At 74.8% G+C, this 227,719-nt stretch carries 194 protein-coding genes, 3 pseudogenes and 1 riboswitch (2 of these 198 running past the window's edge); of the genes and pseudogenes, 98 read left to right on the top strand and 99 right to left on the bottom strand.

What is annotated here, in order from left to right; translation table 11 throughout:
* Positions 1-2,006, bottom strand: the 5' portion of a protein-coding gene (locus ICW24_RS01480; RefSeq protein WP_226343940.1) for a putative bifunctional diguanylate cyclase/phosphodiesterase. 391 nt of this gene lie to the left of the window's left edge; 2,006 of the gene's 2,397 nt are visible here — the first part of the coding sequence; the start codon lies at positions 2,004-2,006; its stop codon lies beyond the left edge, outside the window.
* A 172-nt stretch (positions 2,007-2,178) separates the two neighbouring features.
* On the opposite strand from ICW24_RS01480, the pseudogene ICW24_RS01475 reads away from it, so the two are divergent.
* Positions 2,179-3,341: pseudogene (locus ICW24_RS01475) on the top strand (IS3 family transposase).
* 259 nt (positions 3,342-3,600) lie between these two features.
* Here the strand turns inward: ICW24_RS01475 and ICW24_RS01470 are convergent.
* Together ICW24_RS01470 and ICW24_RS01465 are read right to left on the bottom strand one after the other, a co-directional pair.
* On the bottom strand, positions 3,601-5,097 hold the full coding sequence (locus tag ICW24_RS01470) for a M28 family peptidase (RefSeq protein WP_226343939.1): 1,497 nt from the start codon (positions 5,095-5,097) through the stop codon (positions 3,601-3,603).
* A 118-nt stretch (positions 5,098-5,215) separates the two neighbouring features.
* Positions 5,216-6,604: an MFS transporter gene (locus ICW24_RS01465; RefSeq protein ID WP_226343938.1), complete on the bottom strand. Its 1,389-nt coding sequence runs from the start codon at positions 6,602-6,604 to the stop codon at positions 5,216-5,218.
* Positions 6,605-6,915: 311 nt separating this feature from the next.
* Between ICW24_RS01465 and ICW24_RS01460 the strand changes: the two are divergent.
* Positions 6,916-8,354: pseudogene (locus ICW24_RS01460) on the top strand (DASS family sodium-coupled anion symporter).
* Here ICW24_RS01460 and ICW24_RS01455 read toward each other — a convergent pair.
* Both ICW24_RS01455 and ICW24_RS01450 read right to left on the bottom strand, forming a co-directional pair.
* On the bottom strand, positions 8,338-10,131 hold the full coding sequence (locus tag ICW24_RS01455) for a potassium channel protein (protein ID WP_226343937.1): 1,794 nt from the start codon (positions 10,129-10,131) through the stop codon (positions 8,338-8,340). The pseudogene ICW24_RS01460 and the gene ICW24_RS01455 sit on opposite strands and share 17 nt — an antisense overlap.
* A 10-nt stretch (positions 10,132-10,141) precedes the next feature.
* Positions 10,142-10,528, bottom strand: a complete 387-nt coding sequence (locus ICW24_RS01450; RefSeq protein ID WP_226343936.1) for a DUF6394 family protein — start codon at positions 10,526-10,528, stop codon at positions 10,142-10,144.
* 92 nt (positions 10,529-10,620) lie between these two features.
* On the opposite strand from ICW24_RS01450, the gene ICW24_RS01445 reads away from it, so the two are divergent.
* Both ICW24_RS01445 and ICW24_RS01440 read left to right on the top strand, forming a co-directional pair.
* A complete protein-coding gene (locus ICW24_RS01445) occupies positions 10,621-11,466 on the top strand; it encodes a DNA-3-methyladenine glycosylase family protein (protein ID WP_226343935.1) in 846 nt (281 codons plus the stop codon).
* A gap of 118 nt (positions 11,467-11,584) precedes the next feature.
* Positions 11,585-13,108, top strand: a complete 1,524-nt coding sequence (locus ICW24_RS01440; protein ID WP_226343934.1) for a SulP family inorganic anion transporter — start codon at positions 11,585-11,587, stop codon at positions 13,106-13,108.
* Between the two features lie 32 nt (positions 13,109-13,140).
* On the opposite strand, the gene ICW24_RS01435 is transcribed toward ICW24_RS01440, so the two are convergent.
* The 6 genes from ICW24_RS01435 to ICW24_RS01410 form a co-directional block, all read right to left on the bottom strand.
* Positions 13,141-13,317 (bottom strand): hypothetical protein, encoded by a 177-nt coding sequence (locus ICW24_RS01435; RefSeq protein WP_226343933.1) that lies wholly within the window; start codon positions 13,315-13,317, stop codon positions 13,141-13,143.
* Between the two features lie 11 nt (positions 13,318-13,328).
* On the bottom strand, positions 13,329-14,228 hold the full coding sequence (locus ICW24_RS01430) for an undecaprenyl-diphosphate phosphatase (RefSeq protein WP_226343932.1): 900 nt from the start codon (positions 14,226-14,228) through the stop codon (positions 13,329-13,331).
* Complete coding sequence (locus ICW24_RS01425; RefSeq protein ID WP_226343931.1) at positions 14,225-15,094, bottom strand: dihydrodipicolinate synthase family protein; 870 nt, start codon at positions 15,092-15,094, stop codon at positions 14,225-14,227. Before ICW24_RS01425 ends, ICW24_RS01430 begins: the two co-directional genes overlap by 4 nt.
* A 92-nt stretch (positions 15,095-15,186) precedes the next feature.
* A complete protein-coding gene (locus ICW24_RS01420; protein WP_226343930.1) occupies positions 15,187-16,059 on the bottom strand; it encodes an SDR family NAD(P)-dependent oxidoreductase in 873 nt (290 codons plus the stop codon).
* Positions 16,060-16,122: 63 nt separating this feature from the next.
* The gene (locus tag ICW24_RS01415; RefSeq protein WP_226343929.1) at positions 16,123-16,638 is read right to left on the bottom strand and encodes an O-acetyl-ADP-ribose deacetylase; all 516 of its coding nucleotides are present in this window, start codon (positions 16,636-16,638) and stop codon (positions 16,123-16,125) included.
* A 316-nt stretch (positions 16,639-16,954) separates the two neighbouring features.
* On the bottom strand, positions 16,955-18,214 hold the full coding sequence (locus ICW24_RS01410) for a citrate synthase (protein ID WP_226343928.1): 1,260 nt from the start codon (positions 18,212-18,214) through the stop codon (positions 16,955-16,957).
* A gap of 66 nt (positions 18,215-18,280) precedes the next feature.
* Between ICW24_RS01410 and ICW24_RS01405 the strand changes: the two genes are divergently transcribed.
* The 3 genes from ICW24_RS01405 (at position 18,281) to ICW24_RS01395 (ending at position 21,493) form a co-directional block, all read left to right on the top strand.
* Positions 18,281-19,447 carry a citrate/2-methylcitrate synthase gene (locus tag ICW24_RS01405; RefSeq protein ID WP_226343927.1) on the top strand — a complete coding sequence of 389 codons (1,167 nt, stop codon included), beginning with the start codon at positions 18,281-18,283 and terminating at the stop codon, positions 19,445-19,447.
* Positions 19,448-19,564: 117 nt separating this feature from the next.
* Positions 19,565-19,774 carry a hypothetical protein gene (locus ICW24_RS01400; protein ID WP_226343926.1) on the top strand — a complete coding sequence of 70 codons (210 nt, stop codon included), beginning with the start codon at positions 19,565-19,567 and terminating at the stop codon, positions 19,772-19,774.
* 75 nt (positions 19,775-19,849) lie between these two features.
* Entirely contained in the window at positions 19,850-21,493 is a 1,644-nt protein-coding gene (locus ICW24_RS01395; protein ID WP_226343925.1) for a bifunctional 3'-5' exonuclease/DNA polymerase, read from the top strand.
* 10 nt (positions 21,494-21,503) lie between these two features.
* On the opposite strand, the gene ICW24_RS01390 is transcribed toward ICW24_RS01395, so the two are convergent.
* From ICW24_RS01390 to ICW24_RS01375, 4 genes are all read right to left on the bottom strand, one after another.
* A complete protein-coding gene (locus ICW24_RS01390; RefSeq protein ID WP_226343924.1) occupies positions 21,504-22,286 on the bottom strand; it encodes an NAD-dependent epimerase/dehydratase family protein in 783 nt (260 codons plus the stop codon).
* Between the two features lie 49 nt (positions 22,287-22,335).
* Positions 22,336-22,911 (bottom strand): NUDIX hydrolase, encoded by a 576-nt coding sequence (locus tag ICW24_RS01385; RefSeq protein WP_226343923.1) that lies wholly within the window; start codon positions 22,909-22,911, stop codon positions 22,336-22,338.
* Positions 22,912-22,948: 37 nt separating this feature from the next.
* Positions 22,949-23,332, bottom strand: coding sequence for a DoxX family protein (locus tag ICW24_RS01380; RefSeq protein WP_307781269.1), 384 nt, complete (start codon positions 23,330-23,332; stop codon positions 22,949-22,951).
* A gap of 97 nt (positions 23,333-23,429) precedes the next feature.
* The gene (locus ICW24_RS01375) at positions 23,430-24,983 is read right to left on the bottom strand and encodes a PA0049 C-terminal domain-containing protein (RefSeq protein WP_226343922.1); all 1,554 of its coding nucleotides are present in this window, start codon (positions 24,981-24,983) and stop codon (positions 23,430-23,432) included.
* Between the two features lie 174 nt (positions 24,984-25,157).
* On the opposite strand from ICW24_RS01375, the gene ICW24_RS01370 reads away from it, so the two are divergent.
* The 3 genes from ICW24_RS01370 (at position 25,158) to ICW24_RS01360 (ending at position 27,566) form a co-directional block, all read left to right on the top strand.
* Positions 25,158-26,003 carry a TrmH family RNA methyltransferase gene (locus ICW24_RS01370; RefSeq protein ID WP_226343921.1) on the top strand — a complete coding sequence of 282 codons (846 nt, stop codon included), beginning with the start codon at positions 25,158-25,160 and terminating at the stop codon, positions 26,001-26,003.
* A 134-nt stretch (positions 26,004-26,137) separates the two neighbouring features.
* Complete coding sequence (locus ICW24_RS01365; RefSeq protein ID WP_226343920.1) at positions 26,138-26,593, top strand: TIGR04338 family metallohydrolase; 456 nt, start codon at positions 26,138-26,140, stop codon at positions 26,591-26,593.
* Positions 26,594-26,720: 127 nt separating this feature from the next.
* Positions 26,721-27,566 (top strand): DUF2786 domain-containing protein, encoded by an 846-nt coding sequence (locus tag ICW24_RS01360; RefSeq protein ID WP_226343919.1) that lies wholly within the window; start codon positions 26,721-26,723, stop codon positions 27,564-27,566.
* 33 nt (positions 27,567-27,599) lie between these two features.
* On the opposite strand, the gene ICW24_RS01355 is transcribed toward ICW24_RS01360, so the two are convergent.
* Positions 27,600-28,277, bottom strand: a complete 678-nt coding sequence (locus ICW24_RS01355; protein ID WP_226343918.1) for an AIM24 family protein — start codon at positions 28,275-28,277, stop codon at positions 27,600-27,602.
* Between the two features lie 137 nt (positions 28,278-28,414).
* On the opposite strand from ICW24_RS01355, the gene ICW24_RS01350 reads away from it, so the two are divergent.
* The 3 genes from ICW24_RS01350 (at position 28,415) to ICW24_RS01340 (ending at position 31,734) form a co-directional block, all read left to right on the top strand.
* The gene (locus ICW24_RS01350) at positions 28,415-29,236 is read left to right on the top strand and encodes an IclR family transcriptional regulator (RefSeq protein WP_226343917.1); all 822 of its coding nucleotides are present in this window, start codon (positions 28,415-28,417) and stop codon (positions 29,234-29,236) included.
* A 120-nt stretch (positions 29,237-29,356) separates the two neighbouring features.
* On the top strand, positions 29,357-30,691 hold the full coding sequence (locus tag ICW24_RS01345; protein WP_226343916.1) for an MFS transporter: 1,335 nt from the start codon (positions 29,357-29,359) through the stop codon (positions 30,689-30,691).
* Positions 30,688-31,734 (top strand): D-2-hydroxyacid dehydrogenase, encoded by a 1,047-nt coding sequence (locus tag ICW24_RS01340; RefSeq protein WP_226343915.1) that lies wholly within the window; start codon positions 30,688-30,690, stop codon positions 31,732-31,734. Before ICW24_RS01345 ends, ICW24_RS01340 begins: the two co-directional genes overlap by 4 nt.
* 112 nt (positions 31,735-31,846) lie before the next feature.
* Here ICW24_RS01340 and ICW24_RS01335 read toward each other — a convergent pair whose 3' ends face one another.
* Both ICW24_RS01335 and ICW24_RS01330 read right to left on the bottom strand, forming a co-directional pair.
* A complete protein-coding gene (locus ICW24_RS01335; protein ID WP_226343914.1) occupies positions 31,847-32,902 on the bottom strand; it encodes an L-idonate 5-dehydrogenase in 1,056 nt (351 codons plus the stop codon).
* 62 nt (positions 32,903-32,964) lie between these two features.
* Positions 32,965-33,732, bottom strand: coding sequence for an SDR family oxidoreductase (locus ICW24_RS01330; RefSeq protein WP_226344327.1), 768 nt, complete (start codon positions 33,730-33,732; stop codon positions 32,965-32,967).
* A gap of 229 nt (positions 33,733-33,961) precedes the next feature.
* Between ICW24_RS01330 and ICW24_RS19835 the strand changes: the two are divergent.
* From ICW24_RS19835 to ICW24_RS01315, 3 genes and pseudogenes are all read left to right on the top strand, one after another.
* Positions 33,962-34,618 (top strand): annotated as a pseudogene (locus ICW24_RS19835) (alpha/beta hydrolase fold domain-containing protein); the annotation flags it as partial.
* Between the two features lie 37 nt (positions 34,619-34,655).
* On the top strand, positions 34,656-35,648 hold the full coding sequence (locus tag ICW24_RS01320; RefSeq protein ID WP_226343913.1) for a quercetin 2,3-dioxygenase: 993 nt from the start codon (positions 34,656-34,658) through the stop codon (positions 35,646-35,648).
* A gap of 63 nt (positions 35,649-35,711) precedes the next feature.
* Positions 35,712-36,635: an NAD(P)-dependent oxidoreductase gene (locus ICW24_RS01315; protein WP_226343912.1), complete on the top strand. Its 924-nt coding sequence runs from the start codon at positions 35,712-35,714 to the stop codon at positions 36,633-36,635.
* Positions 36,636-36,775: 140 nt separating this feature from the next.
* Here the strand turns inward: ICW24_RS01315 and ICW24_RS01310 are convergent, their stop codons facing one another.
* Complete coding sequence (locus tag ICW24_RS01310; RefSeq protein ID WP_226343911.1) at positions 36,776-37,975, bottom strand: benzoate/H(+) symporter BenE family transporter; 1,200 nt, start codon at positions 37,973-37,975, stop codon at positions 36,776-36,778.
* Between the two features lie 169 nt (positions 37,976-38,144).
* On the opposite strand from ICW24_RS01310, the gene ICW24_RS01305 reads away from it, so the two are divergent.
* Positions 38,145-39,503: an MFS transporter gene (locus ICW24_RS01305; RefSeq protein WP_226343910.1), complete on the top strand. Its 1,359-nt coding sequence runs from the start codon at positions 38,145-38,147 to the stop codon at positions 39,501-39,503.
* A gap of 79 nt (positions 39,504-39,582) precedes the next feature.
* Positions 39,583-40,998: an FAD-binding oxidoreductase gene (locus tag ICW24_RS01300; protein ID WP_226343909.1), complete on the top strand. Its 1,416-nt coding sequence runs from the start codon at positions 39,583-39,585 to the stop codon at positions 40,996-40,998.
* A 4-nt stretch (positions 40,999-41,002) separates the two neighbouring features.
* Here the strand turns inward: ICW24_RS01300 and ICW24_RS01295 are convergent, their stop codons facing one another.
* Both ICW24_RS01295 and ICW24_RS01290 read right to left on the bottom strand, forming a co-directional pair.
* Entirely contained in the window at positions 41,003-43,312 is a 2,310-nt protein-coding gene (locus ICW24_RS01295) for a serine hydrolase (protein ID WP_226343908.1), read from the bottom strand.
* A gap of 77 nt (positions 43,313-43,389) precedes the next feature.
* Complete coding sequence (locus ICW24_RS01290; protein WP_226343907.1) at positions 43,390-43,872, bottom strand: SRPBCC family protein; 483 nt, start codon at positions 43,870-43,872, stop codon at positions 43,390-43,392.
* 103 nt (positions 43,873-43,975) lie between these two features.
* On the opposite strand from ICW24_RS01290, the gene ICW24_RS01285 reads away from it, so the two are divergent.
* Positions 43,976-44,605 carry a GOLPH3/VPS74 family protein gene (locus ICW24_RS01285; protein WP_226343906.1) on the top strand — a complete coding sequence of 210 codons (630 nt, stop codon included), beginning with the start codon at positions 43,976-43,978 and terminating at the stop codon, positions 44,603-44,605.
* 83 nt (positions 44,606-44,688) lie between these two features.
* On the opposite strand, the gene ICW24_RS01280 is transcribed toward ICW24_RS01285, so the two are convergent.
* Positions 44,689-45,603: a DUF3152 domain-containing protein gene (locus ICW24_RS01280; protein ID WP_226343905.1), complete on the bottom strand. Its 915-nt coding sequence runs from the start codon at positions 45,601-45,603 to the stop codon at positions 44,689-44,691.
* Positions 45,604-46,124: 521 nt separating this feature from the next.
* On the opposite strand from ICW24_RS01280, the gene ICW24_RS01275 reads away from it, so the two are divergent.
* A complete protein-coding gene (locus tag ICW24_RS01275) occupies positions 46,125-47,315 on the top strand; it encodes an acyltransferase family protein (protein WP_226343904.1) in 1,191 nt (396 codons plus the stop codon).
* Here ICW24_RS01275 and ICW24_RS01270 read toward each other — a convergent pair.
* Positions 47,234-47,878: a pyridoxamine 5'-phosphate oxidase family protein gene (locus ICW24_RS01270; protein WP_226343903.1), complete on the bottom strand. Its 645-nt coding sequence runs from the start codon at positions 47,876-47,878 to the stop codon at positions 47,234-47,236. The genes ICW24_RS01275 and ICW24_RS01270 overlap by 82 nt on opposite strands.
* A 78-nt stretch (positions 47,879-47,956) precedes the next feature.
* Between ICW24_RS01270 and ICW24_RS01265 the strand changes: the two genes are divergently transcribed.
* Both ICW24_RS01265 and ICW24_RS01260 read left to right on the top strand, forming a co-directional pair.
* Positions 47,957-48,355, top strand: a complete 399-nt coding sequence (locus ICW24_RS01265) for a hypothetical protein (RefSeq protein WP_226343902.1) — start codon at positions 47,957-47,959, stop codon at positions 48,353-48,355.
* 83 nt (positions 48,356-48,438) lie between these two features.
* Entirely contained in the window at positions 48,439-49,035 is a 597-nt protein-coding gene (locus tag ICW24_RS01260; protein ID WP_226343901.1) for a LysE/ArgO family amino acid transporter, read from the top strand.
* 1 nt (position 49,036) lies between these two features.
* On the opposite strand, the gene ICW24_RS01255 is transcribed toward ICW24_RS01260, so the two are convergent.
* The 3 genes from ICW24_RS01255 to ICW24_RS01245 form a co-directional block, all read right to left on the bottom strand.
* Positions 49,037-49,438, bottom strand: coding sequence for a hypothetical protein (locus ICW24_RS01255; protein WP_226343900.1), 402 nt, complete (start codon positions 49,436-49,438; stop codon positions 49,037-49,039).
* 115 nt (positions 49,439-49,553) lie between these two features.
* Positions 49,554-50,828 (bottom strand): MFS transporter, encoded by a 1,275-nt coding sequence (locus tag ICW24_RS01250; RefSeq protein WP_226343899.1) that lies wholly within the window; start codon positions 50,826-50,828, stop codon positions 49,554-49,556.
* Complete coding sequence (locus ICW24_RS01245) at positions 50,825-51,280, bottom strand: MarR family winged helix-turn-helix transcriptional regulator (RefSeq protein ID WP_226343898.1); 456 nt, start codon at positions 51,278-51,280, stop codon at positions 50,825-50,827. The genes ICW24_RS01250 and ICW24_RS01245 overlap by 4 nt, the downstream gene beginning before the upstream one ends.
* A 187-nt stretch (positions 51,281-51,467) precedes the next feature.
* Between ICW24_RS01245 and ICW24_RS01240 the strand changes: the two genes are divergently transcribed.
* Genes ICW24_RS01240 through ICW24_RS01230 form a run of 3 tightly spaced genes read left to right on the top strand, consistent with a single transcriptional unit; the run spans position 51,468 to position 54,584 of the window.
* Positions 51,468-52,832, top strand: a complete 1,365-nt coding sequence (locus tag ICW24_RS01240) for a glycosyltransferase family 4 protein (protein WP_226343897.1) — start codon at positions 51,468-51,470, stop codon at positions 52,830-52,832.
* Positions 52,819-53,529 carry a class I SAM-dependent methyltransferase gene (locus ICW24_RS01235; protein ID WP_226343896.1) on the top strand — a complete coding sequence of 237 codons (711 nt, stop codon included), beginning with the start codon at positions 52,819-52,821 and terminating at the stop codon, positions 53,527-53,529. Before ICW24_RS01240 ends, ICW24_RS01235 begins: the two co-directional genes overlap by 14 nt.
* A gap of 44 nt (positions 53,530-53,573) precedes the next feature.
* Positions 53,574-54,584, top strand: a complete 1,011-nt coding sequence (locus tag ICW24_RS01230) for a prenyltransferase (RefSeq protein ID WP_226343895.1) — start codon at positions 53,574-53,576, stop codon at positions 54,582-54,584.
* An 18-nt stretch (positions 54,585-54,602) separates the two neighbouring features.
* Here ICW24_RS01230 and ICW24_RS01225 read toward each other — a convergent pair whose 3' ends face one another.
* The 5 genes from ICW24_RS01225 to ICW24_RS01205 form a co-directional block, all read right to left on the bottom strand.
* On the bottom strand, positions 54,603-55,232 hold the full coding sequence (locus tag ICW24_RS01225) for a hypothetical protein (RefSeq protein WP_226343894.1): 630 nt from the start codon (positions 55,230-55,232) through the stop codon (positions 54,603-54,605).
* Positions 55,233-55,777: 545 nt separating this feature from the next.
* Positions 55,778-56,974, bottom strand: coding sequence for a sunset domain-containing protein (locus tag ICW24_RS01220; RefSeq protein ID WP_226343893.1), 1,197 nt, complete (start codon positions 56,972-56,974; stop codon positions 55,778-55,780).
* Positions 56,975-57,121: 147 nt separating this feature from the next.
* A complete protein-coding gene (locus tag ICW24_RS01215; RefSeq protein WP_226343892.1) occupies positions 57,122-57,685 on the bottom strand; it encodes a Uma2 family endonuclease in 564 nt (187 codons plus the stop codon).
* 157 nt (positions 57,686-57,842) lie between these two features.
* Complete coding sequence (locus ICW24_RS01210; protein WP_226343891.1) at positions 57,843-58,505, bottom strand: class I SAM-dependent methyltransferase; 663 nt, start codon at positions 58,503-58,505, stop codon at positions 57,843-57,845.
* Positions 58,506-58,527: 22 nt separating this feature from the next.
* On the bottom strand, positions 58,528-59,340 hold the full coding sequence (locus ICW24_RS01205) for a serine hydrolase domain-containing protein (RefSeq protein ID WP_226343890.1): 813 nt from the start codon (positions 59,338-59,340) through the stop codon (positions 58,528-58,530).
* A gap of 120 nt (positions 59,341-59,460) precedes the next feature.
* Here ICW24_RS01205 and ICW24_RS01200 point away from each other — a divergent pair, with 120 nt between their 5' ends.
* The 5 genes from ICW24_RS01200 (at position 59,461) to ICW24_RS01180 (ending at position 66,269) form a co-directional block, all read left to right on the top strand.
* Entirely contained in the window at positions 59,461-61,149 is a 1,689-nt protein-coding gene (locus tag ICW24_RS01200) for an ATP-dependent DNA ligase (RefSeq protein WP_226343889.1), read from the top strand.
* A gap of 172 nt (positions 61,150-61,321) precedes the next feature.
* Positions 61,322-62,401 carry a BMP family ABC transporter substrate-binding protein gene (locus tag ICW24_RS01195; protein ID WP_226343888.1) on the top strand — a complete coding sequence of 360 codons (1,080 nt, stop codon included), beginning with the start codon at positions 61,322-61,324 and terminating at the stop codon, positions 62,399-62,401.
* Positions 62,402-62,509: 108 nt separating this feature from the next.
* Positions 62,510-63,664: an ABC transporter permease gene (locus tag ICW24_RS01190; protein WP_226343887.1), complete on the top strand. Its 1,155-nt coding sequence runs from the start codon at positions 62,510-62,512 to the stop codon at positions 63,662-63,664.
* Entirely contained in the window at positions 63,664-64,656 is a 993-nt protein-coding gene (locus ICW24_RS01185) for an ABC transporter permease (RefSeq protein ID WP_226344326.1), read from the top strand. The genes ICW24_RS01190 and ICW24_RS01185 overlap by 1 nt, the downstream gene beginning before the upstream one ends.
* A complete protein-coding gene (locus ICW24_RS01180; protein WP_226343886.1) occupies positions 64,656-66,269 on the top strand; it encodes an ABC transporter ATP-binding protein in 1,614 nt (537 codons plus the stop codon). Before ICW24_RS01185 ends, ICW24_RS01180 begins: the two co-directional genes overlap by 1 nt.
* A gap of 16 nt (positions 66,270-66,285) precedes the next feature.
* On the opposite strand, the gene ICW24_RS01175 is transcribed toward ICW24_RS01180, so the two are convergent.
* The gene (locus ICW24_RS01175; RefSeq protein WP_226343885.1) at positions 66,286-66,822 is read right to left on the bottom strand and encodes a CGNR zinc finger domain-containing protein; all 537 of its coding nucleotides are present in this window, start codon (positions 66,820-66,822) and stop codon (positions 66,286-66,288) included.
* A 93-nt stretch (positions 66,823-66,915) separates the two neighbouring features.
* Between ICW24_RS01175 and ICW24_RS01170 the strand changes: the two genes are divergently transcribed.
* On the top strand, positions 66,916-67,971 hold the full coding sequence (locus tag ICW24_RS01170) for an EamA family transporter (protein ID WP_226343884.1): 1,056 nt from the start codon (positions 66,916-66,918) through the stop codon (positions 67,969-67,971).
* 78 nt (positions 67,972-68,049) lie between these two features.
* Positions 68,050-69,033 carry a threo-3-hydroxy-L-aspartate ammonia-lyase gene (locus ICW24_RS01165; protein ID WP_226343883.1) on the top strand — a complete coding sequence of 328 codons (984 nt, stop codon included), beginning with the start codon at positions 68,050-68,052 and terminating at the stop codon, positions 69,031-69,033.
* A gap of 89 nt (positions 69,034-69,122) precedes the next feature.
* On the opposite strand, the gene ICW24_RS01160 is transcribed toward ICW24_RS01165, so the two are convergent.
* The 5 genes from ICW24_RS01160 to ICW24_RS01140 form a co-directional block, all read right to left on the bottom strand.
* On the bottom strand, positions 69,123-70,523 hold the full coding sequence (locus tag ICW24_RS01160; RefSeq protein WP_226343882.1) for a DUF2252 family protein: 1,401 nt from the start codon (positions 70,521-70,523) through the stop codon (positions 69,123-69,125).
* A 62-nt stretch (positions 70,524-70,585) separates the two neighbouring features.
* A complete protein-coding gene (locus ICW24_RS01155; RefSeq protein WP_226344325.1) occupies positions 70,586-71,428 on the bottom strand; it encodes an alpha/beta hydrolase in 843 nt (280 codons plus the stop codon).
* Between the two features lie 38 nt (positions 71,429-71,466).
* Positions 71,467-72,249: a glycosyltransferase family 2 protein gene (locus ICW24_RS19095; protein ID WP_307781268.1), complete on the bottom strand. Its 783-nt coding sequence runs from the start codon at positions 72,247-72,249 to the stop codon at positions 71,467-71,469.
* The gene (locus ICW24_RS01145; RefSeq protein ID WP_226343881.1) at positions 72,246-73,778 is read right to left on the bottom strand and encodes a PIG-L family deacetylase; all 1,533 of its coding nucleotides are present in this window, start codon (positions 73,776-73,778) and stop codon (positions 72,246-72,248) included. The genes ICW24_RS19095 and ICW24_RS01145 overlap by 4 nt, the downstream gene beginning before the upstream one ends.
* Entirely contained in the window at positions 73,775-74,866 is a 1,092-nt protein-coding gene (locus tag ICW24_RS01140) for an acyl-CoA dehydrogenase family protein (RefSeq protein WP_226343880.1), read from the bottom strand. The genes ICW24_RS01145 and ICW24_RS01140 overlap by 4 nt, the downstream gene beginning before the upstream one ends.
* Positions 74,867-75,113: 247 nt before the next feature.
* Here ICW24_RS01140 and ICW24_RS01135 point away from each other — a divergent pair, with 247 nt between their 5' ends.
* The 7 genes from ICW24_RS01135 to ICW24_RS01105 all read left to right on the top strand — a co-directional run bounded on the left by ICW24_RS01135 (position 75,114) and on the right by ICW24_RS01105 (position 83,086).
* On the top strand, positions 75,114-76,271 hold the full coding sequence (locus ICW24_RS01135) for a glycosyltransferase (protein ID WP_226343879.1): 1,158 nt from the start codon (positions 75,114-75,116) through the stop codon (positions 76,269-76,271).
* Positions 76,268-77,536: a glycosyltransferase gene (locus tag ICW24_RS01130; protein ID WP_226343878.1), complete on the top strand. Its 1,269-nt coding sequence runs from the start codon at positions 76,268-76,270 to the stop codon at positions 77,534-77,536. Before ICW24_RS01135 ends, ICW24_RS01130 begins: the two co-directional genes overlap by 4 nt.
* Positions 77,518-78,564 (top strand): glycosyltransferase family 2 protein, encoded by a 1,047-nt coding sequence (locus ICW24_RS01125; protein WP_226343877.1) that lies wholly within the window; start codon positions 77,518-77,520, stop codon positions 78,562-78,564. Before ICW24_RS01130 ends, ICW24_RS01125 begins: the two co-directional genes overlap by 19 nt.
* On the top strand, positions 78,561-79,670 hold the full coding sequence (locus ICW24_RS01120; RefSeq protein ID WP_226343876.1) for a glycosyltransferase: 1,110 nt from the start codon (positions 78,561-78,563) through the stop codon (positions 79,668-79,670). The genes ICW24_RS01125 and ICW24_RS01120 overlap by 4 nt, the downstream gene beginning before the upstream one ends.
* Positions 79,667-80,896 carry a glycosyltransferase family protein gene (locus tag ICW24_RS01115; protein ID WP_226343875.1) on the top strand — a complete coding sequence of 410 codons (1,230 nt, stop codon included), beginning with the start codon at positions 79,667-79,669 and terminating at the stop codon, positions 80,894-80,896. The genes ICW24_RS01120 and ICW24_RS01115 overlap by 4 nt, the downstream gene beginning before the upstream one ends.
* Positions 80,893-82,176: a glycosyltransferase family 2 protein gene (locus ICW24_RS01110; RefSeq protein ID WP_226343874.1), complete on the top strand. Its 1,284-nt coding sequence runs from the start codon at positions 80,893-80,895 to the stop codon at positions 82,174-82,176. The genes ICW24_RS01115 and ICW24_RS01110 overlap by 4 nt, the downstream gene beginning before the upstream one ends.
* Before the next feature lie 214 nt (positions 82,177-82,390).
* A complete protein-coding gene (locus tag ICW24_RS01105) occupies positions 82,391-83,086 on the top strand; it encodes a PaaI family thioesterase (RefSeq protein WP_226343873.1) in 696 nt (231 codons plus the stop codon).
* Positions 83,087-83,099: 13 nt separating this feature from the next.
* On the opposite strand, the gene ICW24_RS01100 is transcribed toward ICW24_RS01105, so the two are convergent.
* The 5 genes from ICW24_RS01100 to ICW24_RS01080 all read right to left on the bottom strand — a co-directional run bounded on the left by ICW24_RS01100 (position 83,100) and on the right by ICW24_RS01080 (position 87,773).
* Positions 83,100-84,206 (bottom strand): PfkB family carbohydrate kinase, encoded by a 1,107-nt coding sequence (locus ICW24_RS01100; RefSeq protein WP_226343872.1) that lies wholly within the window; start codon positions 84,204-84,206, stop codon positions 83,100-83,102.
* Positions 84,207-84,250: 44 nt separating this feature from the next.
* Complete coding sequence (locus ICW24_RS01095; RefSeq protein ID WP_226343871.1) at positions 84,251-84,856, bottom strand: LiaF domain-containing protein; 606 nt, start codon at positions 84,854-84,856, stop codon at positions 84,251-84,253.
* 140 nt (positions 84,857-84,996) lie between these two features.
* Positions 84,997-85,359, bottom strand: coding sequence for a fluoride efflux transporter CrcB (gene crcB, locus ICW24_RS01090; protein ID WP_226343870.1), 363 nt, complete (start codon positions 85,357-85,359; stop codon positions 84,997-84,999).
* Positions 85,356-85,814, bottom strand: coding sequence for a fluoride efflux transporter FluC (locus ICW24_RS01085; RefSeq protein ID WP_226343869.1), 459 nt, complete (start codon positions 85,812-85,814; stop codon positions 85,356-85,358). The genes crcB and ICW24_RS01085 overlap by 4 nt, the downstream gene beginning before the upstream one ends.
* A 243-nt stretch (positions 85,815-86,057) precedes the next feature.
* Positions 86,058-87,773: a BCCT family transporter gene (locus ICW24_RS01080; RefSeq protein WP_226343868.1), complete on the bottom strand. Its 1,716-nt coding sequence runs from the start codon at positions 87,771-87,773 to the stop codon at positions 86,058-86,060.
* A gap of 460 nt (positions 87,774-88,233) precedes the next feature.
* Between ICW24_RS01080 and ICW24_RS01075 the strand changes: the two genes are divergently transcribed.
* Positions 88,234-88,674, top strand: coding sequence for a rhodanese-like domain-containing protein (locus ICW24_RS01075; RefSeq protein ID WP_226343867.1), 441 nt, complete (start codon positions 88,234-88,236; stop codon positions 88,672-88,674).
* A 456-nt stretch (positions 88,675-89,130) separates the two neighbouring features.
* On the opposite strand, the gene ICW24_RS01070 is transcribed toward ICW24_RS01075, so the two are convergent.
* Positions 89,131-90,570, bottom strand: a complete 1,440-nt coding sequence (locus ICW24_RS01070; protein WP_226343866.1) for a PucR family transcriptional regulator — start codon at positions 90,568-90,570, stop codon at positions 89,131-89,133.
* Positions 90,571-90,657: 87 nt separating this feature from the next.
* Between ICW24_RS01070 and ICW24_RS01065 the strand changes: the two genes are divergently transcribed.
* Both ICW24_RS01065 and ICW24_RS01060 read left to right on the top strand, forming a co-directional pair.
* Positions 90,658-91,818: a ferredoxin reductase gene (locus tag ICW24_RS01065; protein WP_226343865.1), complete on the top strand. Its 1,161-nt coding sequence runs from the start codon at positions 90,658-90,660 to the stop codon at positions 91,816-91,818.
* 13 nt (positions 91,819-91,831) lie between these two features.
* Positions 91,832-93,223, top strand: coding sequence for a fatty acid desaturase family protein (locus ICW24_RS01060; RefSeq protein WP_226343864.1), 1,392 nt, complete (start codon positions 91,832-91,834; stop codon positions 93,221-93,223).
* Here ICW24_RS01060 and ICW24_RS01055 read toward each other — a convergent pair.
* The gene (locus tag ICW24_RS01055) at positions 93,138-94,118 is read right to left on the bottom strand and encodes a DMT family transporter (RefSeq protein WP_226343863.1); all 981 of its coding nucleotides are present in this window, start codon (positions 94,116-94,118) and stop codon (positions 93,138-93,140) included. The genes ICW24_RS01060 and ICW24_RS01055 overlap by 86 nt on opposite strands.
* A gap of 99 nt (positions 94,119-94,217) precedes the next feature.
* On the opposite strand from ICW24_RS01055, the gene ICW24_RS01050 reads away from it, so the two are divergent.
* From ICW24_RS01050 to glsA, 3 genes are read left to right on the top strand one after another with little or no spacing between them, the layout of a single operon-like run.
* Positions 94,218-94,883 (top strand): TetR/AcrR family transcriptional regulator, encoded by a 666-nt coding sequence (locus ICW24_RS01050; protein WP_226343862.1) that lies wholly within the window; start codon positions 94,218-94,220, stop codon positions 94,881-94,883.
* Between the two features lie 53 nt (positions 94,884-94,936).
* Positions 94,937-95,722: an SDR family NAD(P)-dependent oxidoreductase gene (locus tag ICW24_RS01045; RefSeq protein ID WP_226343861.1), complete on the top strand. Its 786-nt coding sequence runs from the start codon at positions 94,937-94,939 to the stop codon at positions 95,720-95,722.
* Between the two features lie 23 nt (positions 95,723-95,745).
* Positions 95,746-96,711 carry a glutaminase A gene (gene glsA, locus ICW24_RS01040; protein ID WP_226343860.1) on the top strand — a complete coding sequence of 322 codons (966 nt, stop codon included), beginning with the start codon at positions 95,746-95,748 and terminating at the stop codon, positions 96,709-96,711.
* Between the two features lie 403 nt (positions 96,712-97,114).
* On the opposite strand, the gene ICW24_RS01035 is transcribed toward glsA, so the two are convergent.
* Positions 97,115-98,458: an MFS transporter gene (locus ICW24_RS01035; RefSeq protein WP_226343859.1), complete on the bottom strand. Its 1,344-nt coding sequence runs from the start codon at positions 98,456-98,458 to the stop codon at positions 97,115-97,117.
* Between the two features lie 82 nt (positions 98,459-98,540).
* Positions 98,541-99,725 (bottom strand): MFS transporter, encoded by a 1,185-nt coding sequence (locus ICW24_RS01030; RefSeq protein WP_226343858.1) that lies wholly within the window; start codon positions 99,723-99,725, stop codon positions 98,541-98,543.
* A 61-nt stretch (positions 99,726-99,786) separates the two neighbouring features.
* Here ICW24_RS01030 and ICW24_RS01025 point away from each other — a divergent pair, with 61 nt between their 5' ends.
* Positions 99,787-100,230 (top strand): DUF4870 domain-containing protein, encoded by a 444-nt coding sequence (locus tag ICW24_RS01025; protein WP_226343857.1) that lies wholly within the window; start codon positions 99,787-99,789, stop codon positions 100,228-100,230.
* 134 nt (positions 100,231-100,364) lie between these two features.
* Here the strand turns inward: ICW24_RS01025 and ICW24_RS01020 are convergent, their stop codons facing one another.
* Entirely contained in the window at positions 100,365-101,642 is a 1,278-nt protein-coding gene (locus ICW24_RS01020) for an MFS transporter (protein ID WP_226343856.1), read from the bottom strand.
* A 231-nt stretch (positions 101,643-101,873) separates the two neighbouring features.
* Between ICW24_RS01020 and fgd the strand changes: the two genes are divergently transcribed.
* The 3 genes from fgd (at position 101,874) to ICW24_RS01005 (ending at position 105,028) form a co-directional block, all read left to right on the top strand.
* Entirely contained in the window at positions 101,874-102,932 is a 1,059-nt protein-coding gene (gene fgd, locus ICW24_RS01015) for a glucose-6-phosphate dehydrogenase (coenzyme-F420) (RefSeq protein ID WP_226343855.1), read from the top strand.
* A gap of 74 nt (positions 102,933-103,006) precedes the next feature.
* Positions 103,007-103,789 carry an enoyl-CoA hydratase-related protein gene (locus ICW24_RS01010; RefSeq protein WP_226343854.1) on the top strand — a complete coding sequence of 261 codons (783 nt, stop codon included), beginning with the start codon at positions 103,007-103,009 and terminating at the stop codon, positions 103,787-103,789.
* 102 nt (positions 103,790-103,891) lie between these two features.
* Entirely contained in the window at positions 103,892-105,028 is a 1,137-nt protein-coding gene (locus tag ICW24_RS01005; protein ID WP_226343853.1) for a CaiB/BaiF CoA transferase family protein, read from the top strand.
* A 57-nt stretch (positions 105,029-105,085) separates the two neighbouring features.
* Here the strand turns inward: ICW24_RS01005 and ICW24_RS01000 are convergent, their stop codons facing one another.
* The 5 genes from ICW24_RS01000 to ICW24_RS00980 form a co-directional block, all read right to left on the bottom strand.
* Positions 105,086-105,439, bottom strand: a complete 354-nt coding sequence (locus tag ICW24_RS01000) for a carbonic anhydrase (protein ID WP_226343852.1) — start codon at positions 105,437-105,439, stop codon at positions 105,086-105,088.
* Positions 105,440-105,475: 36 nt separating this feature from the next.
* On the bottom strand, positions 105,476-106,699 hold the full coding sequence (locus ICW24_RS00995; RefSeq protein ID WP_226343851.1) for a neutral zinc metallopeptidase: 1,224 nt from the start codon (positions 106,697-106,699) through the stop codon (positions 105,476-105,478).
* A 139-nt stretch (positions 106,700-106,838) separates the two neighbouring features.
* On the bottom strand, positions 106,839-108,065 hold the full coding sequence (locus ICW24_RS00990; RefSeq protein ID WP_226343850.1) for a hypothetical protein: 1,227 nt from the start codon (positions 108,063-108,065) through the stop codon (positions 106,839-106,841).
* 73 nt (positions 108,066-108,138) lie between these two features.
* Positions 108,139-109,203, bottom strand: coding sequence for an FAD-dependent monooxygenase (locus ICW24_RS00985; RefSeq protein WP_226343849.1), 1,065 nt, complete (start codon positions 109,201-109,203; stop codon positions 108,139-108,141).
* A gap of 145 nt (positions 109,204-109,348) precedes the next feature.
* The gene (locus ICW24_RS00980; protein ID WP_226343848.1) at positions 109,349-110,176 is read right to left on the bottom strand and encodes a hypothetical protein; all 828 of its coding nucleotides are present in this window, start codon (positions 110,174-110,176) and stop codon (positions 109,349-109,351) included.
* Positions 110,177-110,640: 464 nt separating this feature from the next.
* Between ICW24_RS00980 and ICW24_RS00975 the strand changes: the two genes are divergently transcribed.
* From ICW24_RS00975 to ICW24_RS00965, 3 genes are all read left to right on the top strand, one after another.
* Positions 110,641-111,873, top strand: a complete 1,233-nt coding sequence (locus ICW24_RS00975; RefSeq protein WP_226343847.1) for a hypothetical protein — start codon at positions 110,641-110,643, stop codon at positions 111,871-111,873.
* 108 nt (positions 111,874-111,981) lie between these two features.
* Positions 111,982-113,223: an MFS transporter gene (locus tag ICW24_RS00970; protein WP_226343846.1), complete on the top strand. Its 1,242-nt coding sequence runs from the start codon at positions 111,982-111,984 to the stop codon at positions 113,221-113,223.
* Positions 113,224-113,316: 93 nt separating this feature from the next.
* Positions 113,317-114,783: an amidase gene (locus ICW24_RS00965; protein WP_226343845.1), complete on the top strand. Its 1,467-nt coding sequence runs from the start codon at positions 113,317-113,319 to the stop codon at positions 114,781-114,783.
* Between the two features lie 39 nt (positions 114,784-114,822).
* On the opposite strand, the gene ICW24_RS00960 is transcribed toward ICW24_RS00965, so the two are convergent.
* Positions 114,823-115,668, bottom strand: a complete 846-nt coding sequence (locus ICW24_RS00960; RefSeq protein WP_226343844.1) for a hypothetical protein — start codon at positions 115,666-115,668, stop codon at positions 114,823-114,825.
* A gap of 159 nt (positions 115,669-115,827) precedes the next feature.
* On the opposite strand from ICW24_RS00960, the gene ICW24_RS00955 reads away from it, so the two are divergent.
* On the top strand, positions 115,828-118,227 hold the full coding sequence (locus tag ICW24_RS00955) for a glycoside hydrolase family 31 protein (protein ID WP_226343843.1): 2,400 nt from the start codon (positions 115,828-115,830) through the stop codon (positions 118,225-118,227).
* Between the two features lie 78 nt (positions 118,228-118,305).
* Here ICW24_RS00955 and ICW24_RS00950 read toward each other — a convergent pair whose 3' ends face one another.
* A complete protein-coding gene (locus tag ICW24_RS00950) occupies positions 118,306-118,743 on the bottom strand; it encodes a zinc finger domain-containing protein (RefSeq protein WP_226343842.1) in 438 nt (145 codons plus the stop codon).
* Positions 118,744-119,027: 284 nt separating this feature from the next.
* Complete coding sequence (locus ICW24_RS00945) at positions 119,028-119,864, bottom strand: AraC family transcriptional regulator (RefSeq protein WP_226343841.1); 837 nt, start codon at positions 119,862-119,864, stop codon at positions 119,028-119,030.
* A gap of 180 nt (positions 119,865-120,044) precedes the next feature.
* On the opposite strand from ICW24_RS00945, the gene ICW24_RS00940 reads away from it, so the two are divergent.
* Complete coding sequence (locus tag ICW24_RS00940; RefSeq protein WP_226343840.1) at positions 120,045-123,623, top strand: proline dehydrogenase family protein; 3,579 nt, start codon at positions 120,045-120,047, stop codon at positions 123,621-123,623.
* A 33-nt stretch (positions 123,624-123,656) separates the two neighbouring features.
* Here the strand turns inward: ICW24_RS00940 and ICW24_RS00935 are convergent, their stop codons facing one another.
* The 3 genes from ICW24_RS00935 to ICW24_RS19500 form a co-directional block, all read right to left on the bottom strand.
* The gene (locus tag ICW24_RS00935; protein ID WP_226343839.1) at positions 123,657-124,205 is read right to left on the bottom strand and encodes an LOG family protein; all 549 of its coding nucleotides are present in this window, start codon (positions 124,203-124,205) and stop codon (positions 123,657-123,659) included.
* Between the two features lie 178 nt (positions 124,206-124,383).
* Entirely contained in the window at positions 124,384-125,550 is a 1,167-nt protein-coding gene (locus ICW24_RS00930; protein ID WP_226343838.1) for a nucleotide sugar dehydrogenase, read from the bottom strand.
* Between the two features lie 97 nt (positions 125,551-125,647).
* On the bottom strand, positions 125,648-126,259 hold the full coding sequence (locus tag ICW24_RS19500; protein WP_226343837.1) for a class I SAM-dependent methyltransferase: 612 nt from the start codon (positions 126,257-126,259) through the stop codon (positions 125,648-125,650).
* Positions 126,260-126,703: 444 nt separating this feature from the next.
* Between ICW24_RS19500 and ICW24_RS00920 the strand changes: the two genes are divergently transcribed.
* The 3 genes from ICW24_RS00920 (at position 126,704) to pheA (ending at position 129,232) form a co-directional block, all read left to right on the top strand.
* A complete protein-coding gene (locus ICW24_RS00920; protein ID WP_226343836.1) occupies positions 126,704-127,231 on the top strand; it encodes an ATP-binding protein in 528 nt (175 codons plus the stop codon).
* Positions 127,232-127,349: 118 nt separating this feature from the next.
* Positions 127,350-128,267: a DUF5926 family protein gene (locus ICW24_RS00915; protein WP_226343835.1), complete on the top strand. Its 918-nt coding sequence runs from the start codon at positions 127,350-127,352 to the stop codon at positions 128,265-128,267.
* Positions 128,264-129,232 (top strand): prephenate dehydratase, encoded by a 969-nt coding sequence (gene pheA, locus ICW24_RS00910; protein WP_226343834.1) that lies wholly within the window; start codon positions 128,264-128,266, stop codon positions 129,230-129,232. The genes ICW24_RS00915 and pheA overlap by 4 nt, the downstream gene beginning before the upstream one ends.
* Before the next feature lie 40 nt (positions 129,233-129,272).
* Here the strand turns inward: pheA and ICW24_RS00905 are convergent, their stop codons facing one another.
* Genes ICW24_RS00905 through ICW24_RS00895 form a run of 3 tightly spaced genes read right to left on the bottom strand, consistent with a single transcriptional unit; the run spans position 129,273 to position 131,878 of the window.
* Complete coding sequence (locus tag ICW24_RS00905) at positions 129,273-130,040, bottom strand: phosphatase PAP2 family protein (RefSeq protein WP_226343833.1); 768 nt, start codon at positions 130,038-130,040, stop codon at positions 129,273-129,275.
* Between the two features lie 37 nt (positions 130,041-130,077).
* A complete protein-coding gene (locus ICW24_RS00900; protein WP_226343832.1) occupies positions 130,078-130,818 on the bottom strand; it encodes a phosphatase PAP2 family protein in 741 nt (246 codons plus the stop codon).
* Positions 130,811-131,878 carry a diacylglycerol/lipid kinase family protein gene (locus tag ICW24_RS00895; RefSeq protein ID WP_226343831.1) on the bottom strand — a complete coding sequence of 356 codons (1,068 nt, stop codon included), beginning with the start codon at positions 131,876-131,878 and terminating at the stop codon, positions 130,811-130,813. The genes ICW24_RS00900 and ICW24_RS00895 overlap by 8 nt, the downstream gene beginning before the upstream one ends.
* 134 nt (positions 131,879-132,012) lie before the next feature.
* Here ICW24_RS00895 and serS point away from each other — a divergent pair, with 134 nt between their 5' ends.
* The 3 genes from serS (at position 132,013) to ICW24_RS00880 (ending at position 135,537) form a co-directional block, all read left to right on the top strand.
* A complete protein-coding gene (gene serS, locus ICW24_RS00890; RefSeq protein WP_226343830.1) occupies positions 132,013-133,341 on the top strand; it encodes a serine--tRNA ligase in 1,329 nt (442 codons plus the stop codon).
* Between the two features lie 78 nt (positions 133,342-133,419).
* Complete coding sequence (locus ICW24_RS00885) at positions 133,420-134,376, top strand: Cof-type HAD-IIB family hydrolase (RefSeq protein ID WP_226343829.1); 957 nt, start codon at positions 133,420-133,422, stop codon at positions 134,374-134,376.
* Between the two features lie 126 nt (positions 134,377-134,502).
* Positions 134,503-135,537 carry an aspartate-semialdehyde dehydrogenase gene (locus ICW24_RS00880; RefSeq protein WP_226343828.1) on the top strand — a complete coding sequence of 345 codons (1,035 nt, stop codon included), beginning with the start codon at positions 134,503-134,505 and terminating at the stop codon, positions 135,535-135,537.
* Positions 135,538-135,591: 54 nt separating this feature from the next.
* On the opposite strand, the gene ICW24_RS19495 is transcribed toward ICW24_RS00880, so the two are convergent.
* Positions 135,592-136,923: a hypothetical protein gene (locus ICW24_RS19495; RefSeq protein ID WP_307781267.1), complete on the bottom strand. Its 1,332-nt coding sequence runs from the start codon at positions 136,921-136,923 to the stop codon at positions 135,592-135,594.
* A 94-nt stretch (positions 136,924-137,017) separates the two neighbouring features.
* Between ICW24_RS19495 and soxR the strand changes: the two genes are divergently transcribed.
* Positions 137,018-137,482 carry a redox-sensitive transcriptional activator SoxR gene (soxR, locus tag ICW24_RS00870; protein ID WP_226343827.1) on the top strand — a complete coding sequence of 155 codons (465 nt, stop codon included), beginning with the start codon at positions 137,018-137,020 and terminating at the stop codon, positions 137,480-137,482.
* 211 nt (positions 137,483-137,693) lie between these two features.
* On the top strand, positions 137,694-138,575 hold the full coding sequence (locus tag ICW24_RS00865; protein WP_307781266.1) for an HAD family hydrolase: 882 nt from the start codon (positions 137,694-137,696) through the stop codon (positions 138,573-138,575).
* Positions 138,576-138,699: 124 nt separating this feature from the next.
* Here ICW24_RS00865 and ICW24_RS00860 read toward each other — a convergent pair whose 3' ends face one another.
* A complete protein-coding gene (locus ICW24_RS00860) occupies positions 138,700-139,797 on the bottom strand; it encodes a hypothetical protein (RefSeq protein WP_226343826.1) in 1,098 nt (365 codons plus the stop codon).
* A 243-nt stretch (positions 139,798-140,040) separates the two neighbouring features.
* Between ICW24_RS00860 and ICW24_RS00855 the strand changes: the two genes are divergently transcribed.
* The 4 genes from ICW24_RS00855 to ICW24_RS00840 all read left to right on the top strand — a co-directional run bounded on the left by ICW24_RS00855 (position 140,041) and on the right by ICW24_RS00840 (position 143,966).
* A complete protein-coding gene (locus ICW24_RS00855; protein ID WP_226343825.1) occupies positions 140,041-141,780 on the top strand; it encodes a glycoside hydrolase family 13 protein in 1,740 nt (579 codons plus the stop codon).
* A gap of 318 nt (positions 141,781-142,098) precedes the next feature.
* A complete protein-coding gene (locus tag ICW24_RS00850; protein ID WP_226343824.1) occupies positions 142,099-142,368 on the top strand; it encodes a hypothetical protein in 270 nt (89 codons plus the stop codon).
* 55 nt (positions 142,369-142,423) lie between these two features.
* A complete protein-coding gene (locus ICW24_RS00845; protein ID WP_226343823.1) occupies positions 142,424-143,239 on the top strand; it encodes an RNA methyltransferase in 816 nt (271 codons plus the stop codon).
* A gap of 85 nt (positions 143,240-143,324) precedes the next feature.
* Positions 143,325-143,966 carry a VOC family protein gene (locus tag ICW24_RS00840; RefSeq protein WP_226343822.1) on the top strand — a complete coding sequence of 214 codons (642 nt, stop codon included), beginning with the start codon at positions 143,325-143,327 and terminating at the stop codon, positions 143,964-143,966.
* Between the two features lie 15 nt (positions 143,967-143,981).
* On the opposite strand, the gene ICW24_RS00835 is transcribed toward ICW24_RS00840, so the two are convergent.
* The 7 genes from ICW24_RS00835 to ICW24_RS00805 form a co-directional block, all read right to left on the bottom strand.
* Complete coding sequence (locus ICW24_RS00835) at positions 143,982-145,013, bottom strand: alpha/beta hydrolase (protein ID WP_226343821.1); 1,032 nt, start codon at positions 145,011-145,013, stop codon at positions 143,982-143,984.
* Complete coding sequence (locus tag ICW24_RS00830) at positions 145,010-147,403, bottom strand: heavy metal translocating P-type ATPase (RefSeq protein WP_226343820.1); 2,394 nt, start codon at positions 147,401-147,403, stop codon at positions 145,010-145,012. Before ICW24_RS00830 ends, ICW24_RS00835 begins: the two co-directional genes overlap by 4 nt.
* A gap of 49 nt (positions 147,404-147,452) precedes the next feature.
* Positions 147,453-147,671, bottom strand: coding sequence for a heavy-metal-associated domain-containing protein (locus ICW24_RS00825; RefSeq protein ID WP_226343819.1), 219 nt, complete (start codon positions 147,669-147,671; stop codon positions 147,453-147,455).
* A gap of 79 nt (positions 147,672-147,750) precedes the next feature.
* Entirely contained in the window at positions 147,751-148,032 is a 282-nt protein-coding gene (locus ICW24_RS00820; RefSeq protein ID WP_226343818.1) for a metal-sensitive transcriptional regulator, read from the bottom strand.
* A gap of 145 nt (positions 148,033-148,177) precedes the next feature.
* Complete coding sequence (purB, locus tag ICW24_RS00815; protein ID WP_226343817.1) at positions 148,178-149,614, bottom strand: adenylosuccinate lyase; 1,437 nt, start codon at positions 149,612-149,614, stop codon at positions 148,178-148,180.
* Between the two features lie 32 nt (positions 149,615-149,646).
* Complete coding sequence (locus ICW24_RS00810; protein ID WP_226343816.1) at positions 149,647-150,156, bottom strand: low molecular weight protein-tyrosine-phosphatase; 510 nt, start codon at positions 150,154-150,156, stop codon at positions 149,647-149,649.
* A gap of 64 nt (positions 150,157-150,220) precedes the next feature.
* Positions 150,221-150,952 carry a DUF4282 domain-containing protein gene (locus ICW24_RS00805; protein WP_226343815.1) on the bottom strand — a complete coding sequence of 244 codons (732 nt, stop codon included), beginning with the start codon at positions 150,950-150,952 and terminating at the stop codon, positions 150,221-150,223.
* A 177-nt stretch (positions 150,953-151,129) separates the two neighbouring features.
* On the opposite strand from ICW24_RS00805, the gene ICW24_RS00800 reads away from it, so the two are divergent.
* Positions 151,130-153,025, top strand: coding sequence for an alpha/beta hydrolase (locus ICW24_RS00800; RefSeq protein WP_226343814.1), 1,896 nt, complete (start codon positions 151,130-151,132; stop codon positions 153,023-153,025).
* A 62-nt stretch (positions 153,026-153,087) separates the two neighbouring features.
* On the opposite strand, the gene ICW24_RS00795 is transcribed toward ICW24_RS00800, so the two are convergent.
* Positions 153,088-153,858 (bottom strand): nucleotidyltransferase domain-containing protein, encoded by a 771-nt coding sequence (locus tag ICW24_RS00795; RefSeq protein WP_226343813.1) that lies wholly within the window; start codon positions 153,856-153,858, stop codon positions 153,088-153,090.
* 203 nt (positions 153,859-154,061) lie between these two features.
* Here ICW24_RS00795 and ICW24_RS00790 point away from each other — a divergent pair, with 203 nt between their 5' ends.
* Together ICW24_RS00790 and ICW24_RS00785 are read left to right on the top strand one after the other, a co-directional pair.
* Positions 154,062-154,727 (top strand): class I SAM-dependent methyltransferase, encoded by a 666-nt coding sequence (locus ICW24_RS00790; RefSeq protein WP_226343812.1) that lies wholly within the window; start codon positions 154,062-154,064, stop codon positions 154,725-154,727.
* 94 nt (positions 154,728-154,821) lie between these two features.
* Complete coding sequence (locus tag ICW24_RS00785; RefSeq protein ID WP_226343811.1) at positions 154,822-156,411, top strand: M20/M25/M40 family metallo-hydrolase; 1,590 nt, start codon at positions 154,822-154,824, stop codon at positions 156,409-156,411.
* 101 nt (positions 156,412-156,512) lie between these two features.
* Here ICW24_RS00785 and ICW24_RS00780 read toward each other — a convergent pair whose 3' ends face one another.
* The 9 genes from ICW24_RS00780 to ICW24_RS00740 all read right to left on the bottom strand — a co-directional run bounded on the left by ICW24_RS00780 (position 156,513) and on the right by ICW24_RS00740 (position 168,643).
* On the bottom strand, positions 156,513-157,646 hold the full coding sequence (locus tag ICW24_RS00780; protein WP_226343810.1) for an FHA domain-containing protein: 1,134 nt from the start codon (positions 157,644-157,646) through the stop codon (positions 156,513-156,515).
* The gene (locus ICW24_RS00775; protein WP_226343809.1) at positions 157,643-158,920 is read right to left on the bottom strand and encodes a vWA domain-containing protein; all 1,278 of its coding nucleotides are present in this window, start codon (positions 158,918-158,920) and stop codon (positions 157,643-157,645) included. The genes ICW24_RS00780 and ICW24_RS00775 overlap by 4 nt, the downstream gene beginning before the upstream one ends.
* Positions 158,913-160,211, bottom strand: coding sequence for a PP2C family protein-serine/threonine phosphatase (locus ICW24_RS00770; RefSeq protein ID WP_226343808.1), 1,299 nt, complete (start codon positions 160,209-160,211; stop codon positions 158,913-158,915). Before ICW24_RS00770 ends, ICW24_RS00775 begins: the two co-directional genes overlap by 8 nt.
* Complete coding sequence (locus tag ICW24_RS00765; protein WP_226343807.1) at positions 160,208-162,574, bottom strand: serine/threonine-protein kinase; 2,367 nt, start codon at positions 162,572-162,574, stop codon at positions 160,208-160,210. The genes ICW24_RS00770 and ICW24_RS00765 overlap by 4 nt, the downstream gene beginning before the upstream one ends.
* On the bottom strand, positions 162,574-163,725 hold the full coding sequence (locus ICW24_RS00760; RefSeq protein WP_226343806.1) for a hypothetical protein: 1,152 nt from the start codon (positions 163,723-163,725) through the stop codon (positions 162,574-162,576). Before ICW24_RS00760 ends, ICW24_RS00765 begins: the two co-directional genes overlap by 1 nt.
* Positions 163,722-165,086: a hypothetical protein gene (locus ICW24_RS00755; protein WP_226343805.1), complete on the bottom strand. Its 1,365-nt coding sequence runs from the start codon at positions 165,084-165,086 to the stop codon at positions 163,722-163,724. The genes ICW24_RS00760 and ICW24_RS00755 overlap by 4 nt, the downstream gene beginning before the upstream one ends.
* The gene (locus ICW24_RS00750) at positions 165,083-166,711 is read right to left on the bottom strand and encodes an AAA family ATPase (RefSeq protein WP_226343804.1); all 1,629 of its coding nucleotides are present in this window, start codon (positions 166,709-166,711) and stop codon (positions 165,083-165,085) included. The genes ICW24_RS00755 and ICW24_RS00750 overlap by 4 nt, the downstream gene beginning before the upstream one ends.
* Positions 166,708-167,346 (bottom strand): hypothetical protein, encoded by a 639-nt coding sequence (locus ICW24_RS00745; protein ID WP_226343803.1) that lies wholly within the window; start codon positions 167,344-167,346, stop codon positions 166,708-166,710. The genes ICW24_RS00750 and ICW24_RS00745 overlap by 4 nt, the downstream gene beginning before the upstream one ends.
* A gap of 67 nt (positions 167,347-167,413) precedes the next feature.
* Positions 167,414-168,643 carry a toxic anion resistance protein gene (locus ICW24_RS00740; RefSeq protein ID WP_226343802.1) on the bottom strand — a complete coding sequence of 410 codons (1,230 nt, stop codon included), beginning with the start codon at positions 168,641-168,643 and terminating at the stop codon, positions 167,414-167,416.
* A 308-nt stretch (positions 168,644-168,951) separates the two neighbouring features.
* Between ICW24_RS00740 and ICW24_RS00735 the strand changes: the two genes are divergently transcribed.
* From ICW24_RS00735 to ICW24_RS00725, 3 genes are all read left to right on the top strand, one after another.
* Complete coding sequence (locus tag ICW24_RS00735) at positions 168,952-169,347, top strand: hypothetical protein (RefSeq protein WP_226343801.1); 396 nt, start codon at positions 168,952-168,954, stop codon at positions 169,345-169,347.
* Positions 169,337-171,073, top strand: coding sequence for a hypothetical protein (locus ICW24_RS00730; RefSeq protein ID WP_226343800.1), 1,737 nt, complete (start codon positions 169,337-169,339; stop codon positions 171,071-171,073). Before ICW24_RS00735 ends, ICW24_RS00730 begins: the two co-directional genes overlap by 11 nt.
* Positions 171,074-171,255: 182 nt before the next feature.
* Entirely contained in the window at positions 171,256-171,663 is a 408-nt protein-coding gene (locus tag ICW24_RS00725) for a hypothetical protein (RefSeq protein WP_226343799.1), read from the top strand.
* A gap of 52 nt (positions 171,664-171,715) precedes the next feature.
* Here ICW24_RS00725 and ICW24_RS00720 read toward each other — a convergent pair whose 3' ends face one another.
* Positions 171,716-173,122, bottom strand: a complete 1,407-nt coding sequence (locus ICW24_RS00720) for an MFS transporter (protein ID WP_226343798.1) — start codon at positions 173,120-173,122, stop codon at positions 171,716-171,718.
* 250 nt (positions 173,123-173,372) lie between these two features.
* Between ICW24_RS00720 and ICW24_RS00715 the strand changes: the two genes are divergently transcribed.
* The 4 genes from ICW24_RS00715 to narI are packed head-to-tail and all read left to right on the top strand — an operon-like array spanning position 173,373 to position 180,199.
* Positions 173,373-177,050 carry a nitrate reductase subunit alpha gene (locus ICW24_RS00715; protein WP_226344323.1) on the top strand — a complete coding sequence of 1,226 codons (3,678 nt, stop codon included), beginning with the start codon at positions 173,373-173,375 and terminating at the stop codon, positions 177,048-177,050.
* Positions 177,050-178,675 (top strand): nitrate reductase subunit beta, encoded by a 1,626-nt coding sequence (narH, locus tag ICW24_RS00710; RefSeq protein ID WP_226343797.1) that lies wholly within the window; start codon positions 177,050-177,052, stop codon positions 178,673-178,675. The genes ICW24_RS00715 and narH overlap by 1 nt, the downstream gene beginning before the upstream one ends.
* Positions 178,676-178,682: 7 nt before the next feature.
* A complete protein-coding gene (narJ, locus tag ICW24_RS00705) occupies positions 178,683-179,426 on the top strand; it encodes a nitrate reductase molybdenum cofactor assembly chaperone (protein WP_226343796.1) in 744 nt (247 codons plus the stop codon).
* A gap of 2 nt (positions 179,427-179,428) precedes the next feature.
* Complete coding sequence (gene narI / locus ICW24_RS00700; RefSeq protein ID WP_226343795.1) at positions 179,429-180,199, top strand: respiratory nitrate reductase subunit gamma; 771 nt, start codon at positions 179,429-179,431, stop codon at positions 180,197-180,199.
* A 7-nt stretch (positions 180,200-180,206) separates the two neighbouring features.
* On the opposite strand, the gene ICW24_RS19080 is transcribed toward narI, so the two are convergent.
* On the bottom strand, positions 180,207-182,159 hold the full coding sequence (locus tag ICW24_RS19080) for a CBS domain-containing protein (protein WP_264176045.1): 1,953 nt from the start codon (positions 182,157-182,159) through the stop codon (positions 180,207-180,209).
* 546 nt (positions 182,160-182,705) lie between these two features.
* On the opposite strand from ICW24_RS19080, the gene ICW24_RS00690 reads away from it, so the two are divergent.
* From ICW24_RS00690 to ICW24_RS00655, 8 genes are all read left to right on the top strand, one after another.
* Positions 182,706-183,047: a DUF2249 domain-containing protein gene (locus tag ICW24_RS00690; RefSeq protein WP_226343794.1), complete on the top strand. Its 342-nt coding sequence runs from the start codon at positions 182,706-182,708 to the stop codon at positions 183,045-183,047.
* A gap of 338 nt (positions 183,048-183,385) precedes the next feature.
* Positions 183,386-184,240, top strand: coding sequence for a FadR/GntR family transcriptional regulator (locus ICW24_RS00685; RefSeq protein WP_226343793.1), 855 nt, complete (start codon positions 183,386-183,388; stop codon positions 184,238-184,240).
* A 64-nt stretch (positions 184,241-184,304) separates the two neighbouring features.
* Positions 184,305-185,726 (top strand): glutamine synthetase family protein, encoded by a 1,422-nt coding sequence (locus ICW24_RS00680; RefSeq protein WP_226343792.1) that lies wholly within the window; start codon positions 184,305-184,307, stop codon positions 185,724-185,726.
* A gap of 90 nt (positions 185,727-185,816) precedes the next feature.
* A complete protein-coding gene (locus ICW24_RS00675; RefSeq protein WP_226343791.1) occupies positions 185,817-187,187 on the top strand; it encodes an aldehyde dehydrogenase family protein in 1,371 nt (456 codons plus the stop codon).
* 51 nt (positions 187,188-187,238) lie between these two features.
* Positions 187,239-188,006, top strand: a complete 768-nt coding sequence (locus tag ICW24_RS00670; RefSeq protein WP_226343790.1) for a 3-oxoacyl-ACP reductase — start codon at positions 187,239-187,241, stop codon at positions 188,004-188,006.
* A complete protein-coding gene (locus ICW24_RS00665) occupies positions 188,003-188,731 on the top strand; it encodes a gamma-glutamyl-gamma-aminobutyrate hydrolase family protein (protein WP_226343789.1) in 729 nt (242 codons plus the stop codon). The genes ICW24_RS00670 and ICW24_RS00665 overlap by 4 nt, the downstream gene beginning before the upstream one ends.
* Positions 188,732-188,813: 82 nt before the next feature.
* A complete protein-coding gene (locus ICW24_RS00660) occupies positions 188,814-189,779 on the top strand; it encodes a hypothetical protein (RefSeq protein ID WP_226343788.1) in 966 nt (321 codons plus the stop codon).
* Positions 189,780-189,802: 23 nt separating this feature from the next.
* Entirely contained in the window at positions 189,803-191,152 is a 1,350-nt protein-coding gene (locus tag ICW24_RS00655) for a M18 family aminopeptidase (RefSeq protein WP_226343787.1), read from the top strand.
* A gap of 3 nt (positions 191,153-191,155) precedes the next feature.
* Here ICW24_RS00655 and ICW24_RS00650 read toward each other — a convergent pair whose 3' ends face one another.
* The 5 genes from ICW24_RS00650 to ICW24_RS00630 all read right to left on the bottom strand — a co-directional run bounded on the left by ICW24_RS00650 (position 191,156) and on the right by ICW24_RS00630 (position 194,940).
* Positions 191,156-192,151: an NAD(P)H-quinone oxidoreductase gene (locus tag ICW24_RS00650; protein ID WP_226344321.1), complete on the bottom strand. Its 996-nt coding sequence runs from the start codon at positions 192,149-192,151 to the stop codon at positions 191,156-191,158.
* Between the two features lie 72 nt (positions 192,152-192,223).
* Positions 192,224-192,898, bottom strand: a complete 675-nt coding sequence (gene mobA, locus ICW24_RS00645) for a molybdenum cofactor guanylyltransferase (protein ID WP_226343786.1) — start codon at positions 192,896-192,898, stop codon at positions 192,224-192,226.
* 72 nt (positions 192,899-192,970) lie between these two features.
* Positions 192,971-193,936 (bottom strand): Gfo/Idh/MocA family protein, encoded by a 966-nt coding sequence (locus ICW24_RS00640; RefSeq protein WP_226343785.1) that lies wholly within the window; start codon positions 193,934-193,936, stop codon positions 192,971-192,973.
* Between the two features lie 54 nt (positions 193,937-193,990).
* Positions 193,991-194,434, bottom strand: coding sequence for a hypothetical protein (locus ICW24_RS00635; protein WP_226343784.1), 444 nt, complete (start codon positions 194,432-194,434; stop codon positions 193,991-193,993).
* A 98-nt stretch (positions 194,435-194,532) separates the two neighbouring features.
* A complete protein-coding gene (locus ICW24_RS00630; RefSeq protein ID WP_226343783.1) occupies positions 194,533-194,940 on the bottom strand; it encodes a hypothetical protein in 408 nt (135 codons plus the stop codon).
* A 170-nt stretch (positions 194,941-195,110) separates the two neighbouring features.
* Between ICW24_RS00630 and ICW24_RS00625 the strand changes: the two genes are divergently transcribed.
* From ICW24_RS00625 to ICW24_RS00600, 6 genes are all read left to right on the top strand, one after another.
* A complete protein-coding gene (locus ICW24_RS00625) occupies positions 195,111-197,045 on the top strand; it encodes a methylmalonyl-CoA mutase family protein (RefSeq protein ID WP_226343782.1) in 1,935 nt (644 codons plus the stop codon).
* Complete coding sequence (gene scpA / locus ICW24_RS00620) at positions 197,042-199,249, top strand: methylmalonyl-CoA mutase (RefSeq protein WP_226343781.1); 2,208 nt, start codon at positions 197,042-197,044, stop codon at positions 199,247-199,249. The genes ICW24_RS00625 and scpA overlap by 4 nt, the downstream gene beginning before the upstream one ends.
* Entirely contained in the window at positions 199,242-200,264 is a 1,023-nt protein-coding gene (meaB, locus tag ICW24_RS00615) for a methylmalonyl Co-A mutase-associated GTPase MeaB (RefSeq protein WP_226343780.1), read from the top strand. The genes scpA and meaB overlap by 8 nt, the downstream gene beginning before the upstream one ends.
* Positions 200,265-200,306: 42 nt before the next feature.
* Entirely contained in the window at positions 200,307-201,257 is a 951-nt protein-coding gene (locus tag ICW24_RS00610; protein WP_226343779.1) for a siderophore-interacting protein, read from the top strand.
* A 115-nt stretch (positions 201,258-201,372) separates the two neighbouring features.
* Positions 201,373-202,695: a sensor histidine kinase gene (locus ICW24_RS00605; protein ID WP_226343778.1), complete on the top strand. Its 1,323-nt coding sequence runs from the start codon at positions 201,373-201,375 to the stop codon at positions 202,693-202,695.
* Positions 202,692-203,360 carry a response regulator gene (locus tag ICW24_RS00600; RefSeq protein WP_226343777.1) on the top strand — a complete coding sequence of 223 codons (669 nt, stop codon included), beginning with the start codon at positions 202,692-202,694 and terminating at the stop codon, positions 203,358-203,360. Before ICW24_RS00605 ends, ICW24_RS00600 begins: the two co-directional genes overlap by 4 nt.
* Positions 203,361-203,399: 39 nt before the next feature.
* On the opposite strand, the gene ICW24_RS00595 is transcribed toward ICW24_RS00600, so the two are convergent.
* Both ICW24_RS00595 and ICW24_RS00590 read right to left on the bottom strand, forming a co-directional pair.
* The gene (locus ICW24_RS00595) at positions 203,400-204,833 is read right to left on the bottom strand and encodes an AI-2E family transporter (RefSeq protein ID WP_226343776.1); all 1,434 of its coding nucleotides are present in this window, start codon (positions 204,831-204,833) and stop codon (positions 203,400-203,402) included.
* A gap of 195 nt (positions 204,834-205,028) precedes the next feature.
* Entirely contained in the window at positions 205,029-205,307 is a 279-nt protein-coding gene (locus ICW24_RS00590) for a DUF4235 domain-containing protein (protein WP_226343775.1), read from the bottom strand.
* 190 nt (positions 205,308-205,497) lie between these two features.
* Positions 205,498-205,600, top strand: a riboswitch (TPP riboswitch).
* Between the two features lie 76 nt (positions 205,601-205,676).
* Between ICW24_RS00590 and ICW24_RS00585 the strand changes: the two genes are divergently transcribed.
* The 3 genes from ICW24_RS00585 to ICW24_RS00575 are packed head-to-tail and all read left to right on the top strand — an operon-like array spanning position 205,677 to position 208,577.
* Complete coding sequence (locus ICW24_RS00585) at positions 205,677-206,330, top strand: ECF transporter S component (RefSeq protein ID WP_226343774.1); 654 nt, start codon at positions 205,677-205,679, stop codon at positions 206,328-206,330.
* A 7-nt stretch (positions 206,331-206,337) separates the two neighbouring features.
* The gene (locus ICW24_RS00580; protein ID WP_226343773.1) at positions 206,338-207,846 is read left to right on the top strand and encodes an ABC transporter ATP-binding protein; all 1,509 of its coding nucleotides are present in this window, start codon (positions 206,338-206,340) and stop codon (positions 207,844-207,846) included.
* Complete coding sequence (locus ICW24_RS00575) at positions 207,843-208,577, top strand: energy-coupling factor transporter transmembrane component T family protein (RefSeq protein ID WP_226343772.1); 735 nt, start codon at positions 207,843-207,845, stop codon at positions 208,575-208,577. Before ICW24_RS00580 ends, ICW24_RS00575 begins: the two co-directional genes overlap by 4 nt.
* 84 nt (positions 208,578-208,661) lie before the next feature.
* Here ICW24_RS00575 and ICW24_RS00570 read toward each other — a convergent pair whose 3' ends face one another.
* Complete coding sequence (locus ICW24_RS00570) at positions 208,662-209,513, bottom strand: PhzF family phenazine biosynthesis protein (RefSeq protein ID WP_226343771.1); 852 nt, start codon at positions 209,511-209,513, stop codon at positions 208,662-208,664.
* 64 nt (positions 209,514-209,577) lie between these two features.
* Entirely contained in the window at positions 209,578-210,399 is an 822-nt protein-coding gene (locus tag ICW24_RS00565) for a thioesterase family protein (RefSeq protein WP_226343770.1), read from the bottom strand.
* A gap of 192 nt (positions 210,400-210,591) precedes the next feature.
* On the opposite strand from ICW24_RS00565, the gene ICW24_RS00560 reads away from it, so the two are divergent.
* Complete coding sequence (locus tag ICW24_RS00560) at positions 210,592-211,401, top strand: CPBP family intramembrane glutamic endopeptidase (protein WP_226343769.1); 810 nt, start codon at positions 210,592-210,594, stop codon at positions 211,399-211,401.
* Between the two features lie 72 nt (positions 211,402-211,473).
* Here ICW24_RS00560 and ICW24_RS00555 read toward each other — a convergent pair whose 3' ends face one another.
* The 3 genes from ICW24_RS00555 to ICW24_RS00545 all read right to left on the bottom strand — a co-directional run bounded on the left by ICW24_RS00555 (position 211,474) and on the right by ICW24_RS00545 (position 214,170).
* Entirely contained in the window at positions 211,474-211,920 is a 447-nt protein-coding gene (locus ICW24_RS00555; RefSeq protein ID WP_226343768.1) for a hypothetical protein, read from the bottom strand.
* An 84-nt stretch (positions 211,921-212,004) separates the two neighbouring features.
* A complete protein-coding gene (locus ICW24_RS00550; protein WP_226343767.1) occupies positions 212,005-212,712 on the bottom strand; it encodes a DUF305 domain-containing protein in 708 nt (235 codons plus the stop codon).
* Between the two features lie 96 nt (positions 212,713-212,808).
* A complete protein-coding gene (locus ICW24_RS00545) occupies positions 212,809-214,170 on the bottom strand; it encodes an AI-2E family transporter (protein WP_226343766.1) in 1,362 nt (453 codons plus the stop codon).
* 246 nt (positions 214,171-214,416) lie between these two features.
* Here ICW24_RS00545 and ICW24_RS00540 point away from each other — a divergent pair, with 246 nt between their 5' ends.
* Entirely contained in the window at positions 214,417-215,658 is a 1,242-nt protein-coding gene (locus tag ICW24_RS00540; RefSeq protein ID WP_226343765.1) for an MFS transporter, read from the top strand.
* Between the two features lie 105 nt (positions 215,659-215,763).
* Here the strand turns inward: ICW24_RS00540 and ICW24_RS00535 are convergent, their stop codons facing one another.
* The 3 genes from ICW24_RS00535 to ICW24_RS00525 all read right to left on the bottom strand — a co-directional run bounded on the left by ICW24_RS00535 (position 215,764) and on the right by ICW24_RS00525 (position 222,549).
* Positions 215,764-218,244 carry a hypothetical protein gene (locus ICW24_RS00535; protein ID WP_226343764.1) on the bottom strand — a complete coding sequence of 827 codons (2,481 nt, stop codon included), beginning with the start codon at positions 218,242-218,244 and terminating at the stop codon, positions 215,764-215,766.
* A complete protein-coding gene (locus ICW24_RS00530) occupies positions 218,241-221,570 on the bottom strand; it encodes a hypothetical protein (RefSeq protein WP_226343763.1) in 3,330 nt (1,109 codons plus the stop codon). The genes ICW24_RS00535 and ICW24_RS00530 overlap by 4 nt, the downstream gene beginning before the upstream one ends.
* Positions 221,571-222,042: 472 nt before the next feature.
* Positions 222,043-222,549, bottom strand: coding sequence for a helix-turn-helix transcriptional regulator (locus tag ICW24_RS00525; protein WP_226343762.1), 507 nt, complete (start codon positions 222,547-222,549; stop codon positions 222,043-222,045).
* 691 nt (positions 222,550-223,240) lie between these two features.
* Between ICW24_RS00525 and ICW24_RS00520 the strand changes: the two genes are divergently transcribed.
* From ICW24_RS00520 to ICW24_RS00510, 3 genes are all read left to right on the top strand, one after another.
* Positions 223,241-223,759 (top strand): WhiB family transcriptional regulator, encoded by a 519-nt coding sequence (locus ICW24_RS00520; protein WP_226343761.1) that lies wholly within the window; start codon positions 223,241-223,243, stop codon positions 223,757-223,759.
* A gap of 151 nt (positions 223,760-223,910) precedes the next feature.
* On the top strand, positions 223,911-225,092 hold the full coding sequence (locus ICW24_RS00515; protein WP_226343760.1) for a MinD/ParA family ATP-binding protein: 1,182 nt from the start codon (positions 223,911-223,913) through the stop codon (positions 225,090-225,092).
* Between the two features lie 26 nt (positions 225,093-225,118).
* Positions 225,119-225,607: a hypothetical protein gene (locus tag ICW24_RS00510; protein WP_226343759.1), complete on the top strand. Its 489-nt coding sequence runs from the start codon at positions 225,119-225,121 to the stop codon at positions 225,605-225,607.
* A 38-nt stretch (positions 225,608-225,645) separates the two neighbouring features.
* Here the strand turns inward: ICW24_RS00510 and ICW24_RS00505 are convergent, their stop codons facing one another.
* The gene (locus ICW24_RS00505) at positions 225,646-227,133 is read right to left on the bottom strand and encodes a serine hydrolase (protein ID WP_226343758.1); all 1,488 of its coding nucleotides are present in this window, start codon (positions 227,131-227,133) and stop codon (positions 225,646-225,648) included.
* A 9-nt stretch (positions 227,134-227,142) separates the two neighbouring features.
* Positions 227,143-227,719, bottom strand: partial view of an HNH endonuclease signature motif containing protein gene (locus tag ICW24_RS00500; RefSeq protein WP_226343757.1) — the 3' end only. Its footprint extends 1,316 nt past the window's final position; the window shows 577 of its 1,893 coding nt (coding positions 1,317-1,893); its start codon lies beyond the right edge, outside the window — the gene reads right to left on this strand; the stop codon is at positions 227,143-227,145.

Below are 227,719 nucleotides of genomic sequence, written 5' to 3'. Positions count from 1 at the left end.
CAGACGCCCGTCTCGCGCAGGGCCGCGAGTACCGTCCGCGCCCGTTGGCGATCCTCGAGCAACGACTCCTCGGTGATCTCGAGCACGAGAAAGGTCGGCGGGAGGCGAGCCTCGTCGAGGACGGCGACGATCTTGGCCGGCAGGCTGCTGTCGACGACGGCCGAGGGGGAGAGGTTGACCGCCACCGTCAGGGAGTGCCCCTCGGCCCGCCACGCGGCGGCCTGCTTGACCGCGGTGGCGAGCACGTGCAACGTGAGCGTCGGCATGAGCCCGCAGTCGTCGACGAGAGGGAGGAACGTGTCCGGCGCGAGAAGGCCTTCCTTCGGGTGGTTCCAGCGCACGAGTGCCTCGACGCCCCGGGTCTCGTTGGTCTGCATGTCGATCTTGGGTTGGTAATAGACGATGAACTCGCCCCGCGACAGGCCGTGACGGATCTCGCTGATGCGGCGGAGGCGGCCCTCGCCGAACATGTCCCGCAGGTCGGGGTCGTAGACCACCACCCCGTGGCGCCCCGCCTTCGCGCGGTACATGGCGATGTCGGCGCGCCGCATAAGCTCGGAGTACTCGTGGCCGTGGTCGGGAGACAGGGCGATGCCGATGCTGCCCGACACGTCCACTCGGGCGTCGTCGACGATGACCGACCGCGAGACCTCGCCGAGGAGGCGATGGGCGAAGGCGCGCGCCTCGTCGTCCCCCGCGCCCGGAAGGAGCACGGCGAATTCGTCCCCTCCGAGCCGCGCGAGCACCCCGGTGGCCGACGTGGTCGCCCGCCTCAGCCGGTAGCCGAGCCTGATGAGCAGGGCGTCACCGGCGGCGTGGCCGAGCGAGTCGTTGACCTCCTTGAACCCGTCGAGGTCGAGGAGGAGCAGGGCCACCCTGGCCACGTCCTTGCCGTCGCCGCCGCCCGGCCCGCGGGGCTGGCGCGGCGCGAGGAGCGACGCCGCCTCCAGGGCCAGCGCGCGGCGGTTGCGCAGGCCGGTGAGTTCGTCCGTGAGCGCCTGACGCCGGACCTCCTCGAGCGACCACAGGCCGCGGTAGGTCCATAGCACTCGCAGCATGGCAAGGAACAGCGTGATGACGACGAACCAGTGCGAGAGCTGGTCGAGGTGACCCGAACCCACGGGAGACAGGAGGACGACGCCGACCGCCCCCAGAGTCATGGGCAGGAGGATGAACGCCCACGGATGGGTGTTCTGGTTGCCGTGGTCCTCGTGGGATTCCGTTCGGCTCTCCCGCATGGCCGCCCCGACGGCGATGAGCGTGAACCCGATGAGCCACGTCAGATCCAGCAGGCCGCCCTCGGAGTATTCGTTGCGGCTGGTGAGCACGGCGTAGACGGCGTCCCCTACGGCGAAGACGACGAGGCCCCACATGACGAGGATGAGCTGTCGGTCGAGACCGTTGGCGACGAGCAGCGAGCCGCACATCAGCAAGATAACGAGGATGATGTCGCTCACCGGCCAGGCGAGGGTCACGAGCAGGAGGGAACGGTCTCCGCCGATGGACTCGACGAGTGGTTGGACGACGAACGACAGGGCGACTGCGGCCGTGAGGAACGCTCCGGCGACGCCGTCGATCGCGAAACTCGGCTCCCAGTGCGTGACGCGGGAGCGCAGTAGCCCGATGACGAAGATGTATGTGAGCGGGAAAAACGCCCAGTAGCCGAGGTCGTCGAGCGTCACGGCGGGAGCCGCCACGAGGCCGGAGACCACGATGCTGTAGTACAGGTTGGAGGCCGTGGTCACAGCCAGCGCGACCGACATGAATCCCCACGCCCACCCGCAGGGTCGACGACGGGCGCGAAGACCGGTCGCGACGGCCGCTCCGACGCAGACGGCGTTGTACAGGACGAGGTCACGCAGGCCGGCGAGTGGGCTCAGGATCGGGGCCGGGAGCAACAGCACGGCGAACGCCACCAGGGCCGCGATCGTGAAGACCGCGGCCTGGCGCTCACTCGCCGATTGCTTTCCACGCCCGAGCGAGACGTAAGCGGACGGAACAGACATGCATCTCCTCGACGCGGGGACTCTCCCGGGCGGCTCCGTACCGCTCCAGGCTTCACATCGGCGGCGTGCTGACGGAGCTGAGCGAGCCAGGGCCGCCGTGGGTGGGGACTGCTGAACGGTCGGGTGACATCTGATCTGGCTTGCCTGCGGGTGGGCCTGGAAGGATGCCGATATGCCCAGACCGTTCCCTGCCGAGTTCCGTGAGGACGTCGTGCGCGTGGCCCGTAACCGTGAACCGGGGGTGACGCTCTCGCAGATCGCGAAGGACTTCGGGATCCACGAGATGACCTTGAACAAGTGGATGCGCAAGGCCGATGTGGAAGATGGCAACCGTCCTGGCACGACGGCCTCGGAGTCCAGTGAGCTGCGCGAGTTGCGTCGCCGGAACCCTCTGTTGGCCCAGGAGAACGAGGTGTTGCGTCGCGCGGCTGCGTACCTGTCGCAGGCGAACCTGCCGGGAATGATGTTCCCGCTGGTCCGTGACCTGGCCGTCGACGGGATCCCCGTCGCGGTGACCTGCCGGGTGCTGAAGTTGTGTCGTGTCCAGTACTACCGGTGGGTGGCGCGGCCGGTCACAGACCGCGAGCTCATCGAGGCTGCCGCGCGAACGCGCTCTTCGATGCCCACGCCGAGGATCCCGAGTTCGGCTACCGCTACCTGCACAAGGAGGCCGTTGACGCCGGCTCGAGGATGGCGGCACGCACGGCGTGGCGGATCTGCCGGGATAAGCGGTGGTGGAGCGCGTTCGGGGAGAAGCGCGCCGCCAGCGGCAAGCAGCCTGGCCCGCCGGTGCACGACGACCTCGTCCGTCGGGACTTCACCGCCGCGCGGGTCAACGAGTTGTGGCTGACTGACATCACCGAGCACCGCACCGACGAGGGCAAGCTGTACCTGTGCGCGATCAAGGACGTCTACTCGGGCCGGATCGTGGGCTACTCCATCGACTCCCGAATGAAGGTGCGTCGGGCGGTGAACGCCCTGGACAACGCGGTCGCGCGCCGCGGTGACATCGCCGGCTGCGTTCTACATTCGAATCGTGGGTCGCAATGTTGAGCCCGTAAATATGTTCACGCTCTGAGCCGTCATGGCCTGGTCGGGTCGATGGGACGGGTCGGCGCGGCCGGCGACAACGCGGCGATGGAGTCCTTCTTCGCGCTACTGCAGAAGAACGTCCTTGACCGCAAGCGGTGGCACACCCGCGAGGAACTGCGCATCGCGATTGTCACCTGGATTGAGCGGACCTACCGTCGTCGACGCCGACAGACCCGACTCGGACGCGTGACCCCCATCGAGTTTGAGACCATAGCGACCAGTCGGACCGCAACCGCGGCCTGACACCCGACTGTCACCTGTTCGTGCAGCAGTCCCGATCTCGCCCGGCGGACCTCCGAGGAGACGTCTCGGGCGGCCGACGTCCTCGGTCATCAGGCTGAGGGTGTTCTCGACCTCGTGCGCCGGTTCCGCTACTGACGTGTTTCGGTCCGCACTGCCCGTTTCGACCCGGCGGCGGCCGAGCCCCCGGCACGTGTCGTGCCAAGGGGACGGACGACGGCCGTCGGACAGGCCCTGCGCCCGCCCGACGGCCCTCGGTGTGTCAACGGCCGTTGACAGCCCTCGTGCTCGTCGCGAGCGAGAGCACCGCGTGGGCGATGGCGTCGCTGTTGATGTCGAGCGCCTTGACGTTGATGTTCTTGATGTCGTCCTTGGGGGTGTGGTAATTCGGGTCGTAGGTGATCCCGGCGGTCCCGCCGAAGAGCTGGACCTCCTTGGCCGTCTTCGTGCCGTCGGCGCCGGTGAACAGGCCCGAGGCGGGGATGCCGTTGGTGATGAAGGCCTGGTAGTCGGAGCGGCCCGAGAACTCGGTGTCGACCCAGGGCTGTTTGGTCGCGCCGAAGTAGTCGGTGAAGACGTCCTCCGTGGCGGTGGAGCCCGCCGGCACCGCGACGGGCGCCTTGTACGTCGACTGGTCGGCGTCGTAGACGCCGATGATGTGGTTCGGCGAGCCGACCATGTCGAAGTTGAGGTAGGTCGCGATCTTCTTCAGCGCCGCCGGGTTTTTCGTCTTGAGGTCGTTCACGTAGTGCTGCGAGCCGAGCAGGCCGAGCTCCTCGGCGCCCCACCAGGCGAAGCGCACCTTGTTGGCGGGCTTGCCCTGGATGTTCTTCTGCTTCGCGAGCTGCACCGCGACCTCGAGGATGGCGGCGGAGCCCGAGCCGTTGTCGTTGATACCCGGACCGTCGTCGACGGAGTCGAGGTGCGCGCCCGCCATGACGACGTTGTCGGGGTTGCCGCGCTTGGACTCGGCGATGATGTTGAACGTCTTGCGCTTCTCGACGATCTTGTCGAGCACGAACTTGACGGTGACGGGCCCGGAGCCGACCTGGGCGAGCAGCGCCTGCCCCTCGGCCTGCGTGACGCCGGTCGTGGGGACGTTCGCGTCGCTGAGCTCACCGAGGGTGCCGTTGAGGGCGCCGTCGGCGTTGTTGTAGATGATCGCGGCGCTCGCGCCGGCGGCCTTGGCGGCCTGCGACTTTACGGAGAACGAGCACGTGCCGCGGGCGACGAGCGCGATCTTGCCGGTGGCGGCGACGCCCTCCCACGCGGCGGCGTCGCAGCCGGTGGCGACCTTGGGGGCGACGAGGGCCGCGGTGATGCCGCCCGCCGGGGTGGCCGGGCTGTAGCTCATCGGGTTGTGCTCGATCGCCCGCGCCTGCGGGGAGACGACGCCGAGGGAGGTGGCGGTGACCTTCTCGTAGAAGAAGTCGAAGTGCTGGCGCTTGGTCGTGTAGCCGGCCTTGGCCAGCACGCCCTCGACGTACTTCCCGGAGGCCTCGTAGCCGCTCGTTCCGGCGCCGCGGTTGCCGTCATTGGCGTCGGCGATCGCCTGGAACCGGCGCAGGTGCGACATGACGGCGTCGGCGGTGACGGCCTTGCGCAGCTTCTCGGTGGCCTTGAGGTCCTTGGCCGGAGGGGCGGCGACGACGCCCGGGGCCTGCGCGACGGACGGGTTCGCGACGGCGACGGCGCTGCCGCTGCTGACGAGCCCGGTGACCGCCAAAGCGACGAGGGCGTTACGACGTGAGGTGCGCACATCCACTCCTGTTGGTGTGGAGCCGTGTTCGGCTCGGTGTCGGCACCCTAGGCAGCCCGGCGCGTCCGGTATCTCCGATCGCCGGGTCCCGTTACCGGTTCGTGACCTGACCGAAGACTCACGCCTCGGTCCGCCCGCCCGAACGACCGTCTCCCGCGGCCGCGTACGACGCGGAGAGCCGCCGGTACGGCCGGGAGACGAGCGCGAGCAGCACGGTGACGAGCAGGATCGTCCCGGCGAGGAGGAACACAAGCGCGATCCCGCGCGCCTCGCCTTCGCCGAGGAGCCACGCGAACCGCTCCCGCCCCGCCGGAGTGGCCATGTACGGGATGAGCCAGAACTGGGCGATCGGCCCGATGAGGAACGCCGAGACGGGGCTCGCGGCCGCCTCGACGCTCTGGGCGAACCCGAACACCCGGCCCTGGCTGCGGTACGGCACGACGCGCTGGAGGATCGTCTGCTCGGCCGCCTCCGCAGCGGGGGCGAGACACATGAACACGAAGATGCCGACCGCGTACACCCACCACACCTCGCGGATCGCGAACAGCATCGACAGCACCGCGACACCGACGTTGGCGAGCAGGAGCGTGCGTACCGGGTTGGCTCCGAGGCCGAACCTCGCGACGAGCGCACCGCCGGCGACGAACCCGAGGCTCGTTACGCCGAGCACGATGCCCCACGCCTCGACGGAGAACAGGGTGAGGCCGTACGGGTCCATGAGGGCCACGAAGACGCCGCCCACGAGGTTGTTGAACATCGTGAAGACGATGAGCGCCGTGAGCCCCGGCACGACCCGGATGGCCGAGACGGCCCCCGCGACGTCGAAGGCGGGCCGGGCCTCGCCCGCGACGACGGTGGGCCGGCGTTCCGGGACGGGGATCGTCAGCAGGTGCGCGAGCGAGATCGCCGTGAGGCCGACGGCGACGGCGAGGGTCCCGCCGAGCCCGAGGAGGCCGATGGACAGGCCGCTGAACACGCTCGTCACCATGAACGCGATCCCCTGCACGGTGCCGACGAGGCCGTTGGCGCGGTCGCGCAGCTCCGGCGGCACGAGGAGCGTCACCGTGGTCGACAGCGCGATGTTGCGCAGGCTCTCGACGACCCCGCCCACGAGGACCACCCCGACGAACAGCCAGAACACGGGACCGTTCCAGTCGGCGAGGCGCGCTTCGTCGAAGGCGAGGTAGATCGCGCCCGCCAGGAAAAACGCCACGAGGGGCACCCCGGCCGAGACGACCATGATCGGCTTCTTGCGGTACCGGTCGACGATCGTGCCGAAGAACAGGCTGCACACGGCGATGAGGAGCATGTACGAGCCGCCGATGATCGAGGTGGCGAGCACCGACCGCGTCTCGAGGTAGGCCCAGAAGGTGAGGGCGAACCACAGGTAGCTCGTCGTCACGTTCGCGATGAGCGAGTTGACGAGCACGTGGTGGAACGCCCGGACCGTGGCCGGCCCGCGCTCAACCCCCGGCGGCAGGTGCGCCTCCGCCTGTGTGATCTGCACCGGAGCCTCCGCGGGTGCCCCGACCGACGGCGCCATCGGCGGCGGAACCCCGTCCGGGATCCCCACGGGCGAGGCCCCTCCTGAAACGTCTTCGGGCCTCGACGACTCTCTGTCCTCGGGCATCGACGACTCTCTGTCCTCGGGCCTCGACTCTGCGCCCGCGGGCCCCGACGACTCCATCCCCCGACGGTAGACCTCGGGTCCGACAGACACCCCTCGCGCGCCACCGGGCGGGACCAACGACCCCTCCGCGGGCGCGCGCTCGGCGCTACCGTCGAGACGCCCCCTGACCTGCGCGAAGGAGACGTGCCGTGCCCGAAACCCCCACCCCCTCGTCGGCCCGGCGGACGGCAGTGGTCAAGGTCCTGCTCATCGTCGCCGTGACCCTGGCGGTCGCGTTCGTCCCCCCACCGGCGGGCGTGGACCCGCGCGGGATGCTCATGGCGGGCATCTTCGTCGGGACAATCCTCGCCCTCATCCTGCAGCCGCTGCCGACGGCGTCGGTGTGCCTCGTCGGGCTCGCGGCCGCGATGATCACGGGCGCGATGAACCCGAGCACGGAGGCGCTGGAGGGGTTCGCCAACCCCGCGGTGTGGCTCATCGTCGCCTCGTTCTTCATCGCCGAGGGGTTCCTCGTCACCGGTCTCGGGCGGCGGATCGCGTTGCTGTTCGTCGCCCGGCTCGGCCGCTCGAGCACCGGCGTCGCGTACGGGATGGCGCTCACCGACCTCGTCCTCGCTCCCGCGACGCCGTCGAACACGGCCCGGGCCGGCGGGGTGCTCTACCCGATCATCCGGTCGCTCGCGCAGGTCCAGGACAGCCACCCCGACACCCCGGCCTCGCGTCGCCGGCTCGGCTCGTACCTGCTCATGACGTCGGTCCACGTCAACGCGGTCACGGCCGCGATGTTCCTCACCGCCATGGCGGGCAACCCGATCGCGCAGCGTGCCGCCGCCGGCCAGGGGGCCCAGATCAGCTGGGGCACGTGGGCGCTCGCCGGTCTCGTGCCCGGCCTCGTCTGCCTCGCGATCATCCCCTGGGTCATGGCGCGCCTGTATCCCCCGACCGTCACGTCGACCCCCGAGGCGCCCGCCCAGGCCCGCGAGGAGCTCGCCCGCCTCGGCCGGGTATCGCGCGACGAGCGCGTCATGATCGCCACGTTCGTGCTGCTCCTGCTCATGTGGAGCCTGGGGGCGCAGCTGTCGATCAACGCGACGGCGGCCGCCTTCGTCGGCATCGCGATCCTGCTGTGCACGGGCGTCCTCACGTGGAAACACCTCGCCGCCGACGCCTCTGCCTGGTCGACCCTGCTGTTCTTCGGCGTCCTCGTCGGCATGGCCGACCAGCTCGAGAAGCTCGGGGTCATCGGGTTCGTCGGCGACCGCGTGGCCGCCGCCACGCAGGGGCTCGGCTGGCCCCTGGCCCTGCTCATCCTCGGCGCCACGTACTTCTACCTGCACTACGCCTTCGCGTCGAACACGGCCCACATCGTCGCGATGTATGCCGTGTTCCTCTCCGCGGCGATCGCGGCGGGGGCGCCCGTGCTCTTCGCCGCGCTCGTCCTCGGCTTCCTCGGCAACCTGTTCGGCGCCCTCCGCACTACGCGTCGGGGCCCGCCGGGGTCGTCTTCGGTTCGGGCTACGTGCCGGTCGCGGAGTGGCTGCGGGTCGGCCTGGTCATGAGCGTCGTGCTGCTCGGCGTGTGGTTCGGCGTCGGCGTCCCGTGGATGAAGGTCATCGGGGTCTGGTGACGCGGGCGGCGCGCCGGGCCCGCCGGCGCCGTGCCAGCGTGCGGAAGACCCAGGTGTTCGGTACCTCGCGCCCGGTGGCGACGTACTCCACCGCCGAGTCGTTGTAGAGCGTCTCGTACAGGGCGTCGAACGCCCCGAAGCGCCCGGCGAGCACGAGGACGTCGTCCGGGCGGAGCGCCGTGTCCTCGGGCGGGGTGAACACGACGTCGTCGCCGCGACGCAGCACGATCGGCACGGCGCGGATCGGGCGCGAACGGTCGTCGCAGTCGCGCAGCAGCTCGCCGACCGTCAGCTCCGCGTGGGTGAGCCAACGCGCGACGGCGGGCGCCTCGCGCCGCGTGAGCGCGACGGCGTGACTGGCCGGGGACCGTGTCCCGCACCGGTCCACGAGCAGGTCGGTCATCTCCCGGCCCCACGCGTCGTCCTGATGCATCGCGTGGGTGATGAAGCTCCACGCCATCGGGACGGTGATCTGCCCGAGCGCCTCCTTGGCGACGAGCTCGGTGGGGATGAACACCGAGTCGGGCTCGAACGCGTCGAGCAACGCCGCGTTCGTGTCGCTGTGCTGCCGGACGGCGATGTACACGTCCGGGTGGGTGAGCCGGGCGTGCGCGGCCAGCGAGAGGTTGGCCCCGTCCTGCTCCGAGCCCGCGACGATGCCGGCGGCGTGCCGCACGTCGGGGTGCCCGTGCGCCGGGTCGACGAGGTGGACGTCGAGGCCGGCGGCCTCGAGGTCGGCCGCCACCTCCCGGCCGAAGCGGTCGTCGGCCGAGACGACCCACGTCCCGTCGGTCAGGCCCTCGCGCAGCTCCGGCAGCTCGGTCCCCGGCGTCGCCATGAGCCACGTGACCAGGCGGGACAGGGCCGGGTGCTTGAGCGCCAGGACGAGGAACAGGCCGTAGTCGTCGTAGGGGTTGATGACAGCCTCCGGCTCGAAGGCGAGCAGGTCGGCCGCCGCGTCGCGCGACTCGGCCCGAGCGTGGGCGGGCAGGTCGGGGCGCAGCAGGTGGACGGCCATGACGACCGCGAGGTTCGCCTCCTGGTTGCTCGTCAACGCGAGCACGCCCTCGCAGTACCGGTTGCCCAGCCCCGCCAGACCGAGCAGGGCGGGGTTGCGGGCGTCTCCCTCGACGCCGGGGACGTCCACGGTCAGCTGGTCGGTGGCGAGCTGGTCGAGGCGTCGCTCGTCGATGTCGATGACGACGACCCGACGTCCGCGGGCGTCGAGGCCCCGGGCCACCGCCCGACCCGCCTGCCCGTACCCGGCCACGAGGAAGAACGGCTCCCGGATGCGGCGCACCTTGCGCCGGAACCGCTGGGTCTTCATCGCGTCGTCGAAGGCCTGGTCCTGCAGCAGCGCGAAGAGCGCGCCGATCGAGTACGCCCAGCACGTGACCGACGCGAAGATCGACCCCGTCACCCACAACCGCTGCGCGACGGTGAACGGGTAGGGCACCTCCCCGAAACCGATCGTCGTCGCCGTGTAACTCATGAAGTAGAAGGCGTCGAACGCCGTCATCCGGTAGACGTTCCCCGCGTCGTCGCGGCCGGGGATGAACGTCAGACCCGCCGTCGAGATCGTGAAGACGACGACGAGGGCGATGAGCGGGGCCCGCATCCGGCGCAGGACGAGGAAGACGGCGTCGGTCGAGGCGACCTTGGTCGGCACGGGCACGGTGGCGCGCCGCAGCGGCGATCCCGTCTCGGGGCCCCGTCGGCGGCGCCGGGACGGTCGGCCGTGCGGCGGCCGCAGCGGACGCAGGAGCAGGGGGTTCACGGCGAGATGCTCAGCGGCGCCGGAACGAGACGGTCTCGACGACGAGCAGCACCACCGAGACGAGGTTCGCGAGGAGGGCGCCGCCCGACAGGCTGACGATGCTCGCCATCGCCGGCCCCGCGACGTCCGTCCCGGCGACCTGGTTGGTCCAGATCCACACCCCCGCGGCGGCGATGAGCTGGATGTCGGCGACGAGGCTGGTCGCGAGGTGCACTGCCCCGACCTGGGTCCGGTCCCCGAACTTGAGCACGGTGGCGATGACGTTGACGACCACCGCCGCGTAGAGCTCGGCGATGTTGTGCAGGGAGGGATCGGCCATGTCGCCGAGGAAGAACCCGAAGTTCAACGTGGCCGCGAGCAGCACGAAGAACCCGAAGACGACCTTCTCGAGATTCACCCGCTCGACGATACCCATGCGACGCCCGTGAGAAGGTGACCTGCCGCGGGCACGCCGACGCCGGCGACGTCGGATCGGGCGAAGGGGGAGCCGTGGAGCGTGACGAGGGACGCGCCCCGACCCGCGACGTCGCGGCCCTGCGCGCCTTCGTCGACGCCCACCTCGTCCCGGGCGTCGACGTCGTCGACGGCGACGTGCTCACCCGGCACGTGACCGGGCCCGACGGCCCGGAACGCCTCGTCGTGGACTGGCGCCGCGTCGAGGCCACCGAGCACCCTCTCGCCCGCCGCTGGCTGGGGCTGGACACGGAGACGCGGACCGCCGAGGTAGCGCTGGCGTCGGACCCCGTCGTCGGCCCCCTCGTGCGGGCCCGCCCCGGCCTGGTCGTGCCGGGCTCGTGCGACGAGTTCGAGACCGCGGTGATGGCGGTGCTCGGCCAGCAGGTGACCCTCGCCGCGGCGCGCACGTTCGCCGGGCGCCTGGCCGCCGCCCACGGGGCGCGTCACGGCGGCGCGCTCCTCTTCCCGACCGCCCCCGCCCTCGCGGCGGTGGACCCGGGGGAGCTGCAGTCCCGCGTCGGTGTGACGACCGCCCGGGCGCGGACCGTCGTCGCCCTGGCGGAGGCGGTGGCGGGCGGCCTCGACCTCACGGCGTCGGGCCGGCGCGACGACCTGCTCGGCGTCGTCGGGGTCGGCCCGTGGACCGCGGACTACGTCGACCTGCGGTGCCGGCGCGACCCCGACGCGTTCCTGCCCGGCGACCTCGTGCTGCGCCGGGCGCTCGGCGGGTGCGACGCCCGGGAGGCGCAGCGGCGCTCGCAGGCGTGGCGCCCCCACCGCGCGCTCGCGCTCCTGCACCTGTGGACGGCCCACGCGTTGGTACCGGACGTTGCGCATCGACGCCGGTCCGGATCGACACCCGAGGCGACGCTCACGTAACGTGAGAGTCTGCCTTGCCGCCCATGGCGGCCCCGGCGTGCCCCGCCGCGGTCCCGTCCCGCGCCGGCCCCCGTCCCCATCTCGCGGCCTCGAGCCGCGCCCCCGCTGCAGGAGATCCATGCCCGGCTCGTCCGACACCGTCACGCCCCCCGACGCCGCTCGGGAGGCGGGCGCCGGCGTCACCTCCGTGCGGGCCGCGCTGCGCGACCCGCGCCGCCTGCGCGTCGAGGTGCTCGCAGGCCTCGTCGTCGCGCTCGCGCTCATCCCCGAGGCGATCGCCTTCTCGATCATCGCGGGCGTGGACCCCCGGGTCGGGCTCTTCTCGTCGTTCGTCATGGCCTGCGTCATCGCCGTCGTCGGCGGCCGGCCGGCCATGATCAGCGCCGCGACCGGCGCGGTGGCCCTCGTCATCGCACCCCTCGTGCGGGACCACGGGCTCGACCACCTCGTGCTGGCGGTGCTCCTCGGTGGGGCGCTGCAGATCCTGCTGGGCGCGCTCGGCGTGGCGCGGCTCATGCGGTTCGTCCCGCGGATGGTCATGGTGGGCTTCGTCAACGCCCTCGCCATCCTCATCTTCGCCTCGCAGGTCCCGCAGCTCGTCGGCGTCCCGTGGCTCGTCTACCCGATGGTGGCCGTGGGCATCGCCGTGCTCGTGTTCCTGCCGCGCCTGACGACCGTCGTCCCCGCCCCGCTCGTCGCCATCCTCCTGCTCACCGCGGCCGCGATCGGGTTCGGCTGGCAGGTGCCGACGGTCGGGGACCAGGGCGCCCTGCCCGACTCCCTCCCCACGCTCTTCGTCCCGGACGTGCCCTGGACCCTGGACACCCTGCGTATCGTCGCGCCGTACGCGGTGGGCATCGCCCTCGTGGGGCTGCTCGAATCGCTCATGACGGCGAAACTCGTCGACGACGTCACCGACACCCACTCCGACAAGGGCCGCGAAGCCCGCGGGCAAGGCATCGCGAACATCGCCAGTGGCCTCGTCGGCGGCATGGGCGGGTGCGCGATGATCGGCCAGACGATGATCAACGTCAAGGTCTCGGGCGCCCGGACGCGGATCTCGACGTTCCTCGCCGGCGCCTTCCTCCTGGTCCTCGTCGTCGGTCTCGGGGACGCGGTCGGGCGCATCCCGATGGCCGCGCTCGTCGCGGTGATGATCATGGTGTCGGTGGGCACCTTCGACTGGCACAGCGTCGCGCCGGCCACCCTGCGGCGGATGCCGCGCAGCGAGAACCTCGTCATGGCGCTGACCGTCGTCGTCACCGTGGCCACCCACAACCTCGCCTACGGCGTCGTCGCCGGCGTCATCGCGGCGCTCGTCGTCTTCGCCCGGCGGGTCGCGCACGTGGCCCGGGTCGACCGGACGCTCGCGGGCGGGACGGCCACCTACACCGTGACCGGCGAGCTGTTCTTCGCGTCGAGCAACGACCTCGTCTACCAGTTCGACTACGCCGGTGACCCCGCCCACGTCGTCATCGACCTGGGCCGCTCCCACGTCTGGGACGCCTCGACCGTGGCCGCGCTCGACGCCATCGAGACCAAGTACGCCGCTCGCGGCACCCGCGTCGACATCGTGGGCCTCGACCCGGAGTCGCTGCGGCGGCACGCGAGGCTCTCGGGCCACCTCGGCGCCGGGCACTGACGGGGCCCGGTCGCGGGATCGACCGGCGGGGCTCAGTCGGGGGTCTGCGTGGAGGACTCCCGGGTGCCCTCGGGGTCCTCGGTGCGCTCCAGGGACTCCTCGAGGATGGCCTCGGCCTGCTCGCGGGGGGCGTCGCTGCCCACCGCCTCCTCCTCGGGGAGCAGCTCGGCTCGGCGGTCGACGTCGTGCTCGTCGGGGGTCTGCGTCATGCCTCGCGAGGTTACCCGCCCGAGCCGGTCGCCGCCGGGCGGCGGGATGCGCCGGTTCGGGCGGCTCGCGCGCGGCGGCGGGCCCGCCCGGCCTCGAGCGCCGCGACGACGGCGGCGAACGCGAGCCGGTAGCGGACGAACGGCGCCAGGTCGCGGCGGGAGACGTGGCGCAGGAACCGGCCGACGGCCACGTGCCCGACGGCGAAGCTCACGAGCGTCGCGCCGCCCACCGACCCCCAGGCGGGCGGTTCGGGCTCGTCGGCGAGGTCGAGGAGCTGGTGCAGCCCGGACGCGACGACCGCCGGGATCGCGAGGAGGAACGAGTACCGGGCCGCCGCCTCCCGGGTGTACCCCAGGTACAGCCCGCCGGCGATGCTCGCCCCGGACCGCGACACTCCCGGCACGAGCGCGAGCGACTGCCACAGGCCGAAGGCGAGGCCGTCGCGAACGGTGAGGTCGGCGAGACCCTTGCGCTGGGAGCCGACGCGGTCGGCGTGGGCGAGGACCGGCGCGAACGCGGCCAGCGCGACCGCGGTGACCCACGGGTTGCGGAACGGGCCGGTGACGAGCCGGCGCAGACCGAACCCCAGCGCCCCGATCGGGATCGTGCCCGCGATGATGAGCCACCCCATCCGCGCGTCGGGGTCGTCCCGCGGCGCGCGGCCGACCGCGGAGGCGGCCCACCGCGCCGCGACGCGCGCGACGTCGGCCCGCAGGTGGACGAGCACGGCGGCCTCGGTGCCGAGCTGCGTGATCGCCGAGAATGCCGCGCCCGGGTCGCGGCCGAACAGCCGGCCCACGACCGAGACGTGCGCGCTCGAGCTGACCGGGAGGAACTCGGTCGCCCCCTGCACGGCGCCGAGAACGAGGGCCTGCGCCCAGCCGAGCCGGCCGGTGCCGCCCGTCCTCATCCGTACGCCTCGACGACGCGGGCGAGCTCCGCGCGGGCGGCGTCGCCGACCGGCCCGAGGGCCATGCGGGACGTGCCCGCGTCGACCCCGCGCAAGGACAGGGCGATCTTGAGCCGCTCGGGGTTGCCGGCGACGGCGGCCGCGACCTCGTCGATCCGGGGCTGCAGGGCCGCGACCTGCGCCTCGTCACCCCGACCGGCGGCGTCCGCCACGGCGACGAACAGGTCCGGGAACGCCGCGGACACCCCGGAGACGACGCCGTTCGCGCCGTGGGCGGGCACGCCGGCCACGTCGCGGTCGCTGCCCGTGTAGAGCACGAAGTCCTCGGGCACGCCGCGGCGGTAGGCGGCGATGCGCTCCAGGGTCTCGCCGGTGATCTTCGCCCCGGCGAGGCGCGGCAGCTCCGCGAGCCGGCCGAGCAGCTCGGGGGAGACGGTGTTGCCGGTGCAGCCGGCGAACAGGTAGGCGTAGACGGTCAGGCCGTCGGCGGCCGCGGTGACCCGGCGGTAGAACTCGAGGATCGACGCCTCGGCCGCCGGCAGGTAGTACGGCGTGATCGAGGCGACCGCGGTCGCGCCGGCCTCCCGGGCGTCGTCGAGGAGCCGACACGTCTCGTAGGCGCTCGCGGCGCCGACGTGGACGACGACCGTTCGGCCGGCGAACGCCTCGAGCGCGAGAGCGGTGAGGTCGCGCCGCTCCTGCCGCGACAGGGACGGGAACTCGCCGGTCGTGCCGGTGGCGAACACCCCGTCGACCCCGGAGACGGCGGCGAACTCGAGGATCCGCCGGGACGCCGCCAGGTCGAGGGCCCCGTCGGCGGTGAAGCCGACGGGGGTGGCGGACAGGACGAGGGGGCGGGTGGTCACGACGGTCTCCTGATCGATGTCGGGGTCGGGATGTCCGGGGGCGGCGATGTCGGGGTCGGGGGGTCGGCGGCGGAGCGCGTGGGGGCGGGCGTTCACAGGTCGGTCCCGGTCTCGCGGGCGGCGAGGTGCCACACAGCGTCGGCGAGCGCGGGGTTCGAAGCGGCGGCCGAGCGCCCGGCGAGGGCCGGCTCGCCGCGCAGGCCGCGCCACCCGCCGGGGCCGACGTAGCTGACGGGCGGGAGGTCGGCGGTCGCGGCGACGAGCAGGGAGCGCGCCGCGACGGGCGCGGGCTGGGCGAAGGGCGTGCACGCCGCGGTGATCGCCCCGTCGAGCCGGGGCCGGCCGGTCGCGTTCTGCAGGTTCGTCAGCGCCCACCCCGGGTGCGCGAGCTGCACGGCGACGTCACGGCCGCGCGCCCGGAGCCGTCGGTCGAGGGCGAGCGCCCAGAGCATGTCGGCGAGCTTGCTCTGCCCGTACGCGGCGGCGATGCTCCAGCGCCGGCGCCGGAAGTGCGGATCGGCCAGGTCGACGCGGGCGCCCTCGTGCGCCCCCGACCCGACGACGACGATCCGGTCCCGCACCCGGTCGGCGAGCAGGGTGGTCAGCGCGAAGGGGCCGAGGAGGTTGGTCGCGAGCATGAGCTCGTGCCCGTCGGCGGACTCGCGGCGGGTGGGCACCACCGTGCCGGCGTTGTTCACGAGGACGTCGAGCGGCTCCCGCACCCGGCTCGCCGCGGCCAGGACGGAGGCGACCGAGGAGAGGTCGACCTCCACGACCTGCGCCGCCCCGATCTCGGTCCGGGTCCGTTCGCCGCGTGCGGTGTCGCGGGCGGTGATGAGCACGCGCGCCCCGGCCCGGGCCGCCTCGCGGGCGACCTCCCGTCCCACCCCGTTCGTCGCCCCCGTGACGAGCCACGTGCGGCCGCGCTGATCGGGCAGGCGGATCGGGGCGGGGGCGGTGCGCATGACGCCGACGGTACGTCGCCGGGCCGCGGCCGGGGGAGCTGCCTGCCCGCCGGTCGGCCGCGCCTACTCCGTCGCGGCGAGCACCTCGCGCGCCAGTTCGTAGGTCGCGGCGTCGAACAGGACGAGCGTCACCCGCTCCACCCGCGTCGGCGTGGCACGCAGGGTCGCCGCGGCGATGCGGACGGCGTCGTCCTTCGGCCAGCGGTACACGCCCGCGGAGACGAGGGGGTACGCGAGCGTGCGGGCCCCGATCTCGTCGGCCACGGCGAGGCTCGTGCGGTAGCAGGAGGCCAGGAGGTCGGACTTGTCCTTCGTCTTCGCCCACGTCGGCCCCACCGTGTGGATGACGTGCCGGGCTGGCAGGTCCCCGCCGGTCGTCGCGACCGACTCGCCCGTCGGCAGGCCGTCGGGATAGCGGTCGGCCCGGATCTGCTTGCACTCGGCCAGGATCGCCTTCCCGCCCCGGCGATGGATCGCCCCGTCGACCCCGCCCCCGCCGAGGAGCGAGTGGTTCGCGGCGTTGACGATCGCGTCCACCTCGAAGGTCGTGATGTCGACCTGCGCGAGCTCCAGTTCCATGGCTGCCCTTCCGTCCATCGGCCGAGGCGTCCATCCTGCCCGGCGACGGACGCCGACCAGACCTTGGGCAGCCCAGTTCGACCGGGCATCCCACATCGATCGACCGGTTGTGGGCACGATAGGTGCCACGGGCCGCTCGGGTCGATGACACAGCGACACACGACGTGGACCAGATGGTCCCCGGACTGGAGAGTCCCTTTTCCCGCTCGTCGTGTCTGCCGGTCACAGAGGCCCGTGGCGTCGTCGCCACGACGTCTTGTCCGGGCATGAGACGGCACGATGCGGTGCCTGCAACGTCGCTCGAGCTACCCGCGACTCACCCGCGCGAGTCGGTCTCGTACGCCGGCGGTCGCACGCCCGCGTACACGCCGACCATGCGGAAACGCAGCGGCTCGGCCGCATACTCCTCGAGGAGGTGGGCGATCCAGCCGGAGGTGCGGGCCACGGCGAAGAGGATGTCTCCGGCGTCGCGGTCCAGGCGGAGGACATGGGCCAGCGCCGCGGTGGCGAGGTCGACGTTGGGGAACGCCGCAGGCCACGGCTCCAGTGCGGCGGTCAACCGATCGACGGCCTCGAGCACCGGATGACCGGGGTACCTGTCGTCGAGGAGGTGCAGCAGCATCTCGGCCCGTGGGTCTTGCTCGCGGTAGACGCGATGACCGAAACCGGGCGGGGGCTGCCCTCCGGAACCCACGGCAGCGAGCAGGTCGGCGACGGTCCGGTAGGGTTCCTCGACGACCTCGCCCAGGAGGCGGTATGCCGGTCGTGACGCCGTACCGTGCAGCGGGCTGTCGAGTGCGCCGAGGCCTGCGCCGACGGCGGCGTACGGGTGGGCGCGCACGCTCGCGGCCACCCGCACGGCACGCGTGGACGTGGCGAGGTCGTGGTCGGCGAGCAGGCACAAGGTGGCCTCCACGAGGCGTTCCGCCTGAGCGCCCCGGCCGCCGAGGGCGCGACACAGTTGCGCCGCGACGGAGCCTCCTTCGGCGGTCCCGGCGCCGGCGGCCAGAACCGCCACCATCGTCGCGAGCAATCCGGCCCCGGTCGCGACCACCGCGTCGGGACGCAGGTCGCGGCCGAGTGGATCGGCGGCGCCGGCGAGGTCGACGGCGACCTTGAGCAGATCGTGGGGGCGTGCGGTCGCCGGCATGACCTGGCGCGCGCGTCGCGCGGCGGCCGACACGGCCGGCCGGGCGACGAAGGGCATCGCGACGTCGCAATCCCACAGCAGGGCGCAGACCTGCTCGAAGGACGCGGAGGCGGCGAGATCGGTGACGTCGTGTCCCCGATACCGCAGGACATCGCCGGTATCGAGCAGCGTGATGTGGGTGTGGATGCGTTCCGGGCCGCTCGAGGTCCGCGGCGCCCGCCCGCGGCGGGCGAGTTCGTCGATCTCGGCGAGCGCGAAGAAGCTGCCCCGCCGTCCCTCGATCGACGTGCGCCGCACCATCCCCCGGCTGACGTAGGCGTAGACGGTCTCGACGCGAACGCCCAGGTAGTCGGCCGCCTGGGCGGTGGTGAGGAATTCCCGACCGTCGATGCGCAGCGGCGCCGGACGCCGCCTTCGCGTGGCCATCCGACCCCCGTGACATTGATGACGTCAATATTGACGACACCACCCTACTGGGCGAATTCTGACGACATGACGACAACACATGACCGCGCGCCGGAGACCGCACTCATCGACGTTCCCGCGGGCCTGGCCGGGGTCGCAGCGGCCGAGACCCGGCTCGGTGACGTGCGGGGGCGGGAGGGTTTCTTCCACTACCGGCAGTACTCGGCGATCGACCTCGCCCGGCATCGTTCGCTCGAGGACGTGTGGTTCCTCCTCGTCGAGGGGGAGCTGCCGACTCCTGCCCAGAGCGAGGCGTTCGCAGATGAGGTCGCGGCCGCTCGGGTCGTTCCCGACGAGGTCGCCCGCGTGCTGCCGGCCATTGCGGCGGCCGGGGCCGGACGTGCCCTGCTCCCGCGACTGCGCACGGCACTGTCGCTGCTCGCCTCCGTGGAGGACATGCAGCCCGTCTGGGGTACCGACCCCGCTTTCCATCGTCGCGACGCCGTGCGCATCGCCGCGATCACGCCGACCGTGCTCGCGGCCCTCCATCGCCTGCGGCAGGGCCTCGACCCGGTCCCGCCGATCGACGGCGTGTCGGCGGCCGGCCTGTGGTTGTACCTTCTGAGCGGCTCGAGGGCCGACGCCCGCGACGTCGAGGCGCTCGACCGATACCTCATCGCCACCGTCGATCACGGGTTCAACGCGTCGACCTTCACCGCCCGGGTGGCGGCCTCGGCCGGCAGCGACGTCGTCTCCGCGGTCTGCGGCGCCATCGGCACCTTCCTCGGACCGCTCCACGGCGGCGCCCCTGATCGCGCGCTCGACGCGCTCGACGACATCGGCTCACGGGAACGCATCGGACCGTGGGTGCGCGCCCGGATCGAAGCCGGCGACCGGATCATGGGCTTCGGGCACCCCGTCTACCGCACCGAGGACCCGCGCGCGGCCATGTTGCGCGAGATGGCGCTGACCCGGGGCGGTGAGCTTGCCGAGTTCGCCGCCGACGTCGAACGGCAGGTGCTCACCCTCTTGGCCGAGATCAAGCCCGACCGCCCGCTGCACACCAACGTCGAGTTCTGGGCCGGGGTCGTCATGGAGCAATGCGGGCTGTCCCGCGACCTGTTCACCCCGACGTTCACGGTGAGCAGGGTCATCGGGTGGACCGCGAACGTGCTCGAACAGGCTCAGGGCACGAAGATCATCCGGCCCTCGGCGCGCTACGTCGGGCCGCCGGCACCGCAGCCCGTGCCGTGAGGGACCGGCGGGTAGGCGGCGCCACGGGCGCTGACCCATCGACACGGTTCAGGGCGTGCACGTGGGACCGCGTCGTGAACCTGGTTGCCCGTCATCGCAGGCGGGTACGTCGACGACATGACCGCCTCTACCGGATCGCGTGACGTGGATCCCGAGACCGCCGCCCAGCTCGACGCCGCCGACTCCGAGCACGACGTCCCGTCGTCGCCGGCGTCGGAGCCCGACGAGATGAGCAGGGTCATCGAGGAGCACGACGACGCGCACGCCGACCCCGAGACGGGCCGCCCGGCCCACCCCGACAGCCTCGCCGACGGCGCCGAGTGGTGATCCACCCCCGCCGCCGCTCCGGTCGGTGCCGCCGCCCTAGCGACGGTGTCGGTGGCGCCCGATAGCGTCCGCGTCGTGCCCTCCGATCCCGCCCCCGCGCCCCTGGTCTTCGCGCGCGACGAGGTCGACGGGCTCGCCCTTCGGGTCGGGGGGCGCGACGAGCTGGTGCCGTGGTCGGGGGTGGCGGCGCGGGTCGCGGAGCTCGAACGGCAGCGGCCGCGGTGGGTGTGGGCCGACGTGGGGCGCAGCTACCCGCACCTGCTCGCCGTCGGGGCTCGGGTGGAGCAGTGCCGCGACCTGCGGATGGTGCACACCCTGCTCGCCGGCTCGCGGCGCACCGGCCTGGGCGCCGTCCCGGCGTGGACGCGACGCGACGAGGGCGACGGCGAGGGCGCGCCCAGCCTGCTCGACCTGCCCGGCGCCGACGACACCCCCGACCTGACCGCCCTCGAGGCCGAGTACGCCCGGCAGCAGGCGGCGATCGAGGCCGCCCACGACGACGACGGCGCGGGCCACGAGGCGGGGCGGCTGCGGCTGCTCGCGGCCGCGGAGTCGGCCGGCGCGCTCGTCGCCGCCGAGCTGCGCCGGACCGGGATGCCGTGGGACGTGGCCGAGCACGACCGGCTGCTCGTCGAGCTCCTCGGCGCCCGCACCGCCGGCCGGCCCGCGCGCCTCGAAGAGCTCACGGCCACGATCCGGGAGCTGCTCGGCGCGCCGGGCCTGCACCCCGACTCGCAACCGGCCCTGCTCGCGGCGCTGCGCCGCGCGGGCCTCGACGTCGCGAGCACGAGCAAGTGGGAACTGGCGCGCGTCGAGCACCCGGTCGTCGCGCCGCTGCTGCGGTACAGGAAGCTGTCCCGCCTGTACTCGGCCAACGGATGGGCGTGGATGGAGCGCTGGGTCTCGGGCGGCCGCTTCCGCCCCGACTACGTGCCGTCGGCCGTCGTCACCGGGCGGTGGGCCACCCGCGGCGGGGGAGCGTTGCAGCTGCCCAAGGAGATCCGATCGGCGGTGCGCGTGCCGGCCGACCGGCGCCTCGTCGTCGCCGACGCGCGCCAGCTCGAACCGCGCGTCCTCGCCGGCATGTCGGGCGACCGGGCCATGGCGGCCGCCGCGCGCGGCGCCGACCTGTACGCGGGCCTCGTCGCCCAGGGGGTCGTCCCCACCCGCGCGGAGGCCAAGGGCGCGATGCTCGGGGCCATGTACGGCGCCACCCAGGGGGCGGGCGGGCAGCTCGTGCCGCGCCTGCGCCGCGCCTACCCGGCCGCGATGGGGCTCGTCGACGGCGCCGCCCGGCACGGGGAACAGGGCCGGAGCGTGACGACGTGGCTCGGGCGCAGTTCGCCCGTGCCCGCGTGGGCGCCCCGGATCGGCAGCGAGGAGCCGCTGTCCGAGGCCGAGCGGGCCCGGACCCGCGACTGGGGCCGGTTCACGCGCAACTTCGTCGTCCAGGGCACGGCCGCCGAGTGGGCCCTGTGCTGGCTCGCGCGGGTGCGCAACGACCTCGCCGGGCTCGGGGCGTCGGCGCAGGACGCGCGGCTCGTGTACTTCCTCCACGACGAGGTCGTCGTCGAGTGCCGCGCCGACCTCGCCGACGACGTCGTCGCGCTCGTCACCGCGGCCGCCGAGTCCGCGGGCCTGCTGTTGTTCGGCGACGGCGTCGACTTCCCGGTGGCCGCCGACGTCGTCACCGACTACGCGCAGGCCGGCAAGGGGTAGCCCGCCGACGTCACGACCCCTTCGGCCACGCCTGCGGGGTGTCGGCGCCGCCCTCGACGACGTCCTCCGGGGCGTCGGTGCGCTCGGTCCACGAGTCCTTCGGCCGGTAGCCCAGATCGAGCATCGTGTTCGTCAGGTCCCAGCGCCGGTTGGGGTTGTCGCTGATCGCGTAGTACAGCCCGAACCGGACCTGCGCCTCGATGGCGCACCGGACGACCTGCTCGGTGTCGTCCTCCGAGAGCCACATGGCGTGCAAGAGGTCGGCGTCGGCGTCCATCGGGTCCTCGCTCATCCAGCCGATCCGCAGCGCGATGAAATCGAGCCCGAACTCGTCGTGGTAGAAGCGGCCGATGGCCTCGCCGAAGATCTTCGAGACCCCGTACAGGGAGTCGGCCCGCGGGATCTGGTGGGGGTAGACGGGCCACGCCTCCTCGCGGTCGTAGCCGCCCATCGCGTGGTTGGAGGAGGCGAAGACGACCCGGCGCACCCCGGCCTCGCGGGCCGCCTCGAGGACGTTGCGCAGCCCGACGATGTTCGCCGACAGCACGCTGTCCCAGTCGGACTCGGGGGAGGCCGAGCCGGCCATGTGGACGACGGTGTCGACCCCCTCCATGAGGGGCACCACCTGGTCGTAGTCGGTGAGGTCCGCCTTGCGCAGCACCTTCTCCTGGCGCTCGGTCTTCGGGGTGCGCCCGTGCTCGACCACGTCGTAGTGGCCGGCGAGGCGTTCGGCGAGGAGCAGGCCGATGCCGCCGGTGGCGCCCGTGAGCAGGATGCGTCGCTTCTCGGTCATGCCGTCCATTCTCGGGCCGGGCCGACGGCGTGCCGCGGCCGGGGCCGGCTCAGTTCGCGCTGGGCGACCGGGTCACCACGCCGGTGTGGACCTCGAAGGAGCCGCGCTCGTGGTCGGCGACCCAGGCCTCCAGCGCGCGGCGGACGGTGAGGAACGCCAGCTCGTCCCAGGGGATCTCGTCGATGGACACGAGACGGTTCTCGATCGTCTCCGGCCCGGGCGCGAGGTCGAGGTCCAGGAGCCGGGCCCGGTAGAAGAGGTGGATCTGCCCGGCGTGCACGACGTCGAGCACCGAGAACAGGCCCTCCAGCTCGATGTGGGCCCCGGCCTCCTCACGCGTCTCGCGGGCGGCGCCGTCGGCCGCGGTCTCGCCGTACTCGAGGAACCCCGCCGGCAGGGTCCAGAACCCGCGTCGGGGCTCGATGTTGCGCAGGCACAACAGGATCCGGGGTCCGTCCGCCTCGCCGTGCCACACCGGGATCGTCCCGACGACGTTGATGGGGTTGACGTAGTCGACGTAGCCGCACTCCGTGCAGACCGCGCGCTCGCGGTCCTCCATCGCAGGGATCGTCGGCGCGGTGGGTGCGCCGCACAGGCGGCAGAAGCGGATGTCGGGGAACGGCATGGCCCCAGTCTCTCGCGGGCCGGTGGTCCGAGCGCGGTCAGCCCTCGCGCGCCACGAGCTCGGATCGGCGGACGAGGTCGGCCTGCAGGGGGAGCCGACCGAGGGAGACGAGCTGCCGCTGCCAGGGCAGGTGCCGCCAGTTCCACGCCATCTGCAGGTTGCCGGGGAACACGCCCAGGAACAACAGCGTCGCGAGCCGACCCCCGCGCCGACGGGTGGGCGGGTAGGCGAGCAGCGCCGCGGTGACGAGCTCGACCACCCCGGACCCGTACGTCCACGCCCGCGCCGACCCGGGCAGCGAGCGCGGGATGAGCGCGTCGAACGGCTCGGGCTTGACCTGATGCAGCACTCCCATGCCGCCGCAGAGCGCGGCGAGGGCGTAGGCGGTGCGCCGGCCGCGCGGGGTGGGGGCGTCGGTCACGGTCGTCCTCTCGATGTGGGGCGTCGGGTTCGTCCAGGATGTCCGACCCACCCGCGCGCTGCGGCGGTGGGTCGCGGTCCGGCGGTGGGTCGCGGTCTCAGGCCCGATCGGCGACCACGTGGACGAGGCGTGCCGTCTGCGCGACGATCGCCTGCCGCCACGCGTCGAACGAGGCGTCGCTGCCCGCGTACCGGTTGCCCTCCGCGAAGTGCTGCATGACGGGGGTGTGGATGTGACCGGCGGGTATGCGTCGGCCGAGGCGGTCGCGCAGGAGCGTGTTGCGGTAGGCGCTCTCGTTCGACAGGTACGTCCCGCCGCCACCGCTGTACGCGCACGACCCCGACGCGGGCGGGGTGCCCGGCTGCGGCGGCTGGCCGTCCGGCGTGGCGGCCTCGTTGCGCGTCACGCGCTGCGGCGCCGCGCAGTCGGGGAACTCGGTGAACGTCGTGTTCCGGACGACCCGGAAACCCTGCCCGGTCGTCCACGTGGCCCCCGGCGGCGGGGTGAGGCCGCGACCCGTCCGGCCCGCGATCATCGCCGCGGCCGGCAGCGACGACGTCGTCCACTGCGGCGGGTCGCCGGCCGAGGCGGTCGGGAGCACGGACCGGCCGTTCCACCGGGCGGGGACGGTCGTGTTGCAGCCGGGGTTGTCCGTGGCGAGTTGCGGGACCCCGTCGATCGCGGGGCAGGGGTGGCTGCCGTCGTTGCCGGCCGAGACCCCGTGGTAGCGGCCGTTCCACACCTCGAGGTCGAAGCGGCCCTCGCGGCCCTGGCTGAGGGTGATCGACGCGTCGAGCGAGCGCCGGCCCGGGCGCATCCACGGTCCGACCGTGTCCTCGATCCACCCCTGCGCGAATTCGGTGTAGTTGACCGGGAGGAGGTAGGCCTGGACGACCTGCCGGCGCCCGTCCGGCCCGCGGCGGACCGTGCCGTCGAGCGCGAGCGCCGTGGCGCCGGAGGGGTTGCCGTGGCGGATGTTGTTGCCGGCCGCGCCCGAGGCCGTGCCGGCGTCCCCACCGTCGAGCGTGTACGGGTCGAACCCACTGACCATGACGCGCGTCGTGCGCCCGCCCGCGGGGAAGCGGACGTCGGTCATGCCGCGCGACGCCTTCTCGAACGCCTCGATGAGGCCCGCGCGCTGGACCGACGTGAGCGCGAAGCGCGGCGACCACTGCCGCAGCGCCGCGCTCACCTGCAGGCGGGTCCAGTACAGGGGGCGGTCGTCGGAGCGCGGGAGTGCGCCGGCGACCCGGCCGCGGGACTGGGCGCGCGCGACGGCCGCCGCCCAGAGCCGGGCGCCCTCCCGCTGCGCGAGGCGCCGGGCCTGCGCGGGCGAACCCGCCTCGCACAGGGCGCGGACGACGCGGGGCGCCACGCCCCCGAAGCCGCCGCCGGCGACCATCTGCGCCGCGAAGCTCTCGCCGGCGAGACGGGAGGGGTCGGCCGGGTCGGGCAGGCGGGCGCTCAGGCGCCGTTCCTCGACGGACAGACCCACCCGGGCGTCGAGGCACGGCGCGGTGGGCACCGCGCTCGGCGACGTGGCGCGGGTGCCGGTCGAGGGGCCGGCGGGCTGCGCGGAGGCCGGCGCGGCCGACGCGAGCGAGGCGGTGAGGAGGGCGGCGGCGACCGCCGAGCTGCGTCGAACGATCACGGCAGGACTCCTGTCCGGAGGGGGACGAACCCTGCCGACCCTGGCAGCTGCCCGGCTCCGCGGCAACCGCTCACGCCCTCCGCATCGTGAGATGGCGATTTCCGCCGGGGGCGGCGTCCGGGCCGCGGTCGAACTCGCCATCTCAGGATGCGGTGGGCGTGGCATGGTCGGGGGATGAGGTCCTCGCGCGTCGCCCTGCCCGCCCGCGTGGAGCGTCGCAACGCGACGTTCCAGCAGTGGCAGGCGCTGCTGACGAACCGGACGAAGCGCACCCGCGCGGGGGAGATGCTCGTGCAGGGGGTGCGGCCGATCACGCAGGCCGTCGCCCACGGCCACGAGGTGCGGCACCTGCTCGTCGACGGGCGCCCGCGGCCCTCGGAGTGGGCCCGGGACCTCGTGCGCCGCACCGGCGCCCCCGTCGTGACCGTCGCCCCGGAGCTCATGGCCGAGCTCGGCGAGCGCGACGACCCCCCGGAGGTGCTCGCCCTCGTCGCGGTGCCCGACGACGACCTGGGGCGGCTCCCGCGCGAGGGTGACCCGCTCGTCGTCGCCTTCGACCGGCCGGCGAGCCCCGGGAACATCGGTTCCCTCGCGCGCTCGGTCGACGCCCTCGGGGGCGCCGCGCTCGTGACCACGGGGCACAGCGCCGACGCCTGGGACCCCGCCTCGATCCGCGCGAGCACCGGTTCGATCTTCGCCACGCCCGTGGTCCGCCTCCCCTCGCCCGACCCCCTGCTCGCGTGGGTCGACCGGCGACGGGAGGAGGGGCTGGGCTTCGTCGTCGTCGGCACCGACGAGGGCGGCGACGTCGACCTGTCCGACGCGCCCCTGACCGGCCCGACCGTGCTCGTCGTCGGCAGCGAGGCCACCGGCATGAGCGCGGCCTGGCGCGACGCCTGCGACGTCGTCGCCACGATCCCGATGACCGGGTCGGCCTCGAGCCTCAACGCCGCGAACGCCGGCTCCATCGCCCTGTACGAGGCGCGGCGGCAGCGCCGGCATCGCGCTCACCGGGCCTGACGGGAATGGCTCGGCCCGTCCGGCCCGGCTCGGCCCGTCCGGCCCGGCTCGGCCCGGCCCGGCCCGGCTCGGGGAGGGCCGGCGGCCGGGAGTGTCGGTGGCGGCGGGCACACTGCTGCCGACAAGGAGGTGCCATGCCGGCCCACGATCCCGACGTGCACGACGTCTACGACGCCGAGGACCGACTCGACCGCTGGAGCGACCTCGGTGTCGTGACCGTGTTCGGGTCGGCCTGGGTGCTCGAGCCGGAGGTGCGGTTCGGCCGGGTCGAGGACGTCCAGGCGTACGTCGACCGGGTACTCGCCCACGTCGGTCATCCACAGCCCGCCCGGGTGCGCCGCCGCCGGGGCGCCACGCGCGCCCACTATGAGCAGGGCGGCGTCATCGCCCTCCCCGGCCCCGAGGTCGGCGGGCGGTGGGCGCTGCGGGAGAACACGGTGCTCCACGAGCTCGCCCACCACCTGGTCGGGGGCGGCGGGCACGGCGTCGAGTTCCGGCGCGCGTACGTGCGCCTGCAACGCGACACGGGGCACCCGAGCGCCGCCGCGCTCGTCACCGCGGCCTACGCGGAGGCGGGGCTGGCGTTCTGACCCGTCGCGGGGCGTGCGCCCGCCGTGTATCGCCCGCCGCTCGCCGCGCGCCGGCCACCGCACGCCGCACGCCGGTCCGCCCCCGGCCCGACCTGCCCACCCTGTCCGAGACGACGATCGAGATCCCATGCCGCGTACCCCCGGAAACACCCTCGCCCTCATCGCCGACCTGCTCGCCCGCGCCGAGGGCGGCACCACCCAGGCCGAGCGGGACCTCGCGCTCTCCCGCGCCCAGAAGGAGGCGGCGCGCCACGGCATCGACCTCGCCGAGGCGGCCTACGAGCGGGCCCGCCGCGGCGTGCCGATGGAACCGGAGGAGCGCCGGATCGTCATCGGGGAGCGGGGCGCCGCGGGCCTGAAGACCCTGTCGGAGTTCTTCGTGCGCATCTGCCAGGTCAACGACATCCACTGCCTCATCTCCACCTCCGGCGACACGGTGTTCGCGCACGGCATGGCCACCGACATCGACACGGCCGAGATGCTCTACGCGAGCCTCGTCGTCCAGAACGACGTCGCCTGCGAGGAGTGGCTCGCCACCGGCGAGTACCGCCGGCAGGCGGCGGGGGCGCGCGTGTGGTCGGCGGCCCGGGGCCGGTACGTGCCCGCGAAACCGCACCGCGGGGTCGCGAGGCGCAACTTCACCCGCGGGTTCGTCGTCCGCGTCGTCGAGCTGCTCCACGAGGCGAAGGCGCAGGCGGGCGAGGAGGCCGAGCGGGAGGCCCGGGCCTCCGGCCGCCCCGACGCGGTGACGACGACCGCCCTCGCGTTGCGGGCGAAGTCGGCGGCCGTCGAGTCGTTCCACCGCGACGTCCTGCGCGAGCGGGGCATCCGGAGCTCCTGGCGGGGTGACCGCGCCGCGGACCGGTCGATCGACCCGTCCGCCTGGCGGGCCGGGCACACCGCGGGAGGCCGCGCCGACCTGGATCGCCGCGGCACGCGCGGCCTCCCGGGCGGCGGCGCCCCACGGCGCTGAGTCTGCGCCGAGTCGCCGCCCCTCAGTGCCTCCTCAGCGCGCGGCCTGCGTCGGCACGAGCGGCACGCCCTCGCTCGGCTGGACGACGACGAAACCGGGCCCGTGGAAGGCGAGCTGGAACGCCTCGCCCGAGCCGCGGCCGAACAGCGCGCCCATCGACATGTCGTTCTGGATCCGCGGCTCGAGGTTCGAGCTCCAGCACACCGCCGCCTGGGGGTCGACGAACGTCGGCTGCTGCGAGCAGTCGAGGATCATCGGCGGCCCGTCGCTGCTCACCGCGCACACCCCGGCGCCGGTGAGCTCGAGGTTGAAGAGCCCGCCGGCCATGAGCCCCGCGTTGCCGAGCATCCGGATGTCCCAGCCGAGGTGGGCGTCGAACGCGAGCAGGCTGGTCGAGTTGATCGTCAGGCCGTCGTTCTCGAGCTCGAGGAGGAACACGTCCTCGGCCTGCCGGGCGAAGAACACCTCGCCCTGCCCGGAGACCCGCTGGAGCTGGCCGCCCTCGCCGGAGACGAGCTTCTTGACGAACCGGCCGATCGACCCGGCGCCCTCGTACTTGAAGGCCATCTGCCCCTGGTAGGCGACCATCGCCCCCTGCGCCGCGAGGACGTCGGGACCCATGCCGACGCGCAGCATCTTCGAGGACTGCAGCGTCCACCGCTGCCCCGTCTCCCTCTCGGAATGGATCTGGTCGAACAGCGGACTGCGCATGGCCGGTCTCCTCGCGTGGTCGTCGCGGCCGGGCGGTCCCCGCGCCGCTGGGTCGAGCCTACGGACCCCGGGGCGCGGGTGCCCCCGCGCGGCCGGCGTGCCCGGGCCGGCGCGCGCCCGCGTCCTACGATGTGCCGATGAGCCCCGCGCGCACCGGCCGTGAGTCGACCCCCGCCGGGAGCGCCCCGGCCGTCGTCCGGGCCGTGGCCGTCCTCGACGTGTTGGCCGCGCACGACGGCCCCTCGATGAGCCTCTCGGACCTCGCCCGGGCCATCGAGGTGCCCAAGTCGTCCACCGCCACCATCTGCTCCGCGCTCGAGGCCGGTGGTCTGCTGACGCGGACCGAGACGGGGTTCTCGCTCGGCCGCCGCCTCGTCGAGCTCGGTGGGGCCTACCTGGCCCGGGTCGACCGGATCGAGGCGTTCTACGCGGCGTGCGAGGCCGACGACGTCCTGCGCGGCGAGACCGTGCGGCTGTGGGCCCTCGGCGGCACCGACGTCATCTGCCTCGGCCGCTACGACGGCCACCCCCCGGTGCGCCTCACCGTCAACATCGGGGACGCGATCCCCTGCTCGGTGAGCGCGGCCGGGAAGGTGGCGCTCGCCGAGTTCGACGACGACGAGATCCGGGAGCGGTATCCCGCCCGCGCCCGCCTGCCGCGTCTGACCGACCGGTCCATCCCCACCCTCGACGCTCTGCTCGCCGACATCGCGGCCACCCGGGCCCGCGGGTACGGGCTGTCGGAGCAGGAGGCGTTCGCCGACGTCGTCGAGCTCGGCCGGGCCGTGCCCTCCCGCGGGGTGCACACGGCCGTGCTCGCGGTGTCGGTGACGCAGCACGCGGCGACGTACTCGCCCGACCTGGCCCCCCGGCTCGTGGGCGCGCTCGACGCCGTGGCGGGGGCGCTGGGCAACCCCATGGGGCCGCGCTCCCGGGCCCGGTCCGACGAGACCCCGTAGACGGGACCCCCTAGACGGCGTCGTCGTACCTATTGAACTCCGTTCACCCTATCGGGCAGAGTGGCCTCCAGAGGCGCTCATCGGTGTGCGCCCGGAACCTCCGAAGGAGGGGCGACGGCGATGACGACGACGCACCACGACTCCCACCACGTCGATCCGGTGCAGCTGCGGCGCGCGACCCTGGCCGGCTCGGTCGGGTCCGCGCTCGAGTACTACGACTTCTACATCTACGGTCTGGCCAGCGCCCTGATCTTCGGGCAGCTGTTCTTCGCGCCCCTCGGCCCCGCCGGCGGCACGATCGCGGCGTTCGGCACCTACGCCGTCGGCTTCGCGGCGCGCCCGCTCGGTGGCATCTTCTTCGGCGCCCTGGGTGACCGGGTGGGCCGCAAGGTCGTCCTCATCGCGACGATCGCCCTCATGGGCGGCTCGAGCATGGTCATCGGGGTGCTGCCCACCTACGCCCAGGCCGGGATCGTCGCCCCGATCCTCCTCGTGGCGATGCGCATCCTCCAGGGCTTCGGCGCGGGCGCCGAGCAGGCGGGCGCCACGGTCCTCATCAGCGAGTTCGCGCCCCCGCGCCGGCGGGGGTTCTTCGCGGCCCTCCCGTTCGTCGGCATCCAGGCCGGCACGCTGCTCGGCGCGGGCACGTTCGCGGTGCTCCAGGCCGCGGACCCCGACCTCGCGGACGGCAACCTGTGGCGCGTGCCGTTCCTGCTCGGCTTCGTCCTCATCATCGTCGCCGTCGTCATCCGCCTGAAGCTCAAGGAGTCGCCGACGTTCCAGGAGTTCAGCGAGCACCAGGCCGAGACCCACAAACAGTCCGTGGGTACGGCGATCGCGACGAGCCGGCGCAACATCCTCATCGGCATCGGGCTGCGGATGGGCGAGAACGGCAACTCCTCGATCTACTCCGCCCTCCTGCTCAGCTTCGTGGGCAGCCTCGCGGTGTTCAAGGAGCACAAGGCGACGATCGGCACGCAGGGCGCCGTCCTCGCGGCCTTCGTCGCCATCTTCACCGTCGTCCTCTTCGGCCACCTCTCCGACCGCTACGGCCGCGTGCGGGTCTACCGGTGGGGCGCCGCGTTCCAGGCCCTCTTCGCCTTCCCGGCGTTCTACCTGCTGACCCTCGGACACCTGTGGCTCGTGCTGCTCGTCATGGCGCTGGGCATCGGCATCGGCGTGCAGGGCATGCTGGGACCGCAGTGCTCGCTGCTGCCCGAGCTGTTCGGCAACGCCCACCGCTACACGGGGGTCGCCGTGGCCCGCGAGTTCTCGGCCGTCATCGCCGGTGGTCTCGCCCCGCTGCTCGGCGCGGTGTTCCTCGCGCAGACCGGCAACGCCTGGTGGGTCATCAGCCTGTACTCGTTCGTGCTCAGCGCCATCAGCTTCGCCACCACCTTCGTCACGCCCGAGACGATGGGCCGTGACCTCAACCTCCTGGAGGACGCCCGATGACCGACACCGTCACCATCGCGATCGCCACCCCGCTGCGGCCCGAGCTCGTCGAGCGCATCGCCGCCGTCGACGACCGTGTGAAGGTCGTCGTCGACCACGACCTGCTGCCGCCCATGCGCTACCCCGCCGACCACGCCGGCGACCCCGACTTCACCCGCACCCCCGAGCAGGAGGAGGCGTTCGACGCCCTGCTGGCCGACGCGGACGTCGTCTACGGGATCCCCGCGATGAGCTCGGAGCGGCTCGCGCGCACGGTGCGGAACAACCCGCGGCTGCGGTGGGTCCAGACGATGGCGGCGGGCGGCGGCAGCCAGGTGCTCGCGGCCGGTCTCTCGCAGGAGGAGCTCGACCGGGTGACGTTCACGACGTCCGCCGGCGTCCACGGCCTGCCGCTGGCCGAATGGGCGATGTTCGGGATCTTCGCCGGGTGCAAGGAGCTGCCGCGCCTGCTCGAGGACCAGCGGGCCCACCGCTGGGCCGAGCGCGTCGTCGCCCGCCCCGTCGCCGGCTCCACGGTCCTCGTCCTCGGCCTCGGCGGCATCGGCACCGAGGTCGCGAGGCTGTCTGCGGCGCTCGGGATGACCGTGCTCGGGGTGTCGCGCAGCGGGTCGCCCGTCGACGGCGTCGAGGTGCACCGCACCGCCGACCTGCGCGACGTCATCGGGCGCGCGGACCACGTCGTCGTCACTCTCCCGGGCACCCCCGAGACCGAGGGGCTCGTGAACGCGGACGTGCTCGCCGCGGCCCGGCGCGGCGTCACGGTCGTCAACGTGGGGCGCGGCACCGTCATCGACGAGGACGCCCTCGTCGACGCCCTGCGCTCGGGTCAGGTCGGCTTCGCCGCCCTCGACGTCTTCGCGACCGAGCCGCTGCCCGCCGACTCCCCCCTGTGGGACCTGCCGAACGTGCTGGTCAGCCCCCACACCGCCGCCCTCGACGAGCGCGAGGAGGAGCGGATCGCCGACCAGTTCTGCGGCAACCTGCGCGCCTTCCTCGCCGGCGACGACCTGATCAACGTCGTCGACACGCGGGCCGGGTACTGAGCGCCGGCGCGCCGGCCGCCGTGGCCGCCGACACCTGGTGAGATGACGATCTCGACCGCCGAGCCGCCGTCGGCCGCGGTCGGGATCGCCATCTCACGTCGTGGGCGGGGTGTCAGGCCTGGAGGTCCAGGAGGACCTTGCTCGAGGTCGTGCGGTCCTGCGCGAGCTCGATGGCCCGTGACGCTTCCGTCAGGGGGATCACGTGGCTGATGACGGCCTCCACGTCGAGGCCGGCGGCGAGCATCGCGACGGCGTCGCGGATCTCGGTCGAGAACCGGAAGGCCCCCGCGACCTCGAGCTCGCGCGTGACGACGAGGTTCCCCGCGAACGGGGTGAGCCCGGCCGGAAGGATGCCGAGGAGGACGAGCCGCCCGCCGCGCACGAGCGCCTGAGCGCAGGCGTTGACCCCGGCGGGAGCACCCGAGGCGTCCACGGCCACGTCGACCTCGAGCGAGGCCGGATCGACGGCGTCGGCGCGCACGGTGCGCGTCGCGCCGACCGCCGCGGCGATGGCGAGGGCCTGCTCGACGAGGTCGGAGACGACGATCTCGCCCGCCCCCGCGTGGCGCAGGGCGGCGACGACGAGCGCGCCGATCGGCCCGGCGCCGGTGACGAGCACCCGCTTCCCGGCGACGTCACCGGCCCGGCGCACCGCGTGCAGGGCCACCGCGAGCGGCTCGGCGAGCGCCGCGCGGCGCAGGTCGAGCCCCGGCGGCAGGGGGATCACCTGGTCGGGGCGGACGAGGATGCGCTGCGCGAACCCGCCCTGCGTGTGGGGGTAGCGCATGCTGCTGCCGAGGTAGCGGGTGTCGCGGCACACGTTCTCGCGCCCGTCGAGGCACTCGGGGCAGGCGTGGCACGGGCTCGCGGGATACACCGTGGCGCCGTCGCCGACGCTCAGGCCGGTGACGCCGTCGCCCAGCGCGGCGACGGTGCCCGACACCTCGTGCCCGAGGACCATCGGCTCGCGCAGGGGGAAGTCGCCGATGCCGCCGTCGCGCACGTAGTGCAGGTCGGAGCCGCAGACCCCGCCGTAGGCGACGTCGATCGCGACCTGGCCCGGGCCGGGCGCGGGCCACGGCACCTCGTCGACGCGCAGGTCGCCGGCGCCGTGGACGACGCAGGCGCGCATCGTCGACGTCTCGTCCGGACCGGTGGCGGTGTCCATGATCGTCTCCGTCTGCTCGGTGGGTGGCGTGGGGTCCGTCGGCGCCGTCCGGTCGGGGGCAGTCACAGGACGCTCGTCATTCCGCCGTCGACGAAGACGACCTGGCCGTTGACGAACGCCGACGCGGGGCTGCTCAGGTAGACGAGCGTGCCGACGAGCTCCTCGACCTGACCCCATCGGCCGGCGGGGGTGCGCGTGTTGACCCACGCCGTGAACTGGGGGTCGTCGACGAGCGCCTGCGTGAGCTCGGTGGCGAAGTAGCCGGGGGCGAGCCCGTTCACCTGGATCCCGGACCCGGCGAGGTCGGCGCACAGCCCCCGCGTCAGCATCTTCAGCGCACCCTTCGTGGCCGAGTACGCGGCGATGCCGGGGCGGGCCAGCTCGGTCTGCACCGAACAGACGTTGACGATCTTGCCGGAACCGCGCTCGATCATGCCCGGCGCCACCGCCTGGCTCATAACGAACGCGCTGGTCAGGTTCGTGCGCAGCAGGTCGTGCCACCGCTCCAGGGGGAACTCCGTGATCGGCGCCCGGTACTGCATCCCCGCGTTGTTGACGAGGATGTCGACGACGCCCGCGAGGTCGGCGATCCGCTCGAGGCCTGAGCGGGCGGCGTCGGGGTCGGTGACGTCGAACGGGACGGCGTGGACGGTGGCGCCGGTCGCGTCGGCGATCTCGTCACGGGTGCGCTCCAGGGCCTCGACCCCGCGCGCGTTGAGCACGACGACCGCGCCGGCCTCCGCGAGTCCGGTGGCGAGCGCGCGCCCGATGCCCTTGCTCGACCCGGTGACGAGCGCGACGCGGCCCGTGATGTCGAAGAGGGGATGGATCACGGTGAACTCCTCGGTCCGGGCCGCCGGACTCCACCGTCCGGGGCCGTGGGTGGCGGCCTGGTCCGGCCGTATGTCCGCTAGGGCGAACGAGGTACAGCGTAATGAACGTGGGGCGCTCGCGGAGGGCCGTGCCACGGCGCCTGTTCGCCGCACCTGAAACGTGCAAAGCTGCCGGGGGCGTGCCACGCACCCATCCCGTTCCCACCGTCGAGCCGGAGGACCACCCATGACGTCGGACGTGCATCCCGCTGACGATCAGGGCGCCGCGATCGGCCTCGGCGACGAGGCCGGTCGGAACCGGCAGCCCCGGGTCGACGTCGTGCGCGACATCGCCTTCGGCGCCCACGGCCTGCTGCTCGACCTCTACCGGCCGAGCGGGGCCGGGCCCGTCCCGGTCGTGCTCTGGCTGCACGGCGGCGGCTGGTTCACCGGGGACCGCACCCTCGCGCCGGATCTCGCGGAGCGGGCCGGGGCCACGGGCCTCGCCTACGCGAGCATCGAGTACCGGCTCTCGGGAACGGCGCTCTTCCCGGCCCAGCTCCACGACGTGCGCGAGGCGATCCGCTACCTGCGCGAGCACGCGGCCGACCTGGGCCTCGACCCGGACGCGGTCGCGGTGTGGGGAGCGTCGGCGGGCGGTCATCTCGCGGCGCTCGCGGGGCTCACCGGTGAGATCGCGGCCCTGCCGGGGGAGGCCGTGTCGGGCCCCGCCCCCGTGCGCGCGGTGGCCGCCTCGTACCCGCCGGTCGACCTCACCGAGGTCGTCGAGCAGGCCCAGGCGCGGCTGCCCGACAGCGACGGCTCGGGGACCCCGGAGGCGCGGCTGCTCGGCGGCCATCCCGCCGACCGCCCCGAGCTCGCGGCGGCGGCGTCCCCGCTGACGTGGCTCGCGGAGCTCGACACGGCTCCCGGGCGAGCCCGTGCCCTACTACCTCGCCTCGGGCGAGGGGCTGCGCTTCGAGCGGGACGGGCAGTTGTGGACCGTCATCGCCCGCGGCGCCGACACCGGCGGCCTCTTCGACGCCGCCTACGTGCTCGGGCCGCGCGGCGCGCACGTGCCCTTCCACAGCCTGGCCGACCACCAGCGGTCGTACGTCGTCGTCGACGGCGCGGCCCAGGTGTGGCTGCCCGGCCGCAGCGACGTCCTCCTGCCCGGCGACTCGGTCCACGTCCCGGAGGGGACGCCGTTCGCGTACCGGATGCTCGGCCACCTCACGCGGCTGCTCATGTACTCCGCCCCCAGCGGGGCGCTCGACGCGCTGCTCGACGACGAGCAGGTGACCCGGCACGTGTACTCCCCGCACGGCGAGGGCGAGCCGTTCCTGCCCGCCGGCGCGCAGGTCCACGACCTGCCCGAGGGGGCCGAGGCGACCGCGACCGGCCCTGGGGAGGGCGGCGAGCGCAGCCTGCCCGAGGGCGTCGAGCCCTACGTGCTCCGCCGGGGCGAGGGTGACCGCTTCGCGTGGCCCGACGCGCTCAACACATACGTGGCCCGCCCCCGCAACACCGCGCGCCGGTACTTCGCGGTCGACACGATCGCGGCGCCGCAGCCGTACATCATCCGGCACTTCCACTCCCGGCACACCGAGAACTTCCTGTGCCTGAAGGGGCGGATCTGGTTGTGGGCCAACGGGCGCGAGCTCCTGCTCACCCCGGGCGACTTCCTCCACGCGCCGGCCGGCACCATCCACAGCTTCGCCGTGGGCGCCCAGAACACGCAGATGCTGGGGCTGCTCACCGGCGACGTGTTCGAGCCCTTCTTCGAGGTGACCGGCGAGCCGACGGCCGACCGCGTCTACGTCGAGGGCCTCATCGACCCCATGACGATCCCCGCCCGGATGCGGGCCAACCCCGAGCTCGACGTCACCGTCGTCGGGCCGCCGCCCACCCGCGAACTCGCTCCGGGTCTCTGACCGTGTCTGCAGCGCGTCTGTGACGCGGCCCCCGCCACCCCGACCCCGCCGAGGAGCTCACCCATGACCGACGCGGAGCCCGCTCCGGAGACTCCGTCGAAGACCGCGGCGCCGCCCCCGGTCGGGCTCCTCGGCCTCGGCCTCATGGGCCGACCCGTCGCCGCGCGCCTCGCGGCGGCGGGCCGTGACGTGCTCGCCTGGAACCGCCGGGACGTCGGGCTCACGGAGGACGAGACGGATCCGCCGGGCGGTGGCACGCTGCGCACGGTCGACGCGGTGGGCGACCTCGCGCGCTGCGAGGTCGTGCTCAGCCTGCTGCCCGACCTCGCCCCGCTGGAGGAGCGTCTCGAGCACCTGCTCGGCCCCGGCAGCCGGCTGCGGGTGCTCGTCGTCATGAGCACGGTCTCGCCGACGGCCGTCCGGGCGACGGGGGAGCGGCTCGCCGAGCGCGGGGTCGGCGTCGTCGACGCGCCGATGAGCGGCGGGACGGCCGGGGCCCGCGAGGGGCGGCTGGCGATCATGCTCGGCGGGTCCGACGCCGACGTCGCCCGCGTCCGGCCCCTCCTCGAGCCGGTCGCGTCCCGGATCGAGCACCTCGGTCCGCTCGGGGCCGGGTCGCTGACGAAGGCGTGCAACCAGATGGTCGTGTCCGCCACGACCATCGCGCTCGCCGAGGCCGCGCTCATCGCGCAGCGGCAGGGCCTCGACCGGGCGCAGGTCTTCGACGTCCTCTCCGGCGGCCTCGCCGCCTCGGAGGTGCTCGACCAGAAGCGCCGCGCGCTGGAGGAGGACGACTTCACCGTGACCGGTCCGGCGAAGTACCTCGTCAAGGACCTCGGCTTCGCCCGCGACGCGGCCGGCGAGGCCGCCGACGCGCTTCCCGTGCTCGCGGCGTCGGAGCGCACGTGGGCGGCCGTCGTCGAGACCGGGCGCGGCGACGAGGACACGACCGTCGTCCTCGACGTCCTGCGCGATCGCGCCCGCTGACCGGCGGGTAAGGGGTCGCCGTCCCCTCCCGCCACCCGTCACGACCGGTCCGGCCGTGGGGGCCGGTTCGGGGTCGGTGCCGTCGGCCCCGTCCCTCGGGCAGCCGTGTCCGCAGCCCCCCTCGACCGGTCCGGGCGCCGTCAGACGCGGCGGTGCCGGCCTCGGCCCGTCCGACCCGGCGCGGCGGCCGGCCGGGCGAGGACGATCCACACGGCGAGGCCCGCGAGCAGGCTCCAGAACGCCGGCCCGATCCCGAGGACGGACGCGCCCGAGGCGCCGACGAGGAACGTGACGACCGCGGGCACCCGGTGGTTCGCATCGGTGAGGGCACCGGCGAGGGACGCGGCGAGGGTGGGCAGCAGCGCGAGGCCGGCGGCCGTCTCGACGAGCCCGGGCGGCGCCCCGGCCACGAGCCCGACGACCGCCGAGGCGGCGAGGCCCAACGCCACGTAGGCCCAGCCGGCCACGTCGGCGGCGACCCAGCGGCGCTCGCGGTCCGCGCCGGCCTCGTCGGACGCGGCGAGGGCGGCGCTGATGGCCGCGAGGTTGATCGCGTGCCCGCCGAAGGGCGCCCCCAGGATCGTGCCCGCCCCCGTCACCGCCATGGCCCGCCGCCACGGGACCTCGTACCCGAAGGAGCGGAGCACGGCCACGCCCGGGACGTTCTGGGACGCCATCGTCACGAGGTACAGGGGGAGGGCGACGCCGACGATCGCCTGGAGGCCGAGGGTGGGGGTCGTCCACTCCGGCCGCGGCCAGGCGTTCGGACCCACCCGCCCCCCGACCGCGACGACGAGCCCGAGGGCGAGGACGAACGCGGCCGGGACGGCCCAGCGCGGGGCGAACCGCAGCGCGAGGAGCCAGACCCCGACGACCGGCAGCACGAGCGCCGGGGAGTCGACCGCCGCCCGGACCGGAGCGAGGCAGATGGGCACGAGGACACCGGCGAGCATCGCCTGGGCGAGCGGACCGGGGATCCGCGCGATGAGCGCCCCGAGCGTGGGCCACACCGCGGTGAGCGCGATGAGCAGGCCGCACACGAGGAACGCCCCGACGGCGCCCGGCCAGCCGCCCGCGACCGCGCCGGTGCCGAGCAGCAGCGCCGCCCCCGGCGTCGACCACGCGACGGTGATCGGCCGCCGCGTCGTCCGGGCCATGACGATGCAGCCGACGCCCATGGTCAGCGACAGGACCATGAGCCCGGACGCGGCCTGGGCCGAGGTCGCGCCCACCGCCCGCAGGCCGCCGAGGACGACGGCGAAGCTGCTCGTCCACCCGACGACGGCGGTGACGAGACCGGCGACGACCGCCTGGGTGCGCCCATCGGTGACCGCGGTCATCGACGGCCGGGCCGCGGGGTGGGCGCGCCGTCGGGACGCGCGGCCTCCCGGCGGGTGGCGGCGAGACGGGCGCGGCGCGGCGAACTCATGCGCCCCATGGTGCCCGCCCGGTGTCACACTGGCCGCGCCGCGCGACAGCGACGCCGCGCCGAACGACCAGGAGACGTCCATGTCCGCCACCCCTCCCCCCGCCCCACCGGACCTACGCCGGGCCGTCGTCGCGAAGGTCTCGCGCCGGCTCATCCCCTTCATGGGCCTGCTGTACTTCGTCAACTACCTCGACCGGACGAACATCGGGTTCGCGAAGCTGACGATGAGCGAGGACCTCGGGCTGACGGCGACGATGTTCGGCCTGGCGTCCGGGCTGTTCTTCGTGGGATACCTGCTGCTCGAGGTGCCGAGCAACCTCGCGTTGCACCGCTTCGGGGCGCGCCGGTGGATCGCGCGCATCATGATCACGTGGGGCATCGTCGCGTCCGCCATGGCGTTCGTGCCCGACGCGACGTGGCTGTACATCCTGCGGACGCTGCTCGGCGTCGCCGAGGCCGGCTTCTTCCCCGGCATGATCCTGTACCTGACCTACTGGCTGCCGCAGGCCGAGCGCACCCGGATGACGGGCCTGTTCCTGCTCGCCATCCCGATCTCGTCGGTCGTCGGTTCTCCGTTGTCCGGGCTGATCATGCAGCACGCGGACGGCCTGTTCGGGCTCGCCGGCTGGCGGATGATGTTCCTCATCGAGGGGCTGCCGGCGATCCTGCTCGCGTTCGTCACGTGGTTCTACCTCACCGACCGCCCCGCCGACGCCGCGTGGCTGGAGCCCGACGAGCGCCGATGGCTCCAGGCCACCCTCGATGCCGAGGCGGAGGCGACCCAGAGCCGCCACCACTGGCCGCTGCGCAAGTCGCTGACCGACCCGCGGATCTGGGGCCTGAGCTTCATCTACTTCGCCGCCGTCTACGGCCTCTACGCGCTGAGCTTTTTCTTGCCGACGATCGTCGCGGGCTTCTCGGAGATGTTCGACACGAAGTTCAGCCTCGTGCAGACCGGCCTCATCGTCGCCGTGCCCTACGCGATCGCGTCCGTCGCGATGGTGTGGTGGGGCCACCACTCCGACCGCACGAAGGAACGGGTCTGGCACGTGGCGCTGCCGCTCATCGTCGCCGGGTGCGCGACACCCGTCGCCCTCTACCTGCAGTCGCCGTTCGCCGTCATGGCGGTCGTCACCGTCACCGCGATCGGGATCTTCTGCACGCTGCCGGTGTTCTGGTACCTGCCGACGACCTTCCTCACCGGGGCGTCGGCGGCCGCCGGCATCGCGCTCATCAACTCGATCGGCAACTCGTCGGGCTTCTTCGCGCCGTACATCACCGGCTACCTCAAGGACTCGACCGGCGGGTTCCACGCGGCGATGTACGTGATCGGCGGCGTCATGGCCCTGGGCGGCGTCCTCGCGTTGATCCTCCGGGCCGCGCCGCCCCCGAGCGCCGAGGTCGACTCCACGGAGGGCGCGGCGCCGGGCCGGGCCTGACCGCCGACGGGAGTGGCCACCGGCCCGTTCCGCCCGACCCGCACGCCCCGCACGGGCCCCGAGAGGCCAGACTGATCCGATGAGCGAATCGCCGAACTCGCCGACCGACACCGTCCGCGACGAGGCCGTCGTCGCCGCCCTGCGCGAGGCGCTGCCCGCCGACGCGATCATCGCGCTCGACGACGACGTCATGGCCGCCTACGCCCACGACGAGGGGGAGTGGGTGCCCTTCGGTCGGCCGGCCGCCGTGGTCCGCCCGGCCACGGCGGAGCAGGTCCAGGCCGTCGTGCGCGTCTGCCTCGACCTCGGCGTCCCGGTCGTGCCGCGCGGGGCGGGCACGGGCCTGTGCGGTGGCGCGAACGCGATCGACGGGTGCGTCGTCGTCTCCCTGGCTCGCATGGACGCCGTCCTCGAGATCGACCCGGTCGAGTCGATCGCCGTCGTGCAGCCCGGCGTCATCAACGACGACCTGCGGGCCGCCGCCGCCGCCCGCGGCCTGTGGTACCCCCCGGACCCGGCCAGCGCGCCCTGGTCGACGATCGGCGGCAACGTCGCGACGAACGCGGGCGGCGTCTGCTGCGTCAAGTACGGCGTGACCCGCGACTACGTCATCGGTCTCCAGATCGTCACCGGCACGGGCGAGCTCGTGCGCGTGGGGCGGCGCACCGCCAAGGGGGTGGCGGGGTACGACTTCGTCGGCCTCCTGGTCGGGTCCGAGGGGACACTCGGCATCGTCACCGAGGTGACCGTGAAGCTGCGGTCGGCCCGCGCCCCGGAGACGACCGTGGCCGGGTACTTCGACTCGCTCGTCGCGGCGGGCCGCGGGGTCGCGGCCGTCGCGGAGGCGGGGATCACGCCGTCCGCGCTCGAACTGCTGGACCGGCACTGCCTCGAGGCCGTCGACGCCTGGAAGAACATGGGCCTGTCGGCCGAGGCCGACGTCGTGCTCCTGGCGCGCACCGACCTGCCCGGCGAGGCGGGGGTGGCCGAGGCGCAGGCCATCGCCGCCGCCTTCGACGCCGGCGGCGCGACGTTCTCGGTCGTCGCGGAGGACGCGGAGGAGGCCGACGCGCTCTTCGCCGCCCGCCGGCTCGCCTACCCGGCCCTGGAGCGGCTCGGCCCGGTCCTCACCGAGGACGTCTGCGTGCCCCGGGCCCGCGTGTCCGAGATGCTCGGCCGCATCGAGACGGCCGGAGCCGCCCACGGCGTGCACATCGCGAACATCGCGCACGCCGGCGACGGCAACCTCCACCCGCTGCTCATCGTCCCCGCCGGCGACGAGGCCGCCAAGGCCGCCGCCCACCGCGCGTTCGACGACATCATCGCCGCGGCGCTGGAGCTCGGCGGCACCGTGGCCGGGGAGCACGGCATCGGCCTGCTCAAGCGCGGCGGCCTCGCCGACGAGGTCGACCCGGCCGTCATGGACCTGCACCGCGCCGTCAAGACCGCCCTCGACCCGCACGGGATCCTCAACCCCGGCAAGGTCGTCGCCTGACCCCTCAGGTCGAGCCGTGCGGGGACGGCATGCTGCGGTCGGCGGCGTCCGTCGACGGGGCCCGCCCCGGCTCCGGGAGGACGTGGGCGGCCGGGTCGACCCCGTGCAGGGGCGGGTGGTCCCAGGCAAGGTCGGCGCGGTCCCCGGCGGGGTCGAGCGTCAGCGTGAGCGTGTGCGGGGTCTCGATCATGCGCAGCTCGGCGACGAAGCGGCCGTCGGGGCTCCAGCCCCCCGCGGCGGCGAACGGCACCCGGCCCAGCGCCGTCACCCACTGCCCGCACGCCCACTCGCCGCGGCCGATCGGCAGGTCGACCTCCCCGCCGGCGTAGGCGAGGTGGAGTTCCCAGCCGTTCTCACCGGGGGTCAGGGAGAGCGCGCTCGGGTCGGGCAGGGAGCCCGTGATCGAGGCCGGCCGCACCGCGGGCGCGCCCTCGCCGCGGGGGTCGCCCGCGTCGCCGGGCGTCGGGAGGGCCAGGGACCCCAGCCGGTCGGCGAGCTCGGCGTCCGCGACCTCGTCCCGCCCGTCCGCGGCGACGTCCTCCCCGCCGCCGGCGGACAGGGGCGCGAAGCCCGGCCGCAGGTGGGTGACGAGACGGTTGAGCACGACGTCCATGCGCTCGGTGCAGGCGGTCGTGGCGATGACGACGTCCTCCTCCGGCCAGACGACGCAGAACTGGCCGAACGCGCCGTCGCCGCGGAAACCGTGCGTGTTCATCCAGAACTGGAACCCGTAGCCGCGCGTCCATTCCGCCGGGCTCTCGAGGTCGGTCACCCGGTGCGCGGGATCGTTGGGCTGCTGGACGCGGGTGGCGGACTCGACGTACTCGGCCGGCACCACCTGTTCCCCGCCGAACCGACCCCCGTCGGCGAGGAGCACCCCGAGGGCCGCGATGTCCTCGGTGCGCACGTGCAGGCCCGAGAAGCCGAGGTCGTGCCCCTCGAACTCGAGCCACGCGGGGTCCGCGACGCCGAGCGGCCGGAAGAGGCGTGGCCGCAGGTAGTCGACGAGCCGTCCGCCGGCGTGCCGCTCGACGAGCCGGGCCAGGGTGTACGTCGCGAGCTGGTTGTACGTGAACACCGTGCCCGGCTCGCGCTCCGGGGGCAGCGCGAAGAAGGCGCGCAGGAGCTCGGGGTCCTCGCGCTCGAGGGCGAGCCGCTGGGTGGGGTCGATCATGTCGGCCTCGTGACCCGTCGCCATCGTCAGCAGGTGGCGCACGGTCATGGCCCGCGTGTGGTCGGTGGGGTGCTCGGGCGCGAACTCACCCAGGTGGTCCAGCACGGGGTCGTCGAGGCCGAACGCACCCTCGGCCACGGCCAGACCGACCGCCATCGAGGTGCACATCTTGCTCAGCGAGTACACAAGGTGACGGCGGTCCGGGTCGTAGGGCCCCCACCATCCTTCGGCGAGGACGTGCCCGGACCGCACGACCATGAGGCTGTGCATCTCGATGTCGTCGGCCGCGAGCGCGTCGAGCAGGTCGTGGACGGCGCCGGCCCGCAGGCCCGCGTCGGAGGGGGATCGGCGAGGGAGCGACGTCATCCCGCCAACGTAACGACCGCGAGGCCGGTGCGCACGGTTCGGTCCGGGCCCGTCGACGGGCGCCGACCAGCCGGCCCGCCGCGGCGGCCACGACCCCGCCGGGGGCCGCGGGGTTCGGCCGCGCTCGAGGAACGCGAGCGCCTCGGGGTGCAGGTGGGCGCGGGCGGGTTCGAGCTCGGCCCGGCGCCCGTGCTCGAACATCGTGATGACGAACGAGTCGACCACGGTGACGCCGTGGGCGGGGCGGTCGACGACGTGGATCGCGTCGCCCGCCCGCACGTGGCCGGGCTCGGCGACGGCGAGGTAGGCGCCGGTCCGGCCGTGCCGTGCGAACCGCTGGACCCAGCGGGGCTCGCCCATCGCGGCAGCGAAGGTGCGGCAGGGCACGCGCGGGGCCCGGACGACGAGGAGGGCGTCGCCCACCCGCCACCGTTCGCCGAGCACCGCACCGTCGACGTCGATCCCCTCGGTGGTGAGGTTCTCGCCGAACGCGCCGTCGGGCAGGTCCCGGCCCACCTCGACCGCCCAGGCGTCGAGCTCCTCGCGGGCGAAGGCGTACACGGCCTGGTGGTCTCCGCCGTGGTGTTTCCGGTTGCCGATGACGTCGCCCTCGACACCGCTGCCCGACCCCGTCGCGCCGGTGACGTCGCGGGGCCCGGGGTCGGTGAGGCGCACCGGCCCCTCGACCGGCGTCTTGACGATGCCCGTCGGCCTCGCCCCCGCGCCCGGGAGCACCCGCGGGCGACCGACGTTGACGGATCGGATGTGGGGCACCGGTGCTCCTGTGGGGTGTTCGCGGGTCGGGGCGGTCGTGCGGCCGGGCCGCCCGCACGCCGGCGGGGCCGGGGGCGTCAGCGGCCCGACGGGGTCGACGGAGGCGCGTCGCCGGACTCGGCCAGCGCGGACAGGCCGGCGAGGGCGCGCGAGAAGAGGACGCGGGTCGCGAGGTCGGCGGGGGGTCCCACGAGCGGCGCCAGCCGGCGGCCGCGGACCGGCCGGATCTCCTCGGTCCAGATGACGACCGACGTGCCCGGCTCGGAGCCCGGCCGCACCTCGACCCGGGCCCAGCCGCCGAGCACGCCCCCCTCCTTCTGCACGGCGAACAGGCCGCCGTCGGGGCCGCGCGGCGCGAACTCGGTGAGCCGCATCGGGTCGTCGAGCCGGATCGGGCCGAGCGTCGTGTGGCCGGTGAACAGCCAGCCGACGCGGGGCGGGCCCGCGTCGTGGGACATGCGGGTGAGGGGGATGACCCGCCCGTACCCGCCGAAGTCGGTGAACGTGCGCCACACCCGGGCCGGGTCGGCCCGCACCACGCGTCGGATCGTCGTCGCCATGCGACCAGCTCATCACAGGCGGGCCGCTCGCGGCGCGCCGGCCTCGCCCGCGCGGCCCACGAGGCGCGGGGGCTCGCCCACACCGGGCCGGTACCCTCCCGACATGGAGCGTTTGACCCTGGCGCACGACCTCATGCTGCTCTCGCTCGACCCCGAGACCGGCGCCCGTCGCAAGAGGCAACAGATGAGCTATGCGACCGTCGGCGCGCTCCTCGCCGAGCTCGCCCTCGCCGACCGCATCGACCTCGACGACAAGCGCGTCGTCGTCGTCCAGGCCACCCCGACGGGCCGTCCCGCCGCCGACGAGCTCCTCGCCCGGGTCACGCAGGAGAAGCCGCACAAGGCGAAGTGGTGGGTGTCCCGCAAGCAGCGGGGGTTCGTCGGCCAGGTCCTCGACGAGCTCGTCACCGCCGAGGTCGTGCAGCGCCGGGAGGGCCGGTTCGCGGGGGTCTTCCCCACGACGAGGTACCCGCAGATCGACGGTCGCCGGGCGATCGACCTGCGCGCCGACCTCAAGGGGATCGCCGTCGAGGGACTCTCGCCGACGAGCGCCCGCACCGTCGCCCTCGCGAACCTCGTCGTCGCGGCCGAGCTGCACGGCCAGGTGTTCCCCGGCCACCGCAAGCGCGACCTGGTCCGCCGTCTCGACGAGCTCGACCGGACGGGGTGGGTCGCCAAGGGCGTCCGGCAGGCCATCGAGGCCGCGAAGGCCGCGGCGGCCGGCGGGGCCTGAGGGGCGGGCCTTCCGCCGCGTCGGGGCGCGGGGTGCCGCCGGCGCGGCCCACCGCTCGTTCGAGAGAGGGTTCCGTCGCCGGGTCAGCGGACCCGCGCGACCTCGCCCGGTAGGGGCCAGGAGTTCGCCCGGCAGCCCTGCATCGACTTCGACTGCTGCTGCATGACGGGCGCGAGTGCGCCGCGGGCCGGGCACGAGCGGTGCGACAGGCCCAGCCAGTGCCCCGTCTCGTGGTTGACGACCATGCGGCGGTACGCGGTGAGATCGCCGGTGAACGCGGGTGTCCTCGCCCGCCACGGGGTGTCGTTGATGACGACGTTGCGGCCCACGCGGCAGCTGTAGCGGACGCTGCACACGGGGGAGTACCGCGGCAGGGTCGACGCCTGCGCGAGCACGAGGGTGAAGTCGCCGCCGGAGCGCACCTGCCGGAACCGGTGGTGCGCCCGGGCCCAGCCCCGGGGGTCGGCGTACGTCGCGGCGGCGAACCGGGCGAACGTCGACACGTCGGAGGACACCCGGCCGCGGGTCCGCACGCTGTAGGTGTCGAGTTCGTAGACGTCGAGGGTGGGCAGCACGGCCGACGCCAGGGGGGCCCGGCCCGAGACCCACACGATCCGGTACGTCTGCGCCGACGGAACGCCCGGCACCCGGACGGTGACCGACCACGAACCCGCCGAGCTCGACCTCGTCGACACCGCCGCGCTGCCCGCCGCGACCCAGCGCCCGGAGACGCGGCGGTCGACGCGCACGACGCCCACCGGCCGTGACGTCGTCCCGGCCAGCCGCGTGGTCGTCCCCCGGCGCGCGGCGGCCTCGCCGACCCAGCCGCCGTGCAGGGTGGGCGCGTCCCCGGCCGTGGCCCTGCTCGCCCCCATCGCCCCCGGCGCGCCCGTTGCGGTCGGCCCGCCCGCCGCCCAGGCCCCGCTCGCCGGCGCGAGCGCCGCCGTCAGCGCGATCGCCGCCCCCGCGGCCCGTGCCGCCCGTGTCCGTCGCGTCATGTCCCCACCGTCCCTCATCTGTCGAATATGACTGATGCGCAGTCTGATTCGCGCACAACCCCCGCCTGCCGCGTCCCCCGCGGTCGACGTCCCCCGGCCCGCTCCCGCCCGCCCGGCCCGTCGCCCCAGTGTCCGTCACGACGCTCCGTCGCGCGGGCAGGCGCCGGGGCCACGGGGCGCCCCGGGAGTGTCTGTGGGTCGTGACGTGGGTGGGGCGCCGCCGCTAGGGTCGAAGACGTCATGCCGCCGCGAGGGCGGTCGGCGCCCTGTGCGGCGCCGTCATCCACCATCCCGGGGAGATTCGTCGTGCACGCCGCCGCGGAGACCGCGCCCGGAGCCGATCGGGTTCCCGCCCCGGGAGGGGTTGCATGAGCTCGGAGCAGTCGAGGCCCTCCGCGTCCGGGAGCACGGCCACGCCCCCCTCCCTGCGCGACCGCCCGTGCGACCACCCGCGCGAACGCCGACGCGGGACCGGACGCCGTCGCGAGACCGAGAGCCGATCCCGGGAGCTGCCCGCCGCCGTGACCAGCGCCGCGCCGGGCGCCGCCCAGGGCTCGCCGCCGCCGCCCGCCGCACCGTCGGCCGCACCGCGCGAGCGGATGGCGTGGGTCGACATGGCCCGCGGGTTCTGCGTCGTCGCCGTCGTCCTCGTCCACGTCGGCGTCTTCCACGCCTTCCCGTTGGCCGGTGATCTCGAGGGTCGCCCGCTGGTCAAGGCGTGGGTCGTCTTCAACTCGGCGCTCCTGGCGGAGCTGCGGATGCCGTTGCTCCTCTTCGTCTCGGGCTGGCTGGCCTCGACCAAGGTGCGGGCCGGCCTGGGCAACGGGCGCACGCGGCTCGCGGTGCTCACCAACCTGCACATCTACCTCGTGTGGACGCTGATCTACGTCGCGATGGAGCTCCTGCTCGCACCCGGCGCCTCGCCGCAGGTGTTCTCGGACGTCGACTCGTTCGGCGGGTTCGTGCGCGAGCTGCTCTACCCGCAGTTCGGGCCGCTGTGGTTCGTCGCCGTGCTCGCCGCGTCGATCGCCGTCCTGTCCCTGCTGCGCGGGGTGCCGCCGCCGCTCGTCCTGCTCGGTCTCGTTGTCGCGGGCTGGGTCGTGGAGCGCGCCACCGAGACGCCCGTCGGTCTGCCCCGCGCCGTCTTCTTCGCGGCGGGCGTCTACCTCGCCCCGCAGGTGCGCCGCTACGTCGACTCCCGGCGCGTCGTCGGGTGGTCGGCCGCTGCCGCGGCGGTGTTCGGCGCCGCGATGCTCCTCCTGCCCCCGCTGCTGCGCTACCCGGCGAGCGTGCTCGCGTGCGTGCCCCTGAGCATCGTGTTCCTCGCGCTGGCGAAGTTCCTGTGCCGGTGGAGGGCGATCGAGGCCCCGGCGGCGTGGATCGGCCGGCGCACCCTCGGCGTGTACGTCATCCACTGGCCGCTCGCGGGGCTGCTCGTCATCTGGGGCTCGCAGCACCCGGCGCTCGTGGCCCGCTGGGAGTCCAACGACCTCGTCGCCATCGCGTACCCGGTCGTGGCGACCGCCGTCGTCGTCGCGCTCAGCCTCGGTCTCGAGGCGCTCCTCAAGCGGGCGGGCCTCGGGATCCTCTTCGAGCCGCCGCGCCGGCTGCGGGAGGCCGTCGCCGGCGGCTACCGCCCGGCCACGAGGCGCCGCACCGAGGCCGGGACCTCGGTCCGCGTCGACCACGGCGAGGCGGCCGGCTCCACGTAGCCGCTGCGCACGGGCACGACGCCGGTCCACACGTCGCGCTCGGCGCCCGACTCCTCGTTCGTCGAGGGCAGGCCCTCGCGAGCCTTCATGATCCACGCGCCGTCCTCGATGGGCAGGGCCATCGCCAGGGTGGCCGCCATCTCGCGCTTCGTCATGGGCCGCACCTCGCTCGTGCGCCCGGGCAGCAGCTTCTCGGAGAACGCGTCGAGGACGCGGGTCTTCTCGTCGCCGGTGAGGTTCGCCAGCCGCCCGCGGACGACGGCCGAGCGATAGTTGGCCGAGGAGTCGAACGTCGTGGCCGCGACGACGAGCGCGTCGACGGTCGCCACGCAGAACGCCGCCGGCGCCCCGTCGGCCACCTCCCGCAAGGCCCCCGCCCCCGTCGACCCGTGCAGGATGATCCGGTCGCCGTCGCGGGCGAAGAGCATGGGCACGGCCCAGGGCAGGCCGTCGACGACGGTGCTCAGCGTGCCGACCCACTGCTCGTCGAGGAGCGCGTCGAGGCGGTCCCGGTCGGTGGTGCCGCGCTCGGCGTGGCGGTTGAGGTGGTCGAGGCGATCCATGGGCCGCAGTCAACCGGGTCCGGACCGCCCTTGTCACGCGGGGGAGGCCGGGCCAGACTGGCTGGCGAGGTGGTGGCGATGGCGTCCCTGGTGTTCTACGTGTCGGCGATCGCGCTGGCGTGCCTCGTCCTGCGTCTCGCCCTCGACGCGGCGGCCTGGCTCTACCTCGGCCGGGTGCCCGTCTACGTCGATCGATTACTGCCCCGGCGCCCACCTCCGCCGGCAGAGGAGGCGCTGCCCACCGTCCTGCGCGAGCTCGAGCTGACCCGGCTCGCCGCGGCCGTCGAGCGGGAGCGTCGCGTGCGCCAGCCGGGTGCCTACGTGCGCACCCAGGCGTGCCTGGCCGCCTACGACGCCCAGCTCCTCGCGGGCTCCGCCGACCTCGGCCTGCCCGTGCCCCCCGAACGCCTCCCGCTCTCCGCGAAGCGGCGCCTCGAGGTCGAGGCGGAGCTGGCCTCCGCCGGCCTCCAGTGGTGAGGTCCGCCTCGGTTCAGGAATCCTGAACCGAGGCAAGGAAGCTTCGCTTTCCTCACGGACCGCTCGTCCCTACCGTCGAGGACATGACGCACTTCCTGCCCGGCCTGCTCATGGGCCTCGCCCTCATCGTCGCCATCGGCGCTCAGAACGCCTACGTGCTGCGCGTGGGGCTGACCCGTCGCCACGTCGGGGTGGTCGTCGCGATCTGCGCGATCAGCGACCTCGTCCTCGTCGCCGCGGGGGTGGCCGGGGTGGGGGCCCTCGTGCAGGACCACCCGACGCTCGTCACCGTCGTGACGTGGCTCGGCGCCGCCTACCTGGTCTGGTTCGGCGTCCACGCGCTGCTGCGCGCCCGCCGCCCGGAGGCGCTCGACCCGGCCGGCGCACCGGTGGTCGCGCTCCGGACGGTGGCGACCACCGCGCTGGCGCTCACGTGGCTCAACCCGCACGTGTACCTCGACACCGTGCTCATGCTCGGGTCGGTGGCGGCAAGCCACGGTGAGCACCGGTGGTGGTTCGGGGCCGGGGCGATGACGGCGAGCGTCCTGTGGTTCACGGCGCTCGGGTTCGGCGCCCGCAGCCTGGGTCGCCTGGCGGCACGGCCGCAGACCTGGCGCGTCCTCGATCTCGTCATCGGCGTGACGATGATCGCGCTCGCGATCAAGCTCGTGGCCGGGTGACCTACCAGCGCATCCCGGCGGACATGAGCCGCGACTCCACGTCGAGCCGGTCCGCGTCGGAGAGGGGCACCGGGCCCCGAGGCGACGCGATGCCGAGACGTCGGCAGCTCTCGAGCAGGACCCCGTCGTAGGCCGCGGTCGTGGCCCGGACGTGGTGGGCGCGCGCGGCGCCGGCGCCGGCCCGGACCCGCTGCAGCTCGTCGGCGAGGCGGGTGAGCTCGAGCTCGTGCAGGACCTGGGGGACCGGTTCGGGGGCGTCGTCGCCGCCCCGGCGGCCGCGGGCCCGCGTCACCCAGGCCGGCGCCTCACCCGTCGTGGCCCATCGCAGCGCCCCCGCCAGCGCCGGCGCGGACGCCACGAAACCGGCGGTCACCGCCGCGTACCTGAGCATGTTCCGGTTCACGTGTCCCCCTCGACCTCTTCAGTCCAGTGTGCGGCTCCGCCGCCCACGTCAGCAACAGGCCGCGACGCGACGGGCGCCACCCGAACGCCGGCGGGTCCCGACGGGGGTGCGAGGTTCAGGCGTCGCCGGCGGTCACCGCCATGGCCTCGACCTCGGGGGCCTCGTCGGGGTGCCGCTCGGCGGCACGCAGGCGCGGCCGGCCCGCGAACAGGACGAGGGCGGAGGCGACCAGCGCGAGCGCCCCGACCCAGTAGGGGGTCGCAGCCCCGAACGCGTCGGCCAGAGGCCCGGCCACCCCGGCGGCGACCGCCCCGCCGAGGAACCGCACGCCGGAGTACGTGGAGGACGCGACGCCGCGGGGGAGGTCCGTGGCCTCCATGACGGACTCGGTGAGCACCGTGTTCATGACGCCGAGGAGCAGGCCGCCCACGACGATCCCGACGACGAGGGTGCCGAGCGACTCCACGCCCAGCGCGAGCCCGACGAGGTCGAGGGTGAGGAGCGTCAGCGTGCCGAGCAGGACGCGCAGGCGCCCGAAGCGGTGGGTGAGGCGGGGCGCCGCGAACACGGACGTCGCGGCGAGCGCCAGGCCCCAGCCGAAGAAGACGATCCCGAGCTCGTGGGCGCCCACGTGGACGCCGGCGCGTGCTCCGGCCGCCTCGAGCGGGAACGGGCTGTAGGCGAGCAGGCTGAAGAAGCCGTAGTTGTAACAGACCGCGGCCGCGGCGAGCGTCATGAGGGCGGGGTGGCGCAGCGCCTCCACCGTGGCCGACATCGGCACGCGCGTGGGGCGGGCCGTCTCGGCCGGCAGGAGCACGAGGAGGGCGACGAGCCCGACCGCCATGAGGGCGGCGGTGCCGAAGAACGGCCCCCGCCACGAGATCCCCCCGAGGAATCCTCCGAGCAGGGGGCCGGTCGCGATGCCGAGGCCGAGTGCCGCCTCGTAGAGGATGATCGCGCGGTCGACCCCGCCGCTGGCCGCGCCGACGATGGTCGCGAGGGCGGTCGAGATGAAGAGCGCGTTGCCGAGCCCCCAGCCGGCGCGGAACCCGATGATCGCCTCGACCGAGCCGGACGCGCCGGCGAGGGCCGCGAAGACGACGATGAGGGCCAGGCCCACCAGTAGCGTGCGCTTCGCGCCGATCCGCCCGGCCACCCAGCTCGTGACGAACATCGCGAGCCCGGTGATGACGAGGTAGCTGGTGAACAGCAGCATCGCCTCCGTGGGCGAGGCGTCGAGCTGCGCGCTGATGGCGGGGAGGATGGGGTCGACGAGCCCGATGCCCATGAACGCGACGACGCAGGCGAACGCGACGGCCCAGACCGACGTGCTCTGGTGCAGGATGCTCGACCCGCGATCGCGGGTCGGTGGGGTGGGGGCGGTGGTCACGCGGGGGTTCCCTTCGATGCGGTGATGGCCGGCGCTGGGTCGGGGTCGGTCAGGGCGAGGAGCAGCTCGGTCGCGCGGGCGAGGACGGCGAGGTCGTCGTCGTCGAGCGCGGCGAGCACCGGGTCGAGGCGGGCGGCGTTGTCCGCACGTAGCTCGGCGAGCCGGGCGCGGCCGGCGGCGGTGAGGGCGACGAGGGACGCCCGGCCGTCGGCGGGGTCGGGCACCTTCTCGACGGCGCCCTCGGCCCCGAGCCGGCGCAGGATCGCCGTCGCCGTGGGCTGCGTGAGCTGGTCGAAGGCGGCGAAGTCACCGACGCGCAGCGGCCCGTGCTGGTCGAGGATCGCGAGGGCCCGCCACGTCGCCGTCGACGCCTGCGCGCCCTGCCGGACGAACCGGACGAACCGCGCGGTGGCGGCGGTGAGGTCGACCGCGAGGGTGGTGGGCGCTGTCATGGCTCGAATATACATAGAACTTCTATGTGATTTCTCCAGGGGGTCGGTTGCGGGTGCCGTCGGGGATCCGACCGGTCGGTCCGGGCGATCGGGGACGCCGCGCGAGGCGGGGCCGGCGGGTCGATAAGCTGGGCGGACGCCGGGCCGGGGTCCGCGCGGACGAGTCGAACTGGGGACGGAGGCGTGGATGGCCGGGCTGCGCGTGGCGTTGCTGTCGTACCGCAGCAAGCCGCATTCGGGCGGTCAGGGCATCTACGTGCGGCACCTGTCCCGCGCGCTCTCGCAGGCGGGCCACGACGTCACCGTCGTCTCCGGGCCGCCCTACCCCGAGCTGGACGTGGTGGGGAGCGCCGGTGACGAACTGGCGTCGGACACCGAGTACGCCGGCGACGCCGGCCACCGGGCGCCGAACCCCCGTCTCGTGCGGCTCCCGAGCCTCGACCTCTACCGCGAGCCCGACCCGTTCCGGATCCCGGCGCTGCGCGAGTTCCGCGACGCCATCGACGTCCTCGAGTTCGCCGGCATGTGCACCGCGGGGTTCCCGGAGCCGCTGACGTTCAGCCTGCGGGCGGCGCGCTGGCTGAGCAAGCACCGCGACGAGTTCGACGTCGTCCACGACAACCAGGGCCTCGGCTACGGGATGCTCGCCGTGCCGCGCCTCGGGCTGCCCCTGGTCACGACGATCCACCACCCGATCACCCGTGACCGCGTCACCGACCTCGCGTCGGCGAGCGGGTGGCGCCGGCTGACCCTGGGCCGCTGGTACGGCTTCCTCGCGATGCAGGGGCGGGTCGCCCGGGCCCAGCGCCACGTCGTCACCGTCTCCGAGAGCAGCGAGCGCGACATCGTCGCCGACTTCCGCGTCGACCCGCGGGCCGTGCACGTCGTCCCGCTCGGCGTGCAGACCGACGTCTTCGCCCCCGGCGCGGCCCGCGTGCCGGGGCGCGTCGTCGCCATGGCCAGCGCCGACACCCCCATCAAGGGCGTCGACACCCTCCTGCACGCGGTCGCCCACCTGCGGACCCGCCGCCGCGGTCTCGAGGTCGTCGTCATCACGAGGCCCACGCCCGGCGGGCCGACCGCTCGGCTCGTCGACGACCTCGGGCTGCGCGACACGGTCCGGTTCGTCGACGGCCTCACCGGGGCGCAGGTGGCCGACCTCTTCGCGTCGGCGCAGGTCGTGTGCGTGCCCTCGCGGTACGAGGGGTTCTCGCTGCCGACCGTCGAGGCGATGGCGTGCGGCACACCGCTCGTCGTCAGCCGGGCCGGTGCCCTCCCCGAGGTCGTCGGCCCGGAGGGGGAGTGCGCGCTGCTCGTCCCGCCCGGGGACGCCGCGGGCTTCGCCGACGCCCTGGACGCCCTGCTCGGCGACGACGCCCGCCGCGCCGCCATGGGCGAGGCGGGGCGGCGCCGTGCCGTCGAGACCTACGACTGGTCGGCCGTCGCCCGCGGCACCGCGCGCGTCTACCGCGCCGCCATCGGCGCCCCCGAACCGCCCGAACCCACCGCACGTCCCGTCCCCGGGGAGGAACCCGCCCGTGCTGACCGTTGACTTCGACCGCCTCGGCGTCCGCCGGGGCGACCGCGCCCTCGACCTGGGCTGCGGCCAGGGCCGGCACGCCTTCGAGTTGTACCGGCGGGGCCTCGACGTCGTGGCCTTCGACCAGAACGAGTCCGACCTCGCCGACGTCGAGACGATGTTCGGCGCGATGGCCGACGAGGGGGAGGGCGCGCCCGGCGGCGCCCGCGTGCGGGCCGGCGACGCGCTCGCCATGCCGTTCGCCGACAGCGAGTTCGACGTCGTCGTGGCCTCCGAGATCCTCGAGCACATCCCCGACGACCGCACCGCCATCGCCGAGGCGGTGCGGGTCCTGCGCCCGGGCGGCCTGCTCGCCGTGAGCGTGCCGCGCGCGTGGCCCGAGCGGATCTGCTGGGCGCTGTCGCGGGAGTACCACGAGGTCGAGGGCGGGCACGTGCGCATCTACCGGGAGGACCGGCTCGCCGGCCAGCTCACGCAGGCCGGTGTCGACGTCTTCGACCGCTCCTACGCCCACGCCCTGCACTCCCCGTACTGGTGGCTCAAGTGCGCCGTCGGCGTCGACGACGCCGAGAACCGGCTGGTCGCGCAGTACCACCGGTTGCTGGTGTGGGACATGATGAGCGCCCCGGCGCTGACCCGGACCGCCGAGCGACTGCTCGACCCGGTCGCCGGCAAGTGCGTCGTCCTCTATGCGCGCAAGCCCGGGTGATGACGGGCGCAGCTGGTGGTCCGCTGTCGACGTCGCGAGTCTCGTTGGGTCGCGACGAGATCCGCGCCACCGGCGCCTGGATCGCCGCCGCCCAGCACGGGAGCGGCGCGATCCCGTGGGACGTCGTGGGCGATACCGCGGGCAAGGTCGACGCCTGGGACCACGTCGAGTCGGCGATGGGTCTGCTCGTCGCCGGGTTCGACGACCACGCCGACGCCGCCTACGACTGGCTCGCGCGGGCGCAGCGCCCGGACGGGACGTGGCCGATCCGGTGGCGCGCCGACGATCGCGGGATGGAGGTGCTCGACCCCGGCGTCGACCCGAACATGGGCGCCTACGTCGCCGTCGGCGTGCGGCACCACCACCTCGTGCGCGGCGACGACGGCTTCCTGCAGCGGATGTGGCCCGTCGTCGACGCCGCGCTCGACGCCGTCTGCGCGATGCGGCTGCCCGGCGGCGGCATCGCGTGGGGCGCCGGGGCGGGCGGCGTCGCGACGACCGCGCTCGTCACCGGCAGCGCGAGCATCCACCACTCGCTCGTGTGCGGGCTCGAGCTCGCGGACATCGTGAGGGAGGTCCGCCCCGAGTGGGAGGCGTGCCGGGCGGCGCTCGCCTCGGCACTGCGCCGCTACGTCGCCGGCGACGCGGGCGACTTCGAGCACCGGACCCGCTGGTCGATGGACTGGTACTACCCGGTGCTCGGCGGCGCGGTGCGCGGGCCGGCGGCGCAGGAGCGGCTCGCCTCGCGCTGGGACGACTTCGTCGTGCCCGGCCTCGGCCTGCGCTGCGTCGACGACCGGCCGTGGGTGACGGGCGCCGAGACGTGCGAGCTCGCCCTCGCCCTGCAGGCCCTGGGCCGCCGCGAGGAGGCCGCCGACCTGGTCGCCGACATGCAGCACCTGCGTGAGGAGGACGGCTCCTACCACACGGGTTTCGTCTTCGCCGACAACAAGCGGTGGCCGATCGAGCGCTCCACCTGGACCTCCGGCGCCGTGCTCCTCGCCGTCGACGCCCTCACCGACCTGACCCCCGGCGCCGCCGTCTTCCGGGTGTGACGCCGCCCATGACCGCAGTCAGGCGGCGTCGCGCGCGGGCCGGGCGTCCAGGTGGGCGACCCCCGGCCGGCCCCACCGGACGACCACGACGGCGCCGGCCGCCGCGAGGGCGAGGAGGAGCGGCCCGCTGGCCGCGTCGGACCATCGCTCGGGCCACGGGATCTCGGGCCACAGCGCGACGAACTTCCTGGTGGAGAACGGTTCGACCGCGGCCCCGGCCGGGACGACCAGTCGGGCGAGGAGCCCGGCCAGGTCGCGGAGCGCGGCCCAGCAGCCGACGAGACCCAGCGGTCCGCAGAGGACGACGCCGGCGACGAACCAGTCGACATTGCTCGTGAACATCTCGTCCGGGTAGATACGCAGAGCCATGCCCAGCGCGTAGTGGACGAACAGCGTCATCTCCGCGGCGACCGCTCCGGCGACGATCGAAGCGATCGGCCGGCGGACCCGCCACCCCGCGTACACGGCCACGGCCGCCCAGGCCGTGCCGGAACTCAGCACCGTGCTGACGCTCTTGCGCAGGAAGGCGTACACCTGCCAGTGGCCCGACATCTCCGCAGGGAACGTGACGTTGAACACCAACGAGACCACCGCGAGGGCGACGCAGACGCGCAGGATGTCGGTCCAGGGACTCCGCCGCGTCAGCACGCCCCTGACCGTAGGCGAGCTTCAGGCGGGGGAGCGGCGCGACACCCACAGCGCGCCTCCCGCGCGGGCGCCGCGACCCGCGCCGGCGACCGTGGCGTCCCCTGCAGCAGGGGTCGGCGTGCGGGGAAGAACCATGTGGGCCGGGTCGATCGCTCCAGATCACGGGCCTGATTGCATCGCCGCAGGTCAGGTCCTCGGCCTGCCGGCGGCCCGTGTACCGACCCGGCCCGAATGGTTCTTCGATCCGAGGGTCACCGGTCCGCGGAACCGTGGAACGTGGCGCGGCGTCGTGCCGTCGCGGGCGGGGTGAGGGTCGTCGGCCGGATCGAACCGTACTGACGACATCGACGACGGAGCCCCCGGCACCTCAGTGCTCCGAGCTGCAACGACGCCGCCGCGGGGCCGGCGGCCCGCTCGCCATGTCGTCCGTAGGGTTCTTCGATCGTGGCGACGATCCCGTCATCCGGGTCGGCGCCGGGAGAGAGCGTGCCGACGCGCCCCGCCCGAGGTCCGGGCGGGGCGCGTCTCGTGGTGGTGCGTCGGGCTCAGGGGACGTGGCGGAAACCCACGCGCTGGGCGGCGTCGACGTCGGTGAACCAGACGTGCGGGTCGGCGCCCCCGTAGGCGGCGTGGGTGGGGGCGACGAACGTCTTCGTGTCGTTCCACGCCTTGACGGGGTGGCCGAGCGGCATGGCGCCGTCCTCGATCAGGCTCGCCGAGCCCACGCCGTACCCGCCGTCGCTCACCTCGTCCAGCGACGAGACGCGCCGACCGTCCGCGCTGCGCTCGCCGCCACCGCTGTCGGCACCGCCGGTGCCGGAACCGACGGCGTCGCTGCGGTCCGGACCGGGGGTCGCCGAAGCGTCGCCACCGTCGCCCGACTCCCCGGAGCTGCCGGTCTCGGCCCCCGTGGCGGATCCCGAACTCCCGGCCTGGTCGCCCGGGCCGCCGCCCTGCGCGTCCGTCCGGTCGGTGCTGGACCGGCCCGTCGCGGAGGCGGCCGGGTCCGGCGAGCTCGCCGAGTCCCCGGACGCCCCACTTTCGGACGACGCCTCTGACGAGTCCGACGCGCCCGCGGCCACGGTCAGCTCACCGTCGTCGTCGGGCTCGCGGGGGTCGCTCTCGTCGCCCGCGACCCAGTCGCCCGGCTGCCGGAACTCCTCGCCGGCCTCGACGTCATGCTGCTCCGGGTCGTGCTCGGCCGCGAACTCCTTCGCCCGGCGCTCCTTGTCGGCCTCCTCCTCGCGCTCGCGGCGTTCCTTCTCCTCGGGGCTCTCGTCGTCGTCCTCGTCGTCGGACCGGTCGTTCACGCGCTCGATGCGGGGCTCGCCGGGGCGGTCCGGATCAGGCTCGCCGTCGCCGCGCGAGGCCGCGTCGTCGTCCCCGCCCGCCTCGTCCCCGTCCGCCTCGTCCTCGCCGACGCGCCGGGTCGAGGCCGGCTGCGCCGAGGGCCTGTTCGGGTCCTGGGCCACCCGGGCGGCCGAAGAGTTCGCGCGGTCGCCGTCGGTGTCGGTGTCGGCGCCGGAGGCGGCCCTGTCGTCGTCCCGCGTCACCTCGCGCCCGTCGTCGGCACGGGCGGTGTCGCGGTCCCGGTCGCCGCGGCCCGACCCGACGTCGTCGGCCGCGTGCCGGCCCCGCCGCTCCTGCCCGGCGTCGCGATCGACGCTGTCCTCGCCCCGCAGTGCGCGGTCGGCGCTGTGCGCCCCGCCCGCCTCGCTCTGCCTGCTCGCCCCGTCATTCATGTTGCGACCCTCCTCCGCACGGCACTGTGATGGTCATCACAGTAGACCGGTGGGGTCGCGTCGGTGCGGCGTCGAACAGGGCGAATTGCGAAGGATCACCGGCGGGTGAGTGGTGTTCCCCTCCGCCCCACGGCGCAGGCGCGAGCCTCACGCGAGGAGGTCGCCCAGCGCGAGGTGGACGGCGTCGTCGCCGAACGGGATCACGACGGCGCCACCCCCGGTGACGTCCGCGTACCCGTCCGGGCCGGGGCGGGTGAACAGGGCGAGGCGCTCGGCCCCCGGGCGCAGGTCGACGACGAGGTAGGCGCCGATGCCCGCGCGCGCATACTCGGCGCGCTTGACGAGCCAGTCGGTCTCCACCGAACTGGGCGACACGACCTCCGCGACGAGGTCGACGTCGGCGGCGGAGAGCCGCGTCGTGCCCCGGTCGATCGCGGCGGGGCGGACGACGACGAGGTCCGGGCATCGCACGGTCGTCGGCACGTCGGACAGGACGACGTCGAGGTGGGGAACGGCGAGCCGCTCCCGGCCGGTGGCCCGCTCGATCGCGTGCGCGATGAGCCACCCGCTGCGCAGGTTGACGGCGCCTTCGCTCGGGGCCATGATCACGAGCCCGCGGACCAGTTCGACCTTCGCCTCGTGCGCGGCACGTTCGGCGGCCCAGCCGTCGAGGTCGACGAGCGGCGGCAGCGCACTCGTGGTCGTGGTCATCGGGACCTCCTCTCGGCCGGCAGCCTCCACTAGTGTCGCCGGTGGACTGCGGGTCGTCCACATCGTTCGCGTCCGCAGCCGGACGCGGAGCCGTGAGCTCACCTCCTGGGGACGGCGCCGGCGGACCACCCGTGGGTCGGGGAACGGCCGCGCCCCGCTACCCGACCGGGTCCCCGGCCCCGCCGCGCACGCGGGTGAGGACGCGCATCGACCCGACGTGGCGGGTCTCCTCGAACGAGCCGTCTTCGAGCGCGCGGCGGTAGCACCGCCAGGGTGCCTGACCGCCGTCCTCCGGCCGCTCGAAGACGTCGTGGAACACGAGTCGGCCGCCGGCTGCCACCCAGCGGCCGAACCCGAGGTAGTCGGCGGTGACGTGCTCGTCGGTGTGGCCACCGTCCACGAACAGCAGCGACAGCGGCGTGCGCCAGTGCGCGGAGACGACGGGCGAGCGGCCGACGATCGCGACGACCTCCTCCTCGAGCCCGGCGTCGGTGATCGTGCGGCGGAAGAAGGGGAGGGTGTCGATGCGGCCCGCGGCGGGGTCGACGAGGTCGGGCTGGTGGTACTCCCAGCCGGGCTGGTTCTCCTCCGAGCCGCGATGGTGATCGAGCGTGAAGACGACCGAGCCCGCCGCCCGGGCCGCGGCCCCGAGGTAGACCGCGGACTTGCCGCACCACGTCCCCACCTCGAGTCCGGGTCCGCCGCGCAGCGCCTCGACGGCGGTCTCGTACAGCGCGGCCCCCTCGTCGGTCGGCATGAAGCCGCGGGCGGCCAGGGCGTGACGCAGCAGGGCGGGATCCATCGGGGCGGGCTCGGGCACGGCGGTCCTCACGGGTGGCCGGTCAGCGCCGGCCGTACTCGGCGAGGACGGCGGAGGAGAACGGCGGCCACGCCTCGATCGCCCACGGCCCGAACCGCTCCGAGGCGAGGCTCACGCACGCGAGCCCCGCGTCGCGGTCGACCCAGCAGAAGCTGCCCGACTGCCCGAAGTGCCCGAACGTGGCGGGTGAGTTCTCCGGCGCGGTCCAGTGTGGCGACTTCTCGGCCCGGATCTCGCAGCCGAGGCCCCAGTCGTTGGGCCGCTGCCGCCCGTAGCCGGGCAGGATGCCATCGAGGCCGGGGAAGGCGAGCGTGGAGGCGAGGTCGACGACCCAGCCCAGCAGCAGTCGGGGGGCGAGCAGCTCGCCGGCGAGGCGGGCGAGGTCCCCGATCGGGCCCCGGGCACCGTGCGCGGGCGGCCCGACGAGCTCGGTGCCGTCCATGTCGAGCAGCTCGAAGACGCGCTCCCCGATCTCCTCGGTGAACGGGCGGCCGGTCGCGTTCGACAGGTGCTCGGCGGCGAGGTCGAGGCCGGCGTTGGAGTAGATGCGCTTGGTCCCAACGCGCGCGGCCACGTCGCGGGAGTCCATCGCGAGGCCGGAGGCGTGGGCGAGGAGGTGGCGCAGCGTCGACCCGGGTGGCCCGACCTCGTCGTCCAGCGACACGACCCCCTCGACGCAGCCGTCGAGAACGGCCAGCGCGCTCGCGATCTTCGTCACGGACGCCCACGGCCGGACGTGCCCGTCGTCGTGGACGTCGAGTACCCCGTCGGGCCCGACGACGGCGACCGACGCCGACCCCACGTCCCATGTGCCCACCTGCGCGGCCAGATCCATCGGTCCTCCTCGGCTCGGTGACGACGCCCCGAGTCTGGCACGCGGGCCCCACCCGCTCGCGACGGACGACGCCGGTCGCGGAACGGGCGCGTGTCAGGGGTGGAACGCACACTGGGGCGCATGAGATTCGAGCGGGTGGTGGACACCTCGGCGCGGGTGGCGGCGACGGCGTCGCGCAACGCGAAGACGACGCTGGTGGCCCAAGCGCTCGTCGAGGCGGGCCCCGAGGGCGCCCGGCTCGTGGCCGCCTACCTCGCGGGGACGCTGCCGCAGCGCCGCACCGGCGTGGGGTGGCGGTCGCTGAGCGACCTGCCGGCCCCCGCCGAGCACGCATCGCTGGAGGTCGGCGACGTCGACGCCGCGATGACCACGCTCGCCCGGACCACCGGCTCCGGGTCGGCGGCCCGCCGCCGGGCCGCGCTGCACGGGCTCTTCGCCGCGGCGACCGCGTCCGAGCAGGCGTTCCTTCGCGGCCTGCTCACCGGCGAGCTGCGTCAGGGCGCGAGCGACGGCGTGCTGCTCGCGGCCATCGCCGAGGCCGCCGGCGTCCCTGCGGCGGCGGTGCGGCGGGCCGTCATGCTCGCCGGGTGGCCCGCCGAGGTCGCGCCGGTCGCGCTCGCGCAGGGCGAGGCGGGGCTGGCGCTCATCGCCCTGGAGGTCGGGCGGCCCCTGCGCCCGATGCTCGCCGGGTCCGCGCCCGACGTCGCCGCCGCTTTCGACCAGGTGGGAGGGGCCTCGACGGCCACCGACCCGGCGTCGGTCCGGGACGCTCTATCCGATGCCGTGTCCGACGCGGTGTCGGATACGGTGTCCGACCCGGACGGTCCGGCGCCCGATGCCGACGCGCCGAGGAACCGCACCGATCCGACTCCCGACGTGTCGGCGCGCAGCGAGGTCGCGCTGGAGCGCAAGCTCGACGGCATCCGGCTGCAGATCCACAAGGCCGGTGACGACGTGCGCCTGTTCACGCGGTCGCTGGAGGAGATCACCGACCGGCTCCCGGAGGTCGTCGCCCTCGTGCGAGCACTGCCGGCCGACGCCCTGGTCCTCGACGCCGAGGCCCTCGCCCTGCGCGAGGACGGCCGGCCGCATCCGTTCCAGGTCACCGGCGCGCGCACCGCCTCGCGCACCGACCCGGCGGTGCTCGCGGAGACGACCCCCGTGACGACGTACGTCTTCGACCTCCTCCACGTCGACGGCGAGGACCTCCTCGACGTCCCGGCCGCCGACCGCGCCGCCCGGCTCGCGAGGATCGTCCCCGCCGAGGCGATCGTCGACCGCCTCGTCACCGCGGACCCCGGGGCGGCCGCCGACTTCTTCGCCGACCAGGTCGCGGCCGGGCACGAGGGTGTCGTCGTCAAGGCGTTGTCCGCGCCGTACGCGGCCGGGCGGCGCGGCGCGGGCTGGGTCAAGGTCAAGCCGCGGCACACGCTCGACCTCGTCGTCCTCGCGGTCGAGTGGGGCAGCGGCCGGCGCCGCGGCCTGCTCTCGAACATCCACCTCGGCGCCCGCGACGACGCCTCGCCGACCGGGTTCGTCATGCTCGGCAAGACGTTCAAGGGGATGACCGACGAGACCCTCGCCTGGCAGACCGCCCGTTTCCTCGACCTCGAGACCCACCGGGACGCCCACGTCGTGCACGTCCGCCCCGAGCAGGTCGTCGAGATCGCGTTCGACGGCCTCCAGCGCTCGACCCGCTACCCCGGCGGCCTCGCGCTCCGCTTCGCGCGCGTGCTGCGCTACCGCGACGACAAGAGCGCCGACGAGGCCGACTCCCTGACCGCGGTGCGCGCCCTCGCCACGTCATGACGGGTCCGACGTGCCCGCGACGGTCGGGGAGCACGATCCGGACACAAGGTGGCCGCTGCGGCGCCGGAGCCACACGCGTGGTCCGTGCGCGGGGCTACCATCGGCGGGTCGTCGGTGGTGCGTCGCCACCGGACCCGCGCCGGCCTCGTGGCCGCCCGAGAGGAGAACCCTCATGAAGCTCGCCCGCACCACGGCCGCCCTGTCGGGCGTCGTCCTGGCCGCCACCCTCGCGGCCTGCGGTGGAAGCACCGGCAACCCGAACGCGGGCGGGGGCGGTGGGGCCACCGGCGGTGCCGCCCCGGCCGGCGACTGCTCGAGCGCCGAGGTGTTCTGCGTCGGCATGGTCACCGACATGGGCAGCGTCGACGACAAGTCGTTCAACCAGTCCGCCTGGGAGGGCATCGAGGCCGCGGCCAAGCAGTCCGGCGCGCAGACGAAGTACATCCAGACGACGGACACCAAGGACTACGCGAGCAACCTCAAGCAGTTCACCGACAAGAAGTACGACGTCATCGTCACCGTCGGCTACGTCATGGCCGAGGCGACCACGACGGCCGCGACGGCCAACCCGCAGACGAAGTTCATCGGCGTCGACCAGGCCCAGGCCAAGGTGACCGACAACGTCGCCGGCCTCGTCTTCCCCGAGGACCAGGCCGGGTACTCGGCCGGCTACCTCGCGGGACTCATGACGAAGACGAACAAGGTCGCCCAGGTGCTCGGCATGCAGATCCCGCCGGTCGAGAAGTACGCCAAGGGCTTCGAGGCCGGCGCGAAGGCCGCCAACTCCACATCGAACGTGTCGATCGTCTACCACCCCGCCGGCGACAACGCCTTCTCCGACCCGGTGTGGGGCGCCAACGCCGCCAAGCAGCAGCTCGCCCAGGGCGCGGACGTCGTCTTCGGCGCCGGCGGCAAGACGGGGAACGGAGCGCTCGGCGAGGTCGCCAAGGCCAAGGGCGCCGGGACGTCGACCTACTGCATCGGCGTCGACACCGACCAGTGGCTCACCGTGCCCGAGGCGCACCCGTGCCTGGTCACCTCCGCGACGAAGCTCATCAGCAAGGGCACGTCCGAGCTCATCATGCAGGCGAAGGACGGCAAGATGAAGGGCGGCGACTTCACCGGCGACGTCGGCCTCGCCCCGTTCCACGACTTCGACGCCAAGCTCCCGCCCGACGTGAAGACGAAGGTCGGCGCGGTCGTCAAGGGTCTCTCCGACGGCAGCATCAAGACCGGCGTCACGCTGGGCTGACCGCCCGCGACCCGGTAGAGCCGCCGGCGCCCGCCGGTCGCGACATCCCCGATGTCGAACGGTGGTGGGCGTCCCGGGCGGACGCCCGCCACCCGACGAGGAGCAGTGGTGAACGACACGTCCACGACGGACCGGCCGGGCCCGAGCCCGGCCGGTCCGCCGCGTGAGCAGGGGGCGACCTCGCCCGAGAATCGGCGCGGGGTGCTCGACGTCCTCGCGCGCTTCCAGGGCGTCCTCGTCCCGATCGTGGCGTTGCTCGTCGCGTTCGCGATCGGGGCCGCGCTCATCCGCCTCCAGGGGGTCAACCCCGCCTTCGCGTACACGACGCTGTTTCGCGACGCCCTGCTCACCGAGTCGGGGCTGCTGCGGACGCTGCAGAAGGCGACGCCGCTGATCCTCTCGGGGCTCGCGGTCGTCATCGGTCTGCGCGTCGGGCTGTTCAACATCGGCGCCCAGGGCCAGCTGCTGTGGGGCGCCATCGGCGCGGCCTACGTCGGGGTGCACCTCGCGGGGGCGCCCGCCGTCGTCATCCTCCCGGCGGCCCTGCTCGCGGGGATCGCCTGCGGGGCCGTGTGGGCCGGGATCGCCGGCCTGCTCAAGGCGTACCGCGGTGTGCACGAGGTCATCTCGACGATCATGCTCAACTCGGTCGCGGCCGGGGTCATCGACTGGCTCGTGTCGTTCCCGCTCAAGGAGCCGGGGCAGTCGATCCCGCGCTCGAGCGCGATCGACCCCGCCGCGGAGCTGAGCAACCTCGGCTTCGTGCCGGTGGGCTTCGTCGTCGCCCTCGCCCTCGCGGGGCTCATCGCGTGGATCCTGCGCCGCACCACGGCCGGCTTCCGCTTCGACACCGTCGGCGCCAACCGGGACGCCGCGCACTACGCCGGCATCCGCATCCCGCTCGTCGTCACCGCGGCCATGTGCGCCTCGGGCGCGCTCGCGGGGCTGGGCGGGGCCATCGAGACCCTCGGCGTCGTCGGTCGGTACGAGACCGGCAGCAGCGCGGGCCTCGGGTTCGACGGCATCACCATCGCCCTCCTCGCCCGGGCCAACCCGCTCGCGACCATCCCCGCGGCGCTCCTCGTCGGGGTGCTGCGTTCGGGGGCGGCCGGCCTGCAGTTCGAGACCGGCATCCAACCGGAGGTCGTCGACGTGCTCCTCGCCGTCACCCTGCTCCTCGTCTCTATCCCCGTGCTCGCGCGGGTCCTCTTCGGCCGCCGCGCCCGCGACGGCGTCTCACTGACGAGCGGGTGGGGGTCGTGATGGGGTTCGTGCGCGCGAACCGCACCGGGCTCGCGGTCGCCCTGGCCGTCGTCGTCGCGGCCTACGTCGCGTACGCGGTCGACGGGACCCTCACCTCGTCGCTTCTCGGGTTCGCCTGGAGCTTCGCGGTCCCGCTCGTGCTCGCCGCCCTCGTCGGCGTGCTCGGGGAGCGGTCGGGCGTCATCAACATCGGCATCGAGGGCCAGATGCTCGGGTCGGCGTTCGTCGCCTTCTTCGCCGCCGCCCTGTCGGGCTCGATGCTCCTCGGGGCACTCGCGGGGATGGGCACCGGCCTGCTGCTCGGGGCGTTCCTCGCGTGGACGACGGTGAAGTGGCGGATGGACCAGATCATCGCGGGCGTGGTGCTCAACATCGTCGCCACCGGCCTGACGTCGTTCTTCTACGTGCAGGGGTTCACGCTGCCGCAGGTCATGCCCTCGATCGAGGTGCCGCTGCTCAGCTCGATCCCGCTCTTCGGGCCGGTGTTCTTCACCGGCGGGCCGTTCTCGCTGTTCGCGATCGTCGCCGTGCTCGTCATCTGGTTCGGGCTGTTCCACACGCGCTGGGGGCTGCGGACGCGGGCCGTCGGCGAGCACCCGCACGCCGCGGACACGGCCGGCGTCGACGTCGTCCGGCTGCGGCTGCTCAACGTCACCCTCGCCGGGCTCCTCGCCGGCGCGGCCGGCGCCTACCTGTCGATGGAGGCGAGCAGCACCTTCGAGCGCGGGTTCACCGCCGGCCGCGGCTTCCTCGCGCTCGCGATCATGATCTTCGGCGCCTGGCACCCCGGGAAGGCGATGCTCGCGGCCCTCTTCTTCGGGCTCATGTCGGGCGCGGCGGCGCAGCTGCAGGCGAGCCGCGTCGTCGACATCCCCGAGCAGTTCGTCAACCTGCTGCCCTACGTCCTCACGCTCGTCGTGCTCGCCGTCGCGGCGGGGCGGGTGCGACCACCCGCGGCCGCGGGCGAGCCGTTCGTCAAGGGGGACGCGTGATGACCGAGCGACTCCTGCAGCTGCGCGGCGTGACCAAGCACTACGGCCCGGTCCGCGCCAACCACGACATCTCGCTGCACGTCGACCGCGGCGAGGTCGTCGCCCTGCTCGGCGAGAACGGTGCCGGCAAGTCCACGCTCGTCAAGCAGATCTTCGGCCTCGTGACCCCCGACGCCGGAGAGATCGTCGTCAAGGGTGACACCCGCCCGATCTCGGGGCCCTCCGACGCGATCGCCCGCGGGATCGGCATGGTGCACCAGCACTTCCAGCTCGTGCCCGTCATGACCGTCACCGAGAACATCGTCCTCGGGCACGAACCGATCTCGGGCGGGCGGGTCGACCTCCCGGCCGCCCGGGCTCGGGTTCAGGAGTTGTCCGACCGGTACGGCCTGGCGGTCGACCCCGACGCCGAGATCGCCGACCTGCCGGTGGGCACCCAGCAGCGGGTCGAGATCCTCAAGGCGCTTTCCCGCGACGTCGACCTTCTCATCCTCGACGAGCCCACCGCCGTCCTCACCCCGCAGGAGACCGACGAGCTCCTGCGCGTCATGCGCGAGCTCGCCGAGTCCGGCACGTCGGTCGTCTTCATCACCCACAAGCTGCGCGAGGTGCTGGCCGCCGCCGACCGCGTCTACGTCCTGCGCGGCGGGCAGCAGGTCGGCGAGGTCGCGACGGCCGACGTGGACGAGGCCGGCCTCGCCGAGCTCATGGTGGGGCGGTCCGTCGTGCTGCGCGTCGAGAAGGACCCCGCGGCGCCGGGCGAGGAGGTGCTGGCCGTCGAGGGGCTCCACGTCGCCGACGACCGCGGCCTGCCCGCCGTCGCCGACCTGTCCCTGAGCGTGCGGGCCGGCGAGATCGTCGGGCTCGCGGGGGTCGAAGGCAACGGGCAGCGCGAGCTCGTGGAGGCGATCGCCGGGATGCGCCGTCCCACCGGCGGCCGGATCCACCTGCGTGGCGACGGAACGACGCAGGGTGGGGCGTCGGGGGCCGTCGGCGAGGTCGACCTCACCCGGGCCCGCCCCGACCGGGCCCGCGCCGCCGGGGTCGGGCACGTGCCCGAGGATCGCGAGCGGCACGGCCTCGTCGGCTCGTTCTCGATCGCCGACAACCTCGTGCTCAACCGGTTCACGCACCGGCTCTTCGCCCGCCGCGGGGTGCGAAACCGGGCCGCGATCGACGACAACGCGACCCGGCTGCGCGAGCAGTTCGACATCCGGTCCGCCGGCATCCACACCCGCGCCGGGGCCCTGTCGGGCGGCAACAAGCAGAAGATCGTCGTCGCCCGGGAGCTGTCGGCCCGCCCCCGGCTCCTCATGGCCGCGCAACCGACCCGCGGCGTCGACGTCGGCTCGATCGAGTTCATCCACTCGCAGGTCGTCGCCGCCCGCGACGCGGGGGCGGGCGTGCTGCTCGTCTCGGCCGAGCTCGACGAGGTGCTGTCGCTGTCCGACCGGGTGCTCGTCATCCACGACGGGCACATCGTCGCCGAGGTCGACCCGGCCACCATCGACCGCGCCGAGATCGGCCGCCTCATGGCCGGTGGCCGACGCGACGCCCAGGCCCTCGCCGACGAATGGGGCGCCGGCGGCGAGAAGCAGGGCCCCGCGCACTGAGCCGTCCGGGCCCGGGTCAGTCGCCGGCGCGCCGGGCCCGGTAGGCCGCGGCCGCGACCCGGTTGCCGCACGCGGCGCTACAGAAGCGGCGGGACCGGTTGCGCGACAGGTCGATGAGCACGCCCTCGCAGCCGTCGGCGGCGCAGGTCCGCAGGCGATTCGTCTCGTCCGACCGCAGCACGTCGACGAACGCCATCGCCGCCTCGACGGCGATGCGCTCGGCGAGCGGGCGGTCGGGGTTCGTCGCGTGCAGGTGCCACCCCCAGTGGTCGTGCCGGACGACCTGCGGGAGTGCGCCCGCCTCCCGCAGGAGGTCGTTGACCCCCGCGACGAGCTCGTCCTCGGGGGCGCGCCACAGCGCGTGCAACCGCCTTGCGAGCGCGCGGACCTCGTCGAGCTCGGCCTCGTCGCGATCGCGGCGACCGGTGAACTGCCAGGTGTCGACGAAGTCGTCGAGATCGGCGCGGTTGCGCAGGGTGTCGGGTTCGGCGAGCGCGTTGACGAGCGCGGCCGCCATCTGCAGCGACACCTCCGCGTCATGGGCGAAGGCCATGTTGACTCCTGATGGGCGTGGGCCTACCGTCATGGGTGACAGGCACTATGACCAATGATGACGCCTCGCGCGCGCGCAGGCCGGGAGGTCGACATGATCCACGCAAAGCCCTCGCCCGTCGAATCGGCCCTGGCCGGCCCGGGCGTGCCCACCGCGCCGTCCGGCCCGGCCGGCAGGGTCCCCTCGGTCCTCTCGGGGCGGGCGTGGTCGGGCGTCGCGTGGGCGTTGCTGTCGTCGGCGTGCTTCGGGGCGTCGGGGACGGTCGCGAAGTCGCTCATGGCGGCGGGGTGGTCGCCGGGCGCGACCGTCACCGCCCGCGTGCTCGTCGCCGCGCTGCTCATGGCTGTGCCCGCGGTGGTCGCCCTGCGGGGGCGGTGGGGCGTGCTGCGGAGTCACGCGTGGCTCGTCGTGGGGTACGCGGTCCTCGGGATCGTGCTCACGCAACTGTGCTACTTCCTCGCGATCGAGCGGCTCTCGGTCGCGGTCGCGCTGCTCCTGGAGTACACCGCACCGGTGCTCGTCGTCGGATGGCTGTGGGCCCGGCACGGCGAGCGGCCCGGGCGGCTCACGCTCGCCGGGGTGGCCGCGGCGATGGCCGGGCTCGTCCTCGTGCTCGACCTCGCGGGGGACGTGCGCCTCGACGCCCTCGGGGTGCTGTTCGCGCTGGGCGCCGCCGGCGGTCTCGCCGGCTACTTCGTCCTGTCGGCCCGGCCGGCCCCGGAGCTGCCGCAGATCACGCTCGTCGGGGGAGGCATGGTCGTCGGGGCCGCGCTGCTGGTCGGGTTGGGCCTCACGGGCGTCCTGCCCATGACCTGGACCACGGACGACGTCGTCCTCGCCGGGCACCTCGTCCCCGTCGGGGTCCCGGTGGCGATCCTCGCGCTCGTCACGGCCGTGCTCGCGTACTCCACGGGGCTGCTCGCCGCGCGGCGGCTGGGTTCGCGCGTCGCCTCGTTCGTCTGCCTCACCGAGGTCCTCTTCGCCGTGGCCTTCGCGTGGATGTTCCTCGGCGAGATCCCCACCGCCGCGCAGGCGGGCGGGGGGCTGCTGGTGGTGCTGGGAGCCGTGGCCGTGAAGGTCGCGGAGGCCGGGGGTGGGGTCGCGGAGGCCGGGGTTGGGGTCGCGGAGGCCGGTCCGTCGCGGTCCTGACGCCCGGCGGGGAGGTGGACCGCGCGGCTGATCCGCGCCGCGTGGCAGGCTGACGGAATGCCGACCTCCTCGCAGCCGATGCCTGCCGCACCGATCACCCCGGAGCACGTCCTCGCCGCCGCCGACGTCCTGCGCGGTGTCGCGCATCGGACCCCGGTCGTCACGTCGCGCCGCCTCGACGTCGAGCTCGGTCTGCGGCTGTACCTCAAGTGCGAGAACCTGCAGCGCACGGGCGCGTTCAAGTTCCGCGGGGCCTACCACGCCATCTCCCGCCTGGCGCCGGAGGCCCGGGAGCGCGGGGTCGTCGCGTACTCCTCCGGCAACCACGCGCAGGCCATCGCGTGCGCGGGGGCGCTGCTGGGGGTGCCGACGACGATCGTCATGCCGACGGACGCCCCGGCGAGCAAGCGCGCGGCCACCGAGGGTTACGGGGCGCGGGTCGTCGAGTACGACCGAGCGAGCGAGGACCGGATCGAGATCGGGGCGCGGATCGCGGCGGAGTCGGGGGCGAGCGTCATCCCGCCCTACGACCATCCCGACATCGTCGCCGGCCAGGGCACCGCCGCGCTGGAGCTGCACGAGGAGGTGCCGGACCTCGACGTCGTCGTCGCCTGTCTCGGCGGCGGCGGCCTGCTCGCCGGGACGGCACTGGCCACGGCCCACCGGGCCCCCGCCTGCCGCGTGTACGGCGCCGAGCCGGCGGCGGGCGACGACGGCAAGCGCTCGTTCGACACGGGCGAGATCATCCGCATCCCCACGCCGGCGACGATCGCCGACGGCGCGCAGACCCAGTTCCTCGGCGACCTGACGTTCCCGATCATCCGCGAGCGCGTCACCGACATCGTCACGGTGTCCGACGATGAACTCGTCGAGGCGATGTGCTCCCTCGCGAGCACGACCAAGCTCCTCGCGGAGCCGACGGGGGTGCTCTCCTACGCCGCGGTCCGGCAGATGGCGCCGCAGTGGCAGGGCGCGCGCGTGGGTGTGATCGTCTCCGGCGGCAACGTCGACCTCGACCGTTTCGCCGCCCTCGTGGCCGGGCGATGTCGCGCCAGGTCCTGACGCGGGCGCCCGATCGGTCGTGCCCGGCGCGGGGAGGTGGAAGCGGGCCTGCGGACGGCCGAGGACCGTCGGCCCGCGGCGACGCCGCGTCAGCGGAACGCGCCGCGCTCCAGGTCGGCCCGGAAGAGCGCGTGGTCGGAGTGGACCCGCTCGTACGCCTCCTGCGCGAACTCGAGGACGTCGGCGATGAACACCTCGTGGCGGACGGCGGAGAGGATCCGGTCCTCGGCCTGGTCGCCGGAGTCGCCGAGCTCGAACTCGCTGCGGGCGTGCAGCTGGGCCAGCGACGCGGCGCACACCCGGGCGTAGTCGTCGAGGTCGTCGGGGGAGAGGTCGGCCACCGACACGTTGACCTTCTGCGGGCTGCGCTCGCGCACGAGGTAGCTCTCACCGTCGATGATCGCGGCGCCGAAGAGGGCGTCCCCGTCGGACAGGAACGCCCGGTGCGCGTAGACGATCCGCTCGGCGGGAGGCTTGCGGGCGAAGGGCTGCCGGGGGACGAGGCCGTACAGCGCGGAGCGGCGCGCGAGCTTGAGCTCGACGACGACGCGGTCGGCGGGCGCCCCGCTCCAGCCCTGCAGCAGGGCCCAGTAGCGCCCGAGGCCCTGGCTCGCCGTCCCGCTGCCGTGCCGGAGGGCGACGTCGAGGACCCGGAAGAAGTCGTCGGGCCGGTCCGGGCCGGCCACCGTGGGGGCGTAGGAGTCGACCGCCTCCTGGATCACCTCGACGAGGTCGGGGCGCGGTTCGATCCGCTCGTCGGCGCGGAACCGGTCCTCGCCGAGGTGGATGCGCTTGGCCAGGAACGACTCCCGCGACCGCTTGGCCTTGACGAACGCCGGCGCGAGCAGCGGCGGAGCGTTCCCCGCGACGACGCGGAACGTGTCCTCGCTGTCGTCGCGCGAGAACCGGTCGAGGCCGTCGATGTAGGCCTCCACCCAGGCGGTCACGGCCCGGCGGCGGCGCTTGCCTTTCCCGCCGGCGGCCTCGGCGGCGAGGGCGAAGCCGGTCGCCCCGCGCTGCACGTCGTAGGTGAACGGCGCGACCCACGCCTCGTCGAAGTCGTTGGCGCCGAAGAACGGCCGCCCGTCGGCGCCCGGCATGATCCCGAAGTTCTCGGGGTGGACGTCGCCCACGGAGTAGACCGCGGGCAGGTGACCGTCGACGCCCGCATGGTCGCGGTAGTAGAGCAGCGCCGTGCCGCGGAAGAAGGAGAAGGCGGACCCGGCGAGGATCTCGAACTTGCCCGCCACCGCGTCGGGCGACTCGTGCAGGCGGACGGCGTGGTCCTCGAGCAGCGTGTTGCGGATGTGCAGGCGCCGTTCGCGCGGCCCGAGCAGGTGGGGCGGCACCTCGACGGCGCCGGTGCCCCGCAGCGTCGCGTACTGCTCGAAGTGGTCGGCGCGGTCGGCGTAGGCGGGCAGGACCTCGGCGACGGGGACCCCCATCGCCTCGGCCGAGGGCAGGTCGGTGTCCGGCTCGCGCGCGGGCATGGTCGCCTCCAAGAACTCGGGTCACTCCAGGATGACGCACGCCGCGTCGGGAGCGGAGGCGATCAGCCCACGCCGCCGTTCGCCGCCGGGTCGCGGCCCGTGACGTGGGTGTCGACGAACGCGAGGACGTCGGCGAGGACCTCCTCGCGGTTCGTCTCGTTGAGGATCTCGTGCCGGGCGCCGGGGTAGGTCGTCGAGCTGCCGCGGCTCCCCGCCAGGCCGGGCCACCCCTGCCGGCTGCCCTCGATGGGGACCAGGGGGTCGTCCTGTCCGTGCAGCCACAGGATCGGCACGTCGACGGCGCCGGCGTCGCGGACGGCGGCGAGGGCGGTCGTCAGGGCCTGGATCGTCGGGCGCTTGAACCCGCCGTGCCAGACGAGCGGGTCCTCGACGTAGGCCCGGCCCACCTCCGGGTCGCGGCTCAGGGTCGCCGGGTCGATGGGGTCCTGCGGGATCTCGGCCGCGCCCAGGAGGGACGCCGCGGCCTCCCACCGGCCGAGGACGGGGGCCGAGAGGACGGTCGCGGTGAGGCGGTCGCCGTGGCGCTGGGTGTACCGGGCGCCGATGAGCCCGCCCATGGAGTGGCCGAGGAGCACGACCGGGAGGCCGGGGTGGTCGGCGACGGCCCGGTCGGCCACGAGGTCGAGGTCGTCCACGACGCCCTCGATGTCCTCGATGAGCACCCGCTCGCCCTCGCTGCGGCCGTGGCCGGCGTGGTCGGGCCCGTAGACGGCGGCGCCGTGCGCGACGAGCTGCTCGACGACCCAGCCGTACCGGCCGAGGTGCTCGCCGTAGCCGTGGGCGAGGAGCACGACGCAGCGGACGTCACCCTCGTCGTCGGGGGCCCATGCGTACGCGGTGATCCCCCCGCGGTGGCCGGGGAGGGAGAACGTGTCGCTGCGCATGGGGCCCTGCCTGTTCGTCGCCGGTGGTGAACGGCAGCCTATGCCTGCGCCCGCCGACCCGCGGCGTTCTCGGCCGGGGCGGTGGTGGCGGCCGTGGCGCGGGCCGCGAGCCGGGCGAGGTCGGCCAGGTAGGCGGCGAACCCGTCCGGGGCCCGGCCGTGCAGCCGGCTCGAGGTGGCCACGCGGGTGCGGTCGGTGGACAGGCAGGCCGCGCCGGTGGACCGCGCCCGCCCCAGGAGGTCGACGTCCTCGTGGACCGCCAGGGGCCGGAACCCGCCGGCCGCGAGATACGTGCTCGCGCGCAGGCCCAGGTTCGCGCCGTGGACGTGCGGATGGCCCTCGCGCAGGTCGTGCGCCTCGCGCCAGGCGCGGGCGAGCGCGGGCTCGAGGCCGTGCGGCTCGACGGTCCCGACGAGCACGTCGTGCCCCGCGTCGGCGAGCTCGACCTGGGTCGTCAGCCAGTCCGTGGGGACGACGGAGTCGGCGTCGGTCCCGGCGATCCACAGGCGCCCGGGGTCGATGCCGGCGTCCACGGCGTGCCGGATCGCCGCGACCACCCCCTCGTGGCGGGCGCCGCCGACGCAGCCGTGGTCACAGAGCCGGGTGCGGACCCGGTGGGCGGCCGCGACGTCGGCGCTGGCGTCGGTGCACCGGTCGAGGGCGACGACGACGTCGACGTCGACCCCCGGTCGGGTCCGTCGCAGGGACGCCTCGGCGTGGCGCACGGAGGCGAGGCAGGCGCCCAGCAGGGTCTGTTCGTCCCGGGCCGGGACGACGACGGCCACGCGCCGCACCGGCGGGCGCGCTGCGGAGGGGCTCACGCGAGCCCGTCGCGTTCGGCGACCGACGGGCCGGCGCCGTACACGTCGACCAGGACGTCGTCGTCGCGGTAGGCGACCCGGCGGGGCAGGTCGAGGGCGCGGCGGGCCTGCGCGTGGACGAGCGGCCCGTCGAGGGGGATGTCGCTCGTGGGGTGGCGCCAGTGACACAGCACGATCTCGCCGCCCTCGGCGAGGACGGCGCGCGCCGCCCGCAGGGTCGCGAGCAACGCGTCGCCGGTCAGGAAGTAGCCGACCTCCGAGAGGACGACGAGGTCGAACGGGGCCGCGGGGTCGGTCGGGACGTCGGCCGGCGCGTGGCCCCGCGCGAAGACGACACCGGGACGACCGTGGCGGGACCGGGCGATCTCCACGGCCCGGGTGCTGACGTCGAGACCGAGGTAGGCGTCGGACCGCCGGGCCAGCTGGGCGCCGAGCGTCCCCGTCGAGCAGCCGATCTCGAGGGCCCTGCCGTACCGCTCCCGGCCCAGCGCCGCCAGCAGGAGGGCGCGCTTGCGCCGCTCGTACCAGGTGACGTCGTGCCACGGGTCGTCGCCGTCCTCGAACATGGCGTCGAACGGCGCGGCGGCCCCGTCGGCGGGTTCCGCCCCGCCGTCGGCCCGATCGGTCTGCGTGGCGGACGCCTCGGGGCCGGCCCCCGGAGCCGCCTCGGTGAGAAAGGTCTCGACGAGGCGGCGGTGGCGGTCGAGGACGTGCGGCCCGAGGAGCGGTGAGGCGTCCAGGCCGGCGACGAGGGGCTCGACCTGGGTCGCGTGGGCATCGACGGCGGCGTCCCTGGCGTGGGCCGCCGGCGCGTCGAGGGGGACGACGACCGCCGACTCCCACGGGAACTCGTCGGGACGGGCCCAGTGCCAGGCCCAGATCGGGTAGCGCCACAGTCGGGCCCCGACCGCCGGGCAGGCCGCGACCGCCGCGGCGCCGAGCGCGTCGTGGTCGGGGTGACCGTCGCGCTCCCAGGGCGCCACGACGAGCAGGTCGGGCGTGCCGTCCACCACCGTCGACCGAGGCGTGCCGTCCACCACCGTCGACCGAGGCGTGCCGTCCACCACCGTCGACCGAGCTCGTTCGGCCTGGCTCTCGCCCTCCTCTGCCCGATCGGTCAGGAGGGCGGTCAGGTCTTCGACGAGGTCGGACCGTTCGGTCAAGAGCCCGTCGCCGCGGCCGAGGAACCGGACTCGAGCACCCGGCGCGACGAGCTGGGCCGCCCGCCGTGACTCGGCCCGCCGCAGGTCGGCGAGGGTGGGCGCGGGCACCGGTGAGCCGGGATGGGAGGCGTCGCCGTCGGTGGCGACGACCACGTCAACGGGTACGCCGCGGGCGGCGGCCAGGGCCATGAGTCCGCCGGCGCCGAGGGTCTCGTCGTCGGGGTGGGCGGCGAGCACCACGAGGCGCGTCACGCCCGCGAGTGCCGCGTCGGCGTCGACGACGCCGGCCCGGTCCCAGCCGCGGCAGGCGAGCCAGTCGGCCTCGGGGGTGCCGGGGTCGCCGTGGTGGAACGGCCGGGCCCTCACGCGTCCGCCTCGGGCGGGAGCGTCAGGTCGCCGAGCCGGGCGATGTCGCGTTCCGCGTGGTGCTGGCGGACGTAGACGGTCAGGTCGGCCACGCGGCGGGCGTGGGTCTCGTCGCCGACGAGGGGCCCGGGGCCGAGGGCGTGCCCGACGATCTCGAGGAGGCGTTCGGCGGCGTCGGCCGCGAGCGCCCGGACCCGGGCGGCCAGGACGACCCCGTCGGCGCCCGCAGCGGCGCCGACGTCGATGCGATCGGCGGCGTCGCGCAGCGCCAGCTCGGCCGCGTGCAGCGCGAGGTCCGCGCGGCCCAGGTGGAGCAGGGCGATCTGGTCGGGGGCGCGCCGGCCGGCCGCCGCCCGCAGGGTCTCGCGCAGCGCGGCGGCGGCGCCGAACCACACGGCGGCGACCCCGATGCCGCCCCACGCGAACCCGGGGCGCGAGAGGTACCAGCCGGTCGGACCCACGGGCACGGCCGGCGTCTCCTGAAGTCGGATGCCGCCGCTCGTCACGGCGACGAGGCCGCGCCCCACCCACGGGTCGCCGGAGGCGGTGACGCCGGGGTGGCGGAGGGGGATCGCGAAGAGCCGGCGCCCCTGCTCGGTGTGCGCGACGACGAGCGCGTGGGAGAGCCGGTCGGCCAGCGAGCACCACGGCTGCTCGCCCGTCAGCGTCCACGGACCGACCTCCGACCCCGACGACGGGGTCGCCTCGACGCGGCGGCCCGGTGCGGCGGCCGCGTAGACGCCCCACGTGGACGCGCCGTCGGCGCCCACCGCACCCAGGTCGACGTCGCCGGCCTGGGCGAGGATCGCGAGGGCGTCGAGGTGCGGCTCGACCGCCCGGGCCGTGGTGAGGTCCACCGACCCGAGCGTCGCGAGCGTGCCCAGGTAGTCCCAGGCGCCGGGGTGGGCCCCGCCGCCGGCGCTCCCGCCGCCGGCGGGCCGGTCGGCGGGCCGGTCGCCGAGCCCGGCGGCCACGGGGGCGAGCCGGGCTCCCAGCGCGAGGGCGGCGTCGATGTCGTCGGGGGCGACGCGGGTGGCGAGGTCGGCGGTCACGGGGTCGAGCCAGGGGGTGGTGCGTCGGCGATCCACGCCGGACTCCTTCGACGGCTGAAAGGGCTTGCTCGCGAGCCTAGTCGGACGAACCGGGCGCCGCACCCCCGGTCCGGGCCGGACCTCGCAACGCATCGGTCCTGGTCGGAAGGGGTGTGGGTGGGCTCGGGTCGCCGAATTCTGACCGGGTGGCTAACATCGCGACCGGCGCCCCCCGATGCGATCTTCGTCCAGCGGTCGACGTCACCGTTGCCCGATTCGTCCACCTCGCTGATGGGAGCCCGCGATGACCGCCCTTCGCCACGTCGCCGACGGCACCCGGCGCCGGCTCCGCGTCGCCGTGCTGGGGCCGAGCCGCTTCCCCCTGTCGCGCCCGTTCGCTGGTGGCCAAGAGGCCTTCACCGCGACCCTGTGCGAACGCCTGCGCCGCCGCGGGCACCACGTCGTCCTCTTCGCCCTCGACGGCTCGGACCCCGGCCTCGCCGACGAGTTCGTCCCGTACGCGGCGCCCCCCTCGCTCAGCGCGGTCGCCCAGGTCGACCCGGGGATGCCCGCCGGGCTCGACTTCGCCGAACATCACGCCTTCCTCGACGCCGTGCGCGTCCTCGGGCTGCGCACCGACATCGACGTCGTCCACAACAACAGCCTGCACCCGTATCCGATCGCGCTCGCCGACCTGCTGCCGGCGCCGATGGTGACGACGCTGCACACGCCGCCGATCCCCTTCATGGAGTCCGCGGCCGCCATGGCCGGCCGACGTTCCCGGCACGTGGCGGTGAGCGGCGCCGTGGCGCGGACCTGGACGACGCTGCCGGGGGTCGAGGTCGTGAGCAACGGCGTCGACGTCGACGCGTTCCTCCCGGGCCCCGGAGGCGGCGGGCTCGCCTGGGCGGGGCGCGTCACGCCCGAGAAGGGCACGCACCTCGCGATCGAGACGGCGCTGCGCCTCGACCTCCCGCTGCGGATCGCCGGCCCGATCAGCGACCCCGACTACTTCGCCCGGTCGGTGCGACCGCTGCTCGACGAGCGCCGCGTGTACGTCGGGCACCTCGACACCGCGGCGCTGCGCGAGCACTACGCCGCGGCCGACGTCCTGCTCGTCACGCCCCTGTGGGAGGAGCCGTTCGGGCTCGTCGCCGCCGAGGCGATGGCGTGCGGCACCCCCGTCGCGGGCTTCGGCGTCGGCGGCCTCACCGACGTCGTCGGCGCCCCCGAGGGAGGAGCCGTCGTCGACGTCCCGGCCGGCATCCACCACACGAGTCACGACGAGTTCGTCACGGGCCTCGCCGCGGCCGTCGGGCGCGCCGCCGGCGTCTCACGCGCGACGGTGCGGTTGCGCGCCGAGCGTGAGTTCGCCGCCGCGACGATGATCGGCCGCTACGAACGCATCTACGCGGCCCTCGCGCGGCGCGCGCCGGCCGAGATCGACGGGATCGCCGGGTGACGCCGCTGCGCGTCGGCTGGTACGTGCACCACCAGGGCCTGGGCCACGCGCGCCGGGCCCGCGCCGTGATCGGGGAGCTCGCGGCGCGAGGACATCGCGTCACCGTGCTGTCCTCGCTGCCCGCACAGGACTGGGCCGGTCCCGTGACGTCCGCCCCCGGGGCCGAGGACCGGACGGCCGGCTGGGTCGAGCTGCCGCCCGACGACGTCGGCCCGATCGTCGACCCCGCCCCCGGGGGCGCGCTGCACTGGGCGCCGCTCGGGCCGTCGGGGTACGCCGACCGGATGCGGGCCCTCGCGGCGTGGATCGGGGCGGAGCGCCCCGACGTGCTCGTCGTCGACGTGTCGTGCGAGGTCGTCGTCCTCGCCCGCGCGCTCGGGGTGCCGGTCGTCACGGTCGTGCTGCCCGGCGACCGCACCGACCCGCCGCACGCCACCGCCCTGCGCCTGGCCACCCGCGTCGTCGCGGCGTTCCCGCGGGAGGCCGCCTCGGCCCGCGGCGTCGACGTGTGCGGCGACCGCATCGCCTACGTCGGCGGCATCTCGGCCCTGTCCGCGCCGGCGACCACGACCGCGCCGGCGACCACGACCGCGCCGGCGACCACGACCGCGCCGGCGACCACGACCGCGCCGGCGACCACGACCGCGCCGGCGACCACGACCACGACCGCGCCGACGACCGCGACCACGCCACCCGACGACGACCGGCGCCACGCCGTCGTCCTCCTCGGGCGCGGGGCCGGCCGGACGAGCAGCGACGCAGACGTGCTCGGCCTGCCCGACGTGCCCGGGTGGCGGTGGAGCGTGGCCGGGCCGGGCTCGTGGGTGGACGACGTCGAGGGACTGCTGCGCAGCGCCGACGTCGTCGTCTGCGGGGCGGGGCAAGGGGCGGTCGCCGACGTCGCCGCCGTCGGCCGCCCGGCCGTCGTCCTGCCCGAACCTCGCCCGCACGACGAACAGCTCGCGACGGGGCACGCGCTGGCGCGCCTCGGGCTGGCCACGGTGCTGCCCGCCTGGCCGACGGACTGGGCAGAGGTGCTCGACGACGCGGTCGCCCCGACCACCGACTGGGCCCGCTGGCGGACCGAGGGCGCCGCCGCCCGGGCCGCGGACGTCGTCGAGGTCGCCGCGGCTCAGGCCCCGACCGGGTCCCGCGCCGCGTCGCCGGGCGCGCAGACGTCGTCGGGCGCCGACGCACCCGCGCCCGACGCGGTGTCGGCCGTGCGAGCCACCCGGGCGGAGGCCGCGTGCGCGTCGGCGTCGTGACCATCGCGCACGGCCGGCACGATCGGCTGGCGCGGCAGCAGCTTCTCCTCGCGGACCAGGGTGCCCCGGGCCGCCCCGTCGGCGTCGAGACGGGCCGGCTCGACGCGGTCGGATCCGTCCGCGATCGCGAACCCGCCGGCCCCGTTCGAGCTCGCGAACCGCACGGTCAGGACATCGGGCAGCGTGACCCGCCCGACCGTGCTGAGGGCCGGGGCTCTGACGACCGATCGGTCAGGTCGTCCGGGCCGGCCGCGGCCCACCGCGTCGTCGTCGCGATGGGCGACCCGGTGGCGGCCGGGCTCGCGCGCACGGCGGGCGCCGACGTCGTCACCCTCGACGTGCCGGCCGACGGGCGCCTCCCGCTGGCGCGCGCACGCAACGCCGGGGCGGCGGCCGCCCTGGCCGCCGGCTGCGAGCTGCTCGTGTTCCTCGACGTCGACTGCCTCCCCGGCCCCGGCCTGATCGCCGGGTACGCGGGGGCCGCCACCGTCGCCCCGGACGCGCTCCTGTGCGGGCCCGTGACGTACCTGCCCCCGCTCGACCTGCCCGACGACCCCGCCCGGCTGACCGACCGGATCACCACCCATCGCACCCCGCACGCGGCCCGGCCCGACCCGGCCGACGGCGAGATCGAGCGCGGCGACGCCTACGAGCTCTTCTGGTCCCTGTCGTTCGCGGTGCGCGCCGACACGTGGGCGCGGCTGGGCGGGTTCTGGCCGGAGTACGCCGGGTACGGCGCGGAGGACACCGACCTCGCGTTCACGGCCCGGGCGGCGGGCGTGCCCCTGTGCTGGGTCGGCGGCGCCGACGCCTACCACCAGCACCACCCGGTGAGCCGGCCGCCGGTCGAGCACCTCGACGACATCCTCGCCAACGGCGCCCTGTTCGCGCGCCGGTGGGGAACGTGGCCGATGACGGGCTGGCTCGAGCAGTTCGAGCGGCGGGGCCTCGTGGCGCGCGACGGCGAGGGCTGGGTCGCCGTGGCCGACGGGTCGACGCCGCGGGTCGCCGACCGGGACCCGGCATGAGACGGATCCGCGTGCTCTCGATCCCGTCCGGCCACCCGTACGTCGCGCACCTGTCCGACCCCGACGGCGACGACGGCGTGACCCGCCTCCCCGACCCGCCCGTGCCGGGCGCGCCGCGGGGGCAGTGGTGGCCGCCCGTCGCGCTCGACGAGGCCTGGGTGCGGGCGCACGCCGGGGAGTTCGAGGTCGTCCACGTGCACTTCGGCGTCGAGGGCCGCACGCTGGCCCAGCTCGACGCGTGGCTCGCCGCGCTCCGGGAGGTGGGTCGCCCGCTCGTCGTCACCGTGCACGACCTGCACAACCCCCACCTGCCCGACAACACCCACCACCGGGCCCAGCTGGACCGCCTCGTGCCCGCCGCGGACGTCGTGCTCACGTTGACGCCCGGCGCCGCCCGGGTCGTCGAGGACACGTGGGGCGTGCCGGTGCGCGTCGTGCCGCACCCGCACGTCGTGCCGCTGCCCGAGATCGGGGCGGACCGGCCGTCGCGGGACGGCTTCGTCGTCGGGGTCCACCTCAAGAGCCTGCGCGCCGACCTCGACGTCCGCGTCCTGCGCGCGCTGTCGGACGTGGTCGCCGAGGCGGCGGCCGAGCCCCCCGTCGGCGGGGGACCGGTGCGCCTGCGCGTCGACGTCAACGCCGGCGCGGGCGCGTTCGACCCGGCGGAGGGGCCGGGCGCGGCGGCGCGGGCGCGCCGGTGGATCCGCGAGGTCGCGGATCGCCTCGAGGTGGACGTCGTCGAGCACCCCCGCTTCGACGACGACGCGTTCCACGCCTACCTCGCCGGCCTCGACCTCGCGGTGCTGCCGTACGCCTTCGGGACGCATTCGGGCTGGTTGGAGGCCTGCGTCGACGTCGGCACCGACGTCCTCGCCCCGGCCGACGGCTGCTACGGCGACCAGCACCCGATCCGCCTCTACGACCGATCCGACCTGCACGCCTCGATCGCGCGCGGCCTGGCCGACTCCCGGGCGGCGGGCCCGCGCCGGCTCGTCACGGCCGACTCCCGGCGCCGCGAGCGCAGGGAGGTCGCCGCCGCCCACCGCCGGGCCTACCTCGACGCCCTCGCCGCCGGCCCCCCGCTCGCGACGGGGACGGGCCGATGAGCGGCGTGTCCGAGGGTCCTGCCGGGCGCGTCGTGCACGTCGTTGCCGGGCCGCCGGAGCACGGTGTGACCCGCCACGCCCTGGACCTGCTCGCCTCCCCGGCCCTCGCTCACCACCGGGTCGCACGGGCCACCGACGCCCGCGCCCTCGACGGCCTCGTCGCGTCGCCCACCCGCGACGCCCTCGAGGCGTCGGGCGCCGGCGATGCGCTCGACGGAACGCGCACCCCCGGCGCCTCGGACGTGGCCGACGCCGGCGACCCACCCGCCCCGTCCGGCGATACGGCGCCCGGGCCGGGTGACGCCGACCTCGTCCACGTCCACGTCACCGACCGGCTCTTCGGCTCCGGCGCCGCCGACGCGGCGGAGCGCATCCTGCGGATCGCGGGTCCGCGGCCCCTCTCGCTCACGCTGCACGACCTGCCGCAGCCCCACGACGTCGGTCCGACGGGCCTCGCGCGCGCGGCCGCCTACGCGGAGCTGTCGCGGCGGGCGCGGCTCGTCGTCGTGGCCTCCGAGCACGAGCGGACCCTGCTCGCCCGGGTCGGCGGGGACGTCTCCCGCGTCCGCGTGGTGCCGCTGCCCCTCGCGCCCCGCGACCTGCCGGCCGAGGGGCACGCCCGCCGAGCGTCCGCCGCCGCATCCGCCGGCGAGGCGGCCGCCGGACGCGCCCCCGGGCCCCGCACCGTCGGGGTCCTCGGGTTCCTCTACCCCGGCAAGGGACACGACACCGCGCTCGCCGCGCTGACCGGGCTCGCGGCCGACGTCGAACTGCTCGCGCTCGGGCGGCCGTCGCCGGGGCACGAGGATCTGGCCGACGACCTCACCGCGCGCGCCGCCGCCGCCGGCCGGGTCGCTCGGGTCACCGGGTTCGTGCCCGACGAGGAGCTGCCCGCCCGGCTCCGCGACGTCGACGTGCCGGCCGCACCGCACGCCCACGTGTCGGCGTCGGGCTCGATCGGGTCGTGGCTCTCGGCGGGGCGGCGGCCGCTCGTCGCCGACGGCGCCTGGGTGCGCGAACTCGAGCGACGCCTTCCCGGCGCGCTGGTCATCGTCGAGGGCGACGGGCCCGGCCCCTGGCGCGAGGCCGTCGCGCGGGCGCTGGCGGACCCGGACTCGACGTGGCTACCTCGCGACCTGCGCCTGGCCCCCACGCGCGACGAGGCCGCCTCGGCGTACGCCGCGCTGCTCGACGCGGCCGCCCGGCCCACGGAGGCCGGCCGGTGAGCACCCCCGACCTCCGGGCCCGCGTCGTCGTCCCCCACTACGAGGCCCCGGAGCGCCTCGCCCGCCTCCTCGCGGCGCTCGACGCCCAGACCGGCGCCGCCTTCGAGGTCGTCGTCGCCGACGACGGGTCGCGCGTCCCGCCCGACCCCGGCCCCCGCGCCTACCCCGTACGCGTCGTGGCGCAGGCCGACGAGGGATTCCGGGCCGCGGCGGCCCGCAATCTCGGTGCCGGTGCCGGTGGGGCGAGCGGCCCGGACGCCCTGCTGTTCCTCGACGCCGACATGGTCCCCACCCCCACCTACGTCGCGGCGATGCTCGCGGCCCTGCGCGGCGCGGACGTCGTCGTCGGACGGCGCCGCCACACCGACCTCACCGGGCGCACGCCGGAGGAGATCCGGGCGTGGCTGACCCGCGCCTCCACGACGGACAACCCCGCCGGCCCGGCCGCGCTGGGCGCCCCCGTCCTGCCCGAGCCGGGCTGGCTCGCCGACGGGTACGCCGCGACCGGCGGCCTCGCCGACCTCTCCGACGACGGGTTCCGGTACGTCATCAGCGCCGTCCTCGGGGTGCGCCGGGACACCTTCGAGCGGCTCGGCGGCTTCGAGGAGAGCTTCGTCGGCTACGGCGGGGAGGACTGGGAGTTCGCGCACCGCGCCTGGCTCGCCGGGGCCGACTTCGCCTACGTGCCGGCGGCGGTGGCCTGGCACGACGGCCCCGACTGGGGCGGGCGACACGACGAGGACGAGGCCGGGCGCCGCGCGCGGGTGGCCGCGAAGAACGTCGAGTCGCTGGCCGTGGCCGACCTCGTCCCGAGCCCGCGCCACCGCGACGACCACCGCGTCTGGTCCGTGCCGCGGGTGCTCGTCGAGCTCGACCCCGCCGTGGCGGCCCTCGAGGGGGCCGAGGCGTTCGCGGTCGTCGCCGATCTGGTCCGCGGCAGCGACGCCCGGGTCGTCGTGGCCGCCGGCGCACCCGTGCGGCGGGTCTGGCCCGCCGGTGACCCGGCCCTGCTCGACGACCCGCCGGGGCGCGCGGTCACCGGCCGGAGCCCGTGGCGGGCCCGCGTCCACGCGCCGGTGCGGCTCGACGAGCCCGGCGCCCTGACCCGACTGGTCGAGGCCGGGGAGGCCGCCTACGTCGCCGACGGTCGACCGGTGCTCACGCTCCGGCACGCCCGCTCGATCGCCCGCGGCCAGGAGCCGCCCCGCCGCGAGTGGCCCCACCCGCTGCCCGCGCCCGGCCCGCCGGACCTCGAGGCCCGCTGGGGCGGCTGGGGCTGACCGACGGCGCCGGGTTCGGTCGGAGTCGATCGAACGCCGCCCGGGCCGGGGCCGGCCGAAGGGCCCCGTCGAAGTCCGTCGGTCGGGTCGGGCCACCGGGGCGCCGCCGGGCCGTCCCGCCGCGCGACCTACGCTGGCGGGGGCTCATCGAGCGTCGCGCGCGGGCCGGCGAGCGAGCCGGAGCGCCAGGCACGGACCGGACGGAGGGACAGCGGTGACGGACGGGTCGTTCCCCATCTACGGCGAGGTCGAGGACGCGGAGTCCCTGCGGCGGCAGGAGCGGTCGTACGCCGCGCTGGCCGCCTCCGCGCGCCGACTCGCCGACGCGGTGATCCGGACCCGCGTCGACCCCGCGCGGGCCGACGAGGTCGCCGCCGACGTCGACGCCCTCGCCGACCGTCTGCTCGTCGACGCCGTGCCGGGCCCGCTCGGTCCGCAGCTGTGTTCCGACGGCATCCTGCGTGACCACGCGAACCCGGCGGTCGGCCTACGCAACCCGCTCGCCCCACCGCTCGTCGTCGAGAAGGACAGGGACGCGGCCACGGCCCGCACGGACGTCGTGCTCGGCGCCGCCTACGAGGGCCCGCCCGGGCTCGTGCACGGCGGGATCATCGCTCTCGTCCTCGACCAGGTGCTCGGGACCGTTCCCGCCCTCGCGGGGCTGCCGGGGATGACGGCGTCGCTCGCGCTCACCTATCGCCGCCCGACCCCGCTCGGCCGCATCGGCGCCCACGCGTGGATCGCCGAGCGCGACGGGTGGAAGGTGACGGTGCGCGGGGTCCTCACCGACGCCGGCGGCGCGACGACCGTGGAGGCCGAGGGCCTGTTCGTCGTGCCCCGGCACTACCGGTCGATGCTCGCGCAGGGCGAGGCCCCGCCCAGCGACGTGGGCGAGTACCCCGCCACGTGAGCCGAGCCGCGTCTCACGCGTCGGAGAGCTGGGCGATCGTCGCCTGGGCGCGGCGGACGGCCTCGCCGGGCACCTGCGGGACGAGGTCGTCGAGGAAGGCGTACCGGCGCCGGACGGCCGCGTGGTAGGCGCCGCGGTCGGGGCAGGCGCGCGTGCGGTGCCACCAGTCGGCGATGTCGCCCCAGCCCGGCGCGGCGAGGGAGCCGCCGACCTCCTGCACCGCGAGCGAGGAGCACAGCGCGGCGAAGGCGAGCCGGTCGGCGAGCGGCCACTGCGCGAGCGTGCCGAGCGTGATCGCGGCGCCGAAGACATCCCCGGCGCCGGTCGGGTCGATCGCGTCGACGCGCAGGGCGGGAACGGCCGCCTCCTCGCCGGTGGTGCTGTCGTAGGCGACCGCGCCGTGGGGGCCGTCGGTGACGACCGCGAGCGGCACGCGATCGGCGAGGGCGTACATCGCGTCGCGCGGGGTGGGCGTCCGCGTGTACGCCATCGCCTCGCCCGCGTTCGGCATGAAGGCGTGGCAGTCGGTGAGGGCGTCAAGCACAGCCGGGTCCCACCGGCCGCTCGCGTCCCAGCCCACGTCGGCGAAGATCAGGGCCCCCGCCTCGCGGGCGGTGTGCGCCCAGGCCGCGCCGCCCGGTTCGTCGGCGTTGAGGTCGAGGAGCACGGCGCGCGACCGTGGCGGGGTGCCGATCATGTCGGTGGCCGACTCGGGTGCGGGGTGCCCGTGCGTGACCATGTTCCGGTCGCCCTCGGTGGCGATGGACACGGTGACGGGGGAGTGCCAGTCGGGGTAGGCGCGGCTGCTGGAGAGGTCGATGTGCTCCTGCGACTCGAGCGTCCGCCACATGAACCGGCCGTAGTCGTCGCCGCCGAAGGCCGCCCCGAGGCTCGTCCGCAGACCGAGCCGGGAGGTGGCGACGGCCAGGTTGGCGATCCCGCCCGGGCACGAGCCCATGCCGTCGGCCCACACCTCCTCGCCGCCGTTCGGCATCCCGGGCAGGCCGGTGAAGATGATGTCGAGGAACACCATGCCCTGCAGGAAGACGTCGAACTGCGGGCCGTCGGGGGCGCGCAGGTGGGCCAGGGGGTCGTAGGGCGGGGGTGGCGGTGTGGACATGTCCGGCTCCTGAGCGTTCGCAGGGTTCGTCGCAGGTCCGGTCGTCAGGACGCGGGGGTGTCGGGGGAGGAGCGCTTCCACCAGCGCTTCTCCTGCTCGCCGACCTCCAGGCAGCGGACCTTGACGTCGCCGAACGCGCTGTAGCCGTCGACGCGCACGCGGGGGAACCCCGGGGGCGGGGTACCCGGCCGGTGGTCCTGCTTGTGGTCGCCGAAGATCGTCATGCCGCTCAGCTCGACGTAGACGCCCGGCGGGACGATGACCTTGACGTCCCCGAACACGCCTGCGGTCGTGATGACGACCTCGTCGGAGGTGAAGACGGCCTCCCGCAGGTCGAGCACCGCGTCGCCGAACACCTGGTAGACGCCGAGCTCGCGCGGCACGCGCCACGGGCCCGACTTCCGGACGTCGCCGAAGACGGGGTAGAGGGACGACGAGTCGTCCGAGGCGCCGGCCTGCGACCTGGCCACCGGCGCGGACCCCGAGGCCGGGACCGGCGCCGACGCGCCACGGGCGGGTACGACCTCGCCCGTCACGCTCTCGGGGCCGAGGCCGTCGGGCCCGATGACGGGCATCTGGGCGTGGGCCCCCGGCGGGCGCTCCCCGCGGACTCGATCCTGGGGGCCGGGGTCGCGGGGCGACGAGGTCATGCCCCCACGCTAGCCCTGGTGACGCCGCGTCGCCCAGGGGTTGCGGTCTCTGCCGCGGCCGTCCGGGCGACACCGGGCCGCGCAGGGGGCAGGTGTGCGGGTGCGGCTGCGGTGACGGCCGGGACGCCGGTGGATACGGGTCAGAGCGTGGCGGCGAGGCCGGCCCAAGCGGCCGCGACACAGCCGAGCAGGGTGCCGAGCCCGTAGGCCGCGGCGGCGCCCCGCCGCGCCGTGCGCAGCAGCGTGAGGGTCTCGACGGTGGCGGTGCTGAACGTCGTGTAGCCGCCGCAGAAGCCGGTCCCGAGGACGAGCGCCACCGCCGGGGAGGCGGTTCCGGCGGCGGTGAGGCCGGCGAGGGCGCCGAGCAGCGCAGAGCCGGTGAGGTTGACGAACAGGGTCGCCCACGGGAACCCGGCGCGCAGCCGGGCCCGGATCGCCGCGTCGAGGACGAACCGGGCCATGGCCCCGACGCTCCCCGCGAGGCAGACGAGCAGGGCGGTCATGGGGCAGGCTCCCGCGGCGTCACCCAGCGGCCGGCGAGGATCCCGAGGCCGGCCGCAGCGAGGCCGACGAGGACGCTCACCGCGCCGTACGCGACGGCGAGGCCCGGCGAGCCGACCCCGACCAGGCGGACCTCCTCGAGGGCCAGCCCGCTGTACGTCGTGAACGCACCAAGCAGTCCGGTGCCGAAGGCGAGGCGGGCGGCGCGGCGCGGTCCGTCGTCGGGGCCGAGTCGGCGCAGGGCCACGAGCAGCGCGGAGAGCACGAAGGCGCCCACGACGTTGACGGTGAACGTCGCCCACGGCCAGGCGCCCGGCGCGGCGGGCACGGCGAGCCCGGTGCCGTAGCGCAACGCGGTGCCGATCAGGCCACCCGCGCCCACCGCCGCGACGGACGCCGGGTCCGGCAGCGACGACCCGGGCGACGACGAGGGCGATGACCGACCGTGACGGGTCATGCGCGCTCTCCTCCTCACTCGGGAGCGCGCCCTGGGCTCCGGGTCGATCCGGCGCCCGACGCGGACCGGGCAGGGCACCTGAGGTGCCCTGCCCGGTCTCGGGACCGCGGGGTCCGAGCGTTCGGCCGTGGCGTCCCTCGCCGCGAGGGACCTCGTCACGACCGTAGCGCCGTCTCGGCCCGCTCGATCCGACGGCGTCGCCCATCGGCCGGCGGAGCCGCAGTCAGCGCGTCGGGTCCGCCGTCACCGGCCCGTCGATGGGGCCGAACGGGTGAGCGCCGCGTCGGCCCGGTCGTCGGAGAACAGGTCGTCGGCCAGGTCGGCCGTGAGCTGCTCGCGCTGCCGGCGCACGGTCGCGCGCTGCTCGCGGCTCAGGGCCCGGGTGGTCGCGACGCACATGCCGATCATGACGAGGCTGAACGGGGCGGCCGCGAGGATCGCCATCGTCTGCAGCGCGGTCAACCCGTCGGTGAGCTCGCCGTTGCTCCAACCGACGAAGAGGAGCACACCCGCGATGGATCCGGCGAGCACGCCCCAGAACACGCGGCTCCACACCGGCGGGTTCGGGTCGCCGCCGTGGGCGAGCATGTCGATGACGAGGGCGCCCGAGTCGGCGCTCGTCACGAAGAAGATGACGATGAGCAGGATGAACAGGCCCGCGAGGATCGGCCCTCCGGTGAGGTTGTCGACGACCTGGAACAGCGAGGTCTCGGTGTCGACGGCGCCGTCGGCGCCGACGAGGTCGCCCGCGCCGAAGATCTGGCGGTACAGCGCGGTGCCGCCGAGGATCGAGAACCACAGGAACGTCAGCGTCGTCGGGACGAGCAGCACGCCCGCGACGAACTCGCGCACGGTGCGCCCGCGCGAGATCCGCGCGATGAAGACGCCGACGAACGGGCTCCAGCTGATCCACCAGCCCCAGTAGTACGTCGTCCAGTTCGAGAGCCAGCTCTCGCCGTCCCCGCCCGCGTAGGGGAAGGTCCGGAAGCTCAGCGAGACGAAGTTCTGGATGTAGGACCCGACGTTCTGGACGAGCTCGCGCAGCACGAACAGCGACGGCCCCAGCAGCAGGATCGCGACCATGAGCACGCCGGCGAGCACGAGGTTCGTGTTCGAGAGGATCTTGATGCCCTTGTCGAGGCCGCTGACGACCGAGATGATCGCGAGCGCCGAGATGCCGGCGACGAGGCCGAGGTAGAGGCCGATGTTGCCGTCGCCGTCGACGAGACCGAGGAAGTCGAGGCCGGCCGCGAGCTGGGTGACGCCGAACCCGAGGGACGTCGCGACCCCGAAGAGGGTGCCGACGATGGCGACGACGTCGATGACGTCGCCGAGGAGGCCGTCGGTGCGCTTGCCGAGCAGCGGCTCGAGCGCCCAGCGGATGGAGACGGGGCGGCCCTTGCGGTGCACGGCGTAGGCGACGGACAGGCCGACGACGACGTAGATCGCCCACGCGTGCAGGCCCCAGTGCAGGAACGTCGTGTTGAAGGCCGACTGCGCCCGTGCGGCGTCGTCGCCGGTGGGGGCGTTGGGCGCGGGCGCCGCGTAGTGGTTGAGGGGCTCGGCGACGCCCCAGAACACGAGGCCGATGCCCATGCCGGCCGCGAAGAGCATCGCGAACCAGCTGAAGACGCCGTACTGGGCGTCCTCGTCGTCGGGGCCGAGGCGGACGTCGCCGTACCGGGACAGACCGACGAAGACGGCGAAGCCGACGAACGCCGTGACGAGCAGGACGTAGTACCAGCCGATGCCGTTGACGACGGTGGTGTTGACGGTCGCCAGCGTCGTCGCCGTCTGCGAGGGGAAGAGGGCCGACCACAGGACGAAGAGGACGGCGATCGCGGCGGCCGGGGCGAACACGGCCTTCATCGCGTGACCGGGGCGGCGGAGCCGTCGCGAGCGGTCGGGTTCGGGGGCGGTCGGGGTGGACGTCGGCGGAGAGTCGACGGACGCGCTCATAGAGCTCCTCGGGGAGGGGTGGGTGCGGGGAGTGACCGAGGGCGGCGGTGCCCTCCAGGCCGACCTGCGAGTGTATCGACGCTGCGCCCGCAACCTCGGGGCTCGCGGTCGGGGCGGGGGTCTGCTCGGGTATCCGGCCAGCTCACCGCCGCCGTCTCACTCTGCGAGCGGTCCGCGCCGGGTGGGCGATCGCGCTGCCGGCGGCGCGATCGACGTCTCCGGCGGACGGCGTTCGCCGTGGTGCCGACTCATAATCTGAGATTGGGGCATCCCAAGGCTTTACTTATGGGTGTGTGCGTGCCGAAATAGGAGGCATGACCTCGCGCCCGCGAATGCACCCGGCCGGAGCGCACCGTGCGCCGGCCGTCGTGTGCGTCGCGGACCGGTGTTGTCGCCCGGCCTGACCTCCGCCCGACAGCACCCCGCCCGCGCTTCCGCGGGCCGCCCCGAGAGAGCCCTCATGTCTGCCGTCACTTCTGCCACGATCGCCGCGCCCACTCCGGTCGCCGACCCCCGCCACGACGTCCTCTGGCAGGTCGAGCTGTTCTCGACGACCGCCCCGGCCGTCCCCGAGGCCGGTGCCGTCTCGCCGCGGGCCGCCTACCAGGACGCGCTCGCCGGGCGTGCTGTGCTGCTCGACGTCCGCTCCGACGCCGAGCGCGCCACCGAGGGCGCGCTCCATCCGGCCCTGCCCGTTCGGGTCGCCACCACCGGCGCGGAGCTGGCCGACCTCGCCGGGGCCGCCCGGGTCCACCTCGTCGGCTCGGCCGACGGCGGCCCCGAGCCCGCGACGTTCGCGGGATTCGATCCCGGCCACCCCCGCGTCACCGTCGTGCGCGGCGGGTTCGCCGCGTGGCGCGCCGCGGGCCTCCCGGTCGCCACCACCGCGCCGATGCGCTGAGGCAGCGCCCGACTCGGCGGTCGTCGCGGCCGCCGGGGCCGGCGGGGGCCGGGCGATCACGCCGCGGACGGGCGTTGATGCCCGATGGTCGACAGGAGGTAGAGGAACGGCGGGCGCCGGGACGCGGAGGGTGAGGTCCCACGCGGTCGGCGTGTTCGCGAGGTGCGGCCACGACGTCACTGACAGAGAACTACCGGCTTTTCGGGCCGTCAAGGGTCGGCCCGGCGACGTATCGCCCTGTGACCTGGGCCGATGGGACAGTAAGACCATCGTGCGTGCACCGACGGTCAGTCCACATCGAGGCCGCACCTCGTCGGCATTCCCCGGCGGCCGCGCGGCCCGACCACGCGGATCGTCACCTCGGTCGCTGCGGGCGCAGGGCCGGGACGGGTCGACTGGGGCTCGTTTTCACGCGAACTGCACTGCCGATCATTCACGCGATCACGTCGTTGCTGGTCAGAGGCCTGCGGAATCGCCGGGTTCGCCATTGGCAGTGCAGTTCTCGTGAAAACCCGGTCCTGTCGACCGGTCGACGCGCCGATGTCGGGCCGAGATCCGGCCGCGGACGCCGTCGCAGTCCGCATCGAGCGGCACCGAGGTCCCGCCGCCCCCGAGGGGTGGGAGGCGTCCCCGCGGCGGACCGGCCCGTGACCCGGGTCGAGACCGCCCGGACTCGTCGCTCGGGTCGCGGCGCTCGGCGGGGGTGGGCGCGCGGCCGAGCGCGACGACGAGGGCGAGCACGACGGCGGGGTCGTCGAGGGCGTCGCCGAACCGGTCGCGGATCTGCCCCATCCGGTACCGCACGGTCTGTGGGTGCACGTGCAGGTCGGCGGCCACGTCGGCGCGTCGTCCCTGGTGGAGCAACCACGAACGGAGGGTGTCGACGAGCGCCTCCCGCTGGGACGGGCGCACGTCGGCGAGCGGGGCGAGCAGGCGTGACGCGAGGTCGTCGCGCACCTCGGGGTCGGCGGCGAGGACGAGGTCGACGAGACGGTCGTCGGCATCGAGCGTGTCGAGCCGGCGACGGGGCAGGCGCAGCAGGGCCCGGGCTCGGCGCACGGACTCCGCGGCCCTCTCCCAGGGCAGGGTCGAGGACACGACGGCCCCCCGCCCGCTCAGATCCCGTACGAGCCGCGCCCGCCCCCCGGCCGACAGGTCGGGCACGAGCAGGAGCGTCCACGCGTCGTCGAGGTCGGGCAGGTCGCCGGAGACGGACAGGGTGCGCGGGTCGAGGCGGGTGCGCACGGCCGCTCCCTGCCCCTCGGTCAGCAGCAGGCACGTCAGCGTCGTCGGCGGGCTCCACTGGGCACGCCGCGCGGCCTCGTCGACGGCTCGCGCGTCGGCGCCGCCGGCCAGCCGGCGGGTGAGGGTCGCGAGGTGCCGTTCGCGGGCGCGGCCGCTGGAGGCGAGCTCGTCGGCGTGGCCGGTGACGCTCGCCGCCGTCAGCTCGTCGATGTAGGCGAACACCAACTCGGCGAAGGCACCGATCGACTCGGCCGACATCCCGCCCTCCGCGGCCGTGCGCGAGAGCCGCCGCCAGCTCACGCGCGCGCCGATCCGGTACGCGGCGAGCAGGGCGTCCATGCTCCGGCCGCTGCGCGCCTCCCCGCGACCGAGGTCGTAGGCGCCGGAGGTGCTCTTCGCGACAGGGGTCGACGCGTCGTCGCTCCCGGCCGCCAGGGTGAGGAAGTGGTCGAGGGCGAGCTGCACGGCCTGACCCACGCGCACCCCCGGATCGCCCCGCAGGTCGGCGTAGCCCGGGATGGCCGCGATGATCGCCTCGACGGCCTCCTGCGCGGCCGGCCCCACCTCGTCGCGCAACCGGAGCAACAACTCCTCCGACAGCGCGAGTCCGCCGGGAGCAGAGAGGGGGAGGTCAGCGACCTGATCACCCATGAATCGTTCCCGGAGAACGACGAACTCGACCGTCTTCACATCGCATGGTCAAGAGATTAGCCCCTGGGGAGAGGAAAGGTGGGGGATATGTCGTTCCTTCTGGGCCCGCCGCAGACCGCCCCGCGGCCGCGCGCCCTCCGCCGCCTCGGCGCCCGGGCGCTCAAGGTCGCCGAGTTCCTCACGACCCCACTGCTCCCCGCCGACTACGGCAGCCTCATCGCCCCGCTGCACCTGTCGGCGGACCTGCGCGGCCGCCTCGTCGAGCGCCGCCGTGAGACCGCCGACGCCGCCACCCTGCTCATCCGCCCCGGGCGCGGCTGGCGGCCGCACGTGCCGGGCCAGTACATCCGGATCGGGGTCGACGTCGACGGCGTCCGCCACTGGCGCGCCTACTCCCTCACCTCCCGGGTGGGGGCCGACGACGGCCTTGTCGCCGTCACGGTGAAGAAGATCCCGGACGGCGTCGTCAGTCGACACCTCGTCGACGAGATCGAGCCGGGCACGCTGCTCATGCTCGACCAGGCGGCCGGCGACTTCGTCCTCGGCCCGCGCGCGCCCCGCCGGGCCCTGTTCCTCACCGCCGGCAGCGGCATCACCCCCGTCATGGGGATGCTGCGCAACCACCCCGAGCTGACCGACGTCGTCGTCGTGCACAGCGCTCCGACCGCGGACGACGTCGTCATGGGCGCCGAGCTGCGCGCCCTGCACGACAGCGGCCGCATCCGGCTGGTCGAGCGCCACACCCGGGTCGAGGGCATCCTCGACCTGCGCCCCGACGGCGCATCCGGCGACGAGTCCGACGCCGACGCCGCGCGCACCCTAGACGCCCTCGTGCCCGACTGGCGCCTGCGCGAGACGTGGGCGTGCGGCCCGACCGCGATGCTCGACGCCGCCCAGGAGCGCTGGGACGCCGCCGGTCTCGGGGTCCGCCTGCACACCGAGCGCTTCCGCCCCGTCGTCGCCGCGACGGGCGACGGCGGCGTCGTGACCTTCACCCGCTCCGGCCTCGACGTCGACGCCGACGGCGGCGCCCCGATCCTCGACTCCGGCGAGGACGCCGGCGTCCTCATGCCGTCGGGGTGCCGCATGGGCATCTGTTTCGGCTGCGTCGCGCCCCTGCGCGAGGGATCCGTGCGCGACCTGCGCACCGGCGAGGTGACGACCGCCTCCGCCGGCAACGGCGGCGGCGCCGTCCCCATCCAGACCTGTGTCAGCGCCCCCGCCGGCGCCTGCTCGATCGACCTGTGAACGAGGAGTGACCATGACCGCCACCATCACCGGCGTGACCGACCGCGAGGACACCGAGCCCGAGACCACCGAGCCGGAGACCACCGACCCGGCCGACGCACAGCCCGCGCGCACGACGGACGCCGCGCCCACCACCCCCACGCGCGAGACGCGCGCCGGCAAGGCCACCCGCCGCCCCGCCCGCGCCTCGGCCGCCACGACGGAGCGCCACTGGAAGCCCAAGCGCTCCGGCGGCGCCGACCCCGCCGGCCACCTGACGCCCGCGCAGATCGACGCCCTCGGCCGGGAGCTCGACGCCCTGCGCGACGAGGTCATGGCGACCCGGGGCGCCGCGGACGCCGCCTACATCCGCCGGCTCATCACCGTGCAGCGCGGCCTCGAGCTGGGCTCGCGCCTCGTGCTCCTCGGCTCGAAGAACAAGGCCGCCTGGGTGGCCGGGACGCTCGGCCTCACGGCCGCGAAGATCCTCGAGAACATGGAGATCGGGCACAACGTCATGCACGGCCAGTGGGACTGGATGCGTGACCCGAAGATCCACTCCTCGAGCTGGGAGTGGGACCACGCGGCCACCGCCGCGATGTGGAAGCACAGCCACAACGAGGTCCACCACACGTACACGAACGTCGTCGGCCGCGACAACGACCTCGGCTACGGCATCCTGCGCGTCGACGCCGACCAGAAGTGGCACCCGGCGTTCCTCGCCCAGCCGATCTACAACATCGTCAACGCGATCACGTTCCAGTACTCGATCGCCCTGTACGACCTCGAGCTCGGGCGGCACCTCAAGTACCGCAAGCGCCTCAGCGACCAGCAGAAGACGGACTTCGTGGCCGGGGTACGCGCCGTCGCCGCGAAGACGGCTCGGCACGTGGCACGTGACTACGTCGTCCACCCCGCCCTGTCGGGGACGTCGTGGCGCTCGACCGCCGCGGCCAACTTCACGGCGAACCTCGTCCGGAACCTGTGGACCAACACCGTCATCGTGTGCGGTCACTTCCCCGACGGGGTCGAGACGTTCGCAAAGGCGTCGATCAGGGACGAGACGCGCGGCGAGTGGTACCTGCGCCAGATGCTCGGCTCCGCGAACATCTCCGGGCCCCCCGCGATGCACCTGGCCACGGGCAACCTGTCGCACCAGATCGAGCACCACATGTTCCCCGACCTGCCGAGCAACCGGTACGCCGAGGTCGCCGTGCGGGTGCGCGAGATCTTCGACCGCTACGACCTCCCGTACGTCACGGGCCCGCTGCACACCCAGTACCTGTCGGTGTGGCGCAAGGTCATCCGCTACTCCCTGCCGAACGGGGCGTGGGAGGACCTCAGGGAGCAGCCTGTCCCGACCCTGCGCCGCGGCCTGTCGTGGCTGGGGGCGCAGGTGCGCGGCTCCCGCCGTCACCGGGCGTGACGTCGCGGCCGGCCGGCGATCCGCGTCGGACGAAGAGGGCGACGCCGAGCGCCGAGACGGCCATGCCGACGAGGGCGAGCAGTGACAGCGGCTCACCGAACATCAGGGCCGTCCACACGGCCGTCGTCGGCGGGGTGAGGTAGAGCAGCACGCTCGCGATCGACGAACCGTGCCGGCCGATGAGGGCGAGGTAGGTGCCGTAGCCGCCGAACCCGGCGAGGACCACGAGCCACGCCTCGGCCCCGACGAACGCCCACGTCAGCGGCGGGGCGGCCGCGCCGTGCAGCAGCGCCCAGGTGCCGAACCCGACTGCGGCCGTGCTCATCTGGATGGTCATGCCCGTGACGACGTCGACCGGGTCGGCGCTGCGGCCGGCGGCGAACGTGCCCGCGCCGAGGCCGAGCATCGCGACGATCGGCAGCGCGTAGGCCCACGACGGGGCCGCGCCCGAGGCCAGCCCCGTGCCCACGACGAGGACGACTCCCGCGAACCCCAGGGCGAGCCCCGTGAGCCGCATCGGTGAGAGCCGGTGCGGTTCGGCCGCGTGGGACCCGAACCGCGCGACCGCGAGCGCGACGAGTAGCGGCTGCAGTGCGGCGATGAGCGCCGTCGTCGAGGCCGATACCCCGAGCTGGACGCCCAGGAAGACCCCGCCGAGGTAGACGAACTGCATGACCACCCCGAGCGGCACGTGGCGGCGCAGCGCGGCCCGGGTGACCCGCCGCCCCGTGAGCGCGCAGAACGCGACGAGCAGCGCCGACGCGGCGATGAACCGCCACATGAGCAGCGTGTCGGCGCCGGTGAGACGGGTCCCCATCTCGGCCCCGACGAAGCCGGAGCTCCACAGCACCACGAAGGCGGCGGCGAGGGGGATCAGGGGGCGGGAGGCGACCATGAGGACAGATAATCACACCGGTCGGTATACTGGCAGTCGCCATCCGCCCGTCGGACCCGAGCCGGGTCCGAACGCCGGGGCGATCGCGAAGGGAGTTCCGTGCGCATCCACGCCGAGCCGCCGGCCACGCCCGCGGCCGCCCGCATCCTGTCCGCCGCCGCGGACCTCTTCTACGCGGAGGGGATCGGCGCGGTGGGGGTCGACCGCATCGCCGACGAGGCGGGCACGACGAAGAAGACGATCTACGACCGGTTCGGCTCCAAGGAGGGGCTCGTCGTCGCGTACCTGCGGGCGCGGCACGCCCAGTACGCGGCGCACGTGCACGACACGCTCGACGCCGCGCCGGCGGGGGCCGACCCCGTCCTCGTCGCGTTCGACGCCCTCGCCGCCTGGATCGGGGCCCGCCACCGGGGGTGCGGCTTCGTCAACGCCTACGCCGAGCTCGGCGCGACGACGCACGCCGGCGTGGACGTGATCCGGGACGAGAAGGCCTGGGTCGAGGCCCTGTTCGCGTCGCTCGCCGCCGCCCACCACCCCGAGGTCGCCGACCCCGACGCCCTCGCCCGCCGCCTCGCGGTCGTCTACGAAGGCGCGATCGTCCGCACCTCCGCCGCCGACGACCGGGCGGCGATGGGCCTCGCCCGCGACACGGCCGCCCTCCTCATCGCCGCCGCGAGCGGTCCGGCTCCCGGTGCCCGGGAGAGGCCGGGCGCGGGCCCGGCGGCGGGGCGCCCCGGCGGCGCGCCCCGGCATCCCGTCGCATAGCCCGCCCGATCCGGGTACGGTCGCCCGCACGGGAGCCCACGAGGGAGGACGCGATGGACGAGACGACGATGCCGAGGCGGCTGGCGGGCCGGACCGCGGCGGTCACCGGAGGCGGGCGCGGCATCGGAGCGGTGCTGGCGCACCGGTTGGCGGCCGAGGGCGCCGACGTCGCCGTGCTCGACCTCATCGACGAGGCCCCCGAGACGGCGCGTCGCATCGGCGAGGAGACGGGCGCCACCACGTGCGCCGTGCGGTGCGACGTCACCGACGAGGCCGGTGTCGACGCGGCGTTCGGCGAGGTCGAGGAGACCCTCGGGCGGCCCGTCGACGTGCTCGTCACGGCGGCCGGGATCGCCCACAACGTCGACGCCCACGAGGCGAGCGCCGCCGACTTTCGGCGGGTCGTCGACGTCAACCTCACCGGGACGTTCCTGTGCGCCGCCCGGGTTGCGCGCCGCCTCATCGAGACGGACCGGCCGGGGTCGATCGTCACGATCGCGTCGATGTCGGGGCACATCGTCAACATCCCCCAGCCGCAGGCGGCGTACAACTCCTCCAAGGCGGGGGTCATCATGCTGACCAAGAGCCTCGCGCTGGAGTGGATCGGCCACGGGATCCGCGTCAACGCCGTCTCGCCGGGGTACATCGCCACGCCGATGACGCGGGCGGTGAGCGAGTCGGACCCGGAGATGTACGCCGAATGGGTGCGCCGCACGCCGCTCGGACGCGTCGGGACGCCCGAGGACCTCGCGCCGCTCGTCGCGTTCCTCGCCAGCGACGAGGCGGGGTTCCTCGTCGGCAGCGACGTCCTCGCGGACGGCGGGTACCTGCTCGGCTGACCTCGCTTGCGACACTGGGGCCCATGGCGACCCCCCGACTTCGACGTGAACTCGAGCAGGCCCTGGAGAACGTGCGGCACCGGACGGAGGGCGAGGCGTCGTCGTACCTGTCCGACGTGTCGGACGAGCAGGTCGACGCGCTCGGGGCGGCGATCTGCGACACCGACGGGGTCGTGACCACGGCGGGCGACTGCGACCACGTCTTCCCGCTGCAGTCGGTCTCGAAGGCGTTCGCGTACGCGGTGACCCTGCAGGAGATCGGGCTCGAGGAGGTCCTCGCGCACGTGGGGGTCGAGCCGTCGGGCGACGCCTTCAACCAGCCGTCGCTGCGTCGCGACGGGCGGCCCTTCAACCCGCTCATCAACGCCGGGGCGATCCTCACCCACGGCCTCATCCCGGGCGGCACGGACGGCGCCCGCGAGGAGCTGCTCCTCGCGACCTTCTCCGCGCTCGCGGGCGAGGAGCTCGAGGTGGACGAGGAGGTGTACGCGGCCGAGGCGGAGCGGGCCGACCTCAACCTGTCGCTGGCGCACCTGCTCGCGGCCGAGGGCGTGCTCCCCGACGACCCGCGCGAGGTGGTGCGCGGCTACCTGCGGCAGTGCTCGATCAACGTCACCGCGCCCCAGCTCGCCGTCATGGGCGCGACCCTTGCCGGGGGCGGGGTCAACCCCCGCACCGGCGACCGGGTCCTCGACGAGGGGGTCGTCACGCAGACCCTCTCGGTGATGATGACGTGCGGCATGTACGACGCCTCGGGCCAGTGGGTCGCGGAGGTCGGCCTGCCGGCCAAGAGCGGCGTGTCGGGCGCGCTCGTCGGCGTCGTGCCGGGCGTCATGGGGCTGACCGCCTACTCCCCGCGGCTCGACTCCCAGGGCAACTCGGTGCGCGGCATCCAGTTGTTCGAGGAGCTCAGCGAGCAGTGGGACCTGCACCTGCTGCGCCACCGCGAGCCCCTCGCGGGGCTGCGCGAGGCCCGCGGCGAGCGCTAGGCCTACTGACGCGGGGGGGCGCTGCTGATTCGGTTGATCCGGTGCCGACGCGCTGCTGATCCCGGCCGGCGCGCTGGGCATACGGCCCGCCGGGTCGGAGTTTTCGCGACAACTGCTCTGCCTTCGGCGGCGCCACTTGCATCGTCGCTGTTCACAGGGTTGGCCCTCTCGCCGGCGCGCCATCGGCAGTGCAGTTGTCGTGAAAACTCGGCGAACGGGGGGCGAGCGTAGCCGATCTGACGCCGCCTCGGGGTACATCCGGATGCCCCCCGAGGGCCCCAAGAGTCACGCACCGACGAGGAGGAGCTCGCGTCGTCGTCGGCCGCACGGGCGCGTTGCCGGACGATCGGTATGCGCCCGCGTCCGGGTCCGGACCGGCCGTTCTCCCGGCGCGACCGCGTGGTCAGGCCGCGCCGAGCGTCGTCCCGGTCGTCGCGGCCGGCGCCCCCTCGGGAGCGGCGGTCAGCGGGTGCGCGATCTCGTCGGCCCGCAGCCGGGCCACGACGATCGCCAGCACCGCGATCACCGCGGGCGCGAGGCCCGCGACCGCGAACGTCGCCGTCAGCCCGATGACGTGCGAGACCGGCGCCGCGATCGCCATCGAGACCGGCATGAACAGCAGCGACACGAAGAAGTCGAGGCTCGAGACGCGGCCGAGCAGCTCGGGCGGCACCCGGCGCTGCAGGATGGTGCCCCAGATGACCGTCGCGCCCTCGAACGCGGCACCCACGAGCCCGGCCGCCACGACGAACACCCACACGCGGTCGGCGACACCGATGACGGCGAACGGCAGCGTGCCGAAGCCCCATGCGCACACCATCCACGTGAGATAGCGGCGCGGCAGCGGCCGGGCGGCCACGGCGAACGACGCGAGCGCGCCGCCCACCCCGAACGCCGCGAGCACCAGCGCGTGCTCGCCCGGCCCGCCGCCCGCGTGGTCCTTGAGCGCGAAGGGGATGAGCACCTCCATCGGGCCCATGATGAGCAGCACGAGCACCGAGGCGAAGCCGAGCGTCGCCCACAGCCAGGGCGTGGCGCGCAGGTAGGCGAAGCCCTCCCGCAGGTCGGTGAGCACCGCCCGCACGGGGGCCGCGTCGCGCTCGACGTCGGCGGTGGGGGCGCTCGCGACCTGGCCGTGCAGGACGCCGACCGGGCGGGGGGCGACGGGCAGCAGCACGAGGGCCGCGAGGGCCGTGGCCCCGGCGGCCACGGCGAGCGCGGCGGCGGGAGAGAAGGCGGCCACGACGACCCCGGCGAGCGCCGGCCCGCCCGCGTTGACGAGCATCTGCCGCAGCACGCCCTCGAGCCCGTTGGCGGGCAGCAGGTCGGCCGCGGGCAGGACGATGGGCAGCAGCGCCGAGTACGCGGGGTAGTACAGGCCGTCCATCGCGCCGCCGACGGCCGCCGCGACCGCGAGGTGCCAGATCTGCACCCCCCCGGACAGGGCGAGGACGGCGACCCAGGCGAGGGCCATGAACTTCACCGTCTCCGTGCACAGGAGGATGTGCCGCTGCGCCACGCGGTCGGCGAGCACGCCCCCGAACAGGGCCGTGGCGAGCATCCCGCCGGCCGCCGCGCCGGTGACGACCCCGAGGTCGCCCGCCGACCCGCCGAGGGCGACGACCTGCCACACGAGCGCGACGACGAGGATGCCCGCCGAGGCCATCGAGGCCATGAGCGAGACCGTGAGGAACCGGTAGTCGCGGTGCCGCAACGGGGCGAGCGCGCCCCAGCGTCGATCCGTCACGGCGCGCCTCCTGTCTCCGTCTCGAGCTCTCACCGACCTGCGTCGGACGTCTCCTCGAGTAGAGCAGGGTCCACCGACGAGGTCACCTCGTTTTCGCGCGCGTGAGGGCCAGGGGCACCGCCGCCGCGCACGCGGCCGCCACGACGAACATCGCGGTCGGGAACGACGTCCGGGCCGCCACGGCCCCGATGACGATCGAGGCGAGCGCGGTCCCGGCGTCGAAACCGACGTTCCACACCGCGCTCGCCATGCCGACCTGGCGCTGGGGGACGGCCTGGAACGACAGCACGAGGGTGAGGTTCTGCAGCGCGCCGTAGGACAGGCCGACGAGCGCGGCCCCCGCGAAGAGGGCCGGGGCGCGCGACTCCTGCTCCGACAACGCCCAGCCGACGAGGCCCAGACCCACCACGGTGACGACCGTCAGCGGCCACACGAGAGGCCCCGCCCCGCGGGCGTCGGCGAGCGGCCCGGCGTACCAGCGCGCGAGGGCGGCGACGACGCCGACGACGAAGAGCACGAGGGTCGCCCGGCCGGTGTCGGCGATCATCTGCGGCGCGAACGTCAGCAGGCCGCCGCCCGCGAGCGTGACCGAGAAGAGCAGCAGGCAGGGGACGACGAGGCGCGCGAGGGCGGCCCGGGGCGACCCCGCGTCGCGCGGGTGGGCCGGGCCGGGCCCCGGGTCGGTCGCCCGCCGCGCGTGGGCACGGGCGATCGCCCGCGCGAGCACGAACGCGGCGGGGATCCCGAGCACGGGCAGCGCGCCCAGCGCGAACACGACGCCGAACCCGAACCGCTCCGCCACCCACGGCCCGACCGGCAGGGCGATCACGTTGGGCAGGGCGACCGCGAGGCCGTAGGCGCCGATCCCGGCCCCGCGCCGGGCCGGCGCGACGAGCTCGGCGACCGCGGCGCCGCCGCACACGGTGAGCACCCCGAACCCCACCCCCCGCACGGCCGACAGGGCGAGCAGCGGCCCGAGCGCGTCCGTCGCGCCCATGAACACCGCGGGCGCACCGAGCAGGACGAGCCCGGCGGCGAGGACGACGCCCCACCCGGCCCGCGCGAGGGCGCGCGGCACGAAACCCTGGGTCGCGACCGTCGCGAGCAGCAGCACCCCGTTGACGAGCCCGGCCCCGGCGGCGTCCGCCCCGCCGCGCACCGCCCACAGCGGTGCGACGGGCAGCAGGGCGGCGAAGCCGGAGAACCCGAGAATCGTGGCCACCGCGAGCGCGTGCATCCCGGGGACGCGCCAGATCGAGGTCGACACCTGTGGCACGTTACCCGCGCCCTTCCTAGGCTGAGGGCACCCGAGACGTCGAGGAGACGCCGTGAGCTACCCGCCCCACCCGCCCCAGGGCTCCGGCCCCCCGCCCCCGAACCCGTACGGCCGGGGCCCCGGCGGCCCCCGGGAGGTCGTCCGCCCCGAGGACCGCTCGATGGCCCTCATCGCGCACCTGTCGACGATCGCCTCGATGATCATCAGCGTCGGCTGGCTGAGCTTCGTCGGGCCCCTCGTCGTCTGGTTCCTCTACAAGAACAAGAGCCGTTTCGTGCGCGAGTCCGCCGCCGGCGCCTTCAACTTCAACCTCTCGATGTGGCTCATCGCCATGGTCGGCTGGGTGTGCGTGCTGACGATCATCGGCGCGGTCGTGGGCATCCCGCTGCTCATCTTCTCGGGCGTCGCCCAGATCGTCTGCCACGTCATCGGGGCGATGAAGGCCAACCGCGGCGAGCTGTACCGCTACCCGTTCCAGCTCCGCATCCTGTCCTGACCCCGTCCCGGCCTCCCCGTGGGGGGCCGGACCGGGCGCGGTGCGGCGGCACCTCCGGCGGCGCGGACGCGCGAACGCCCGGGCCCCGACACGGGGTCCCGGGCGTTCGTGGCAGCCCGGTCGGGTCGGGCGGGTCAGCGCTGGGCGCCGGCGTCCGCGCCGGCGTCCGCGGCAGGGGCCTCGGCCGCGGCCGCCGGGCCGATGGGCCGCATGGCCGGCATCAGCAGGAGCGCGCCGAGGGTCATGACGCTGACGACGACGAGGGCGCGGAGGATCCCCCAGTGGTCACCGAGGAAGCCGAGCGCGGGCGGGCCGACGAGGAACGCGGCGTAGGCCAGGGTCGACACGACGGAGACGCGGGCGGCGGCCCGGTGCGGTTCGTCGGCGGCGGCGCTCATCCCGACGGGGAAGCCGAGGGAGGCCCCGAAGCCCCAGATCGCGGCGCCGACGTAGGCGACCGGTGCGGTCCCGAAGACGACCATGAGGCTGCCGATGCCCGCGAGCACGAACGTGACGCGCAGGACGAGCACGCGGTCGTAGCGGTCGAGCAGGTTGGTCCCGAGGACGCGGCCCACCGTCATGAACGTGAGGAACGTCGCGAAGCCGAGCACGCCGGCCCACGCGGGCAGGTGGTACCCGTCGACGAACGCGACGGAGATCCAGTCGTTGGCGGTGCCCTCGGTGAACGCGGCCACGAGCATGATGAGGCCGATGACGAGGGTGCGCGGCTCGGTCCAGGCGGACCGGGTCGCCGCGACCGGGGCCTCGCGGTCCGCCGTCTCGTCGGCGTCCACCGCCTGCGCGGCCGCGGCCTCGACCTCGTGCGGCAGGAACGCGCGGCTCGCGACGACGACGGCCACGGCCACGACGAGCACGGCGCCGACGAAGTGCACGAGCACGGGGATCCCGGCCGCGACGACGCCCGCGCCGATCAGGGCCGAGATGACGGTGCCCAGGCTGAAGCCGGCGTGGAACCGCGGCATGATGTTCCGTTCGAGCCCCTGCTCGACGAGCGTGCCCTCGAGGTTCATCGCGACGTCCCACAGCCCGATCCCCATGGTGACGAAGAACAGCGACGCCGCGGCCGGCACGACGGCGCCGAGGCCGTCGACGCTGAGGCCCACGCACAACAGGCCCACGAGGCCGAGGGCGACGCCGATGAGGGTGACCGGGCGGGTGCCCACGCGGGCGGTGAGCGGCCCGGCGACGGGCAGGCCGACGAGCGAGCCGGCGGCGCCGAAGAGCATGAGGATGCCGAGCTGCCCCGGTGTGAGCCCGAGGGCGTTGCGGACGTCGGGGATGCGGGAGGCCCACGTCGCGAAGGTCGCCCCGTTGAGGGCGAAGACGACGGCGGTCGCCACCTTCGCCGCCTCCAGCCGGGAGCGGGACAGGGTCGGGGACAGGGCGCGCACGGCGGGCCTTTCTGGGGGCGTGGGTGGCGCCCGGACGGGGGGCGCGAGGGGGTGTCGAATCGTTTCGATCGATCTCCATCGTCGCGGCGTCGCGGCGCGGCGTCAACCCGCGTCGCGGTGCCGACGCGATGGCAGGCGACGGCGACGCCACGGCGTCGGCCGGTGGCGGGGCGTTCTCGCCTACCGTGGGACCCTCGCGCGGCCTCGCGCGCGACGGGACGGGAGGACGCGATGGTGCGGATCGGATACAAGGCGTCGCCGGAGCAGTTCGGCCCGGTCGAGCTCGCGGGATACGGCGTGCGCGCCGAGGAACTCGGCCTCGACAGCGTGTTCGTCGCCGACCACTTCCAGCCGTGGCGCCTCGAGGGCGGGCACGCGCCGGCGGCCGTGCCCTGGCTCGCGCACGTCGCCGCGCGCACGGAGCGGGTCGTCCTCGGCACCTCGGTGATGACGCCGACGTTCCGCTACAACCCGGCGGTGATCGCGCAGGACTTCGCCACGCTGGGCTGCCTCGCGCCGGGCCGGATCGTCCTCGGCGTCGGCACGGGCGAGGCGCTCAACGAGAACGCCGTTGGCGCGGTCCGCGGCCAGTGGCCGGAGTTCAAGGAGCGGTTCGCCCGCCTCCGCGAGGCCGTGACCCTCATGCGCGAGCTGTGGACCGGCGACCGCGTCACCCACGAGGGCGAGTACTACCGCACCGACGACGCGGCGATCTACGACGTCCCGGACGTGCCGATCCCCGTCTACGTCGCGGCGGGCGGGCCCATGGTGGCCCGGTACGCGGGACGCAGGGGCGACGGGTTCATCTGCACCTCCGGCAAGGGGCGCGAGCTGTACGCCGACAAGCTCGTGCCGGCCGTCGCCGAGGGGCTGGCGAAGGCCGGCCGCGCCCCGGGCGACCTCGACCGGATGATCGAGATCAAGCTCTCCTACGACCCCGACCCCGACCTCGCGCTCGAGAACTGCCGGTTCTGGGCACCCCTGTCCCTGACACCCGAGCAGAAGCACAGCCTCACCGGGCCCGCCGAGATGGAGCGGGCGGCCGACGAGCTGCCGATCGAGCAGGTCGCGAAGCGGTGGATCGTCGCCTCGGACCCCGCGGAGGTCGTCGAGGCCGTGCGCGAGTACACCGACCTCGGGTTCGACCACCTCGTCTTCCACGGGCCCGGGCCCGACCAGGAGCGGTTCCTGCGCACGCTCACCGAGCAGGTCGTGCCCGGACTGCGGGAGCTGGTCCCCGCCGGCCCGGAGTCGTTGCCGGGCGGGCCGGAGCGCGACGAGGAGCCCTGACCCGCGCCCGGCCCGAGCCGCCGTCCACGAACCCGCAGTCCCGAATCGCCATAGTCATCGGAGCAGGAGCGAGCATGAACCCGCAGACCGTCCTCGTGGAGGTGACCGGCGCCGTCGCGACGATCACCCTCAACGCCCCCGACCGGCTCAACGCCGTCGACGCGCCGATGCTCGTGCGCGTTGCGCAGGAGCTGACCCGCCTCGACGCCGACCCTGCGGTTCGGGTCATCTCCCTGACCGGCGCCGGGCGCGGATTCTGCTCCGGGGCCCAGCTCGGCGCGAGCGAGCCGGGTGCGCCGGGGGAGGAGGTCGGCTTCGGGACGCTCGAGGCCGTGGGCGACGTCCTGCGGGCGATCGTGGGCGCGGGCACCCCGACCGTGGCCCTCGTCAACGGCCCGGCCGTCGGCGCCGGCCTGTCCCTGGCGCTGGCCTGCGACTACGTCCTCGCCACCCGGTCGGCGACGCTCATGCTCGCGTTCACCAAGATCGGGCTCATGCCCGACGGCGGCGCGACCGCGCTCGTCGCCGCGAGCGTGGGCCGCGCCCGGGCGCTGCGCCTGGCGCTCACCGCCCAGCCGATCGACGCGTCGACGGCGCAGGAGTGGGGGCTCATCGCCGAGGCGGTCGACGACGACGCGTACGCCGCCCGGTCCGGCGAGCTGCTGGCCCGCCTCGCCGCCGGTCCGACGCGGGCCTTCGCGGCGACGACGGGCGCCGTCAACGCGGCGACGATCGACGTCGAGGCGACCCTGGCGCGGGAGGAGCCCGGCCAGACCGCGCTCATGGGCACCACCGACTTCGCCGAGGGCGTCGCGGCGTTCACGGCCAAGCGCCCGCCGGAGTTCACCGGCGTCTGATCGGGCGTCGCCGCCGCGCGGGGCCGGGAGAGTGCCGGTCCAGCCGGGATCAGGCGGCGCGCACGCCGACGGAACGGTTCGTCGTCTCCTACCGTGGGCGGCATGTCGTCGTCATCAGGAACGGGACCGCTCGCGGGGGTGCGGGTCGTCGAGCTCGCGGGCATCGGGCCGGCGCCGTACGCGTGCCTGCTGCTCGCCGAACTGGGGGCCGACGTCGTCCGCGTCGACCGGCCGGCCGGGACCGCTCGGCTCTTCGACGGCGCGATGTCGGGGCTGGACCGGAGCCGCCCGAGCGTGAGCCTTGATCTCAAGACCCCGGAGGGCGTGGCGGCCGTGCGCCACCTCGCCCGTGAGGCGGACGTCTTCGTCGAGGGCCTGCGCCCCGGCGTCACCGAGCGGCTCGGCCTCGGGCCGGACGAGCTGTGCGCGACGAACCCGCGCCTCGTCTACGCCCGGGTGACCGGGTGGGGTCAGGACGGTCCGCTCGCGCAGCGCGCCGGTCACGACATCACGTACGCGGCCCTCACCGGGGCTCTGCACGCGACCGGCGGGGCCGACAAGCCGCGACAGTCGCTCAACCTCGTCGCCGACTTCGGCGGCGGGTCGATGTTCCTCGTCGTCGGCGTGCTCGCGGCCCTGCAGGCCCGCTCCCGGACGGGGCGCGGGCAGGTCGTCGACGCGGCGATGGTCGACGGGGCCGCCTCGCTCATGACGATGATCTACTCGATGCTCGGCCACGGCGCGTGGCGGGACGAGCGCGAGGTCAACGTCCTCGACGGCGGCGCGCCCTACTACGACACGTACGCGTGCGCGGACGGGGGATTCGTCGCCGTCGGCGCGATCGAGCCCGCGTTCTACGCCCAGCTCCTGCACGTTCTCGGGGTGCGGCTCGAGGGGGCGCAGGACGACCGCGCGTGCTGGCCGGCCCACCGGGAGGCGATCGCCGCCGCGTTCGCCCGGCGCACCCGCGACGAGTGGGACGCCGTCTTCTCGAGCACCGACACGTGCGTCGCCCCGGTCCTCTCCCTCGCGGAGGCGCCGACCCACCCGCACCTGCGGGCGCGCGGCGTCTTCGCCGACGTCCACGGGGCCCCGCAGCCGCGCATCGCGCCGGTCTTCTCGGACACGCCGACCCGGGCCCCGTCCGACCCGCCGGCGCCGGGCGCCGACACCCGCACCGCCCTGCGCGCGTGGGGGTTCGCCGACGCGGAGATCGACGCCGTCGCGCCCCGCCCGTGACGACGACGCCGGCCGCCCCGGTGGGGAGCGGCCGGCGCCTTTCGGCCGGGTGCCGGGTCAGGTCGTGACGGGCTCCGGGGCGCCGACGACGGTGTGCGTCGTCGCCGTGGCGATGTCGAAGTGGAGTCCCAGCAGACGCACGGCGTGGCGCCCGAGGGCGTCGGCGACGACGGGGTGGGCGCGCAGGTGCTCCACCTGGAGCCGGACGTTGGCCTGCCACATCTCGTCCAGGTCCGCCGTCACGGCCCGGACGGCCGCGACGTCGTCCGCCAGGGCCGGCCCCGCGGCCTCGAGCCGGTGCGTGAGGGCGTCGAACCCACCCGGGGGCGGGCCGTCGCACTCGGACGCCCGTCGATCGCCCGCCGGTACGCGACGGCCCGCCGCGACCTGGTGGTCCCGGCGGGCCCTCATGCGGGGATGCCGCGGGTCGGGGTCGGAGGGGGTCCGTCAGGGTCGGTCGGGGGCGACGATCGTCGGGAGCCGGGCGTCGAACAGGTCGCGGAACGTCGCGGCGGGCAGGACCTTGTCCTTCGGGCGTGCGGCCTGCTGCAGCTCGTACGCCCACGTCCCGGCCCTCAGGCGCTGGTTCGGCGTGCCGTGGTGGCCGTTGCTGGCGAACTGGCAGTCGCCGATCGTCCCGTAGACGGGAAGGAACCGGCGAGCCCGCCTCCACTGCGTCCCCTCGCCGCGGGGGTGGGAGAGGTAGTAGGCGCTCGAGGCGTCGGCGTGCAGTTCGGCGCGGCGGGTCGTCTCCGGGCTCTCGCCGGTGCTCGGCGTGGTCATCCCCAGCTCGAACTGGACGTGGTGACCGTACTCGTGGGCCAGGATCATCTGCGGGGCGACGTCGCCGTAGCCGAGCTCGCGGTAGGCGCGCAGGATCCCGTCACCCATGACGATCCGGTCCGAGATCGTCCGGCCGGGGCCGATCTCCTGCCCGAACGTCGTGAAGGCCAGGGCGTTGAGGGTGAAGAGGGGGTGGTCGCCGCCCTCGAACCGCGGGGCCCGCAGATAGTCGACGAGGAGCGCGGCGAGCTCGTCGGCCGCGGCCCGGGGCAGGCCGTAGAGCATCTGGTAGGTGCGAGAGACGCGGGGGGCGTCGAGCAGCATCGAGCCGTGCATGGCCATGAGGTCGATGTCGTCGCCGCGCACGTCCCAGAAGCGCTGCAGGGTGCGGAACGACGTCGTGAGCGCCTTGCCGTCGCGCAGCGCGTAGGCCGGGTTCTCGTCACTGCCGAAGAAGAGGGCGTCGTAGGTGGGGATGTCGTAGACCGACAGGATCGAGAGGATCACCCGGTCCTGCGCCGTGAACGACGCGAGCTGCCGGTCGACCCACCTGTCCACGACGGTGGGGCCGCATTCGTAGGCGTCGGGGTCGATGGCCGCGAGGAGACGGGCGCGGGAGGGGTCGTGATCGAGGCCCACTCGCGTATCGAGCCTGGCCTTGCGCGCCCTCGCCTGCACGCCGAGGGCGGCGCGGGCCTTCGCCAGCAGGGCCCTGGCCTCGGGGCCGGGCGCAGTGGCGCCGGTGGCGGAGTCGGACGCCGACGTGGCTGCGTTCGCCGTGCTGGACGGGGCCGGCGCGGCGGCGGACGCAGTGGCGCCCAGTGGCGCTCCGAGCGCCACGAGAAGCGTGCTGGTGGCAGCCAGAGTCTTCAGTGAGGAACGCTTCATCGAATGGCTCCTAGGTGGGAAGATCGCGCCGATATGGTGCGGATCCCATTGATACACAGCGGTGTCGAGAATCGTGCGGTTCTGTCGGACGAGCGCCGAGCGCGTTGCGACGGCGTCGCCCCCGTCCGACCGGTGCCGCTCAGGGGCGGTCGGGGGCGACGATCGTCGGGAGCTGGGCATCGAACAGGTCGCGGAACGTCGCGGCGGGCAGGATCTTGCCCTTCGGGCGCGCGGCCTCCTGCAGCTCGTAGGCCCACGTGCCGGCGCGCAGGCGCTGGTTCGGCGTGCCGTGGTGACCGCTGCTCGCGAACGCGCAGTCGCCGATCGTGTAGTACACGGGCAGGAACTGGCGGACCCGCTTCCACTGCATGCTCTCCCCGCGCGGGTGCGAGAGGAAATAGGCGCTCGAGGCGTCCGCGTGCAGCTCGGTGCGGCGGGTCGTCTCCGGGGAGTCGACCGTGGTCGCGGTGATCATCCCGAGCTCGAACTGGACGTGGTGGCCGTACTCGTGGGCGAGGATCGCCTGCGGGGCGACGTCGCCGTAGCCGAGGTCGCGGTAGGCGCGCAGGACGCCGTCGCCCATGACGATCCGGTCGGAGATCGTCCTCTCCGGCACGAACTCCTCGCCGTAGGTCGAGAAGGCGAACGCGTTGAGCGTGAAGATCGGGTGGTTGCCGCCCTGGAACTTCGGCGCCCTGAGGTAGTCGACGACGAGGGCCGCGAGCTCGTCGGCGGCCGCCTTCGGCACGCCGTAGACCACCTCGTACGTGCGGGAGACGCGCCCGGCGTCGAGGAGCATCGAGCCGTGCATGGCCATGAGGTCGATGTCGTCGCCGCGCACGTCCCAGAAGCGCTGCAGGGTGCGGAACGACGTCGTGAGCGCCTTGCCGTCGCTGGTCAGCGCGTAGGCCGGGTCGTTCTCGCTGCCGAAGACGAGCGCGTCGTAGGTGGGGAGGTCGTAGACGGCCAGCGCCGAGAAGATCTCCTGGTCCTCCGCGGTGAACGACGCGAGCTGCCGGTCCACCCACGTGTCGAACTCGGTGGGGCCGCACTCGTAGGAGTCGGGGTCGATGGCGGCGATGAGGCGGGCGCGCGCCGGGTCGTGGTCGATGTTCACCTTCGCGTCGAACGCGGTCTTGCGCGCGGTGGCCTTCGCGTCGAGGACGGACCTGGCCTTCGCGAGGAGCGCCGCGGCCTTCGGGTCGGGCGCCCCGGTGCGGGCGGCCGCAGTGGAGGCGGTCGTCGAGGCCGTCGGCGCGGCGGGCGTGGCGGGCACGGCGGTGGCGGGGCCGCCGCTCAGGGTCGCGGACAGCGACACGGTGAGCGCGGCGGTGGCCGCGAGGGTGGTGAGGGGGAGGCGCTTCATCGGGTGACTCCTCGGGGGACGATTCCGCGCCGATTGCGCGGAACTCATTGATACACAACGAGATTCGTGCCCCTCAGGATGAGTGACTCGCGGGGGCGGCGTGTCGCGAACGCGAGAGGGCGGTCCCGACCAGGCCGAGGGCGGCGTCCCGGGCGCGGGTGCCCCGGCGGGCGAGGGCGACCCGCGCCATGACGTCGGAGGCGACCCGGACGCCCTGGCCGGGCAGACGTCGGGTCGTCTCGTAGTGGCGCAGCGCGTCGGGCACGGGCAGCCGCGACAGGGCGTCGGCGAGGACGGCGGCGTCGACGAGGGACTCCCCGGCGCCGCGGCCGAGGTTCGGGGCCATCGCGTGGGCGGCGTCGCCGATGAGCACGACGCGGCCGCGCACGAGCGAGCCCAGGGGCGGGGCCGTCCAGATCCGCTGGGCCAGTGTCCGCTCGGGGCTCGCCGCGGCGAGCACCGCCCGGACCGCGGGGCAGGCGTCGGCGACGCGGTCGCGGGCGTCGTCCAGGGCCGCGGCGACGTCGATCCCGCGCGGGCCGAGGTCGCTGCGGTAGGCGCAGAACCAGTTCGTCGCCTCGTCCGGCACCGGGGTGATGCCGAAGAGCCGCCCGGCACCCCAGTACTCGCCGATCGCCGCCGCGGGCTGCGGCGGGACGAGCCCGCGCACCGCGAGGTAGGGGGTGAGTCGGGCGCCGTGGTCCGTGCCCCCGAGTGCCCGGCGCACGGCGCTGTGCGCGCCGTCGGCGCCGACGACGAGGTCGGCGTCGAGGCCCGCGGGGTCCTCGACGCGCCCCGTCACGCGCGTGGCCGCGGCGGCGCGAGCGTCGAGGTGGGCGAGCAGTCGGGTGCGCGAGACCAGCGTGGTTCCGGCGGACTCGGGCAGGGTGACGAGGGTGCGCCCGTCGAGGGTGCGCAGCGCCCCCGAGGTGAGGATCACCACCTCTTCGAGCGCGCCGTGCGCGCCCACCCGGCGCAGCGCCCGTTGCGCCGCCGGCCACATGGCGAGGGCGGTGCCGAGGCCGGCGCGGTCGGGGCGTTCCTCGTGGATCGTCACGTCGAAGCGCTCAGGGTCGAGCCCGGCCGCCAGGGCGAGCCCCGCGATCCCGCCCCCGACGACCGCCACCCGTGTCCGCACCCACTCAGGGTGCCCCACCGCCGCGCGGGCCGGGGGCGGTTCGGGGCGAATCGCCTCCGCCCCGACGGTCCCGAGACGACGCGGCTCCGAGGGGAGGCCCCTCGGAGCCGCGGCGGTGACTCGTGTCCGGTGGCGCCCCGGGGCGTCAGCGGCGGTCGCTGAACCGGATGTCGAGGCTGCGCAGGTACGTCTGCAGGCCCGCGTCCTGGATGGGGATGAGGTGGGCGTCGGTGTCCGACTCGTTGTGGTGCGCGTGCCACATCCCGGGCGGCGTGACGAACGCGCCGCCGGGCTCCCAGTCGACGCGGATGGGGTCGACGATCTCGCCGCGGTCGTCGAGGCGGGTGCCGAGCAGGCTGTAGCAGCCGGGCGGGCAGTCGAGGATGAGGTCGAGGGCGACGCTCTGGTGGCGGTGCGCCCGCTGCCGCTGCCCGGCGGGCAGCAGCCCGAACATCGCCCACAGCACGTGGGTGATCGTCAGCGACTGCTCCTCGTTCGCGTTGTTGAGCAGCACCGAGACGCGGTTCTTCTCGTTGGCGCCCGGCTTGTTCGCGATGGCGCTCAGCTCCGCCACGCAGTCGTCGCGGCGGAACTTCGTCGGCCGGAACTTGCGCTGCGTCGCCGTCGCACCGAGGAAGCGCAGCAGCGGCTCGTCGGTGACGTAGTACATGAGCGTCTCGACCTCGGCGTGGTGGGTCGAGGTGCAGCCCGCGGGGAGGGTGAGGAAGTCGCCCTTCTCCCACTGCACGAGCGAGCCGTCGACGGCCGACCAGCCGCGCCCCTCGAGCACGTAGTACAGCTCCGACGTCGCGTTCGGCGCGGTCTTCACGTGCTCGCCGGCGAGGATGCGGACGAAGTTGGCGAGGAGCGCCGGGCTCGTCACGGGGCCGGCGATGCCGAGCTCGGCCGACAGGTCCAGCGGGATGATGCGCGTCGGCCCGCCCTCGTGGATCTCGGGGGAGAACTGCCGCACCGGCACCTTGCTCGTGTGGCCGGACGCAAGGGGGTTGGCGGCCTTCGTGTACTCGTGGAACCGGGCGTCGTCGACCCAGTCCTAGGCCCCCTCGAAGCCGAATCTGGCGACGTCGACCGCCGGCGCGGGAACGGTCGGGTCGAAGCGGCTCGTGTCGAGGCGGGTGGGATCGCTCGTCGTCGTCATCGGTGACTCCTTCGTCGTCGCGTGCGTCCAGGGTAGTCCCGGCCCCCTCGGGCCGTCGTGCCACGCGGTGGGGTCGCCGGTCCGGGCAGCGGGTGCCCCGACGTGGGTGGGCCGCCCCCGGCAGGGTGAGGCGGAGACGTCGGGGGACGCATCGGGGGACGGTTCACCCGTGCGCGGGGCTGCTCGTGGGACTGGCGCGCGTGCTCCGGCGGAGGTGGGGACGCCGGTCGGGCCGGGCCGACCGACATCGCATCAGGGCCCTGATCGGGGACGGCGGGATGTTCGTCGTGTCGGTGGCCATGGCCGCGGTCGTCGTCGGGGCGACGGCCGTGGTCGTGCCCTGGCAGGTCCGGACGCTCCGCGCCACCCACGTTCCGGCCGGCCCGCCCGGCAGCGCCGTCGCGAGCGGGTCGTTCGGCGATCCGAGGCGGGCCGGCACGATCTCGTCCGGGGCCGTCCGCTCGCGGGCCCGCGCGGCGGTGCCGGGCGCGTCCGTCGGCTTCGTGGGCGGGCCCGTCGGGCACCTGGCGGGGCCGGGCCCCGCGGTGACCCGGGAGTTGACGTTCGCGCGGCCGGGCTGCACGCCGCGGCGCGTGGCGTCCCCGCCGAAGGGTTTGTGCTCGACGGATCCGTTCGGCTTCGCGATGGACGCCGACTCCGACCCCGCCGCCGAGGCCGAGGGCCTCTACGTCGCCGAGCCCGAGACGGCGGTCGCCGCGCTCGGGGTGGGGCCGGCGGGTCGGGCGGCCCTCGAGGCCGGCGGCGTCGTCGTGGGGCGTCCCCTGCCGGGCGGCTCGTCGCGGGTGTGGGCCTTCTGGCAGATCCACCGCTACCGGGGGTACGCGCCCTCCTGGGCCGGGGCGAGCCGCGTCCGTGAGCTCACGGTGACGGTCGACCCCGGCCTCGGGGGTGCCGACCCTCCGAGGCCGCCGGATCTGGGCCTCGGCGAGGTGCCGCAGCGGGTGCGCCCCCTGGTCGTGATGACCCCGGCCACGGTGTACCGCCTGGGCACGCACGTCAGGTGGACCGAGGCGGTGGTGACGCCGGCCCTCGGCGCGGTCACCCACGAGCAGGAAAGGAACCTGCGCGCCGGGTTGCTCGCGAGCGGCGTCGACGACCTCCGGGTCGAACGCGGCCCCGAGGTCGGCGGGTCGCGATGGTTCGAGGTCGTCGTCCTCGGCCTGGCCGGACTCGCCGTGGCCCCGGCGGCGGCGCTCGCCGGGCGGCGCCTCCGACGTCGGGGCGTCCGGGAAGGGAGCGCGGCGCGCCCGTGGCTCGTCGTCGGTGTCGCCCTCGCGGGCGCCGCCGCGGGGCTCGTGGGCGTCGTCCTCGGCGCGGAGGCGGCGGTGCGGCTGACCGAGATGGCCGTGACCGAGCCGGGTCTCGCGGGGAGGGTGGGCCCGGCGGGCCTCGAGTCCCTGCCCCTCCTCTTGACGACCGTCCCGGCGATCGTCGCCGTCATCGCGGCGATCGTCGCGTCGGCCGTCCCGGCAGCCCCGACCGAGCCGTGAGATGGCAGGACCGACCGCGGCACGGCCGACCGCATGGGTCGGAATCGCCATCTCACCTCTCGGGACCGACGTCTCACGATGTGGAGGTGGGGGCGTAGCGTCTCCCGCGTGTCTCCTACCCGGATCCGCGGGCCGCGGGGGGTCGCGCCGCGGCGGCGGGACGTCGTCACCGGGCGCCACTGGGTGGTGCTCGGCGCGAGTGCGGCCGCGGCGGCGGCGAGCTCGACGATCGTCATGGGCGCGGCGTACCTCCTCCCGGCGCTGCACACCGGACGCGGACTGTCCCTCGCGCAGGCCGGACTCGTCGTCGCGACGCCGCAGGTCGGCATCCTCACGGCTCTTCTCGCCTGGGGGTGGCTCGTCGACCGGGTGGGGGAGCGGCTCGTCCTGCTCCTCGGGCTCGCCCTGACGGCGCTGGCCACGGGGGCCGCGGCGCTCTCCGGAGGCCTCGGCGCCCTCTCCGCGTGGCTCTTCCTCGCCGGCGCGGCGGCGGCCTCGACGAACTCCGCGAGCGGCCGCGTCGTCATCGGGTGGTTCCCGCCCCGCGGGCGCGGCCTGGCCATGGGGGTGCGCCAGATGTCGACGCCCCTCGGGGCGGCGCTCGGCGCCCTGACGATGCCGGTGCTCGCGCGCGACCACGGCCTCGGCGCCGCGCTCGCCGTGCCCGCCGCGGCGTGCGCGGGGGCCGCCCTGCTCGTCGCGTTCGTCGTCGCCGACCCGCCGAGGCCGCAGCGCGGCGACGCGGGCGACGTCCTCGTCGCGAACCCCTACCGGGCCTCGGGCTACCTCGCGCGCATCCACGGCGTCTCGGTGCTCCTCGTCGTCCCACAGGCGCTCATGAGCGCCTACCTGCTCGTGTGGCTCATGACCGCGCAGGGCTGGGGCGCGGTCGCGGCGGGGCTCGTCGTCACCGCCGGGCAGGTGCTCGGGGCCGTGGGGCGGATCGTCGTCGGCGCCTGGTCGGACCGGGCCGGCTCCCGCATGCGCCCGCTGCGGCTCGTCGCGCTCGCGGCGGCCGGGTGCGCGATCCTCCTCGCGCTCGCCGAGGCGACCCCCGCGCTGCCGCGCGCGATCGCGATCGTCCTCGCGGTGGCGCTGACGGTCGTCTCCGTGGCCGACAACGGCCTCGCGTTCACCGCGGTCGCCGAGTACGCGGGCCCGTTCTGGTCCGGCCGCGCGCTCGGGGCGCAGAACACGAGCCAGTTCCTCGCGATGGCCGCGGCGACGCCGGCGTTCGGGTGGCTCGTCGAGCGCCACGGCTACGTCGGCGCGTTCGCGGTCGCCGCCGTCGTCGCGGGCCTCGCCGTCCCGCTCGTCCCCCGCGCCGACCGCCACGCCGAACGGGCCTGAGGTCGGGGCCGGCTCGTCCGGCGCGCCCGGCCCGCAGGCGTCTCGGTCCGGTGGCGACCGCCCTCGCGCGGGCTGGATCCGTAGGCTGCGGGCATGAGCGATGCGATCGTGCCCGAGGCCGCCGACCCGACGACGTGGTCCGCACGGCGGCTCACGCGGGCGCTGCGGGAGCGGGAGATCTCGGCCACCGAGGCCCTCGACGCGCACCTCGCCCGGATCGAGACGATCAACCTGGCCCTCAACGCCGTCGTCGTGCTCGACGTCGAGGGGGCCCGCCGCCGCGCGGGCGAGGCCGACGAGCTCGCGGCACGGGTCGAGGACCCCGCCCAGCTCCCTCCCCTGCACGGCCTGCCCATGACGCACAAGGACACCCACCTCGTGGCGGGGATCCGCTCGACGTCCGGGTCCGCCGTCGCCGACCATGTGCCGACCGCCGACGACCTCGTCGTCGCCCGCCTGCGCGCCGCCGGCGCCAACAGCACGGGCAAGAACAACGTGCCGGAGTTCGCGGCCGGCTCGCACACCTTCAACGAGCTCTTCGGCGCCACGGGCAACGCGTTCGACCCGGGCCTGTCGGCGGGCGGGTCGAGCGGCGGCGCGGCCGTTGCCGTCGCCACCCGGATGCAGGCGCTCGCCGACGGCAGCGACATGGGCGGGTCCCTGCGCAACCCCGCCGCGTTCAACGGGGTCGTCGGCTTCCGCCCGTCCGTCGGCGTCGTGCCGGTCGCGCCCACCCGCAACGCGTGGGCGTGGCTCTCGCGCACGGGGCCCATCGCCCGCGACGTCGCGGACATCGCCCTCGCCATGACGGTCCTCGCCGGCCCCGACCCGGCCGTCGCGTACCCGTGCCCGGTCTCCGGCGCCGAGTTCGCGCCCCTCCTGCGCGGCGCCGGAGACCCGGGGAGCGCCCCGCTGGCCGGCGTGCGCGTCGGGCTCACCCTCGACTTCGGCCTCGGGGTGCCCGTCGAGCCCGAGATCCGGGCGCTCGTGCGGGCCCAGGCCGACGTCCTCTCGGACCTCGGCGCGCACGTCGAGGAGTCGTGCCCGAGCCTGCGTCTCGCGGACGAGGTGTTCGACGTCACCCGCGCGTTCGACATGGCGCTGTCGCTGCGGGAGCTCGTCGCGCGGCACGGCGAGGCCGTCAAGGCCGACATCCACTGGAACGTCGAGCGCGGGCTCGCCCTGTCGGCCGGTGACCTCATGGACGCCGCCGTCGCCCGGACCCGGCTGCGGTCGCGCGTCGACGCGTGGTTCGAGACCCACGACGCGCTCCTCGCGCCGACGACGCAGGTCATGCCGTTCCCGACGCAGCTGCGCTACCCCGAGCAGGTCGACGGCGTGCCGATGACCTCGTACGTCGACTGGATGCGCTCGTGCACGCTCGTGTCGGCGATGGGCGGCCCGGCCGTGTCGATGCCCGGCGGGTTCGTGGGCGGCCTCCCGGTGGGGGTGCAGTTCGTCGGTCCGCACGGCGGCGACGTCCGTCTCCTGCGCACCGCCCAGGCCTACGAGCGGGCCACCGGCCACGCCGCCGTCCTGCCCCCGCTGCTCGGGCACTGACGCGGCCGGCCGGCGGCCGACCCGCGGCCGGCGGGCCGATCAGGCCCGGTCGGTCATCTCGGTCCCGGCGTCCTTCTGCGCCGCCTCCTTGCGTGCGGCGCGGAAGGCGCCGACGACGATGAACACGAGGATCGCGCCGGTGAGGTACCAGGAGTACCTGGCGAACTCGTCGAGCAGGCGCACGGCGGGCTCGCCGATGCGCCACCCGAGGTAGAGGTACAGCGACTGCAGCACGAGCGCCCAGAGCACGTCGAGGGCGAGGAAGCGCCGCAGGGACGTGCCGGAGGTGCCGAGGATCGCGTACACGATGGGCGAGGGCACCGGCACGAACGGGATGAACGTGAGGAGCATCGCGAGGACGTCGTACTTGCGCGTGATGGCCTCGGCCCGCTTCGCCCGCTTGGCCGCCTTCTCCCCGGGCCCGACGAGGCTCGCGACGAACCAGTCGCCCCACAGCTTGCCGGCCCACCAGAAGATCCAGTGGAACTTCACGAGGCTGAGGGTGCCGATGACGAGGGCGACCGGCCACCAGCCGTGCCCCGTCGCCGCCAGCGCGCCGCTCGCGACCATGCCCGTTCGCGACCCCGTCAGCGCCACGAGGGCGAGCGGTTCCATGCCGAGGATGACCGGCCGCAACGGCAGCATGACGAGGCTGAACGCGGTGATGAACGCGAGCAGCGATCCGCAGATCTTGTCGGCCCGCCCGAACTGGGTCCCCTCCGGCCACAGGGTCTTCGGGCGCTCGGGCGTCGCCGCGCTCGCTCCCCCCGGCCCGGACGTGGTCCCCTGGTCCGCAGAGACCGGCGTGGTCGGCCCGGTCGGCGGGTCCTGCTCCGATCCGTCGGACGGGAGCGGGCGCGCTGGCGTCTGGTCGTCGCTGGTCACCCCTCCACGGTAGGGGGCGCCGCCGGTGCGACATGCCGCGCCGCGGGATCGGCGCCGAGCCGAGATACGAGACGGGCGCGGCACGGGTGGCCGGGACGGGCCCGGCCGGGCCGGAGGCCGGTGGGGCCCGCCTCGATCGGGGTGCGGTAGGAACGAGGCATGAGTCTCCCGGAGCGCCTGCGCCCGCCCGTCCGCCCGATCGCGAACGCCGCCAACGTGATCGCGGGGGAGCACCACCGGATCACGGTCCTCGACGCGGGTCTGCTCCGGCTCGAGTACAGCCCCGACGGCGCGTTCGAGGACCGGGCCTCGCAGACGGCGTGGTTCCGCGACGGCCCCCCGGTCGAGTTCACCGCGACGACCCAGAACGGGACGCTCACCCTCGACACCGAGCGGCTGCACCTCACCTACGACCTCGAGCCGTTCAGCAGCGAGGGCCTGTTCGTGCAGGTCAAGGGCGGGGTGAGCAACTACCACTCGGTGTGGCGGTACGAGCAGCCCGTGGAGGGCAACCTCGGCGGCACGGCCCGCACCCTCGACGAGGTCGACGGCCGGACCCCCCTGGAGCCGGGCGTGCTGTCGCGGATGGGCGTGACCGTCCACGACGATTCCGCCTCGCTGCTGCTCACCGACGACGGGTGGCTCGCGCCGCGCGAGCCCGGCCGCCTCGACCTCTACGTCTTCGCCTACGGCCGCGACTACGACGCGGCGCTGCGCGCGTTCTTCGCCCTCACCGGCAGCCAGCCTGTCGTGCCCCGCTTCGCGCTGGGCAACTGGTGGAGCCGCTACCACCCGTACGATGACGTCGAATACCTCGAGCTGCTCGACCGCTTCGAGGCCGCGCGCCTCCCGTTCTCGGTCGCCGTCATCGACATGGACTGGCACCTCGTCGACGTCGACCCGCGCTTCGGCAGCGGCTGGACCGGCTACTCGTGGAACCGCGACCTCTTCACCGACCCGCCCGCGTTCCTGCGTCAGGTGCACGAGCGCGGCCTCGCGGTCACCCTCAACGTGCACCCCGCCGACGGCGTCCGCGCCTTCGAGGACGCCTACCCCGACGCCGCCGCCGCCATGGGCATCGACCCGGCCACGCAGGCGCCCGTCGCGTTCGACCCCGCCGACCCGCGCTTCCTGACGACCTACCTCGAGGCGGTCCACCACCCGCGCGAGGAGGAGGGCGTCGACTTCTGGTGGGTCGACTGGCAGTCCGGCCCGTTCAGCGCGATGCGGGGGTTGGATCCGCTGTGGATCCTCAACCACCTGCACTTCCTCGACTCCGGCCGGGCCGACGCGCCGCGCGGGCCGCGCCGGCCGCTGACGTTCAGCCGGTACGCCGGCGTCGGCAGCCACCGGTACCCGATCGGGTTCTCCGGCGACAGCGTCATCAGCTGGGCGTCGCTCGCGTTCCAGCCCGAGTTCACGGCGACCGCCGCGAACGTCGGCTACGGCTGGTGGAGCCACGACGTCGGCGGGCACATGTTCGGGATCAGCGACGACGAGCTCGCGACCCGCTGGGTCCAGCTCGGCGTGTTCTCGCCGATCATGCGGCTGCACTCGAGCAACGACCCCTTCACCGCCAAGGAACCGTGGCGGTTCGGCGCCGCCGCCGAGCGCGTCATGGGCGCCCATCTCCGGCTGCGGCACCGGCTCGTGCCCTACCTGCACACGATGAACCGGCGTGCCCACGAGGACGGCCGTTCCCTCGTCCGGCCGATGTACCACGACCACCCGCACGCCGACGCGGCCTACGACGTCCCGAACGAGTACGCGTTCGGCGACGACCTCGTCGTGGCCCCCGTGACGTCCCCCGCGCGGCCGGCCTCGCGCACCGGCGCGGTGGACGCGTGGATCCCGCCGGGCGATCACGTCGACCTGTTCACCGGACTCGGCTACGCCGGGGGAGAGGTCGGCCGCCGCGCCCGCCTGCACCGCACCCTCGACCAGATCCCCGTCCTCGCCCCGGCGGGCACCGTGCTGCCGCTGGCCGGGCACGGCGACGAGGCCGTGGGGGTCCAGGTGCCCGATCGGCTCGACGTGCTCGTGGTGGCCGGGGCCTGCGGGTCCTTCACCCTCGCCGAGGACGCCGACGACGACGCCTGGTCGACCACCGAGCTGACCTGGGACGAACTGGCCGCGGAGGTGGTGATCGGCGCCGCCTCGGGCGCCTCGTCGGCGCTGCCGACGGAGCGCACGTGGCGGGTCGTGCTCGTGGGGTTCGGCCCCGTCGAGGCGGTGGAGGTCGACGGCCGGCGCCTCGACGTGACACCCGCCGGGGCCGGATCACCGCGGGGCGCCGTCGCCGCGACGCTGCCGGCCGCGCCGGCCCGGGAGCCGCGCCGGGTGCGGGTCCTCGGCGAGGTGGGGCTCGCCCCGAACGACATCGACTCCCGCTGCCTGGAGGTGCTGGCGGCGGCGCAGATGTCCGTCCCCGACAAGGCCGCCGCCCGGGAGGCGCTGCTCACCTGCCCGCGCCGCGCCGACGCGCTCCTGCCACTGCGCACGCTGGACCTGCCCGAGGACGTCCTCGGCGCCCTCACCGAGATCCTCCTCGCGCGCTGACGACCCGAACGTCGCGCGAGGCCCGCCGACGCGGCCCACGCCCCTCCGCGTGGGCCGTGTCGACGGGCCTCCCGGTCCTCAGGCGGGCCGGGCGTGGGCCCGGCGGACGGCGCCCGGGCGCGGCGAGCGACGCTCGCCGGACTCGCCGACGAACGCGCGGAACTCGACGTCGCCGGCGGACACCGGCTCGGCGCGGCGGGGCCGCCCGAGCGTGTCCCCGAGGATCCGCACGTCGCGGCCGTTCTCGGCCGAGGCGCACGTGACGACGTCGCCGGCGCGCAGGTCGGCGTCGATGTCGTGCACGATCACCGCGAGGAACGGCCGGGTGCGCATGGTCTTCTGGTAGCCGATCCAGCGCGAGTGGTGCGGATCGTCGCGGGCGACGTCGTCGGCGGTGCAGGGCTGCCCGACGGTCGCTCCGCAGATGCGGCACGGCACCCGCTGGGCGAGTCCGTGCGGTCCGAGGACGAGCCGCGGGGAGGGTGCGGCTCCGACGATCGGTGTGGCGACGCTCATGGTCGTCCTTCCGTAGGTGGTCGTCAGATACAGGCGACCCGCCCCCGTTCACGGGCCGCTGTTACTTCCTACCGGCCGGTCACCCACCAGCGGACCCCGTGCGGGCATGGGTTCGGTCAAGAAGAGTCAAGGTTTGGTCAAGAGCCTTCTGTCGCCGCTCGGCGTTCTCTGTCGCGCTCACTGCGGCTCGCACGCTCGCCTCCGTTCGCCGCTTGGTCCCTTCTGTCGCGCTCACTGCGGCTCGCACGCTCGCTCCGTTCGCCGCTTGGTCCCTTCTGTCGCGCTCACTGCGGCTCGCGAGCTCGCCTGCGTTCGCCGCTCGGTCGCGGCTCGGCGGAGCCGGTCAGGGCCGCCCGCCGGTACGCGGCGGGCGTCTGGCCCGCGAGCCGCGCGAAGGTGCGTGAGAACGCCGCCTGATCGTAGAAACCGCAGGCCAGGGCCACCTCGGCGAGCGGATCGTCGCCGCGCAGCAACTCCCGGGCCCGGTCGATGCGCGCCGTGAGGACGAGCTGCCCGGGCGTGCGCCGGAACGCCCGCCGCACCCGGCGCTCGAGGGTGTCGACGCTGCAGCCGGCCACGGCCGCGAGATCCGGGACGCGGATCGTCTCGCCGAGGTGGTCGTCGATGTGCTCGACGACCCGGGTCAGCGCGTGCATCGCCTCCTCGTCGCCCGAGCCGAGGTCCTGCGACAGCGAGACGAGACCGATGACGGGGGGCGGGCCGGGCGGCCTCCGTCGATCCTGCCGGGTCTCCGCGTCGGCGGGGCCGCGCAGCGGCACCTTGGCGGTCAGGTACCAGCGGGGGCTCCCGCCGGGCGGGGCGATGAGCTCGAGCTCGTTGCGCAGAGTGGCGCCCGTCCGCAGGACGAGGTCGTCCTGCTCCTCGTAGCGGGCGGCGAGCTCGGGGACGAACAGCTCCGAGGCGCTGCGCCCGAGCACCGCCCGCGCCGACGACTCGTTGGTCCGGCGCACGAACGTCGGGTTGACCGCCACGTACCGGCCGTCGGCGTCCTTGACGCAGAACATCGTCGTCGTCAGCTCGTCCACGAGCGTGAGCATCGCCTCGGGCAACGCGGCCCGCAGCGCCGGGGTGAACGCGCTGCCCGCGTCGCGCCGTGCCATGTGGTCAGGCTCCCACGGCGCCGGCGCGCCCGGCCGGGTGGACTCCGGGCGGGAGGGTGCGACCGCCCGCCCCCGGTCCGGGAAACGGCCCCGCGGACGCGCCCGTCTTGACCGGTCCCCGCGGGCCCGATGCGGCGAATCACCAAGACGGGCGTCCCGGTCGGGTCGGATACTGGGCGCATGAACGACGCCACCCCGAGCCCCAGCGACGCGGCCACGGCCGTGCACCCGCCCGCCGACCCGGACGCGACCGGCGCGGCCGCCCTCGCCCCGTTCGTGGAGGAGGCCGTCCGCCTCGCCCGGCACTGGGCCGACGAGACCGATCGCGGCCAGACCCCGTCCGAGCGGCAGACGACCGGCCAGCTCGCCGCGCTCGTGCGCGACCCCGCCGGCCTCGACCTCGCCGTCCACTTCGTCGACAAGGTCGCCCGCCCCGAGGACACGGGCGTGGCCGCGAAGGAACTCGGCCGGATGTCGACGGCGAACGCGTCGAGCTTCCTCGGCCCGATCGACAAGGCGATGCTCGGGCTGGGTTCCTTCGTCGCGACCCTCGCGCCGCCGGTCGTCGTGCCGCTGGCCCGCAAGCGGCTCCGCCAGATCATCGGCCACCTCGTCGTCGACGCGAACGACCCCGCCCTCGGCCGCCACCTCGCGAAGGCGCGCGCGGAGGGCTTCCGCCTCAACGTCAACCTCCTCGGCGAGGCCGTCCTCGGCGAGGCCGAGGCGAGCTCGCGCACGCGGCGCGTCGACGAGATGCTCGCGCGCGAGGACGTCGACTACGTGTCGATCAAGGTGAGCTCGCTCGTCTCCCAGGTCAACCCGTGGGACCACGACGGCACCGTCGAGCGCTGCCTCGACCGGCTGCGGCCCCTCTACCGCACGGCGATGGCGACGACCCCGCACTCCTTCGTCAACCTCGACATGGAGGAGTACAAGGACCTCGACCTCACGACCGACCTGTTCATGCGGCTGCTGAGCGAGGAGGAGTTCATCGGCCTCGAGGCCGGGATCGTCCTCCAGGCCTACCTGCCCGACGCGCTGCCGGCGATGGAGCGGCTCGTCGCCTTCGCGCGCGAGCGCCGGGCGAACGGTGGCGCCCCCATCAAGATCCGCCTCGTCAAGGGCGCCAACCTCGCGATGGAGAAGGTCGAGGCCGCCGTCCACGGCTGGACCCCGGCCCCCTACTCGAGCAAGGCCGAGGTCGACGCGAACTACGTCCGCTGCGTCGAGCGGGCCACCCGCTCCGACGCGATGGGCGACGGCGAGCCGGCCGTCCGACTCGGCGTCGCGAGCCACAACCTCTTCGACGTCGCGCTGGCCTTCCTCCTCGCCCGGTCCCGCGGCGTGCTCGACCACATCGACATCGAGATGCTCCAGGGCATGGCCCCGGCGCAGGCCCGCGCCATCAAGGCCGAGGTCGGCACGGTGCTGCTCTACACCCCCGTCGTCGCGCCCGAGGACTTCGACGTCGCCGTCAGCTACCTCATCCGCCGCCTCGAGGAGAACTCGAGCCCCGAGAACTTCCTCCACGCGATCTTCAGCGACGGCGCAGGTCACGGCGCAGGTCACGGCGCCGGGCACGACCCGATGGACGAGCAGGAGCGCCGGTTCCGCGACTCGGTCGAGCAGGTCGACTCGACGTCGGTGGGTGCGCGCCGCTGCTTCGAGCGCGCCCCGATCCCCGACGCGTTCGACAACACCCCCGACTCCGACCCGTCGCTGCCGGCCACGCGCGAGTGGGCGCTCGCCGCGCTCGCGGCGCAGCCGGAGCCGCTGACGTCGCCGGTGCTGCGGACCGAGGAGGACGTCGAGGCCGTCGTCGCCCGCGGCCGTGACGCGGCGGCCGGCTGGGCCGCCCGGCCCGCGGCCGAGCGCGCGGCGATCCTGCGCGACGCGGCCCGTGCCCTCGAGGCCCGCCGCGGCGAGCTGCTCACCGTCATGGCCGCCGAGGGCGGCAAGACCCTCGCGCAGTCGGACCCCGAGATCAGCGAGGCGATCGACTTCGCCCGCTACTACGCCGACCGCGCGGGCGAGCTGGAGCCGGGCGGTTCGCTGTTCACCGACGGTGCGGCCTTCCTGCCCGGCCTGCTCACCCTCATCACGCCGCCGTGGAACTTCCCGGTCGCCATCCCCATCGGGGGCGTGCTCGCCGCGCTGGCGGCCGGGTCCGCCGTCGTCATCAAGCCGGCGCCGCCCACCCCCGGGTGCGTCGAGGTCGCCGTCGCCGCCCTCCACGACGCCGGGGTGCCGCGGGAGGTCCTGCAGGTCGTCCGCGTCGACGAGAACGAGGCCGGTCGGGCGCTCGTCGCCCACCCGGCCGTCGAGACCGTCGTGCTCACCGGGGCGAGCGACACCGCACGCCTCTTCGCGGGTTGGCGCGTCGAGCACCCGGCCGGACCCCGCGTCTACGGCGAGACGAGCGGGAAGAACGCCCTCATCGTCACCCCGGCGGCCGACCTCGACCTCGCCGCCGCCGACCTGCTCAACTCGGCGTTCGGGCACGCGGGGCAGAAGTGCTCCGCGGCGTCGCTCGGCATCCTCGTCGGCTCCGTCGGGCGCAGCGAGCGTTTCCGCCGCCAGCTCGTCGACGCCGTGCGGTCCCTGAAGGTGGGCTGGCCCCACGACGTGTCCTCGACGATGGGGCCGGTCATCGAGCCCCCCGGCGACAAGCTGCGCCGCGCCCTGACGACCCTCGAGCCGGGCGAGAGCTGGCTCGTCGAGCCGCAGCAGCTCGACGAGTCGGGTCGGCTGTGGAGCCCCGGCCTCAAGGAGGGCGTCGCGCCCGGATCGTTCTTCCACCTCACCGAGGTGTTCGGTCCGGTGCTCGGGCTCATGCGGGCCGACACCCTCGACGAGGCGATCGAGCTGCAGAACGCCACGGCCTACGGGCTCACGGGCGGACTGCACAGCCTCGACCCCGACGAGATCGAGCGGTGGAGTGAGCGGGTCGAGGTGGGCAACGCCTACATCAACCGGCACATCACCGGCGCGATCGTGCGCCGGCAGAGCTTCGGCGGCTGGAAGGCGTCCGTCGTGGGCCCCGGCGCCAAGGCCGGTGGACCCAACTACGTCGCCCAGCTCGGTACGTGGGCGCCGGAGGGGCTGCCGACGCGGCTGGCCGAGCCCGGCGACGAGGTCCGCGAGGGCCTGCGCACCCTGCTCGCCCTGCTGCCCGACCGGACCGAACGGACGTGGCTGCGTGCCGCCGCCGGCTCCGACGCGTTCGCGTGGGACACCGAGTTCTCCCGGGAGCGCGACGAGTCGGCGCTCGTCGTCGAGACGAACGTCTTCCGCTACCGGCCCATGCCCCTCGTCTGGGTGCGCCCGACCGGCGACGCCCGCCCGGTGGAGGTGTTCCGGCTCCTGCTCGGCGGCCTCGCCGCCGGCGTCGACGTGCGGCTCTCGCTCACCCCGCAGATGAGCGCGGAGCTCAAGGCCCGCCGCACCGAGAACGCCGAGATCGACGAGGCGCTGCGCTTCGTCGCCCGGTTCGTCGACCGCGCCGAGACCGACGACGACTTCGTCGCGCGCATCGAACGCGCTCAGGTCGCGGGGCGGATCCGCCTCGTCGGCGCCGACACCCGCCTGCAGCGGGTGCTCGCCGAGGAGGCGGCCCGCGGCGACATCACGGTCCTCGACGGCCCGGTGCTCGCCACCGGCCGCCGCGAGCTGCTGACGTTCCTGCGCGAGCAGGCCGTGAGCCGGACGATCCACCGCTTCGGCGTCATGCCCTCGCAGTCCTCCGGCGGCGCCCACTGAGGCGCCGACCTCGAGGTGGCGGCTCGCCCGGCGTCAGCGCCGGGCGAGCCCGTCGAGGGCGTCGTCCAGGGTCGCCGCGACGACGAGGTCGTCGAGGGTGTCCGGCCCGACGAAGCCCGCGTCGACCATCCGCACGAGCATGGCCCGCAGCGGCGCCCAGAAGCCGCCGACGTCGAGCAGCCCGACGGGCTTGTCGCCGTAGAGGTCCAGGGTGCGCCAGGTCCACAGCTCGAAGAACTCCTCGAGCGTGCCGAGGCCGCCGGGCAGGGTGAGGGAGGCGTCCGCCAGCCGGGCCATCTCGGCCTTGCGCTCGTGCATCGTGTCGACGACGCACAGCTGGACCCCGGGCGCCCGCAGGGCCCACTCGCGCTCGACCATGAACCGCGGGATGACGCCGACGACCTCGCCCCCCGCCTCCAGGGTGCCGTGGGCAACAGCGCCCATGAGGCCCCGACCCCCGCCGCCGTAGACGAGCGTGACCCCCCGGGCCGCCAGCGCGGCCCCCACGTCCCGGGCGGCGTCGAGCAGGGCGGGCTCGTGCCCGTCGCGGGACGAGGCGAAGACGGCGAGGCTGGAGATCACCCCGGTCAGCGTAGAGCGCGCCCGAGTTTCACGACAACTGCACTGCCATCGGCGCCTCGCGCCGCATCTGCGCAGGTCGCCGACGAGGACGCGTCCATCGGCAGTGCAGTTGTCGTGGAAACCCCGACCCTGGTCAGGTGCCGGCGGGGCGGTCGCGGGCCCGCGAGGCGGGCCTGGGTCAGTCGGAACCGAAGAGGTCGCGGGTGTAGACCTTCTCCGCGACGTGGGCGAGGTCGTCACTGCGGCGGTTGGCGATGATGACGTCGCACCGGCGCGTGAACTCGTCGAAGTCGCGGACGACCTCGGAGTGGAAGAACTCGTCGCCCTCGAGGGCCGGTTCGTACACGAGGACGGGCACGCCCTTCGCCTTGATCCGCTTCATGATCCCCTGGATGGAGGACGACCGGAAGTTGTCGGAACCCGTCTTCATCGTCAGCCGGTAGATGCCGACGGTCTCGGGCCGCCGGGCGAGGACGTCGTCGGCGATGAAGTCCTTGCGCGTCGTGTTCGAGTCGACGATCGCGCGGATGAGGGTCTGAGGGACGACGTCGTAGTTGGCGAGCAGCTGCTTGGTGTCCTTGGGCAGGCAGTACCCGCCGTAGCCGAAGCTCGGGTTGTTGTAGTGCGAGCCGATGCGCGGGTCGAGCCCGACGCCGTCGATGATCTCGCGGGTGTCGAGGCCGTGGGTCGCGGCGTACGTGTCCAGCTCGTTGAAGTACGAGACCCGCATGGCCAGATAGGTGTTGGCGAACAGCTTGATCGCCTCCGCCTCGGTCGCGCCGGTGAGCAGCACCTGGGTGTCGGGGTCGAGCGAGCCCTCGCGCAGGAGGTCGGCGACGACCTGCGCCCGCGGCCCCCCGCCGCCGACGACGATGCGGCTCGGGTGCAGGTTGTCGTAGAGGGCGCGGCCCTCGCGCAGGAACTCCGGGGAGAAGAGGATCTCCTGCTCCGGGTGCGCCGACCGCACGGCGTCGGTGTACCCGACGGGGATCGTCGACTTGACGACGATCGTCGCGGCGGGGTTGACCTCGCAGACCGTCGCGATGACGGCGTCGACGCTGCTCGTGTCGAAGAAGTTGAGGTTCTCGTCGTAGTTCGTCGGCGTCGCGACGAAGACCACCTCGGCGTCGGCATAGGCGGCGCGGGCGTCGGTCGTCGCCGACAGCGAGAGCTCGCGGGTGGCGAGGTAGTCCTCCAGCTCGGTGTCGACGATGGGGGCGCGGCCCGCGTTGACGAGGTCCACCCGGGCCTCGTCGACGTCGACGGCCACGACGTCGTGATGTTGGGCCAGGATGACGGCGTTGGCGAGTCCGACGTAACCCAGTCCGGCGACGGCAATCTTCATGCGGCCAAGCCTACGGGGGCTCGCGAGGCCGTCCGAACGGCCCGCCGTGACACCGGGATTCGAGGGATCACCGCCGCGGGCGAGGCTCGCCGACCCCTCACCGCCCGATCGTCTCCGGCACGTCGCGGGACCACAGCACGAGGACGAACTCGATGTCGGTGTGCGTGACGAGCCGCGTCCAGCCCGCGCCGACGAGGTGGTCGTTGAGCTCCCGCTGGGCCGCGGCCCCGGAGAGGTGGGCGTCCTCGGGTCGCGGCGCCCAGTGCACGGCGAGCACGTCGGCGCTGGGGGCGCAGGCGGCGGCGATGCGCCGGTGGGACGCGGCCCGCTGCTCGGACGAGAGGTAGTAGAGGACCTCGCTGACGACGACGAGGTCGGCGGTGCTCGGCGGGACCGCCGCGGGCGCGTCCGGCAGGGCGCTGTGCTCGACGACGACCTCCTCGCATCCGGCCACGGTCGCGGCCGTCAGCTCGCACGCGCGCGCCGAGGCGTCGGAGGCGACGACCCGCTCGCAGCGCGATGCGAGCGCCGCCGCGAGGTCGCCGGTGCCGCAGGCCGTGTCCCACGCCTGGCGGTAACGGGGCCGGCGCAGCGTGGCGAGAACGAGGTCGATCTTGCGCCGCTCGTACCAGCTCCGTGCCACGTCCCAGGGGTCGGGGTCGGACGCGTAGAGCGCGTCGAAGTCGGGGGTCGTGCCGCTGCTGCCCACCCGCGCAGTCTGGCAGAGCGCGCCGGGCGCGCGCCGAGCGCGGACGCCCGCGCCCGTCGCGTCACGCGCGGCCGGCCCGCGACCTCGGCGGCTCACCCGGGCACCGGCGGGGCGAGCTCGCTCCGCGGGTCGGCGAACGGGAGAGGGCCGCCCGCGATACGGTCGACGCCCTCCGCGGGTCGGGGCGCACGGGTGCCGCCGCGGGTCGTGCGACGGCACGGTCGCAGGGGTCGGCGCGCGGCCCCGGCGTCCCGCCCCGCCACGGGTCGGCGCCGAGTCCGCCTGTCCGGGGAGCGGGCCGGCCCGGCGGGGCCCCGACGTGGTCGGCCGGCGGCCCGCCCGGCTGACCGATCGGCCACCCCCGATCCCGAGACCTGGACGCAGACTGGGCACCGCCCGGGCGCTTCGCTATGGTCTGCGTCACAGTCGACCCGGGAGAAGACAATGACGTTCGACCACCGCGGCTTCGTGCGCACCCCCGAGCGCGCCGACGGCGTCCTCGACCTCACGCCCGCCCTGCCCCAGTCGTCGGCCGACGAGTCGCCGGCCGACACCCGGGCCGGGGACGGGACGCGCAGCGTCCGGCTGCCGCACGAGCTGTTCTCGGTGCGCGAGGCCCGCACGATCCTCGTGACCGACCTGGCCGCCCGCAGCATCTCGGTGGCCGTCGTCGAGGAGGCCGAGTCGGTCGTCGCGGAGCTCGTCGCCAACGCCGTGCGGCACGCCCGCCCGCTCGCCGACGGCTGCGTGCGCATCCGCTGGAAGGTGAAGAACGGCCTCGTCGAGGTCGAGGTGCGCGACGGCGGCGGCGTGACGACCCCGCGCCCGCTCCGCTCCTCCCCGTGGGCCGTCAACGGACGCGGGCTGCGCATCGTGCGCAGCCTCGCCCACGAGTGGGGCGTGCAGGACGAGGCCAACGGGCGCACGGTGTGGGCCGCGCTCGGCGGACCCTCGAGGCGCCGCACCGGCTGACGGCCGTCCCAGGGCGGACGGCCGACGCCCGCCCGGTACCCGGCCGACGCCCGCCCGGTACCCGGCCGATACGGACGCGTCGCGGCCGGGCCACACGCAGGCCGTAGGCTGCTGGGCCATGGGCAAGGCATCGCGTCGTCAGAGGAAGGCCGAGCAGGCCACCGCATCCACGAGCGCCCCGGCGCCCCGTCCGGCCCCGTTCGTCGCGCGCCCCTTCGAGGGGCTGCCCGGCGAGACGGAATGGGTGGCGCTGCGCGAGATCGTCCCGGCCGCCACGGGCACCGTCACGGTCCGGGCCGACGTCGCGGGCGGGGTTCCTCCCGAGGCCCTGGAGGTCACCGTCGCGTCGATCCTGCCGCTCGCCTGGCCGGGGCTGCACCGCGCCGACGGCACGCGGTTCGTCGGCCTGCAGACGCACGGGCACTCCGGCGACGCGAGCCGCGACGTCGCGCAGGCCCTGCTCGCCGTCCTGGCCGCGGAGCCCGGCGGTCCGGTCGTGCCGCCCACCCCGACCACGGCGGACACGCCCCGCCTGCAGGACATCCTCGACCCGGACGCCCCGTTCACCCCGTCCGTGCACGACGGGTTCGACTTCTGGGTGGCCGACGGGGCGAGCCTCGACGCCGAGGCCACGGCCTCGCTCGCCGAGGCGAACGAGTCGATCATCCCGACGGTGCAGCTCGCCGCCGCGCCGTCGGCGTACTGGTGCCGCGTCGGCGACCGCACCCACCTGCGCTGGATCCTGCCGCACGACGAGGACGCCGCCACGGACGCGCTCGCTCGCCTCCACGCCGACGGGCTGCTCGGTGAGGCCGCGATGGGCCCCGGCACCCGCTTCCTGGGCGCGTTCCGCGCGTGCGGTCTGCTCGCGCCGGTCTGGGACCTCGACCCCGCGCTCGAGGCCGACGCCTACGAGGACGCGCTCGCCGCGTTCGTGCCCCGCTTCGACGCGGCCCTCGCCGAAGAGGCCCCGCTGTCGCCCGAGGCGCGGCGTTCGAAGGCGGGCATCATGTCGCGCCAGCTCACGCTGCGATGAGCCCCACCGGCACGCGGATGCGCCGCATCGGCTTCCTCGGCCCGGCGGGCACGTTCACCGAGGCCGCCCTGCGCACGCGCCCGGAGGCGGCCGGCGCCGAGTGCGTCCCGTACCCCAGCGTGGACGCCGCGTTCGCGGCCGTGCGGGCGGGCCGTCTCGACGCGTGCCTCGTCGCCATCGAGAACTCCGTCGAGGGGTCGGTGACCGCCACCCTCGATTCCCTCGCGCGCGGCGACGTCCTCGAACTCGTCGGCGAGACGCTGTTGCCGATCACGTTCGTGCTCGCGGCGCGGCCCGGCACCTCGTGGTCGGAGATCGGCGCGGTCGCGTGCCACAGCCACGCCTGGGCCCAGGTGCGCGGCTGGATGGCCGAGCACCTGCCCGAGGCGGGGTTCGTGCCCGCGCTGTCGAACGCGGCGGCCGCCGTCGACCTCGCGCGGTCCGGGGCGGCCGCGGGGACGCACACCGGGGCGTTCCAGGCGGCGGTGTGTCCCCGGATCGCCGCGGAGCGCAACGGGCTGGCGATCCTCGCCGAGGACATCGGCGACAACCCCGACGCCGTCACCCGCTTCGTCCTCGTCGCGCGCCCCGGGCACCTGCCGGAGCGCACCGGCGCCGACAAGACGACCGTCGTCCTCTTCCAGGAGCACGACCGGCCCGGTGCCCTGCTCGAGATGCTCGAGCAGTTCTCGTCGCGCGGCATCAACATGACGCGCCTCGAGTCCCGCCCCACGGGCGAGAGCCTCGGCCGGTACTGCTTCTCCATCGACTTCGAGGGGCACGTGAGCGACAGCCGGGTGGGGGAGGCCCTCGTCGGCCTCCACCGCGTGTGCGCCGACGTGCGCTTCCTCGGCTCCTACCCCCGGGCGGACGGCGTCGGCCCCACGGTGAAGGCGCACCACGAGGACGAGGCGTACGAGCGCTCGACGGCCTGGCTCGAGCGACTCCGGGGCGGCCTCGACTGACGATCGACCCGTCGGAACTCCAGGCCGCCGGTGGGTGCTCTCAGGCGCCGCGGGGGTGCTCCGGCTCCCGCTCGTAGGGCGCCTGCCGGGTGGCCGTCACGGCGTGGGTCGCCGTCCACGCGCAGAAGATGCCGAGCAGGACGCCGACGACGATGTCGCTCACGTGGTGCGCGCCGCGGTAGAACCGGGCGAACGCGACGAGGATCGGCAGCACGACGCCGATCGTCATGATCGTCCGGCGCAGCCAGGCCCGCTCGATGCGGGCGGCGAGCAGGGCGATCGAGAGCCACAGCGCCATCGCGGCGGCGGCGTGGCCACTGGGGAAGCTCGAGGTCGGGGGCGCCTCGTCGGGGCGGCTCACCTCGGGGCGGGGCCGGCCGACGATGTGGGTGGCCGCGACGAAGATCGACGATTCGAGCGTGATCGCGAGCACCGGCACGATGCCGACCCACCAGCGTCGCGTGAGGAACCACACGAGCAGCGACGCGGCGATGCCGGTGCCGATCGTCATCCACGTGTCGGTGGAGCTCGACCACAGGTGCGTGAGGGTGTCGAAGATCGGGGTGCGCGCCTGTTCGGCCTGCTTCGACCAGGGCTCCTCGGCCTGCAGCTCCCCGAGCGGTCCCATGATGAGCTTGCCGAGCCCGACGATGAGGGCGAACACGACGAGCCCGGGCAGCAGTGCCCTCAGCGCGAGCTGCCGCAGGACCGTCGACGCCGCGGGCGGATGCGCGGCCGGCTCCCAGCGCCACGGGTGCGACCCGCGCCGGTCGTGCGGGTGGGTGTCAACGGTCCGGCTCTGGCTCATCCGGCGAGTATGACCCACCGCGGACGTGCCACGTCGGTCATCGGCGCCGCCGGCGGGGCAGGCCCGCGTAGCCGACCCAGGACGAGAACGCGAGGGCGAACGCGAGGAGCACGCCGCCGACCGTGTCGGAGGGGTAGTGGACGCCGAGGAACACCCGGTCGAGCATCGTCACGACGACGAGGACGCCGGCCACGGCGCAGGCGGCGACCCGCGCGGCCGGGCGGCGCAGCAGGGGCCAGAGCAGCACGAGGCAGCAGACGCAGGCCATCGTCATGTTGAACACGTGCCCCGAGGGGAAGCTCCAGCCGGGGGCCGCGCTGATCGGGTCGGCGTACTCGGGCCGCGCTCGTCGCACGAGGAGTTTGACGTCGAGGCCGAGATTCCACCCGACGAGCATGGTGGGCAGCGCCCACAGGGTGCGGCTGCGCAGGCCGCGGCGCCAGGCGAACACGAGCACCGGCACGGTCATCAGGTAGACGTAGCCCGGCAGGAACACCTCCTGCCAGGCGACGAGGGCCGACAGCAGCCCCGGGTGAGTGCGTGTGACGTCGGTGGCGGCGAGGATCGCGGCGCGGTCGAGGGGGACGAGGGGCCCGACCTGCGCCTTGACGACGCCGGCGAGCGCGCCGACCGGGAGGACCGTGAGGGCGGCGGCGAGGAGCCCTCGCCCGACCCGCGGGGCCAGCCGCCGCCCGAGCGAGACCAGCCGCCGCCGACCGAGGTCGGCGGCGGCTGGATCGGCCGGGGCGTGCGGGCGCGCCCGGGGCCGATCAGGCAACGCGCACCCGGAGGCTGTGCGGGCGCACCGCCAGGCGCAGGCGTCCGCCCGGCCCGATGGGGTCGCCGTCGAGCTGGACCTCCTGGTTGTTCCCCACCTCGAGCGACATGGTGCGGCAGCGGTGGTGCTCGATGCGGGGGTGGCCGAACCGGGAGCGGGTGAGGATGTGCGCCGCGACCGACAGCCAGTCGAGGACGAACCGCGGCGAGAGCAGGACGACGTCGAGGGACCCGTCGTCGGCCTCGGCCTGCGGCAGCAGCTCGACGCCGCCCTGCAGGCGGCCGACGTTGCCGATGACGATCGTGCGGATCTTGCGGTGGAAGGTCTTGCCCCCGTCGATCTGGACGTCGATGGGGAACCGCTTGCCGTGCAGGTGCTTCATCCCGGCGACGACGTAGGCGGGCCAGCCGAACTGGGCCTTGAGCTTCTCCGGCGCGTCGGCCATGACCGAGGCGTCGAAGCCGAGACCCGCCATGACGAGGAAGTAGTAGTCCTTCTCGTCGTCCTGCGTGTCGCCGGGGACCATGACGTTGATGGTGCCGACGTCGATGACGTCGGTGCGGCCGTTGAGGGCGACCTCGAGGGACTTCTCGAGGGAGTCGACCGGCAGCTCGAGGTTGCGCGCGAGCAGGTTGCCCGTGCCGCCCGGCAGCAGGCCCATCGGGGTCTCGGTGCCGACGAGCGCGGCCGCCACGGACCGCACCGTGCCGTCGCCGCCGAGCGGGCAGATCATGTCGACGCCCGCCTCGAGCGCCTCCTTGGCCTGGCCGGTGCCGGGGTCCTCGGCGGTCGTCTCGATCCACAGCGGCGCGGCCCAGCCGTTCGCGCGGCACACGCGCGTCACGGTCCGCCGGGTCTCCTCGACGTCGTCGAACTTGGTGGGGTTGACGATGATCGCCGCCCGGCGGCGCGACGACTCGTCGGCGGCGGGGGCGTCGAGAGGGTTGCCGGTCGGTTCCTCCTGGCGGGCCGCGCGAGGCCGCAGCGCGAGCAGGACGCCCAGCACGACGATGACGACGAGCAGGGCAGCGGCCACGATGAGGCCCACGGAGTTGTCCACGCGTTCACGGTACCGGCGCGGCGCCCGGCCTCGCCCCACGTGGGGTCCGGGTCGGCTCGCCCGCCCTCTCGCCGACCGGGCCGAGGTGCGAAACGTGCTGCGGGCGGGCGGCGCGGCTTCGTTACCCTCGGAGGGTGATCGACATCAAGTTCCTGCGCGAGAACCCCGACGTCGTGCGCGCCTCGCAGCGCGCCCGGGGCGAGGACCCGGCCACCGTGGACGCGGCCCTGGCCGCGGACGAGCGCCGCCGCGCCGCCCTCGGTGAGTTCGAGAGCACCCGCGCGGGGCAGAAGTCGACGAGCAAGGACGTCGGCGCCCGGATGGGTGCCCTCGCGAAGGCGACGAAGTCGGGGGCCGACCCCGCCCGGATCGCGGAGCTGACGGAGGAGGCCGACGCCGCCCGGGCCGCCGCGGCGCAGCTCTCGGAGCGGGTCAAGGCGCTCGAGGCCGAGTCGGGTCGGGCCGAGGCCGACCTCGCCACCGCGATGCGGCGCATCGGCAACGTCATCGTCGACGGGGTCCCCGCCGGCGGGGAGGACGACTTCGTCGTGCTCGAGACCCACGGCACCCCGCGCGACTTCGCCGCGGAGGGCTTCGAGCCCCAGGACCACTTCGCGCTGCTCGAGGGGCTCGGCGCGCTCGACACGGCCCGCGGCGTCAAGGCGGCCGAGTCGCGGTTCTACTACCTCATCGGGCAGGGTGCGCGCCTCGAGGCGGCCATGCTCGACCTCGCCCTCGCGACGGCCCACGAGCACGGCTTCACCCGCCTCGGCGTCCCCACCCTCGTCAACCCGGCGACGATGGCCGGCGCGGGGTTCCTCGACGCCCACGAGGACGAGGTGTACCGCCTCCGCGACGACGACCTGTTCCTCACCGGCACCTCGGAGGTCGCCCTCGCGGGGTTCCACGCCGGCGAGGTGATCGACCTGTCCGACGGACCGCGCCGGTACGTGGCGAACACGACGTGCTACCGCCGCGAGGCCGGCAGCTACGGCAAGGACACCCGCGGCATCATCCGCGTGCACCAGTTCCAGAAGGTGGAGATGTTCGTCTACTGCCGCCCGGAGGACGCGGCGGACGAGCACGCGCGCCTGCTGTCCTGGGAGAAGGACATGCTCGACCGCATGGAGGTGCCCTACCGCGTCATCGACGTCGCCGCCGGCGACCTCGGCGGCCCCGCGGCCCGCAAGTTCGACTCCGAGGGCTGGGTCCCCACCCAGGGCCGCTACCGCGAGCTCACGTCGACGTCGAACTGCACGACCTTCCAGGCGCGCCGGCTGAACGTGCGCGAGAAGCGGGAGGGCGGCAACCAGATCGTCGCCACCCTCAACGGCACCCTCGCGACGACCCGGTGGCTCGTCTCCATCGTCGAGAACCACCAGCGGCCCGACGGCACCGTCGACGTCCCCGCGGCCCTGCGCCCCTACCTCGGCGTCGACCGCCTCGTCCCCGGCGGGCGCTGAGGAGGAGGCTGCACCCGGGGGTATCGCCACGCCCGGGTCGATTCGCCGAGGTGGCCGCACGGCTGCGACGCTGCCGGGGTGACCGAGTCGCCCGCCATCATCGCCGTCGACATCGACGGGACCCTGCTCACCAGCTCCGGCACCGTGCTGCCCGGCACCCGGGCGGAGTTCGCGCGCGCCCGGGACGCCGGCGCGACGATCGCGCTCGCCTCGGGCCGCCCCGTCGTCGGCCTCCGGCGGCTGGTGCGCATGTCGTCCCTCGACGACCGCGGATTCGTGCTCATCGGCGTCAACGGCGCGATGAGCGTCGACGCCGACACGGGCGAGGTCGTCGCCCGGCGCCCGCTCGCCCTCGACGTCGTCGCCGACATCCTCGAGCTCGCGGAGCAGCACGACGTCCTCGTCATGCTGTGCAGCGGCGACCGCCTCGTCGTCGACCGCCCCGGCCATCCGCAGGTGTCCGTCGAGGCCGACGGCAACGAGCTGGCCGTCGAGGCGGTGCCGAGCCTCGCCGACGCCGTGTCCGCGGGCGCCGACACCGTGGTCGACAAGGTGCTCATGCACGCCGACCCGGCGCGGCTGCGGCCGTTCGGGGACGTGTTCGCCGACCGGTTCGCCGGCGTCACCGAGTTCGCGTTCTCGGCGCCCTTCTACTTCGAGGCGACCGCCCGCGGCGTCGACAAGGGCTCGGCCCTGGCCGATCTCGCCGCCGCCCGCGGCGTCGAGCTGTCCCGGTGCGTCGCGTTCGGCGACAACGGCAACGACCTGCCGATGCTGCGCGCCGCGGGCCTCGGGGTGGCGATGGCGAACTCGACCGCGGCCGTGCGCGCCGCGGCGGATCGGGTCACCGCCTCCAACGACGACGACGGCATCGCGGTCGTGCTCCGGGAGCTCTTCGGCGGGGGCGTCCCGGCGCCGGCCGTGCCCGAACCGACGGACGTCGAGCCGCTCCACGCCCTCGACCTGCGTGAACTCGGCGGGTCCGGGCACCCCGACGACGCGCCGGAGCAGGCCGCCCCGCCCTCGCACGAGTGAGCTCATCGGCCCGGGCGGACGTCGCGCGCCGGAGAGCGAGCGGTCCCGGCGGGTTCGGGTGAGCCGCCCGGTCCACCAGGCGGGCGGACCCGGGCTGCGCGCGGCCGGGCTCCTATCCTGGGACGCATGCGAGTTGCGGTCTTCGGTGCCACGGGTCAGGTCGGTCAGGTCATGCGCACGCTGCTGGAGCAGCGCAGCTTCCCGGTCGACGACATCCGCTACTTCGCCTCGGCGCGGTCGGCGGGTTCCACGCTGCCGTGGGCGGGCGGCGAGGTGACGGTGGAGGACTCGGCGACCGCCGACTTCTCCGGCATCGACGTCGCCCTGTTCTCCAACGGCGGGTCCGCGAGCAAGGAGTACGCCCCCAAGGTCGCCGCCGCCGGCGCGACGGTCATCGACAACTCCAGCGCCTGGCGCAAGGACCCCCAGGTCCCGCTCGTCGTCTCCGAGGTCAACGCCGACGACCTCCTCGACATCCCCAACGGGATCGTCGCCAACCCGAACTGCACGACGATGGCCGCGATGCCGGTGCTCAAGCCCTTGCACGACGAGGCCGGCCTCGTCACGCTGCGCGTCGCCAGCTACCAGGCCGTCTCCGGCTCCGGCGGCAAGGGCGTGCGCGAGCTCGACTCGCAGCTCCGGGGCGGGTACGCCGCGGGCGACCCGACCGGACTCGCGCTGCACGGCGACGCCGTGGCGCTCCCGGCCCCCCAGGCGTACGCCGTCAACATCGGCTTCAACGTCGTCCCCCTCGCGGGTTCGCTCGCCGACGACGGGTCCCTCGAGACCGACGAGGAGCAGAAGCTGCGCAACGAGTCGCGCAAGATCCTGCACGTCCCCGACCTGCGCGTCTCCGGCACGTGCGTGCGGGTGCCGGTGTTCAGCGGCCACGCGCTCGCGATCCACGCCGAGTTCTCGCGCGACATCACCCCGGAGCGGGCGCTGGAGATCCTCGGCGGCGCCAAGGGCGTCGTCGTCTCCGACGTGCCCAACCCGCTCGAGGCCACCGGCCGCGACGAGGTGTTCGTCGGCCGCGTCCGCGCGGACCAGGCGGCCCCGCAGGGCCGCGGTCTGTCCCTCTTCGTCGTCGGCGACAACCTGCGCAAGGGCGCGGCCCTCAACGCGGTGCAGATCGCCGAGGAGCTGCTCGCGCGCCGCTGACCCGCGCCGGCAGCGGCGGCCGTGCCCGCCCCTCGGGCGCCGTCACGCGCGGGATCAGGCGTCCCAGCGGCGGGTCGAGAGGACGAGGCGGTGCCCGCTCGGTGCCTCGACGGTGACGCCCCAGCGCCGCCAGTAGTCGACGTGGGCGTCGACACGGCGGCCGCCGTGCGCCTCGATGCGCGCGAGCCACCGCGGGTCGGGGTCGGCGCCGAGGTAGAGGACGACCGACCCGTCGTCGGTGCCGCCGGGGCGCGCCCCGTCCGGCGGGTGACCGGCCTCGACGAGTTCCAGGTGCCACGTGGCCCCCGCGGGTCCGACCATGAGCAGTGCGGGCTCGCCGTCCGTGCGGTCAGCACCGCCGGCACCGTGCACGCTCGGCCGGGCCGCCTTGCGGTAGCGCACGTCCAGGCCCACCCCGCCGACCCAGAACGTCTCCGCCGCCGCCAGATCCGCGACGAGATGCACGATGCGCAGGGGGGTCGCGGGACCGATCCGCTCCGGCGCGGCCGGTGTCGACGACGATCCGCCGGTGAATCCGTCGTGCACCCCTCGCACCCAGGCGGCGTGCCGCCGCGCCGAGGACGCGACGGCCTCGCGGGCGCCGGCGGCGATGCGGGGTTCGAAGTTCGAGTACAGGCGGTCGAACTCGACGGTCCCCACGTCGGCGGCGATGCGCTCGACGACGGCGGCCGACAGCGGGATCCGGTTGGGGTAGCTGCGCATGAACGCGACGGTGCGCCGGTCGGGGTTGACGGCGATCGTGTCGCCGGCGAGCAGGACGCCGCGGCCGTCGGCCCCGGGCCAGTGGACGACGGCGCTGCCGGGGAAATGGCCCCCGGGCTGCCAGGCGGTGACGCCGGGGACGAGGGTGACCCGGCCCTCCCAGAGCCGGAGCGCGTCCGGCCGGCGGCCGAGCCGGCCCTCGTCGGCGGCCGCGACCCACACGTCGACGTCGCCGAGGGCGCGCGACCAGGCCGAGGCCGGCCCGAACATGTGCGGGTGGCTCGGGACGATGGCCCGCATCGGGCCCAGCTCCCGCAAGGCCGATACCGCCTCGGCGGTGATGGCGGCCGGGACGTCGACCATGACGGTGCCGTGCGCGGTGCGGACGATCTTGGCCTGCTGGTCGATCCCGACGTCCTGCCCGTCGTCGGCGCGGACGACGAGACCGAACAGGTCCGGCTCGCGCTCGACGAGGTCGATGCGGCCGGTGAACTCGGCCGGGCGCATCCACCGCTGCACGCCGTCCGGCGGCAGGTACTGCCGCTCGTCGGCGCAGATCGGGCACAGCGGCGGGAGGTCGCGCGCGTCGTACTCGACGGCGCACGTGACGCACTGGACGAGGTCGTCGGGCAGGTACTCGGCCGGGGTGCGGGGGTCGGTCATGGCGGTCTCCCGGGTGTCGTCGACTGGGTCGGCGCCATCGTCATACCTGAAGTGGACGTCAGGTCAAGGCCGTCGCGGCGGGTCACACTGGGGCATGGCGCAGGACCTGTTGACGATCGGCGAGGTCGCCCACCGCTCCGGTCTCGCGGTGTCCGCGATCCGGCACTATGAGTCGCTGGGCCTGCTCGCGAGCACCCGCACCGGCGGCAACCAGCGACGCTTCGCCCGCTCCGCCCTGCGCCGCATCGCGGTCGTGCAGGCGGCGCAGCGGGTGGGGCTGTCGCTCGCCGAGATCGGCGAGGCGTTCGCGGCCTTCCCGCCCGACCACGCGCCCACCAAGCGCGACTGGGTGCGCCTCGGGCGGCGCTGGGGGCCGCGGCTGGACGCCAGGATCGCGCAGCTCGAGCAGGTGCGCGACGGTCTCGCGCTGTGCGTCGGGTGCGGCTGCCTGTCGATGCGCCAGTGCGCGATCTACAACCCCGGCGACGTGCTCGCCGGCGAGGGCGCCGGGCCGCGGCGGATCTTCCCGCGCGACGCCGGCCCGGGGCGTGAGCGGTGAGGGGCGCGGTCACCTCGTGTTCTCGCGCCCGCCGGGCCTGATTCACCCCGAATGTGCCCGGGTATCGATTGCAGCGCTCAGGGTGTTGAGAAGCGTGACGAACAGACCAGAGCGATCCGGGCCCCGCGTCGGGGCCGTGTGCGGCCGGGAGGGATCCCGCGCCGCCGAGCGGAGGGATCGCAGAACCACGAAGGACCCGAAGGACCCTGACATGACCCTCATGACCCCCATGCCCGCCGACTGCGTGTCGGCCCCCGGCGCCCCCCTGACCTTTCCCGGCGTGACCACCCCCGCCGGCCGCCACCTCGTGGCGATCGACATCGACGGCACGACCGTCCACCACGACGGCACCCTCACCTCGGCCGTCCACGACGCCGTGCGCCGCGTCGCCGAGGCCGGCCACGACGTCGTCGTCGCCACCGGCCGGTCGGTGCTCGCCGCCCGGCCCGTCATCGACGCGCTCGGGCTGCGCTCCGGGTACGCCGTCTGCTCCAACGGCGCGGTGACGATCGCCCTCGACCCCAGCCTGCCCGGCGGCCACGAGGTCGTCGACACCATGACCTTCGACCCCGGCCCGGCGCTCTCCCTGCTCGCGCGGGAGTGGCCGGAGGCGGTCTTCGCGGTCGAGCGGCTGGGGCTCGGCTTCGACGCCATCGCTCCGTTCGCGGAGGGCGAGCTCGACGGCGACGTCCGCGTCGTCGGCTGGGACGAGCTCGTCGCGCGGCCGACGACGCGCGTCACCTTCTACCACCCCGGCCTGCACGCCGAGGAGTTCGCCCGCGACGTCGAGGCCCTCGGGCTGCACGGGGTGAACTACGCCGTCGGCTTCACGGCCTGGCTCGACGTGACTCCCGAGGGGGTCTCGAAGGCGTCGGCGCTGGAGGGCGTGCGGCGCCGGCTGCGGGCCAACCGGTCCCGCACGGTCGCGGTCGGCGACCAGCGCAACGACCTCGAGATGTTCGAGTGGGCCGCCTGCGGCGTCGCGATGGGCAACGCGCCCGCCGAGGTGGCCGCGCGCGCCGACCTCGTCACCGCCCACGTGCACGACGACGGGCTGGCGCTGGTCCTCGACTCGATCCCGTCCCGGGGGTGACGTTCGTCGGCGCGTCCCTCGGACGTCGCCGTCCTTCTCGGGCGCGTCGCGGTGCCCCGGCCCTCGACTGCGTGCGGTGAGGGGGCCGCGCCGGGCGCCCCGGGCCGACGCGCCGCCCGCCGGGTCAGCGCGCCACTGCCGTCGGCGCGGGGGAGGCCACACCCGCGTTCCATCCCTCGTACGTCGCTGCGAGGCGCGCCGCGGCGCGGCCGTTTCCCCATTGAAGAACCTCCACCGTGTCGTCGCGGATGCCCTCGACGCTGCGGCCGGCGAAGCCCGTCCCGCGCGCGGCCTCGTTGAGCAGGGCGGCGGTCGCCGCGCGCACGAGCCGCCACGGTCGGTGGCACGTTCCCCGCTGCGGCGCGGGGGTGGCGAGCAGGTCCTGCAACCGGGCCGGGACGGCCCGCTCGCAGCGGCCCGGGAGGTCGAAGACGTCCGTCGTGAAGGTGCGCCGCCGCACCTGCCGGTGGTCGAGCGTCACCGCGGGCCACGTCACGGACGCCTCCGCCCACGCCTGCGCGTCGCGCATGGGGGGCGGCTCGATCGTCACGTCCGCCCGCGCGGAGATCGTGTTCGTCGGACCCGTGCCGTCGGTGAGCTCGATGGACACCGTCTCGCTCATCGTGGCGCCCGGGGCGCCCCGCACGACCGCCGTGAAGGAACACGACTGGTACGCCACGGTGCCGGGGCACGTGTTGGCGGTCACCTCGGGGTTGTCCGGGTCGAGCAGGCCGCCGTGCGCGGCGGACGTCAGGGCTGTGGTGTCCGGCATGGGCCGCCAGGGGACGACGAGCCCCTTGTCGACGTGGAAGCGGACCAGGGTGCCCGACGGCGCCCGGCCGGGTTCGGCCCGCAGGGACAGGGTGGCGATGGGGACGACGTCGGTGAACGCCCACGTGCCGGTGATCCTGTCGGTGACCCGGGTGCCGCCCGCCGTGGCCGACGCCTCCGCCGTGAACGTCGCCGTCGTCCCGGGCGTGCCCTCGGGCGGCACGAGGTAGTCGCCGCACGTGAGGTGTCCGCCCGGGGCCACGGTGGCCTCTCCCGGACACTGGCCGAGCGGCTGCCCCGCCACGACGACCGTCGGCGACGTCAGCGGCACGTCGCCGGTGTTGACCACGGTGACGAGGATGATGCCCGGCGTCCGGTAGTCCCGGTACTCGGGCGCCTCCCGCCTGATGTCGCGGGTCCCGTCGGGACCGGCCCCGAACACGATCCTCATGCCCGGCCCCGCCCCCGGCCCCGCCCCCGGCCCCGCCCCAGGCCCCGCCTTCGGCGCCGCCTGGGCGGGTGCGGCCGCCCCACCTCCCAGCGCCACGGCGACAGCGTCGCCCCGATCCATCGCCGACTCGTGCGCAGCATGACGAAATCCCGCAGCATGACGAACTCCCTTGTGTCGTCCCGACTCTGCCCCCGGGCCCCCCGACCCTGCTGCCAGTGTGCGCCTTGCCGTTAGGGTCGGGGGGTGAGTGAGCAGAAGTGGTGGTCCAACGCCGTCGTCTACCAGATCTACCCGCGGAGTTTCGCGGACGGGAACGGCGACGGGGTGGGTGACCTGCCGGGCATCCTGGCGCACCTCGACCACGTCGCCTCGCTCGGCGTCGACGTCGTCTGGCTGAGCCCGGTCTACCGCTCACCGATGGACGACAATGGATACGACATCAGCGACTACGAGCACGTCGACCCGCTGTTCGGGACCGACGCGGACCTCGACGCGGTCATCGCCCGGTGCCACGAGCTGGGCCTGAAGCTCGTCATGGACCTCGTCGTCAACCACACCTCCGACGAACACGAGTGGTTCGAGCAGTCCCGCCGCGGCGTCGACGACCCGAAGCGCGACTGGTACTGGTGGGCGCCGCCGCGTGCGGGGCACGTCGGCGGGCAGCCGGGGGCGGAGCCCACGAACTGGACGTCCTTCTTCTCCGGCAGCACGTGGGAGTGGGACGAGGCGAGCGGCGAGTACTACCTCCACCTCTTCAGCCGTCGACAGCCCGACCTGAACTGGGAGAACCCGCAGGTCCGCGACGCCGTCTACGCGATGATGAACCGGTGGCTCGACCGCGGCGTCGACGGCTTCCGCATGGACGTCGTCAACCTCATCTCCAAGGCGGTCCGCCCCGACGGGACGCTGCCCGACGGGGATGCGGCGCCCGGTGAGTTCCTCGGCGACGGCATGCCGTTCACGATGAACGGGCCGCGCATCCACGAGTTCCTCCACGAGATGCACGAGCGGGTCTTCGCGGGTCACCCCGGCCGCGAGCTCATCACCGTGGGCGAGATGCCCGGCGTCACGATCGACGAGGCCCGCAAGTTCACCGACCCCGCCCGCGCGGAGGTCGACATGGTGTTCCAGTTCGAGCACGTCGGCCTCGGCCGCGGCCCGAACGGCAAGTTCGACACCGTGGACGTGGACCCGCTCGAGCTCAAGGACAGCCTGTTCCGCTGGCAGGAGGGACTGGCCGACGTCGGCTGGAACTCCCTGTACTGGTGCAACCACGACCAGCCCCGGCCGGTCTCGCGGTTCGGGGACGACTCCGACGAGCACCGCGTCGCCTCCGCCACGGCCCTCGCGACGATCCTCCACCTCCAGCGGGGCACGCCGTACGTGTACCAGGGCGAGGAGATCGGGATGCGCAACGTGCCGTTCGCGACGATCGACGACGCGCAGGACATCGAGTCGCGCAACGCGTACGCGGACGCCCTCGCCAACGGCGGTGACCCGGGGGCCGTGCTCGAGGGGATCCGCGCCGTGGGCCGCGACAACGCTCGTACCCCGATGCAGTGGACCTCGGGCGCGCACGCGGGGTTCACGACGGGCACGCCGTGGCTGCCCGCGGGCCCCGACCACGACCGCGTCAACGTCGCGGCGCAGGACGACGACCCCGACTCGGTGCTCGCGCACTACCGCCGCCTCATCGCCCTGCGCCACGAGGACGACACGGTCGCCCTCGGCGACTTCACGGCGCTCGCGCCGCGCGATCCGCGGGTGTGGGCGTTCACCCGACGCCGGGGCGACGACGAGCTGCTCGTCCTCGCCAACTGCTCTGGCGACGACGTCGAGGTCGAGGGCCTGCCCGAGGAGGTCGTGGCGGCCTACGCCGACGCGCGCCTCGTGCTGGGCAACCGCACGCGCGGTGGCCGGCCCGAGCCGACCGCGGCTCCGCGGCGGCTGCGGCCCTGGGAGGCCGTCGTCCTGCGCGCCTGAGCGTCCAGGTCGGATGTCCGTGACGCGTCCAAGACGGTGGATGGCGTTCCAGGACGTCCGACAAAGACGCGTCCAAGACGCGACAATGCGTGAAAGAAGGTCATTGCGGGGCGAAAGAGAGTCGATAAGTCGGACGTCTTGACGTCTGCTTCATACGACGTCAGCACCGCTGAACAGAAATCTTGTTCGACGCTCTCGCCGGCCAGTCCCTGGGTGACGGTTGAATCTTTGAGGACCTTGAGAAAAAGGGTGGGAGCGGGCGATCCGGAGCCGATGAGGTGAGCAGTACCCGCTCCGTCTCAAAGGAATGAGAAGGCCATGACCAAGGATCAGGTCGTCACCGCCGGCGCACCCGCCGACGCCACCGTCGTCCGCCCCGCCGACGCCGCCCTCTTCGAGAACCACCTCGAGCTCGCCGCGTACCTGCGCGGCTGGGCCACCGCCCTGGCGCGCGAGGTCGGCGACGACCGCCGCGCGCCGGTGGACGAGGCCGACTTCCTGCGCGGCTACGGCCGGGCCCTCGTCGACCTCGCCGGGCACCTGAGCATCGGCGACGCCCTGCCGGGCGGGCCGCTCGCCGCGCGCTGACCGATCGCGAGACGCCCTGCGCGCCACGCGACGCAGGTGTGATGCTGGACCCGCCATGAACGACATCGTCATCACGAGCGCCGCCAACCCTCGCCTCAAGTCCCTCATCGCGCTGCGCCGTCGGCGCGCCCGGGACGAGGAGGGGGTCACCCTCGTCGACGGCTACGAGGAGCTCGCGCTCTGCCTCGCCGCCGGGGGGCGGGTGCGCTCGCTGTACGTGTGCCCGGAGCTCATGCACGCCTCCGACGACCTCGACCGCGTGCGCGAGGGTCTCCCGCCCGGCACCGAGACGGTCCGCCTCGGGCGCGCGGCGTTCGAGAAGGTGGCCTACCGCGAGGGCCCCGACGGGTTCCTCGCGGTCGCGCAGGCCCCGGGCCGGCCGCTCGACGAGCTCACGCCGACCGACGACGTGCTGGCCCTCGTGTGTCAGGGCGTCGAGAAGCCGGGCAACCTCGGTGCGATGCTGCGCACGGCCGACGGCGCCGGCGTCGAGGCGGTCGTCGCCGCCGACCCGGTCACCGACTGGGGCAACCCCAACCTCGTCCGGTCGAGCAAGGGCACCGTGTTCTCGGTGCCCGTCGCCTCCGCGGACACGGCGGCCACCCTCGCGTGGCTGGAGCGCCACGACATCGCCCTCGTCGCGACCACCCCCGACACCGACGTGCTGCACACCGACGTCGACTACCGCGGGCGCGTCGCCGTGGCGGTGGGCGCCGAGAAGACCGGCCTGTCCGACGACGTGCTCGCCGCGGCCACCCACCGGGTGCGCATCCCCATGGTGGGCCGCGCCGACTCCCTCAACGTCGCGACGTCCGCCGCGATCGTCCTCTACGAGGCGGTCCGCCAGCGCGCCGCCGTCGTCCGGGCCTGACCCGCTCCCGATCCGGTCGGAGCGTCGCGGGCCGCGCGCAGGGGTCGCCTGCGGCCGCGCTCCGGGCCGTGCCAGTCTTGTCCTCATGCGACTCGACCACGTGTCCTACGCGGCAGAACCCGACGGCCTCGCGGCGACGGCGGGCAGGCTCGCCGATGCGCTCGGGGTGCGCTCGGTCAACGGCGGGGTCCACCCGAGCTTCGGCACCCGCAACGTCATCCTGCCGTTGGCGCAGGGCCGCTACGTGGAGGTCGTCGAGGTGCTCGACCACCCCGCATCGGACAAGGCGCCGTTCGGTCAGGCCGTCCGGGCCTGCTCGGCGACCGGCGGCGGCTGGATGGGGTGGGTGTGCCGCGTCGACGACATCGCGGAGGCCGAGTCCCGCCTCGGCCGCGAGAGCGCGCCGGGCCACCGCGTCTTTCCCGACGGCCGTGACCTGCGCTGGCGGCAGGTCGGCGTGCGCGGGCTCCTCAACGATCCGCAGCTGCCGTTCTTCGTCCAGTACGAGAACCCCGAGCTGCATCCCTCCCTCGCCGTCGACGAGGAGCCGAGCGTGCGGCTCGTGGGCCTGACCATCGCCGGTGACGCCCAGCGCGTCCGCGACTGGGTCGGCCTCGACGGCGAACCCCTCGTCTCCGACCTGACGTTCGACTTCGTGGCCCCCCACGGGACCGCCGGCCTGCTCTCGGTCGACTTCGCCGGGCCGAGCGGGACCGTCACGGTCTGAGGCGGGGCCACCCGCTCACGTCGTGGGGTCGGCGGTCCGGTCCGGTGCTCCCAGGTAGCGGGTCAGGAAGTCGACGACCCGGTCCTGCAGGGCCGGCGTCGTGAAGAAGCGCGGGTCGGCGTGGCCCGCGTCGATCGTCTCGACCTGCGCCGGCACCCCGGCCGAGGTCAACGCCTGTGCGGCCCGACGGGACTGCGCGGCCGGGACGACGCAGTCGCGGCGGCCGTGGAGGAAGAACGTCGGGGCCGAGGAGGGCGAGACGTGCCCGATCGGGCTCGCCGCGTCGGCGGCCCGAGCCGCGGCCGGGGCCGCCGGGTCGGCGCCGATGAGCCGGCCCTCGGGGGAGGCGCGGCCCGCGTCGCCGGTCCCGCAGCCCGCGGCCACGCGGTCGGCGACCAGGCGCCGCAGGTCGGCGACGCCGTAGTAGCTGACGACGGCCACGACGTCGCTCTTCGCCCCGTTCGTCACCCCCAGGGTCCCCTCGGCCGCGGCGTCGCCCCGGGTGTCGCCGACGAGCTGCGCCAGATGCCCGCCCGCCGACTCGCCGACGACGGCGATGCGGTCGCGGTCGAGCCCGTACCGGCCGGCGTGCGCGTAGAGCCAGCGCACGGCCGCCTTGGCGTCGTGGAGCTGAGCGGGCATCCGGGCGACGTCGGTGAACCGGTAGCCGATGCTCGCCGTCGCCCACCCCTGCTCGAGCAGCCGGGTGCGCAGGGCGGCGAAGTTCGTGCCGTCGCGGCGTTCGAACGAGCCGCGGTCGCCCTCCTTCCAGGCGCCGCCGTGGATGAACACGACGACGGGGCGGGGGCCGCGGTAGCCGCCGGGCACGGTGAGGTCGAGCTTCTGGGCCTCGTCGCCGCCGGCGACGTACGCCCGGTCCAGCAGGTGCGTCGCCGGCACGACGGTCGGCTCGGGAGTCGGCGGGGTCGGGTGCGCCGACCGCACCTGTTCCGGCGTGAGCGGCGGCGGGCCCGACGCGCAGGCGGACAGGACGGCGGGGGCGAGCAGCAGGCCGGTGAGCACCGCGCGCCCGACGGCGCGACTCACCGGGCCACCCGGTCCTCGCGCGCCACGCCCCGCAGCCGGAGGCTGTTGCACACGACGATGACGCTCGAGGCGGCCATCGCCGCGCCCGCGATCATCGGGCTGAGCAGACCGAACACGGCCAGGGGGATGGCGGCCACGTTGTAGGCGAAGGCCCAGAAGAGGTTCTGCCGGATGATCGACAACGTCTTGCGGGAGAGGGTGATGGCGTCGGCGACCGCCCCGAGGTCGGGGCGCACGAGCACGATGTCGGCGGATTCCGCCGCCACGTCGGTGCCCGAGCCCATCGCGAGCCCGAGGTCGGCCGCCGCGAGGGCTGCCGCGTCGTTGACACCGTCGCCGACCATGGCGACCACCTTGCCACGGCCCTGCAGGCGCGTCAGGGCGTCGTGCTTGCCGTCGGGCCGGACGCCGGCGAGGACGTGGTCCTCGTCGATGCCGACCTGGGCCGCGACCGCCCGCGCCGTGGTCTCGTCGTCGCCCGTGAGCAGGTAGGTGGTGAGGCCGAGGTCGTGGAGGGCCTCGATCGCGGCCGCGGAGGTGGGGCGCACCTCGTCGGCGACGGTGAGTGCCGCCCGGGCCGTGAGCGGTTCGCCCCAGCCGACGTACACGGTGGTGCCGACGACGTCGGGCTCGGCGATCTCGGGCGGGACGACGTCGAAGAGGTCGGCGCGGCCGACGGTGACGGCCGTGCCCTTGATCCGGCCGCGTACGCCGCTGCCGGGCAGGTTCTCGAAGCCCGTGACGTCGGGGCGCTCGAGGCCGCGGTGCTCCGCGGCGCCGACGACGGCGCGGGCGACCGGGTGCTCGCTGCGGGCCTCGACCGCGGCGGCGGCCTGCAGCGCGGCGGTCGCGGTGAGGCGGCCCACGGTGGCCACGTGGACGAGCCGCATCGTGCCCGTCGTGACGGTCCCGGTCTTGTCGAGGACGACGGTGTCGACGGCGCGGGTGCTCTCGAGGACCTCCGGACCCTTGATGAGCACGCCCAGCTCGGCGCCGCGGCCGGTGCCGGCGAGCAGCGCCGTCGGCGTGGCGAGCCCGAGCGCGCACGGGCAGGCGATGACGAGGACCGTGACGGCGGCGGACAACGCCGCGGCCGCGCCCCCGCCGGCGAGGAGCCATCCGACGAACGTCAGGGCCGCGATGAGCAGGACCACCGGCACGAAAACGGCCGAGACGCGGTCGGCGAGCCGCTGGATGGGGGCCTTGCCCGTCTGCGCCGCCTCGACGAGACGGGTGATGCCCGCGAGTGTCGTGTCGGAGCCGACCCGCGTGGCCCGCACGACGAGCGACCCGGACGCGTTGACGGCGCCCCCGGTGACCTCGTCGCCCCGCTCGACCTCCACCGGGAGCGACTCGCCCGTGACGAGGGAGAGGTCGACCGCGCTCGCCCCGTCGACGACCACGCCGTCGGCGGCGATCTTCTCGCCGGGCCGGACGAGGAAGTGGTCGTCGACGCCGAGCTCCGCGACGGGAGCGCGGCGCTCGCCGGCGGCGTCGAGGACGAAGCGCCCGCCTTCGTCGCGCCCGTCGACGAGGGTGACCTCCTTGGCGCCGAGCTCGAGCAGGCTCGTCAGGGCCGACTTCCCGCGCCGCTTCGCGCGGGCCTCGGCCACCCGCCCGGCCAGCAGGAACGTCGTGACGACCGCCGCGGTCTCGTAGTAGAGGTGGCCGTCGCCGCTGCCGGTGAGGGTCGCGGCGAGCGACCAGCCGAACGCGGCGAGGACGCCGATGGACACGAGCGTGTCCATCGTCGACGCGCCGTGGCGCGCGTTGATCGCCGCGGCGCGGTGGAAGGGGTAGGCGCACCAGGCGACGACCGGCGTCGCGAGTGCGAGCTGCACCCACGCCCCGGCCCCGCCCAGCGCGTGGTGCACGGCGGGCACCATCGCGACGACGACGAGCGGCACGGTGAGGACGGCGGCGACCAGGAGCCGGCGCTGCAGGTCGGCCGCCCCGAAGAACGCCCCGAACCGGTCCCGGAGGCCCGCCGGCGCGGGGCCCCCACCGCCGGACGCGCCGGCGCCGCCGGGCGTCGCCGCGTCTCCGGCCCCGTCGGCCTCCCCGGTCCACTCGGGATCCGAGACGCTCGGCCCGGCGCCCGGAGCGTCGGCGAGGGCGCCCGAGCGTCCGGATCCGTCCGGCCGGTCGGCACCGCCGGACCCGCGCAGGACGTCCGCCCGGTATCCCGTCTTCTCGACGGTCCCGACGATGTCCGCCGGCGTCAGCGGCTCGTCGTAGCGGACGTGCGCCCGCTCGGTGGCGAGGTTGACGCTCGCCTGCACGCCCTCGAGCTTGTTGAGCTTGCGCTCGACCCGGGTGGCGCACGACGCGCACGTCATCCCGCCGATGGCGAGATCGAGGTGGCGGGTCGGGTCCGTGGCGGTGGTCATGGTGTCCTCGCTCGGATGCGGTGGTGCGGGAGGTCGGTCGAGGGTGGGATCAGAAGGTGACGGTGTAGTCGCCGGCCTCGGCGACGGCCTCGCGCACGGCGTCGGGGGCCAGGGGGCCCTCGCTGCGCACCGTGACGGGCGAGTCGCCGCCGGCGACGAGGTCGACGTCGACCCCCTCGACGCCCGGCAGGTCGGTGAGCTCCGCCGTGACGGCGCTCGTGCAGTGTCCGCAGGTCATGCCCGCGACGGTGAACGTGGTGGTGGTCATCAGGGTTCCTCCTCGTGGATGGGCGGGTGACGGGTGCACCTCGGACGGCGTGGGCGCCGGACGCCGGGGCGCGAACGGGTCAGGTGCGCAGCAGGCGCGCGACGGCCTGGGTGGCCTCCTCGACCTTGGCGGTGGCGGCCTCGTCGGACTCGCGCGCGGCCTCGACGACGCAGTGGTCGAGGTGGTCCTGCAGCAGGGTCAGCCCGACGGACTGCAGCCCCTTGGTCACCGCGCTGATCTGGGTGAGGACGTCGATGCAGTACGTGTCCTCCTCGACCATGCGCGTCAGGCCGCGGACCTGTCCCTCGATGCGGCGCAGCCGCGCCCGCAGCGCGTCCTTCTCGTCCGCGTACCCGGCCATGGCCGCCTCCCGATCCCGTGCTCTTCGTGCAGGGTGGTGTCCTGCGTCGTGGACAACAGCATACCCCTGGGGGGTATTCCCGGAACGGACCCCACCGCGGGCGGGGCCGCGTCTGCGGCTGTGGTCGCGGCCGCCGCGCCCGCGGTCAGGCGGGGGGCGGCACCGGCAGGTGGCGGGCCACGAGGCGCGGCGCGAGGCCGACGTACGTCGCGGGGGTGAGCGCGACGAACCGCTCCTCCACCTCGGGCGGCAGGCCGAGGCCGCGCACGAACTCGCGCAGGTCGTCGCCGGTGATGCGGCGCCCGCGGGTGAGTTCCTTGAGCCGCTCGTACGGCTGGTCCATCCCCGGCACGCCCTGGGCGCCGAGGGCGCGCATCGCCGACTGGACGGGTTCGCCCAGCACCTCCCAGTTCGCGTCGAGGTCGGCGGCCATCCGCTCGGGCACCGCGTCGAGCCCGGCGAGGCCGCGGGCCACGTTGTCGAGGGCGAGCAGGCCGTGGCCGAGGGCGGTGCCGGCGTTGCGCTGCATCGAGGAGTCGGTGAGGTCGCGCTGCAGGCGCGAGGTGACGAGCGTGGACGCGAGCACGTCGAGGAGGGCGTTGCTCACCTCGAGGTTGGCCTCCGCGTTCTCGAAGCGGATGGGGTTGACCTTGTGCGGCATCGTGCTCGACCCCACCGTGCCCTGGCCGCGCACCTGCGCGAAGTAGCCCATCGAGATGTAGGTCCACACGTCCGTGCAGAGGTTGTGCAGGATCCGGTTGAACCGGGCGACGTCGGCGTAGAGCTCCGCCTGCCAGTCGTGGCTCTCGATCTGGGTGGTCAGCGGATTCCACGTCAGCCCCAGGACATCCTCGACGAAGCTGCGGCTCACCTCCGGCCAGTCGGCGCCGGGCACGGCGGCCACGTGCGCGCCGAAGGTGCCGGTCGCGCCGTTGAGCTTGCCGAGGTACTCGGCGCCCTCGATGCGCCGGAGCTGGCGGCGCAGGCGGTGGGCGAGCACGGCGAGCTCCTTGCCCATCGTCGTGGGGGTCGCGGGCTGCCCGTGCGTGTGCGCGAGCAGGGGGACCTCCGCGAGTTCGTGCGCCAGGCGCGCGAGCTGGTCGACCAGGGCGGTGGCCGCGGGGAGCCAGACGTCGCGGATCGCGCCCGAGATCATCAGCGCGTACGAGAGGTTGTTGACGTCCTCGCTCGTGCAGCAGAAGTGGACGAGCTCGCCGAGGCGCGCGACCTCCTCGGCGGGGCCGTCGAGCGCGTCCGGCAGCCGGCGCTTGAGGTAGTACTCGACGGCCTTGACGTCGTGGACGGTCTCGCGCTCGATCTGCGCGAGCTCCGTGACGTCGTCGGCCCCGAACTCCTCGACGATCGCCCGGAGCCGCCCGGTCTCGGCCTCGCTCAGCGCGCGGACCCCGGGGACGACGCCGCGGCCGGTGAGGTGCACGAGCCACTCGATCTCGACGCGGACGCGCTCGCGGTTGAGCGCCGCCTCCGAGAGGTGGTCGACGAGCGGCGCGACGGCGCGGCGGTACCGGCCGTCGAGGGCGCCGAGGGCGATCGGAGGCGTGATGTCAGCGAGCGAGGCCATGCCCGACATCCAACCAGACGCCACCGACGGGCTCAGCGGGCGTCGAGCTGCGCGCGGACGTGCTCGACGACCCCCGGTGCCGCGCGGACGACCTGGTCGAGACAGGCGTCGAAGACGTCGTCGTCGCCGTAGTACGGGTCGGCGAGGTCGAGGTCCTTCGCGGGGCCGTCGGGGTCGACGTCGGGGTCGAAGGCGCGCACGAAGCGCACGTGGTCCGCCCCGGCCTCGCGGGCGGCCTCCGCGAGGATGCCCCGCCGGTGGCCCGCGTCGGCGACGAGCACGAGGTCGCGGCCCGCGAGCCACTCCGGGTCCCACTGCTTCGCGCGGTGGGCGCTGCCGTCGTAGCCGCGGCGCTGCAGGGCGGCCACCGTGCGGGGGTCGGCGCCGTCGCCGACGTGCCACGAGCCCGTGCCGGCCGAGTCGACGACGACCCGGTCGGCCAGGCCGGCGTCCTCGAACGCGCGCCGGAGCACGACCTCGCCCATGGGGGAGCGGCAGATGTTGCCGCTGCAGACGACGCAGATGCGGTACGGATCGCTCATGGCTTCCAGTGAAGCAGCCGCGCGGAACGCTGCAGCGGGCGCAGGGCGCCGTCGCCGAGCGGGGTCAGGACCTCGGCGTCGTCCACTCCTGTTCGCCGCGGCGATCGTGGGCCAGCTCGGCCACGTGCCGGCACAGCTCGAGGGCCAGGCGCGCCAGCGACGCGAGGACGACGATCTTGAAGAGCCCGACGACGAAGAGGATGAGCAGCCCGCCGAGCGCCCCGGGACCGATGGACCCGGCCGCGCTCGAGTAGTCGTAGATGGAGCGCATGTAGTCGAGCACGAGGAAGACGAGCACGACGACGTAGGTGAACGGCACGATCGAGAAGGTCGCGGTGCGCCGGAACGACAGGTCGAACAGGGCGGCCGCGCCGGCCGCTGCGGGGGACCGCGGCGGGTGAGCCGGGTCGCCCCAGGCGTCGCGGTCGTCGGCGTGCGGGTCGCCGTGGTCGTGCTCGTGCGGGTGGTCCCCGGGGTCCGACGCGTCCCCACCGTCGGGTGCGGCGTCGGGGGCCCCGGCGGTGTGGGCGCCGTGCGGGGCGTTCGGATCCTCCTCCGCCCGACCCGGGTCGGTGTCGCCGTAGCCCTGCGCCGCGGCGTAGGTGACGCGGTCGTCGGGGGTGCGCCGCAGGCGCGGGAGGGGGCCGGTGGGGTTGGGTCGCGGTCCGCCCCAGCCGCCGGAGTCGCCGGCCTCGTAGCTCTCCTGGGACTGCGCGGACCAGCCGGGATGCGGTTGCGGCCGCCCGACCCGTTCGCCGGGGTTCTCGTCGCGTCCGCGACCGGGGGTGTCCGACATGCGTGTGGCCTCCTGCTCGATGATCGGACCCACTGTCCCACAGGCGTCCTGCCCCGGGGGGTCGCAGACCCGGCAGGGTCCGCCGCGTCGGGCCGGTCACAGGACACCACCGCGCCGCCCGGCGTGAGACGATGAGCCGCCGGGGGTATGTCGTCGCACACGTGGGGGTCCAGTCCGATGTCTCTGCTTCACGACCGCGGTGCGAGCGCGGCCACCGAGAGCGCCGGCCCGGCAGACACCGTCGACACCTCGACTCGTCCGGTCCGGTCCCGTCGGCGTCTGAGGGCCGGTGGCTCGGTGCTCGGCGCGGCCGGGATGGTCGCCGCCGGTCTGGTGGCGCCGCCCCCCGCCTCGGCCGTCAGCGTCACCTCGGCCACCTCCGTCACCTCGGCCTCGTCGGCCCCGGCCACCGCAGTGCCCGCTGCGCCCGCTCCTTCTGCCGCGCCCGCCGCCAAGCGCACCCCCTGGCGCTGGTCGCAGTACGTGGCGCAGCGGCCGGTGTGGCGCGCCTCGTCGTGCTCTCCCGCCACGCGCAACCCCGCCACCGTCGTCGCCGAGGTCAGCCCCGGCAGCAAGGTGCTGTGCGCCCAGGTCCGCACCCCGCTCGACTGGCGCGACCTGACGAAGGGCTCCGCGACGCTGCAGCTCACGCGCGTGACCCGCCGCGTCGTCAAGGGCGACCGCCGCGCGACGCGCGTGCTGTTCGTCAACCCGGGCGGCCCCGGCGTGGCCGCCGACTGGCTCGCGCCCACGACGGTCGCGCTCGAGCCGGCGATTGGCCGGTCCCACGACGTCGTCGCGATGGACCCCCGCGGCACCGGTCGGTCGATGCCGGTGGCCTGCCCCGAGCCGGACGACGGGGTGCGTGACCGGCGCAACCCGACGACCGCCTCCATCCGCGCGCAGCAGCGCGCCCTGGCGGCGTGGGTCCGTTCGTGCGTCAAGGCCAAGGGTGCCGCGTTGTCCGTCGTCTCGACCCAGCAGACGATCCGCGACCAGGACTTCTCCCGTCGTCTCATGCGCGCGAACACGATCGACTACTACGGCGTCTCGGCCGGCACGTGGCTCGGCGCCCGGTACGCGGAGCTGTACCCGGGGCGCGTCGGGCGCTTCGTGCTCGACTCGAACACCGAGTTCTCCTCGCCGTGGCGCGCGAGCTTCGCCTGGCAGCCGCTCGGCTTCCAGCGCCGGTTCGACGCGCAGTTCCTGCCGTGGCTCGCGCGCCAGCACGCGACGTGGGGGATGGGCCGGACGACGGCGCAGACCCGCGCGGCGTTCACCGACCTGCGCGCGGCCGTGTCCCGGGGTCGGATCCGCGGGCTGACCCCGGACGACCTCGACGACATGGTCGCCGAGGCGATGTACACCGACGCGACGTTCATCGACCTGGCCGACAAGCTCGCCGACCTGCGCTCGCGGGTCGGTGGCAGCGCCGCCCGCCGGGCCGCCGCGATCTCGCCGGCGGAGTCCGCGGCCGAGGCGGCCCTCGGAGCCGACGACAGCGCGGGTGAGAACACGGTCTTCACGGCCGTCACGTGCAACGACTCCCCGTGGAGTCGGTCGGCCGCCTCGTACGTGGCCGAGGGCATGAGGCTCGGCCGGCTGTACCCGCTCATCGGCTACCAGTGGGTCACGAGCGCGTGCGCCTACTGGCCGTACGCGCCGCAGGTCGCCCCGCGGCCCGTGAAGCGGGTGCCGATGGTCATGGTGCAGACCGAGCTCGACCCGGCCACGCCGATCGAGGGCGCGCGCCGCGCCCACGCGGCCACGCCGGGCACCCGCCTCATCAGCGTCGACGACCAGGGCAACCACGGCGCCTTCCTCGGCGAGAACCCCTGCGTCGAGAAGGCGGTCAACGCCTACCTCACCGCGGGGACGCTCCCGCCGGTCGACTCGGTGTGCGCGGGCATGCCGCTGCCGAACGAGAAGCGTGTCTACCCCGTCGGCAGCGTGCTCAAGGGCGTGTCGCCGAACCCGGGGCGTCGCCCGGCCGCCGCCCGCTCGGGCGACGGGGAGCGGCTCGCGGAGTACGCGCAGCGCCGCATCGCCGACGCGGCGCAGGTCGCCGACTGACGAACGCCCCCGGCGCAGGCCGGGGGCGCGGGAGAGACCTGGGGCGCGGTACGCGCCGTCGGTCAGTCCCCGCCGTCGCCCCAGGCGTCGGAACGCAGCAGGTCGATGCCCGGCTCGAAGTGGTCGAGCGCGCCGCCGAAGCCGCGCTCGCGCAGCTTCGGTTCGAGGAGGGCGAAGAGCTCGCGCTGGGCGTCCGCCGAGCCGTCGAGCAGTCGGTCGACGGCCCCGAGGATGACATCCGGTTCCCAGCCCGCCGACGTGAACGGTTCCTGGTCGAGCTCCCACGCCAGGTACTTGTTGAGCGGCCGGACCCGCCCGTGCACCGCGAACAGCAGGGGCACCAGCCAGGGCAGCGACTCGGCCGCGTCGAGCCGGGCCGACCGTTCGCGCCCTTCGCGGTGGCCCATGAGCGAGCGCGAGACGAACGTGAGGTACCCGTCGAGGTGCATGTCGATGTAGTCGGCCACCTCGTCGGTGTCGAGGACGCGGTGCGCGTCGACGTACTCCTGGATCTCGCCGCCCGTACGGTCGAGCAGGACCCGGGCGCGGGCGTACCGGTAGCGGTCCCACCAGCGGCTGGGGTCCCGGGGGATGCGGCGGAGCCGGTCGATGCCGAGCCCCGAGACGTCGAGCCGGTCCTCGAGGCGGCGGCGGGCGCTGATCTCGGCGCGTTCGAGGACGAGGACGAGGTCGAGGTCCGAGTGCTCCGTCGTCATGCCGTGCGCCCAGGATCCGACGGCCAGGACGCCGAGGACGTTCGGGTCGTTCTCGACGAGCTCGACGAGCGCGTCGAGGTGCGGGGAGGGCGGGAGGGCGTCGTGCCACGAACTCATGCCGCCGATCATCGCATCGCGACCGGGGACGCGCCGGTCAGGGGTGTGTGCGGCGGTCGACGCCCCCGACGGCCTCACACGGGCGGACCGGGCTGCGGGTGGAGGCCGGTTGCCCGTAACGTCGGGTCGGTGTCAGGGTGAGCGCGCCGTCGTCACGGGGCACACCCGCCCCGCCGAACACGCCGTCGCACGAGGAGACCGCCATGGACGCCGACCAGTGGAACGAGCGCTACCGCCAGTCCGACCTGCTGTGGACGGCCGAGCCGAACCGGTGGGTCGTGCAGGAGACGTCGGGCCTCGCGCCGGGGCGCGCCCTGGACCTCGCCGCCGGTGAGGGCCGCAACGCGGTGTGGCTCGCCGAGCAGGGCTGGGAGGTCACGGCGGTCGACTTCGTGCAGACCGCGCTCGACCGCGGCCGGGCCCGGGCGGAGCAGATCGGGGAGCGGGACGGCGTCACGCTCGCGGTCACGTGGGAGCTCGACGACATCACGACCCGCGAGCTGCCGTCGGGCGCCTACGACCTCGTGCTGCTCAGCTACGTGCACCTGCCCTCCTACGACCGTCGCGAGCTGACGCGTTCCTGTGCCCGCGCGGTCGCGCCCGGCGGGACGCTGCTCGTCGTCGGGCACGACGCGACCAACCACACCGAGGGCTACGGGGGGCCGGACGACCCCGACGTGCTCTACAGCGCGGCCGACCTCGAGGACGACGTGCACGACCAGCTCTCCTCCGGCAGCCTCGAGCTCGGCCGCGCCGGCCGGGTCGCGCGGGAGGTCGAGACCGACGAGGGCCCGCGCGTCGCCTGGGACGTCGTCTTCACCGCCCACCGTCGCGACATGGGCAAGGGCGGGTTCTCCTTCGGTGATTGACCCTTGCGCCCGGGGCGCCGCCGCGAGAGGGTGAACGTCTCGCGCGGCCGGCCCGACGGAGCGCCGGTCGTCATGGACGTGAACGGAGTTCACCATGACCGATCGACAGGGCGACCGCCTCGCAGACGACGCGTCGCCGGGCCGCAGCGACCGGGCCGGGCTGACCCGCCGCCGATTCCTCGCCGGTTCGGCGGTCGGCGCGGCGGGGGTGGCCGCCGGCTCCGGCCTCGTCTCGGGGGCGGCGTCACCGTCGGTCGCGGCCCCTGCCGTCGGCGCGGCGGCGGCGACCGCGGCCCGCCCGGCGCCCGACCCCCTCGAGCTGCTGCAGCGCATGATCCGGTTCGACACGACGAACACCGGCAAGGGCGGCAACACGCTCGAGCACGGGCGGATGCTGCTCCGGCTGTGGACCGACGCGGGCGTCCCGGCCGAGATCATCCCGACCCCCGTCGCGAACAACGTGCACGTCATCGCCCGGATCAAGGGGGCCGGTCGGGCGAAGCCGCTGCTCTTCCTCGGCCACTCCGACGTCGTCCCCGTCGAGCGCGAGAACTGGAGCGTCGACCCCTTCGCAGCCGTGGTCCGCAACGGGGAGATCTACGGCCGGGGCGCCCTCGACATGAAGGGGGCGAACTCCGCCTCCATCACGGCCCTGCTGCGTCACGTGGCGCAGGGCGCCCGGTTCGACCGCGACATCATCGTCCTCACCGACTGCGACGAGGAGGCCGGCGAGTACGGCTCGGGGTGGCTCGCGAAGCAGCACTGGGACAAGCTCGACGCGGGGTCGGTGCTCACGGAGGGCGGGTGGTTCCTCGCCCAGAAGGACGGCACGACCCCGATGCTCACGAGCGTCACCCGCCAGGACAAGGTCTACTTCAACCTCGACATCACGGCGAAGGGCACGGCCACCCACTCCTCGAAGCCCGACCGCAGCCCTGCCGTCGTCACCCTCTCGCGCGCGCTCGTGGACCTCGGGGCCTGGCGCGCCCCGGTGCGGCTCACCCCGGTGACCAGGGAGTACTTCGACGCGTTGGCCCGCGCCACCGACGACGCCGCCCTCGAGCGGGCGCTGCGCCTCCTCCTGCGGGCCCGGGACCGGCGCACCCTCGAGCGCGCCGCCGGCCTCGTCGAGAAGCGGTCGGGCTACCCGTGGCTGCACACCGCCCTCCTGCGCACGACCCACGCGTTCGTCATCGAGGAGGCGGGCTACAAGGAGAACGTCATCCCGTCCGAGGCGACCGCGCGCCTCAACTGTCGCGCCGTGCCGGGCGGACAGAAGCCGCGCGAGTTCCTCGCCCAGGTCCGCCGCCTGCTCCGCGACCGGGACGTGACGGTGACGCTCGCCACGACCCCGGGCCAGAGCGAGGCCCAGGCCCTGGCCGCGTTGGACGAGACGTGGGCGACGCCGCCGGCGAGCGTCGACACCGACCTCTTCCACGCGATCTCGCAGGCCTCGGTGCGGACCTACCCCGGCGCCGTGTTCACGCCCGCCCTCTTCGAGGCGGGCACGAGCCTGTCGCCGTGGCGCAAGAAGGGCATCCCGGGGTACGGCGTCTACCCGTACGTCATCGACAACGAGCAGCTCGTCGGCATGCACGGCAACGACGAACGCATCCGCGTGCAGGCGCTGCGCACGGGAACCGACTTCATGTACCGGGTCTTCGACCGGTTCCGCCTGCGGTGAGCCCGCGGGCTGCCTCCGCATCGTGAGACGGCAGATCCGACCGGCGGGTGTCCGGTGCCCGTGGTCGTCGTCGCCGTCCCACGATGCGGAGGTCGGCGGGGTCAGCCGAGGCCGGCCTTCTCGGACTCGGTCGCCCGCCGGACGACGAGGCGGGTCCAGGCGCCGACGTAGATGCGGTCGTCGGCGTCGACCTCGGCCCGGCGGCCGGCCTCGAGGGGAGTGGTGGGCAGCGGGCCGCTCGCCGGGCCGACGAACGTGCCGTTGGCCGAGCCGAGATCCTCGACCCACCACCGGCGCCCGTCGCTCGCGAGCTGGGCGTGCCGGCGACTCACGCCCGTGTCGCTGCCGCAGTCGATGTCGGGGCGGACGTTGCGGCTGCTCGACGGGCGCCCGATGAGCGCGGTCGTCGAGTCGAGCCGCACGACGTCGGGCACCATCGGCGACGGGCAGGGGTCGCCGGTCGACTGGACCTCGTGCCATTCGGGGTCGATCCACACCTCGACGACCCACGACGCCTCCAGCTCGCGCGACGGGGGTGTGAACGTCGGCCGCCGGGCGCTCGGGGAGGAGGCTCCCGGCGCCGGTGGCGTCGGCGCGGGCGCCGGTCCCGGCGCGGACGGTCCGGGTGGCGCCGGCTCGGGTGCCGTGTCCGGGACCGCCGGTGCAGGCGGGGCCGGCTCGGCCGCCGGTTCGGGTGCGGCCGTCGGTTCCGGCGTGGGTGCGGGCCGTGGGGCCGGCTCGGGGGTGGGGTCGGGAACCGCCTTCTCCTGCGTGGCCGGGCTCTCGGTCCCGGCGACGTCGTCCGGCGTCGCATCGGGTGCGCCGGCGGGTGCGCCGGAGTCGGACTCGGAGTCGGGGCCGGAGTCGGAATCTGAGTCTGTTGGCGGGGTCTGCGCGCGCGGGGCGGGCGCGTCGAGGTCGAGGAAACTGCCCTCGGCGAGGGGGATGGGGCGCGGCATGACCCCGGTCGTGAAGTCGAAGCCGCATCCCTCGCAGAAGAGGTTGTCGGCGGGGTTGGCGGTGCCGCAGTTCGGGCACGTCTGGGCGTCGGCCGCCTCGACGGCCTCGGCGGGCGGGGTGGCGCCGGGGGAGACCCGGGCGGCGGCCGGCGCCGCGGGCGCCGACGGGGACGCCGGGACGGACGCCGTGGGGGAGGCGGCGTTCATCGGCGCCCCGCACGTGTCGCAGTAGTCGTCCGCGGCGCTGAGGTGACCCTGCGGGCACGTCAGGCTCACGTGCGCACCCGGGTCGTCTTGGTCGAGGCCGTGTCGAGGGCCATCTCGTCGAGGCGCTCGACGTCGCGGCGCAGGCGCACGCTGCCGGTGCCGGCGTCGTCGATGTCGACGACCCGCCTCAGCCGGCCCGTCGCGGCGTCGTCGCCGGTCTGGGTGGCCAGCTGCACGGCCCGGCCGAGCCGGTTCGTCGCGGTCGTCACGTCGCCGACGGCCTTGGCGGCGAGGCCCTCGCGGATGGCGGTGGCCAGCTCCGTCTGCCCCGTGTAGTGCGCGACCTCCGGGCTGATGCGGGCGGTGAGCGAGTCGTCGGTCGACCACTTCGCCTTGACGAGGCCCTGCGCGACGACCTCGCCGCGCACCGCCAGCTGCACGCGCGCGGCGAGCTGTTCGGCGCCCACGGCCTTGGCGGGCAGGCGCACGGCGACGTGGAAGTCGCGCGTCTCGTCGCCCCACGACCCCGTCGGGTACGAGCCGGTCAGGGGGTTGACCTCCACCCGGCGGTGGGTCATGTCGTCGAGGGTCGGGGCGACCTGGCGCACGAACAGCACCTCCGCCCCCTGCGGGGCCCACACGCGCAGCGAGGCCTCGGCGATGCCGCGGCTCATCGAGGTGCGCATGAGCGACTCGAACTCGCCCGCCATGTCCTCGCGGCGGGGGATGAGGTCGACGGTGCCGAGGAGGGCGTCGCTGATGCGCCGGACCTCGTCCACCTGCCACGCCGCCCCGAGGCCGCGGCAGTCGGCCTGGAACCGTCCGCGCACCGACTCGATCGCGGCGGTGAGCTGCTGGGGCGTCTCGTGCTGGTTCTCGCCGTCGGTGAGGAGGATGACGTGCCGCTGGGCGAGCGAGGGCACCGTGTCGAAGAGCTGGGCGGCGGCGCGCAGCCAGGTGCCCATCGCCGTGCCGCCGTCGGCGTACAGGCGGGCGAGCGACTGCTTCGCGGTCGCGCGGGTGGAGGCGTCCATCCGCACCATGGCGGCGGAGCTGCCGTCGGGGTAGCACAGGCGGGCCTGGTGGTTGCCGGCGATGATCGCGAACCACACGCCGTCGAGGATCTGGTCGAGCGCGGCGGCCGCGGCGTACCGCGCCGCCTGGACGCCGGCGGCCTCCATCGACCCGGACGTGTCGACGACGATGATCTCGCCCGCGTCCCCCGACCCGGAGCTGCCCGCCGCGCCGGCGCCGCGGCACGTGGCCGTGACGATCGCATGGACGTCGGTACCCCCGTCGGGCAGGTACTCGTTCTGGTAGACGGCCGCGGAGAACTCAGGCATGGGTCGAGTCTCCCCCGTCCGGTCCGTCGCCGCGCCCGTGGGTCGATTCCCCCGGGGCTTCCCGCTCCGGTTGGGCGTCCGCTCGACCGCCCGGAGGCGCGGTACCGGGGACGATGCGCTCGGTGGTCGCGCTGGGGTCGACGGGGAGCTCGCCGCCGTCGGGGCGCGGGGGGACGACCTGCCGTTCGGGGGCGTCGACGTCGATGCGGGCGAGACCGACGGTGATGTTGTCGCGGCCGCCCTGCGCGTTGGCCCAGTCGACGAGGCCGCGGGCGAGGACGAGGGGGTCCGATCCGTCGGGTCGCGCGGCGACCTGGGCCACGACGTCGGCGAGCGTGGCCGGCTCGGACGCGTAGTTCCACAGCCCGTCGGAACACACGAGCAGCCACCCCGGCGACGTCAGCGGCAGCGGCACCTTCGCGGGGGTGTGGTCGGGGGCGTCCACCCCGAGCCAGCGCGTGATCGTGTGCGCCTGCGGCCCGGCCTCGGCCTGCTCGCGGGGGGCCCCGAGGCGCACCTGCTCCTCGGCCCAGGAGTCGTCGGTCGTCAGGCGGCGAGGTTCGCCCGCGTCGGGCAGCCAGTAGGCGCGGGAGTCACCGACGGAGCCCACGAGGGCGACGTCGCCGTCGACGACGGCCGCGACGAAGGTGCACGACGGGTTGGAGGGGTAGAGGTCGTCCTCCCCGTCCGGGTGCTCGTCCATCTCGCGGGTCACCGCCGCGACGGCCGCGGCCGCGGCGTCGGCGGCGGCGTCGAGGCGGGCTCCCAGGGCGCCTGCGACGGCCGAGGGCACGACCGCGACGCCGCGGGAGGTCGAAGAACGCAGCACCTCGAGCGCGGCCTGCGCGGCGCTCGCGCTCGCGAGCGCCGACCGGGCGGCGGTCGACACCCCGTCGCACACGACGATCGTGGCGCTGCGCCCGGTCTCGTCGGCGGCCACCGCGAGGGCGTCCTCGTTGGACTCGTGCCGGATGCCGCGGTCGCACACACCCGCCACCCAGCTGCTCGGCGCGTACTCCTCGTGGTCCCGTGGGTCGGCGGCCCGGGCCCCGCACTGCCCGCAGTAGCCGTCGGCGTCGTACTCGCCCTCGCCGCACTCGGCGCAGGGGACCGCGGTCGCCGGGGCGCCGGCGGGGGCGTCGTCGGCGCCGGAGGGGCCGCCGAGGACGAGCATCCCGTCCGGAGCGTCGGCGTCGTCGGTGGCCGGCGAGGCGGGCGAGGCGGGCGAGGCCGGCGGAGCGTCGGGAGCCTCGGCCGGGTCGGCGTGGGCGGGCGACGAGGGGTCGGTCATATCAGGCTCCAGGGGCGGATCTCGTGGGCGTGGTCGACGAGCGCCCACCGCTGCGCGTCGTCACGGGTGTGGGAGGCGAGGTCGAGGTAGGCGCCCTCGAGGGCGCGGCGCAGGGCGGTGCGGGTGGCGGGGACGCCGTCGATGCGCAGCCCGCCCCGGTCGCGCCGGTCGCGCTCGACCTCGGTGAGGGCGAGCGAGAGAACCCGGACCCGGAAGTCGGCGCGCGCCCTCGGGTCGCCGTCGAGCCCGCGGACGGCGCGCAGGGCCTCGTCGTAGGCGACGAGGTCGCCGCCGGTGCGTCCGCCGCGGGCGAGCAGCTCGGCGCGCAGCCACTCGGCGCGGGAGTGGGCGGCGCTGGCGGGCGGGACGGCGTCGAGCGCGGCGGCGGCACCCGTGTGGTCCTGGCGGCGGGCGAGGACGCGCATGACCCCGAACGCCGCGGGCGTCGCGTAGGCGGCGTCGGTGCGCAGGCAGGTGGAGTACGCGGCGAGGGCGTGGTCGGCGAAGGCACCCCGCCCGTCGGGGTCGGCGATCTCGTCGGTGAGGGCCCGGGCGAGCACGGGTGCCAACTCGCCCGGCACCTGGGCGGCCACCCCGTCGAAGGAGGCGCGGGCGGTGTCGAGGTCGTCGTCGCGCAGCGCGTGCAGACCGAGCATCCACAGCGCGCGCCAGTCCCAGGGGTCGGCGGTCAGGAGCTCGTCGCAGTACCCGGGCGTCCGGTGGGCGCTCTCGGTGCGCAGGTCGGCGCGGCACAGCTCGAGGAGCACCTCGGCCGTGCGCTCGGGGATGCGCTCGAGATGGGCGATCCGGGCCTCGGGGTCGGAGTCGTGCACCGACTGCAGGCGCCCGATCATCGGGTCGGACTCGTCGGGGCGCAGGGCCGGCAGCTGCCACCAGCCGAGGTTCTCGTCCGCGACGAACGGGGCCTCGAAGTGCGGGGACACCCACGGCTGGGTGGCGGGAGCGGCGCCGGGGCGGTCGAGGACCACCGTGCGCAGCACGCCCAGCAGTTGGACGCGCAGCTCCTCGATGCTCTGGAAGCGGTCGGCGGGATCGGCCGCGCACGCCTTGGCGACCAGCTGGTAGAAGGCCCGGGACGCGCGGAAGGCCGGGACCTCGTCGATCGGCGGCAGGGTTGTCGCGTACCGGCTCTGGTACCCCCGGAACTCCGTCGTCAGCACGACGAGCGTCCGGCCGATCGTGTACACGTCGGACGCCACCGACGGCCCGGCCTCCGCCACCTCGGGAGCCTGGTAGCCGACGGTCCCGTAGATGGGCGAGTCGAGGTCGTCGATGCGCCGCACCCCGCCGAGGTCGATGAGTTTGACCTGGTCGCCGACCTGGATGAGGTTGTCGGGCTTGAAGTCGCAGTAGAGCAGACCGACGTCGTGCAGGTAGGCGAACGCGGGGAGGATCTCGAGGACGAAGGCGAGGGCGTGGTCGACGGGCAGCGGGTCGTAGACGCCGCCGGCGGCCGCCATCCGGTCCTTGAGGAGCTCCTTGAGGCTGCGCCCGCCGACGTACTCCATGACCGTGTACCCGGCGCCGGCGTGCGTGACGACGTTGTAGACCTCGACGATGAGCGGGTGCTCGACGCGGGCGAGGAACTCCTGCTCGGCCACGGCGGCGCCCAGCGCGTCGCTGTCGCCCGAGTTGAGCAGTCCCTTGAGCACGACCGGGCGGTCGGAGACGTTGCGGTCGAGGGCGAGATAGACCCAGCCGAGGCCGCCGTGGGCCAGCGGCCCGACCACCTCGTACTGGCCGGCCACGAGGTCGCCCTTGCGCAGCTTGGGGGTGAACGAGTACGGGTTGCGGCACTTGGGGCAGTACCCCTCGGTGCGTCCGGGCCCGCCGTCCCGGCTGCGCCCCACCTCGGCGCCGCACGAGGGGCAGTTGCGTTTGCTCTCGGGGACGACCGCGTCGTGCATGACCGCGTCGTCCGGCGCGACGGGCGGCGCCGACGGGACGCGCGCGAGACCGGCCCCGAGACCGACCCGGCGGGTGCGGCGGCGCGTGGGGGAGCGGCGGGCCACCCCGCCCCGCGCGCTGCCGAGGGCGATCGAGCGGGACGCCCGGCCCGACGGCGGGTGCGGGACGACGACCGCGGCGCGTTCGTCAGGCATCCGGCCGGCGGCCGCCCACCCGTCGGTGCCCCCGTTCCCGGTCGTGCCCGCGGCGGGGGGCGGCGGCGGTGAGGTCGTTCCCGCCGGCGCGCCGCCCGACGTGCGGGCCGCGGCCGTCGAGGCGGCGGTGGCCGTGGGGACGCCGGACGTGTTCGCCTCCCCCTGCGGCTGCGGGAATCCGCAGAAGTCGCAGTAGCCGTCGACGTACGTCCCGGGGCATCCGGTCTGGTTGCAGCGCATCAGGACCCCCCTCCGGACCCCGGCCGCTCGTACGCCGCGAGGTAGGCGCCGAGCGCGGCGACGAGGCCGCGCGCCCGGACCATGGGGGCGGGCCGGGTCTGCAGGGCCTGCCGCGCTCGGGTGAGCAGGGGGTCGAGGTCGGCGGCCACGTCGGGCGGCAGGGTCTGCGCCTCGATCTTCGCGCCGTAGGCCCCGACGAGGCCGGTGAGCTCGTCGTGCTCCTCGAGCGCGGCGGCGTACGTGCGCTGGCACACCTCGAGGGCTCGGGCCACGCGGTCGAGGCGCGCGAGGTAGTCGGCGACGCCGGCGACGTCCGTCGGGACGTCGCCGAGGGCGGTGGGGTCGGGGATCCCCAACCGGGGCGCGGGGTCGACCTGCGCGCTCGCGCGCGTCGCGAGGGAGCCGAGGGCCTCCGCGCGGGCGACGAGTTCGTCGCGCCGGCCCCGGGCCCGCGCGGCGTCGCCGCGGGCCCGGTCGCGCTGCGACGCGGCCACGATGAGGTCGCGTTCGACCGTCGCGAGGTCGTTCTCGAGGGGTCCGAGCAGGCCGCCGACGTCGGCCCCGCGACGCGCCCGCTCGGTCACGTCGACGAGCCGGCGGTCGAGGCCGACGAGCGTCTCGCGGGCCGAGGCCGCGGCGGCCTGGGGGACGAGGGCCACCTGGTCGCGGACCCGTTCGACCGCCGCGCGCAGGGTCCGGACCCGGTGCGCGACGTCGGGCTCGGAGCCCTCCAGGCGCAGCCGGGACCGCAGGGAGGCGGCGAGCGTGTCGGACAGGCGGCAGGCCTCCGGCAGGGAGACGGCCAGGGCGTTCCCGTCGGCCGCGCGCTGGTCGAGACGCCCCCAGACGAGGGTCGTCAGGCGGCGGCGTTCGGCCTCGAGGACGCGGCCCGAGTCCCACGTGCCGAGGAGGAGGTCGTAGCGCTCGGCCACGGCCTTCCACAGCGCCATCGACAGCAGGACGTCACCCGTCAGGCTCTCGCGGTCGGGCGAGCGCAGGCAGGCCTCGTCGAGGTGGTCGAGTTCGACGCGACGCCGGTCGCGCCACGTGCCGAGCGCGTCGAGATACCGCAGGAGGGCCTGGCTGTCGACGTCCTCGCCGAGGCGGCCCGGGGCCTGCGGGGCGACGGCGAACTGCGTCGGCGTGCTCATCGGTACTCCCGCAGTCGCAGGTTCGCGCCGACGACCGCGAGACCGCCGGCGGCGACCCCTCCGCCGAGCAGCAGCCACGGCCAGGCCCCGTCCGCGGGGGACGACTCGAAGCCCGGGGCGGCCGCCGACCAGCGCGGCGAGGCCTGGTCGAGGGCGGTCATGAGGGCGTCGAAGCTCGTGGCGCCGGTCGTCGCGGCCTCGGACGAGGCGAGCGCGGGGGTGTCGGCGGCCTGCGCCCGCGCGTACGACGCGCGGTAGGTGGTCCACGCCTGCCTCACCTCGGGGCTGAGCACCTCGACGGAGGAGTCGATCCGACTCGCGGCGTCCGCCGGCACCGTGGTCGACGCGCCGGTGGCGCTGCCGAGCAGGTCTTCGGCCTGACTCTCGCGCAGGAGAGACGCGTCGCGGACGAGGGCCCGTTCGGTGGGGGAACTCGACACCTGCTCCGCGGCGATGGAGGCCGTCGAGGCGGCGGAGGCGGTGACGGCGACGGCGCCGGCGGTGACGAGGCCCGACAGCAGCACGGCCCCGACCAGCGGGGGGTTGATCACGCGGCGCGTGCGCCGCGCGACCCACACCGTGCAGCCGAGGAGGACCGCCGTGCCGAGGCCGCCGCCCGCGACGATCCAGAGCCTCACCGGCCATCCCGCCGCCGAGGCGGTGGTCTGGGTGACGGACCGGTCGGCGGAGAGCGCGCCCTCGACCCCCTCGGTCCACGTCTTCTCGAGCTGGGCGGCACCGGAGTACGTGGACGCGGTGCCGGTGGCGTCGGTGCCGGCGCGCGTGACGACCGCGGCGTACCGGGGCACCGCCTGGACGGCGGTGCTGAGCGCGGACCCGGTGGCGCCCGACGCGACGATCGCCGCCTGCGCCTGCCCGAGGTCCTGGGCGAGCCCGTCGACCGAGGCCGTCCGCGTGGTGCCGAGCGAGCGCGACAGCGCTGCGCCCGCGGCCTGGGCCCGGGCCCGGGCGCCGTAGGCGTCGGCCCGGTCGAGGGCGTCGGTGCCCTGGGCGCTCGTGACCGTCTCGCTCGCCCGGTCGGCCGCGGACGTGGTCGCCGCGAACCCGGTGGCCCCGACGAGCACCCCGGTGAGCAGGCCGACCGCGCCCATCCACCGCAGGGCGGTGGGCGTGCTCGCCCGACCCGCGCGGCGCGCGGCGTGACTCCCGGCCGGTGCCGGCGCCGCGGAGGCCCCCGACGTGGCCGGCGACGACGAGACCGGCGACGACGAGACCGGCGCCACCGCGGGCGCGGTCGGGGCGCCCGGGCGGGCGGAGGTCGCGGCGGCTGCCGCCTGCGGGGACGGCGCGGGCGAGGGCATGGGCGAGGCGGCGGACGCGCCGGCGGGACGGGGGGTCACGACGCGTCCTGTGCGCCGCCGCCGTCGGGGGCGTCGCTGTCGGGGGCATCAGCGGCGTCGTCGGCGTCCTCGTCGCGGTCCTCGAGGTCCTCGCGCTCGATCGTGCGCAGCTGCTCGGTGCTCGGGTCGGGCACGTCCTGCAGGCGCCAGGCGTGGCGGCCGATGGCGGCCTCGAGGGTGTTGCGGGCGAACCGCCCGTTCCCGAACGTCTCGTCGCGCGGGGTGGCGGCGAGGACCTCGCGGAACCGCACCTCCGCCCGCTCGGAGATGTCGTAGTCGGTGGCCGCGGCGGCCGAGTTCAGGATCGCGACGAGCTCGTCGTCGCCGTAGTCCTCGAAGGTGATGGTCGTGCGGAAGCGGCTCGCGAGACCCGGGTTCGCGCCGATGAACCGCTCCATCGGCGCGGGGTACCCGGCGACGATGACGACGAGCTCCGCGCGATGGTCCTCCATCTCCTTGACCAGCGTGTCGACCGCCTCCTGGCCGTACTGGTCGCCCGTGAGCGTGTACGCCTCGTCGATGAAGAGGACGCCGCCGAGCGCGGACGCGACGATCTCGCTCGTCTTGGCGGCGGTCTGGCCGAGGTAGCCGGCGACGAGCTCGCTGCGGTCGACCTCGACGAGCTGCCCGGTGCGCAGCAGCCCGAGGGCGCGGTAGATCCCCCCGACGAGGCGCGCGACCGTGGTCTTGCCGGTGCCGGGGTTCCCGACGAAGACGAGGTGCCGCGACAGCGTCGCGCTCCGCAGCCCCGCCTCCTGACGGCGGGCGTCCATCTTGAGCATCGCCACCTGCCGGTGGATCTCGCGCTTGACGCCGCGCAACCCGATGAGCTCGTCGAGCTCGGCGAGCAGCTCCTCGACGGTCTTCTCCGGCTCCGGCTCCGGCTCCGGTTCGGGTTCCGTCTCCGGCTCGGGCCGGGGCTCCCGCGGCGCCTCGGGCGCGGCCGTCGGGGCGTCGGCCGGCGGCCCGACGGCCCCGGAGGGCCCGTCGCCGCGCAGGTCGGCGGGCAGGCGGGAGAGGACGGCGTCGCGGGTGGCGCCCGAGAGGTGCCCGAGCCGGTCGAGCAGCCCGCTCGCGTCGAGCCGGCCGGCCGTGGTCGGCGCCGACGACCCGAGGGGACCGAGGTCCAGGCCCGCCGACGCCCCCGGCGGGGTCCTGGGCAAGGGGGCTGACGAGGGGGCGGACGAAGGGGCGGGCGCTCGGCCCGTCCCCGCGTGACCGCCCGCCGCGTGCAGCTGCGCCGCCCCCGCGAGCGTGGCCTTGCCGATGGCCTCGGACGTGACCCCGGGGATGGTGGCGGCGGCGGTCGCGACGTCGGCCAGGGCCCGGGCGTAGGCGCCGGACTCCGGGTGCCGGTCGGCGGCGAGGGCAGCCAGCAGCGGCGTCGGGCCCGACGCGTACCGGCGGCCCCGGGAGGCGTCCTCGAAGAACTCGTGGACGGTCCCGCCCATGACCTCGCGCCAGGCGCCGTGCACCCCGCCGGGCCGGGACGTCTCGATGACGCCGGCCGCGAGGCGCCGCCCCTCGGTGCGGGCGCCCGCCTCGTCGAGCCCGGCCGCCGCGGCGACGCCGGCGAGTCGGTCGATGGCCGCGGGGAGGTCGAAGGAGGCGGTCGGGCGGCTCACGGGGCGCTTCCCGGGGGAGGCGTGAGCGGCTCCGGGCCGGCCGGTGCCGATCCCGCGGCGCCCGGTGCCTCCGCCGACCCGGCTCCTTCGGCCGGGTCCTGATCGGGCAGCGGGGTCTCGCCGTCGCCGATCCGCAGCGACCCGCCGGAGGCGGAGGTGCCGAACTTCTCGGCGAGGAAGCGGCCGTGGGCGACGAGCGCGAACGCGTCGTCGCGGCAGACGGCGTCGAAGACCTGGTCCATCGTCGAGCCGAGCAGGTCGAGCTGGTCGACGAGCACCATGAGGGAGGTCTTGCCGCGTTCGACCGGGCGGGTGTCGGCGAACCGGCGGGGGAGCCGCAGGTAGCCCCCGACGGCCTCGGGCAGGTAGTCGGTGGCCGTGGCCATGACCGAGTAGGCCGCCGCGCTGCCCGCTCCGAGCGACTCGAGCCGGGGGACGGCGTCGCGCACCGTGTTCGTGACCCGTTCGACCCGGGCGGTCACGACCGACGGCACCGCCCCGCCACGGACGAGGTCCTCGGTCGAGGTCAGGGCGGCCAGCAGGTCGTCGCCGCTCGGGGGACCCGCGGGCGCCTCACCCCCGGTCTCGCCCTCGGGTCGTCCGCCGAGACGGGCGAGAAAGTCCCCCAGTGCCATCCGCCCTCACCCCCTCTTCTCGTCGTGCTGCTCGTCCCGCGTCGCGGGCCGCCGATCCTGCCTCAGGCTAGATGCGTTGCCCGCCGCCAAGATCGAGGGTCCCCTCCTTGCTGCGACGGTCGCTGGTCGCGACGCGGTCGAGGTAGGTGCGGGACTTGCCCACCTCGGACTCCAGCACGCCGATCGTGGCGGCCATGTTGTCGAGGGCCTCGATCTTGAAGGCGTCGATGGTGTCCATCGTCTCGTAGATGTTGGCGAAGGCGGCCTGGAGCTGGGGCAGCCCGATCGTCGCGCTCGCCGCCTGCTGCTGGATGGCGACGGAGTTGTCGCGCAGCATCTCGGAGGTCGACTGGATGAGGTTGCTCGTCGTCGTGTTGAGGGCGGTGATCTGCTCGAGGACGAGCTTCTGGTTGTTGAGGGCCTGCGCGACGATGACCGCCGTGCGCAGCGCCGAGACCGTCGTGGTCGACGCCCGGTCGACGCCCTTGACGAGCTCGATGTTGTTCTTGATGACGATGTCGATGGCCAGGTAGTTCTGGATCGACACGGCGAGCTGGGTGAGCAGGTCCTGGTGCTTCTGCCGCACGTAGAACAGGACGTCCTCGCGCAGCGCCTTGGCCTTCTCGGGGTCGGTGGCGTCGAGCTCGGCGATGTGCGCCGCGAGGCGGGTGTCGAGGCGCTCGGTCATGTAGACGTACTGGTTGAGCCGGCCCATGGAGTCCCACAGGGACTGCTTCTCCATGTTGAGCGCCGCGTTGTCCTTGTTGAGCTCGTCCTGACCGCTGCGCAGGGCGTGGAGGATGCCGTCGAGCTGCTTCTGCGCCGACTCGTACTTGCGGAAGTAGTCGGTGACCTTGTCGCCGAACGGGATCATGCCGAGGATCTTCTTCGTGCCCTTGGCCTGCCCCGGGTCGAGGTCCTGGACGGTGCGGCGCAGGTCCACGAGCGTCTTGCCGACCTTGGACCCCTGCGACAGCCCACCCGAGGTCATCGCCTTGACGGGCGAGTTCAGCAGCCGGTTGCTCGACTCGGCCGCCTGCCGGATATCGGCGTCGCCCATGGTGCGCACGTCGGCGGCCCGGGAGTCGAACTCCGGTGACTTCACCGGCGCGGAGACGAGCGACTCGAGGTAGCCGTCGACCTTCTGGTCGAGCGCCGGGACCGCCTCCGCGGGCACGGCCGGGGCCATCCGCGGCGCCGCCGTCTGATTCACCGGCTGCGTGGGCGCCGGCGCCTCGAGGGTGAGCGGTGTGGCGGCCGCGGCCGACGGCGGGGGCGGCGTGAGCGGCTGGGTCATGGCACTCCCTGATACGGAACGGACGGCCCGGGTCCGGGCCGGAGCCGGGGACCGGCCTCGCGGTCTCGGTGGCCCCCGGTGACGAACGACCTGCCCATTCAAACCGTTCCCCCCGAGCGAGTCCACCAGGTGGGTCCTTCCTGTGGACGGATCCCGGCCTGTGGACGGAATCCGCCTGTGGAGGACGCGGCGGCGGGCCGGGCGCCCGTAGCGCCGGCCTGTGGACGAGCCCCGCGGCGCCCTCGGCCTCCCTAGCGTTCCCGGTGCCGGCCACGGCTCCCGCCGCGGCACCGAGACGAGGACCTCCCGTGACGCTTCCCCTCCCGATCCCTTTGCCCACCGGCACCGGCACCGCCACCGGCACCGCCACCGGCGCCGGCTTCGTGCCCGACCTGTTGCCCCCGCCGGGACCGCCGCCGCTCGACACGCTGCGGGCGCTGGCGCCCCGGTTGTCCCACCACGCCGACCTGCTCGAGCAGGCCGGCCGGGCGATCCAGGAGCGGTGGGGCCGGGCCGACTGGCGGTCACCCGCCGGCCGAAGGGCCGAGGCCCAGGTCGACCACGCCGTCACCGTCATGGTCGCGGACGCGGCGCGGATGCGGTCGGCGGCCCACGCGATCACCGAGCACGTCGCGGCCGTCGAGCAGTCGGCCCTCGCCGGCCTCGCGCGGGTCGGGCAGGCCGGGGTGCACCGTGCCGGATGAGCTCCCGGACGGGCTGCGGATCGCCGGGGGCGAGCACAGCCCGGAGGCTCGCATCGCGGTGGACCTCGACCTGGCGCGCGAGCTGGGCCGCTACTGCCGACAGACGGGCGAGGGGCTGCAGTCGTCGGCGGGGTTCCTGTGGAGTGTCCTGCGCGAGGCCCAGGCCGAGCTCGCGGTGTCCGCGCCGGCCGGCCCGTTCACGGCGGCCCGGGTGGAGGCCCTCCTCGCGTTCTCGACCCTGCAGACGTGGGGCAGCCAGTCGGACCCGACCGCCCTCGGCGACGCCGTCCTGGGCGCCGTCGACGCCTACGAGGAGCGGGAGCGCCACCTCGCGGCGACCACCCGCGTCGGGGGCGAGCTGCTGGACGGCTGGCTCTTCGGGCCCACCCTGGTCACCGCGGCCGCGACGGCGACGGGGAGGCTGGTCCGCGAGGTGGCCGCCGACCCCGGCGTCCACCGCGAGGTCGGCGCGCTGTTCACGGCCTCCACCGCGTGGGTCTCGGCGGCCGGGATCGACGGGGCCACGCCGCTCGTTCCCACGGGGACCGCGACCGCTCCGGCGACGCCGCCCTCCTGGGCGGGGGTCTGGGGTGCCGTGCAGCGCAAGGCGGCCGAGACGGTCAACTCGACGACGCTCCTCGAGCCCGAGGTCGTGTCCCACCTCGTGGGTGGGCTCTCGGCGCTGGCGCTGCCCGCCGCGACGGTGGCGACGCTGGTCCGAGGGCCCGTGGCGCCGGCGCAGGCAGGGCGGGGCCCGCGCACGCAGGCTCAGGTCCAGGCGGAGAAACAAGCGCCCGTGACGAAGCCCGGCCCGGCGACCAACGCCTCCCCGTCGCTGCAGTCCCTCGCGGCCGCCGTGGCCGCGAGGAACTGGGTGGACACCCCGGCCAGGGTCGTCGGCCCGGCCCAGCCCCTGGGGTCCCGCCCCGCCCCGACCCGGGTCGCGCAGCTGGTCGACGCCCTCGAGGGCAGGGGAGGGCCCACGGACTCGGGTCCGCCGGCGGGGCGCGTCGACGTCCTCCGGCGGGAGTGGACCGATCCGCGCACGGGGCAGAGCGTCTCGAGGGCCGTGGTCCTCCTGCCCGGCACGTCCTCGTGGGACGTGGCCACCATGGGCCGGGGGACGGACGTCCGCGACCCGTTGGGAAACCTGCGCGGCCGCGGCGGCCTGCCCACGGCCGAGAGCCGCGCGCTCGCCTCGGCCCTGAAGGCCGCCGGCGTGCCGCCGGGAACGCCGGTCGCCCTCGTCGCCCACAGCCAGGGCGGCCTGACCGCGCTCGCCGCGGCGAACGAGCCGACCATGCGCCGTTATCCGGTCACCCACGTCGTCACGGCCGGGACGCCGTCGGCCGACCTGCGGCCCCCACCCGGCGTCAAGGTGTGCGCCCTGGAGAACCGCGTCGACCCCGTGCCCTCACTCGACGGGGCCGCCACCAGGCCGAGCCGGGACGTGATGACCGTGTCGTTCCCGGGGCGGGAACACGCGGAGGGGAAGCGCGCCCACGAGGTGCCCGAGTACGTGACGGGCGCCGACGCCCTCGACCGGCTCGCCGAGTCGGCCTCGCTCGACTCCGACGGGGCCCGGAGCGCGGCCGACTTCGTGGCGGATCTGCGGGCCCACGGCTACCTCGCGGACCCCGGGTCGGCCCTCGCGGGTGGCGACCGGGTGACGCTCACCCGCGTCGAGCTCGTTCGTGAGCAGGCCCCGGCGGCCTCCGGAGGCTGACGCGCCGCGCCGCGCCGGGCCCTTGCGCCCGGCCGGCTCGTGGCTAGGGTGGCGACATCAATTCCGTTCCGGCGCTGGCCGGTTGACGGAAATTTCGAGCCGGGGGGCTCAGGGGTCGGTGGGGGGTGCCGATAGGGACGGGACATCGCCGCGCCAGCGCGGCACGAAGGAGGTGCACCACCATGACGACGACGATCTTCGGTCTCGCGCCGCTGCTCGAGGCGGCCGCCGCCGGACTGGGTGAGCCCGTCGCGGGTGACCTGCGCTGGCTGCACCTCGGCCCGGCCGAACTCGACCGACTCACCGACTCCGACCGGGAACTCGTCCACGTCGTCACCGGCGAACGCCTGCCACTCGACGTGCCCGAGGCCGGCGTGCTCGTCAGCTTCTTCGTCGTGCAGCTCGCCGCGGACCGTGCCGTCGGCGCCCTGCCGCCCGGTGCCGACGTGAGCATCCCCTACGTCGAGCACGTCTTCGAGACCTACGAGGAGTCCTGCGACGCGGGCAACCCCTTCTCGGGGGACCTGTTCGACATCGCCCTCGCGTTCCTCGTCGGCCGCGACCTCGCGCGCCTCGACCCCGTGGCCTGACGCGGCGGGACCCCGGCGCCACCACCATCAGCACCACCCGGCAACCGACCGGTCAGCCCGGCTTGGGCGCCCCGGGTCGGGCGTAACGCACCCAGGTGATCCCGATGCACATGACCGCCCAGGCGATGCCGATCGCGTAGAAGGCGACCGGCCCGAACGTCGTCACGCCGACCCCGAAGAAGAACGGACCGAAAGCCGCGACGGCCGCGGTCCAGCCGATGACGCCGCCGGCCTGGCGCTTCTCGAAGATCATCGGCATCTGCTTGAACGTCGAGGCGTTGCCGATGCCGCTGAACAGGAAGATGGCGAGCATCCCCCAGAGGAAACGGTCGAAGCCGCCCTGCAGCGCCTGGGCCGACGACAGGTCGGGGGTCAGCGCCGGGATCGTGTACGCGATCGAGGCGACGAGGCCGATCCCCGAGACGAGGCTCCAGACCGCGCCGCCCATGCGGTCGGTCAGCGGCGAGAACGCGAAGCGGGCGACGGCGCCGATGAGCGGGCCGAGGAAGACGTACGCGACCGGGTCGGGCAGGACGTAGCCCGGCACGAGGACCGTCGCGGAGGCACCGGTGCCCGACACGATCGCCGCGTTGCCCGAGCCGTACAGGTTGCTCATGAGCAGGCCGAACTGCGCCGACAGCCCCGCGAACGTCCCGAAGGTCATGATGTAGAGCAGCGTCATGTACCAGGTGTCGGGGTTGGAGAAGATGTCGAACTGCTGGCGGATGTTGGCCTTGATCGGCACCGACCTCAGCGTCAGCCAGGCGAGGACGGCCCCGATCACCATGAGGGGGATCCACACGAACGCGGCGTTCTGGAAGAAGACCTCGCGGTCGGCGCGGCCCGCGGTGGTCATGGTCTGGCTGCCGCCGAAGACGGCCAGCGCGCCGATGGCGATGAGGTAGGGCGTCAGCAGCTGCACGAGCGAGACGCCGAGGTTGCCGAGCCCCGCCTGCAGCCCGAGGGCGGTGCCCTGGAGGCGCTTGGGGAAGAAGTACGACGTGCTGGGCATGAAGCCGGAGAACACGCCGCCGCCGATGCCCGCGAGGAACGCGAGGACCATGAGCTCCCAGTACGGCGCGGTCGGCTGCTGGACGCGGACGCCCCAGCCGAGCGTCGAGGCGATGAGCAGCAGCGTCGAGAGGGCCACCATCTTGCGGGTGCCCAGCATCGGGGGCAGCACCATCCACACGAGGCGCAGGAGCCCGGCCGCGACGCCCGGCATGGCGGCCATCCAGTAGAGCTGGTCCTTCGTGAACGTGTAACCCAGCGCGTTGAGCTTCGGGATGATCGCGCTCGGGAGGAACCAGGCGACGAACGCCAGGGTGAGGCAGAACGTCGTGACCCACAGGGTCCGCCAGGCGATCCCGGAATCCCAGGAGGCGGCATCCTCCGGGTCCCAGTCGCTCAGCCATTCGCCGCCGCTGCGTTCGCGGTCGGTGGCCCGGGTCGTGTCCATGCGTCTGCCTCGCTCGTCGTGGGGAGCCTCTGGTCGGAGTGGGCGCCCACCCCAGCACCAGTGAAAGGGGACCCGGCCGGTGGAATCAGGGACCTAGGTCACGTGAGCGCGGGCGATACGACGGGTTCCATGTCCGTGGGGAGGTCTCGTCCCCGAGATGCCGCCCGACGAAGGAGCCAACGTGAGTGCCACTCCCACGAACCGACCGCCGGCCGGCCTCGACTCCGGGGCCACCGACGCCGTGCTGCGGATGGGCCGCTTCTTCACGAAGCGGGGCACGGTCTCCGGCGACCTGCGGACGGTGACCCGGGAGGGTGGCCGCGGCGCCGACGCGTTCTACCGCGACCGCTGGAGCCACGACAAGGTCGTCCGCTCCACCCACGGCGTCAACTGCACCGGCTCCTGCTCGTGGAAGGTCTACGTCAAGGACGGGATCATCACGTGGGAGGCCCAGCAGACCGACTACCCCTCGATCGGGCCCGACCGCCCGGAGTACGAGCCCCGCGGCTGCCCCCGCGGCGCGGCCTTCTCCTGGTACACGTACTCGCCGACCCGCGTGCGTTACCCGTACGTCCGCGGCCTGCTGCTCGAGATGTACCGCGAGGCCAAGGCCCGCCTGGGCGATCCCGTGCTCGCCTGGGCCGACATCGTCACCGACCCGGAGCGCGCCGCCCGCTACAAGGCGGCCCGCGGCAAGGGCGGCCTCGTGCGCGCCTCGTGGGAGGAGGCGACCGAGATCGTCGCCGCCGCGCACGTGCACACGATCAAGACGGTCGGCCCCGACCGCATCGCCGGGTTCAGCCCCATCCCCGCCATGTCGATGGCCTCCTACGGCGTCGGCGCGCGGTTCATCAGCCTCATCGGGGGCTCGTGCCTGAGCTTCTACGACTGGTACGCCGACCTGCCGCCCGCCAGCCCGCAGGTGTTCGGCGACCAGACCGACGTCCCCGAGTCCGCCGACTGGTGGGACGCCGGCTACCTCGTCATGTGGGGCAGCAACGTGCCCGTGACCCGGACGCCCGACGCCCACTTCATGACCGAGGCCCGCTACCGGGGTCAGAAGGTCGTCACCGTCAGCCCCGACTTCGCCGACAACACGAAGTTCGCCGACGAGTGGGTGGCCATCGCCCCGGGCACCGACGCGGCGCTGGCGATGGCGATGGGCCACGTCATCCTGCGCGAGTTCTTCGTCGAGAAGGACACCCCCGAGTTCCTCGAGTACGTCACCGCGTACAGCGACCTCCCGTTCCTCGTCAGCCTCGAACAGCTGGACGGCGCCTACCGCCCCGGCAAGTTCCTCACCGCCGACGAGCTGGGGGATCGAAGCGAGAACGCGCAGTTCAAGACCGTCGTGCTCGACGACGCCGCGGGCGGGGAGCCCGTCGTGCCTAACGGGTCGATGGGCTTCCGGTACGGCGAGGAGGGCAAGGGGAGCTGGAACCTCGACCTCGGCGACATCCGGCCCCGCCTCTCGGTGGTCGACGGGGCCGACGCCTCCGACGCCGTCGAGATCGTCCTGCCGCGGTTCGACTCCCCGGACGGCGCGCCGTCGACGCTGCGTCGCGGCGTGCCCGTGCGCGAGGTGGCCGGCCGGCTCGTCACGACCGTGTACGACCTGCTCCTCGCGCAGTACGGCGTCGCCCGCCCGGGCCTGCCGGGCGACTGGCCCGCCTCGTACGAGGACGCCGAGGGCGCGTGCACCCCGGAGTGGTCCCAGGCGATCACCGGCGTCCCCGCGGCCCAGTGCATCCGCATCGCGCGGGAGTTCGCCGAGAACGCCCGCGAGACCGGCGGCCGGTCGATGATCCTCATGGGCGCGGGGACCAACCACTGGTTCCACTCCGACATGATCTACCGCTCCTTCCTCGCCCTGACGACGCTCACGGGCTGCCAGGGCAAGAACGGCGGCGGCTGGGCGCACTACGTCGGCCAGGAGAAGGTGCGCCCGCAGACGGGGTTCGCGCAGATGGCGTTCGGCCTCGACTGGCAGCGCCCGCCGCGGCAGAACATCTCCGCCGCGTTCTTCTACCTGCACACCGGCCAGTGGCGCTACGACACCTACGACGCGGCGGCGATGACCGCGGCGACCGGCTCGGGCCGGTTCGCCGGGAAGTCGAACGCCGACCTCGTCGCGATGTCGGCGCGCCTCGGCTGGATGCCGAGCTACCCGTCGCTGTCGGGCAACATGCTCGAGCACACCGACGCCGCGCGCGAGCAGGGCCGCGACGTCAAGGAGTACCTCGTCTCGGGGCTCAAGGACGGCTCCATCCGGTTCGCCGCGGAGGACCCGGACGGCGAGGGCAACTACCCGCAGGTGCTCACGGTCTGGCGCTCGAACCTGCTCGGCAGCAGCAGCAAGGGCAACGAGTACTTCAACGAATGGCTCCTCGGCACCGACAGCTCGCTGCGCGCGGACGAGGCTCCGGAGGGCCACCGCGGGCAGGAGATGGTCTGGCGGGACGACGCGAAGAAGGGCAAGCTCGACCTCCTGCTCACGCTCGACTTCCGCATGACGAGCACGACGCTGTTCAGCGACGTCGTCCTCCCCGCGGCCACCTGGTACGAGAAGTACGACCTGTCCAGCACGGACATGCACCCGTTCGTGCACAGTTTCAACCCGGCGATCAGCCCGCCGTGGGAGACCCGCACCGACTACCAGGCGTTCCACGCCGTCGCGAAGCGGTTCAGCGAGCTCGCCGTCGACCACCTCGGGGTGCGCCAGGACGTCGTCGTCGCGCCGCTGCAGCACGACACGCCCGACGAGCTCGCCTACCCCAAGGGGGTGGTGCGGGACTGGAAGGCGGGGGAGTGCGAGCCGATCCCGGGCGTGACGATGCCCAAGCTCGTCCCCGTCGAGCGCGACTACCCGGCGGTGTACGACAAGCTCACGTCGATCGGCCCGCTGGCCGAGAAGCTCGGGATGCCCACCAAGGGCGTCGTGTTCCACCCCGAGCCGGAGATCGAGCGTCTCGGACACCTCAACGGGCTCGCGCGCGGCGGTGCCGGGAACGGCCGCCCGTCGCTGGCCCGGGACCGCGACATGTGCGAGGCGATCCTCGCCCTGTCGGGGACGACCAACGGCCGCCTCGCCACCCAGGGCTGGCGGCAGGTGGAGGAGCGCACGGGGCAGCGGCTCGCCGACCTCTCCGAGGGCGAGGAGGGCAAGCGGATCACCTTCGCCGACACCCAGGCCGCCCCGCAGAGCGTCATCACGAGCCCCGAGTGGTCGGGCAGCGAGCACGGCGGCCGCCGGTACAGCGCGTTCGTCGTCAACGTCGAGCGGCTCAAGCCGTGGCACACGCTCACGGGGCGGCAGCACTTCTACCTCGACCACGACTGGTTCACCGAGATGGGCGAGAGCCTGCCGGTCTTCCGGCCGCCGCTCAACATGCACCTGCTCTTCGGGGAGCCCGAGCTGGGCTCGTCCGGGGAGGGCCAGGTGGGTCGCGACGGGAACCCGTTGCCCGGGCTGGGTCTCACCGTGCGGTACCTCACCCCGCACAACAAGTGGTCGATCCACTCCGAGTACCAGGACAACCTGCTCATGCTCAGCCTGGCCCGCGGCGGGCAGGCGATCTGGATGAGCGCCGGCGACGCCGCGAAGATCGGGGTGGCCGACAACGACTGGATCGAGGCGGTCAACCGCAACGGCGTCATCGCGGCCCGCGCGATCGTGTCCTCCCGGATGCCCGACGGCACGGTGTACATGCACCACGCCCAGGACCGCACGGTCGACGTCCCGCTCGCCGAGGCGAGCGGCAAGCGCGGCGGCATCCACAACTCGGCCACGCGGGTGCTCATGAAACCGAGCCACCTCGTCGGCGGCTACGCCCAGCTCTCGTGGGCGTTCAACTACTACGGACCGACCGGCAACCAGCGCGACGAGGTGACGGTCATCCGCCGCCGGTCGCAGGAGGTGACGTACTGATGCGCGTGATGGCCCAGATGGCGATGGTGATGAACCTCGACAAGTGCATCGGGTGCCACACCTGCTCGGTGACGTGCAAGCAGGCGTGGACGAACCGCTCCGGCACCGAGTACGTGTGGTGGAACAACGTCGAGACCCGCCCCGGGCAGGGGTACCCGCGCACGTACGAGGACCAGGAACGGTGGAAGGGCGGCTGGGTCGTCTCGCCGTCGGGGCGGCTCAAGCTGCGCGCCGGCGGGCGCGTGAAGAAGCTCCTGCAGATCTTCGCCAACCCGGTCCTGCCCTCGCTGGAGGACTACTACGAGCCGTGGACGTACGACTACGACACGCTCGTCAAGGCGCCCCTGCAGGAGCACACGCCCGTCGCCCGCCCGTACTCCCTCATCTCGGGCAAGCCGATGAACATCAGCTGGTCGGCGAACTGGGACGACAACCTCGGCGGCGCCCCCGAGCTGACGAAGAACGACCCCGTCCTCCGGAAGATCAGGGATGCGGCGGCCGAATCCGTGCAGCTCGAATACAAGAAGACCTTCATGTTCTACCTCCCCCGCATCTGCGAGCACTGCCTCAACCCGAGCTGCGCCGCGAGCTGCCCGAGCGGGGCGATCTACAAGCGGGCCGAGGACGGCATCGTCCTCGTCGACCAGGACGCGTGCCGCGGGTGGCGCCAGTGCATCACCGGGTGCCCCTACAAGAAGGTCTATTTCAACCACCGCACCGGCAAGGCCGAGAAGTGCACCTTCTGCTTCCCGCGGATCGAGGTCGGCATCCCGACCGTGTGCTCCGAGACGTGCGTCGGCCGCCTGCGCTACATCGGCCTGGTGCTCTACGACGCCGACAAGGTGCTCGAGGCCGCGGCGAACCCCGACGACACGGCGCTCTACCAGGCGCAGCGCGCCTGCTTCCTCGACCCGCACGACCCGGAGGTCATCAGCGCCGCCCAGCGCGACGGCATCCCGTTCGACTGGATCGAGGGCGCGCAGCGGTCGCCGGTCTGGCGGCTCATCCACGACTACGAGGTGGCGCTGCCGCTGCACCCGGAGTACCGGACGATGCCGATGGTCTGGTACATCCCGCCGCTGAGCCCCATCGTCGACGAGGTGACGAAGGTCGCGGTCGACCCCGAGTCGCCCGAGAGCCACGACGTGCTCTTCGCCGCCATCGACACGCTGCGCATCCCGACCGCGTACCTCGCGGAACTGTTCACCGCGGGCGACGTCGCCGTCGTCGAGAAGGTGCTCAAGCGGCTCGCCGCGATGCGCTCGTACATGCGCGACATCAACCTCGGCCGCGACCCGCGAGGAGAGATCGCCGAGGCCGTCGGCATGCGCGAGGAGGACCTGTACGACATGTACCGGCTGCTCGCGCTCGCGAAGTACGACGAGCGGTACGTCATCCCCACCGGGCACGCGGAGGACGCGCACCGGCTCGAGGAGCTCGCGACCGACTGCGCCGTGTCGGAGCACATCGGGCTCGACGGGCGCGGCACCGAGGGGCCGTTCGGGGCCGACTCCGGCCGTGGGCCCGTGCCGGTGGCCATCCAGACGTTCGCGGAGACCAAGCGGCGTCAGCAGGCCGACGAGATGGGGCGCCCGGCCGACCGCCAGGGTGGGCTGACGCAGTGAGGCTCGCATGAGGATCCCCCTGACGCTGCTCCGCCGCCGGCCCGCGCCGGCGCCCGAGACGGCCGCGCCCACGCCGCCCCCGTCGCCGTTCGAGCGGGCGCGGGGCGTGCGCGTGGACCTCCCGACCCGCGCTCTGTACCAGGCGATCTCGCTCCTGCTCGACTACCCGGGCGAGGAGCTGGTCGCCCGGATCCCGCTGCTGCGGGCCACGCTCGAGCAGAGCGAGGCGGACGGGGTGTCCTCCGCCGCCCGGGTGCGGCCGCTGCTCGACCGGCTCGAGACCACCGCCCTCGCGGAGCTGCAGAGCGACTACGTCGAGACCTTCGACATGCGCCGCCGGTGCTGCCTGCACCTGACCTACTACGCCTTCGGCGACACGCGCCGTCGGGGGATGGCCCTGCTCGACCTCAAGCAGGCCTACCTCGCCTCCGGGGTGGACCTGTCCGACGCGGAGCTGCCCGACCACCTGTGCGTGCTGCTGGAGTTCACCGCGTCGGTCGAGCCGGCGGTGGGGCGGGTCCTGCTGCAGGACAACCGGCCCGGCATCGAGCTGCTGCGGCTGTCCCTGGCCGACCGAGGCTCTCCGTACGCGGCCGCCGTCGAGGCTCTCACGGGCACCTTCCCCGCCATCGGCGGGAGCGACGCCCAGGCCGTCCGGGCCCTCGTCGCGCAGGGTCCGCCCGACGAGGAGGTCGGGATGGAAGCGTTCATGTCCGGGAGTTCCGCAAGCCAGGTAGGAGCGAGGTCGTAGTCGTGGACGTTCTGCTGTGGGTGATCGTGCCCTACGTGTGCCTGGCGATCTTCGTCGTCGGCCACCTCTGGCGCTACAAGTACGACAAGTTCGGGTGGACGACCCGCAGCTCGCAGATGTACGAGAGCAAGCTGCTCCGGATCGGTTCGCCGATGTTCCACTTCGGCCTGCTGTTCGTCATCGGCGGGCACGTCATCGGCCTCGTCATCCCGAAGTCGTGGACCGAGGCGGTGGGCATCACCGAGGGGATGTACCACTTCATGGCGGTCTCGATCGGGGCGATCGCCGGATTCTGCACGGTGGTCGGGATGATCATCCTCATCTACCGGCGCCGCACGACCGGACCCGTGTTCTCGGCGACGACGAACATGGACAAGGTCATGTACGTGTTCCTCGCCGCGGTCATCCTGCTCGGCCTGTCCAACACGGTCGTCGGCAACATCCTGTCGCACTACGACTACCGCGAGGGCGTGTCGATCTGGTGGCGCCAGTTCTTCACCCTGCACCCCGACCCCTCCCTCATGGCGAACGCGCCGACGACGTTCCGGTTGCACACGCTGGCGGCGTGCGCGCTGTTCGCGCTGTGGCCGTTCACCCGCCTCGTCCACGTGTTCAGCGCGCCGCTGGGCTACCTGTGGCGGCCGTACGTCGTGTACCGCGCGAAGCCGAACTCCCGCCTCGGCTCCCGCGACGCCCGCCGGGGCTGGGAGCGCAGCGAGCTGCCGCGCCCCGAGGACCGGGCCCACGGCTCGCACACCTCCTCGCGCCGCTGAGCGGCGGTCAGCTCGGTCCGTCGGTCTGGTCGACGACGACCCGCCGGACCCCGAGGACGGAGCGAGCGATCGCGGTGGCGACGTCGCGCTCGCGGGCGCTGCCGGCCCCGGCGATGTGGACGACCCCGCCGGTGACGGTGAGGTCCCAGCGGTCCTGACCGAACTCCGCGAAGGCGGCGACGACGTCGGCGCGCAGCTCCTCGTCGGGCCGCCACAGGGCGCGGATGACGTCGCTGCGCGACACGACGCCCACGAGCTCGTCGCCGCGGACGACGGGCAGGCTCTTGAACGAGCTCGTCGTGAAGAGGGTGACGAGGTCGGCCACGTCGGCGCGTTCGGTCGTGCTGCGCGGGTCGGCGGTCATGATCTCCGCCACCGTGGTCGGCAGGGGGTCGCTCTCGCGCAGCGGCCGGGCGTGCGCCCGGGCGTCGGGCTCCACGGCGCGGCGCAGCAGGTCGATCTCCGAGAGCACCCCCACGAGGTGCCCGTCCTGCGCGACCGGCAGCGCCGTCACCCGGCGCTCGGCCATGAGCCGCAGCGCGTCGTCGATGGGGGCGTCGGGCGTCACGCTGAACGCAGGGGACGTCATGATCTCGCGGACCAGCATCGGGGGCTCCTTCGTCGTCGGCTCGCCCCATCCTTGCCGGTCCGGCCCCGGCGCGGGAGGCCGAACGGCCCTGATCCTCGTCCCGGCGCGCTCAGAAGGGCGGCGGGCCCGGGTCCGGGCGGTTCCAGGCGGTGGCGGGGTCGCGGCGCCGGGGCCGTCCGGTCTCGGCGCTCGGCGGTGCGGCCTGCACGTCGGGGTCGCCGAATTCTTCGCGCGGACGGCGTGAGCGCCGAGGTGGCCGTGCCCGGGCAGGTCGGCGGGGTCGTCGGTGAGTCCGAGCAGGGTGGCGGCGGAGACGACGACGGTGACGGTGGCGCTGGGGAGGGGGCCGGGCGGGAACGCGGAGTCGAAGGAGGCGGCGAAGGCGACCGCGACCTCGTCGACGGCACCGTCAGCGCCGCGGGACCGGTCGATGTCACCGTGGTCGTGGTCGTGGTCGAGGCCGGTGGCGGATGCGCCGGAGGTGTCGCCGGTGGTGGGCCGGGTGGGTTGGCCGTGCAGGAGGAGGCCGGCGGCGACGTCGAAGCGGAGCTGGGCGAGGGTGCGGGGGTCGCCGGTGGCGCGCAGGCGGCGGGTCAGGGTTTCGAGGCGGGCGTGGACTCCCGCGAGGGTGTCGAGGGGGCCGGTGAGGGTGAGGGCGGCGGCGCCGTCGGGGTAGGCCTCCAGGCGGGTGTCGCGGCGGTCCAGGATGGTGCGTCGGCGGCGGCGGGCGGTGTCGGTGTGGGCACAGATCTGCCGACGCAGGCGGCGGCGGAACTGTTCGTGGGAGGGGGTCGCGCGCGCCGGGGCGGGGGCGAGGACGGCCGCGGCGATCGCGTCGGCGGTGGTGTCGGGCAGGTCGCGGGTGTCGCGCCAGAGGGCGCGGACGCGGTCCCAGCCGGTGGTGCCGGCGTCGAGGGCGGCGCGGGTGGTGGCGGTGCGGTCGGCGGGGGCAGCGGCGTATTCGACGAGGTCGCGGGCCTGGCCGGGGGCGCGTCCGGTGGCGAGGGCGATCTCGTCGGCGAGGGCGGAGCGGGCGTCGACGCGGGCGGCGGACTCCCGGGCCCGGGACGGATCGCGTCCGCGGGCGGCGTCCTCGGCGCGGACGTCCTCGACGGCGCGAGCGCTGACATGGTCGACGAGGGTCTGGGTGGCGAGCACCTCCATCGCCTCGATCCGCGCCTTCCAGGACGCGAGCTGCTCGAGCATCGTGAGGAACGTCCCCGCTTCGAGCGGGGGACCCGCGATGGCCGCGAACGCGTCGGACGGCGCCAGGGACGCCGGTGGGTCGAGCACGGCGCACGGAGTCTCGAGCCGCCGCGCGGACCGTTCCGCGTCGGCCGGCCGAGCCTTCATCGCCGCCGTATCGATCATGCCTGATTCTCTCCGATACCCGCGCCACATACCTCCCGTTCTTCCCATTGTTTCGGCGCACTCGGCACCTTTCTTGCGCGGGCTCCGCAATGACATGGATACCGACATCGCCGATGATGTACCCAGTCGCAGAATTGCGCGTCAGTGGTGCGGCCGGTTGCCCTCCTGCCCACCGCGACGTCGCGCTCCGGCGGCCGCATCGGTGAGAAGGTGCGCTGGTCACGTCCCGTTGGGCGACAATCGTCGAGACGGGTGTCGTGCGAGGGGTGGGGGAGAAGCGAACGGGAGTGGGCCTCGATGGAGCACGTCGGCGACGTTCCGGCATCGGCGCGTATTCGTGAATCCCGGCCGGCGTGACGTGGCCGCGATATCGATGCGTCCGCCCATTCGGGAGCGGCCCGACGAATGACGGAGAATGACGTGGAGAAAGAATATCCAGAACGGCTCGGCGGCGTCGAGCGACGGCGGCGCGGACCGGTGTGGGAACCTGGGGGCGACGGGCCCCGTTCGGCCCGATCGACACCCCGAACGGACCAGGAGACCCCCGTGAGCGCCTCGCCCTTCCCCGCCGAGACCGACGAGACGCAGCTCGACGGCGCCGCCGGCGCGGCCGGGTGCGGGTCGTGCGGGTGCGGGGCCGGCGGTTGCGGGTCGAACGCGCGCGTGCCGGAGCTCGACGCCCGGACGATCGATCCCCAGATCCGTCAGTCCGCGGTGTTCGGGGTGCTCATCGGCCTGCCGCCCGGCGGCGGCGCGACGGTCGTCACCGACGCCGCCCCCGAGCTCGTCCTCACGCTCATCGAGGCCCAGTTCGCGGGTCAGTACACCGTGGAGTCCGCCCAGCTCGCTCCCGACGAATGGCGCACGACGTTCACGCGCGTCGCCTGAACGGACGTCGGCGGGCCGTGTCGCGCTCACTGCGGCTCGCGAGCTCGCCTCCGTTCGCCGCTTGAGCTTTCTGGCGCGCTCACTGCGGCTCGCGAGCTCGCCTCCGTTCGCCGCTTGAGCTTTCTGGCGCGCTCACTGCGGCTCGCGAGCTCGCCTCCGTTCGCCGCTCGAGCTTTCTGTCGCGCTCACTGCGGCTCGCAAGCTCGCCTCCGTTCGCCGCTTGTCTGCACGGGATAAGGTTCCCGGCGCAGACCATTGACACGTCCCGCGTCGGCGGGGTTGTCTGAACTCTTCCCCGCGGGACAGGCCCCGCGCAGGTCACCGAGGACCCGATGACGATGAGCGACTCCATGCCGGCCGCCCGACGAGCCGCACCGACGGCCCCCCGCGAGGAGAGCGAGCAGCTCGACGACTGGCCCGCCGGTGACGCCCCTGACGAGACGTCGGGGCTGGTGCTGGCCCCGACGCCGCTCCTGCGGCCCGTGCGGCACGCCGACGCGTTCGAGGGGACGGTGGAGAAGCTCGCGACGGCCATCCGCCTGGGCACCTTCCCGCGCGGGTCGATGCTCCCGCCCGAGCGGGAGCTCGCGATGAGTCTCGGGGTCGCCCGCATGACCCTGCGCGAGGCCATCGCCGCGCTGCGACAGGCGGGCATGGTGCAGACCCGTCGCGGCCGCGGCGGCGGCAGCCTCGTCGTGTACGACGGGCACCCGCGCAGCATCACCCGCGCCGACGGCGACGCGTCCATCGAACCCGACCTGCCGACCGGCCCCGAGCTCGTCGGGCTGCTCGACTTCCGCCGCGTCGTCGAGCCGGGCAGCGCGTACCTCGCCGCGCGACGGGCCCTCACGGGAGCCCAGCGGGCCGAGCTCGTCGCCGCGCTCGACACGCTTACCGAGGCCGCCGACCGCGCCGACGACGGCGCCCACCGGGTGGCCGACAGTCGCCTGCACGTGACCATCGCGCGGCTCTCGGGCAGCGCGCCGCTCGCAGAGGGGGTGTCGCGCTGCCAGGGCGTCCTGCACCGGCTGCTCGGGGCCATCCCCGTGCTGCCCCCGAACATCGCCCACTCGCGCGCCGAGCACATCGAGATCGTCGACGCGGTGCTGGGCGGGGACGCCGACGGCGCGCGCGAGGTCGCCGAGCGGCACTGCGACCACACCTCCGCGCTCCTGCGCGGACTGCTCGGATAGCGCCCGCGTCGCCCGCCCTCGCCCCCTCCCCCCACCGACGACCCCCTGATCCGAGAGGCCGACCATGACCGCGAGCCCCGGGCTCACGCCCCCCACGTACACGCTGGACGACCTGCGGGCCGACTGCGAGGCCGGCACGGTCGACACGATCGTCATCGCGTTCACCGACATGCAGGGCCGGCTCGCGGGCAAGCGGCTGCACCCCGGCTTCTTCTTCGGGCACGTCCTCGAGCACGGCACCGAGGGCTGCAACTACCTGCTGACGGCCGACGTCGAGATGAACACCATCGAGGGCTACGCCCTCACGTCGTGGGAGCGCGGGTACGGCGACTTCGCCTTCGACCTCGACCTGTCGACGCTGCGGCGCACCCCCGGGGAGCCGAACTCGGCGACGATCCTCGCCGACCTCACGTGGGTGTCGGGCCCCGACGCCGGCACGCCCGTGCGCCCGTCGCCGCGCTCGGTGCTCACCGCCCAGGTCGAGCGCGCGGCCTCCCTCGGCTACGAGGCGTTCGCGGGCACCGAGCTCGAGTTCATCCTCTTCGACGACACCTACGAGCAGGCGTGGGACGCCCGCTACCAGGGCCTGACCGGCTCGAACCGGTACAACGTCGACTACTCGATCCTCGGCGGCGCCAAGGTCGAGCCGGTCCTGCGCGAGATCCGCAACGAGATGTGGCGCTCGGGCGTCACCGTCGAGTCGGCCAAGGGGGAGTGCAACCTCGGCCAGCACGAGATCGTCTTCCTCTACGACCGCGTGCTGCGCGCCTGCGACACCCACAGCGTCTACAAGACCGCGGCCAAGCTGATCGCCGACGCGCACGGCAAGGCGTTGACGTTCATGGCCAAGTACGACGAGCGCGAGGGCAACTCGTGCCACGTGCACCTCTCGCTGCGTTCCGCCGACGGCGACGTCGTGTTCGCCGCCTCCGACGGATCCGCCGATGCCACCGGGCCGGAGTCCGAGTACGAAGGCCACAGCGCGCTGTTCGACCACTTCCTCGCGGGCCTGCAGTCGACGCTGGCCGAGTTCACCCTGTTCTACGCGCCGAACATCAACTCGTACAAGCGCTTCGCGGAGGGCTCGTTCGCGCCCACGGCGGTGGCATGGGGGCGGGACAACCGGTCGTGCGCGCTGCGCGTCGTGGGCCACGGCGCCGGCCTGCGCGTCGAGAACCGCCTCCCCGGCGGCGACGTCAACCCCTACCTCGCGGTGGCGGCGATGCTCGCCGGCGGTCTGCACGGCATCGCGGAGCGCCTGCCGCTCGAGCCGCCGTGCGAGGGCAACGCCTACGCGGCCGGCAAGGCGCGGGTGCCGCGCACCCTGCGCGAGGCCCGGGACCTCTTCGACGCCTCGGCCCTCGCCCGGGCGGCCTTCGGCGACGACGTCGTCGACCACTACGTGCACGCCGCGGACGTCGAGCTCACCGCCTTCGAGGCCGCCGTCACCGACTGGGAACGGGTGCGCGGCTTCGAGCGGCTCTGAGCCATCGATTCGCCGCCCCCACACGTTCCCCGGCCCCACCGGCGCGACCCCACCCCCGACCTCCCTCGACCTCACGGAGAGACCCCGCACATGAGCACGACCCAGCTCTACGAGCCCGCGACCGGGCGGGAGCTCGACCGGATCGACCTCACCGACCTCGCCGGCACCGACGCCGCCATCGAACGCGCGGCGCGCGCGCAGGTCGCGTGGGCCGCGCTGGCCCCGGCCGACCGGGGCCGCCTGCTGCGCCGGTTCGCCGACGTCGTCGACGCCCACGTCGACGAGCTGGCCGCCCTGGAGGTGCGCAACGCCGGCCACACGATCGGCAACGCCACGTGGGAGGCGGGCAACGTCCGAGACGTCCTCACCTACTACTCGGCCGCCCCGGAGCGGCTGTTCGGGCGGCAGATCCCCGTCGCCGGCGGGCTCGACGTGACGTTCAAGGAGCCCCTCGGCGTCGTCGGCGTCATCGTCCCGTGGAACTTCCCCATGCCCATCGCCGGCTGGGGGTTCGCGCCCGCCCTCGCCGCCGGCAACGCGGTCGTGCTCAAGCCGGCCGAGCTCACGCCCCTCACCGCGATCCGCCTCGGGGAGCTGGCCCTGGAGGCGGGGCTGCCCGAGGGCGTGCTGCAGGTCCTCCCCGGGCGCGGCGACGTCGTCGGCGAGCGGTTCGTCACGCACCCGGGCGTGGGCAAGGTGTGCTTCACGGGCTCGACGCGCGTCGGCCGGTCGATCATGCGCGGCGCCGCCGAGCAGGTGAAGCGCGTCACCCTCGAGCTGGGTGGCAAGAGCGCGAACATCGTCTTCGCGGACGCCGATGTCGAGGCGGCCGCCGCCGCGGCCCCCATGTCGTTCCTCGACAACGCGGGGCAGGACTGCTGCGCCCGCACCCGGATCCTCGTGCAGCGCGAGGTCTACGACGACTTCCTCGCCCGCTTCGAGTCCGCGATCGGCGACGTCGTCGTCGGCGACCCGGCCGACGCGGACAGCGCCATGGGCCCGCTCGTCTCGGCGGCGCAGCTGGAGACGGTGCGCGGCTACCTCGACGGCGTCGACGTCGCTTTCCGCGGTGCGGGCGGCCCCGGCGGGGAGTTCGCGGGCGGCTACTGGCACGCCCCGACCGTCGTGCTGCCCCGGTCGACCTCCGAGTCGATCTGGACCCAGGAGGTGTTCGGACCGGTCGTCGCGGTCCTGCCGTTCACCGACGAGGCGGAGGCGATCGCGATGGCCAACGACACCGCGTACGGGCTGGCGGGGTCGATCTGGACCCGTGACGTGGGCCGCGCGCTGCGCGTGTCCCGCGGGGTCGCCGCCGGGAACCTGTCGGTGAACAGCCACGCCTCCGTGCGGTACTCGACGCCGTTCGGGGGCTTCAAGGCCTCGGGCCTGGGCCGCGAGCTCGGACCGGACGCGCTCGACGCGTTCACCGAGGTCAAGAACGTCTTCATCGCGACGAACTGACGCACACGCACCGACGAACACGCACCGACGCAAAGGACGACGAAGGACATCATGGGAGATCGACTGCAAGACAAGGTCGCGGTCGTCACGGGCGGCTGCTCGGGGATCGGCCTGGCCACCGTGCGCCGGTTCGCGCAGGAGGGCGCGAAGGTCGTCGTCGGCGACCTCGACGACGCGCGCGGCCCGGAGATCGCCGCCGAGATCGGCGGGCTGTACGTGCACTGCGACGTCACGGACGCCGCGCAGGTCGAGGCGCTGTTCGCCGCGGCCGCGGCCACGTACGGCCGCGTCGACGTCGCGTTCAACAACGCGGGCATCTCGCCGCCGGAGGACGACTCGATCCTCACGACCGACCTCGACGCGTGGAAGCGCGTCCAGGAGGTCAACCTCACGAGCGTGTACCTGTGCTGCAAGGCGGCGCTGCCGTACATGCTCGAGCAGGGCTCGGGGTCGATCATCAACACCGCCTCGTTCGTCGCGGTCATGGGCGCGGCGACGAGCCAGATCAGCTACACGGCGAGCAAGGGCGGCGTCCTGTCGATGTCGCGGGAGCTCGGGGTGCAGTTCGCGCGACAGGGCGTGCGCGTCAACGCCCTGTGCCCCGGGCCGGTCAACACGCCGCTGCTCAAGGAGTTGTTCGCGAAGGACCCGGAGCGGGCGGCGCGCCGCCTCGTGCACGTGCCCGTGGGCCGGTTCGCGGAGCCGGAGGAGCTCGCGAACGCGGTCCTCTTCCTCGCCTCGGACGAGTCGAGCTTCATCACCGCCAGCCAGTTCCTCGTGGACGGCGGCATCTCCGGCGCCTACGTGACGCCGCTGTGACCGGCCACGAGCCCCTCGTGCCGCCGGTCATCGGGGTGACCTCGTACGTCGAGCCGGTCGACCGGGGCGACTGGATCCAGCAGCGGTCGGCGGTGCTGCCCTACGACTACGTCGCCCACGTCGAGCGGGCGGGCGGCGTCGTCCTCGTGATCCCCCCGCGGGCCGATATGGACGACGAGCTCGCCGGGGCGATCCTCGACCGGCTCGACGGGCTGGTGATCGCGGGCGGCGCCGACGTCGACCCCGAGGTGTACGGGCAGGATCCGCACCCGGCGGTGCAGGAGGCGCGCCCGGAGCGTGACCGCAGCGAACTCGCCCTCGTGCGCGGCGCCCGCCGCCGCGGCCTGCCCCTGCTCGGGGTGTGCCGCGGGATGCAGATCATGGCCGTCGAGGCCGGCGGCAGCCTCGAGCAGCACCTGCCCGACCGCGTCGGGCACGACGACCACTCGCCCCGCCCCGGCGTGTTCGGGTGGCACCGCGTGGATCTCGTCGAGGCGTCGCGGATCCACGGGCTCCTCGGCGACCACGTCGAGGCGCACAGCTACCACCACCAGGCGGTCGTGTCCCACCCCGGCTACGCCGCGACCGGCCACGCCGCGGACGGCACGCTCGAGTCGATGGAGGACCCCGACGCGCGGTTCGCGATCGGCGTCCAGTGGCACCCGGAGCCCGGCGAGGACGACCGGCTCTTCGTCGCCCTCGTCGAGGCCGCTCGGCACCGGTAGACCGCCCGCGAGCCCCACCGCCGGAGGCCCCGTGAGTGCCTACGATGGGGGGTCCGCGCCCCCGAACCCCAGAGGTACTCAGGTGAAATCGTTCCGCCCGGTCGCGATCGCAGCGGTATTGGCCCTCGGCGTCTCGGCCTGTTCGTCGATCACCCCCGAGGCCGAGTCGGTGACGAACGGCGCGGGCCGGACGGGGGCCGCCGGCGCCGACGCCTCGGCGTCGTCCCCGAGCCCGACGCCCACCCCGAAGGAGTACCCGCTGGGGGGCCGGACGCTGTTCCCCACCTATCGCCTCGTCGGCTACTCGGGGATCATCGGCTCGGGCCCCGGGCTGGGCCGCGCGGGGGTCGGCGACGTCGACGAGCGCATGACCGAGATCGTCGAGCGCGCCAAGCCGTACGCCGCCGACGGCCGCAAGATCATGCCGACGCTCGAGTTCATCGGCACGATGGTCCACCCGTGCAAGAACGCGCCGAAGTGCCGGACGCGGGCGAGCGACGAGGCGGTCCGCAAGCACCTCGACGCGGTGCGCAAGGTCGACGGCATGCTGCTCATCGCCATCCAGCCGGGCCGCTCCGACTTCGTCACCGAGGTCAAGGCGTACGAGAAGTTCCTCAGGGAGCCCGACGTCGGCGTCGCCCTCGACCCCGAATGGCGGATGGGGCCGAACCAGGAGCCCATGGACTCGTTCGGCAGCACCGACAGCAGCGAGCTCAACGAGACGGCCGCGTATCTCTCGAAGCTCACGAAGGCGAACGACCTCCCCGAGAAGGTCATGCTCTACCACATGATCCGCACCAACTGGGTGCGCCAGCCCGCGAAGCTCAAGCAGTACCCGGGCGTCTCGACGATCGTCAGCATCGACGGCATCGGCAGCGCCAAGATGAAGGTCGAGACCTGGAACGCGATCATGAAGGTCAAGCCGCCGTTCGTGCACACCGGGTTCAAGATGTTCTACCAGGAGGACACGGCCGGCGACTGGAAGCTCATGACGCCGGCGCAGGTCCTGGCCCTCAAGCCGACCCCGGAGTACGTGCTCTACGAGTGAGCCGGGCTTCGTAGGCTGGCCCCATGGCGACGCATCCCGGGCCCGACGACGTGGCGACCCCCGAGCAGCTCGAGCATGCGCGAGGTCTGTGCGCGTTCGTGGACGCCTCGCCCTCGCCGTTCCACGCGGTCGAGGAGGTGGCCCGTCGCCTGGGGGAGGCGGGGTTCCGTCGGGTGGAGGAGTCGCAGGCGTGGCCGCGGGAGCCGGGCCGGTACGTCACGGTCCGCGAGGGCTCGCTCTTCGCGTGGGCGAGCACGCCGCGGACCGCGGCCGACCCGGCGGCGCCGTTCCGCGTCGTCGGCGGGCACACCGACTCGCCCAACCTGCGCATCAAGCCGCAGCCCGACGTCACCCGCCTCGGGTGGGACCAGCTCGGCGTCGAGGTCTACGGCGGCCCTCTGCTCACGACGTGGCTCGACCGCGACCTCGGCCTGTCCGGGCGCGTCGCCGTCCGCGACCCCGCCGCCCCCGGCGGCTTCTCGACCCGGCTCGTCCTCGTCGACGAACCGGTGCTGCGGGTCGCCAACCTCGCCATCCACCTCGACCGGTCCGTCGCCGACGAGGGGGTACGGCTCAACCCCCAGCAGCACCTCGCGCCGATCTGGGGCGCGACCGGCGACGCCCCGAGCTTCGCGACGTTCCTCGCCCGGCGGCTCGGTCTCGGCGACACCGACGTGCTCGGGTGGGACGTCATGACCCACGACCTCACCCCTAGCGGCCGCCTCGGCCGGGTCGGCGACCTGCTCGCCGTGCCGCGCCTCGACAACCTCGCCACGTGCTACGCGGGCACCGCCGCCCTCCTGCACGCGGTCGCCGACGCGGAGGCCGCCGACGCGGGGCACGTCCCGGCCCTCGTGCTCTTCGACCACGAGGAGATCGGGTCGACGACGAACCGGGGCGGGTTCAGCACCTTCCTGCCGGCCGCGCTCGAGCGGAGCGTGCTCGCGCGCGGGGGAGGGCGGCAGGAGTACTGGCGGGCGCTCGCCGGCAGCCTCGTCTGCTCCGCCGACATGGCGCACGCCGTGCACCCCAACTACGCGGAGCGGTACGAGCCGCAGCACACCCTGACCGTCAACACCGGGCCCGTCCTCAAGGTCAACGCGAAGGGGCGGTACGCGAGCGACGCGCCGGGGACGGCCGCCTTCGCCCTCGCGTGCGAGCAGGCGGGCGTGCCGATGCAGACGTTCGTCAGCCGCACCGACCTGCCGTGCGGGTCGACGATCGGGCCGATGTCGGCGGCCCTCACCGGCGCCGTCACCGTCGACGTGGGTTCGCCCATGCTGTCGATGCACTCGGCCCGCGAGCTGACCGGCGTGCGCGACCCGGGCCTCTACGTGGCGGCGCTGACGCGGGTGCTCGCGCCCCGCGCCTGAGCGTCACGCACCGGTGGTGAGGAGCACCTTGCCGATGTGCTGGCTCGCCTCGAGGATCTCGTGCGCCCGCGACGCCTGCTCCAGCGGCAGCGTCTCCTGGACGATGGGCCGCACGCGGCCCGCGGCGACGAGCGGCCACACGTGCTCGCGCACGGCGGCCACGATCTCGGCCTTCTCGGCCGGCGGTCGGGCGCGCAGCGACGTGGCCGTGACGGAGGCCCGCTTGGCGAGGAGGGCCCCGAGGTCGAGCTCGCCCTTCCGGCCGCCCTGCATCCCGATGACGAGGAGCCGCCCGTTCGGGGCGAGCGCGGCGACGTTGCGGGGCAGGTACTTCGCGCCCACGACGTCGAGGACGACGTCGGCCCCACGGCCGTCGGTCGCGTCCTTGATCTCGTCGACGAAGTCGTCGTTCTTGTAGTCGATGAGGATCTGCGCGCCCAGGTCGCGGCACGCGTCGAGCTTGGCCGCCGACCCCGCCGTGACGGCGATGCGGGCGCCGAACTCGCGGGCGAGCTGGATGGCCATCGTGCCGATGCCGCTCGAGCCGCCGTGGACGAGGAGCACCTCGCCGGGCTGCAGGCCGGCGGTCATGAAGACGTTGGACCACACGGTGCAGGCCACCTCGGGCAGCGCCGCCGCCTCGACGAGCGAGACTCCGTCGGGCACGGGCAGCAGCTGACCGACCGGCACCGCGACCCGCTGCGCGTACCCGCCTCCGACGAGGAGGGCGCACACCTCGTCGCCGACGTCGACCCCCGCCTGCGCCGGGTCGACGTCCGGGCCGAGGGCGATGACGCGGCCGCTCACCTCGAGGCCGGGATAGGGGGAGGAGCCCGGCGGCGGGTCGTAGAACCCCATGCGCTGCATGACGTCCGCGCGGTTCACCCCCGCGGCGACCACCTCGAGGAGGACCTCGCCGGGCCCCGCCTCCGGGTCGGGCACGTCCGCGGGTACGAGGACGTCGGCGTCTCCGGGTTCACGAATCGTCACGGCCATCATGACGACGAACTTATCGCGGGCGGCCGGGGTGGCGGCCCCGGACGGCGGCATCGACCTCGGGTCCTGCGTGGATCAGGACTCAGGAGGGTGGGGCGTTGTCCCGGCGGGGCGACGGGGTCGGAGTGGGTCGGCGTGACCGGGCTCGAGGGCGGCGGCCCGGGCCAGGTCCGCGGCCGTGTCGACGTCGAGGGTGGAGGCCGCCCCGAGGTCCACGGCCGCGACGCGCAACCCGCGCAGGGTCGCGTGCACGCCGCGGTCGCGGACCTCGCGACCGGCGAGGACCCGCCGCAGCGACGAGGCCCGGTAGGCGGCGAGGAGCAGCTGGGCACGCCCGTCGGGCTGGCGCGCGGCGAGCCCGTCGACGTCGGCCCCACCGTCGTCGGCCCCGTCGTCGTGCTCGGGGCCGGCGGTGCTCACGGCCCGGCCCAGGCGGTCGGCGAGCTCCCGGGCGGCGGGCGCGGCGAACGGTTGGTCCCCGGCGAGCACGACCGCGACGGAGGTGGTGGTCGGCGCGGCGCGCAGACCGGCGGCGAGCCCGGCGACCGGCCCGCCGCCGGGTGGGTCCTCGCGGGTCCACGTCACCTGCCGGGGCAAGGGGCGCTCCGCGCCGACGCAGACGACCGCCCACGCCGGCGGCAGTCCCGTGACGAGGCGGGCGAGCAGGCTCTCGTCCCCCAGCAGCGCCGCCGTCTTGTCCCCGCCGCCGAACCGCCGGGAGGCGCCGCCGCACAGCACGATCGCGGCCACCTGGGGCGCCCCGGGGTCCGGCGGCCGACGGTCGTGTGACGGGGCGTGGGGCGGCGCGTCCGACACGGGGGCTCAGCCGCGGACCTGGGCCAGGACCTGCGCCATGAGCTGCTGCACGGCCAGGGTGTCGTCGAGCGGCATGATCGGGCTCTCGTTCAGGCCGCGGGCGAGGCAGTCGGCCACGTGGTCGACCTCGAAGGCGTACCCGGAGTCGAACTCCAGCGTCTCGGCCTGCTTCTCGCGCCACACGGTGAGCGAGGGGGCGCGGTGGAAGCGGGGGTGGACGTCGATCCAGCCGGCCGTGCCGAGGATCATCACGCGCCCCGGCCCGTACGTGGTGAACGAGCCCGACAGCGTGGCGCTGCGGCCGTCGGCGTAGCCGAGGACCGCCGAGAAGTCGCTCTCGACGCCGCTGGGGAACGTGCCGCCGACCGCGTGGACGACGTCGGGGGTGCCGAGCAGGTGCTGCGCGAACGAGAGGACGTACACGCCGAGGTCGAGGACCGCGCCGCCGCCGAGGGCGGGGTCGAAGAGGCGGTCGCTCGGGTCGTAGGCGCGGAAGGCGGTGAGGTCGCCGTGCACGGCCCGGACGTCGCCGATCTCACCGCGTGCGACGAGCTCCCGGATCCGCTCGACCGCCGGGTTGAACCGCGTCCACATCGCCTCCATGGCGAAGATGCCGGCCGATCGGGCGGCCTCGATGACGGCCCGGGTGTCCTCGACGGTCGCGGTGAACGCCTTCTCGACGAGCACCGGCGTCCCGGCGGCGATCGCCGCGAGCGCGATGTCGGTGTGCTGGGGGTGCGGGGTGGCGACGTAGATCGCGTCGACCTCGGGATCGGCGACGAGGTCGGCGTACGAGCCGTGGGCGCGCGGGATGTCGTGCTCGGCGGCGAACGCCTCGGCGCGGTCGGCCGACCGGGAGCCGACCGCGACGATCCGGCCCGTGCGGACGTGCTCGAACGCCTCGACCATCGTGGCCGCCATCCGGCCGGGCCCGGCGATGCCCCAGCGCAGCGTCTCCATGCGTGCCTCCATGCGTGTCACCGTCGGGGTGCCGGCGCCCGAGACCCGGGCGCCGTCCCGGCCACGCTACCGCCGGGGCGTCAGCCCTGCGTTCTCCTCGAAGCGCGCGAGCAGGCGGTTGCGGCGGTGCGCGGCCCACATCGACCACAGGGCGCCGAACACCCACATCGCGAAGGCGGCGTCGGCGCCGGACAGGAGCGCGCTCCAGAACACGACGCCCGCCATGACGAGGGCCCCGAAGAACGTGCCGTAGATCATGCCCAGGGGCCCGAGCAGCAGCGCGAGGCCGCCGGCGAGCGCCACCGACTTGCGGGGCAGGCGGAAGGGCAGCCCGGCGCCGCCCGCCTGGGGCGCGGCGGCGAAGAACGGGAGGCCGCCGGGCGTGCCGGCGCCGGAGGTGCGGGTGCCGTCGAGGGGCTCGGAGCGGAGGTAGCGCGGCGAACCGCCGCGGGTCGGGCCGGCCTGTCCGCGGACGGTGTCCTGCGGGCCGTGCTCGGGATGAATGGTCATCATTCGCTCACCTCAGAGGAGTCGAGGGATGGCGCCGTGCGCGCGTCTCGTCCGGTATGACGCGCCCGGGGCCCCTCGTGTTCCGTCGCGGCCCGCTTTCACAGCGGCGTCCCAGGCAGCGGGCGGCCGGACGCGCCCGGCAACGTGTGGCGGTAGGTCCACGACGTGAGGGCGGTCCCGGTCATGACGAGCAGCACTCCGAGGAAGATGTGCGCCGAGACCGCGGCCGCCTCGCCGAGCGCGTACTGCGCGACGACGAGGGCCGCGAGGAGCAGGCTCAGCACGACGTTGACGGGGCCCGCCGAGCGGCGCAGCACGACGTAGACGCCCGCGCCGGCGAGGCAGACGACGAGCGTGACGAGAGCCCCCACCTCGTGGTGGACGACGTACTCCCGCTGGCCGCCGAGGAACGCCGCGGCCCACCCGGCCTGCCCGAGGAGCGCGCTGAGCTCGAGCGTCGCGACGGTCCGCAGGATCGCCAGGTGCGGGTGGATCGGCAGGGCCATGCCGGGATCGTACGCGGATGGTCGTAAAAGCGAGAGCCTTCTGTCGCGCTCACTGCGGCTCGCAAGCTCGCCTCCGTTCGCCGCTCGGGCAGGGGCCGCTGGGGGCGCCGGTAGGGTGGAAAACACGGGCCCGCAGGAGGGCCGCCTTTCCGTCGACGACGAGGAGAGCGATGAGCGTCCCAGCCGGGCCGGACGAGGCGCTGCCGCTCGCGGCGGACTTCCCCGAACGCACCCACGAGGAGTGGCAGGCGCTCGCGGCGGCGGTCGTCAACCGCGGCCGGGCGCAGGACCGGCAGGTCGACGGCGCGCAGGCCGAGGAGTCGCTGACGACCACGACCGTCGACGGGCTGCGGGTGAAGCCCCTGTACGCCCGGTACGCGGGCGAGCCGATCGACGCGATCGGCCTGCCGGGGGCGATGCCGTTCACGCGCGGGTCGGGGGCCCGCGAACCGGGCACCGGCTGGGACGTCCGGGCGCTCCACGAGGACCCCGACGCCGAGGTGACGACCGCCGCCGCGGCGCTCGACCTCGAACGCGGGGTGACGTCGCTGTGGTTCGAGGTGGGGGAGCACGCGGTGGGCGCCGGCGACCTCGCCGCGATCCTCGCCGACGTGGACCTGGCCGACGTGCCGATCGCGGTGAGCAGCGCGTCCGATCCCACCGCGGCGGCCGACGCGCTCGCCGCCGTGTGGCGCGACCGCGGGGTGGCCGACCGGGCCGCCGGCACCCTCGGCCACGACCCCCTCGCGCACGCCGCCCGGCACGACGCCGAGCCCGAGGACGGCCCGATGATCGAGGCGGTGCGCTCGTGCGCGGCGGACCTGCCCGGGGTGCGCGCGATCGCCGTCGACACCCGCCCGTACCACGACGCGGGCGCGGGCGACGTCGACGAGCTGGGTCTCGCGATCGCGACGGGCATCGCGCACCTGCGCACGCTCGCCGACGCCGGGATCGCCGCGCCGGAGGCGTTCGCACAGATCGAGTTCCGGGTCGCCGTCGGCGCCGACCAGTTCCTGTCCATCGCCCGGCTCCGGGCGCTGCGGCGCCTGTGGGCGCGCGTCGGCGAGGTCGCCGGGGTGCCCGAGGGCGCCCGCGGGGCCTGGCAGCACGCCGTGACGAGCCGCCGGATGATCAGCCGCGACGACCCGTGGGTCAACCTGCTGCGCGGCACGGCCGCGTGCTTCGCCGCGGCGGCAGGCGGGGCCGAGGCCGTCACGGTCCTCCCGTTCGACGCGGCGATCGGTCTGCCCGACGCCCTCTCGCGGCGCACGGCCCGCAACACGCAGCTCCTGCTCGCGCAGGAGTCGAATGTCGGCCGGGTCGCCGACCCCGCGGGCGGGTCCTGGTACGTCGAGGAACTCACCGACGACCTCGCCCGCGCGGGGTGGGCGTGGATGCAGCGGATCGAGGCGGCCGGCGGGGTCGCGGCGGCCCTGCGCTCCGGGCTCGTCGGCGACCGGATCGCGGCGACGGCCGCGGAACGCGACGCCCGGATCGCCACCCGGGAGCTGCCGCTCACGGGGGTGAGCAGCTTCCCCGACGCGGCCGAGGCGCCGCTGACGCGCCGGCCCCGCCCCGCGTCGCCGCCCTCGAGCCGCCGGCTGCCGCCCCGGCGCGACGCGGAGCCGTTCGAGGCGCTGCGCGACGCGGCGCGCGCCGGGGCGGAGCGCGACGGCGGTCCCCCGGCCGTCCCGCTGCTCTGCCTCGGCGCCCGCCGCGACTTCGGGGCGCGCGAGACGTTCACGACGAGTGTCCTCGCGGCCGGGGGCCTGGCCGCCCCGCAGCTGATGGGGACCCCGGAGGAGCAGGCGGCCCGCCTGCGCGAGCTCGGCTCGCCCGTGGCCGTCCTCTGCTCGTCGGCGTCCCGCTACGCCGAGGACGGGGCCGGCCTCGCGCGAGCGGCGCGCGACGCGGGGGTGCGCACCCTGTACGTCGCGGGCCGCGCCGCCGAGCTGGGCGACGCCGCCGATGCGGTCGACGGCGAGGTCCGCGCCGGCGCCGACGTGCTCGCGCTGCTGCGCGCGATCCAGTCCGAGCTCGGGCTCGACGCGCCCGCGGGGCTCGACCGGGCCGCGTCCACCGCTCAGGAAGGAGACCGGTCATGACGTTCCCCCGCTTCGAGGAGCTCGACCTCGGCGACGCCGGCCCGGGCCATGGCAGGTCCGGCAGGTCCGGCGGGTCCGGCGGGTCCGGCGGGTCCGGCGGGGCCGGCCGGTCGGGCGCCGACGTGGGCGGTGAGGTGTGGGAGACCCCCGAGAAGATCGCGGTTCCACCGGTGTTCACGGACGAGGCCCTCGAGGACCTCGACTTCCTGCACACCGTGCCCGGCGCGGCGCCGTTCCTGCGCGGCCCCTACGCGACGATGTACACGAACCAGCCGTGGACGATCCGCCAGTACGCGGGCTTCTCGACCGCGGCCGAGTCGAACGCCTTCTACCGGCGCAACCTCGCGGCCGGGCAGAAGGGGCTGTCGGTGGCGTTCGACCTCGCCACCCACCGGGGGTACGACTCCGACCACCCGCGCGTCGCGGGCGACGTGGGCATGGCCGGCGTGGCGATCGACTCCATCCTCGACATGCGGCAGCTCTTCGACGGCATCCCGCTCGAGCAGATGAGCGTGTCGATGACGATGAACGGCGCGGTGCTGCCCGTCCTCGCGCTCTACGTCGTCGCGGCCGAGGAACAGGGGGTGTCGCCGGAAGCACTCTCGGGGACCATCCAGAACGACATCCTCAAGGAGTTCATGGTCCGCAACACCTACATCTACCCGCCGCAGCCCTCGATGCGGATCATCTCCGACATCTTCTCGTTCACGAGCGAGCGGATGCCCCGCTTCAACTCGATCTCGATCTCCGGCTACCACATGCAGGAGGCGGGGGCGACGGCCGACCTCGAGCTCGCCTACACCCTGGCCGACGGGGTCGAGTACATCCGCGCGGGGATGGCCGCCGGGCTCGGCGTCGACCGCTTCGCGCCGCGCCTGTCGTTCTTCTGGGCGATCGGCATGAACTTCTACATGGAGGTCGCGAAGCTGCGCGCGGCCCGCCTGCTGTGGGCGCGACTCGTCTCGCGCTTCGAGCCGAGCAACGACAAGTCGCTGTCGCTGCGCACCCACAGCCAGACGTCCGGGTGGTCGCTCGCGGCGCAGGACGTCTTCAACAACGTCCCGCGCACGTGCATCGAGGCGATGGCGGCCACGCAGGGGCACACGCAGTCGCTGCACACGAACGCGCTCGACGAGGCGATCGCGCTGCCGACCGACTTCTCCGCCCGCATCGCCCGGAACACCCAGCTCTTCCTCGCCCAGGAGTCGGGCACGTGCCGCGTCATCGACCCGTGGGCGGGCAGCGCCTACGTCGAGCGGCTCACGCACGACCTCGCCCGGCGCGCGTGGGCGCACATCGAGGAGGTCGAGGCCGCGGGCGGCATGGCCAAGGCCATCGAGGCGGGCATCCCGAAGATGCGCATCGAGGAGGCGGCGGCGCGCACCCAGGCGCGGATCGACTCCGGCCTGCAGCCCGTGATCGGCGTCAACGTCCACCGCGTGGAGGGCGACGAGGGCATCGAGGTGCTCAAGGTCGACAACGCCGGCGTGCGGCGCCAGCAGCTCGCGAAGCTCGACCGGCTCCGCGCCGAGCGCGACGACGACGCCGTCACCGCGGCGCTCGACGCGCTCACCCGCGCCGCGGCCCATCCGGGGCCCGACGCGAACCTGCTCGCCCTGTCGATCGACGCGGCGCGGGCGCACGCCACGGTCGGCGAGATCTCGGCGGCGCTCGAGAAGGTCTTCGGCCGGTACACCGCGCAGATCCGGACGATCAGCGGCGTGTACTCGCAGGAGGCGGCGTCCGACGAGGCGGTGACCCGGGCGCGTGAGCTCGTGGCCGACTTCGAGACCGCGGAGGGGCGGCGTCCCCGCATCCTCGTCGCGAAGATGGGCCAGGACGGGCACGACCGCGGCCAGAAGGTCATCGCGACGGCGTTCGCCGACCTGGGCTTCGACGTCGACGTGGGCCCGCTCTTCCAGACGCCCGCCGAGGTGGCCCGCCAGGCCGTCGAGGCCGACGTGCACGTCGTCGGCGTGAGCTCGCTCGCCGCGGGCCACCTCACGCTCGTCCCGGCGCTGCGCGAGGAGCTCGACCGGGCCGGGCGCGAGGACCTGATGATCGTCGTCGGCGGGGTCATCCCGAGCCAGGACTTCGACGAGCTGCGGGCCCGCGGCGCCGACGCGATCTACCCGCCCGGGACCGTCATCCCGGAGGCGGCGTGCGAGCTCGTGCGGGAGCTGCGCGCCCGGCTCGATGCCTGACCGGTTCGCGATCGGCCCGCTCGTCGAGGGCATCGAGGCGGGCTCCCGACCGGCCATCGCGCGCGCGATCACCCTCGTCGAGTCGGGCCGCCCCGACCACCGCGCGCGGGCGCGGGAGCTGCTCGCGGCGATCGCGCCCCGCACCGGCGGGGCCGTGCGCCTCGGCATCTCGGGCATCCCCGGCGCCGGGAAGTCGACGTTCATCGACGCGCTCGGCGTCCGGCTCGTCGACGCGGGTCACCGGGTCGCGGTGCTCGCCGTGGACCCCTCCTCGTCCCGCACCGGCGGGAGCATCCTCGGGGACCGCACCCGGATGGCGCAGCTCGCGGTGCGTGACGAGGCGTTCGTGCGCCCCTCGCCGTCGGGCGGGCACCTCGGCGGCGTCGCGCGCGCGACCCGGGAGTCGATGCTCGTCCTCGAGGCGGCGGGGTTCGACACGATCGTCGTGGAGACGGTCGGCGTCGGGCAGTCGGAGGTCGCCGTCGCCGGGATGGTCGACACCTTCCTCCTCCTGCTCATCGCGCGCAGCGGCGACTCCCTGCAGGGCATCAAGCGCGGCATCGTCGAGATCGCCGACCTCATCGCCGTCAACAAGGCCGACGGCGAGCACGAGGCCGAGGCGCGGCGCAGCGCCCGCGAGCTCGACGGCGCGCTCCGGCTCATGAACACGGACGGACGCCGCCGCCCGCTCGTCCTCACGTGCAGCGCCCTCACCGGCGCCGGGCTCGACGAGGTGTGGGAGAAGGTCACCGCACACCGCGACCGGCTCGAGGCCGACGGGGTGCTCGAGTCCCGCCGCGCCGCCCAGCAGCTCGACTGGATGTGGGCGATGACCGACGCGGCGCTCGCGGAGGCGGTGCGCACCGCGCCCGGCGTGGCCCGCGTCCGCGCGCGGGTGGAGGCGGACGTGGCGGCGGGGCGGATCGGCGCGGCCGACGGCACCGCCCGGCTCCTGGCGGCCCTGGCCGCGGACGTCCCCGGGCTCGGATGGGCCGACGGGGCGGGCGAGACGTAGTAAGGTCAGCCTCACCAACTGTCGACCCGAGGATGGCTCGCCGTGACCCTGTCGACCACCACGACGCCCGCCGCCACGAAGCCCGGCACGACGTCCGGCACGCAGACGTCCGCCACCGCGGCGTCCTCGTCCGCGACCTCCGCGACCTCCGCGACCAGGTCGTCCAGGCGCGCGAAGGCGGCCCCCCGCATCAAGCCGCGCGACCCGCGGCCCCTGGCGGCGTTCGTGCGGGCGCGGGCGCGGATCACCCCCCACATGGAGCGGGTGACGCTCGGCGGCGGTGAGCTCGCCCACTTCGAGTACCTCGGGTACGACCAGTGGTTCCGCCTCTACCTGCCGACCGGTCCGGGCTCGCTGCAGCGCGTGCCCGACCGTCTGACGAGCGCGAGCTACGCGCGGATGATGCTCGCGCCCGCGTCGGTGCGCCCGACGCTGCGCAACTACACCGTCCGCGCCTACCGCCCGCAGGGACGGCACGGTGGCGGGCCCGAGATCGACGTCGACCTCGTCGTCCACGGCGACCCGGCCGACGGGACCGCCGGCCCCGCGTCGACGTGGGCCTCGACGTGCGCGCCGGGCGACGAGGTGCGGATCTACGACGAGGGGCGGCTGTACGCGCCGCCCTCCCCGGGCCGGTCCGTCCTCCTCGTGGCCGACGAGACCGGATTGCCCGCCACCGCCGGGGTGCTCGCCTCGCTGCCCGCCGACACGGTCGGCACGGCGGTCGTCGAGGTGCCCGGCCCCGCCGACCGGCAGGCGCTCGGCGGCCCCGCCGGGGTCGAGCTGCGGTGGGTGCACCGCGCGGCCGACGGCGACGTCCCCGGGCGGGCCGCACTGGCCGCGGCGCGCGAGGTCCCCGTCCCGCCGGGCCCGGTGTACGCGTGGACGGTGGGCGAGTCCGACCTCGTCACGACCCTGCGCCGGTACTGGGTCCAGGCGGGCGTGCCCAAGGCCGACATCACCTTCTGCGGGTACTGGAAGCACGGGGGCTGAGCCGGGCCCGGTGCTCCACCCCGGCTCTCCACCCGGTGCTCCACCCGGCGACCGACCCGGTGGTCAGACCGTGGGGGGACGCGGGCGGGGGCCACGCGCTCCTACGCTGGCAGGCGTGAGGACGCAGGGACGACGCGCGCGGGCGTTCGTGGCGTCCCACCCGATGGCGTGGGACGCGATCGTGCTCGCCCTGGTGTCCCCGCTGCTGTTCGCGTCGTTCGTGCTGGCCGCGGAGGGGGTGAGCGGGGCGACGCCGCTGCGGGTCCTCGGTGCGCTCGCGATGACCGCGTGCCAGGGCGTGCCGTTGCTGTGGCGCCGCCGGCGGCCCGAGTCGGCGACCGGCGTCGTCGCCGTCGGGCACCTCGTGCAGCTCTTCCTCGTCGACACACCGCTGCCGGGCAACGTCACCGTCCTGCTCATGACGTACGCGTTGGGCCGGTACGCCCGGAACCGCCGCCTCGCCCGCGCCTACCTCGTGCTCGCGGCCATCGGCGGGCTCGTCGGCGGCGTCGACTGGACGTGGTCGGACGGCTTCACCCCGGCGGACCCGATCGTCTACCTCGTGGTGACGTCGATCTGGAACGTCCTGTGTGCCCTCACACCCTGGGCGTTCGGCCTGCTCGCGCGGCAGCGGGAGCTGTCGGTGCGGCAGCTCCGCGACCGCGCGGAGGCCCTCGAGCGAGAACGCGACCAGCGCGCCCGGCTCGCGGCCGAGGAGGAGCGCACCCGGATCGCGCGCGAGATGCACGACGTCGTCGCCCACTCGCTCTCGGTCATCGTCGTCCAGGCCGACGGGGCCGCCTACGCCGTGGGGGCCGGGGGGCCCGACCCCGTCGGGGTGGCCGAACGCGCCCTCGCGACCATCGGCTCGACCGCGCGGGAGGCGCTCGCCGACACGCGCCGTCTCGTCTCCGTGCTGCGCGGACACGAGTCGGGCGGGCCCGAGTACCGGCCCCGGGGCGGCCTGTCCGACCTCGCCTCGCTCGTCGACCCGCTCGTGGCCGCCGGCCGCGACGTCCGGGTGGACGTGACCGAAGACCCGGTGACCGTGCCGCGCGACGCCGACCTCGCGGCCTACCGCGTCGTCCAGGAGTCGCTGACGAACGTCATCAAGCACGCCGGTCCGGGCGCCGCCGTGCGCGTCGGGGTGACGTACGCCCCCGACACCCTGTGCGTGCGCGTCGCCGACGACGGCCGCGGGGCCGCTGCCGGCGACGACGGCGCCGGCCACGGACTCATCGGCATGCGCGAACGCGTGACCGCCTACGGCGGGACCCTCACGGCCGGCCCCGTGCCCGGCGGGTACGTCGTCACCGCGCGGATCCCGCTGCGGGACGATGCGAGCGCCCACCTCGAACCCGGCGCCCGCCCCGAACCCGACCACCCAGAGCCCAACCTGGACCCAGAGCCCGACCCCGACCCGGGAGACCCACGATGAGCGACCGACCGATCCGCCTGATCCTCGTCGACGACCAGGAGCTCGTCCGCGCGGGCTTCCGCATGGTCCTCGACGCGCAGCCCGACATGACCGTCGTCGGGGAGGCGCCCGACGGGGAGGCGGCGGTCGCGCTCGTCGCCCGGCAGGCGGCCGACGTCGTGCTCATGGACATCCGCATGCCCCGCCTCGACGGGGTCGAGGCGACCCGGCGCATCACGGCCGCCTCGCCCGACGGCCCCCGGGTCGTCGTGCTGACGACCTTCGACCTCGACGAGTACGTCTTCGCCGCGCTCCGGGCGGGCGCGGCCGGGTTCCTGCTCAAGGACGCGGGGCCGGCCGAGCTCCTCGCCGGGATCCGGGCCGTGCACTCCGGGGACGCGGTCGTCGCCCCGAGCGCCACCCGGCGCCTCCTCGAACGCGTCGTGCCCCAGCTCCCGGAGTCCGCGGCCTCACCCGACGAGCGGCTCGCCGCGCTCACCGAGCGGGAGCGCGAGGTGCTCGTCGCGGTGGGCCGGGGGCTGACGAACGCCGAGATCGCCGCGACGCTCTTCCTCGCCGAGGCGACCGTCAAGACGCACATCGGCCGCATCCTGTCCAAGCTCGCGTTGCGCGACCGCGTGCAGATGGTCGTCCTCGCCTACGAGACGCGCCTCGTGCGCCCCTGAGACCGGGGCGGCACGAGGCGCGGTCGGTGCGGCGGCGCGTCAGCGGCGCGCGTCGGGCCCCCGGTCGGACGGCGGGCCGCCGGCGTCCCCGCCGTCGCCCTGCCGCTCGAGGTCGTCGAGGCGCCGGTGCGCGGCGAGGTCGGTCGGGGACACGTCGCCGACCCGGGGAGCGGCGGACGTGGGCTCCTCGTGCTCGGCGTCGCCGTCGGCGTGGGTCAGTTCCTTCGGCGAGTGCTCCAGCGCGGAGGCGCCCGTCGCGAGGGCCGGGAAGGCGTCGTGCCCGCGCAGATAGAGCAGCACGGTGTTCGTCACCGCCATGATCGGGACGGCGAACAGGGCGCCGACGATGCCGAGGAGGAACGAGAACCCGGCCACGCCGAGCAGCACCGCCAGCGGGTGCAGCGACACGGCCTTGCCCATGAGCAGCGGCTGCAGGACGTTGCTCTCGAGCTGCTGCACGGCGAGCACGATGATGAGCATGATGATCGCCGAGCTGAAGCCCTTGACGACGAGCGCGAGGAGCACGGCGAGGGCGCCCGACACGACGGCACCGACGATCGGGACCGCCGAGGCGAAGAAGATGATGAGCGCCAGCGGCACCACGAGGGGCAGGCCGAGGGCGAAAGCGCCGGCCGCGATGAAGAACGCGTCGATGAACGCGACGAACACCTGGGTCTTCACGTAGGAACCCAGGCTGACCCAGCCGCGGCGGAAGGCCTCGTGGATGGGGGCCTGCGACGGCCGCGGCAGCAGCCGTACGAACCACGACCAGATGCGGTCGCCCTCGGCGAGGAAGAAGAACGTCGCGATGAGGGCGATGAGGGCGCCCGTGAAGAAGGTGCCCGCGCTCGACCCGACCGCGAGGGCGCCGCTCGTCAGCTGCGAGGAGTTGGAGCTGAGCCAGGCGCGGCCCTGGTCGATGAACCGGCTGAGCTGGTCGCCGCCGATCTGCAGCGGGCCCGTGCGCAGCCAGTTCTGGATCTGCGTGACGGCGTTCGCCATCTGGTCCGAGAGCTCCGCGACCCCGGTGACGAGCTGGTTGCCGGCGATGCCGACCGCGCCGACGAAGACGAGGATGCCCCCGAGCACCGTGACCGCGCCCGCGGCGTGGCGCGGCAGGCCCAGGCGGTGGTTGAGCAGCACCTGCACCGGCATGAGCAGCGCGGTGAGCAGCAGCGCGACGGCGACGGGGATGACGATCGTCGTCGTCGCGGCGAGGACCTGCAGGAGGCCCCAGCCGGCGAGGGCGACGGCCGCGAGGCGCCACGAGATGCCCGCGGCGACGCGCAGGGTGAAGGGGACGGCCGCCTCGACGTCGGCGGTCGTGCGCGCCGTGTAGGGACGCTGTGCGGAGGTGGGGGCGCCGGGGGTGCGGTGCTCGTCCGACGCGCCGGCGGAGGGGTCGCCCGGGCCGGTGGAGGGATGCGGGTGCGACGGGCGCAGCAGAGAGCGCAGGCGCGGCAGGGGGGCCATGGAGAAGTCCTTGTCTAGGGGGCGGAGCCGACCCGCAGGCCGTCGAACGCCCCGGTAATGGCGTGCACGGCAGTCTGTCACGGCCCGCGCCGGGTCGCCCGACGGCCCCGGTTGCGCCGGAGACGTCCCCGGGACGCGCGGCGAGGCCGCACCCGAGCCGGGTGCGGCCTCGCCCGTCGGCTCCGGCGGGGGAGCTCAGCTCACGTCGTCGGGGTTGCTCGGGCGCTTGCCCGTCGAGGCCGTGAAGTACTGCGTCCACTTGCGCGTCGCCATGAGGCGGACGATCGCGATGACCGCGCCCGAGACGACGGCCCAGACGAGCGCCTGCCACATCTCGGTGTCGGGGTCCTCCGGGTTGGCCGGGGGCTCCTCGTTCATGACGGCCTTCCAGCCCTTGGTCGCGATCTGGCGGGCCAGGACGGTGGCGCCGAACGCCACCCCGGCCCCGACCAGCTTGAACACCTTGTCACCCATGTGCGTCTCCTCCGGCAGGGAAGCGGTTGTCGGCTCGGTTGTCGATCCCGGGGGAAGTCTGCCAGGCCGCCCGGCGACACGCCCACCCCCGCCCCGGTGCCGTGTCGTCGCGTGCCCTCGCGTGCCCTCGCGCGCCATCGCACGGCGTCGCACGGCGTCGCGAGAGGCCCCGCGCGCTGGTACGGTCGCGGGACAACGACAGGGGAGCGCGCGAGCGCTGAGAGTGCGGGACACCGCAGACCCTCGAACCTGATCCGGTTCACACCGGCGTAGGGAGTCGGGATCATCTCGGGTGCGTCGCCGTCCGTGCACGGCGGCCACCTCCCCCGAGGCATCCGGCGAGAGCCGGTCGACCACGGGAGAATCCGCATGAGCACCACCGAACGTCACGTGCCCGGCCGCGCCGGGCGGGGCCGCACCGTCCGCGCGAGCGGCGGCCTCCTGGCCTGGCGGGGGCTCGACCTCGTCACCACCGCCGTCCTCGGCGTCGCCTTCGGCGTCGTCTTCATCGTCTGGGACTACGCCCTCAACACGCCCTGGACGGGGCTGACGTCGGCCTTCCCTCCGGCGGGCTCCCTCGCCCTCGGCGTGTGGCTGCTGCCGGCGGTGGCGGGCGGCCTCCTCGTGCGCCGCCCCGGGGCGGCCCTGCTGTGCGAGATGATCGCCGCCCTCCTCGAGTTCTGGCTCGGGAACCCGTGGGGTGCGGGCGTGCTCGTGTCGGGGCTGCTGCAGGGCGCCGGCGCCGAGATCGGGTTCGCCCTCCTGGGCTTCCGCCGCTTCGGGCCCGTGGCCGCGATGCTCGCCGGGGCCGTGGCGGCCGCGCTGCCCGTCGTCGCCTACGAGTGGTGGACGTACTCCCTCGAGTACTCGTGGCCGTGGAAGCTCGCGTCACTCGGCTTCTCCGTCACCTCCGGGGTGCTCCTCGCCGGCCTGGGCTCCTGGGCCCTCGTGCGGGCGCTCGCCCGGGCGGGTGCGATCGACGCGTTCCCCGCGGGCCGCGAGCACCTCGCCGCCCGCGGGTGAGGGCCGGGTGAAGACCGGGATGCGCGCCCGCGTGCAGGCGCGCGGCCTGGGCTGGACGCCGCTCGGCGCGACCTCGCCCGTCCTGTGCGGCATCGACCTCGAGGTCGGGCCGGGTGAGCGCGTCCTGCTCGCCGGCCCCTCCGGCTCCGGCAAGTCCACGCTGCTGCGCGCGCTCGCGGGCGTCCTCGAGGGCGTCGAGGCCGGCGACCCGACCGGCCGCGTGACACGACCCGAGGGCGAGCGGGTCGGCCTCCTGCTGCAGGACCCCCGCGACGCCCGCGTCGCCGACCGGGTCGGCCGCGACGTCGCGTACGGGCCCGAGAACGCGGGCCTGCCGCGGCCGGAGATCCGCGAGCGGATCGCGTGGGCGCTGGACGCCGTGGCCTTCCCCTACGGACCCGAACGCCTCACGTCCGCGCTGTCGGGCGGCGAGGCGCAGCGGCTCGCGCTCGCCGGGGTGCTCGCGGCCCGGCCCGGGCTCCTCCTGCTCGACGAGCCGACGTCGATGCTCGACGACGCCTCCGCCCGGCGGGTGCGCGACGCGGTGCTCGCGGCGGTCGCGGGCACGGACATCGCCCTCGTCGTCGTCGAGCACCGGCTCGCGCCGTGGGTGGGCGTCCTCGACCGGCTCGTCGTCCTCGGGGGGCGCGGATCCGCCTCGCCCGGCGGCCTGCTCGCCGACGGGCCGCTGGAGGCCGTCCTGGCCGAGCGCGGCCCGGAGCTTCTCGACACCGGGGTGTGGGTGCCCGGCGCCCCGCCGCCGACCCCGATCGCCGTGCCCGCCCGGCTCGTCGCGCCGCGGACACCCCCCGCCGGGGACGTCGTCGTCGCCTCCGGTGCCGGCCTCGTGCGCGCCCCGCGGCGGCGCCTCCTCGGGCGGACCCGCACCGCGCCCGTCGTCGCGCTGGAGGGGGTCGACGCCGTCGTCCGGGCCGGTGGTCTCCTCGCCGTCCGAGGGCCCAGCGGTGCGGGCAAGTCGAGCCTCGTCGACCTCCTCGTCGGGCTCGACGCGCCGACCTCGGGGAGCGTCGGCGCAACCCCCGCCCTCGCGGCGGGCCTGCGGCCCGACCTCGCGCGCTGGAGCTCGCGCGAGCTCGCCGCTCGCGTCGGCTGGGTGCCGCAGGCGGCCGAGGCGACGATCGTCGGGTCGACCGTGCGCGACTGCCTCCTCGCGGGCGCCCGGGCCCTGCGCCGCCCCGAGGCCGAGGCCGGCGCGCGCGCCGAGGGCCTCGCCGAGATCCTCGGCCTGACCCACGCCCTCGACCGGAACCCGCACCGCCTCTCCGGCGGGGAGACCCGCCGCCTCGCGGTCGCGAGCGCCCTCGTCCACGGGCCGGGCCTGCTCGGGCTCGACGAGCCGACCGTCGGCCAGGACCGGCACACGTGGGCCGCGGTCGCCGGTCTCGCCGGGGCCGCTGCCGACGCCGGCCTCGGGGTCGTCGTCTCGACGCACGACGGCGACCTCGCCGCCCATGCGCACGACGTCCTCACCCTCCGGGAGGGGAGGGTCGCATGACGGGTCTGCTGCGGCGCACCGGGCCGCTGTCCCCGCTGCTCGCGGGGTTCGTCCTCATGGCCGGTGGTCTCACGGTCCGCGACGTCGCCGGGGGGCTGGCCGGCCTCGCGGCCCTCGCGCTCGCCGCGCCGTTCGCGCTCGCCGGCTCCCGGGTCTCGTGGCTGCGCCTGCTTGCCGGGGTGCTCGCCCTCGCGTCGGTGACGTGGTCGAACTGGCTGCTCGCGTCGCCGCGCGAGCTCGAACCGGCGCTCGTCGCCGGGTTGCGGGTCGCGTTCTTCGTCGTGCCCGGCATCGTGCTCGCCGCCTTCGTGGACCCCTCCGAGCTCGGCGACCACCTGGGCCAACGCCTCCGCCTGCCCGCGCGCCCGGTCCTCGCCGGGGTGGCCGCGCTCCAGCAGCTCGACGACCTCGGGCAGGAGTGGGCGTCGATGGCCCGCGCGCGTCGCGTCCGCGGGCTGGGCCCGGACCGGTCGCCGGTCTCGCAGGTCCGGTTCGCGGCCGACCTCACGTTCTCGCTGCTCGTGCAGGCCCTGCGGCGGGCCGAGCGGATGACCGTGGCCATGGAGGCCCGCGGGTACGCCGACCTCGCGCGGCCCGGCCCCGACCGGGCCCGGCGCACGTGGCTGCACCCCGCCCCGTGGACCGGGGCGGACACGACGCTCGTCGTCCTCGCCGCCGCGGTCGCGCTCGTGCCGGTCCTGCTCCCGCTCGTCGTCCCCCCGGGGTCCTGACCACGCGGAGGTGGGCCCGCCCGGACGCGACGACGGCCGGCCACCGCGCGGGTGGCCGGCCGTCGGCGACGAACCAGGGTCGACTCAGATGGCGAACGTGCCCTTGGCGACCTGCGTGACGCGGCCGCCGACGGAGATCAGGCCCTCGTCGTCGACGCGGAGGTCGAGCAGCGAGCGGCGGCCGGAGGCACGGCCCTGCAGCACGGTCCGGTGGATGCCGCGCTCACCGTGGGCGCTCAGCCACGCGCCGAGGTTGAGGCCACCGGTACCCGTGGCCGCCACCTCGAGCACACCGCCGCGAGGGCCGTAGAACATCCGGGACACGATCGTGTCGGGCCTGTCGTCGGACGGCGCCCACACGTAGACCTGCGGCTCGGTGTTGAGGAGCATCGCGTAGGAGTGCAGGAGGCGGGCGTCGAGGCGGGTCTTGCGGACGTCGTCGACGTTGCGGACCGGCAGGACGATGCCCATCTTGCCGTGGTTGATCGACATGACCTCGCCGTTGATGGCGTCCATCTTCAGGCCCACGAGCGAGGCGAGGATCTGCGGCGTCGCCTTGAGCGGCTCCGCCTTGATCGAGCGCCCCGCGATGACCCAGAGGTCGCCCTCGTGGCTCACCGTGTACGTGCCGCGCTCGCTCTCGCGGAGCACGACGTCACCGGTGCCACCGATGAGGTCGCGGACCACCGCCGCCGTGGCGAGGGAGGCGCTGCCGATGAAGCCGGTCTCCTTCTCGGGGGAGAAGAAACGCACGTCGGCGTCGGCGCCCTCGTCGCTGCGCTTGATGAACACCGTCTCGGTGTTGACCTGGGTCGCGAGGGCCTGCATGAGCTCGTCGGAGACCCCCTGCGCGTCCTCGAAGACCGCGACGCCGTTGCCGGCGAACGGGTCGTCCCCGTCGGTGAACACGTTGAGCAGTCGATACGTGAGGTCCATTGGACGAGCCTAGCGGGCGCGGCAGCCTCCCACGTTCCCGGTCCGCGACGGGCCTGCGGCGGGGTCAGCGCCCCGGCATGGGCCGCACCGTGAGGATCTGCTCGGCGCGCCCGATCGGGCCCGAGGTGTCGTGCAGGACCGCGGAGGTCACGCCCAGGCCGCTCGCGCCGACGGTCACCGACGTGGCCAGGCCCACCCACCGCGCGCTGCTCGGCGGGCGGTGCAGGTGGATCGTCAGGTCGGTGTTCGGGAACATCCAGTCGACGGGCTCGACGTGGGGGGCCACGCCGTTCATCGCGTCGACCACGGCGACGTACGACGCGAGGGGCGTGGACTCCTCGCCCTCGACGATCGTCTTCGACTGCCGGATCCAGAACCGTCCGGAGCCGTTCGCGCCCGGGGTGTCGGTGCGCGCCCCCAGCGACGCGATGAACCCGCCCGCCCACCGGCTCGTCATGCCGGGCCACTCCGGCATCTGGTCGGGGCCCGGCAGGAGAGCCTCGCCGCCGCCGGCGATGGGCGTCGTGTCGGCCGTCGCGAGGCGCCAGACGGTCGCGCGGACGACGGGACGACCGCCGACGGAGGCGACGGCCTCGTCGAGCCGGATCGTGCGCCCCGGCCGCAGCGTGCGGCACTCGACGTGGGTGACGTCGGCGCCGATCATCCCGAGGATGTCGAACGTGATCCGGGCGATCTGCAGGTGCTCGCTCGGCTCGAACGCCTCGAGGCAGTGGACGAGCAGGCCCGACACGGGGGCCATGTGCTGCTCGTGCGACTGCCACGCGCCCTGGGCGTGCAACGTCGGCCGGTAGTCGCCCCCGCCGAGCGGGACGTAGTACGCCTGCGGCGCCGCGTCGAGATCGGGCGCGGTCGGTGCGGTGCTCATGGGCGCGAGCCTACGGCCCCACTCGAGGCGTCCCCGGCGGGCCGCGGGGCGGGCGACGCCTATCGTCGGAGCGGCAGGCTCCCGTAGGCCGTGGGACGGCCAGGGTGTGCACGGCCAGGAAGTGGGACGGCCGGGAGTGAGGGGGAGCGGATGCGCAGGCGTGGACGGGCCGGACGTGGACAGGAGGCGGTCATGGGCGGATCGGCGGCGGCCGGGGCGACCGGTGGGCCGGCGAGGCGGGCCCTGGTCGGCGAGACGCTGCTCGTGCTCGGCGTCGGCCTCGGGTCGTCGGCGATCTACGCGGTCCTCGCCATCGTCCGGCGGCTCACCGAGGCGGAGTCGCTCGACCGCCAGACCTCCAGCCTCAACGCCGCCGTCACCCCGGACCGTCCGTGGCTCGACCTCGCCTACCAGCTCGCCGGGGTGGGGCTCGGGGTCGTGCCGGCGCTGCTCGCCGTCTACCTGCTCGGCGCGGTCGCGCCCCGGCCCGCGGGCCGCCCCGGGACGCGGGCCGCGGCCGCCGCGATGGGGCTCGACGCGCGCCGCCCGGGGTCCGACCTGCTCCTGGGCGCGGGCCTCGCCCTGGTCATCGGCGTGCCCGGGCTCGGGGTCTACCTCGGCGCCCGCGCGCTGGGGCTCAACACGACCGTGTCGGCCGCCGGTCTCGCGGACGTGTGGTGGGCGGTGCCGGTGCTCGTCCTCGCGGCGCTCGGCAACGCGTTCCTCGAGGAGGTCGTCATGATCGGGTACCTCTTCGCGCGCTGGTCGGCGGCGGGCGCCCCCGTCGCCGCGGTCCTGCTCACCTCCGCGCTCGTGCGCGGCACCTACCACCTCTACCAGGGGTTCGGCGGCTTCGCCGGCAACGTCGCGATGGGGGTCATCCTCGGCCTCGTGTACCTGCGCATGCGGCGGGTGGCCCCGCTCGTCGTCGCGCACACGCTCCTCGACGTCGTCGCCTTCGTCGGGTACGCGCTGCTCGCCCCGCACGTGGGCTGGCTGTGAGCCACGTGGGCCGGCTGTGAGCCGGACGGCCGCGAGCCGGACGGACGTCGGGCCCGGGTCGGGGCGGTGGGGTCAGAGGCGGATGTCGGCCCGGCCCCGGCCGTTCGCCTCGAGGTAGGCCACCGCGCGCTCGAGGACGTCCCCGGAGTAGGGGTTGCGGAACCCGGCGCGGCCGGCGTTGACCCGGTCGATCTCCGCGGCGGCGTTGCGCAGGTAGACCCCGGTGACCTCCTGGTGGGGGGCGAGCTCGCCGGTGCGCCGGTCGAGCGCCAGCTGCTGCGCGAACGCGCTCGCGGCGCCGGTGCCCGCGGTGAGGCCCGGCTCGATGCGTTCGCCCGTCGCCGCGCCGAGCAGCTGCTTGTCCGCGTCGCTGAGGTAGCGGAAGTCGTTGAGGACCGAGAAGCGGCGGCCGCTGCCCGTGGTCGCGGCCGCGTCGGTGCCGGCAGCGGGCGCGGTCGGGGCGACCGGGGCCGGCGTCGGGCGCCAGCGGTCGGGACCGTACGTGGACGAGATGCTCATGATCGCTCCGGAGGGTTCGGTGAGGGATCCGACCCACTCCCATCGGCCGATCCGGGCCCCGCTGTAGCGAATGCGCCCGGCGTCTCAGCCCAGCAGCGTGTTCATCCGGTCGATCTCGGCGCGCTGGGTGGTCACGACCCGCTCGGCGAACGCGCGCACGGCGGCGTCCTGGGTCGTGGACCGCACCTGCTCGGCCATCTCGACGGCCCCGTCGTGGTGCTCGATCATCATCGACAGCCACGCCTCGTCGAAGGCCGGCCCGGTGGCCTGGCCCAGGGCGGCCATGTCCTGGGCCGACATCATGCCCATGGTCTCGCCGTTCGTCTCGGTGGCCGTGTCGGTACCGGTGTCGGTGCCGCCGTGCGCGTGGCCCGAGGAGGCCGACGGCGCGGCGGTGGGGGCGCCCCACGAGTTCAGCCAGCCGCGCATGGTCGTGATCTCGGGGCCCTGGGCGGCGGCGATCTCACGCGCCAGGGCCTGCACGGGCGCCGATGCCCTGCGGGCCGGGTCGAGGGCCGTCCGCGACATCTCGAGGGCCTGCGCGTGGTGCGGGATCATCATCTGCGCGAACGCGATGTCGCCGGCCCGGCCCGTGGGGGCCGCCGACGCCGTCGCCGGGGCCGACGAGGCGGCCGGTGTCGACCCGCCGTGGCCGGAGTGGTCACCCCCGCCGGAGGACGACCCGCAGCCTGCGAGCGCGAGGGCCGCGACGGACGCGACGGACGGCATGAGGGTGAGGGCGCGGTGCAGGCGTGTGGTACGGGTCACGGACTCGACGGGCAGGGCGGACATGCGCGGCTCCTTCGGCTGGGGTCGATACCGGTACCCCCCTAGGGGTATCACGCCGATGCCGGTGGGGGGCGAGCGGGGTGCGGGGCGTCGCGGGCGTCAGGTGCGCGTGTCCGCGCCGTCGACGACGGCGATCGCCTGCTGTTCGGCGAGGGCCGAGAGCTCGTAGCGCTGCTTGTAGATGTCGAAGACGGCGATGAGGGTGGCGCTCACGGGCACCCCGACGAGCGCGCCGCCGACCCCGAAGAGCGCCGCGCCGAGCATGGCGGAGGCGAACGACACCGCCGGGTGCACGCTCACGGCGCGGGCGCTGATCCGCGGCTCCCACGTGAGGTTCTCGACCTGCTGGTAGGCGACGGCGAAGACGAAGGTCGCGAGGCCCTTGCTCGGGGAGTCGCCCAGGAGGCCGACGAGGACGGGCAGGCTGATCGCGAGGTAGGTGCCCACGGTCGGCACGAACTGGGCGACGACCCCGGTCCAGATGGCGAGCGGCAGCCAGTACGGCATGTCGATGAGGTAGAGGAAGACGCCGGTCACTGCGCTGCAGATGAGCGCGAGGACGACGCGGGCGGCCACGTACCCACCGATCTTCGTCAGCGTGAGCTGCCACAGGGTGAGGAAGACGACCTGCTGCGACGGGGGGAGCAGTTGGGCCACCCAGACGCGCAACCGCGGCGCGTCCGCGGAGAGGTAGAAGGTGAAGAAGAGGAACGAGAACGCCGTGAACGCCGCCGACGCGACGCTGTTGACGATGCCGAGCACGCCGCCGGCGAGGGTCGTCGCCAGCGCGGTCACGTTCGTCGTGTCGAGCCGCACCTGGGAGAGCAACGCCTGCTGGTCGACCTGGGTCCCGAACTGTTCGTTGACCCAGTTCACGCCGCCGGTGACGAGTCCGGGTGCGTTGACGACGAGCTGGGTGACCTGGCTGGCGAGCAGGCCGCCGAAGCTGACGAAGAACCCGGCGATGCCCGCCCCGAGCACGAGCATGACGACCGCGGTCGCCAACGGCCGAGGCATGACCCGGGCCAGCCGGCCGACCGCGGGTTCGAGGGCGATGCTCGCGAAGAACGCCATCGCGGCCGTGAAGAGCACGGGCGCACCGTCGCTGAAGAAGAACATGGCGGCGGACGCGAGCAGGAGGACCGCCACGACGACCCACGCCGCGCGCCACACCGATCCGACGTCGAGCGCGACGTGCGGGACGGCGGACTCCGGGGCCGGGGCGAACCGGCGGGTGGTGACGCCGAGGGTCGCGGCCGGCGCCTCCGGCGCCTCCCGTGTCCGCCGGTTCCCCCACGCAGTCGCGCCCCCCGCCTCGAGGCCGCCCCCGCTGTGCCGGCCGCGCGCCGGGCGCCGGAACGCGTGGCGGAGCCGGCGGGTCTCGATCTGGCCGGCGGCGTCGCGGGCGGCGCGCTCGGCCTGGCGGCGCCGGCGCGGTCCGAGGTCGACCGCGGGCTCCACCGGCGGGCGATCCGGCGTCGAGGGCTCCGCGGCAGGCAGTTCCGCAGAGGGCTCCGCCGCCGGCGGGGCGGCCGGCCCTGCGTCCGGGCGGGAACGCCGACCCCACAACGACATCCGCGTCCTTCCGTTGACGGGCCCTTCCGGCAGCAGCCGGGAGCGGCCGGGCGGCGCCGACGGCTCGGGGCCCTGGCGACCAGTGTCCCATCCGCGACGGCCCGCGCGCCCGCGCGCATACTGGAGCGCGTCATGGCGAATGCTCCGGGCGGCGCGACCGCCCCCACCGACCCCCGGCCGCCGATCCCGCGCGAGATCAAGGTGCTCATCGCGTCGGCCTTCGTCATCGCCATCGGCTTCGGGCTCGTCTCGCCCGTCCTGCCGCAGTACGCGCGCAGCTTCGACGTCGGCGTCGCGGCGGCCTCGGTCATCGTCAGCGCCTTCGCGTTCATGCGGCTCGTCTTCGCCCCGGCCGGCGGCGCGCTCATCGCGCGGCTCGGGGAGCGGCCCGTCTACCTCGTCGGGCTGCTCGTCGTCGCCGTCTCCACCGGGGCCTGCGCGTTCGCCCAGTCGTACGGGCAACTGCTCGTGTTCCGGGGGCTCGGCGGGATCGGGTCGACGATGTTCACGGTCTCGGCGATGGGCCTCATCGTGCGGCTCACCCCGCCGTCGATCCGCGGGCGCGTGTCGTCGGCGTACGCGACGGCGTTCCTCATCGGCAACATCGCCGGGCCCATCGCCGGCGGTCTCATGGCGGGCTGGGGGTACCGCGTCCCGTTCCTCGTCTACGCGGTGTCGCTGCTCGTGGCCGCCGGCGTCGTCGCGGTCTTCCTGTCGAACGCGTCGTTGCGTCCGCCGCCCGGCACGCCTCCGCTCGAGCCGCTCGCGGTCGCCGACGTGCTCGGCGACTCGGCCTATCGGGCGAGTCTCGTGTCGGCGTTCGCGAACGGGTGGGCCAACTTCGGCGTCCGCGTCGCCCTCCTGCCGATGTTCGCCGCGGCCGTGGTGAGTCTGGGGGCGGTGTGGGCCGGCCCGGCGCTGACGCTCTTCGCGGTCGGCAACGCCCTCGCGCTCAACGTCTCCGGTCGCCTCGTCGACGCCCGGGGCCGCAAGCAGCTCATCCTCGTCGGGCTCTTCGTCGGCGCCGCCGCGACCGGGGTGACCGGCTGGGCGACGACGCTGCCCGCGTTCCTTGCCCTCTCGCTCGTCGGTGGGGTCGGCGCGGGCCTGCTCAACCCGGCGCAGCAGGCGGCCGTCGCCGACGTCGTCGGGCAGGGCCGCAACGGCGGCAAGGTGCTCGCCGCCTTTCAGATGGCGCAGGACTCGGGCGCGATCCTCGGACCGATCGTCGCGGGCCGCATCGCCGACGCCTGGGGTTTCGGCGCCGCGTTCGCCGTCACCGGGGTCGTGCTCTTCGTCGCCGCTCTCGCCTGGCTGCCCGCCCGCGAGACGTTCGTGCGGGCGGTCGAGCGGAGCGAGCCCGCGCCGTCCTGAAGCGCGCAGTCCTGAAGCGCGCCGACCTGAGCCGCGGCGTCCTGACAGCGCGCCGGGCCGGCGTGCCCGGCATGGGCCGACGCCCGGAGTGCCACCGAGCGCGCCCTACTGCTCCGGCGGCACGACGTGGACGATCTCGGCGTCGCCGTCGCGCACCCGGACGGCGGCGCCGGCGGGAACCTGCGCCTCGGCGAGCGCGGCGCCGTCGGGGAGGGTGCCGCGCGGCGTGCGCGGCCCGGCCTGGACGCGCTGGTCGCCGATGCGGCCGTAGGCGCGGTCGTCGGTGACCCACGTCGTGGTCCAGGCCCCGAGGTCGGTGACGCGGCCCGCGTCGACGTCGACGAGGGTGCGGCCGAGGACGCCCCAGGTCCCGGACGGCGAGGGCCGCCAGGGTGCCGGCGTCGCGCCCGCGTCGGCGTGCAGGCCGCGGAAGCTCACGGGCATGCTCGAGTCGAGGTCGGCGCGGACGGCGACGTACCGGCGTCCCTGCGCGTCAGGCGCGCTCAGCGTGAGGACGGAGCCCGCCAGGTAGCCGACGACCTCCGGGCGGGGTGCGGGGGCGCCCGGGGCAGGGTCGTCCGCCTCCCACGGGGTCGGCAGCGCCGGGGCCACGCCGGGACGCAGGTGCCACCAGCCGACGGGTGCCGCCGCGGTGACCACGCCCTCCTGTGCCGCGAGCGGCGCGGCCCCGCCGGGGACCGCGACCCGCTGCAGCCGTCCGGACCGGATCACCCCGACCGTGCGGGCGTCGAGCCCCACCATGGGCGAGGTGCCGAGGAACGTGACGCGGGCCTGGGCCGGCAGGGCCAGGGTCGCGCCGTGCCGCCCGTCCGCGACGTCCCACCACGCGAGCGTCGTGCCGACGTGCGTGGCGAGGACGTCCCGCCCGTCGATCCGCGTCGGCGTGGGAGGCCCGGTGAGGGCGCCGTCCGGTAGCCGCGCCGACCAGCGATCCGTCCCGGTCATCGCGTCGACGACGTGCACCCTGCGGTCGGCGGCCACGTAGGCGAGGTCGGCCCGGTTCTGGCCCACGGCCACGACCGCGCCGGCCTCGCGCGCCAGCGCCGGGGTGCTCCAGCGGACGTCCGAGGTGTAGCCGGGCGGGGGCGGCACGGGCAGGCGGGTCGACGAGGCCGACGAGGCCGACGGGGCCGGGCCGGGCGCGTTCGGCGGGCGGAGCAGGCTCGTGATCAACCACCCCGCCGACGCGAGCACGACCGCGGCGGCCGCGAGGATCGCGATCACCGGCCGCGACAGCACGAGACGACGGCGCGGAGTGGGGCCGGCCGCCGAGCGCGGGGGTGGCGGCGCGGTGGTCGGTCGGGTCCCGCGCGGGCGCACGGGCCTGGAACTCCGCCCGGGGGCGGTCTCGAGGGCGGACGCGCCGGGGGCGGCGGGGTCTTTCGCGGCGGCGGGGGCCGGTGCGTGCGGGGGCGCCGGGGCGCGTCCTCGGCCCCGGGCGGCGGTCGGCGAGGACCGCCGACCCCGCTCGCGCAGCCCCGTCCGGCGGGGAGCGCGCCGCGCGACGAGTCCGATGAGGTCGGGGGCGACCGCGGGCGCGGCGGGCGACGGCTCCGGCGACGCGGGCTCATCGACGGCGGCGACGACCGGGTGCTCGACGTCGTCGACCTCGCGTTCGACGGCCCGATCCGCCGGTTCGGCCGCCTCCGCGCCGGGCCCGGGCAGCCGCGTCGCGACGTCGGGGTGCTCCGCGCCGGAGCGAGCCGGACCGGGGTGGGAGCGGGTGTCGGCATCGGCAGGGCGGAACGGGTGAGCGCCGGTCTCGGACGCCGCACCGCGGTCGAGGAACGTGCGGCTCCAGGCCTCGTCCTCGTCCCCGGTGGCCCCGGGATCGGGGGTGTCGCCCGGCGCGGCGCGCCCGACCGTCGTCTCGTCGGCGGGGCGCCTCGCGGTGGGGAGCGGGTAGGCGGGGGGAGGTGCGGCCACGCCCTTGACCGGCGCCTGCCACGCGGCGCCCACGCGCCCGACGCCGGGCCACCTCGCGTTCGAGAACTCCGACCGGGCCGTCAGGGCGGTGGCGGCGCCGGCCGTCGTCGTGCTCGGGGTTCGGACCGTGTGTCCCGAGTCCGGGCTCGAATCGGCGGCCAGGGCGATGCCGGGGCCGGCGACGCGCAGGGCGGGTGTCGCGGCGACGAGGGCCGCCGGCCGCGTGGTGGTGGATCCGGGCTGTGGCGGGAGGAACAGCCGCCCGTCGCGGTGCGCGACGACGAGCCGACTCGTCCGGTTCGGGCCGTGGATGCGCGCGAACACGGCCGGGGAGCGGCGACCGGAGGAGTCCACCGACGCGATGCGGTCGACGAGGTGGCGCACCGTGCGCATGGCCGCCTGTCGCGGGGTCTCGCCGGGGCGCGTGCGCACGGTGAGGCCGTCGACGCGGGCGTAGGTGCGCCCGTCGGCCCCCACCTCGAAGGTGACCTCGACGACCGGGCGGGGCGGGACGTCCTTGGGGTCGAACCCGGACGCGTCGGCGCCCGAGGCGAGCTCGCCCCACGGGTCGGCCCCGGCCGCGGCCGGGTCGTCGGTGGGGGACGGGCCGTCCGGTCCGTCGGGATCGGGTCGCCTCACGGGTGGAACAACCGGCGGTAGGTGCTCGCCGCGGCGTCGGCCCCGGCCGGGGTGAGGCGGTGGACGTCGTAGGCGAGCCCGCCGGAGCGGGCGGTGCGGGCGAGCCACTCGAACATGTCCTGCACGTACGCGCCGTCGGCGCGGTCGCCCGCCGGCACGCTCCAGTCCGAGATCGCGACCCGCCGGCCCTGCGCCCGGGCGAAGTCGGACCAGAACGCCAGCCCGCGCGGGTCGTTGACGAGGCGCCCCCAGGGCGTCTGCGGCGGCACCCGCAGCGAGATGACGTCGACGGACGCGGCCCCCGGCCACCGGACGCGGGGGTCGAGCAGGGCGTCGCCGGGGCGACCGCCGAGCTGGATGCCCCACGCCAGGTGCACGCCGGGCAGGCGCGCCCGCAGCGTGGAGGCCACGTCGCGGACGCAGCCCGCGCGGACCTTCGCCGAGGCGCCCGTCTCGCCGTCGGCCGGGACGTCGACGAGTTCGACGGTCAGGCCGCCGCGCAGGTGCGGACGCAGGTGTGTCGCGAGGGACTCCCAGTGCTTCCGGTACGCGCCCTTCGCGCAGGCCCGAGGGGTCGCGGCCTGGACGAGGAGCGGTGCGGAGACGACCTTCGGGCCGGCGAACGAGGCGAGGTCGCGGGGCACGACGCTCGGGCGGGTGACGTCGGACCACGAGCGGGCGGGGATCTCGACGGCGACGAGGTCGGGCTCACGGCCGAGGCGCCTGCGGACCTCGCGCGCGGGGGACGGCGCGCCGTCGACCTTCGCGCCGCTGCGCCAGGTGCGTCGCGTGGCCGGGGCGCTCGGGTAGCTCGGCGCCTGGCGGGCGTCGGGGCCGGACGGAGCGGGCAGCGGGCGGGGCGGCCGGGCCGGGGCCGGTCGGTCGGGCCCGGCGACGGTGCTCGTGGGCGCCGTCGACCTGGGGGAGGCCGACGTGGACGGCGTGGCCGACGAACGGGCCGGACCGGTCGACGCCGGCGTGTCGTCGCCCTCGCCGAGGCGGTCTCGGCTCGGGTCGGCGGGCCTGAGCGGCGCGGCCGGTGGGGTCGACGAGCCAGAGGGGGTCGAGGAGGGGGTCGCGTCGGGCGCAGAGTCGCGCCTGCGGGTGGCTGTCGGTGCCGAGCCGCGAGGCGTCGTGGGGCTGGTCGGAGCCGGGCCGGCAGGGGCCCGGCCGGGGGTGGGCCCGTCGGTGGTGTCGTCGCGGGTGTCGGCGTCCTCGTCCGCCGGGGACGGCCGCTCGGCGCGGGGCGCCGAGCGCGGCGCCGCGCCGCCGTCGGACGCACGGTCCTCAGGGTCGTCCCCGCCGCGGCCGGTGGTGGCCGCGGGGCGAGGCGCGGTGCGCCGGGGCGCGGGGTCGGCCGCGTCGCGACGGGAGGCGTTCGGCCGCGTGAGTCGCTCGAGGTCGCGGGCGATCCCCTCGGTGACGTCCTCGAGGGCGTCGCGGATCGCGCGGGCGGCCGAGGGGCCGTCGGCCGCGCCGACGCGCCCGGACCGTCGCGGTCGGTCCTCGCGCTCGGCCTCGGGCGCCGCCTTCGGGTCCGCCTTCCCGCGGGCCTTTCCTTCGTCGGATTTTTTCGCGGGGCCGGCCGGGGTGGCCTTGCGGTCCGCGGCTCCCCTGCCGGGCTTCGGGCGGGCCGCCGGGGTCGGGTCGTCCTCCACCGCGGTGTCGGGCGAGAGGTCTCTGCGCGGCGTCGGCGTGCCGGGCCGGGCAGGTGTCGCCGCGTCGTCGCCCTCCGCTGCCCGGCGCCGCGTGTCGTCGGACCCGTCTGCGGCCGCCGTCGTGTCGTCCTCTCGCCGGGCTCGGTCGGGGGCCGGCGCGCGATCGGCCGGGCCTCCGGCGCGGGACAGCGACTCGAGGACGTCGTCGAACAGGTCGTCGACGTTCACCTCCCGCCACGACCCGGGCGCGGCGGCGACCTGCTCGGGCCGGGCCGGGCCGACGGGCCCGGACCCCGTCGTCCCGCTCGACATCGCGTGGAACGAGGAGGCGGCGTTGGGCGTCGGCGCGACGTCACGGGCCGGAGCGGCGGAGGCGGCTTCCTTCTCGGGAGAGGCGACCGCGTCGCTCGCGTCGGCGGTGGGAGTCGGGCGCCCGCTCGGCGGTGCGGCGGGGCGCGCGGCGGCCCACGTGGTCGCGGGACCGGTCCCGTCGTCGCCGGTCAGCCCCGCCCGGGGCCCCTGACCGATCGGTCCGGACCCGGGGCCCGGCTCGACCCCGTCGCCCGGCCGCTCGGTCTGCCCGAATGGCACCGACACCGTGGGCTGCTCGGTCGAGGTGGCCGCGACCGCGGGTCCCTCGGGTGCGCCCGGCCCCGACGTCTCCGCGCTCCCCGCGGCGGACGGCGCAGGCGCCTGCTCGGCGGCGTGGGTGCTCGGCTCCGACTCCGACTCCGACGCGGGTCGGGCGGTCGTCGGCCGGGCCGGCGACTCCCGCGTCGTCGGCGCCGCATCGGCCGCGGCCGGGCCGGCCGGGGTGGGACCGTCGGTGGTGGGTGAGGGCGACGCCGTCGAGTCGGCGCCCGGCGCCGTCCTCGCGGGGTGGTCGTCGGGGGTCGGTGTGGTGGCATCCGGCGCCGCATCGGTCGGGACGGGGCCGGGGTGCGCATCCTCGCCGGTCTCGGCGGGGGGCGGACGGTCCCCGCGCTCGCCCTCCTGGCCCGTCTTCGGCTCGGACGAGTCGGCCGAGGGGTCCGCGGGTCGGTCCGAGGGCTGGGCGGGCTCCGCGCCGCGCTCGGGCTCGCGCTCGTCCCCGGTGTCAGGCGTGGCGGTGCTGGAGGCGCGTGCCGGGTCGGGGGTCTCGCGAGCGGCGTCCGCACCGTCCTGGGATCGTTCGCCGCCACCGCCACCGCCACCGCCCTCGCCGTGGGTGTCGGCGACTGCCTTGGCCGGCCGGTCGCCGCCGGACCGGTCCTCGCCGCCCGATCGGTCCCCGCCGCCGGTCGTGTCGTGCGCAGCGTCGTCCCCGCCACCGCTCTCGGCGTCGCCGCCGGGGGAGGCCGTCGCCGCGGACGACGGGGGCTCCGGGGCGGTCGGGGCCTCGTCCTGGTCCTGGTCCTGGTCCTGGGGCTGGTCGGGACGGGCCTCGGCGTCGTGGTCGGAGGCCTGCTCGCGGTCGGAGGCCTGTTCGTGGTCGACGCCCTCGTGGTCGGCCGGGGGTGGTGCGGTCTCCGCGTGGGCGACCGCGCTGCCCGCGCCGGCGGCCAGCGCGACGAACAGGGTGGCCCCGGCGGCACGAGCCCCGATCTTCGCGAGGAGGTCGGCGTCGTGGGCGCGCGGGACGCGTCCGGTGTCACGTCGGCGGAACGAGGCGGGGATGCGCGAGGTCACGAGTTGTCTCCACATCATGGGGAGGGGGTGGGCGACGCCGTGACAGTAGTGGCGGCGCGACCGCCCACATCGCCGTCCGACGGAGTTGTCCACAGGCCCGTCGGAGTGCCGCCGACTCGGACGAATCGGAACCGCGTCCCCGCCAACGACGCTGGCGATTCACGGCCTCGTCTCGTGATGTGGACCTGAAAAATGAACGCCTGGAGGCTCGCGCGCCGCGCCTCCAGGACGGCCCGCGACGACGCCGGTCACGCACTCGGCCGAGGTCGATCCGCTGCCCCCGAATCGGCCCGCGCACCTGGGTCGCGCGTGCCGGGAGAGTCGACGGCCACTGCATCCGTGGCGTGGAGGGTGCGGCAGGCATCCCGGCGGGGCGTAGAAACCAGGGCGACAGAGCGCACAGGCGGGAGTGACCTGCGGGGCGATCGCCGCGCCGGCCGGCGACCGGAGGCGTCCAGGGGGCCGGTCGCGCCTAGAGGTAGGGCCCGAAGCGGGAGCGGACGGCCTCGCGGGTGGGGTGGTGGTCGCCGTTCTTCACCTTGATGGCGTCGGCGATCTGCTGCAGCGACAGGCCGCGGCGGTAGGCGTTGCGGACGCCCTGCTTGAGGCGGGCGTCGTTGCCGGTCTCGCGGGACTGCTCGTCGAGGGCGGCCAGGCGGCGCTGGATCTGGCGCACGACGCCGGGCGGTACGTGCTTGGCCTCGCGGCGGGCGAGCCACGCCGCGATCGCCTCGGACTCCCACAGGGTTCGCCGGCCCCACCGGCACGGCGCCGGAGCCGGGAGCTGACCCCGGCTGGCCATGGCGCGGATCGTCGAGGCGGGGACGGCCTTCTTGCCGGTGACGCGAGCGAGGTCGGCGGCGATCATCTCGGCCGTGAGGTAGCCCGGCGGGGGGCCGGGCGGGGTGGCGTCGCCGGGGTCGGCCGACGTGTCCTCGGCGGACGATGCCGGGGCGGCGGCCGTGGCCTGATTCGCCATCCGTCCTCCTTCTCGCTCGTGCGTCGGTCGGCGGGCATGGCCCGCCGTGTCCGGTCGCGCTCCGAGGCCCTTCGACTCACGCGAGGGTCGGCGGGGCGCGGCGGCGACGGGCTCAGCGTATGCGGGCCGCGGGTGGCCGTACCGGGTGTGGGTGCCGAGCGGATCCGACAGGCCGTCGCACCGCGTGCCGCGCTGGCGGGGCTCGCGGGGTCGACCGGCGGCCACCGCGCGGGTGCGCCGGCGCGGACGGTGTGCAGACGCTTGCGGCGTGGGGCGCGGCGGGCGCGGGCTCGGTCGGCGCGTTCCCCGGCGACCCACAGGCGTGATATGCGTCACATCCGAGGCGGCGCCGTCGGCGAGGGCGAGGGCGTCGCATCACCGTATATACAGTCATGCGGACGCTCGTCGAAGTTGGTCGATCGTCCGGGACGAGCGGGTCGATCGCTCGTCTTGATCGGCTGTCCGACAAGGGGATTCGTGTTGCCCTTTGCGCTGATCGCGCGGATCGGCACCGCGGTCCGTAGCGGTCTGGGCGCGGGTGGCCCGGCCCGGCCGCGAGGGGCGCGACGTCATGGGGAGCCGGGCGGACGGTCCCGCAGCGCATGCATCCCGGGCTCTTCCCGTCTTGACGCCGGCAGCGACCGCTCCGCAGACTCCAGAAGGATCGACCGCAGACACAGGGGGAACAACCATGCGGACCGTAGAAGACCTGCACAGCGCCCGGGGGCTCTCGACGAACGTCGACGCCGCGCTGTCCATGAGCTCGCTCAAGGCGCGCATCGCCAACCCGAGCCGTTCGTTCGACGAGACGGCGTCGTGCCGGCGCGACACGGGGGTCGGCGCGAACGAGTGGACGCCGGAGTACGAGGAGGACCGTGTGCCGGCCCGCCTCCAGCGCATCTGCTCGACCTGCCCGGTGTGGGAGGACTGCCTGGCGGAGGCGTTGCGGATGAACGACATCGGCTACCGGGCGTCCACGACGACGAAGCAGCGCCGCAAGTTCTTCGCGGAGCTCCTCACCCCGTCGCGCGCCTCGTCCGGCGTGCTCGTCCCGTCGCGCTCGCGCGGCTCGGACGTCGACCGCACGCCGACCCACGCCCGCGGGTCCGGCTCGCTGAACAGCTACCGTCGCGGATGCCGCTGCGACGAGTGCCGCGGCCACAACGCCGCCGCGCGTCGTCGTGAGCGGGCCCGGTCGGCCTGCGCCTGAGAACCGGCGCCGGCCGTACGGCCCGACACCACTCCAGGGGGTGTGACGCGGAACGTCCCGCCCGCACCCTCGACCGCGCCGCCCGGCGCCCGCCGCCTCGCGGCGGTCGGACGCGGGGCCCGCGTGCCACCCGGAGCCGACAGGAGCAGCCATGACCGCAGCACGACCCGAGCGCACCGGGTTCCCGCCGAGCCCGTACGCCCGTGACAAGACGAACCGCGACAAGACGAACCGCGCCGACGTCGGCGCCGCCGGGGCGGCGACGCCCGCGTCGGCGGCAACCGGGACGCCCGGCCCCGCGGAGAGCGGCGCGTCGCCGGCTGCCTCGGGGGCGACCACTCCGTCGGCGATGACCACGGCGCCGGCCGGGCCCTCGAACACGGCGGCCGCGACGACGGAACCGGCGGCGGCCCCCGCCCGGACGTGGTCGACGTCGGAGCCCGCGCCGATGCTGCGGCGGCGGTCGGTCCGGCCGCGCCAGGGCTGGCAGTCTCTCGCCTACACGGCGACCGGCGGCCGGTGGAACCCCGGCCCGGGGGCCCGGGAGGCGCGGGAGCTCGACCGCGACCGGCAGATCGCGACGCAGCTGCGCGGCAAGCACGTCACGGCGTTCTTCTGCCTCAAGGGCGGGGTGAGCAAGACGTCGACGACGGCGGCGACCTCGCTCGCGCTGTCGAACCTGCGCCCCGACCCGGTATTCGCGATCGACGCCAACCCCGACGCCGGCGACCTCGCCGAACGCGTCGTCGGGCGTCAGCTCTCGGGCGTCTCCGCGCTCGCGCGCGAGGTCGACAGCATCGCGAGCCTCGACGACCTCTCCCGGTTCACGGTGACCTCGGGCCGCCTGACGATGCTGCCGGGCGAGCCGAGCCCCACGCTCGGCGACTCGCTCACCGCCGCCGACTTCCGCCGCATCATGGAGGTCATCCGGCAGTACTACTCGTTCGTGCAGGTGGACTGCGGCACCGGGGTGACCCACCCGCTCATGGAGGGGATCCTCGAGTACGCCGACACGGTCGTCGTGCCGGCCGCGTGGTCCATCACCGGGGCCCGCCGGGCGGCCGAGACCATCCAGTGGCTCGAGGACAACGGGTTCGAGCACCTCGCGCGCACGAGCATCGTCGTGCTCACGGCCAAGGACCTCGTCAGCCGGAGCGTCGACAAGGACGCCGTGCTCGAGCATCTCGGGCGGGCCTCCGACCTCGTCGTCGTGCCGGCGGACCCGCACGTCGCCGACGGCGCCGTCATCGAGTGGGACCTGCTCTCACCGGAGACCCGGGAGGCGTATCTCGAGATCGCGGCCGCGATCACGTCCCGGTTCCGGACCCCCTGACCTGCGGGCATCCTCCTCCATGGGGGGTGACCTATCCTGTCCTGCGCGGTTCGCCCGCCGTGGGCGCGCTGGAAGGAGAACGATGGCAGCCGGGGGTCTTCGTGACCGGTGAGGATCTGGGTGAGGTGCGCGAGCCGCGCCGCGCCGAGGCGCTGCCCGGGGAGCTCAAGCCGCTGCAGTGGCATCCCGACCGCGGGCCCATCACGGACGACGAGGCGCTCGGTGTCATGCGCCGACGCAAGCGTGTCGACCTCGCGAGCCGCACGTCCGCCTCCGCGCGGCGCGGGCGCGTGCCGGACGAGTTGCCCCCGGCGCAGGCGCCGAAGAAGCCGGCGGTGTTCCGGCTCCCGCCGCGCGCCCTCGCCCGGGCGCACGCGCGCGCCGAGATGGAGGGGGTCCCGCTGACGACGATCCTCGAGGAGCTCCTGCTCGCCTACGCCGCCGGGGAACCCGAGTCGCCCGAGGCGGTGGCCGACCGGATCCGCGAGAAGGCCATCAAGTGGCAGCGGCGGTGAGCCGGCCCGCGTTCGTCGGCGACTGAACCCCGGCCTGCCTACTCGGCCGCGGAGAGCAGCTTTGCAGCGTCCGTCGTGGCCGCGACGAAGGTCGCCTCGTCGAGGGCGGACGTGCCGCGCCCCAGGACGACCAGGGCCTGGCGGCGCGCGTTCGCCCCGCGGCCGACCTCGCCGTAGAACGACATGCCGAGCACGCCGGTGTCACTCCCGCCCTTGAAGGCCTGGTAGGACCAGCCAGGGACCTCGACCCCGCCGTTCTTCGAGAGGATTTCGCGCAGGGGCGCGCCGGCCGGGGCGGCGGCGAGCCGCTGGAGCCGCACGTGGGCCTCGACGACGTCGTCGGGCGTCGCGAACCACTCGATCCCCTCGGACCAGTGCGCGGCGTCGTCCTGTGACGCGGGGCCGGGCCCGGTGATCGACACGGCCGACAGCAGGCGCCGTCGCTGCGCGGCGTCGGCGTCCTTCCAGCCGGCGCGGGCCGCCTTCGCCGCGTCGGAGCCGTCCCACGCGAGCCAGAACATCTGCCGGGTCGACAGGAACGGCGTGATGCCCTCGGGGTGGTCGTTGCCGGCGCGCGTCGCGGCCGCGAGGACCGCCGGCTCGCCGACGGTGCGCAGGAGCAGGTCGGCGGCCGTGTTGTCGGAGGCCGCGATCATCTTCTGCGCGGCGTCGCGGACCGTGATCTTCGTCCCCGGAGGGCTGTTGCGCAGGTCGCCGCTCGGGAGGGAGACGTCGGCGGCGGTCAGCGTGAGCTGCCGGTCCCAGGCGAGGGAGCCCGCGGCGACCTGCTCGGCCACCGCGGCGAGGACGTACAGCTTGAAGATCGAGGCGACGGGTTGGGCCTCCTGCGAGCCGGACCGGTGCACGACGGTCGGCCGGCCCGCCGCGTCGAGGGTGACGGCGAGGACCGAGGCGTCCGGAGCGGCCTGCTTCAGGCGGGCGTCGACGCCGGACCACGACGTCGCCGCGGAGCCCGCGGCGACGGTGCGCAGCAGGGCCCCGTCGATGAGGCCGGCCTTGGTCACCGTCATCGAGAGCGTGAAGCGGCCGCCGCGCGCGGAGACGAGCGTGGCCACGCCGGAGTCGCCGTCGCTCGTCACGTTCTCGACCGTCCACGGCCCCTGGGTGCGCAGCTGCCCGAGCATGACGAGGAGCTGGGTCGGGGGGACCTGCTGGGTGAAGGTCGAATCGAAGTACGTCGCGAGGTCGCCGGCCACGGGGTCGGTGCTCATCTGCCCGACGAACCACCGCATCCGCCGGCCGATGACGGACGCGGGGAAGGTCGCGGTCGCCGTCGGGGTCGCCGAGGGCGCGGCGGACGCCGGCCCGGAGGCGGGCGGGGTACCGGGGGTCGCGCCGGGGGCGGCGGGCGAGCTCGAGGCGCCCGTGGGGCCGGCGGCCGGGGGCGCGGGGTCGGCCGCGCAGGCCGGCACGAGCAGCACGACGGTCAGGACGGCACCGACTGCGCCGGCGGCGCGTCCCCGGCCTGGCCGGGGCGGGAGTCGGACGGGGAGCGGCACGAGCATCCCGCCACCCTAGTTGCGGGGCCTGGGCGCCTCCCGGGAGCGTCGGCCGGGGGACGAGCCGAGTCGAGGTGACAGCATCGGCCGCGCCGAACGGAGGCCGCCCCGGACGGCTCGGCAGAGACTGGTCCTCCGTGCCGGCGCGGTCGTGGTCGGCTCGAGAACCAGTGGCGGCGGCGTCGCCGGGTTCGTGGGCGGACGGTGGCGATGGGCGGCTCGCGGGTCGCCGTTCAGAACGGAGGGCCGGCGACGCGGTGGCCGTCGAGGGCCTCGCGGGCGGCGGTGTGGGCCGCGCGTTCTGCGGCGAGCGCGGCGCGCAGGTCGGTGATCTGCTCGCGGAGGTGCTCCTCGCGACCTCGGAACCAGGTGTCGAGGAGGTCGCGGTCGGCGGTGGTGTCCTCCGTCACCGGGGTGGGTGGCTCCGGCCTGGCCGGGCCGCGGTCCTGATCCGCCGTCCTGGCCCGGTTCGGGGGTCGAGGGCTCGACGGGGGTGTCGACGCCGATGTCGGTGTAGTTGTACGGGAACGTCGTGTAGGTGTGGCCGTCGGGGAGGTGCCATGCGACGGTGCCGTCGGGGGCGAGGGTGGCG

Origin of the sequence: Agilicoccus flavus (assembly GCF_014857905.1) — a bacterium.
Lineage (GTDB): Bacteria > Actinomycetota > Actinomycetes > Actinomycetales > Dermatophilaceae > Agilicoccus > Agilicoccus flavus.
This window is presented reverse-complemented; position numbering and strand designations above follow the sequence as displayed.

Bases quoted from the DNA above. Each gene is read 5' to 3' on its own strand.
- ICW24_RS00680 (WP_226343792.1), top strand. From the start codon at position 184,305: ATGACCGCGAGCCCCGGGCTCACGCCCCCCACGTACACGCTGGACGAC.
- ICW24_RS00830 (WP_226343820.1), bottom strand. From the start codon at position 147,403: ATGACCACCGCCACGGACCCGACCCGCCACCTCGATCTCGCCATCGGC.
- ICW24_RS00515 (WP_226343760.1), top strand. From the start codon at position 223,911: ATGACCGCAGCACGACCCGAGCGCACCGGGTTCCCGCCGAGCCCGTAC.
- ICW24_RS01245 (WP_226343898.1), bottom strand. From the start codon at position 51,280: ATGACAGCGCCCACCACCCTCGCGGTCGACCTCACCGCCGCCACCGCG.
- narJ (WP_226343796.1), top strand. From the start codon at position 178,683: ATGAGGATCCCCCTGACGCTGCTCCGCCGCCGGCCCGCGCCGGCGCCC.
- ICW24_RS00655 (WP_226343787.1), top strand. From the start codon at position 189,803: ATGGCGACGCATCCCGGGCCCGACGACGTGGCGACCCCCGAGCAGCTC.
- ICW24_RS00765 (WP_226343807.1), bottom strand. From the start codon at position 162,574: ATGCGCTGCAACCAGACCGGATGCCCCGGGACGTACGTCGACGGCTAC.
- ICW24_RS01265 (WP_226343902.1), top strand. From the start codon at position 47,957: ATGGCGTCCCTGGTGTTCTACGTGTCGGCGATCGCGCTGGCGTGCCTC.
- ICW24_RS00950 (WP_226343842.1), bottom strand. From the start codon at position 118,743: ATGAGCGTCGCCACACCGATCGTCGGAGCCGCACCCTCCCCGCGGCTC.
- ICW24_RS00805 (WP_226343815.1), bottom strand. From the start codon at position 150,952: ATGTCGGACACCCCCGGTCGCGGACGCGACGAGAACCCCGGCGAACGG.
- ICW24_RS00810 (WP_226343816.1), bottom strand. From the start codon at position 150,156: ATGAGCGATCCGTACCGCATCTGCGTCGTCTGCAGCGGCAACATCTGC.
- ICW24_RS00955 (WP_226343843.1), top strand. From the start codon at position 115,828: ATGAGTCTCCCGGAGCGCCTGCGCCCGCCCGTCCGCCCGATCGCGAAC.
- ICW24_RS00555 (WP_226343768.1), bottom strand. From the start codon at position 211,920: ATGAGCATCTCGTCCACGTACGGTCCCGACCGCTGGCGCCCGACGCCG.
- ICW24_RS00540 (WP_226343765.1), top strand. From the start codon at position 214,417: ATGGCGAATGCTCCGGGCGGCGCGACCGCCCCCACCGACCCCCGGCCG.
- ICW24_RS01415 (WP_226343929.1), bottom strand. From the start codon at position 16,638: ATGGAACTGGAGCTCGCGCAGGTCGACATCACGACCTTCGAGGTGGAC.
- ICW24_RS01315 (WP_226343912.1), top strand. From the start codon at position 35,712: ATGACCGACGCGGAGCCCGCTCCGGAGACTCCGTCGAAGACCGCGGCG.
- ICW24_RS00725 (WP_226343799.1), top strand. From the start codon at position 171,256: ATGACGACGACGATCTTCGGTCTCGCGCCGCTGCTCGAGGCGGCCGCC.
- ICW24_RS00775 (WP_226343809.1), bottom strand. From the start codon at position 158,920: ATGCCTGAGTTCTCCGCGGCCGTCTACCAGAACGAGTACCTGCCCGAC.
- ICW24_RS00825 (WP_226343819.1), bottom strand. From the start codon at position 147,671: ATGACCACCACCACGTTCACCGTCGCGGGCATGACCTGCGGACACTGC.
- ICW24_RS01350 (WP_226343917.1), top strand. From the start codon at position 28,415: ATGAGCCCCGCGCGCACCGGCCGTGAGTCGACCCCCGCCGGGAGCGCC.
- ICW24_RS01270 (WP_226343903.1), bottom strand. From the start codon at position 47,878: ATGGATCGCCTCGACCACCTCAACCGCCACGCCGAGCGCGGCACCACC.
- ICW24_RS01005 (WP_226343853.1), top strand. From the start codon at position 103,892: ATGTCGTCGTCATCAGGAACGGGACCGCTCGCGGGGGTGCGGGTCGTC.
- ICW24_RS00525 (WP_226343762.1), bottom strand. From the start codon at position 222,549: ATGGCGAATCAGGCCACGGCCGCCGCCCCGGCATCGTCCGCCGAGGAC.
- ICW24_RS00570 (WP_226343771.1), bottom strand. From the start codon at position 209,513: ATGGACCTCACGTATCGACTGCTCAACGTGTTCACCGACGGGGACGAC.
- ICW24_RS00845 (WP_226343823.1), top strand. From the start codon at position 142,424: ATGAACGACATCGTCATCACGAGCGCCGCCAACCCTCGCCTCAAGTCC.
- ICW24_RS00850 (WP_226343824.1), top strand. From the start codon at position 142,099: ATGACCAAGGATCAGGTCGTCACCGCCGGCGCACCCGCCGACGCCACC.
- ICW24_RS01410 (WP_226343928.1), bottom strand. From the start codon at position 18,214: ATGGCCACGCGAAGGCGGCGTCCGGCGCCGCTGCGCATCGACGGTCGG.
- ICW24_RS00585 (WP_226343774.1), top strand. From the start codon at position 205,677: ATGAGCACCACCGAACGTCACGTGCCCGGCCGCGCCGGGCGGGGCCGC.
- ICW24_RS01440 (WP_226343934.1), top strand. From the start codon at position 11,585: ATGCCCGGCTCGTCCGACACCGTCACGCCCCCCGACGCCGCTCGGGAG.
- ICW24_RS01345 (WP_226343916.1), top strand. From the start codon at position 29,357: ATGACGACGACGCACCACGACTCCCACCACGTCGATCCGGTGCAGCTG.
- ICW24_RS01360 (WP_226343919.1), top strand. From the start codon at position 26,721: ATGCCGCGTACCCCCGGAAACACCCTCGCCCTCATCGCCGACCTGCTC.
- ICW24_RS01065 (WP_226343865.1), top strand. From the start codon at position 90,658: ATGTCGTTCCTTCTGGGCCCGCCGCAGACCGCCCCGCGGCCGCGCGCC.
- ICW24_RS01365 (WP_226343920.1), top strand. From the start codon at position 26,138: ATGCCGGCCCACGATCCCGACGTGCACGACGTCTACGACGCCGAGGAC.
- ICW24_RS00760 (WP_226343806.1), bottom strand. From the start codon at position 163,725: ATGAGCACGCCGACGCAGTTCGCCGTCGCCCCGCAGGCCCCGGGCCGC.
- scpA (WP_226343781.1), top strand. From the start codon at position 197,042: ATGACGTTCCCCCGCTTCGAGGAGCTCGACCTCGGCGACGCCGGCCCG.
- crcB (WP_226343870.1), bottom strand. From the start codon at position 85,359: ATGACCGCCCTGCTCGTCTGCCTCGCGGGGAGCGTCGGGGCCATGGCC.
- ICW24_RS01290 (WP_226343907.1), bottom strand. From the start codon at position 43,872: ATGGCGACGACGATCCGACGCGTGGTGCGGGCCGACCCGGCCCGGGTG.
- ICW24_RS00520 (WP_226343761.1), top strand. From the start codon at position 223,241: ATGCGGACCGTAGAAGACCTGCACAGCGCCCGGGGGCTCTCGACGAAC.
- ICW24_RS00905 (WP_226343833.1), bottom strand. From the start codon at position 130,040: ATGAGCCAGAGCCGGACCGTTGACACCCACCCGCACGACCGGCGCGGG.
- narH (WP_226343797.1), top strand. From the start codon at position 177,050: ATGCGCGTGATGGCCCAGATGGCGATGGTGATGAACCTCGACAAGTGC.
- ICW24_RS01355 (WP_226343918.1), bottom strand. From the start codon at position 28,277: ATGCGCAGTCCGCTGTTCGACCAGATCCATTCCGAGAGGGAGACGGGG.
- ICW24_RS00800 (WP_226343814.1), top strand. From the start codon at position 151,130: ATGTCTCTGCTTCACGACCGCGGTGCGAGCGCGGCCACCGAGAGCGCC.
- ICW24_RS01120 (WP_226343876.1), top strand. From the start codon at position 78,561: ATGAGACGGATCCGCGTGCTCTCGATCCCGTCCGGCCACCCGTACGTC.
- ICW24_RS01080 (WP_226343868.1), bottom strand. From the start codon at position 87,773: ATGAGCGCGTCCGTCGACTCTCCGCCGACGTCCACCCCGACCGCCCCC.
- ICW24_RS19495 (WP_307781267.1), bottom strand. From the start codon at position 136,923: ATGACCGACCCCCGCACCCCGGCCGAGTACCTGCCCGACGACCTCGTC.
- ICW24_RS01240 (WP_226343897.1), top strand. From the start codon at position 51,468: ATGGCCGGGCTGCGCGTGGCGTTGCTGTCGTACCGCAGCAAGCCGCAT.
- fgd (WP_226343855.1), top strand. From the start codon at position 101,874: ATGGTGCGGATCGGATACAAGGCGTCGCCGGAGCAGTTCGGCCCGGTC.
- ICW24_RS00915 (WP_226343835.1), top strand. From the start codon at position 127,350: ATGGGCAAGGCATCGCGTCGTCAGAGGAAGGCCGAGCAGGCCACCGCA.
- ICW24_RS01075 (WP_226343867.1), top strand. From the start codon at position 88,234: ATGTCTGCCGTCACTTCTGCCACGATCGCCGCGCCCACTCCGGTCGCC.
- purB (WP_226343817.1), bottom strand. From the start codon at position 149,614: ATGGCCTCGCTCGCTGACATCACGCCTCCGATCGCCCTCGGCGCCCTC.
- ICW24_RS00720 (WP_226343798.1), bottom strand. From the start codon at position 173,122: ATGGACACGACCCGGGCCACCGACCGCGAACGCAGCGGCGGCGAATGG.
- ICW24_RS00505 (WP_226343758.1), bottom strand. From the start codon at position 227,133: ATGCTCGTGCCGCTCCCCGTCCGACTCCCGCCCCGGCCAGGCCGGGGA.
- ICW24_RS01095 (WP_226343871.1), bottom strand. From the start codon at position 84,856: ATGACCTCGTCGCCCCGCGACCCCGGCCCCCAGGATCGAGTCCGCGGG.
- ICW24_RS01390 (WP_226343924.1), bottom strand. From the start codon at position 22,286: ATGACCGAGAAGCGACGCATCCTGCTCACGGGCGCCACCGGCGGCATC.
- soxR (WP_226343827.1), top strand. From the start codon at position 137,018: ATGGCGCAGGACCTGTTGACGATCGGCGAGGTCGCCCACCGCTCCGGT.
- ICW24_RS01180 (WP_226343886.1), top strand. From the start codon at position 64,656: ATGACCGAGCGACTCCTGCAGCTGCGCGGCGTGACCAAGCACTACGGC.
- ICW24_RS00600 (WP_226343777.1), top strand. From the start codon at position 202,692: ATGAGCGACCGACCGATCCGCCTGATCCTCGTCGACGACCAGGAGCTC.
- ICW24_RS01260 (WP_226343901.1), top strand. From the start codon at position 48,439: ATGACGCACTTCCTGCCCGGCCTGCTCATGGGCCTCGCCCTCATCGTC.
- ICW24_RS01215 (WP_226343892.1), bottom strand. From the start codon at position 57,685: ATGACCACGACCACGAGTGCGCTGCCGCCGCTCGTCGACCTCGACGGC.
- ICW24_RS01055 (WP_226343863.1), bottom strand. From the start codon at position 94,118: ATGGTCGCCTCCCGCCCCCTGATCCCCCTCGCCGCCGCCTTCGTGGTG.
- ICW24_RS01000 (WP_226343852.1), bottom strand. From the start codon at position 105,439: ATGAGGGCCCGCCGGGACCACCAGGTCGCGGCGGGCCGTCGCGTACCG.
- ICW24_RS01310 (WP_226343911.1), bottom strand. From the start codon at position 37,975: ATGACCGCGGTCACCGATGGGCGCACCCAGGCGGTCGTCGCCGGTCTC.
- ICW24_RS01170 (WP_226343884.1), top strand. From the start codon at position 66,916: ATGATCCACGCAAAGCCCTCGCCCGTCGAATCGGCCCTGGCCGGCCCG.
- ICW24_RS00770 (WP_226343808.1), bottom strand. From the start codon at position 160,211: ATGACCGACCCCTCGTCGCCCGCCCACGCCGACCCGGCCGAGGCTCCC.
- ICW24_RS00595 (WP_226343776.1), bottom strand. From the start codon at position 204,833: ATGGCCCCCCTGCCGCGCCTGCGCTCTCTGCTGCGCCCGTCGCACCCG.
- ICW24_RS01340 (WP_226343915.1), top strand. From the start codon at position 30,688: ATGACCGACACCGTCACCATCGCGATCGCCACCCCGCTGCGGCCCGAG.
- ICW24_RS00790 (WP_226343812.1), top strand. From the start codon at position 154,062: ATGGACGCCGACCAGTGGAACGAGCGCTACCGCCAGTCCGACCTGCTG.
- ICW24_RS01420 (WP_226343930.1), bottom strand. From the start codon at position 16,059: ATGCGCACCGCCCCCGCCCCGATCCGCCTGCCCGATCAGCGCGGCCGC.
- ICW24_RS00650 (WP_226344321.1), bottom strand. From the start codon at position 192,151: ATGATGGCCGTGACGATTCGTGAACCCGGAGACGCCGACGTCCTCGTA.
- ICW24_RS00625 (WP_226343782.1), top strand. From the start codon at position 195,111: ATGAGCGTCCCAGCCGGGCCGGACGAGGCGCTGCCGCTCGCGGCGGAC.
- pheA (WP_226343834.1), top strand. From the start codon at position 128,264: ATGAGCCCCACCGGCACGCGGATGCGCCGCATCGGCTTCCTCGGCCCG.
- ICW24_RS01400 (WP_226343926.1), top strand. From the start codon at position 19,565: ATGACCGCCTCTACCGGATCGCGTGACGTGGATCCCGAGACCGCCGCC.
- ICW24_RS01300 (WP_226343909.1), top strand. From the start codon at position 39,583: ATGAGCGAATCGCCGAACTCGCCGACCGACACCGTCCGCGACGAGGCC.
- ICW24_RS01060 (WP_226343864.1), top strand. From the start codon at position 91,832: ATGACCGCCACCATCACCGGCGTGACCGACCGCGAGGACACCGAGCCC.
- ICW24_RS01160 (WP_226343882.1), bottom strand. From the start codon at position 70,523: ATGCCCGCGCGCGAGCCGGACACCGACCTGCCCTCGGCCGAGGCGATG.
- ICW24_RS00820 (WP_226343818.1), bottom strand. From the start codon at position 148,032: ATGGCCGGGTACGCGGACGAGAAGGACGCGCTGCGGGCGCGGCTGCGC.
- ICW24_RS00640 (WP_226343785.1), bottom strand. From the start codon at position 193,936: ATGGAGGCACGCATGGAGACGCTGCGCTGGGGCATCGCCGGGCCCGGC.
- ICW24_RS00965 (WP_226343845.1), top strand. From the start codon at position 113,317: ATGAGCGATGCGATCGTGCCCGAGGCCGCCGACCCGACGACGTGGTCC.
- ICW24_RS01435 (WP_226343933.1), bottom strand. From the start codon at position 13,317: ATGACGCAGACCCCCGACGAGCACGACGTCGACCGCCGAGCCGAGCTG.
- ICW24_RS00630 (WP_226343783.1), bottom strand. From the start codon at position 194,940: ATGGCCCTGCCGATCCACCCGCACCTGGCGATCCTGCGGACCGTCGCG.
- ICW24_RS01205 (WP_226343890.1), bottom strand. From the start codon at position 59,340: ATGGATCTGGCCGCGCAGGTGGGCACATGGGACGTGGGGTCGGCGTCG.
- ICW24_RS00860 (WP_226343826.1), bottom strand. From the start codon at position 139,797: ATGAGGATCGTGTTCGGGGCCGGTCCCGACGGGACCCGCGACATCAGG.
- ICW24_RS00675 (WP_226343791.1), top strand. From the start codon at position 185,817: ATGAGCACGACCCAGCTCTACGAGCCCGCGACCGGGCGGGAGCTCGAC.
- ICW24_RS00575 (WP_226343772.1), top strand. From the start codon at position 207,843: ATGACGGGTCTGCTGCGGCGCACCGGGCCGCTGTCCCCGCTGCTCGCG.
- ICW24_RS01010 (WP_226343854.1), top strand. From the start codon at position 103,007: ATGAACCCGCAGACCGTCCTCGTGGAGGTGACCGGCGCCGTCGCGACG.
- ICW24_RS00990 (WP_226343850.1), bottom strand. From the start codon at position 108,065: ATGAAGCGCCTCCCCCTCACCACCCTCGCGGCCACCGCCGCGCTCACC.
- ICW24_RS00715 (WP_226344323.1), top strand. From the start codon at position 173,373: ATGGGCCGCTTCTTCACGAAGCGGGGCACGGTCTCCGGCGACCTGCGG.
- ICW24_RS01155 (WP_226344325.1), bottom strand. From the start codon at position 71,428: ATGCGCAGCGACACGTTCTCCCTCCCCGGCCACCGCGGGGGGATCACC.
- ICW24_RS00795 (WP_226343813.1), bottom strand. From the start codon at position 153,858: ATGAGTTCGTGGCACGACGCCCTCCCGCCCTCCCCGCACCTCGACGCG.
- ICW24_RS00865 (WP_307781266.1), top strand. From the start codon at position 137,694: ATGACCCTCATGACCCCCATGCCCGCCGACTGCGTGTCGGCCCCCGGC.
- ICW24_RS01200 (WP_226343889.1), top strand. From the start codon at position 59,461: ATGAGATTCGAGCGGGTGGTGGACACCTCGGCGCGGGTGGCGGCGACG.
- ICW24_RS01045 (WP_226343861.1), top strand. From the start codon at position 94,937: ATGGACGAGACGACGATGCCGAGGCGGCTGGCGGGCCGGACCGCGGCG.
- ICW24_RS00740 (WP_226343802.1), bottom strand. From the start codon at position 168,643: ATGACCCAGCCGCTCACGCCGCCCCCGCCGTCGGCCGCGGCCGCCACA.
- ICW24_RS00995 (WP_226343851.1), bottom strand. From the start codon at position 106,699: ATGAAGCGTTCCTCACTGAAGACTCTGGCTGCCACCAGCACGCTTCTC.
- ICW24_RS00945 (WP_226343841.1), bottom strand. From the start codon at position 119,864: ATGGCACGGCGCGACGCGGGCAGCGCGTTCACCCCGGCGCTGCGGGCC.
- ICW24_RS00880 (WP_226343828.1), top strand. From the start codon at position 134,503: ATGCGAGTTGCGGTCTTCGGTGCCACGGGTCAGGTCGGTCAGGTCATG.
- ICW24_RS01100 (WP_226343872.1), bottom strand. From the start codon at position 84,206: ATGTCCACACCGCCACCCCCGCCCTACGACCCCCTGGCCCACCTGCGC.
- ICW24_RS01165 (WP_226343883.1), top strand. From the start codon at position 68,050: ATGCCTGCCGCACCGATCACCCCGGAGCACGTCCTCGCCGCCGCCGAC.
- ICW24_RS01135 (WP_226343879.1), top strand. From the start codon at position 75,114: ATGACCGCCCTTCGCCACGTCGCCGACGGCACCCGGCGCCGGCTCCGC.
- ICW24_RS00565 (WP_226343770.1), bottom strand. From the start codon at position 210,399: ATGAGCACCGCACCGACCGCGCCCGATCTCGACGCGGCGCCGCAGGCG.
- meaB (WP_226343780.1), top strand. From the start codon at position 199,242: ATGCCTGACCGGTTCGCGATCGGCCCGCTCGTCGAGGGCATCGAGGCG.
- ICW24_RS01185 (WP_226344326.1), top strand. From the start codon at position 63,664: ATGGGGTTCGTGCGCGCGAACCGCACCGGGCTCGCGGTCGCCCTGGCC.
- ICW24_RS00785 (WP_226343811.1), top strand. From the start codon at position 154,822: ATGACCGATCGACAGGGCGACCGCCTCGCAGACGACGCGTCGCCGGGC.
- ICW24_RS00930 (WP_226343838.1), bottom strand. From the start codon at position 125,550: ATGAAGATTGCCGTCGCCGGACTGGGTTACGTCGGACTCGCCAACGCC.
- glsA (WP_226343860.1), top strand. From the start codon at position 95,746: ATGGCGACCCCCCGACTTCGACGTGAACTCGAGCAGGCCCTGGAGAAC.
- ICW24_RS01370 (WP_226343921.1), top strand. From the start codon at position 25,158: ATGAGGTCCTCGCGCGTCGCCCTGCCCGCCCGCGTGGAGCGTCGCAAC.
- ICW24_RS00975 (WP_226343847.1), top strand. From the start codon at position 110,641: ATGTTCGTCGTGTCGGTGGCCATGGCCGCGGTCGTCGTCGGGGCGACG.
- ICW24_RS00920 (WP_226343836.1), top strand. From the start codon at position 126,704: ATGACGTTCGACCACCGCGGCTTCGTGCGCACCCCCGAGCGCGCCGAC.
- ICW24_RS00590 (WP_226343775.1), bottom strand. From the start codon at position 205,307: ATGGGTGACAAGGTGTTCAAGCTGGTCGGGGCCGGGGTGGCGTTCGGC.
- ICW24_RS01430 (WP_226343932.1), bottom strand. From the start codon at position 14,228: ATGAGGACGGGCGGCACCGGCCGGCTCGGCTGGGCGCAGGCCCTCGTT.
- ICW24_RS00550 (WP_226343767.1), bottom strand. From the start codon at position 212,712: ATGTCCGCCCTGCCCGTCGAGTCCGTGACCCGTACCACACGCCTGCAC.
- ICW24_RS01280 (WP_226343905.1), bottom strand. From the start codon at position 45,603: ATGACGCGACGGACACGGGCGGCACGGGCCGCGGGGGCGGCGATCGCG.
- ICW24_RS01220 (WP_226343893.1), bottom strand. From the start codon at position 56,974: ATGAATGACGGGGCGAGCAGGCAGAGCGAGGCGGGCGGGGCGCACAGC.
- ICW24_RS01385 (WP_226343923.1), bottom strand. From the start codon at position 22,911: ATGCCGTTCCCCGACATCCGCTTCTGCCGCCTGTGCGGCGCACCCACC.
- ICW24_RS19080 (WP_264176045.1), bottom strand. From the start codon at position 182,159: ATGATCGATACGGCGGCGATGAAGGCTCGGCCGGCCGACGCGGAACGG.
- ICW24_RS01305 (WP_226343910.1), top strand. From the start codon at position 38,145: ATGTCCGCCACCCCTCCCCCCGCCCCACCGGACCTACGCCGGGCCGTC.
- ICW24_RS00940 (WP_226343840.1), top strand. From the start codon at position 120,045: ATGAACGACGCCACCCCGAGCCCCAGCGACGCGGCCACGGCCGTGCAC.
- ICW24_RS01335 (WP_226343914.1), bottom strand. From the start codon at position 32,902: ATGGACACCGCCACCGGTCCGGACGAGACGTCGACGATGCGCGCCTGC.
- ICW24_RS00685 (WP_226343793.1), top strand. From the start codon at position 183,386: ATGAGCGACTCCATGCCGGCCGCCCGACGAGCCGCACCGACGGCCCCC.
- ICW24_RS01070 (WP_226343866.1), bottom strand. From the start codon at position 90,570: ATGGGTGATCAGGTCGCTGACCTCCCCCTCTCTGCTCCCGGCGGACTC.
- ICW24_RS01195 (WP_226343888.1), top strand. From the start codon at position 61,322: ATGAAGCTCGCCCGCACCACGGCCGCCCTGTCGGGCGTCGTCCTGGCC.
- ICW24_RS00670 (WP_226343790.1), top strand. From the start codon at position 187,239: ATGGGAGATCGACTGCAAGACAAGGTCGCGGTCGTCACGGGCGGCTGC.
- ICW24_RS01085 (WP_226343869.1), bottom strand. From the start codon at position 85,814: ATGACCCGTCACGGTCGGTCATCGCCCTCGTCGTCGCCCGGGTCGTCG.
- ICW24_RS01405 (WP_226343927.1), top strand. From the start codon at position 18,281: ATGACGACAACACATGACCGCGCGCCGGAGACCGCACTCATCGACGTT.
- ICW24_RS01175 (WP_226343885.1), bottom strand. From the start codon at position 66,822: ATGGCCTTCGCCCATGACGCGGAGGTGTCGCTGCAGATGGCGGCCGCG.
- ICW24_RS01285 (WP_226343906.1), top strand. From the start codon at position 43,976: ATGGAGCGTTTGACCCTGGCGCACGACCTCATGCTGCTCTCGCTCGAC.
- ICW24_RS00745 (WP_226343803.1), bottom strand. From the start codon at position 167,346: ATGGCACTGGGGGACTTTCTCGCCCGTCTCGGCGGACGACCCGAGGGC.
- ICW24_RS01115 (WP_226343875.1), top strand. From the start codon at position 79,667: ATGAGCGGCGTGTCCGAGGGTCCTGCCGGGCGCGTCGTGCACGTCGTT.
- ICW24_RS00560 (WP_226343769.1), top strand. From the start codon at position 210,592: ATGGGCGGATCGGCGGCGGCCGGGGCGACCGGTGGGCCGGCGAGGCGG.
- ICW24_RS00840 (WP_226343822.1), top strand. From the start codon at position 143,325: ATGCGACTCGACCACGTGTCCTACGCGGCAGAACCCGACGGCCTCGCG.
- ICW24_RS00635 (WP_226343784.1), bottom strand. From the start codon at position 194,434: ATGACCATTCATCCCGAGCACGGCCCGCAGGACACCGTCCGCGGACAG.